166 protein-coding genes, 1 tRNA gene and 1 pseudogene (1 of these 168 only partly in view) are annotated in these 189254 nt (G+C 43.1%); 106 read left to right on the forward strand and 62 right to left on the reverse strand.

The window, feature by feature from the left end; genetic code table 11:
- Positions 1 to 1192 carry the 5' portion of an ATP-dependent helicase gene (locus tag BY457_RS00895; RefSeq protein ID WP_106151459.1) on the reverse strand. Its footprint begins 1112 nt before the window's first position, so the window shows 1192 of its 2304 coding nt (coding positions 1–1192); it begins with the start codon at positions 1190 to 1192; the stop codon falls past the left edge of the window.
- 45 nt (positions 1193 to 1237) lie between these two features.
- On the reverse strand, positions 1238 to 3430 hold the full coding sequence (locus BY457_RS00900) for an alpha-L-fucosidase (RefSeq protein WP_106151460.1): 2193 nt from the start codon (positions 3428 to 3430) through the stop codon (positions 1238 to 1240).
- A 364-nt stretch (positions 3431 to 3794) separates the two neighbouring features.
- Here BY457_RS00900 and BY457_RS00905 point away from each other — a divergent pair, with 364 nt between their 5' ends.
- Both BY457_RS00905 and BY457_RS00910 read left to right on the forward strand, forming a co-directional pair.
- Positions 3795 to 4970, forward strand: coding sequence for a T9SS type B sorting domain-containing protein (locus BY457_RS00905; RefSeq protein WP_258176480.1), 1176 nt, complete (start codon positions 3795 to 3797; stop codon positions 4968 to 4970).
- A 46-nt stretch (positions 4971 to 5016) separates the two neighbouring features.
- Positions 5017 to 5958: an NYN domain-containing protein gene (locus BY457_RS00910; RefSeq protein ID WP_181256290.1), complete on the forward strand. Its 942-nt coding sequence runs from the start codon at positions 5017 to 5019 to the stop codon at positions 5956 to 5958.
- A gap of 40 nt (positions 5959 to 5998) precedes the next feature.
- Here BY457_RS00910 and BY457_RS00915 read toward each other — a convergent pair whose 3' ends face one another.
- From BY457_RS00915 to BY457_RS00930, 4 genes are all read right to left on the reverse strand, one after another.
- Positions 5999 to 6574 carry a nitroreductase family protein gene (locus BY457_RS00915; RefSeq protein ID WP_106151462.1) on the reverse strand — a complete coding sequence of 192 codons (576 nt, stop codon included), beginning with the start codon at positions 6572 to 6574 and terminating at the stop codon, positions 5999 to 6001.
- A gap of 63 nt (positions 6575 to 6637) precedes the next feature.
- Positions 6638 to 7213 (reverse strand): superoxide dismutase, encoded by a 576-nt coding sequence (locus BY457_RS00920; RefSeq protein WP_106151623.1) that lies wholly within the window; start codon positions 7211 to 7213, stop codon positions 6638 to 6640.
- Between the two features lie 453 nt (positions 7214 to 7666).
- Positions 7667 to 8746, reverse strand: coding sequence for a PorP/SprF family type IX secretion system membrane protein (locus BY457_RS00925; protein WP_258176481.1), 1080 nt, complete (start codon positions 8744 to 8746; stop codon positions 7667 to 7669).
- A 15-nt stretch (positions 8747 to 8761) separates the two neighbouring features.
- Positions 8762 to 12673, reverse strand: coding sequence for a PKD domain-containing protein (locus BY457_RS00930; RefSeq protein WP_106151464.1), 3912 nt, complete (start codon positions 12671 to 12673; stop codon positions 8762 to 8764).
- A 274-nt stretch (positions 12674 to 12947) separates the two neighbouring features.
- Between BY457_RS00930 and BY457_RS00935 the strand changes: the two genes are divergently transcribed.
- The 4 genes from BY457_RS00935 to BY457_RS00950 all read left to right on the forward strand — a co-directional run bounded on the left by BY457_RS00935 (position 12948) and on the right by BY457_RS00950 (position 16244).
- Entirely contained in the window at positions 12948 to 13859 is a 912-nt protein-coding gene (locus BY457_RS00935; RefSeq protein ID WP_106151465.1) for a proline dehydrogenase family protein, read from the forward strand.
- Between the two features lie 794 nt (positions 13860 to 14653).
- Positions 14654 to 15379, forward strand: coding sequence for a DUF2975 domain-containing protein (locus tag BY457_RS00940; protein WP_106151466.1), 726 nt, complete (start codon positions 14654 to 14656; stop codon positions 15377 to 15379).
- 12 nt (positions 15380 to 15391) lie between these two features.
- Entirely contained in the window at positions 15392 to 15595 is a 204-nt protein-coding gene (locus BY457_RS00945; RefSeq protein WP_106151467.1) for a helix-turn-helix domain-containing protein, read from the forward strand.
- A 199-nt stretch (positions 15596 to 15794) separates the two neighbouring features.
- Positions 15795 to 16244, forward strand: coding sequence for an Hsp20/alpha crystallin family protein (locus tag BY457_RS00950; RefSeq protein ID WP_106151468.1), 450 nt, complete (start codon positions 15795 to 15797; stop codon positions 16242 to 16244).
- 321 nt (positions 16245 to 16565) lie between these two features.
- Here BY457_RS00950 and BY457_RS00955 read toward each other — a convergent pair whose 3' ends face one another.
- A complete protein-coding gene (locus BY457_RS00955) occupies positions 16566 to 17168 on the reverse strand; it encodes a superoxide dismutase (protein ID WP_106151469.1) in 603 nt (200 codons plus the stop codon).
- A gap of 323 nt (positions 17169 to 17491) precedes the next feature.
- Between BY457_RS00955 and BY457_RS00960 the strand changes: the two genes are divergently transcribed.
- Positions 17492 to 18781, forward strand: coding sequence for an MATE family efflux transporter (locus tag BY457_RS00960; RefSeq protein ID WP_106151470.1), 1290 nt, complete (start codon positions 17492 to 17494; stop codon positions 18779 to 18781).
- 4 nt (positions 18782 to 18785) lie between these two features.
- Here BY457_RS00960 and BY457_RS00965 read toward each other — a convergent pair whose 3' ends face one another.
- The 7 genes from BY457_RS00965 to BY457_RS00995 form a co-directional block, all read right to left on the reverse strand.
- Complete coding sequence (locus tag BY457_RS00965) at positions 18786 to 19541, reverse strand: ABC transporter ATP-binding protein (RefSeq protein ID WP_106151471.1); 756 nt, start codon at positions 19539 to 19541, stop codon at positions 18786 to 18788.
- Positions 19542 to 19556: 15 nt separating this feature from the next.
- The gene (locus tag BY457_RS00970; RefSeq protein WP_106151472.1) at positions 19557 to 20672 is read right to left on the reverse strand and encodes an ABC transporter permease; all 1116 of its coding nucleotides are present in this window, start codon (positions 20670 to 20672) and stop codon (positions 19557 to 19559) included.
- Between the two features lie 6 nt (positions 20673 to 20678).
- Positions 20679 to 21293: an ABC-type transport auxiliary lipoprotein family protein gene (locus tag BY457_RS00975; RefSeq protein ID WP_106151473.1), complete on the reverse strand. Its 615-nt coding sequence runs from the start codon at positions 21291 to 21293 to the stop codon at positions 20679 to 20681.
- Position 21294: 1 nt separating this feature from the next.
- Positions 21295 to 22242: an MlaD family protein gene (locus tag BY457_RS00980; protein WP_258176485.1), complete on the reverse strand. Its 948-nt coding sequence runs from the start codon at positions 22240 to 22242 to the stop codon at positions 21295 to 21297.
- A gap of 128 nt (positions 22243 to 22370) precedes the next feature.
- Entirely contained in the window at positions 22371 to 22661 is a 291-nt protein-coding gene (locus BY457_RS00985; RefSeq protein ID WP_106151475.1) for a phosphoribosylpyrophosphate synthetase, read from the reverse strand.
- Between the two features lie 11 nt (positions 22662 to 22672).
- Complete coding sequence (locus tag BY457_RS00990) at positions 22673 to 23671, reverse strand: 2-hydroxyacid dehydrogenase (protein ID WP_106151476.1); 999 nt, start codon at positions 23669 to 23671, stop codon at positions 22673 to 22675.
- A 182-nt stretch (positions 23672 to 23853) separates the two neighbouring features.
- Positions 23854 to 26016, reverse strand: coding sequence for an elongation factor G (locus BY457_RS00995; protein ID WP_106151477.1), 2163 nt, complete (start codon positions 26014 to 26016; stop codon positions 23854 to 23856).
- 595 nt (positions 26017 to 26611) lie between these two features.
- Between BY457_RS00995 and BY457_RS01000 the strand changes: the two genes are divergently transcribed.
- Positions 26612 to 26962 carry a DUF190 domain-containing protein gene (locus tag BY457_RS01000; RefSeq protein ID WP_106151478.1) on the forward strand — a complete coding sequence of 117 codons (351 nt, stop codon included), beginning with the start codon at positions 26612 to 26614 and terminating at the stop codon, positions 26960 to 26962.
- Here BY457_RS01000 and BY457_RS01005 read toward each other — a convergent pair.
- The 6 genes from BY457_RS01005 to mutY form a co-directional block, all read right to left on the reverse strand.
- Positions 26953 to 27741, reverse strand: coding sequence for a geranylgeranylglyceryl/heptaprenylglyceryl phosphate synthase (locus BY457_RS01005; protein ID WP_308738096.1), 789 nt, complete (start codon positions 27739 to 27741; stop codon positions 26953 to 26955). The two genes, BY457_RS01000 and BY457_RS01005, sit on opposite strands and share 10 nt — an antisense overlap.
- A gap of 56 nt (positions 27742 to 27797) precedes the next feature.
- The gene (locus BY457_RS01010) at positions 27798 to 28442 is read right to left on the reverse strand and encodes a 4'-phosphopantetheinyl transferase family protein (RefSeq protein ID WP_106151480.1); all 645 of its coding nucleotides are present in this window, start codon (positions 28440 to 28442) and stop codon (positions 27798 to 27800) included.
- A gap of 7 nt (positions 28443 to 28449) precedes the next feature.
- Entirely contained in the window at positions 28450 to 29031 is a 582-nt protein-coding gene (gene gldD, locus BY457_RS01015) for a gliding motility lipoprotein GldD (protein ID WP_106151481.1), read from the reverse strand.
- Positions 29028 to 30356, reverse strand: coding sequence for a gliding motility-associated protein GldE (gene gldE / locus BY457_RS01020; protein ID WP_106151482.1), 1329 nt, complete (start codon positions 30354 to 30356; stop codon positions 29028 to 29030). Before gldE ends, gldD begins: the two co-directional genes overlap by 4 nt.
- Before the next feature lie 26 nt (positions 30357 to 30382).
- Positions 30383 to 30874: a single-stranded DNA-binding protein gene (locus BY457_RS01025; RefSeq protein ID WP_106151483.1), complete on the reverse strand. Its 492-nt coding sequence runs from the start codon at positions 30872 to 30874 to the stop codon at positions 30383 to 30385.
- Between the two features lie 153 nt (positions 30875 to 31027).
- Positions 31028 to 32101: an A/G-specific adenine glycosylase gene (gene mutY / locus BY457_RS01030; RefSeq protein ID WP_258176487.1), complete on the reverse strand. Its 1074-nt coding sequence runs from the start codon at positions 32099 to 32101 to the stop codon at positions 31028 to 31030.
- Positions 32102 to 32205: 104 nt separating this feature from the next.
- Between mutY and BY457_RS01035 the strand changes: the two genes are divergently transcribed.
- From BY457_RS01035 to BY457_RS01060, 5 genes are all read left to right on the forward strand, one after another.
- On the forward strand, positions 32206 to 32490 hold the full coding sequence (locus BY457_RS01035; RefSeq protein WP_010663230.1) for an HU family DNA-binding protein: 285 nt from the start codon (positions 32206 to 32208) through the stop codon (positions 32488 to 32490).
- Between the two features lie 237 nt (positions 32491 to 32727).
- Positions 32728 to 34278 (forward strand): Rne/Rng family ribonuclease, encoded by a 1551-nt coding sequence (locus BY457_RS01040; RefSeq protein ID WP_106151485.1) that lies wholly within the window; start codon positions 32728 to 32730, stop codon positions 34276 to 34278.
- Positions 34279 to 34364: 86 nt separating this feature from the next.
- Positions 34365 to 35540 (forward strand): aldo/keto reductase, encoded by a 1176-nt coding sequence (locus tag BY457_RS01045; protein WP_106151486.1) that lies wholly within the window; start codon positions 34365 to 34367, stop codon positions 35538 to 35540.
- Positions 35541 to 35826: 286 nt separating this feature from the next.
- Positions 35827 to 36660, forward strand: coding sequence for a DUF6599 family protein (locus tag BY457_RS01055; RefSeq protein ID WP_106151487.1), 834 nt, complete (start codon positions 35827 to 35829; stop codon positions 36658 to 36660).
- A 177-nt stretch (positions 36661 to 36837) separates the two neighbouring features.
- Positions 36838 to 39816, forward strand: a complete 2979-nt coding sequence (locus BY457_RS01060; protein ID WP_106151488.1) for a PEP/pyruvate-binding domain-containing protein — start codon at positions 36838 to 36840, stop codon at positions 39814 to 39816.
- Positions 39817 to 40145: 329 nt separating this feature from the next.
- Here BY457_RS01060 and fabD read toward each other — a convergent pair whose 3' ends face one another.
- Together fabD and BY457_RS01070 are read right to left on the reverse strand one after the other, a co-directional pair.
- Positions 40146 to 41033, reverse strand: coding sequence for an ACP S-malonyltransferase (gene fabD, locus BY457_RS01065; protein ID WP_106151489.1), 888 nt, complete (start codon positions 41031 to 41033; stop codon positions 40146 to 40148).
- 88 nt (positions 41034 to 41121) lie between these two features.
- The gene (locus BY457_RS01070; RefSeq protein WP_106151490.1) at positions 41122 to 42681 is read right to left on the reverse strand and encodes a M28 family metallopeptidase; all 1560 of its coding nucleotides are present in this window, start codon (positions 42679 to 42681) and stop codon (positions 41122 to 41124) included.
- Between the two features lie 346 nt (positions 42682 to 43027).
- Here BY457_RS01070 and rpsL point away from each other — a divergent pair, with 346 nt between their 5' ends.
- From rpsL to BY457_RS01250, 36 genes are all read left to right on the forward strand, one after another.
- Entirely contained in the window at positions 43028 to 43402 is a 375-nt protein-coding gene (gene rpsL / locus BY457_RS01075; protein ID WP_010663223.1) for a 30S ribosomal protein S12, read from the forward strand.
- A 120-nt stretch (positions 43403 to 43522) separates the two neighbouring features.
- On the forward strand, positions 43523 to 43999 hold the full coding sequence (gene rpsG, locus BY457_RS01080) for a 30S ribosomal protein S7 (protein WP_106151491.1): 477 nt from the start codon (positions 43523 to 43525) through the stop codon (positions 43997 to 43999).
- 27 nt (positions 44000 to 44026) lie between these two features.
- On the forward strand, positions 44027 to 46138 hold the full coding sequence (gene fusA / locus BY457_RS01085) for an elongation factor G (protein WP_106151492.1): 2112 nt from the start codon (positions 44027 to 44029) through the stop codon (positions 46136 to 46138).
- Between the two features lie 21 nt (positions 46139 to 46159).
- Positions 46160 to 46465, forward strand: a complete 306-nt coding sequence (gene rpsJ, locus BY457_RS01090) for a 30S ribosomal protein S10 (protein WP_010663220.1) — start codon at positions 46160 to 46162, stop codon at positions 46463 to 46465.
- Between the two features lie 24 nt (positions 46466 to 46489).
- On the forward strand, positions 46490 to 47107 hold the full coding sequence (rplC, locus tag BY457_RS01095) for a 50S ribosomal protein L3 (protein ID WP_106151493.1): 618 nt from the start codon (positions 46490 to 46492) through the stop codon (positions 47105 to 47107).
- Positions 47107 to 47736, forward strand: coding sequence for a 50S ribosomal protein L4 (gene rplD / locus BY457_RS01100; protein ID WP_106151494.1), 630 nt, complete (start codon positions 47107 to 47109; stop codon positions 47734 to 47736). The genes rplC and rplD overlap by 1 nt, the downstream gene beginning before the upstream one ends.
- Before the next feature lie 11 nt (positions 47737 to 47747).
- Positions 47748 to 48038: a 50S ribosomal protein L23 gene (gene rplW / locus BY457_RS01105; RefSeq protein ID WP_106151495.1), complete on the forward strand. Its 291-nt coding sequence runs from the start codon at positions 47748 to 47750 to the stop codon at positions 48036 to 48038.
- A gap of 5 nt (positions 48039 to 48043) precedes the next feature.
- Entirely contained in the window at positions 48044 to 48868 is an 825-nt protein-coding gene (gene rplB, locus BY457_RS01110) for a 50S ribosomal protein L2 (protein WP_106151496.1), read from the forward strand.
- 20 nt (positions 48869 to 48888) lie between these two features.
- Entirely contained in the window at positions 48889 to 49158 is a 270-nt protein-coding gene (rpsS, locus tag BY457_RS01115; RefSeq protein WP_106151497.1) for a 30S ribosomal protein S19, read from the forward strand.
- 35 nt (positions 49159 to 49193) lie between these two features.
- Complete coding sequence (gene rplV / locus BY457_RS01120) at positions 49194 to 49604, forward strand: 50S ribosomal protein L22 (RefSeq protein WP_106151498.1); 411 nt, start codon at positions 49194 to 49196, stop codon at positions 49602 to 49604.
- A gap of 10 nt (positions 49605 to 49614) precedes the next feature.
- Positions 49615 to 50325, forward strand: coding sequence for a 30S ribosomal protein S3 (gene rpsC / locus BY457_RS01125; protein WP_010663213.1), 711 nt, complete (start codon positions 49615 to 49617; stop codon positions 50323 to 50325).
- Positions 50326 to 50357: 32 nt separating this feature from the next.
- Positions 50358 to 50789 carry a 50S ribosomal protein L16 gene (gene rplP, locus BY457_RS01130; protein WP_010663212.1) on the forward strand — a complete coding sequence of 144 codons (432 nt, stop codon included), beginning with the start codon at positions 50358 to 50360 and terminating at the stop codon, positions 50787 to 50789.
- A gap of 5 nt (positions 50790 to 50794) precedes the next feature.
- Positions 50795 to 50995, forward strand: coding sequence for a 50S ribosomal protein L29 (gene rpmC, locus BY457_RS01135; RefSeq protein WP_106151499.1), 201 nt, complete (start codon positions 50795 to 50797; stop codon positions 50993 to 50995).
- Between the two features lie 4 nt (positions 50996 to 50999).
- Positions 51000 to 51257, forward strand: coding sequence for a 30S ribosomal protein S17 (rpsQ, locus tag BY457_RS01140; RefSeq protein WP_106151500.1), 258 nt, complete (start codon positions 51000 to 51002; stop codon positions 51255 to 51257).
- A 2-nt stretch (positions 51258 to 51259) separates the two neighbouring features.
- Positions 51260 to 51625, forward strand: a complete 366-nt coding sequence (gene rplN, locus BY457_RS01145) for a 50S ribosomal protein L14 (protein ID WP_010663209.1) — start codon at positions 51260 to 51262, stop codon at positions 51623 to 51625.
- 21 nt (positions 51626 to 51646) lie between these two features.
- Complete coding sequence (gene rplX / locus BY457_RS01150; RefSeq protein ID WP_010663208.1) at positions 51647 to 51967, forward strand: 50S ribosomal protein L24; 321 nt, start codon at positions 51647 to 51649, stop codon at positions 51965 to 51967.
- Positions 51967 to 52524 carry a 50S ribosomal protein L5 gene (gene rplE / locus BY457_RS01155; protein ID WP_106151501.1) on the forward strand — a complete coding sequence of 186 codons (558 nt, stop codon included), beginning with the start codon at positions 51967 to 51969 and terminating at the stop codon, positions 52522 to 52524. The genes rplX and rplE overlap by 1 nt, the downstream gene beginning before the upstream one ends.
- A 5-nt stretch (positions 52525 to 52529) precedes the next feature.
- Positions 52530 to 52799, forward strand: coding sequence for a 30S ribosomal protein S14 (rpsN, locus tag BY457_RS01160; RefSeq protein WP_010663206.1), 270 nt, complete (start codon positions 52530 to 52532; stop codon positions 52797 to 52799).
- A gap of 55 nt (positions 52800 to 52854) precedes the next feature.
- A complete protein-coding gene (rpsH, locus tag BY457_RS01165; RefSeq protein ID WP_106151502.1) occupies positions 52855 to 53250 on the forward strand; it encodes a 30S ribosomal protein S8 in 396 nt (131 codons plus the stop codon).
- 15 nt (positions 53251 to 53265) lie between these two features.
- Positions 53266 to 53817, forward strand: coding sequence for a 50S ribosomal protein L6 (gene rplF / locus BY457_RS01170; protein ID WP_106151503.1), 552 nt, complete (start codon positions 53266 to 53268; stop codon positions 53815 to 53817).
- A 24-nt stretch (positions 53818 to 53841) separates the two neighbouring features.
- Complete coding sequence (gene rplR, locus BY457_RS01175; protein WP_106151504.1) at positions 53842 to 54198, forward strand: 50S ribosomal protein L18; 357 nt, start codon at positions 53842 to 53844, stop codon at positions 54196 to 54198.
- Positions 54199 to 54203: 5 nt separating this feature from the next.
- Positions 54204 to 54722, forward strand: coding sequence for a 30S ribosomal protein S5 (gene rpsE, locus BY457_RS01180; protein WP_106151505.1), 519 nt, complete (start codon positions 54204 to 54206; stop codon positions 54720 to 54722).
- Between the two features lie 11 nt (positions 54723 to 54733).
- On the forward strand, positions 54734 to 54910 hold the full coding sequence (gene rpmD, locus BY457_RS01185) for a 50S ribosomal protein L30 (protein WP_010663201.1): 177 nt from the start codon (positions 54734 to 54736) through the stop codon (positions 54908 to 54910).
- Between the two features lie 31 nt (positions 54911 to 54941).
- Positions 54942 to 55388, forward strand: coding sequence for a 50S ribosomal protein L15 (rplO, locus tag BY457_RS01190; RefSeq protein ID WP_106151506.1), 447 nt, complete (start codon positions 54942 to 54944; stop codon positions 55386 to 55388).
- Between the two features lie 68 nt (positions 55389 to 55456).
- Positions 55457 to 56794 (forward strand): preprotein translocase subunit SecY, encoded by a 1338-nt coding sequence (gene secY, locus BY457_RS01195; RefSeq protein WP_106151507.1) that lies wholly within the window; start codon positions 55457 to 55459, stop codon positions 56792 to 56794.
- Between the two features lie 20 nt (positions 56795 to 56814).
- Positions 56815 to 57600, forward strand: coding sequence for a type I methionyl aminopeptidase (map, locus tag BY457_RS01200; RefSeq protein WP_106151508.1), 786 nt, complete (start codon positions 56815 to 56817; stop codon positions 57598 to 57600).
- A gap of 15 nt (positions 57601 to 57615) precedes the next feature.
- A complete protein-coding gene (gene infA, locus BY457_RS01205; RefSeq protein ID WP_010663197.1) occupies positions 57616 to 57834 on the forward strand; it encodes a translation initiation factor IF-1 in 219 nt (72 codons plus the stop codon).
- 19 nt (positions 57835 to 57853) lie between these two features.
- A complete protein-coding gene (ykgO, locus tag BY457_RS01210; protein WP_009779203.1) occupies positions 57854 to 57970 on the forward strand; it encodes a type B 50S ribosomal protein L36 in 117 nt (38 codons plus the stop codon).
- A 12-nt stretch (positions 57971 to 57982) separates the two neighbouring features.
- Positions 57983 to 58351, forward strand: a complete 369-nt coding sequence (gene rpsM, locus BY457_RS01215) for a 30S ribosomal protein S13 (RefSeq protein WP_106151509.1) — start codon at positions 57983 to 57985, stop codon at positions 58349 to 58351.
- Positions 58352 to 58362: 11 nt separating this feature from the next.
- Positions 58363 to 58752, forward strand: a complete 390-nt coding sequence (gene rpsK / locus BY457_RS01220; protein ID WP_106151510.1) for a 30S ribosomal protein S11 — start codon at positions 58363 to 58365, stop codon at positions 58750 to 58752.
- A 146-nt stretch (positions 58753 to 58898) separates the two neighbouring features.
- On the forward strand, positions 58899 to 59504 hold the full coding sequence (gene rpsD, locus BY457_RS01225) for a 30S ribosomal protein S4 (protein WP_106151511.1): 606 nt from the start codon (positions 58899 to 58901) through the stop codon (positions 59502 to 59504).
- A gap of 9 nt (positions 59505 to 59513) precedes the next feature.
- A complete protein-coding gene (locus BY457_RS01230) occupies positions 59514 to 60506 on the forward strand; it encodes a DNA-directed RNA polymerase subunit alpha (RefSeq protein WP_106151512.1) in 993 nt (330 codons plus the stop codon).
- A gap of 5 nt (positions 60507 to 60511) precedes the next feature.
- On the forward strand, positions 60512 to 61051 hold the full coding sequence (gene rplQ / locus BY457_RS01235; protein ID WP_106151513.1) for a 50S ribosomal protein L17: 540 nt from the start codon (positions 60512 to 60514) through the stop codon (positions 61049 to 61051).
- Between the two features lie 262 nt (positions 61052 to 61313).
- Positions 61314 to 62618: a phosphopyruvate hydratase gene (eno, locus tag BY457_RS01240; RefSeq protein ID WP_106151514.1), complete on the forward strand. Its 1305-nt coding sequence runs from the start codon at positions 61314 to 61316 to the stop codon at positions 62616 to 62618.
- 331 nt (positions 62619 to 62949) lie between these two features.
- Positions 62950 to 64263 (forward strand): citrate (Si)-synthase, encoded by a 1314-nt coding sequence (locus BY457_RS01245; protein WP_106151515.1) that lies wholly within the window; start codon positions 62950 to 62952, stop codon positions 64261 to 64263.
- 151 nt (positions 64264 to 64414) lie between these two features.
- Complete coding sequence (locus BY457_RS01250) at positions 64415 to 67753, forward strand: two-component regulator propeller domain-containing protein (RefSeq protein WP_258176501.1); 3339 nt, start codon at positions 64415 to 64417, stop codon at positions 67751 to 67753.
- A 69-nt stretch (positions 67754 to 67822) separates the two neighbouring features.
- On the opposite strand, the gene BY457_RS01255 is transcribed toward BY457_RS01250, so the two are convergent.
- Positions 67823 to 69571: a response regulator gene (locus BY457_RS01255; RefSeq protein WP_106151517.1), complete on the reverse strand. Its 1749-nt coding sequence runs from the start codon at positions 69569 to 69571 to the stop codon at positions 67823 to 67825.
- A 235-nt stretch (positions 69572 to 69806) separates the two neighbouring features.
- Here BY457_RS01255 and BY457_RS01260 point away from each other — a divergent pair, with 235 nt between their 5' ends.
- Together BY457_RS01260 and ettA are read left to right on the forward strand one after the other, a co-directional pair.
- On the forward strand, positions 69807 to 70655 hold the full coding sequence (locus BY457_RS01260) for a hypothetical protein (RefSeq protein WP_106151518.1): 849 nt from the start codon (positions 69807 to 69809) through the stop codon (positions 70653 to 70655).
- Positions 70656 to 70750: 95 nt separating this feature from the next.
- Positions 70751 to 72442, forward strand: a complete 1692-nt coding sequence (gene ettA, locus BY457_RS01265) for an energy-dependent translational throttle protein EttA (protein WP_106151519.1) — start codon at positions 70751 to 70753, stop codon at positions 72440 to 72442.
- Between the two features lie 58 nt (positions 72443 to 72500).
- Here ettA and BY457_RS01270 read toward each other — a convergent pair whose 3' ends face one another.
- Complete coding sequence (locus BY457_RS01270; protein WP_106151520.1) at positions 72501 to 73619, reverse strand: adenylate/guanylate cyclase domain-containing protein; 1119 nt, start codon at positions 73617 to 73619, stop codon at positions 72501 to 72503.
- A gap of 434 nt (positions 73620 to 74053) precedes the next feature.
- Here BY457_RS01270 and BY457_RS01280 point away from each other — a divergent pair, with 434 nt between their 5' ends.
- Together BY457_RS01280 and BY457_RS01285 are read left to right on the forward strand one after the other, a co-directional pair.
- A complete protein-coding gene (locus BY457_RS01280; protein ID WP_106151522.1) occupies positions 74054 to 74392 on the forward strand; it encodes a DUF4870 domain-containing protein in 339 nt (112 codons plus the stop codon).
- A gap of 10 nt (positions 74393 to 74402) precedes the next feature.
- A complete protein-coding gene (locus BY457_RS01285; protein WP_106151523.1) occupies positions 74403 to 74879 on the forward strand; it encodes a WbuC family cupin fold metalloprotein in 477 nt (158 codons plus the stop codon).
- Here the strand turns inward: BY457_RS01285 and ilvD are convergent.
- Positions 74866 to 76542 carry a dihydroxy-acid dehydratase gene (ilvD, locus tag BY457_RS01290; RefSeq protein WP_106151524.1) on the reverse strand — a complete coding sequence of 559 codons (1677 nt, stop codon included), beginning with the start codon at positions 76540 to 76542 and terminating at the stop codon, positions 74866 to 74868. The two genes, BY457_RS01285 and ilvD, sit on opposite strands and share 14 nt — an antisense overlap.
- Before the next feature lie 286 nt (positions 76543 to 76828).
- Between ilvD and BY457_RS01295 the strand changes: the two genes are divergently transcribed.
- Positions 76829 to 77266 (forward strand): hypothetical protein, encoded by a 438-nt coding sequence (locus BY457_RS01295; RefSeq protein WP_106151525.1) that lies wholly within the window; start codon positions 76829 to 76831, stop codon positions 77264 to 77266.
- A 37-nt stretch (positions 77267 to 77303) separates the two neighbouring features.
- Here BY457_RS01295 and BY457_RS01300 read toward each other — a convergent pair whose 3' ends face one another.
- A complete protein-coding gene (locus BY457_RS01300; RefSeq protein WP_106151526.1) occupies positions 77304 to 78578 on the reverse strand; it encodes an NAD(P)/FAD-dependent oxidoreductase in 1275 nt (424 codons plus the stop codon).
- Positions 78579 to 79187: 609 nt separating this feature from the next.
- Positions 79188 to 80069: a 3-keto-disaccharide hydrolase gene (locus tag BY457_RS01305; RefSeq protein WP_106151527.1), complete on the reverse strand. Its 882-nt coding sequence runs from the start codon at positions 80067 to 80069 to the stop codon at positions 79188 to 79190.
- A 201-nt stretch (positions 80070 to 80270) separates the two neighbouring features.
- On the opposite strand from BY457_RS01305, the gene BY457_RS01310 reads away from it, so the two are divergent.
- The 3 genes from BY457_RS01310 to BY457_RS01320 are packed head-to-tail and all read left to right on the forward strand — an operon-like array spanning position 80271 to position 83591.
- Positions 80271 to 80702 (forward strand): Fur family transcriptional regulator, encoded by a 432-nt coding sequence (locus tag BY457_RS01310; RefSeq protein WP_181256292.1) that lies wholly within the window; start codon positions 80271 to 80273, stop codon positions 80700 to 80702.
- A 48-nt stretch (positions 80703 to 80750) separates the two neighbouring features.
- On the forward strand, positions 80751 to 83093 hold the full coding sequence (locus BY457_RS01315; RefSeq protein WP_181256294.1) for a TonB-dependent receptor: 2343 nt from the start codon (positions 80751 to 80753) through the stop codon (positions 83091 to 83093).
- 27 nt (positions 83094 to 83120) lie between these two features.
- On the forward strand, positions 83121 to 83591 hold the full coding sequence (locus BY457_RS01320) for a DUF4625 domain-containing protein (protein ID WP_106151530.1): 471 nt from the start codon (positions 83121 to 83123) through the stop codon (positions 83589 to 83591).
- Between the two features lie 69 nt (positions 83592 to 83660).
- Here BY457_RS01320 and BY457_RS01325 read toward each other — a convergent pair whose 3' ends face one another.
- Positions 83661 to 83933, reverse strand: a complete 273-nt coding sequence (locus tag BY457_RS01325) for a DUF493 family protein (RefSeq protein WP_106151531.1) — start codon at positions 83931 to 83933, stop codon at positions 83661 to 83663.
- A gap of 236 nt (positions 83934 to 84169) precedes the next feature.
- Between BY457_RS01325 and BY457_RS01330 the strand changes: the two genes are divergently transcribed.
- From BY457_RS01330 to BY457_RS01350, 4 genes are all read left to right on the forward strand, one after another.
- A complete protein-coding gene (locus BY457_RS01330) occupies positions 84170 to 86569 on the forward strand; it encodes a glycoside hydrolase family 65 protein (RefSeq protein ID WP_106151532.1) in 2400 nt (799 codons plus the stop codon).
- A gap of 536 nt (positions 86570 to 87105) precedes the next feature.
- Complete coding sequence (gene rhuM / locus BY457_RS01340) at positions 87106 to 88098, forward strand: virulence protein RhuM/Fic/DOC family protein (protein WP_106151533.1); 993 nt, start codon at positions 87106 to 87108, stop codon at positions 88096 to 88098.
- Positions 88099 to 88361: 263 nt separating this feature from the next.
- Positions 88362 to 89465, forward strand: a complete 1104-nt coding sequence (locus BY457_RS01345; RefSeq protein WP_106151534.1) for a Fic family protein — start codon at positions 88362 to 88364, stop codon at positions 89463 to 89465.
- Positions 89466 to 89779: 314 nt separating this feature from the next.
- Positions 89780 to 90148, forward strand: a complete 369-nt coding sequence (locus tag BY457_RS01350; protein WP_106151535.1) for an Abi family protein — start codon at positions 89780 to 89782, stop codon at positions 90146 to 90148.
- A gap of 140 nt (positions 90149 to 90288) precedes the next feature.
- Here BY457_RS01350 and BY457_RS01355 read toward each other — a convergent pair.
- Both BY457_RS01355 and BY457_RS01360 read right to left on the reverse strand, forming a co-directional pair.
- Positions 90289 to 90636, reverse strand: a pseudogene (locus BY457_RS01355) (DUF5916 domain-containing protein); the annotation flags it as partial.
- Positions 90637 to 90657: 21 nt separating this feature from the next.
- Entirely contained in the window at positions 90658 to 90885 is a 228-nt protein-coding gene (locus BY457_RS01360) for a hypothetical protein (RefSeq protein WP_106151537.1), read from the reverse strand.
- Between the two features lie 285 nt (positions 90886 to 91170).
- Here BY457_RS01360 and BY457_RS01365 point away from each other — a divergent pair, with 285 nt between their 5' ends.
- Positions 91171 to 91416 carry a hypothetical protein gene (locus BY457_RS01365; RefSeq protein ID WP_106151538.1) on the forward strand — a complete coding sequence of 82 codons (246 nt, stop codon included), beginning with the start codon at positions 91171 to 91173 and terminating at the stop codon, positions 91414 to 91416.
- Positions 91417 to 91431: 15 nt separating this feature from the next.
- Here BY457_RS01365 and mtaB read toward each other — a convergent pair whose 3' ends face one another.
- Together mtaB and miaB (BY457_RS01375) are read right to left on the reverse strand one after the other, a co-directional pair.
- Positions 91432 to 92775 carry a tRNA (N(6)-L-threonylcarbamoyladenosine(37)-C(2))-methylthiotransferase MtaB gene (gene mtaB, locus BY457_RS01370; protein WP_106151539.1) on the reverse strand — a complete coding sequence of 448 codons (1344 nt, stop codon included), beginning with the start codon at positions 92773 to 92775 and terminating at the stop codon, positions 91432 to 91434.
- A gap of 100 nt (positions 92776 to 92875) precedes the next feature.
- Positions 92876 to 94228: a tRNA (N6-isopentenyl adenosine(37)-C2)-methylthiotransferase MiaB gene (gene miaB / locus BY457_RS01375; protein WP_106151540.1), complete on the reverse strand. Its 1353-nt coding sequence runs from the start codon at positions 94226 to 94228 to the stop codon at positions 92876 to 92878.
- A 211-nt stretch (positions 94229 to 94439) separates the two neighbouring features.
- Between miaB (BY457_RS01375) and BY457_RS01380 the strand changes: the two genes are divergently transcribed.
- From BY457_RS01380 to hisS, 3 genes are all read left to right on the forward strand, one after another.
- The gene (locus BY457_RS01380; RefSeq protein ID WP_106151541.1) at positions 94440 to 95576 is read left to right on the forward strand and encodes an AI-2E family transporter; all 1137 of its coding nucleotides are present in this window, start codon (positions 94440 to 94442) and stop codon (positions 95574 to 95576) included.
- 128 nt (positions 95577 to 95704) lie between these two features.
- Positions 95705 to 96136, forward strand: coding sequence for an FKBP-type peptidyl-prolyl cis-trans isomerase (locus BY457_RS01385; protein ID WP_106151542.1), 432 nt, complete (start codon positions 95705 to 95707; stop codon positions 96134 to 96136).
- A gap of 54 nt (positions 96137 to 96190) precedes the next feature.
- Entirely contained in the window at positions 96191 to 97555 is a 1365-nt protein-coding gene (gene hisS, locus BY457_RS01390) for a histidine--tRNA ligase (protein WP_106151543.1), read from the forward strand.
- Positions 97556 to 97698: 143 nt separating this feature from the next.
- On the opposite strand, the gene BY457_RS18940 is transcribed toward hisS, so the two are convergent.
- On the reverse strand, positions 97699 to 98058 hold the full coding sequence (locus tag BY457_RS18940; protein ID WP_181256302.1) for a CBS domain-containing protein: 360 nt from the start codon (positions 98056 to 98058) through the stop codon (positions 97699 to 97701).
- Positions 98059 to 98196: 138 nt separating this feature from the next.
- On the opposite strand from BY457_RS18940, the gene BY457_RS19310 reads away from it, so the two are divergent.
- Entirely contained in the window at positions 98197 to 98361 is a 165-nt protein-coding gene (locus BY457_RS19310; RefSeq protein WP_374956689.1) for an RsbRD N-terminal domain-containing protein, read from the forward strand.
- 204 nt (positions 98362 to 98565) lie between these two features.
- On the opposite strand, the gene BY457_RS01400 is transcribed toward BY457_RS19310, so the two are convergent.
- Both BY457_RS01400 and BY457_RS01405 read right to left on the reverse strand, forming a co-directional pair.
- The gene (locus BY457_RS01400) at positions 98566 to 99768 is read right to left on the reverse strand and encodes a hypothetical protein (protein ID WP_106151545.1); all 1203 of its coding nucleotides are present in this window, start codon (positions 99766 to 99768) and stop codon (positions 98566 to 98568) included.
- Between the two features lie 469 nt (positions 99769 to 100237).
- On the reverse strand, positions 100238 to 101593 hold the full coding sequence (locus BY457_RS01405) for a multiheme c-type cytochrome (protein ID WP_106151546.1): 1356 nt from the start codon (positions 101591 to 101593) through the stop codon (positions 100238 to 100240).
- Between the two features lie 881 nt (positions 101594 to 102474).
- On the opposite strand from BY457_RS01405, the gene BY457_RS01410 reads away from it, so the two are divergent.
- Complete coding sequence (locus BY457_RS01410; RefSeq protein WP_106151547.1) at positions 102475 to 103914, forward strand: SDR family oxidoreductase; 1440 nt, start codon at positions 102475 to 102477, stop codon at positions 103912 to 103914.
- 176 nt (positions 103915 to 104090) lie between these two features.
- On the opposite strand, the gene BY457_RS01415 is transcribed toward BY457_RS01410, so the two are convergent.
- Both BY457_RS01415 and BY457_RS01420 read right to left on the reverse strand, forming a co-directional pair.
- Positions 104091 to 104603, reverse strand: coding sequence for a DUF2231 domain-containing protein (locus tag BY457_RS01415; RefSeq protein WP_106151548.1), 513 nt, complete (start codon positions 104601 to 104603; stop codon positions 104091 to 104093).
- Position 104604: 1 nt separating this feature from the next.
- The gene (locus BY457_RS01420; protein WP_106151549.1) at positions 104605 to 104919 is read right to left on the reverse strand and encodes a hypothetical protein; all 315 of its coding nucleotides are present in this window, start codon (positions 104917 to 104919) and stop codon (positions 104605 to 104607) included.
- A gap of 565 nt (positions 104920 to 105484) precedes the next feature.
- Between BY457_RS01420 and BY457_RS01425 the strand changes: the two genes are divergently transcribed.
- The 7 genes from BY457_RS01425 to hemE all read left to right on the forward strand — a co-directional run bounded on the left by BY457_RS01425 (position 105485) and on the right by hemE (position 112378).
- Entirely contained in the window at positions 105485 to 105880 is a 396-nt protein-coding gene (locus tag BY457_RS01425; protein ID WP_106151550.1) for a hypothetical protein, read from the forward strand.
- Positions 105881 to 105961: 81 nt separating this feature from the next.
- A complete protein-coding gene (hemA, locus tag BY457_RS01430; protein WP_106151551.1) occupies positions 105962 to 107194 on the forward strand; it encodes a glutamyl-tRNA reductase in 1233 nt (410 codons plus the stop codon).
- Positions 107195 to 107199: 5 nt separating this feature from the next.
- Positions 107200 to 108123: a hydroxymethylbilane synthase gene (gene hemC / locus BY457_RS01435; protein ID WP_106151552.1), complete on the forward strand. Its 924-nt coding sequence runs from the start codon at positions 107200 to 107202 to the stop codon at positions 108121 to 108123.
- An 11-nt stretch (positions 108124 to 108134) separates the two neighbouring features.
- Positions 108135 to 108848, forward strand: coding sequence for a uroporphyrinogen-III synthase (locus tag BY457_RS01440; protein ID WP_106151553.1), 714 nt, complete (start codon positions 108135 to 108137; stop codon positions 108846 to 108848).
- A gap of 131 nt (positions 108849 to 108979) precedes the next feature.
- A complete protein-coding gene (gene hemB / locus BY457_RS01445; RefSeq protein ID WP_106151554.1) occupies positions 108980 to 109963 on the forward strand; it encodes a porphobilinogen synthase in 984 nt (327 codons plus the stop codon).
- A gap of 58 nt (positions 109964 to 110021) precedes the next feature.
- Positions 110022 to 111314: a glutamate-1-semialdehyde 2,1-aminomutase gene (gene hemL / locus BY457_RS01450; protein WP_106151555.1), complete on the forward strand. Its 1293-nt coding sequence runs from the start codon at positions 110022 to 110024 to the stop codon at positions 111312 to 111314.
- A gap of 35 nt (positions 111315 to 111349) precedes the next feature.
- Positions 111350 to 112378: a uroporphyrinogen decarboxylase gene (gene hemE / locus BY457_RS01455; RefSeq protein ID WP_106151556.1), complete on the forward strand. Its 1029-nt coding sequence runs from the start codon at positions 111350 to 111352 to the stop codon at positions 112376 to 112378.
- Positions 112379 to 112399: 21 nt separating this feature from the next.
- Here the strand turns inward: hemE and BY457_RS01460 are convergent, their stop codons facing one another.
- The gene (locus tag BY457_RS01460; RefSeq protein WP_106151557.1) at positions 112400 to 112918 is read right to left on the reverse strand and encodes a type 1 glutamine amidotransferase domain-containing protein; all 519 of its coding nucleotides are present in this window, start codon (positions 112916 to 112918) and stop codon (positions 112400 to 112402) included.
- Positions 112919 to 113279: 361 nt separating this feature from the next.
- Positions 113280 to 114560, reverse strand: coding sequence for a hypothetical protein (locus BY457_RS01465; protein ID WP_106151558.1), 1281 nt, complete (start codon positions 114558 to 114560; stop codon positions 113280 to 113282).
- An 898-nt stretch (positions 114561 to 115458) separates the two neighbouring features.
- Here BY457_RS01465 and bamA point away from each other — a divergent pair.
- From bamA to BY457_RS01495, 4 genes are read left to right on the forward strand one after another with little or no spacing between them, the layout of a single operon-like run.
- Positions 115459 to 117306: an outer membrane protein assembly factor BamA gene (gene bamA / locus BY457_RS01480; protein WP_106151560.1), complete on the forward strand. Its 1848-nt coding sequence runs from the start codon at positions 115459 to 115461 to the stop codon at positions 117304 to 117306.
- A 1-nt stretch (position 117307) separates the two neighbouring features.
- Positions 117308 to 121171 (forward strand): translocation/assembly module TamB domain-containing protein, encoded by a 3864-nt coding sequence (locus BY457_RS01485; protein WP_106151624.1) that lies wholly within the window; start codon positions 117308 to 117310, stop codon positions 121169 to 121171.
- Position 121172: 1 nt separating this feature from the next.
- Positions 121173 to 123380, forward strand: a complete 2208-nt coding sequence (locus BY457_RS01490) for a tetratricopeptide repeat protein (RefSeq protein WP_106151561.1) — start codon at positions 121173 to 121175, stop codon at positions 123378 to 123380.
- A gap of 30 nt (positions 123381 to 123410) precedes the next feature.
- Entirely contained in the window at positions 123411 to 123803 is a 393-nt protein-coding gene (locus BY457_RS01495; RefSeq protein WP_106151562.1) for a DUF3859 domain-containing protein, read from the forward strand.
- 616 nt (positions 123804 to 124419) lie between these two features.
- On the opposite strand, the gene ychF is transcribed toward BY457_RS01495, so the two are convergent.
- On the reverse strand, positions 124420 to 125520 hold the full coding sequence (ychF, locus tag BY457_RS01505; RefSeq protein ID WP_106151564.1) for a redox-regulated ATPase YchF: 1101 nt from the start codon (positions 125518 to 125520) through the stop codon (positions 124420 to 124422).
- A gap of 274 nt (positions 125521 to 125794) precedes the next feature.
- Between ychF and BY457_RS01510 the strand changes: the two genes are divergently transcribed.
- From BY457_RS01510 to BY457_RS01520, 3 genes are all read left to right on the forward strand, one after another.
- Positions 125795 to 126346, forward strand: coding sequence for an RNA polymerase sigma factor (locus tag BY457_RS01510; RefSeq protein ID WP_106151565.1), 552 nt, complete (start codon positions 125795 to 125797; stop codon positions 126344 to 126346).
- A gap of 66 nt (positions 126347 to 126412) precedes the next feature.
- Complete coding sequence (locus tag BY457_RS01515) at positions 126413 to 126832, forward strand: hypothetical protein (protein WP_106151566.1); 420 nt, start codon at positions 126413 to 126415, stop codon at positions 126830 to 126832.
- Between the two features lie 42 nt (positions 126833 to 126874).
- Positions 126875 to 127384 carry a hypothetical protein gene (locus BY457_RS01520; RefSeq protein WP_106151567.1) on the forward strand — a complete coding sequence of 170 codons (510 nt, stop codon included), beginning with the start codon at positions 126875 to 126877 and terminating at the stop codon, positions 127382 to 127384.
- Here the strand turns inward: BY457_RS01520 and hutH are convergent.
- Complete coding sequence (hutH, locus tag BY457_RS01525; protein ID WP_106151568.1) at positions 127374 to 128879, reverse strand: histidine ammonia-lyase; 1506 nt, start codon at positions 128877 to 128879, stop codon at positions 127374 to 127376. The two genes, BY457_RS01520 and hutH, sit on opposite strands and share 11 nt — an antisense overlap.
- Positions 128880 to 129130: 251 nt before the next feature.
- Positions 129131 to 129206 (reverse strand) — tRNA-Lys (locus BY457_RS01530).
- Positions 129207 to 129807: 601 nt separating this feature from the next.
- Here BY457_RS01530 and amrB point away from each other — a divergent pair.
- The 4 genes from amrB (at position 129808) to BY457_RS01550 (ending at position 136370) form a co-directional block, all read left to right on the forward strand.
- Positions 129808 to 131241, forward strand: coding sequence for an AmmeMemoRadiSam system protein B (gene amrB / locus BY457_RS01535; protein WP_106151569.1), 1434 nt, complete (start codon positions 129808 to 129810; stop codon positions 131239 to 131241).
- Between the two features lie 26 nt (positions 131242 to 131267).
- On the forward strand, positions 131268 to 133403 hold the full coding sequence (locus tag BY457_RS01540) for a spermine/spermidine synthase domain-containing protein (RefSeq protein WP_106151570.1): 2136 nt from the start codon (positions 131268 to 131270) through the stop codon (positions 133401 to 133403).
- Positions 133404 to 133514: 111 nt separating this feature from the next.
- A complete protein-coding gene (locus tag BY457_RS01545; protein ID WP_106151625.1) occupies positions 133515 to 134615 on the forward strand; it encodes a hypothetical protein in 1101 nt (366 codons plus the stop codon).
- Between the two features lie 930 nt (positions 134616 to 135545).
- Complete coding sequence (locus BY457_RS01550; protein ID WP_106151571.1) at positions 135546 to 136370, forward strand: T9SS type A sorting domain-containing protein; 825 nt, start codon at positions 135546 to 135548, stop codon at positions 136368 to 136370.
- Positions 136371 to 136432: 62 nt separating this feature from the next.
- Here the strand turns inward: BY457_RS01550 and BY457_RS01555 are convergent, their stop codons facing one another.
- Positions 136433 to 136879 carry a nucleoside deaminase gene (locus BY457_RS01555; RefSeq protein ID WP_106151572.1) on the reverse strand — a complete coding sequence of 149 codons (447 nt, stop codon included), beginning with the start codon at positions 136877 to 136879 and terminating at the stop codon, positions 136433 to 136435.
- Positions 136880 to 137185: 306 nt separating this feature from the next.
- Here BY457_RS01555 and aspS point away from each other — a divergent pair, with 306 nt between their 5' ends.
- The gene (gene aspS / locus BY457_RS01560; RefSeq protein WP_106151573.1) at positions 137186 to 138961 is read left to right on the forward strand and encodes an aspartate--tRNA ligase; all 1776 of its coding nucleotides are present in this window, start codon (positions 137186 to 137188) and stop codon (positions 138959 to 138961) included.
- 114 nt (positions 138962 to 139075) lie between these two features.
- Here aspS and BY457_RS01565 read toward each other — a convergent pair whose 3' ends face one another.
- The 3 genes from BY457_RS01565 to miaB (BY457_RS01575) all read right to left on the reverse strand — a co-directional run bounded on the left by BY457_RS01565 (position 139076) and on the right by miaB (BY457_RS01575) (position 142092).
- Complete coding sequence (locus BY457_RS01565) at positions 139076 to 140230, reverse strand: 1-acyl-sn-glycerol-3-phosphate acyltransferase (protein ID WP_106151574.1); 1155 nt, start codon at positions 140228 to 140230, stop codon at positions 139076 to 139078.
- 114 nt (positions 140231 to 140344) lie between these two features.
- Positions 140345 to 140692 (reverse strand): carboxymuconolactone decarboxylase family protein, encoded by a 348-nt coding sequence (locus BY457_RS01570; RefSeq protein WP_106151575.1) that lies wholly within the window; start codon positions 140690 to 140692, stop codon positions 140345 to 140347.
- Between the two features lie 11 nt (positions 140693 to 140703).
- Positions 140704 to 142092: a tRNA (N6-isopentenyl adenosine(37)-C2)-methylthiotransferase MiaB gene (gene miaB, locus BY457_RS01575; protein WP_106151576.1), complete on the reverse strand. Its 1389-nt coding sequence runs from the start codon at positions 142090 to 142092 to the stop codon at positions 140704 to 140706.
- Positions 142093 to 142286: 194 nt separating this feature from the next.
- Between miaB (BY457_RS01575) and BY457_RS01580 the strand changes: the two genes are divergently transcribed.
- The 4 genes from BY457_RS01580 (at position 142287) to BY457_RS01595 (ending at position 147122) form a co-directional block, all read left to right on the forward strand.
- Positions 142287 to 143039 carry a YebC/PmpR family DNA-binding transcriptional regulator gene (locus tag BY457_RS01580; RefSeq protein WP_106151577.1) on the forward strand — a complete coding sequence of 251 codons (753 nt, stop codon included), beginning with the start codon at positions 142287 to 142289 and terminating at the stop codon, positions 143037 to 143039.
- 379 nt (positions 143040 to 143418) lie between these two features.
- Entirely contained in the window at positions 143419 to 144258 is an 840-nt protein-coding gene (locus BY457_RS01585) for a universal stress protein (RefSeq protein ID WP_106151578.1), read from the forward strand.
- 38 nt (positions 144259 to 144296) lie between these two features.
- Positions 144297 to 144764, forward strand: a complete 468-nt coding sequence (locus tag BY457_RS01590; RefSeq protein WP_181256304.1) for an SPOR domain-containing protein — start codon at positions 144297 to 144299, stop codon at positions 144762 to 144764.
- Positions 144765 to 145220: 456 nt separating this feature from the next.
- A complete protein-coding gene (locus BY457_RS01595) occupies positions 145221 to 147122 on the forward strand; it encodes an amidophosphoribosyltransferase (protein WP_106151580.1) in 1902 nt (633 codons plus the stop codon).
- 66 nt (positions 147123 to 147188) lie between these two features.
- Here BY457_RS01595 and BY457_RS01600 read toward each other — a convergent pair whose 3' ends face one another.
- The 4 genes from BY457_RS01600 to BY457_RS01615 form a co-directional block, all read right to left on the reverse strand.
- A complete protein-coding gene (locus tag BY457_RS01600) occupies positions 147189 to 148358 on the reverse strand; it encodes a serine hydrolase domain-containing protein (protein ID WP_106151581.1) in 1170 nt (389 codons plus the stop codon).
- The gene (locus BY457_RS01605) at positions 148327 to 149877 is read right to left on the reverse strand and encodes a dihydrolipoyl dehydrogenase family protein (RefSeq protein WP_106151582.1); all 1551 of its coding nucleotides are present in this window, start codon (positions 149875 to 149877) and stop codon (positions 148327 to 148329) included. Before BY457_RS01605 ends, BY457_RS01600 begins: the two co-directional genes overlap by 32 nt.
- Positions 149878 to 149961: 84 nt before the next feature.
- Positions 149962 to 150915 carry a GNAT family N-acetyltransferase gene (locus BY457_RS01610; protein WP_106151583.1) on the reverse strand — a complete coding sequence of 318 codons (954 nt, stop codon included), beginning with the start codon at positions 150913 to 150915 and terminating at the stop codon, positions 149962 to 149964.
- Between the two features lie 278 nt (positions 150916 to 151193).
- Positions 151194 to 152036, reverse strand: a complete 843-nt coding sequence (locus tag BY457_RS01615; RefSeq protein ID WP_106151584.1) for a 1-acyl-sn-glycerol-3-phosphate acyltransferase — start codon at positions 152034 to 152036, stop codon at positions 151194 to 151196.
- A gap of 450 nt (positions 152037 to 152486) precedes the next feature.
- Between BY457_RS01615 and BY457_RS01620 the strand changes: the two genes are divergently transcribed.
- The 14 genes from BY457_RS01620 to BY457_RS01685 all read left to right on the forward strand — a co-directional run bounded on the left by BY457_RS01620 (position 152487) and on the right by BY457_RS01685 (position 168736).
- The gene (locus BY457_RS01620) at positions 152487 to 152951 is read left to right on the forward strand and encodes a division/cell wall cluster transcriptional repressor MraZ (protein WP_106151585.1); all 465 of its coding nucleotides are present in this window, start codon (positions 152487 to 152489) and stop codon (positions 152949 to 152951) included.
- A gap of 197 nt (positions 152952 to 153148) precedes the next feature.
- Positions 153149 to 154057 (forward strand): 16S rRNA (cytosine(1402)-N(4))-methyltransferase RsmH, encoded by a 909-nt coding sequence (gene rsmH / locus BY457_RS01625; RefSeq protein ID WP_106151586.1) that lies wholly within the window; start codon positions 153149 to 153151, stop codon positions 154055 to 154057.
- Positions 154058 to 154146: 89 nt separating this feature from the next.
- On the forward strand, positions 154147 to 154554 hold the full coding sequence (locus BY457_RS01630; RefSeq protein ID WP_106151587.1) for an FtsL-like putative cell division protein: 408 nt from the start codon (positions 154147 to 154149) through the stop codon (positions 154552 to 154554).
- Positions 154555 to 154597: 43 nt separating this feature from the next.
- Entirely contained in the window at positions 154598 to 156712 is a 2115-nt protein-coding gene (locus tag BY457_RS01635) for a penicillin-binding protein (RefSeq protein ID WP_106151588.1), read from the forward strand.
- A 15-nt stretch (positions 156713 to 156727) separates the two neighbouring features.
- Positions 156728 to 158191, forward strand: coding sequence for a UDP-N-acetylmuramoyl-L-alanyl-D-glutamate--2,6-diaminopimelate ligase (locus BY457_RS01640; RefSeq protein ID WP_106151589.1), 1464 nt, complete (start codon positions 156728 to 156730; stop codon positions 158189 to 158191).
- Between the two features lie 2 nt (positions 158192 to 158193).
- Positions 158194 to 159426: a phospho-N-acetylmuramoyl-pentapeptide-transferase gene (gene mraY / locus BY457_RS01645; protein ID WP_106151590.1), complete on the forward strand. Its 1233-nt coding sequence runs from the start codon at positions 158194 to 158196 to the stop codon at positions 159424 to 159426.
- 3 nt (positions 159427 to 159429) lie between these two features.
- On the forward strand, positions 159430 to 160773 hold the full coding sequence (gene murD, locus BY457_RS01650) for a UDP-N-acetylmuramoyl-L-alanine--D-glutamate ligase (protein WP_106151591.1): 1344 nt from the start codon (positions 159430 to 159432) through the stop codon (positions 160771 to 160773).
- On the forward strand, positions 160773 to 161972 hold the full coding sequence (locus BY457_RS01655; RefSeq protein ID WP_106151592.1) for an FtsW/RodA/SpoVE family cell cycle protein: 1200 nt from the start codon (positions 160773 to 160775) through the stop codon (positions 161970 to 161972). The genes murD and BY457_RS01655 overlap by 1 nt, the downstream gene beginning before the upstream one ends.
- A gap of 29 nt (positions 161973 to 162001) precedes the next feature.
- The gene (gene murG / locus BY457_RS01660; RefSeq protein WP_106151593.1) at positions 162002 to 163096 is read left to right on the forward strand and encodes an undecaprenyldiphospho-muramoylpentapeptide beta-N-acetylglucosaminyltransferase; all 1095 of its coding nucleotides are present in this window, start codon (positions 162002 to 162004) and stop codon (positions 163094 to 163096) included.
- Between the two features lie 171 nt (positions 163097 to 163267).
- A complete protein-coding gene (gene murC, locus BY457_RS01665) occupies positions 163268 to 164659 on the forward strand; it encodes a UDP-N-acetylmuramate--L-alanine ligase (RefSeq protein WP_106151594.1) in 1392 nt (463 codons plus the stop codon).
- Positions 164656 to 165387, forward strand: a complete 732-nt coding sequence (locus tag BY457_RS01670) for a cell division protein FtsQ/DivIB (protein ID WP_106151595.1) — start codon at positions 164656 to 164658, stop codon at positions 165385 to 165387. Before murC ends, BY457_RS01670 begins: the two co-directional genes overlap by 4 nt.
- Positions 165384 to 166730 (forward strand): cell division protein FtsA, encoded by a 1347-nt coding sequence (gene ftsA / locus BY457_RS01675; protein ID WP_106151596.1) that lies wholly within the window; start codon positions 165384 to 165386, stop codon positions 166728 to 166730. The genes BY457_RS01670 and ftsA overlap by 4 nt, the downstream gene beginning before the upstream one ends.
- A gap of 23 nt (positions 166731 to 166753) precedes the next feature.
- Positions 166754 to 168253: a cell division protein FtsZ gene (gene ftsZ / locus BY457_RS01680; protein WP_106151597.1), complete on the forward strand. Its 1500-nt coding sequence runs from the start codon at positions 166754 to 166756 to the stop codon at positions 168251 to 168253.
- A 24-nt stretch (positions 168254 to 168277) separates the two neighbouring features.
- A complete protein-coding gene (locus BY457_RS01685; protein WP_106151598.1) occupies positions 168278 to 168736 on the forward strand; it encodes a GatB/YqeY domain-containing protein in 459 nt (152 codons plus the stop codon).
- A 77-nt stretch (positions 168737 to 168813) separates the two neighbouring features.
- Here the strand turns inward: BY457_RS01685 and BY457_RS01690 are convergent, their stop codons facing one another.
- From BY457_RS01690 to BY457_RS01720, 6 genes are all read right to left on the reverse strand, one after another.
- Positions 168814 to 170907 carry a peptidylprolyl isomerase gene (locus BY457_RS01690; protein WP_106151599.1) on the reverse strand — a complete coding sequence of 698 codons (2094 nt, stop codon included), beginning with the start codon at positions 170905 to 170907 and terminating at the stop codon, positions 168814 to 168816.
- Between the two features lie 121 nt (positions 170908 to 171028).
- Complete coding sequence (locus BY457_RS01695) at positions 171029 to 172294, reverse strand: hemolysin family protein (RefSeq protein ID WP_106151600.1); 1266 nt, start codon at positions 172292 to 172294, stop codon at positions 171029 to 171031.
- A 57-nt stretch (positions 172295 to 172351) separates the two neighbouring features.
- Positions 172352 to 172945, reverse strand: coding sequence for an LPS export ABC transporter periplasmic protein LptC (gene lptC, locus BY457_RS01700; RefSeq protein WP_106151601.1), 594 nt, complete (start codon positions 172943 to 172945; stop codon positions 172352 to 172354).
- A gap of 48 nt (positions 172946 to 172993) precedes the next feature.
- The gene (locus BY457_RS01705) at positions 172994 to 174349 is read right to left on the reverse strand and encodes a tetratricopeptide repeat protein (protein WP_106151602.1); all 1356 of its coding nucleotides are present in this window, start codon (positions 174347 to 174349) and stop codon (positions 172994 to 172996) included.
- A gap of 209 nt (positions 174350 to 174558) precedes the next feature.
- Positions 174559 to 175833: a hypothetical protein gene (locus BY457_RS01715; RefSeq protein ID WP_106151604.1), complete on the reverse strand. Its 1275-nt coding sequence runs from the start codon at positions 175831 to 175833 to the stop codon at positions 174559 to 174561.
- On the reverse strand, positions 175826 to 176542 hold the full coding sequence (locus tag BY457_RS01720) for a type III pantothenate kinase (protein ID WP_106151605.1): 717 nt from the start codon (positions 176540 to 176542) through the stop codon (positions 175826 to 175828). Before BY457_RS01720 ends, BY457_RS01715 begins: the two co-directional genes overlap by 8 nt.
- A gap of 138 nt (positions 176543 to 176680) precedes the next feature.
- Between BY457_RS01720 and BY457_RS01725 the strand changes: the two genes are divergently transcribed.
- Positions 176681 to 177772, forward strand: a complete 1092-nt coding sequence (locus BY457_RS01725; RefSeq protein ID WP_106151606.1) for a response regulator — start codon at positions 176681 to 176683, stop codon at positions 177770 to 177772.
- Here the strand turns inward: BY457_RS01725 and mfd are convergent.
- The gene (gene mfd / locus BY457_RS01730) at positions 177753 to 181112 is read right to left on the reverse strand and encodes a transcription-repair coupling factor (protein ID WP_106151607.1); all 3360 of its coding nucleotides are present in this window, start codon (positions 181110 to 181112) and stop codon (positions 177753 to 177755) included. The genes BY457_RS01725 and mfd overlap by 20 nt on opposite strands.
- 461 nt (positions 181113 to 181573) lie before the next feature.
- Between mfd and BY457_RS01735 the strand changes: the two genes are divergently transcribed.
- Entirely contained in the window at positions 181574 to 182830 is a 1257-nt protein-coding gene (locus BY457_RS01735) for an aspartate kinase (RefSeq protein WP_106151608.1), read from the forward strand.
- A 313-nt stretch (positions 182831 to 183143) separates the two neighbouring features.
- On the opposite strand, the gene pncA is transcribed toward BY457_RS01735, so the two are convergent.
- From pncA to BY457_RS01760, 5 genes are all read right to left on the reverse strand, one after another.
- A complete protein-coding gene (gene pncA / locus BY457_RS01740; RefSeq protein ID WP_106151609.1) occupies positions 183144 to 183767 on the reverse strand; it encodes a bifunctional nicotinamidase/pyrazinamidase in 624 nt (207 codons plus the stop codon).
- Between the two features lie 208 nt (positions 183768 to 183975).
- Positions 183976 to 185454, reverse strand: coding sequence for a nicotinate phosphoribosyltransferase (locus tag BY457_RS01745; RefSeq protein ID WP_106151610.1), 1479 nt, complete (start codon positions 185452 to 185454; stop codon positions 183976 to 183978).
- 3 nt (positions 185455 to 185457) lie between these two features.
- Positions 185458 to 185952 carry a hypothetical protein gene (locus BY457_RS01750; protein WP_106151611.1) on the reverse strand — a complete coding sequence of 165 codons (495 nt, stop codon included), beginning with the start codon at positions 185950 to 185952 and terminating at the stop codon, positions 185458 to 185460.
- Between the two features lie 4 nt (positions 185953 to 185956).
- Positions 185957 to 187294 carry a dihydroorotase gene (locus tag BY457_RS01755; protein ID WP_181256306.1) on the reverse strand — a complete coding sequence of 446 codons (1338 nt, stop codon included), beginning with the start codon at positions 187292 to 187294 and terminating at the stop codon, positions 185957 to 185959.
- Positions 187295 to 187873: 579 nt separating this feature from the next.
- Positions 187874 to 188608 (reverse strand): polyprenol monophosphomannose synthase, encoded by a 735-nt coding sequence (locus BY457_RS01760; RefSeq protein ID WP_106151613.1) that lies wholly within the window; start codon positions 188606 to 188608, stop codon positions 187874 to 187876.
- Positions 188609 to 189254 lie beyond the last annotated feature (646 nt).

Below are 189254 nucleotides of genomic sequence, written 5' to 3' on the forward strand. Positions count from 1 at the left end.
GGTCTTTTATCTCTTTGCGTTGGTAAAATGAAAGACCTCCGTATATTTTATAAGGCATGTTTTTCTTGCGGAGTGCTTCTTCAAATATCCGTGACTGTGCATTGGTCCGGTAGAGAATGGCAAAATCCTGATATTGGCACTGGTTCCTCAGGCGGGTGTCATTAATGTCGTTGATGACAATAAACCCTTCATCCACATCGGATTGTGCCTGAAACATATTAATCTTCTGGCCTTCTTCGTTCTGTGAATAGACCTCTTTTTTTATCTGCTTGTCGTTGTGCGCAATGATGCTGTTGGCTGCGTTTACAATATTTTGGGTGGAGCGGTAGTTCTGTTCCAGTTTAAAGAGCTGGTACCCCTGATAGTCGTTTCGGAAATTAAGGATGTTTTCAATTTTTGCTCCCCGAAAACTATAAATACTTTGAGCATCATCACCTACCACGCAGATGTTTTTATGCTTCTCTGCCAGCTTTCGGGTGATCAGGTATTGTGAAAAATTGGTGTCCTGATACTCATCAACTAAAATGTATTGAAAACGGGTTTGATATTTTTCCAGAACATCGGGGTTGTCACGAAACAGGATGTTGGTGTTGAGCAGCAAATCATCAAAATCCATGGCTCCTGCCTTTCGGCACTCTCTCATGTAACGTTGGTAAATTTCCGGCATTCTGAACAGACGGGCTGCTGCATCTGCACTTGTGCGCTGGGGGTCCCTGGCATAAACGGCCGGAATGATTAAGTCATTTTTTGCTGCGGAGATTCTGCCCAAAACCGTTCCGGGGCGGTAGGCTTTTTCTTTGTTGAGCCCCATTTCCTTGAGGATGCTGTTGATGAGACTTTTGGAATCAGCAGTGTCATAAATGGAGAAAGAGGAGGGATAACCCAGTTTTTCTGATTCGATGCGAAGTATTTTGGCAAAAACGGAGTGAAAGGTGCCCATCCATAGCTTGGAGGCTGTTTCCTGTCCTACAATTTGTCCGATTCGGTTTTTCATTTCCCTGGCTGCCTTGTTGGTAAAGGTCAATGCCAATACCGACCAGGGTGCTATGCCTTTCTCCAGCAGATAGGCGATTCTGTAGGTCAGTACCCGGGTTTTTCCCGATCCTGCTCCTGCAATGACCAGAGAAGGTCCTTCGGTGTTGATTACCGCTTTATGTTGTGCTTCGTTCAGCTGTTGTAAATAATTCTCCACGAAAAAACAGATTTCTTCGGTTTTTAATTTTCGGGTGTTAGTGGGCTACTTCGTTTGGTTTTCGGGTGTCAAAACAATGGTTAAGTTTTCGAATCCTGCTTCCTGAAAGGGGTTTTGTTGCCCCGCAGGTTTTAATTTCAGGTATTCCGGTTCGGCCGGGATGGAAATGGTCTGTTGCCACCAATGTGCATCGGACAGAGACTTGAGGTCAAAATAATCTTTGCTGCCCACCCGGTTGTAATTTTTAATCAGGAGGATGTTTTTTCCTTTTTTGAGGTCAAAAACCAGCTCTTTAATCAGCGGAGTGCCGGGGACATTATTGCGGCTCAGGAGTATTTCCTCCTGGTTGAACCAGACATGCATACCATCGTTGCCCGTTACGCGGTAACAATATTGTTGTTCATTCTCAGACTCTATTTCCACATAGTAATATCTGGTGGACATGGGAAGGGGGATGAGGTGCGAATCTTTTGTGTTTTTGAGATTGTGCCATGATGTGTTCAAAATTCTCAATCTGTTACTGCCATTGGGGTTTACGTGAACCTCCTTTAAATCTCCGTAGAAAATCTCCGAACGATAGATGTCTCCGGTTTGTATGGTGTCGTATTTGGAGCAAACCAGGCGGCTCTGTTTTCCGTTTAGGACGATTTGTTGTTCGCCATTTGCGGTTTCAACTGCAATTTCTTTTCCTTTCAGCGTTTGAAGGAACCGAAATTCTGCCTGCTGTGGATGCCCGGCGCTAAGGTGCCAGGTCAGAGCCGTTGAGGAAGGAATAGCCGTAATCTGATCCTGTTGTGTGATACCTGTGTGATGAAAAGCGTTGGTGTTATCCAATGTCAGCGTGTCTGCAGCGTTGATGCTGATGCCCCTTTCGGGTATCGGACGGATAGTCTCTTCAAATTCTGCCTCAATTACAGGAACTTCCATCGGATCGGCCATGGCAGGGGCTGTCCAGAGAATCTCATTTACGTTGCCTCTGTTCACGACTTCCAAAGGGATGCCACTACCCAGAAACCGGGCTGCTGTAATTTTATTGTTCAGTCCTGAAATTCTTATGGATGAAGAGGCAGGAACAGATTCCATAAAGAGGTAAAGCTTATTCTCTTTTCTGGTTATTTTGTAGTTGGAGGCTGCCGTTTTGAAAGGGCTTTCCATGGTCTCATATACTGCTTCCCTGTTTACCTTTATCCAACGTCCCAGGTTTTTGAGCACCTCTTCTTCTACTCCTTCTGTGGTTCCGTCTGCTTTGACTCCAATACTTAGTGAGTAATTTCCTCCGGATGATAATACCCGAATCATTTCTTTGACTTTCTTCTTTGCTATGGGCAGAGGATCCACCTCGGATTTGGTATCTTTGTATCCTCGTGTATCAGAGAATGCGGATGCAAGCATATTCCATGCAACATCCGGTGTTTTTGCGGGGAGCGAATTATACTCTGAGGCAACAAAATCTCCCATATCGTTGCCAATGCCATCGCTAATCAGGCATTCAGGTTGAAGTTTCTTTATCAGCTGCCGTAAGTCTCTGCTTTGTTCCGGGGTGTTTAATCCTGAATAAAGATATAGCTCGGATACCGAACCGTAATTGGTCAGCAATTCTTCTATACGTTTGAGATTGACATTATGATGTTCTTCTGTTACGGGAGTGTTGTGATTCTCCGACATTGGCATAGCAGCCGGCAGGTGCCAGTCGGTTAGAGAGTAACTGAGACTAAGCTTGATGTTGCCGGATTCACAGGCATCCGACATCTCTTTTACAAAATCTTTATTGGCCGGAGTGAAATCAACCGAATTGAAATCTGTTGTTTGGGTTTTAAATAAGCAAAATCCATCATGATGTTTGGCATCCAACACAATTCTTTTCATTCCGATGTCACGGGCAAGATTAACAATCTCGTTGGCATCCCATTTTTTAGGATCGAACTCACGTGCTTTTCGGGCATAATTTTCGGGAGTAATTCCTGCCAATGCACGGATATTCTCCGCTGCTCCGTCAATCGGTTGGTTTTCTGTTTTTCCCTCATAAAGTGAATAAACCCCAAAATAGACGAAAAGTGAGAGTTTGTCTTTTTTCCACTCTTCAAGGTTCTTTTTTGAAGATTCTGTGTTTATTTCTTCCGGCGATGGCTCTTTTTTTGTTGTTTTTTTCTTTTCAGGAGAGGAACAGGCAGCTATGATGATGACCAAAAGCATGGCTGCATAGCTTTGTGGTTTGTATATCAGGGGTTTGTTGTGCATAATAGACGTGGTTGTTTTTTTCGCTTTCAAATATAAGCATTCCTGTGTGATGGTACATGAAACTGTTCTATAGATTTGAATTTTGGTGTTTTAATATTGCAATAGTCCGTTAAGTTTTTTCAAAGTTTTGGAAATTAAGCCTTTCGGTCTAAATGAATGTTTTTCATAAAATTCGGAATGCCAATGCTATACATCTTTTCTAATCTCTAATTTCTATAATCTAACGATCTATTAATATCAGATTCACAATTAATTTCTCTTTTCGTACGTTTTATTATTGTAATTTCGTCACTTATTCTAACGGTTAATGATTTTCAGAATGTTCTCAATTAGGTCTTTACTGTTGTTTTTTACTGTTTTTCTAATGGCTTCAGTCAGTGTTCGCGGACAGCTTTCTGCGGAGAATGCACTGGTGGCTCAAACAGAATATTCATCCGCTACTCCTAACGATCAGGTGTTTTGTTTTCCCGAAGGAAGTTTCATGTCAGTGCGGTTTGATTATGCCGGAAACAATCCTTCGTTTGCCTGGTTTCAGCATGACGTAACCGACAACAGTTGGGACAATCAACTGGCCAATTCAGGGAATCAGCTTACTGCCGGAACTCCCGGCGGATATCGGGTGGTTGTGGAAGATGAAGCCGGTGTGGTTGTTGCAGATGAAAGGTTTTGGGTTTACAACACTCAAAAAATAACAAATGTAGAGGCTGAGATCACTTATGATGATTGTTATGGTGTTGAAATGTCTGCCTCAGCAGATACCGTTCCTTTGATTTTCTACGATCCGATGGACGGAAGTTTTGGGGGCGTAAATTACAATCTTGCTTTTGAGTGGACTACTCTGCCCGAAGGTGACGGGTCGCAATCAGGAAGGACTGTCGAATTTGATGCTCCTTTTGAGGATCTATCCTACGTGGTTTCCGTTTCCGACCGCTTTGGGAATGTTCTTGAATCGACCATTGATTATTCTGCCATTGCTGTTGCTGCAGAATTTGAAGCCGATGTGAAAAAAGATACTGTTCCAAACGAACGCCATTCTGATGCGCAGGGGTCCGCTCCCATCGAAATCAAATTTAACGATCAATCGCAGGGGAAAGTAAATGCCTGGGAATGGACTTTTGGAAATTCGGGGCAGTCGGTTGAACAAAACCCGCTGTTTGTGTTTTCTTCAGCGGGAACCGACAGCGTATATTTGCGGGTAGTGAACCGCGACTCGGGCTGTGAGAGCCTCAGTGCTCCGTTTGTGGTAAGCGTATGGGAATCGGAACTGGAAGTGCCAAATGTTTTTACACCAAATGGAGATGGTATTAATGACCAATTCAGAGTGGCTTACAAATCTATTAAGAAGTTTGAAATGGTGGTTTTTAACCGTTGGGGCCGCCGGGTTTATGAGGGAAATGACCCTGCACGTGGCTGGGATGGTAAAATAGGTGGAACCATGGGGGCTCCGGGAGTATATTTTTACTATATACGAGGTGAAGGATACAATGATAATGAAGTGCACAGAAAAGAAGGCGCTGTTCACCTGATCAGGGGGAAATAGAGCAGGGAAGGCGGTCTGAAAAAATCAAAAAAACAAATACTAAAAGATGCAATTGGAAAAAAACAAAGAATTGATTCGAATAGGAGTATTTTATGATGGCAATTATTTCTTTCATGTAAGCAACTATTACAACTACGTACATTCAAAACATAGCCGGATCAGCATCTCCGGATTACATGATTTTATTCGCAATAAAGTGGCTTCGGTGGAATATGGCCCCATGGGGTTTGCGCATAGTCAGATTGTAGATGCGCATTATTTCAGAAGTCGCCCCGGTGCCGCAGAGGCCAGCCAGAAAGGGAATTTGCTTTATTACGACCGGGTATTTGATGATATTCTGATGTCAGAAGGTATTACCACGCACTATCTTCCTCAGAAAAGTAATGCAGGTGGCAACTCCCGATTCGACAAAAGTATTGATGTTTTACTGGCGCTTGAAGCTTTTGACCTGGCCTTTCACAACCGATTCGACGTAATCGTGCTTATAGCGTCTGACAGTGACTATGTGCCACTGGCGCGAAAACTTAATTCCCTCGGAGTGCGTATTATGCTGCTCTCCTGGGATTTTGATTATCGCGATGACTATGGAAATCACCGGGTGACACGCACTTCTCAGGACTTGTTGAATATGGTGACTTATCCGGTTTACATGGAGGAGATTATTAATGAGCCAAAGCCTGAGGAGATTCCACTGGTGGAAAGCCTTTTTGTGAATAAGGACTCGGGAGCTAAAAATGAGCAGCCCACTCCCGAACAAGAGGAGGAACCTCTGGGGGAGGATTATGAGGTGAGTACCATTTTATCTGTGAAATCGGGCTATGGTTTTATAAAGTATCCGCCACTTAATTTATTCTTCCATTATGAAGCAGTGGTCGGGTGTGATTTTAATGATCTCGAACCGGGCGATCAGGTGAAATTCAGAATTGTAACCAACGAAAAAGGGGATGATGTGGCGATGGATGTGGAATTGACCAGTCGCACTGCCTAAAATAAAAAGAGGCTGTCTTTGTGGGACAGCCTTTGAAAAATCAGCATTTGATAATAATTTCATCCAGTGCTCTTTTGGGCACATGGTGTGTTTGAGTTTCGTCTCTCCAGTATTTGATGTTGTCATCTTTCAGGTCTTCGATAACTACCTGTTCTCTTGGTTTGCCCAGAGCAATGACTTCAACAATTTTCAGATGCTTTGGGATCTCCAGTGCATTGGATAGTTTCAGCCTGTCCACCGAACCAATGATGCAGCCACCCAGATTTTGTTCAACAGCTCCCAAAAGTATGCTCTGTATGGCAATGCCGTCATCACAAAAATAATTATCTGAAATTTTTGTGTCATTGAGTACTACAATGTAAGCCGAGGGTCTTTCTCCTTTTACCGGGCCGTCCCAGTTGGGCAGGTAACCAGCCCAGGAAAGGTGCGGAAAGATTTTTGCATTGGTTTCAGCATCGCAGGAGATGAAATATTTGAGGGTTTGAGCGTTGCGGGCTGACGGGGATAGGCGGGCAAGGTCAACAAGGCCTTCCAGAATGTATTGAGGAATGCTTTCTTCTTCATAGAAACGACGATAACTTCTGTTTCGTCGGATTAAATCTTTCAGGTTGTTCATAGTGTTTGGTTAATTTGAAAAATCAACTCCGGCATTTTGTCCGGAGCTGATTGGTTTAAGTTGTTAGAATCTTTTTCCAACGATGTCCCAGTCCACACAATTCCAGAATTTCTGGATGTAATCGGGCCGCTTGTTTTGGTAATCGAGGTAATAGGCATGCTCCCACACATCACAGGTGAGGATGGGGGTAAGTCCGTTTCGAAGCGGGTTTCCGGCATTGCTCTCTTTTACAATCTCCAGTTTGCCATTGCTGTTTTTTACCAGCCATGCCCATCCTGAACCAAACAATGTGGCGGCAGCTTTGGCAAATTCTTCTTTGAATTGCTCAAACGATCCAAATGCTTCGTCAATGGCTTGTGCCAAAGGCCCCGTGGGCGCATTCCCTCCCTTGGGCGAGAAAGAAGAAAAATAAAAGGTGTGGTTCCAGACCTGGGCTCCGTTGTTGAAGATACCTCCATCGGCTTTTTTGATGATGGTCTCCAGATCGGCATTTTCAAATTCGGTTCCCGGCACCAGATTGTTCAGGTTGTTTACGTAGGCCTGATGGTGCTTGCCATAATGAAATTCCAGTGTTTTTTTTGAGATGTTTGGTTCCAAAGCATCCAAATCGTAAGGTAATTGAGGAAGTGAAAAGTTCATAGTGCTTATTTTATTTGTTAGTAATTTGTTTTCTTCATGATCGTCTGCTTTACATGAATACAGCAGGCTTTTAAAAAGCGAGATTTTTTCTTTCAATGGAATGCATAATGTTGTTGCGTTTTTAAAAGGCCAAAGGTCTTTAAGCAATAGCCCAGGGCAACGCCCTGGGAGTTGATGTATCTCTTACGTCCCTCCCATTATTGGTCGCGATGCGACCAATAATGGGAGGGGGATTTGTTACAATTTTCCCGGGGCGTTGCCCCAGACTATTGCTCTCAGGCTTTTAGCCTGTTTTCACCGTATCTTTCTTATATATCAGGTCGGTTAAATGCGTGATGCCTCGATGTGATCCAAATGTATGTCGATGCATGGATCATTCACCATTCTAACAAATATAATAAAAACTAAAGAATTATTTCTCTATTTTTTTCATCGTTTACGATGTTGTCCAAATCAGAATATTCGTTTCCTTTTGTTTCTGTATTTACCCGTGTTTTGTTGGTCAATGAGTGGATTGGACGATGCCTGACAGGGGACAGCAGGTCTTTGACCCCGGTTTCGCAGGCTGAAGTTTTGATTGAATTCAAAAATCAGGGAGAGTTCATGTGCTCCGGCAGAATTCCATCCCAGATTGCTGATGGTAATGTCGTAGCTGTATCCAAAACGGACGGCGCCATGACGGTACGACAGGGAAAGGACGATGGCATCCTGATTGAATTTGGATTCTGTGTCGTTGCCAAACACCGGAAGCCCCCGGTACCATAGTCCTATTTCCAGCGGGTCGTTGAACCAGTATGCACCAACATCTGCCTGGTTGAAATTTTGCTGATGCTGAATCCTGAAAGTTCCGCTGAAGGAACGGTCTCCTTTTATTCTTCGCCGCCTTTCTGTCCAGAAATTCACTCCTCCAAAGAATACATATTTCCGGGGAAGTTGCATTCTTTCTCCCAAAAAGGAGTAGTTGGGGGTTGCCAGGTGGTCGGCGGTCATGCCAACCCACATGAAGGGGCTGTAAAACAATACAGAGGAGGCAAAGTCAACATACTCTGCCTGTTCATTGGTTAGTTGATCCCACGAACCTGACGCACCTCCTCCTATTTGCTCATCGGCAAAGCGCAGTTTGCTGAAATCAATGGAGCGGTTTCCGTAGGCAAACTGAATGGCAGGAACTACCTGCCACTGATCTGTAATCTGTATGTTGTAAGAGTATTGAAGTGCTGCATGTGTGGTTGTTAATCCGGCACTTCCTGCTTTGTCTTGTATGAGTTGTATCCCCAAACCACTGTTGAATGAGTTGAAGTAGTTGTCGAAGGAGACGGCATAAGAGGAAAATGCTTTTTCTATTCCCGGCCACTGGTTCCTGTAATTCATGACCAGTCGCCCTCCATCGGTAGCCCCGGCAAAAGAGGGGCTCAGATACAGTGGTGATGCATAGAACTGAGAAAAATGAAGGTCCTGTGCAAAAGAGCCCGTCCCTGACAAGAGGAAAAGCATACTCCAAAGAGCGATATGTATTGGTTTGATTTTATGCATAACGGGGCCATCTCTTTATCTGAGCAGGGTTACATCTCCTGCTTTTTCAATTCGTTTTCCGTCACTCATGGTGGCTGTTACCCGCCAGATATAAACACCCTGAGGCGCCAGCTTATCACGGTAATAGCCGTCCCATCCGCGATTGATTTCGGTGGTTTCGAACAGTAGTTCTCCCCAACGGGAGAATATCTGGAGTTTGTATTCTACGATGCCTTTCTGCACAAATGGATAGAATACATGATTGGTTCGTTCGCCAAATTGGTACTGGCCACCTGTGGGGCCATTCTTGTTGGGGGTAAAAGCATTGGGGAAGTCAATTTCTCCGCCCTGTTCAGCTTTGACCGCATCCGGAATGGTAATTTCATCTGTGCATCCATCTGAATTCTCCACCCTTAGTGTAACATCGTAGCTGCCGGTGCTGGCATAGGAATGGGTGGGGGAAAATTCAACTGATGAATTGCCGTCTCCGAATGACCATTCCCAGAAATCGGCTCCCTGCGATTTATTTAGGAAGGTTACTTCGTCATCAGGAATGTAAACAACCTTGGGAACCGGCTCAAAGAGGGCTGTAGGGGTATTGTATATTTGAATGGTTACCTCTTCTGCAGTTATGGTTCCGCCCGGGCCATAGGCTGTGAGTCGAACCGGATAGGTGCCGGGTACCCGGTAGGTGTGTGTGGGCTCGTGCTCATTGGAGGACTGCCCATCACCAAATTCCCAAAGATAGGAGGTGGCATCAAGCGTGTTGTTGTAAAAGGAGACAGTCAGAGGTGGACATCCGCTTTCATCCTGCCCGTAGTCGATGGCGGGCATCATAGGAAGGATGGATATGATCTCTGATGTGGTGGCTTCACAAAAATCACTGTAGGCACGCAGGCTGATTTCATAATCTCCTGAGGCTTCGTATTGATGAGGTTCCGGACTGGTTGCTTCAGAAGTGGTGCCATCTCCAAAGGACCACAAATAATTCCATTGACCGGTCGTTGTATTGTTAACTGAAACAGTTCGGTCGGGCATCTGTTGTTCTGTCGGAGTCGCGGTAAAATCCGGCGAGGGAGTCGGATGCACGGTTATCATTGTCGCGGCCTCTTCAGGACATCCAAACGACGAGGTGCCTGTTACCGATATTTCGTAGCTGATATCTTCCTGATTGTTATTTACAAAAGTATGGGCGGTTTGATAGTTGCCTGTTTCGGTGCTCCCGTCACCAAAGTTCCAATAATAACTTTTTGCACCTGACTGTGTCAGTAGCTGGGATGTTAGCGGAGAACAGCCTTCTTCCGGTGTGGCTGTGAGCTCAATTTCACGGACGGGATAAACTGTAATGTATGTGAAATAGCTGTCTGTGCATCCGTAGTCGTTTTCAGCCGTCAGATTTACTCTGAAAGATTGAACATATGCTTCCTGGTTTGTGTAGGTGTGCGATGGGGTCTCTTCTTCACTGAAATCGCTCCCGTCTCCAAAATCCCAGGTGTAACCAGTGGCTCCTGAACTTTGATTGTTGAGTGTGACACTCATCGGTGAACATCCTGCAAGGTCGGAGGTCTCAAATAGGGCCTGAGGTATTGGATTGACCGTTATTTGATAGTCTTTTGTGTCGTTGCAGTTGTCTGCGGTTTTTGCTGTAAATGTGATGTCAAAAGTTTCAGGAGAATTGGTGGTCGTCCGGAAGATGTGAGTCGGGTTTTCCTGAGTACTTGCGGCTCCGTCGCCAAAATCCCATTCGTAGGTTTGGGCATTGACGGATGTGTTTTCAAAGGTTATTTCCAACGGAGAGCAGGCCTCGGTTGTAAATGGCGCCAGGCTGGCCTCTGCCTGTGGGAGGAAGTTGACTGTCTGCACAGCACTTCCGGTGCAGTTGTCTGCGGAGGTCTCAGTCCAGGTAAAGAGGTACTGTCCGGGGGTATCTGCGGCGACGGCTGTTGTTGGGGCGGATGCATCTGTAAATATTGCGCTTCCGGGGCCTGTAGTCATGCTCCAGCTGCCTGTTCCGAAATCCGGTATGGCTTCAAGGCTGGTGGACAATCCGCATACTTCTATGTCTTCACCTGCTGAAGGGGAAGGACTTTCGGAAAAGGTAACGGTTACAACATCAGTGGAAGTACAGCCGTTCAGGTCAATCTCCCGGGACAGTTCATAGACACCGTATGTGTCAGCAGTAATGGTGGCGTTGGTGGAAGAAGCATCATCAAATGAAATATTGCCCGGGCCTGATATTACCTGCCAGAGTCCGGTAGCTCCACTAACCTCATTGCTGTTGAGCTGATGGGTCAGAGAACAGAGTTGTTCATCCGGGCCTGCATCAGCCACGGGTTGTTCTTTGACAATGACACTGATGTCTGTTTGATCTGAGCAGCCCTTGTCGTCGATTACCGTGTAGGTATAGGTGAATGTTCCTGTTTCGGTGGAACTAAATTCCGGGTTTGCAGCATCTGTGGCTGAGAGTTTGTCGGTATCACTCCCGCTCCATGTATGACTTGTAAATACCGTGGAGCCTCCATCGGTAATAGGGCTAAGCTCTACGGTTTCACCGGCACAAACCTCAATGGGGTTGGGGTCGAAAACAATGGAAACCTCTTCAATGTCAATGGTGATGTTGGCCTGATTGCTGCAGCCGGTGTCATCGGTGACTGTTGCCGTGAGGTTGAAGCTTCCTGTATTGGTTGTGTTAAAGTCCGGATTGGTGATGTTGGTGGCACTAAGCGGGGCTGTGTCTCCCGTCCATTGGATAGAGTAGGGTGGAGTTCCTCCGCTTATGGCTGCGTTGAGTTGCAGATCCAGACCCGGACAGAGGTAGATAGAGGTGCCCGGTGTGATGTCGAGGGAAGGTGCCTCCCTTACTTCAATGTCAATACTTCCTGACGCTGAACAGCCATAGGCATTCGATATATTATAGGTAATGGTGTGCGTTCCCGGACCTGCCGCAACAGGGGTGAATTCACCAGTGGAGGGATCAACTCCTGGTCCCGACCAGGTTCCTCCGGGGGTGGCCGGCACCAGAGTATAAGGAGCATCGGTTTCACAAAAGGGTCCTGCAGGATCAACAGATCCGTCCGGGATGGCAACAATCAAAGCCATGGCAGTTGTTGTTACTGGTGGATTGTCGCCGTTTATTGGATCTCCCGGAGGGGTTGTGGGGTCCTCATTGTATGGGTTGCAGGTATTCCAGTTGCGAATGGTAACTTCAAACATATCTCCCACCTCGTAATAGTCGGGTATGTATATCTCTTCAGAAATAGAGGGAGGAGGGGCAGGGGCTTCAGCCGGTTCGGGATAATATTCCACCGAGCCACGGTGTGGCCAGGAGTATCCAACGCCACCAACTGTTGCATCGATTATGGAAGTTGAGCCTGTTCCATAAATCCATTGCGTCCATCGATTTTTATTATTTGGGGTGTCTTCTTCATCCGGCGGAGTACAATTCCATTGACTTACATCCGTGAAACGTACGCTTCCGTCGTTTCCAACGCAAATGGGAAAAACCACCGGGCTGATGTTTAATTCTCCTCCGTTTTCGTTGTCAATGTCCCATACAGTTGCCGTCTGGCCCTGTCCCGAGCTGGTACATAATACGCCATCAACCATTAAAAAGGCCTCTGCGTAGTAATTGCATCTGTCTCCGTTTTTAGGATATATATGTGTGGCACTTGCCTGCCAGTTACCAGTTGTGAGTTCTGATGCAGAAATGATTTCCGGATCTGAACCATCCCCCCAGTCGAAGTAAATGCTAACGTTTCCTGTCCCTCCATCATCTACTCCGCGGAACGTGACAATGCGTTCCACTGTCACCGGAGCACAACGTTTATTGAATATCCAATCATCGTTTTGTCCGTTGGAGTAGTCACAACTTTGCGCATAACCCATGTTTGCCGTTAACAGCCAGAATGCTGCGGCACCAAATAACCCTGTGAATATGTTTCTGTTCATATTTTTGAGTATGACCCTTTCACTCGCCTCTTAACTTCGTCTTGGCCCGATTTACAAATCAGGTTTACAACAAAATATGAATTTTATCAGACTAAGTCAATTGCTGACTTAATCGTGAGATGTGTCATTTTTTTTCTGACCTTATTTTGGAAAATTTACATAAGTCCTTCGCGGTTGGGTGGGGTTATATTGAAAATGAGGACTTATGTTTCACGACTTTTGACCCTGATGAGGTTTTTCTCCATCATGGTTGCGGTCCTTATCTCTTTAACGTATGATAAACAAATTCATTGCATCGGTTTTGCCTTACCTGCCAAAGAAATTTGTCTGGATCTTTTCAAGGCGCTATATATCAGGCAAAAAAATTGATGATGCTGTTGCTGCTTCACACAAACTTGCAAAGGAAGGAATCCGGGTAACCATTGATCACCTCGGGGAATATATCTCAGAAATCAGTCAGGCGGATGAGGTAAGAAAAGTCTATCTGGAAATGATTGATCGTTTTGAAAAGGAAGGGATTCAGGCTACTTATTCTCTGAAACCCTCCAGCTTCGGACTTCAGATCGATTTTGAAACGGGGTATAATTATGTGCGGGAGATTGTGGAAAAGGCCCGTTCTTATGGCTCATTTGTCCGCATTGATATGGAAGACAGCAGTTGCGTGGATGATGAACTGAAGCTGTATCAGAAACTTCATGATTTATTTCCGAAAAATGTGGGCATCGTGATACAGGCATATTTAAAGCGCACCCCTGAAGATCTGGAATTCCTTGCAGAATTGCATTCTCCCGAAAAGCCTGTCAATGTGCGTCTTTGTAAAGGGATTTATGTGGAGCCTGAAAATATAGCCATCAAAGACCGTAAAGAAATCAATGTCCACTTTCTGGATGCCCTTGATTTTCTATTTAAGAAAGGAATATTTGTGGGTATTGCCACTCACGACAGGGAGTTGACGGATGGTGCTCAGCAGTTGATTCAGCATTATTCTCTTAGCGATAAGGATTATGAGTTCCAGATGTTGTATGGTGTAACTCCGGAGTTGAGAAGGGAGCTTTTAACTGCAGGTCACCGGATGCGGGTTTATGTTCCTTTTGGTGAACAATGGTTTGGATATTCAACCAGGCGTTTGAAGGAAAATCCGCGCATGGCTTTTTATATCATTAAGGCATTGTTTTACAGAGGCTGAAGGCAATTGCCAGTTAACAATGATCAATGACCAATAATCAATGATTAATAATCAATGACCAATAATCAATGATCAATGATCAATGAAACGAGTCCCGAATGTTCGGGACGAGTTCCATCCGACCTTGAAAATAATTTTTATAAGGATGAATAGAGAGCATTAGCATTCTGGGGTCAAGCGTAGCAGCCTGCCCCGATTCTTCGGGGATGCAAATGGTACTTTATGGGCATACACTAATTGGTGTTTGTCCCTAAACTAAGCAAATTCTGTTTTTAGAGCTGTTTCTGGTCAGAAAGTGCCAATTGCTAGGCTTGCAAAGCCGCCAAAAACGGAGTTTACCAATCGTAAATGAGTATTTTGGCGGCGAGCGTAACGACGCAAGTGGTACTTTATGGACAGAAACCAATTAAAGGGTCGTTTCTCGTTTGAAACGACCCTTTACACACAGGAATTGTTGGGAGGAAATTAAAAAATGTCTCCACGTCAAAGATCTTCTTTTACCTGCTCTTCCATATTACCTCTGTGTTATCTGTATTTTAAATTCTTGTTGGCCCTACTTCTTCCATACAATCGTTCCACTTCGTGCTAACCAGGAGTGATGAAACAGTAGGCACGATGGCGGGCCTGCAGATAATCGGAGCTTTAAGAAAATAAATAATCCAAAAGGTAAATGAAAAGTCCTTCCTGGTTATTGATTTTGAATAAAAAAATATTGTTTTTCAATAAAAAATATTTGTTTTTCAATATTATTTTGTCTTATATTTGTTTATTGATAAACGATAAAACTCTGACTTATGAAAAATTTGTTTTTGAAGAAAGAAAAGGGCATGCTTAAAGGGGTTTTTTTTAAGAGAAAAATTACATTTCTTTCTGTTATTGCCGGTGTGCTTTATGTATGGATGCTTATTTTTCCTGTTTGGGATGAGTGGGAAGATGCTAAGTCAGGTTTTCTGCGTGGCTGGGGCGTTGAAGGGTATGAGAATCAGGAAGGCCTGGTAAGGGATTCTTTGTTTGAAGTTTTTTACGTAAGAGTTACCCCTGAAGAGAGTGTTATGTTCTTTCCGGAAAATATTCAATTAGAAGGAGGAGAAAATGTTGATTCTAGTTATTCGCTTATGAAAATAGCTTTGCCTGATGAGGTTGTGCGGAAAGCTAAAATAAATGCAATGGAGATTCTGCAAGGAATTATATCTTTAATCATGTTGGTGCTCTATCTTATGTTGCCTTTCCGTTTCTTTGGGTTGATTTCATACCTCCAAAACGGATATTTCTTTGATCGTAGAAATGTTCGGCTTATCCGGCAAATGAGTTGGATGATAATTGGGCTCTATTTGTGCGATTATTTGTTTAAGCATCTTTCCTGGAAAATTAATCTGACATTATTTGACTTGAAGGATTATGCTATAGTTCAAATTGCTTCAGATCCTCTTTGGTTGGTTATTGGGGTGGTTGCATTGCTCCTGGCTGAAGTTTTTGCACAAGGTGTTTTGCTTGAGGAGGAACGGAAATTAACAATCTAAAACGGAAGAAAGATGGCGATTATAGTGAATTTGGATGTGGTCATGGCTAAACGCAAAATTTCTCTGGGAGAACTGGCGAAGAGGATCGATATCACTCAGGCTAATCTCTCCATATTGAAAACGGGGAAAGCTAAGGCAATACGTTTTAGTACGCTTGAGGCTATATGTGAAGAGCTTGATTGTCAACCAGGTGATATATTGGAGTTTAGAGAGTGATGTTTTCGGGTTTAAAATGATTTTTGAACAAGTTGCATGTCAAGTTGGCTGGTTTTTAATTGCTTTTATGACAAGTCGGCACTCAGGGTGTCTTAATGCTGTCATTATTACAGATTTATGGCATTGGCATTTCCTTTGAAGTAGGTTGGACAGAAAACAAAAATTAAATGTCAAACCAAAAAATTAGGAGGATATAGTTATGACACTTGTAAGAAGATTTAACAACCAGGTACCCGACATCGCCAACATTTTTGACGATTTCTTTGGAGGTGATTTCTTTGGAGCACCCGTTCGTCAGGTACGCAAAACTTCTACTCCTGCTGTTAATGTAATGGAGAATGAAGATGAGTATGTAATTGAAGTTGCTGCTCCGGGTATGAAGAAAGACGATTTTAAAGTTGAGGTGAACAATGGCGTGCTGAGCATCTCTGCCGAAATGGAAGAGAAAGATGAGCAGAAGAATGAAGAGAAAGGCTATACCCGCCGCGAGTTTTGCTATTCATCATTTAACCGCTCATTTGCTATTCCCAAGAATGAGGTGGATGAAGGAAAAATTGATGCCTCTTACAAAGATGGTCTTCTGAAAATTAAATTGCAGAAGAGGGAAGAGATAAAACCGAAGCCTGCCCGTATGATTGAAATTAAATAACCAGGTTAAATTATTTTTGAGTGACTCTTTTTGATGGCTCCCTCTGTCGGCTTTTGCCGGCAGGGGGAGTTTTTTTGTGAATGGACTTTTGTCTCTTTGCGGGGTGCATTGCGATTAATAAAGAGAGTGGTTGTGCGGGAAAATTTCAGACCCGGGACGTTACTCTGAGCTATCGCTCTCAGGCTTTCAGTCTGTTTTCATCGCACCTGTCTTATGTATAAGGCAGGTTAAATTTCTCGCATAAAAAATGGGACTGTCTTTTGCGACAGCCCCATTTTGACGTACAAATAAATATTGATCGACAAATGGTTATTGGTATTCTTATTCTTTGAAGAGTTTATTCACTTCATCCCAGTTTACCACGCTCCAGAAAGCATCTATATACTCGGGACGCTTATTCTGGTATTTCAGGTAATAGGCGTGTTCCCAAACGTCCAGTCCGAGAATCGGAGTTCCTTTCAGGTCAGAAACGTCCATGAGTGGGTTGTCCTGGTTAGGTGTGCTTCCTACTTCAAGTGAACCGTCTTCTTTTTTAACCAGCCAGGCCCATCCTGAGCCGAAGCGGGTGGCTGCTGCATTGTTAAACGTCTCTTTAAAGTCATCAAAAGAACCGAATTTCTTCTCAATGGCCGCAAGTAATTCGCCTTCCGGCTTTCCGCCCGCATTTGGACCCATTACTTTCCAGAAAAGATTGTGGTTGAAAAAACCTCCACCATTGTTTCGCACTGCAGTTGAGTGTTTGGAAACATTGGACAGGATTTCTTCAATGCTCTTTCCTTCGAGGTCTGTGCCTTCAACGGCCGCATTCAGTTTTGTGGTATATCCGCCATGGTGTTTGGTATGGTGGATTTCCATGGTTTGGGCATCAATGTAAGGTTCTAATGCATCGTATGCATAATCGAGTTTTGGAAGTTCAAATGCCATAATGTTTAAGTTTTTATGATTAGACAATCAATTTATTTTCTCTTATTTCAGATAAACTTGTCCAAAATTAATGCTTATTTGGATTTATTCCAAATAAATGGGTTTAAAATTTGTTAAATGTTTTGTGGCGTGGCTTCGACAAAATAGTAAACCTGTGTGTGGGTGCTGGTGAGGCAATAAGTGAAAACGGGTTTTCAGTCGCTGGGGTTTGTTATCTTTGCACTCTTCAACTCGTTATCGAATGAAACGAATTGCCACAAGAGGAAATGTATAAGTTCCTTAATGCGAGTTCCATTGGGCCATTATAGACAAATTTTTTTCTAATGAACAAAGAAATACTCCGGCTTGCAGTACCAAATATCCTGACGAACCTCACGGTTCCGTTGCTTAGCATGGTTGATCTCTATCTGATGGGGCATCTCAATTCCACACTTTTTATGGGAGCCGTCGCATTGGGAGGGGTAATTTTTAATTTTGTCTATTGGGGATTTGCTTTTCTGCGCATGAGTATGAGTGGAGTGGCCGCCCAATCGTTTGGTCGGGGAAACCGACAGGAGATGGCGCTGGTTCTGCAGCGCGGGCTAATGGTGGCTTTTTCAGGGGCAGCTCTTTTATTGGTATTTCAGGGGCCTGTGGGTGATTTCAGTTTTTGGCTGCTGGAAGGTTCTGAGGAGGTAAAAGTTATTGCCCGGGACTATTATGCTATTCGAATATGGGCTGCGCCTGCAGCTATTTCACTGATGGTTTTTTATGGATGGTTTCTTGGAATGCAGAATGCTTTATATCCGATGTTGATCTCCGTGAGCGTGAATTTGCTGAATGTTTTGAGCAGTGTTGTGTTTGTGCAGGTATTGGGACTAAAAGCTGAAGGGGTGGCGCTTGGCTCAGTAATTGGTCAGTATGCCGGTCTTGTTATAGCGTTGATATTGTTTTTCAGAAAATATCAATGGGCCTGGCATTTTTTCACTTCGAGGTTGGAGCTTTTGCGCGTGGGATTTTCGAAGTTTATGAATGTGAGCGGGGATATTTTTATTCGTACCCTCAGTGTGATAGCTGTGTTTACTTTTTTTACATCGCGCTCCGCCGGTATTGGGGATGTTACCCTTGCAGCCAATAGTGCCTTGCTTCAGTTTGCTTTGTTGTTTTCTTATTTTTTGGATGGTTTTGCATTTGCAGCTGAGGCCATGGTAGGGCGCTGGTTTGGAGCCAACGACAAAAGAACCTTGAGAAAAACCATCGGGTTTCTTTTTTACTGGGGCTTTGGATTGGGAGCTTTGTTCACCGTGCTTTATGCAGTTGCCGGCGACCAGTTGCTTCACTTTTTTACCGATCAGCAAGAGGTTGTGGACAGGGGGAGTGATTTTCTATGGTGGGTTGTTTTTCTTCCTTTGGTAAGTTTTGCTTCTTATATCTGGGATGGGGTTTATATTGGAGCGACTGCCTCAGTTCCTATGCGCAACAGTATGGTCATTGCTGCCGCATGCTTCTTTTTTCTTCCATTTTTTGTGCTTTTCCCGTATTTGGGGAATCATGCCTTGTGGCTGGGGATGTTACTGTTTATGCTGGCGCGGGGGGTAATTCTTACCATTTTGTTTCCCCGGTTATTGAGGTGAAGTGTTATCCTTTTTTACCTCCTGTTCCTACCGTAAAAAAGTCTTTAAGCGATGGGAGAGGTGATTTTCTGGCTTCTTCCAGCGTCCCGTCAAAGCCAATAACGCCATCTTCCACAAAAAGTATCTTGTCGGCGATTCTCAGAATACTGGAGACTTCGTGAGTGACCATTACTACAGTCATTCCCAGTTGATCCCGTAGCTTCAGTATAAGTTCATCCAGTGCTGCCAGTGATACAGGGTCCAAACCCGCTCCCGGTTCATCACAGAAAAGGACGGGAGGATCCAGAATAATGGCTCTTGCAAGCGCTGCCCGCTTCAGCATTCCGCCGCTCAATTGTGAGGGGTACAGATAATAGGCGTCTTCCAGATTGACCAGGTTAAGTTTGGTTCTGACCATCTCTTCAATCAGTTGTGGGGGGAGGTCGGTGTGCTGTTCCAGAGGAAGTGCCACATTATCACCAACGGTAAGGGAGTTCAACAATGCTCCGTTTTGATAAAACACGCCCAGTTTGAGATAAAAATCAAGCTCATCTTTTTCTTTAAGGGTGGCAATGTCCTGGTCTAACAAATTGACAACACCGGCTTCTACAGGAAACAGCCCCAGTATGTGTTTGAGTATGGTACTTTTTCCTGAGCCACTGCCTCCGAGAATGACTGTTACATCTCCCTGTGTGATCGTAAAAGATACGTCTTTCAGCACTTCGCGGTCATCAAAGGTGACTTTCAGATGATTGATTTCTATTATCTTATTTTCTTTCATGTTGTTGTCTGTGAACTAATAAAACATCAGCCCAAGAATACTGTCAGCGATAATGACCAGGGTGATGGCGGCAACTACAGAGCTGGTTGTGGAGCGTCCGACTCCCTCTGCCCCCTCTTCTACTTTAAAACCAAAAAATGCCCCTGTTACCACAATGATCAAGGCGAATACGATGCTTTTTATCAAGCCGGTAAGAATGTCTTTCTGGTAGAGTGCTTCCGGCATCCGGTTGAAAAATATTTCCGGTGTGATGTCCAGATACAAATAGGCCGCGAGGGCGCCACCTGCAATGCCTGAGATGCTCGCCAGAATCGTCAGAAAAGGAAGGGTAATCAGACTTCCGTATATTTTTGGAATTACCACAAACCGGAGCGGATTGAGTCCCATGGTTTTCAGGGCATCCAGTTCTGAGGTCACTTTCATGGTGGCAATTTCTGCTGCAATGGCTGAGCCGCTCCTGCCCGCCACCAGAATAGCAGTAATCAGAGGCCCCATTTCGGCCATCATAGCAATTACCGTAAGGTCAACAATGTAAATGTTGGCACCAAAATTTCTTAATTGCGAGGAGGATTGCAATGCCAGTACCAGACCAATTATGAAAGCCATTGAAGCGACAATTGGCAATGCATTAACTCCGATTGACACGGCCTGATTGAGAAATTCACCTCTTCGTCGTTGTTTGCTGTTGAAGACATCTTTGACCGACCAGAACAATATGTCTGAAACGAGATAAAAGAAGGTGACGATATATTCATTAAAGATGTGAACTGCGCTGTCGCCCAAACGATAGAATAAGGGCTCCTTTTTTCCGGGAGCCACCGTTTTGTTTTCTACCGGTCGGAAGAGTTCAAGTTTGTTACTGATTTCTTCGGTTGTGTCTTCAATATTTAATGTAATGTTGTGTTGCTGAGCTGTTTTTTGTAATGAATGAAGCGCTAAGGCTCCGGCACTGTCCAGCCTGGTTACACCGGACAAGTTGAGCGAGAAGCCGGTGCCGGGATTCGAGCGGAAAAAGGTCTCCGCATCATGAAGGAAACCGGAACTGTTGTAGATGTTCAAGGGTCCGGAAACATAAATGGTACTTCCTTCAAGATTGAAATATTGCGATGTATGGATGTTTTTTTGCTTCACGCCCGGCTATTGATTTGACAAGGTTTCCTTTGTTTTTGATGCGAAAGCGGCCAGTTCTTCATGAAAAATAAGACTGATTTCTGAAGCCAGAAGGTTCAGGTCGCGTTCACGGAGTGGAGACTTCCTGTCGGCTGTATGTGTTAGTAAAATGGCATCGGTATCTACGTCAATGAGATCAAACTTCAGGTTCAGATGCGCTTCAAATGTTTTACGCTGCGAAGAGACCACCTCCAGATTAAATATGGTTGTCTGAAGCCGATAGTCGGGTGTTCGCTCCCAGAATCGGGCTGCAACTCTGGCAAATGTTCCCGATTCAGCAAGATAATCGATGATGATGGGGGTGAGAAAATCAGCCGGAGGGACTGCCCATTCATGGTTTCCGAAGTATCGCACCTGGTGAGAATTGTCCCGCAGAACAATGCGACGGGTATCAAAAGCCGGATATACTTCCACCTCGTCCACTTCGCACCATGCATCCGGTTGGTGCATCGGGTCTGTCGAAATCATGGTAGAGTCATTCAGAGACTCAATGACATAGTATCTCTTTATAGCCTCTTTCTGAGATCCGCAGCCGGCCACTAAAAATGCAGTAATTAAGCTGAGTAGAATGGGTAGTCTCATATCAATTTTTTAATTGTTCGTCGGGAAGGTTTTTCTGTTTGTTTTTCCGGATAAGCAAAGACGGGTTGTTGTTGATTTTTCTTGAAGCCTCATCCAGATTGCGTAAAGTGGATTTTAGTAATTCCTGACTTTCCACAAAATCACGGGTTCCCTGATTTATATCGTCATCTACCTTGATGAGCAAATCCTGTGTGCGGGCAACTACTCCTGCCAATTCTTCAATCAGTCGAGTTATGTCAGATTCATTAAGTTTCCGGGTAATGTCCCGTGTATTGCCGATGATGTCAGCAATGGAGTCGCTGTCAATAAGTTTGTTGACTTTTTGGAGTGTTTCGTCCAGCGCAATGCTTGAACCCAGCAAATTTTCACTGATTTTGTTGGCATTTCGTATAGCTGATTCAACATCTGACTGATTGTTGTCAATCAGTGAGTCAAGCCGCAAAATGGTTCGGTCGGCATCCAGCGTTAGTTCATTGAAATTGCTGAGCAGCCGGGGCAGTTTTGAGAGTGTGTCAGGATGTGTAATCACCAATAAATTGTTGAGTACGTTCTCTACTTTTGTGGCAATAACTTCGGCTTTTCCTGTAATTTCAGATGTGAGAGAACTCCCGGGCTGAATGTATGAGCCGGGAGAAAGAAGGTTGGCTTCGTTAGTTCCACCTCTGATTTCAATGGCTTTCATGCCTGTTATCCCAAGTGAAACTATTTCTGCCTTTGAATCTTCCTTGATGGGGGTTCCCGGCTTTAATGACAATTCAACTACGATGCTGGTGACATCTTTGGGGTTTATGTTGATGTTAGATATGGTTCCAACGTTTATCCCCAGGTACTTCACAGTGCTTCCGACCTCCATGCCGCTGACCGATACATCCTGAAAGGATACATAATAGGTGTCGGTTTTTTCAAAAAACTCACGGGCTGTGAAGAATGCAATTAAAAAAATGAACATAGCCGAGCCCGCCAGTATAAATATTCCAAGTCTGATCTTTTTCGAACGGTTTTCCATAGTTTGCCTGTAAGGGTTGTGCTGACCTTAATATGCTTTTGCTTTCAGGTTTAACTCAAAGATAATCGTTTTTATTTTCTATCCGGTATTTTCCTGATGGTTTCTATGGCTTGTGAATGCTCGGAATTGAAAGACATGACCAAGGTCCCTTTAGTGCCATCATTGGATTCTATGGCAAAGCAGATCATCTCGTCTGCAGGGTCGGTTGGCCCTTCAAAGCGATAAGACTGAACAATTTTAAGTTGTTCGGGATTGAATTTCTTCTTGCTCCTCAGGGCTTCTATGCACTCTTCGGTGGCGCGAAAATCTTCGGTAAAACCGTCCTTGTTTAGTTTGTTGATTGCTTCTGATAAAGTATCCATAATGTTTTGTTTTAAGGTTTGGGAACTATTTCGTTTTCAAGTGGTTTTCCCTCTTTGAAGTCTTGAATGTTTTGAACCGTTGTAGTTGCTATCTGCTCCAGTGCCTCTCTGGTAAAGAACGCTTGATGCGAGGTGATCAATACATTGGGAAAACTCATCAGCCGCATGATATCTTCATCCTGGATGATGTTTTCAGAAAGATCATTAAAGAATAATCCTTCCTCTTGTTCATAAACATCAATGCCCAGGTAGCCAATATGTCCTTTTTTTAAACCTTTGATGGCATCTTTGGTCTTGATAAGTGCCCCGCGGCTGGTGTTTATAAGCATAACCCCGGGTTTCATTTGCTTAATGGTTGCCTTGTTAATCAGATGTTTTGATTCCGGGGTGAGCGGACAATGAAGTGAAATAATATCTGATTGTTCCAGCAATTGTTGAATCTCCATATATTTCACCCCTTTACTTTTTAAATCGTCATTGGGGTAGGGGTCCTGAGCAATAACATTGCAGCCAAGACCAATCATGTTTGTGCAAAATTCGGCCCCTATCTTCCCGGTTCCTATAACGCCTACAGTTTTTCCCTTGAGGTTAAATCCGGTAAGTCGTTCCAGCGAGAAATTACTTTCCCGCACACGGTTGTATGCTTTGTGCGTTTTTCGGTTAAGCGTGAGAATCAGAGCTAAAGCATGCTCGGCTACTGCGCTTGGTGAATATGCCGGAACTCTAACTACTTTAATGTTGTGTTTTTGTGCCGCTTCCAGATTGACATTGTTGAATCCGGCACAGCGGAGAGCGATGAGCTTAACCCCTTTTTCTGCAATGCTTTTGATGACGTCTGCATCCAATTTGTCGTTAACAAAAACACAAACGCCCTGATGTCCTTTCGTAAGTTCAGTCGTTTCGCAGTTCAGTGTGCCATCAAAGAATGTTAACTCAATGTCTGATTCTTTATTGACGTTCTTAAAATATTCTTTGTCATAAGATTTTGTATTAAAAAAGGCTATTTTCATAAAGTGCCGTTTTATTGGTTCTTTGGGTTATCTGTTTTCTGCTTAAAAGTTGTATTTGCTTTTTATTATGTGTCTGATCAGACCTTGTTAAATTAACCTCTTCGCGGGGTTTAATGTTCGATAAGTTAAACAAAAAAGGGTGCCCCTGCAAGAGACACCCTTTCCGGAAAAAATGAAAAAGCTTATTCTTCTTTGTTTTTGGATGCTTTCTCGTAATCGGCAAGTAATTGTTCCTGTATTTCGGGCGGAACCTTCTCATACTTGCTGTATGACATTGTGTAGAAGGCACGACCACCGGTGAGTGAACTCAGTGATGTGGAGTATTTATTCATCTCTTTGAGGGGGACCTTGGCTTTAATAACCTCAAAACCTTTCTCACTGTTCATTCCTTCGATGATGGCTCTTCGTCCCTGAAGGTCACTCATAACATCACCCATGCGATCAGAAGGAACTCTTACTTCCACATCATAAATGGGCTCCAGAATTTTTGGGCCTGCTTCTTTAAAAGCCTGACTGAAGGCGTGGCGCCCGGCCAGTTTGAAACTAATCTCGTTCGAGTCCACGGGGTGCATCTTACCGTCATATACACAAACCCTGATGTCACGGGCATAGGAGCCGGTAAGGGGGCCTTCTTCCATTTTTTCCATCAAACCTTTCAGGATGGCGGGCATAAAGCGGTTGTCGATGGCACCACCCACGATACAGTTGCAGAAAACCAGTTTCCCACCCCAGTTGAGTTCTACCTCTTCCGTATTTCTTACGTTAACCTTAAATTCCTGTCCGTTGAATTTGTAAACAGTTGGAGCAGGCATGTCTTCGTAATAAGGCTCAATGATAAGGTGTACTTCACCGAACTGTCCGGCGCCACCTGATTGTTTTTTATGCCGATAATCCGCCCGGGCCTGCTTGGTTATGGTTTCCCGGTATGGAATTTTAGGTGTTAAAAATTCGATGGGCAATTTGTCGTTATTCTCAATACGCCACTTCATTGTGTTAAGGTGAAATTCTCCCTGTCCGTGGACAAGGATCTGCTTCAACTCTTTGGAGTATTCTACCACAATGGTGGGGTCTTCTTCGTGCATACGCTGGAAAATTTCGCCCAGTCGTTCGTCATCACTCTCATTTACCGGCCGAACCGCCGTGCGGTATTTGGGATCCGGATATTTAATCGGTTCAAAAATATAGTTACAGCCTTTGGCGTTAAGCGTATGGTTGGTTTTTGTTTCTTTTAATTTAACGGTTGCTCCGATATCTCCTGCCTGAAGTTCTTCCACTTTATGACGGGTATTTCCTGCCACGCAATACAACTGAGACAATCTTTCCTTGCTTTCTCTGGTCATATTGTACAAATCCATGCCTTCTGAAACTTTTCCCGACATCACTTTAAAGAAACTCACCTCGCCGAGGTGTGGTTCTATGCTTGTTTTGAAAACAAATATGGAGGCAGGCCCGTTGGGATCGCAGGGAACATCCTCTCCTTTATTGTTCTTTTTTGGAGGCATTTGTGATACCAATGGGATAATGTTGCCCAGAAACTCCATTAATCGGCGAACGCCCATGTCTTTTACAGCTGAAACGCAAAATACCGGAAACAAGTCTCTTGCAACAAGTCCTTTGCGAATCCCGCGACGCATCTCTTCTTCGTCCAGAGATCCTTTTTCAAAAAATAGCTCCATCAGATCTTCATCATTCTCTGCAGCAGCCTCTACCAGTTCATTGTGTAACTGATCGGCTTTTGCTTTTTCGGCGTCAGGAATTTCCAGTATTTCGGGTTCTCCGCCATCGGGGCCCCATTTGTACATTTTCATTTTCAGGACATCCACCAAAGCATCAAATCCGGGACCTACATTTACCGGGTATTGAACCACCACCACTTTTCGACCAAAAGCCTCTTTGGCCATATCCATGGTGTTGTCAAAATTGGCTTTTTCATGATCCAGCTGATTGGCCACAAATATTACCGGTTTGTGGTAAGTATCTGTATAGCGAAACAGGTTTTCGGTACCTACTTCAACACCTTGTGCGGTATTGAGAACCACCAGCGCTGTGTCGGTTACATTCAGTGCGGTAATGGCGCCACTAATGAAGTCATCAGCTCCGGGAGCATCAATGAAATTTAACTTTTTCTCCTGCCACTCGGTAAAGAGTACCGACGAAAAAACCGAGTAGCCATATTCATGCTCTACCCGGTGATAATCAGATATTGTATTCTTGTTCTCAATATAACCTCTGCGGTTAACAACACCACCCTCGAAAAGCATTGCTTCAGCAAGGGTGGTTTTTCCCGAGCCGCTGCTTCCAAGCAGCGATATGTTTTTGATTTGATCGGCCTGATATACTTTCATAGCAGCATAAATTTAATAAAAGGTTAATAATATTCGTTAAAAAAGGGTTGAACGTAAAATTAGTAAATCCCTGAAAAGATACAAGTAATGGACGAAAAATTCTAATGGCAAAATGTTAATTATTGAATTTTTGTGAGAGGTGTGGTTAAATATAAGTCAATGGTTTTTCTAATCCCTGATTTTCCAAAAGGTTTTAGCCTGCTTTAATGACTGCGTCGATCTTCGATTCTTGAATTATTAAAATGACAGGCACTACTTAATGCCTGTCCATAAACTAAGCAAAATTTGTTTTTAGTACTGTTTCTGGTCAGAAAGTGCCAATTGCTAGACTTGCGAAGCTGCCAAAAACGGAGTTTACTAATCGTAAATGAGTATTTTGGCGGCAAGCGTAACGACGCAAGTGGTACTTTATGGACAGAAACTACTTAATCGAATCTGCAAGGAATACCGCGACTTCTTCAATTATTCCTTGCGGAATTTGGTTAATCCCCGATACAAGGTTGAAATCACTGAAATGTATTCATTGGTAAAAGTTAAATTGAAATTGTCGAAATACATCAGTAAATTGATTATCTGTTTTATCAAATGATGTACTATGAACCTTTCCGGTAGGGTCAAGAAGCTGGTTATTATTGTCGGTGAATCTGACAAAGTATATCAGCGCCCTCTTTTTGAGGCTGTTATTTATGCTGCAAAGAAATATAAAATGTCTGGTGTAACGGTAACCCGTGGTGTGTTGTCGTACGGAGAAAAAAGCCTTTTACACAGCAGCAAAATTTTTGCTCTTTCAGAAGATAAACCAATGATAATAACGTTGGTAGATGTGGAGGACCGCTTGAAAGATTTTGCTTTGATTATTAATCGTCTGCTGGACAAAGCCGGAGCGGGAGGTCTTATTACTTTAGAAGATGTGGAAGTACTCAGGTATGGCGAACATTATGATTGAGCCGTGATTTCTGTAAACTGCTTCAATAATGTCGGATCTTTTTCCAGAACATTTCCCACAACAACGATGTCTGCTCCTGCAGAGAATGCTGCTTTAAGTTTTTCTGGAGTGTTAATGCCGCCTCCAATCATCAATGGTGATTGCAGGTGTTCTTTTACCCGGCGGATCATGTCAGCAGAAATTGCATTCTTTGCTCCGCTACCGGCATCCATATAAATCATTCTTAAACCCAGCATTTCCCCGGCCATGGCGGTGGCAACGGCAATGTCGTTTTTCTCTGCCGGAATGGGGCGGGTCTGACTGATGTATTCAACAGAGGTAGGACTGCCCCCGTCTATAAGCATGTAACCGGTTGGGATGGTCTCCAGCCTGTTTTGGCGAATGGCCGGGGCTGCTGTTACATGAGCCCCGATTAACAGCTCCGCATTGCGTCCCGATATCATTGATAGAAAGAGCAATGCATCGGCTTTGTAAGATACCTGGGAGGGATGTCCGGGATATAAAACGACCGGGACATCTGTATGCTGTTTCAGATACTCTACCACCGGATCTACCGGTTGAGTTGTCAGACTTCCCCCAACCAGAATCAGCTCCGGATGATAAATGTTAATCAGGTGTGTTTGTTTTTCAAGGTCTTTGTCCCGGCACTTGTCGGGGTCAATCAATAGGGCCAGCATTTTGTGGTGCCGGTTTGTATTTTGGAGTATATGTGAATAGATGCTCAATGTTACCTGTAATAATATGATTAATGCTTTACTCTGGTTGTAGCAAATATACAATAGTTCCTGAAAAAGCAGGAACTTTTAAGCGACTCTAACCTGTCTTAATATGCCGTTTAAAGAGTCCAGGCCAGGTAAAAATCCTGGTGAATGAAGTATTGTAAGTTTAACACTTCAGGTGGTTGCGCTCTGTGAGCTACCCTGGCAAGGAAAATTCCACTATCGTCTTCGGGCGTGAAAGGTTGGGAAATGATTTGTTCTTTGAAGATGAGTCCCGGAATTCCACATTGTTTGAAAACTGCTTCTTTCAGGCACCAAATTAGGCCCAGTTGCCGTTCTTTCAGAACAGAATTATTGGATAAAAACGCTTTCTCTTCAGGGTGCAGAAAGCGATTCATAACTTTTTCAATCCTTGACGATGGGTATTCGATGTCCACTCCCGGAATCTTGTCTTTGGAAACTGAGATTGCTGCATACCCTTTCGTGTGGGATATGCTTATTTTGTCATTGCAATCAACCAGAAAAGGCTGTCCGTTATCTTTGTAACGCGCTGCGGGGTAGTGACCTGTAACCAGATGGATGAGAATTCTGGATGCCAGCCACTCCAGCCGGCGTGCGGGAAAACTCAGTCGCGACAGAAATATCTTTTCTTCATCCTTAAGGGGAGGCAGTATTTTAATTAGTTCTTCCTCTGTCTCGCTGATTTTCCATACCACTGTCAGAGGCGTTGAACCTTCTTGCTTCTTAAACAAAACCGGCATACTGCAACTATTTCCAGGTAAGTGTTTCCATCAGGTGAATAATGTCCTGCTTTACAAATTCGAGTACCGGGGCAATGGAGTCCTTGTTGGGGACTGTGTTGAAATATAGAGACCCACGCAGGAAATGGCGGGTGCTGTCGGTGACAAAAAACTGAGCCGGAGAGGCCGTATTACCTTCTATTTCATACAGTATGCCATAGACTTGTTTTTCAGGAGATTCAAAGAGTTGCTCTTTTATGGCATCAGCCTTAATGGTGTGTTTAAAAGCCAACTCCCGGTTGTCCTCAAGTAATTGATAAAGATTGCCTTCAACCGCTTTGTAGCTGATGTGTAATTTGGCATCAAACCGGGGAAAGTCAAGATTTACCCAGAAGGGCTCCTGTGTGCCGGTTTTGTCGGGTTTTAAACGGGCATATTCCGGAAACTCAAACGCATAGGGCAGTGTGGTGTCTGCTTTTTGATATGACTTTTCCGGCAGGGTTATTCTGAAATATCCCCTTGGTTTAGGAGCATAGTTGTTGCTACACGAAAAGAACAGTATTGCGAATAGAAGAAGTGAAAAACGTTGTATCAGTAGTCTTTGTGTCATAAAACCTGCCTTTTTGTAAATTTTATTTTCTTTATCCGCCGTTTGTCTGCTGCAAGTATGGTAAACTTGTATGGACCAATTTCTATAATTTCATGCTTTTCGGGGATAACCCCTTTCACTTCCAGCAATAACCCTGCAAGGGTCTCTGCTTCTCCTTTATAATCGTCGAATATTGACTCGTCGGTCTCTGTGATTTTTGCAAAATCCTTCAGCATGGTTTTGCCCTCAAAAGCTAGTGATCCGTCAGGCTGAACGGAGAAAAAATCTTCTTCCTCATCCAGTTCGTCACTGATCTCTCCCACAATCTCTTCAAGGATGTCCTCCAATGTTACAATTCCGGAAGTACCACCATATTCATCCACCACAATGGCCATATGTATTTTATTGGTCTGAAACTCAGTCAGCAGATCATTGATTCTCTTTGTTTCCGGAACATAAAAAGCGGGCCGAATCAGGTTTTGCCATCTGAATGTATTGTCTTTTCCCAGGTGAGGCAGCAGGTCTTTTACATAGAGGATCCCTTTCACGTTGTCGGGGGTTTCCTCAAAAACCGGAATCCTTGAGTAGCCTGACTCCACGATGACCGACAATACTTTGTTGAAATCACTTTTGATGTCTATATCTGTTACATCTACTCTGGAGGTCATAATCTCTCCCGCGTTGATGTTTCCGAAAGTTACAATGCTTTTGAGAATTTCTTTCTCTTCAAAGACTTCATCCCCTGTAAGATCCAGCGCATCGGATAAATCATCCAGTGAGAGATTTCGTGCTCGTTGTGCAGCCTTATTTCTTACGTACTCCGAAGATTTTACCAAAAGGATGCTGAGTGGCTTCAGCAGATTGGTCGCGGTTTTTAAAGGAAATGCGACACGCAGGGCAAATCGGGCAGGTGATTGTCCTGCAAAAACTTTTGGCAATATCTCTCCGAAGAACAGGATGATGGCTGTGATGATGATTACATCAAATATGAACTTCAGCGTGGTGCTGTCTCCAAAAGATATTAACCCCGAGGAGATAAAGGCTGCCAATATTACAATGCCAACGTTGATGAAGTTGTTGACAATGAGTATGGTGGCCAGTAATAGTTCCGGGTTTTCCAGATGTTTGATGACCTGCTTGCTTCGGGAGGTGTTATTTACCTTCAGATGATCGATGTCATCGGGTTTGAGTGAGAAAAATGCAACCTCAGAGCCTGAAACAAGCGCCGATCCTGCCAGTAAAAAGATGGTCGCAAGAATGGCCACCCCCATACTTGTGGTGAATGGTTGTAGCGATACATCAAAAGCCATTAGAAGAAATCCCGACAGAAGAGGTTCCGTTTCCAAGGATGTAATTGTTTTTTTGTTGTTTATTAAAATGGAAGATCGTCTTCCTGTTCATTGCTGTCGTCTCCGGCACTGAAACCTTCATTTCCGGATGACTGATTTTGTGGGGCCATGCTCTGACCTGAATCCGGAGTCGGTTGTGCTCCTGAATTGCCACTGTATGAATTGTCATCAACGGCGGGATTGTCCGATTTTCGACCCAGTAACTTTACTGTGTCGGCGATTACTTCCGTAACGTACTTGGTTACTCCGTCCTGTTCGTACGACCGGGTGCGAAGCTTGCCTTCCACATACAGTTGTGTGCCTTTTTTGATATATGATTCTGCAACTTTAACAAGACCACGACGTACGGTAACATTATGCCAGTCTGTCCGTTCCGGAATTTGCCGACCGTCACGTGTGGTAAACCCCCTTTCGGTGGTTGCCAGGGTAAAATTGGCTACTCCTTCATTGTTGTCAAAATATCTTACATCAGGGTCTTTCCCTACGTTGCCTACTAAAATTACCTTATTTATCATTGTTTTCAGGTTTTGGATTTTAAAAAGCTAAAGTACTAAACTTTTGGCTGCATTTCATTATTTTTTCAGGATTTTTGATTTGTTTCCATTGGTCAGAAACTGCTGTATCTGTTGTCTGTGTTGGTTGTGAAGGGTGCTGTCGTACTTTTTATTTTAAGGAAGAAGTTTGCTAAGGTTTTCAGCGATAAGCTGTGGGAATGGAATTTCTTTGATTTGGGTGATAGGAATGGATTGAAAAGAGGTTTCATCCGTCCATCTGCTTAAAAATTCCTCAGTAGTTATTTCCACTCTGTAGAAACTGGTATGTAATTCCTGATGAGTGAGCAGGTGCCTCTTTTCCAATAACTTCTTGATGCCTGAAAACCCGGTGTTTTTGTTTTTTAGTTCTTTTTCAATATCATTCGAAGATGCCGGTCCGGGAGTTTCAATCAGCGGGAACTGATAAAGTCCTTTCCAGATATCCTGCCCTGTTCTCTTATTTATAATGATGTGTTGATTCTTTATTATTATAAGGTAGTGCAGATATCTTTTTTTTCTGGTTATTCGCTTTGTTTTTACAGGAAAACGATTTTGTGTTCCTGTGGCAAAAGCATCGCATGTTTCATTTACCGGACATTGCTCACAAAGCGGTTTTGCCGGTTTGCATATCAAAGCACCCAGCTCCATGATGGCCTGGTTGTGACCGGCAGGGTCTTTTTTATCCAGAAAGTCATCGGCAACTTTTGAGAAATGTTTCCGGCCTGCTGTGGAATCAATGGGTAAACCTGTGGCAAAGTAGCGCGACAGAACTCTGTAAACATTTCCGTCAACTACTGCATGCGGTAAGTTATATGCAAAAGATGCTATTGCAGCGGCAGTATAAGGACCAATTCCTTTTAAGTTCTTGATTTTTTTGTATGTTTGTGGCATCTTACCATTGTGTTCGTTGACAATGGTTTGAGCTGCCTGATGCAGGTTGCGGGCTCTCGAATAATACCCGAGGCCCTGCCAGAGTTGCATTAAGCGGGTTTCGGATGCTTGCGCCAATGCAGTTACATCCGGAAAAGCTTCAATAAACCTTTGGTAATAAGCCAGCCCCTGATCCACCCGCGTTTGTTGCAGAATGACTTCTGAAATCCATATTTTATAGGGATCTTTGGTGTCACGCCAGGGTAGTCTGCGACCATGCTCGATATACCATTCTCTGATTTGTTCGGGGAAATTGGTCATTATTAAAATTTTATGCAAAAATAGGGGTTTTGTTTTTTTTCTTATGGAATTCCTTTATCTTTGCATTCTGAATTTCGAAAAAGATGTCTAATTAGTTGATAATTAAATAATTTTATAAAGAGATGACAAAGGCTGATATTGTTAACGAAATTTCGAAGAATACAGGAATTGAGAAGGTTACGGTTCAGAAGACTGTTGAGGCCTTCATGGAAACAGTGAAAGGTAACCTGGTAAAGGGTAAAAATGTGTACCTAAGAGGTTTTGGTAGCTTCGTAGTGAAAAAACGTGCAGAAAAAACTGCCCGTAACATTTCCAGAAATACTACCATTATTATTCCCGAGCATTTTATTCCTTCGTTCAAGCCATCTAAGAGCTTCGTTACGAAAGTGAAAAACAATGTTCAGTAAAGATGTTTAACTGTTAAATTGAAAAGCTATGCCAAGCGGAAAAAAAAGAAAAAGGCATAAGATGTCAACGCACAAAAGGAAGAAAAGATTACGGAAAAACCGTCATAAAAAGAGAAAGTAATCTTTTGACCTCATAAGACTTAAAAGAACAAACTCCCCTTTTTGTGGTGTTTGTTCTTTTGTTATAAGTATAAAATCGCTCTTTGAAATAATTTTTTATTTAACTTAATTCGTATTGTGAGTGCAGAACTATTTGTAGATGTAACTCCCAGCGAACTTGTTATTGCATTGCTTGAAGATAAACGTCTGGTTGAACTCAGACAGGAGCAGAGTAATATCAAATTTGCCGTTGGCGATATTTATCTGGGTAAAGTGAAAAAAATAATGCCCGGATTAAATGCCGCTTTTGTGGATGTAGGGTATGAGAAAGATGCTTTTTTGCATTATTTAGATCTGGGGCCTCAGTTTCAGAGTCTTAATAAATACCTCAAACTCGCCAAAACCAAAAAAGGGAGTGTTTCATTGCACAAGTTCAAACCGGAAAACGATATTAATAAGAACGGGACTATTTCAGATGTGTTAACCGGTGGACAGGAAGTCCTTGTCCAGGTAGCCAAAGAACCTATTTCTACCAAAGGCCCCAGGTTGACATCCGAAATTTCCATTGCTGGTCGAAATCTTATTCTCATTCCTTTCTCTGACCGAGTGTCGGTGAGTCAGAAAATTGATTCTCCAGAAGAACGAAGCCGTCTGAAACGTTTGTTGCTCAGTATTAAACCTAAAAACTATGGTGTCATTATCCGAACCGTGGCTGAAGGTAAAAAGGTAGCCGAACTTGACAAGGAGCTTCGTACCCTCGTTAAAAGATGGGAAGATTCTGTTGCCCGTGTACGTGACGTTAAAATCCCCGGACTTGTCCTGGGTGAAGTGGGACGTACTTCGGCTATTCTTAGAGATCTTCTTAATCCCTCATTTCAATCGGTATATATTAATGATGCCGAAATCTTCAGGGAAGTGAAAGAATACGTTGAGTTGATTGCTCCCGGAAGAGAAAAAATTGTAAAACTTTACAGAGGTGATGCACCTTTGTTTGACCAGTTTGGAATTGAAAAGCAGGTGAAAGCCCTTTTTGGGAAAACTGTTTCCTTTAAGAGTGGCGCCTATCTTATTATTGAGCATACAGAAGCCCTGCATGTTATTGACGTAAACAGCGGTAACAGATCCCGGTCTTCATCTGATCAGGAAACCAACGCTGTGGAAGTTAATGTGTCTGCTGCTGAGGAGATTGCCCGGCAGCTTAGACTCCGAGACATGGGGGGTATTATTGTAGTTGATTTTATTGATATGCAAACGGCTGAACATCGTCAGCGCGTATTTGAGAAAATGAAAGAGGCCATGGACTCCGACAGGACAAAACACAACATCCTGCCACTGAGTAAATTTGGTCTGATGCAAATCACACGCCAACGCGTGAGGCCCGAAATGCATATTCAAACAGCTGAAAAATGTCCTGTGTGTAAAGGAACGGGGGAAATTACTCCTTCTGTCCTGTTTGTTGATTCGTTAGACAATCAACTCCGGTTTGTAGTGCAAGAGCAAAAATTGAAGAATTTGACCTTGTGGGTTCATCCTTATATTTATGCCTATCTGAAAAAAGGTTTTCCCTCTCAGGTACTGAGATGGAAACTGGATTTAGGTTTTGGCATCAAGGTGAAACCCTCCGACTCTATTGCATTTTTAGAATTTAAGATTTTTGATCAAAATAATATAAAGGTCGATCTCAGCTGAGATCGACCTTTTTTGTTTTCAGAGCATTTCTTCCTTATATTTAAGCATTGTGTATCGCTTAATGATTTCCTCTAAATTCTGATCGTATGGACAAATCTTCTTTTAACCGGCGGAACTTTCTTAAACTGGGTGCCGCTGCAACGGCCGGATTTATTTCTACTTCCGGGAAGATGCCTGCTGATATTTCCCGCGTGAATTCGGAGAAGGATGCCGTCATTTATCGACAACTTGGCAATACGGGGATAAAACTTCCTGTAGTTAGTTTCGGGGTCATGCGGGCTGATAATCCAAATATTCTTAAAGCCGCTTTCAATCTTGGATTTAAGCATTTTGATACTGCTCACGGCTATCAGGAAGGACGAAATGAAGAGATGTGCGGGGCTTTCTTTCAGGATAAGCCTCGTGATTCTTTTGTTATTGCAACCAAAGTCAAGCCGGAAAGAGATGCCTCCAGTGACGATTTCCTGAAAATGGTTGACCTCAGTCTGGAAAGGTTGCGGATGGACTATGTGGATATTCTTTATTTGCATGCAGTTGATGATGAAGCGTATCTTCACTCACCTGCATTTATTGAAGCATTGAAAAAAGCTAAGGAGTCGGGTAAAGTTAAGCATGTTGGATTTTCCACCCACCGAAATATGGCAAACCTGATTAATGCGGCTGTTGATAAAGGCTTTTATGAGGTAATTCTGACCACCTACAACTTCAGGTATGCCGGGGATAATGAATTGAACGCAGCTCTCAAAAAGGCCCATGAAGCCGGCATTGGAATTGTGGGCATGAAGAATATGGCCGGAGGATGGCTTGATGAAGAAAAAACCAAACCGGTAAACTGTAAGGCTGCATTGAAGTTTGCCCTTTCCAAACCTTACGTTCACACTTGTATCCCCGGAATTGTGTCTTTTGAAATGCTGATGGAAAACTGGTCTGTTGCTTCGGATGTAACGCTTTCTCCCTCAGAAGAAAGTGACTTGGAACTTGCCCGAAATGAACAGGGAATGTTTTGTTCTGGATGTAATTCATGCGTAGGTCAGTGTCCTCGAAACTTGCCGGTGTCCGATCTGATGCGTTCTTATATGTATAATTATGCTTATGCATATCCTGCAAAGGCTCGTGAAACGGTGCTTTCTCTGAATATTTCTGACGATCCCTGTTCTGGGTGTGTGGAATGCACCGTACATTGTAAAGCGGGTTTTGATGTAAAAGCTAAGATTACAAATATCGCCAGAATCAGAAATGTTCCCGGGGAGTTTCTTGTATAAAGGAATATTTGACCTGCTGAGTTATTGTTCATTTTTTAATTGCTATACCAATGAAACGAGCATGATATCTTTTAAGCATAAATATCACAAGAGAACATGTTTAAAAAATATTATGCGAGAGCGAAGCGGTTCCATTCGTTCTCAAATTTTTAATTAGTTCTTTATCACATAATTACAAAATTTTAAACGAATGAAACGAGCATGGCAACGGTTGCCTCAAAAGAGAATGTAAACAATCAACCATGCGAGTTCCATCAGACCAATACCTTAGATAAATTATTTACTGATGAAACTTTTGTTGTATTCTTTTGCATTGATGCTGTCTGCTTCGGTGAATGCCATTTCTTTTACACCTCCTCAAATAGAAGGGTGGCAACAGGAAGGAGAGGTTGAGGTTTTCGATCAGAGCAATTTATTTAATCATATCAATGGAGCCTCTGAGTTCTATTTTAGCTACAACTTCCAGAAAGTCTGGGTTGTTCGCTATAAAAAAGGGGATGCTGAATTAACGCTTGAAGTGTATGATCATGGTGATTCTAATCATGCCTTTGGCATATACAGCATGGAGCGTCCACCGGAAGCAGATGTGCGGAAAATCGGTGCTCAGGGGTATTATGAAGACGCTATTCTTAATTTTGTAGTGGATCGTTATTATGTGAAAATGAATTCATACCGGGAGCCAGGAGCGGGTAGCAGTGTGCTGCTCAAGACGGCCAATAAACTTGTTCCCGATTTAGCTGAGCATACAGATCTTCCTGCTGTGATTGACCTATTTCCACCCCAAAACCAGGTTCCCAACTCACGGCAGTTTATTCCCAACACATTTATGGGGCTGGAGTTTCTGGGAAGCGCTTTCCGGGCTGATTATGAGAATGAGGAGGGAAAGATAACATTGTTTATAATGGAAAGGGATGAAAAAGAGAAGATAGAAAAGATCCTTCGCAACTATTTTAACTTTGCTCAGATGGAAGTTCCCAGCCTGGCAGAGGGTGATTTTGTGGTTGAGGATCCTTTTAACGGTACTATTTATTTGTATTGGAAAGGTAATAATCTTTTCGGGGTTTCGGGCGACGATGTTCCAGAACTTAGAAACTCTGTTCTTAATGCCATTTTAAAATAGTAAAGTATTAAGTAAATAAAGGTTGTCCGGAAAATTATTTTAACCCCACCCCGGTGTTTTATAAGAAAATCCTGTCTTAGGCAGGATTTTTTTGTCTTTAATGGAGATTGCCCTCTTTGTTTTGTTCTCAAAATCCTATACCTTGTTTTGGTGTTTTATTAAAAAGTAGGATGAACCATGGGCAATGAAAATCATTACGTTGAGCTTTCAAAAATATTCAAAAGAAAAAAATCGGATCAGGATATCTTTCAGGAGTTGATGGCGTTTAAGGTAACCGAGGTGTTGCTTGTTGCCACACATTACGATTCTTACTCCATTGTTCGTGAGGGCCGATTCTTTGATAAAATTTTTGGAGAGTATCTTCAGCTTAACCTTTTTTCTGCCCCCCGTATTACAAGCGTGGCGACATATGATGAAGCTCTTTCGCTCATATCCGAACGCCGTTTTGACATGGTTATTCTGATGGCAGGCCTGGATAAGCAAATGCCTGTTTCTTTAAGTCAGGAAATCCGAAAAGAAAACAGGGAGTTGCCTATCTTGTTGATGGTCAACAATAATGAAGATCTGAAATATTTTGATGAGCCGTCAGCTCCCGGAGGGAGTATCGATAAGGTTTTTGTCTGGAACGGGGATTCCAGAGTCTTTCTGGCCATGATTAAGTATGTGGAGGATAAAAAGAATGTGGCCAATGATGTGGCAGTGGGGGACGTGCGGATTATATTGCTGGTAGAGGATTCGCAGCGTTATTACACCCGATATCTTCCATTGTTGTACTCCATCATAATGACGCAGACGCAAAATATCCTTACAGAGGAGACTTCGGACCAGACCCATAAAATACTAAAAATGCGGGTCCGTCCCAAGGTTTTGCTGGTCAGTTCGTATGAGGAGGCAGTTGAAATTGTGGATCATTATCTGGACAATCTTATTTGTGTCATTTCAGATGTCAAATATTCCCGCAACGGCAAGTTGGATCGGAATGCGGGGGTTGATTTGATAAAGTATGTCAAGTCGAAAACCACACTGCCTGCCTTGTTGCAGTCGTCAGATCCCTCCAATGCTCAAAAAGCTGAGGAAGTAGATGCCGATTTTATAGACAAGAATTCTGATACTCTGAGTATGGATATCTATAATTTTATCCATCAAAAGCTGGGGTTTGGCAATTTTGTCTTTACCAATTCAAGGGGCATTACGCTTGCCACTGCCCGGAACTTGAAAGAGTTTATTCGCTGTCTGCAGGATGTTCCTCCCGAATCCCTTCTTTATCATGCTCAACGAAACGGGATTTCCACCTGGCTGATGGCAAGGGGTGAAATTTCCATCGCCAAACGACTCAGGCCCTACAGAATCGAGGATTTTGACAGTACCACTAAGTTGAGAATGAAAATTCTGGATGTATTTGAGGAAGCCCGAATGGAGCGGTTGAGAGGGCGGGTGGTACAGTTCGATCCTGCGATGGTTCATATGGATCGGTTCGTGATGCGCATTGGAGATGGCTCTTTTGGTGGCAAGGGACGAGGACTTGCTTTTTTGAGCAATTTCATTGAGAATATTGATTTTAATGCCATCGTTCCCGAACTGAATATTAAAATTCCTCCAACAACCATTATTGGGGCCGGAGAGTTTACTGCGTTTCTGGAGAAGAACAACTTTCAGAAATCGGTCTATGACGAGAAAGATTTTGAAGAGGTCAAAAAAAGTTTTATAGCTGCCCGCCTGAGTGACGAGGTTGACCGGAAGTTGCGACAGTACGTTGAATATATGGATGCTCCGCTTGCGGTGCGGTCTTCCGGATTGTTTGAAGACAGCCTTTTGCAGCCGTTTGCCGGTGTTTTCACGACCTACGTTTTGCCCAACAATGATCCCAATCCCGAAGTTCGTTTTGATCAACTGGCTTCTGCCGTTAAATTGGTGTATGCCTCCATTTTTAGTCCCACTGCCAGAGACTACTTTGATGCAGTTCATTATAAGATAGATGAGGAGAAGATGGCAGTCATTATTCAGAAGCTGGTTGGGCAAAAAGCGCATGAGCGTTTTTATCCGCATGTGAGTGGAGTGGCACAATCATTTAACTATTATCCCTTTTCTTATATGAAGCCCGAGGACGGTTTTGCTGTAATCGGGGTTGGACTTGGGAAATATGTGGTAGGCGGGGAAAAGGCCTGGCGGTTTTGTCCCCGGTTTCCCAACCTGGAACTGAGTTCTCTGGGTGACCAGATCAAAGATTCTCAGGACTATTTTTATGCCGTTGATCTTGAGGATACCAGTTCAACCCTGATGGACGGAGGCGAGGATGCTTTTGTTCGGAAACTGGATATCTCCGAGGCCGAGGAGGATGGAAACCTCAAACATTGTGCAATGGTTTATGACATCAACAATGACCGGTTAACCACAGATCTTTCGCTGAGAGGACCCCGGGTGTTGAATTTTGCCAATATCCTGAAATATGATTTGGTTCCGCTGCCTCATGCATTGGATGTGCTGTTGCGTTACTTCAGGGAAGCCATGGGGGCTCCGGTGGAAATAGAGTTTGCCCTGGATCTGGATGCTGCCCCTAATGGACATCCTACTTTGTGGTTGTTGCAGATAAAACCTTTGATCAGGTTGGAGAATCATGTGGATGTGAATTTTGATGAGGTTAGGGAAGAACGCATCGTTTTGAAATCTGAAAAAGGGATGGGAAATGGCCGGTACGAACATATTAGCCATTTGATATTTATGGACGTGGAAAAATTTGATCGTATCAAGACCCGGGAGATGGCTGCTGAGATGGCTGAGTTGAACAGAAAAATGGAGAAAGAGGGGAATGAGTATGTTTTAATTGGTCCCGGTCGCTGGGGAACACGCGATCCATCAACAGGAATTCCTGTTTACTGGTCGCAAATTTCGCAGGCAAGAGTTGTTGTTGAGATGGGACTGCCCGATTTTCCTCTCGACGCTTCGCTGGGATCACATTTCTTTCACAACGTCACCTCCATGAATGTTGGTTATTTTTCCGTCAGGAGAACCACAGATGCGGAATTTGTGGATCTGGACTTTCTTAAGGCGCAAACACCGGTCGAGGAGACAAAATATTTTAAAGTAATTCAGTTTGAAAAGCCGTTAACGGTTCTGATGGATGGAAAAACGCAGAAAGCGGTCGTAATGTGGAACTAGTAGTGCGATCACAAAATACTAATTATTATTTTACATCCCTTTTTTCTGCGTTAAGTTTTTCGCTGTAGTTAGCTTGTCTTGAAAAAACAAAAATATCATCAAAGCAAACAGCCCGACGATTGTTTCGCCGGGCTGTTCTCTGATATTTTCAAACTAATTATTGCCTGTCCATAAACTAAGCAAATTTTTCTTTTAGAGCTGTTTTTGGTCAGAAAGTGCCAATTGCTAGGCTTGCGAAGCCGCCAAAAACGGAGTTTACTAATCGTAAATGAGTATTTTGGCGGCAAGCGTAACGACGCAAGTGGTACTTTATGGACAGAAACTTCTAATTATTGCAATTGACTGATGCCGTCGGTTTGCGCACTTCTGTCCACTTTCTTGATAAGTCCCTGAAGTACCTTTCCCGGTCCGATTTCTGTAAAGTGATCAGCACCGTCTGCCAACATATTTTGTACTGTTTGCGTCCATCTTACCGGAGCTGTTAATTGCGATACCAGATTGGCTTTTATGGTCGCCGGATCTGTTTGGGGTTTGGCATCTACATTTTGATAAACAGGACATACCGGGATGTCGAATTTTGTGTTTTCAATGGCTTCGGCCAACTCTGCACGGGCAGGTTCCATCAGAGGTGAATGAAAAGCACCTCCTACCGGGAGTTTTAACGCACGTTTGGCACCTTTTTCCTTCAACAGTTCACAGGCTTTGTCAATTCCTTCAAAGGTTCCTGAAATCACCAATTGTCCGGGGCAGTTGTAGTTGGCAGCAACCACCACATCGTCCACTGCATTGCAAACCTCTTCTACCACTGAATCTTCCAATCCTACAATGGCGGCCATAGTAGAAGGTTTTATTTCGCAGGCTTTCTGCATGGCCATTGCTCTCTGATAAACCAGTTTGAGACCGTCTTCAAATGACAGGGCTCCGGCTGCTACCAGTGCAGAAAATTCACCCAGTGAATGGCCTGCAACCATCTCTGGCTGAAAATCATTACCCAGGGTCTTGGACAAAATCACCGAATGCAAAAATATTGCCGGCTGAGTTACTTTGGTTTGTTTCAGATCCTCATCCGTTCCCTCAAACATGAGGTCGGTAATACGGAATCCCAGAATTTCATTCGCTTTTTCAAAAAGTTCCTTGGCCATGGGGTTGTTGTCATAAACATCTTTGCCCATTCCAACGTATTGGGCGCCTTGCCCGGGAAATACGTATGCCTTCATTTTTTGTTGGTTTTGATGAATTTACAAATTTCAGGCTGCAAATATACAATTGTTCTGATTAAATGTCTTGTTTATCAGGGAATGTTCTTTATTGGTTTATTCTATTAGTTAAATCCCAAATATTCAGAAAACTGAGCTTTACAATCTTTACAATCTTATTTTGGTCTATTTTTTCGGCATGGTCATACGGCCCGTGATAATCGGGATGTCCCCCTGTGTGAAACCACATAATGGGAATCACTTTCTCTGCAAACGGGGCGTTGTCACTTCCTCCGGTCGGATCTTCCATTGCTCCCCACCTTATATTCAAGTTGAGGTTTGCCTCCGTGTTGTTCTTATCAGTAAGGTTTTTTGCCTGCTCCCAGCTTTTTGTATATAAAAACGAAACAGCAGAGTCCGGTTTTTCCGGATTCGAACTTCTTCCGATCATATCGTAATTGTGATAATATTTTATTTTGTTCAAATCTTTAAAGGTGTGAACGAAGTGAGTGGAGCCGTGAAGACCTCTTTCTTCTGCAGTCCAGGCTGCGAAGATTAACGTCTTTTCGGGAATGGTTTCAGATTCTGCAAATGCTTTTGCCAGTGCAATAACCCCTGCAACACCGGAAGCATTGTCGTCTGCACCGTTGTAAATAAAGCCATCGTATATGCCCAAATGATCATAATGTGCTCCGATAACTATGATTTCGTCTTTGTTTTTACCCTCAATTTTTCCAATCACATTGCTACACATAAAAGGAGTTTCTTCTACCTGCACAGCAACCTCAATGCCGGAGGTCGAGGTGGGGAATTTTCTTTTTTTCTTTGCAATGGTGGTGTATTTTGATAACTCTTTCTGCCATTCGGGAAACAGCGCTTCTACGACACGGTGAGATACCTTGAAAATGGGAGGAGTATTACCAAGCTCGGTTCCGCTTCGGCGAACTGCGCGTTTATATATCCCTGAAGATCGTTTTGAAAGTTCTTTTTCCGCGTAATCTTTCTGGTCGTTATCTGCTGGCAGATGGAAGGTTGGATTTTCAGGATCAAATTCAAGGATGACAGAGGCTCCTGCTTCACGGGCAAAATTGTTTTTTATGTTTGCCAGTTCGCGTTCGGTAAGGGAGTTGTATTTTTGATGTCCATTAGACAAGGTGTCTCCCATTCCCGGGTATCCCTTTGCCCTTAAAAGTATCTTGTTTTTAAATCCGCCATTGGTCGTTTCTTCTATTCCATATCCCGCAAAAACAACATTCCCATTTGCGTTAAAGGAGTAATTTGTTGCCGCAGGGCTGAAATCAGTTTGGGAAGTAAATCGGAAACTTTGCTCACCTTTCTTTACTGCCAGAGTTGCTTCTTCAACTTTGCTCCATATCAGGGGTACTTTTTGGAGGTAATGTTCCGTGGTGTTATTTGGCTCAGAGTTGGAGTGGAAGGGCTGCAGGCCCAGTTGTTTAAACCTTGAGGCGATGTAGAGCGCTGCAATACCGGCTCCTCTTTTACCTGCTTCACGGCCTTCGAGAAGGTCAGAGGAGAGGAATTCGATATCACTCATAATTCCGTCGGCGGTGATGCCTTCCAGTGCTTTTCCCTTTTCAGGGGTAAGCTGAGAAAAGGCACATTGGGTGTAAAGGAGAAGCAATAATGAAATTAATGACAGTGCTTTCATAAGAATGATGGTTTTATTTTGTTGTGGAGAAATTTTGAATTAAGACCTGATACCGGGTGGTTAAAAATAGGAATTAATTTTTGCATGCGGGTTCCATTAAGCTAATATCACCGTTAAAGAAACTTTTTCTGATGTCTTGTAAATCTATTAAAAGTATTTTTAACCAAATATTTACAAGAATTTTTCAGCTTATATTATGTATTTTCAATTGAAAATTAGTACTTTTGCACCGCTTTTTTGTGCATCGGTGTGAAAAATGTTGAGAATCAGTGAGATTTTTAATGTAAAAAGACTACCTTTGCAACCCGTTTTAAAAGAGTAATTTAAGTTTAAAACAATTGTTTATATGCCAACAATTCATCAGTTAGTAAAGAAGGGACGGAAGAAACAGGTGGAGAAAAGTAAGTCGCCTGCTTTGAATGCATGTCCGCAAAGACGTGGTGTTTGTGTAAGAGTTTATACCACTACACCAAAGAAACCGAACTCAGCCATGCGTAAAGTGGCCAGGGTAAGATTGACCAACGGTAAAGAGGTGAACGCCTACATCCCGGGAGAAGGACACAACCTTCAGGAGCACTCCATTGTTTTGGTGCGCGGTGGAAGGGTAAAAGACCTTCCCGGTGTTCGTTATCACCTGGTTCGCGGAGCACTCGATGCTTCAGGAGTTGAGGGACGTACCCAGCGTCGTTCCAAGTACGGGACTAAGCGTCCTAAGAAGTAATTTTAGTTTCACTGTTTGGTCTTTGTTTATTGGTTTGTAAACAAAGGTTGAGTAAATGGTCGGGAGACCGTTGAAGACACGGATACAGCCAATAATAAAGCTAATAAACAAAAAGAAGAGATGAGAAAAAGTAAACCAAAGAAGAGGATTATTCTTCCCGATCCGAAGTTTAATGACACCATGGTGACGCAGTTCGTAAATAACATGATGTACGACGGAAAGAAATCCGTGGCTTATGCTATTTTTTACGATGCGATGGATCGTATTGCTGACAAAGCAGAAAAAGAGGGTAAAGCACCCCTCGAAGTGTTTAAAAAAGCATTGGAAAATGTTACACCCGCAGTTGAGGTAAAAAGCCGTCGCGTTGGTGGTGCAACTTTTCAGGTTCCAACAGAAATTCGTGCCGACAGAAAGTTGTCTGTGAGTATGAAAAACCTGATTGCATTTGCCCGTAAGCGCAGTGGTAAGTCAATGGCCGAAAAACTGGGTGCTGAAATTGTTGCCGCATATAACCAGGAAGGCGGAGCCTTCAAAAGAAAAGAGGATATGCATAAAATGGCCGAAGCCAACCGTGCATTCGCTCACTTCAGATTTTAAACTTAACTAAATAAAGGAAACCTTAATATGGCAAAGGCAGACTTAAAATATACCAGAAATATCGGAATCATGGCGCACATCGATGCCGGTAAAACAACCGCCACAGAGCGGATTCTGTTTTATACCGGTATGACGCATAAAATCGGTGAGACGCACGATGGTTCTGCTACAATGGACTGGATGGAGCAGGAGCAGGAGAGAGGTATTACCATTACTTCCGCTGCCATTACAACCAACTGGAAATACAACAACGAAGACTATAAAATTAACATCATTGACACCCCGGGTCACGTTGACTTTACTGTTGAGGTAGAGCGCTCACTGAGGGTTCTCGATGGTGCTGTTGCTGTTTTCTGTGCCGTTGGTGGTGTTGAGCCCCAGTCTGAAACCGTATGGAGACAAGCCAACAAGTATGGTGTTCCCCGTATGGGTTTTGTGAATAAAATGGACCGTTCAGGTGCCAATTTCTTCGAAGTGGTTCGTCAGGTAAAAGAAGTACTTGGCGCTAATCCTGTTCCTGTTCAGGTGCCCATCGGTGCTGAAGAGGATTTTCGCGGAGTTGTTGACCTGATTGAGAATAAAGCCGTTGTTTGGTTTGATGACGACGTATTGGGTGCCCGTTACGAACTTCAGGACGTTCCTGCCGAAATGGTGGACGAAGTGGAAGAGTGGCGCGGTAAGCTTATCGAATCTGTTGCTGAATATGACGATGAGCTGATGGAGAGGTATTTTGAAGATCCCGAATCCATCACCAAAGAGCAACTGATCGAGGTTTTGCGTAAAGCAACCATCGATATGAAAGTGGTTCCCATGCTTTGTGGTTCGGCTTTCAAAAATAAAGGTGTTCAGCGTTTGATCGATGCGATTGTAGGCTTCCTGCCTTCACCCGTCGATGTTGCTGAAATTGAAGGTGTAAACCCCCGGACCGGTAAAGAAGAGGCTCGTCCTCATGACGAAGATGCTCCTTTTACCGCTCTTGCATTTAAAATTGCTACCGACCCGTTTGTGGGACGTCTGGCATTTATGCGTGTTTACTCCGGAAAAATTGATGCAGGTTCCTATGTTTGGAACTCACGCACCGAGAAAAAAGAGCGGATTGCACGTTTGTATCAGATGAAATCCAATAAGCAGTTGCCCAGGGATACCATCTCAGCAGGTGATATTTGTGCCGGTGTAGGTTTTAAAGATATCCGTACCGGAGATACCCTGTGTGATGAGAAGCATCCTATTGCTTTGGAATCAATGGAATTTCCGGAGCCTGTTATTGGTGTGGCTGTTGAGCCTAAGAGTCAGAAAGATATGGATAAACTGGGTGCCGGACTTGCCAAATTGGCCGAGGAGGATCCTACTTTCCGTGTTGAAACTGATGAGGAAAACGGACAGACTGTTATCAGCGGTATGGGTGAGTTGCACCTTGAAATTATCGTTGATCGTCTGAAACGTGAGTTTAAGGTTGAATGTAACCAGGGACGTCCTCAGGTGAACTATAAAGAAGCGATTACCAAAACTGTTGATCACCGTGAGGTGTTTAAAAAGCAGACCGGTGGTCGTGGTAAGTTTGCCGACGTTATTGTAAAGGTAGGCCCTGCAGATGACGATAAAGAAGGTCTTCAGTTTATCGACCTCGTTAAAGGTGGTAACATTCCAAAGGAATTTATCCCCTCTGTTGAGAAAGGTTTTAAAGATGCCATGAAAAATGGTGTTTTGGCCGGATTTAACGTGGACAGTCTTAAAGTTGAACTGATTGACGGATCTTTCCACCCGGTGGACTCTGACCAGCTTTCGTTTGAAATTGCCGGTCGCCAGGCATTTAAATCTGCCTGTATGAAAGCCAAGCCTGTGCTGCTCGAGCCTATTATGAAAGTGGAAGTGGTAACTCCTGAAGAGTATATGGGAGATGTTATTTCTGACTTCAATAAGCGTCGCGGACAGGTGGAAGGAATGGAATCTAAAGCCGGTGCCCGTGTGGTTAAAGCTAAAGTACCATTGGCCGAAATGTTCGGTTATGTTACTGCTTTGCGTACCATTTCATCGGGTCGTGCAACTTCCTCAATGGAATTTAGTCACTTCGAAGAAGTTTCTAAGAGCATTGCTACGGAAGTGGTTAAAGAGGCCAAAGGTAAAGTCGAATTATTATAGAAACAGTTCTCATCAACCATTATGAATCAAAAAATAAGAATCAAACTCAAGTCATACGATCACAATTTGGTGGACAAGTCTGCCGAGAAGATCGTTAAGACCGTTAAAACCACCGGAGCAGTGGTAAGCGGCCCTATTCCGCTGCCCACACACAAGCGGATTTTTACAGTTCTGCGTTCCACTTTCGTTAACAAGAAAGCACGTGAACAATACGAACTGGCTTCTTACAAGCGCCTGATCGATATTTACAGTTCTACTGCTAAAACCATCGATGCGCTGATGAAGCTGGAACTTCCCAGTGGTGTGGAAGTGGAAATTAAAGTGTGATCTAATTATTTAAATCTTTAAGCAATGCCAGGATTAATTGGAAAAAAAATCGGAATGACTTCCGTTTTCAGTGCCGAGGGGAAAAATGTTCCATGCACTGTTATCGAAGCTGGTCCTTGCGTCGTCACTCAGGTCAAAACAATGGAGACCGACGGGTATGAAGCCATTCAGTTGGCTTTTGACGAGAAAAGAGAGAAAAGTACTACCAACCCCTTGAAAGGACATTTCAAGAAGGCAGGAACTTCTCCCAAGGCCAAGCTGGTTGAATTGAAAGAATTTGAGAATGAACTCAAGCTGGGTGATGTCGTTACAGTGGATCTTTTTGATGAGAACACATTTGTGGACATTACCGGTGTTTCAAAAGGAAAAGGGTTTCAGGGTGTTGTAAAACGTCACGGATTCGCAGGTGTGGGAGATAAAACCCATGGTCAGCATAACCGTGGTCGTGCTCCTGGTTCTCTGGGTGCTTCTTCATATCCTTCAAGGGTATTCAAAGGCATGAGAATGGCAGGCCGTACAGGCGGTGACAATGTGAAAGTTGAAAACCTGAAAGTTATCAAAGTAATTCCCGAAAGTAACCTGTTGATGGTTAAAGGGTCTGTTCCTGGACCTAAGGGTTCATATCTAATTATTGAAAAGTAATGGAACTGAACGTAGTTAACATACAAGGACAGGAAACCGGCAGAAAAGTGCAATTGCCCGACGCTGTTTTCGGTATTGAGCCCAACGATCATGCCATTTATCTGGACGTGAAACAATATCTGGCCAATAACCGTCAGGGAACGCACAAATCGAAAGAACGTGCTGAAATTGCCGGAAGTACTAGAAAAATTAAAAAGCAAAAAGGTACGGGTACTGCTCGTGCCGGTAGTGTGAAATCACCTGTTTTCCGTGGTGGTGGTCGTGTTTTCGGCCCGCAACCGCGTGACTACCGCTTTAAACTGAATAAGAAACTGAAGCAACTGGCTCGTAAATCGGCCCTGGCATACAAAGCTAAAAGCAATGCCATCGTAGTGGTCGAGGATTTCCAGATGGAAGGTCCTAAAACGAAAGAGTTTGTGAATATTCGTAAGAATCTGAAGGTTGACGGAAAGAGCTCACTCGTTGTAGTGAAAGATCTCGATCGCAACGTTTACCTTTCGTCACGTAATGTTCCCAAATCAGAAGTAGCTACCATTGCCGGACTTAATACCTATAGTATTATGAAAGCACAATCGCTGGTTCTGGCCGAAAGCTCGGTGGAAGAAATCGCCCAACTTTTTAACGCTTAACAAATTAAGTCATGGAAGTAATAATTAAGCCTATAGTAACAGAAAGAATGACCTGGCTTGGCGATGCCCTGAACCGATACGGCTTTATTGTGGACAAGCGTGCCAACAAAATTGAGATTAAAAAAGCCGTTGAGGAAATGTATAGCGTTTCAGTAACCGAAGTAAACACTATGGTTTATGGTGGTAAACTGAAAACCCGTTATACCAAAGGCGGTATCATCAACGGACGGACCAATTCTTTCAAAAAAGCAATTGTAACACTAGCCGAAGGAGATAAGATTGATTTCTTTAGCAATATTTAATTGACATGGCAGTAAGAAAATTAAAGCCCACAACACCGGGGCAGAGACACAAAATTATTGGTGCATTTGACTCGATTACCTCAGGTGTACCAGAGAAGTCCTTATTGAGGCCTCTGAAAAAATCCGGAGGACGTAACCATAGTGGTAAAATGACTATGCGTTACCTCGGAGGAGGTCACAAAAGGAAGTACCGGGTAATCGATTTCAAAAGAAATAAGGACGGTGTTGCCGCAACTGTAGATTCTATTCAGTACGATCCAAATCGTAGTGCACGAATCGCATTGCTGGTATATGAAGATGGTGAAAAACGGTACATTCTTGCACCTAACGGGTTGCAGGTTGGACACAAAGTACAATCCGGTTCAGGTATTGCACCTGAAATAGGAAACAGCATTCCTTTGGGAGACATTCCTTTGGGTACTATTGTGCACAACATTGAGCTGCGTCCCGGTCAGGGAGGTGCATTGGCCCGTAGTGCCGGTACCTTTGCTCAGCTTTCTGCTCGCGAAGGAAAATATGCCGTTGTGAAATTACCTTCCGGAGAATCGAGAATGGTGCTTACCACTTGTCGCGCCACAGTTGGTGCTGTTGGTAACTCCGATCATGCCCTCGAACAATCAGGTAAGGCCGGTCGTACCCGTTGGTTGGGTCGTCGTCCTCGTGTTCGTGGTGTTGTGATGAACCCGGTAGATCACCCGATGGGTGGTGGTGAAGGCCGCTCTTCCGGCGGACATCCAAGATCAAGGAATGGCGTTCTTGCCAAAGGTTACAAAACCCGTAACAAGAAAAAAGCCTCTTCCAAGTACATTCTCGAAAGAAGGAAAAAGTAACCGGTTAATTTGTTTGAATTATGAGCAGATCGTTAAAGAAAGGACCCTATATTCATTACAAGCTGGATAAGAAAGTCGCAGCAATGAATGAATCCGGCAAGAAGTCGGTCATTAAAACATGGGCCCGTGCATCAATGATTGCCCCTGAGTTCGTGGGGCATACCATAGCGGTACACAACGGAAATAAATTTATTCCCGTTTATGTAACCGAAAATATGGTAGGACATAAATTGGGCGAGTTTGCTCCCACACGTACCTACAGAGGTCATGGTGGGAACAAGAAACGTTAATCGTCCCCCAGTTTTAATTAATTAATGACAAAAAAATGGGTGCAAGAAAAAGAATAAGAGCAGAAAAAATAAAAGAAGCCAGGAAGCAGGAATATGTTGCCCGGCTTCGGAATGTGCCTACTTCCCCGCGCAAAATGAGGCTTGTAGCCGATATGGTTCGCGGAATGGAAGTCAATAAGGCACTTGACGTCCTGAAGTTTTCCACCAAGGAGGCCTCCCGTCGTGTTGAGAAACTTTTGTTGTCAGCCATCGCCAACTGGAAAGAAAAGAACGAGGACGTTCGGCTGGAAGATGCCAATCTCTATGTTAAAGAGATTTATGTGGATTCAGGTCGTATCCTTAAACGGTTAAGACCCGCTCCGCAAGGACGTGCGCACCGTATTCGTAAGCGGTCGAACCACGTGACTATCAAGGTTGACAGTAAAGTTGAAAATCAAGAAAATTAAATTGAGCTAGATGGGACAAAAAGTAAATCCAATAAGTAACAGGTTAGGAATTATCCGTGGATGGGATTCCAACTGGTTCGGTGGGAAAGACTACGGCGATAAGCTGTTGGAGGATTCCAAGCTTCGCAAATACCTCAACGCTCGTCTGGCCAAGGCCAGTGTTTCACGTATCATCATTGAGCGTACGCTGAAACTCGTTACCATTACCGTTTATACTGCCCGTCCGGGTATTATTATCGGTAAAGGCGGACAAGAGGTGGACAAGCTAAAAGAAGAGTTAAAAAAGATTACTGATAAAGAGGTACAGATCAATATCTTTGAAGTAAAACGTCCTGAAATGGATGCCTTGATCGTAGCCAATAATATCGCACGTCAGCTGGAAGGCCGTATCGCCTACCGTCGTGCTACCAAAATGGCTATTGCTTCTACCATGCGTATGGGAGCTGAAGGAATTAAAATTCAGGTATCAGGTCGTTTGAACGGTGCTGAAATGGCTCGTTCCGAAATGTATAAAGAAGGTCGTACACCCCTTCATACTTTCCGTGCCGATATTGACTTCGCCAAAGCCGAAGCCTTGACAAAAACAGGTTTGATTGGTATCAAAGTCTGGATTTGTAAAGGTGAGATCTATGGTAAACCTGATCTTTCTCCTAATTTTAATCAGAAGGAAGCTGGTGGAAACCGTGGAGGAAAAGGCGGATTCAAAAAGAGAAGAAAGTAATCATCTGTTAAACTTTAATTGAAACATTAACGATGTTACAACCGAAAAAAGTAAAACACAGAAGGCAACAAAAGGGAAGAATGAAGGGTAATGCCCAACGCGGGCATGAGCTGGCATTCGGCTCTTTTGGAATTAAATCACTGCAGACAAAATGGATTACCGGCCGCCAGATAGAGGCTGCCCGTATCGCAGTGACACGTTATATGCAACGTCAGGGACAAATCTGGATTCGTATCTTTCCCGATAAACCCATCACCAAGAAACCTGCAGAGGTTCGGATGGGTAAAGGTAAAGGTTCTCCTGAAGGATTTGTAGCCCCTGTAACACCCGGACGCATGCTTATTGAATGCGACGGAGTTTCTTTCGAGATAGCCAAAGAAGCCCTGCGTTTGGCCGCTCAGAAACTACCCGTTACCACCAAGTTTGTGGTGCGTCGGGATTTTGTTGAATCTTCAAATGATTAAGAAGTATGAAAAGTTCAGAAATTAAAGAAATGGCACCTCACGAAATTGAGGAGCGTATTGATGCGCTTAGTCAGGAGCTGGTTCGTATGAAACTTAATCATACCATTTCTCCCCTGGAGAATCCGATGAAGATTAAGCATACCCGGCAAGACATCGCACGCATGAAAACAATCCTGCGTCAGAAGCAACTTAATGAAAAATCGTAAGTAGATGGAAACCAGAAATCTTAGAAAAGAAAGAACAGGTGTAGTGGTGAGCGACAAGATGGACAAATCCGTCGTTGTTGCCGTCGTGATCCGTGAGAAGCACCCCATTTACGGGAAATTTGTGAAGAAGACAAAGAAGTTTCACGCGCACGATGCCGAGAACACCTGCAATATAGGGGATACCGTTCGTATTATGGAAACACGCCCCCTGAGCAAAACCAAACGTTGGAGATTAGTTGAAATCCTTGAAAGAGCTAAGTAATCATGATACAGCAAGAATCCAGACTTAATGTTGCCGACAATAGTGGCGCCAGAGAGGTTCTCTGTATCCGCGTACTGGGAGGTACCGGACGCAGATACGCCTCAGTGGGCGATCGCATTGTGGTAACCGTAAAAAGTGCCTTGCCTTCAAGCGAAATGAAGAAAGGTACCGTTAGTAAAGCGGTAGTTGTTCGCACAAAGAAGGAAGTTAGGCGCGCCGACGGCTCTTATATCCGTTTCGATGATAATGCCTGTGTGCTAATTAATAATTTGGGCGAAATGCGGGGAACCCGTATTTTCGGACCCATTCCCCGCGAGCTTCGCGAAGGGTACATGAAGATTGTTTCATTGGCGCCTGAAGTGCTTTAAATTTTAAAGAGTTAGAAAATCATGGGAAAATTACATGTCAAAAAAGGTGATGTCGTCATTGTAAATGCCGGTGTCAACAAAGGACAGGAAGGAAGAATTCTGGAGGTCTTTCCCGAGAAGAAGCGCGCCATTGTGGAAGGGGTGAATATGGTAAGTAAACATACCAAGCCCAATTCTGAAAACCCACAGGGCGGCATCGTGAAAAAGGAAGCCCCTATTCATATTTCCAATCTTAACCTGAAGGATCCCTCCTCAGGTAAAGCTACCCGTATTGGTCGTAAATTGAACGACCAGGGGAAGTTGGTTCGTTATTCTAAAAAATCAGGAGAGGAGATCAAGTAATGAGCTATACACCTACATTAGAAAAACAATACAAGGAACAGATTGTACAGGCTCTTATGAAAGAGTTTGGCTACAAAACTGTGATGCAGGTTCCCAGATTGGAGAAAATTGTAATCAACCAGGGTGTTGGTGATGCTGTTGCCGATAAAAAACTGATTGATATCTCTGTTAAAGAGTTGTCAACCATTTCCGGACAACAGGCAGTGCCCCGTTATTCCAAGAAGGATATCTCCAATTTTAAATTGCGTAAGAAAATGCCCATCGGTGCCAGTGTTACTTTGCGCCGCGATAATATGTATGAATTCCTGGAGCGTCTTATTCGCGTGGCTTTGCCTCGTATTCGTGACTTTAAAGGAATCAACAGCAAGCTGGATGGCAGAGGGAATTATACCCTGGGTGTTGAAGAACAAATCATTTTTCCTGAAATAAATATTGATAGCGTTAACAAAATTATGGGTATGAATATTACCTTTGTGACCTCAGGAAAAACCGATGAAGAAGCATTTGCTTTGCTTCGTGAGTTCGGATTACCGTTTAAAAACCTTAAAAAGAACTAGTTAATATGGCAAAAGAATCCATGAAAGCCCGCGATCGTAAGCGGGACAAACTTATTGCCAAATACGCTGAAAAAAGGGCCAGACTGAAGGCCGAAGGTGATTACGAGGGCTTGCAAAAGCTTCCTCGTAATGCATCTCCCGTAAGACAGCACAACCGTTGCAAACTCACCGGTCGTCCCAAGGGATATATGCGTCAATTTGGTGTTAGCAGGATTACTTTTCGTGAATTGGCTTCTTCGGGCTTGATCCCCGGAGTTAAAAAAGCCAGTTGGTAAGGAGAGTAAGTGTTAAATATTGTCCCGGTTGCGGGATCAATTTAAACTTAAGAAGATGACAGATCCAATTGCAGATTACCTGACACGTGTCAGGAACGCCGTTATGGCAAAGCATAAGGTTGTAGAGGTACCTGCCTCCAATCTTAAGAAGGAGATGACCAAAATTTTGTTTGACAAAGGTTATATCCTCAACTACAAAGTAATGGACGACGGTAAACAGGGAATTATCAAAATTGCCCTTAAGTATGATGCCTCGTCAAAAGAATCCGCCATTAAAAAACTGAAGCGTGTTTCTACTCCCGGTTTAAGAAAATATACCGGGTACCGTGAAGTACCACGCGTTTTGAATGGTTTGGGTATTGCGATTATATCCACTTCAAAGGGGGTTATGACCGATAAGGAAGCCCGCAATGAAAAAGTGGGTGGTGAAGTTTTGTGTTACGTTTATTAAAAAGGAGGTTTAGTTATGTCAAGGATAGGAATAGTACCAATCAGCATACCTTCCGGTGTTAACGTAACGGTTAAGGAGAGCGTTGTGACCGTAAAAGGTCCCAAAGGAGAACTTCATCAGAAGATTGACCCTGATATGATCGTAGAAGTTAACGACGGAAATATTGAAGTGAAAAGGCCCTCAGACGAGAAAAAGCACAAGGCCATGCACGGATTGTACCGTTCATTGATCAACAATATGGTAGTTGGTGTATCCGAAGGATATAAGCAGCAACTCGAGTTGGTTGGTGTTGGTTATCGTGCACAAAATACCGGCCAGATACTGGAACTTTCGCTTGGGTATTCTCACCCGATTCACATCGAATTGCCGAAAGAGGTAAGTGTAGAGGCTAAAACTGACCGTAAAAGTAATCCTTTGATTACGCTGGAGTCTGCTGATAAGCAGCTTTTGGGTCAAGTTTGTGCTAAATTGCGTTCATTGCGTAAACCAGAACCATACAAAGGAAAAGGTGTTCGCTTCCTTGGTGAACAGATTCGTCGTAAGGCTGGTAAGAGCGCAAAGGTTTAATCTGAGTAAATAAAGTTATTTGATATGGCTTTTTCAAAACAAAATAGAAGACTGAAAATTAAAAAGCGGGTCAGGAAAAATATTTCCGGAACCGCAGATAAACCCCGTATGTCAGTTTATCGCAGTAATAAGCAGATTTCTGTTCAACTGATCGATGATAAAAGCGGGAATACCCTGGCAGCTGCCTCTTCTTTGGTGAAAGATATCGCTGCAGAAAAAGGTAATAAGTCTGAAAAGGCAGCTTTGGTAGGTAAAATGATTGCCGACAGAGCTAAAAGTGCGGGCATCGAAAATGTGGTTTTCGACCGTAACGGGTATTTGTATCATGGTAGAGTTAAACAATTGGCCGATGCTGCAAGAGAGGCCGGTCTTAAATTCTAAACATTATGGCTGGAAACAACAAAAGAGTTAAAACGAATAATGATATCGAGCTTAAAGACCGCCTGGTTGCAATCAACCGTGTTACGAAAGTAACAAAAGGTGGACGTACCTTCAGCTTTTCTGCCATTGTTGTCGTAGGAGATGAGAATGGAGTTGTAGGCTGGGGACTCGGTAAGGCCAATGAAGTGACCACAGCCATTGCAAAAGGTGTGGAAGCGGCTAAAAAGAATTTGGTTCGTGTACCTATTCTTAATGGTACCATCCCTCATGAGCAGATCTCCAAATTCGGAGGTGCACAGATTTTTATGAAACCTGCTTCTCATGGTACCGGTCTTGTGGCCGGTGGTGCGATGCGTGCCGTACTTGAAAGTGCCGGTGTAACAGACGTTTTGGCAAAATCAAAAGGTTCTGCAAACCCGCACAACCTTGTGAAAGCAACCATTAATGCACTGTGCGAGATGCGTGATGCCAAAACTGTTGCTGCGCAACGTGGCGTTACCCTGGACAAAGTTTTTAACGGATAAAACCCTTTAAAATGGCTAAAATAAAAGTTACCCAGGTTAAAAGTCGCATCAGATGTACGAAACAACAAAAGGCCACTCTGGATGCACTTGGGCTTAAGAAACTTAACGGTACCGTTGAACATGAGGATACTCCAAATATTCTGGGTATGGTTAAGAAAGTACAACACCTTGTGAGTGTTGAGAAATAATTTTGGTTTAACGTTTTTATCGAAATAAATCATGGAATTAAATAATTTAAAACCCGCAAAAGGATCGACTCACTACAGGAGACGTCTTGGTCGCGGACCGGGTTCCGGTCTGGGTGGTACTTCCACTCGTGGACACAAAGGAGCTAAGTCGCGTTCGGGATATTCCAAGAAAGTAGGTTTTGAAGGTGGTCAGATGCCTTTGCAGAGACGTGTTCCCAAATACGGTTTTAAGAACTTTAACCGTAAAGAGTACAAATCCATTAATATTCGTACTCTGCAGGAACTGGTTGACAAGACCAATAACGCAGATATTACTCCCGAGGCACTTTACAATGCCGGATTGATCGCCAAAAATGACCTTGTTAAGATTCTCGGAGATGGTGAGCTTAAAGCAAAAATCAATGTAAAAGCTCATGCATTCTCTAAATCGGCAAAAGAGGCCATTGAAGCTGTTCAGGGAACTGCTGAAGAATTATAGACACACAGCATTGGCCCTCACCTTTTGTGAGGGTCATTGTTTGTTTGTTAATATAGAAAATTACACTCATGAAGTTTATAGAAACCATCCGAAATATCTGGAAGATTGAAGACCTCAAGTCTCGTATTTTGACAACAATCGGTTTGATGCTTATTTACCGTTTGGGGTCTTTCGTTGTTATTCCGGGTATTGATCCAAATCAGTTGGCCAATCTTGAGGCCCAAACCAGCAGTGGTGTACTGGGACTGTTAAACATGTTTTCGGGAGGAGCTTTCTCCAATGCTTCTATTTTTGCATTGGGAATTATGCCCTATATCTCCGCATCTATTGTTGTACAGTTACTTGGTATTGCCATTCCTTATTTTCAGCGTTTACAGCGTGAAGGTGAAAGCGGGCGAAGGAGAATCAACCAGATTACACGTTATCTTACCGTTATTATTCTGTTGTTTCAGGCTCCCGGTTACATCGCCAATCTTCATGCTCAATTGCCCGATTCAGCTTTTGCTGCGTCCGGATGGGGATTTACAGTGACTTCGACTATTATCCTTACTGCAGGATCCATGTTTGTAATGTGGTTAGGTGAACGGATTACCGACAAAGGTATTGGCAATGGTATTTCACTGATCATTATGATTGGTATCATTGCCCGGTTGCCTTTTGCTTTGATTGCGGAATTTGTTTCCCGTCTTGAAGAAGGTGGTGGTCTGGTAATGTTACTGATCGAGTTTGTAGTTCTATTCTTTGTATTTGCAGGTACCATTCTTTTGGTTCAGGGTACACGTCGTGTTCCTGTTCAGTATGCCAAGAGGATTGTAGGAAATAAGCAATACGGTGGTGTTCGTCAGTATATTCCGCTTAAGGTTAATGCTGCCGGCGTTATGCCCATCATCTTTGCCCAGGCAATTATGTTTGTACCCATTACGCTTGCCGGTTTTGCTGATAGTGAAACTGCAACCGGATTTGCAGCTACATTTGCTGACTTTACCGGGTTTTGGTACAACTTTACCTTTGCATTCCTGATTATTATCTTTACTTATTTCTATACTGCAATTACCATTAATCCTCAGCAAATGGCTGAAGATATGAAGCGTAATGGTGGTTTTATTCCTGGTGTTAAACCCGGAAAAAAAACCATGGAGTTTCTGGATTCTGTAATGTCTAAAATTACGTTGCCAGGTTCTATATTCCTTGCCATTGTAGCTATTCTTCCTGCATTTGCAATGCTGGCAGGAGTTGATCAGACTTTTGCCCAGTTTTATGGAGGTACTTCATTGTTGATTTTGGTTGGAGTTGTACTGGATACCCTTCAGCAGATAGAGAGTCACCTCCTGATGAGACATTATGATGGATTGATGAAGTCCGGACGGATTAAAGGACGTACCGGTGGTGGAGCTGCCATGTATTAAAAGAAGGGCTGTTTGACAAAATGATATATTTAAAGACAAAAGAGGAGATAGAGTTACTTCGGGAAAGTAACATGCTGGTTGCCAAAACCCATGGTGAGGTTGCCAAATGGATCAAACCCGGGGTAACGACCCTGAAACTGGATAAAATAGCAGAAGAGTTTATCAGAGATCATGGAGGTGTTCCTGCTTTTCTGAATTACCAGGGTTTCCCCAATTCGCTTTGTACATCAGTGAATGACCAGGTGGTACACGGAATACCCAACGACAAACCATTGGAAAATGGGGATATCGTTTCTGTGGATTGTGGCACACTGTTAAACGGGTATTATGGTGATTCTGCTTATACCTACTGTGTGGGTGAAGTGGATGAAGAAATAAAAAAACTTTTAAGAGTTACCCGGGAATCTTTGTACAAAGGAATTGAACAGGCTGTAGAGGGCAAACGAATAGGAGATATTGGTTATGCTGTGCAGTCTTATTGTGAAGACAATGGTTTTTCGGTAGTACGTGAAATGGTTGGTCACGGTGTTGGCAAAAATCTTCACGAATCTCCGGAAGTCCCTAATTACGGGCGTCGCGGTAATGGTGTGAAGTTGAAGGAGGGGATGGTTATTGCCATTGAGCCGATGATAAATCTGGGCAAACGTCACATTGTACAGGAAGCCGATGGCTGGACAATCCGTACACGTGACAGAAAGGTTTCTGCTCATTTTGAGCACACTGTTGCAGTGGGAAAAAATGAAGCAGATATATTATCCAGTTTTAAATTTGTCGAAGAAGTATTACATTTGCAGTCTGAAAAATAAAAAGATACACATTTTATGGCAAAACAAGCTTCTATAGAACAAGACGGTACTATTATCGAAGCACTTTCCAATGCTATGTTTCGTGTAGAGTTGGAAAACGGGCATGTAATAACAGCCCATATCTCCGGTAAGATGAGGATGCACTACATCAAGATTTTACCGGGCGACCGGGTCAAGGTGGAAATGTCGCCTTATGACCTTACGAAAGGAAGAATAAGTTACAGATACAAATAATTTTACAAATTATAGAGACATGAAGGTAAGAGCATCTGTTAAGAAGCGCAGTGCCGACTGTAAAATTGTACGGCGCAAAGGTCGCTTATATGTGATCAACAAGAAGAACCCGAAGTTTAAACAACGTCAAGGATAAAATTTTACGAATATGGCAAGAATTGCAGGAGTTGATATTCCTACGCACAAAAGGGGAGAGATATCTCTGACCTATATCTTTGGAATAGGTCGCAGTACCGCCCAAAAAGTGCTGGACCAGGCCGGTGTAAGCCGTGAAACCAAGGTCAAAGACTGGACTGATGAACAACTGACCAAAATCCGTGAGATTATTAGTTCGAACATCACTACTGAAGGAGAACTCAGATCTCAGGTTCAGCTTAATATTAAGCGATTGATGGATATTGGTTGTTACCGTGGTATCCGTCACCGGATTGGTTTGCCCGTGAACGGTCAGTCAACCAAAAACAATGCCCGCACTCGCAAAGGCAAGAAGAAAACTGTTGCTAACAAGAAGAAATAATTAAGTGAATTATGGCAAAAAAGACGGGAAGTCAAAGAAAGAAGGTTGTTAAAGTGGAAGCTGTGGGACAAGCCCATATTCATTCCTCATTTAACAATATTATCGTTTCTCTGACCAACAACAATGGTCAGGTGATCTCGTGGTCCAGTGCCGGTAAAATGGGATTCCGTGGTTCTAAAAAGAACACTCCCTACGCAGCTCAAACTGCTGCCAGCGATTGTGCTAAAGTAGCACATGATATGGGTCTGAGAAAAGTTAAAGTGTACGTTAAAGGTCCCGGTAATGGTCGTGAATCGGCTATTCGCGCAATCCACGGAAGTGGCATTGATGTTACCGAGATTGTTGATGTGACCCCACTTCCGCACAACGGATGTCGTCCTCCAAAAAGAAGAAGAGTTTAATTGTTTAACTAGTTGTTAACCATAAGTTTTTGGTTTTGAGTTTTGAATAAGGTGGGTTATATATATTATAAACCTCCTCTCTATAATCTTGCGGCTGTCATATTCATCATTTGAAATCAAAAATTTAAAATCAAAAATTTAGTAGAATGGCTAGATATATTGGTCCTAAAACCAAAATTGCCCGTAAATTTGGGGAATCCATTTACGGACCCGATAAATATTTCGAAAGAAAAAATTATCCTCCGGGACAACACGGTAATTCACGTCGTCGTAAGACCAGTGAATATGGTGTTCAGTTGAAAGAAAAGCAGAAAGCCAAATATACCTATGGCTTGCTGGAAAAGCAGTTCCGTAACTTGTTTAAGAAAGCAACCAACAAACCAGGTATTACCGGTGAAATTTTGCTCGGATTGCTCGAATCCAGACTTGACAATGTTGTTTACCGAATGGGAATTGCTCCCACACGTGCAGCTGCCCGTCAGCTCGTGTTGCACCGTCACATTACTGTAGATGGTCAGATTGTAAACATTCCTTCTTATACTTTGCGCCCCGACCAGTTGGTTGGTGTACGTGAAAAATCTAAATCACTTGAGGTGATTAGTACATCTTTAAGTAATTCAAGTGTTCAGAAGTATTCCTGGCTTGAATGGGATGACAACACCAAGCAGGGAAAATTTATTAATGTTCCCGACAGGTCGGAAATTCCCGAAAATATTAAAGAACAGTTGATCGTTGAATTATACTCTAAATAATTAATTCTTATGGCAATATTAGCGTTCCAAAAACCTGACAAAGTCATCATGCTCGAGGCTGACGACAAATTCGGTCGCTTCGAATTTCGTCCTCTTGAGCCGGGATATGGTATTACTGTTGGAAATGCCTTAAGAAGAATCTTATTGTCCTCACTCGAAGGATATGCGATAACAACTGTGAAGATTGAGGGTGTTGACCATGAGTTCTCAAGCATCCCCGGTGTTGTTGATGATGTTACCGAGATTATTCTGAACCTTAAGCAGGTCAGGTTTAAACAAACAGTGGAAGACCATGATCAAGAGAAAATTACCGTTAAAGTCAGTGGTAAAGAGACCCTGACAGCCGGTGATTTTAATCAATTCCTTAACGGATTCGAAGTGTTGAATCCCGATTTGGTAATTGCGCATATGGATACCGATGTTAAGATCCAGATGACTTTGACCATTCAAAAAGGACGTGGTTATGTTCCTGCAGCTGAAAATCAGAATTCCGAACAGGAGATTGGTACTATTGCCATCGATTCTGTATATACCCCTATTCGTAACGTAAAGTACGATATAGAGAATTACCGGGTTGAGCAAAAAACCGACTATGAAAAATTGGTTTTTGAGATTCAGACTGATGGTTCTATTCATCCCAAAGATGCATTGAAAGAAGCTTCCAAGATTTTGATTCATCACTTTATGTTGTTCTCAGATGAAAAGATTACACTCGATTCAGAAGAGAAGGCCAGCGGTGACGAATTTGACGAGGAAGTACTGCATATGCGTCAGATGCTTAAAACCAAACTGGTTGATATGGATCTTTCGGTTCGTGCCCTTAATTGTCTTAAGGCTGCTGATGTAGAAACTCTGGGTGAGTTGGTACAATACAACCGAAACGACTTGTTGAAATTCCGGAATTTTGGTAAAAAGTCGCTTACTGAGTTGGATGACCTCCTGGACAACATGGGGCTCAACTTCGGTATGGATATTACGAAGTATAAATTAGACAAGGAATAATTGCAATGAGACATAGAAAGAAATTTAATCACTTAAGCCGCACCAGTGCTCATCGTAAGGCTATGCTTTCAAACATGGCCAGTTCTCTGATTATTCATAAGAGAATTAAAACTACGGTGGCCAAGGCTAAGGCATTGCGTATGTACGTTGAGCCGCTGATCAATAAATCAAAAACTGACAATACGCATTCCCGTCGTATTGTTTTTAGCCATCTTCAGAATAAGGAGGCAGTTTCAGAACTCTTCCGTGAAATCTCTGAGAAAGTGGCCAATCGTCCAGGTGGATACACCCGTATCCTGAAGCTTGGCAACCGTCAGGGAGATGCAGCTGAAGTTTGCTACATCGAGCTGGTTGACTACAACGAAAATATGCTTTCTGAGACTTCAGGTGCTGCTAAGAAGAGCACCAGAAGAAGTCGTCGCGGAGGTAAAAAATCAACTGCTGAAACAGCTGCTCCTGTTGCAGAGGCTGCCGAAAAGGCTCCTGAAGCTGCAAAAGAAGAACCGAAAGCTGATGATGCAGCTGAAGAGAAAAAAGAAGAATAAACCAGATGAGCTCTCATTTGATTTAAAAGTTCTTAAAAAAGGGATAAAGGGTCAGAGCTTTATCCTTTTTTTTTGACAATGCTGCTACTTCTTGTGATCTTTGGGGTGGTAATTTTATGCGTAGGGTTTGTGAGGAATAAATTGACTGTTTTAACGAAGTTATTCCGGCGCAATTCCTTCGTCTGCTTAATTCATGAATTATTCAGGTTAGATGAGAGATTTTTTCTAATCAAATATTAAACCGAAATAAAACGATAACATTATGGGACAAATTGCTAATGTTCATGCCCGCGAAATTCTGGATTCACGCGGAAATCCTACTGTTGAAGTGGAAGTGACTCTTGATTGTGGAGTTATTGGCCGTGCTGCTGTGCCATCAGGTGCCTCTACCGGTGAGAATGAAGCTTTGGAACTTCGCGATGGAGACAAAGGTCGCTACCTTGGTAAAGGTGTTCTTAAGGCTGTTGAAAACGTTAATACTGTTATAGCTCCTGCCCTCGTTGGAATGAGTGCATTGGATCAGGTTGGCGTTGACAATAAAATGCTTGAAATGGACGGAACCAAAACTAAAAGCAAGTTAGGTGCCAACGCTATTTTGGGTGTTTCTCTGGCTACTGCCAAAGCTGCTGCTGAATATCTGGATATGCCTCTTTACCGTTACATCGGAGGAACCAACTCAGTTACTCTTCCTGTTCCAATGATGAACATCATTAATGGTGGTTCGCACTCCGATGCCCCTATTGCTTTCCAGGAGTTTATGGTTCGCCCTGTTGGTGCTAAGAGTTTCCGTGAAGGTTTGCGTATGGGTGCTGAAGTTTTCCATTCGTTGAAAGCTGTTTTGAAAGAGCGCGGACTCAGCACAGCTGTTGGTGATGAAGGTGGTTTCGCTCCTGAGCTTGAGGGAACTGAAGATGCTTTGAACTGCATTATTAAGGCCGTGGAGAACGCAGGGTATAAGCCAGGACGTTTGGAAGATGGTGGTCAGGTTTCTATCGCTCTTGACTGTGCTGCTTCAGAATTCTTTGAAAACGGGGTATATGATTATACTAAGTTTGAAGGTCCCAACGGAGCTAAGCGTAACTCTGAAGAGCAAGCTGCTTATCTGGCTGAACTGATTGAAAAGTTCCCCATTGATTCAATCGAAGACGGTTGTGATGAAGGTGACTGGGACGGTTGGGTGAAACTCAACAGCCAGATTGGTGATAAGTGCCAGTTGGTTGGTGACGATTTGTTTGTAACCAACGTTGATTATTTGCAGAAAGGTATTGAGCTTGGTGCTGCCAACTCTATTCTGATCAAGGTTAATCAGATTGGTACATTGACCGAAACGCTGAATGCCATTGAAATGGCCCACCGTGCCGGATATACTTCTGTGACTTCACACCGTTCAGGTGAGACTGAAGATGCTACCATTGCTGATATCGCAGTAGCTACCAACAGTGGACAGATTAAGACTGGTTCTTTGAGCCGTTCAGACCGTATGGCCAAGTACAACCAATTGCTTCGCATCGAAGAAGAATTGGGGGATGCCGCTGTTTATGGATACAAAAAAATTGTAAAAAAATAATTTACAGTTTCTGAATTACAGCCCTCTGATTTTATTAGAGGATTAAAATTTAAAGCCGGATTGCAGAGATGCTTTCCGGCTTTTTATGTTTGTGTTAATTAACTAAAATAATGAATTTGTTAATTGTAGCCCCTGTTTTCTTCTATTGCCTTGATTGATTGTTGTTTTGTTTATGCTGTATATTGTTGGTTCATCTTTATCTTTTTGAGGCAGATGGTTTGAAATTGTTGATCAAAACATTTTTTAATTTTTTTTGTTTGTTTATCAGGTTTTGGTCTGTACCGGCAAACTCCCGAAAAATCATTAAAAAAATAACCAATTATTGTTTTATATGGACTACATAAAAGATAAACTCATTACCAAGGGCAGGCCCCAGGCCGAGATTGTAAAGCGGATACAAAAAGAGTATGGCGATTCTGTTATTCAGGAGACCACCCTGGGACAGGTTTTTTCAGGCATGAAAGGGGTTGTTTCTCTCCTCACATGCACCTCCAAGCTGGATCCGGATGAAGGCATTCGTTTCCGGGGCTATTCCATTCCCGAATTAAGGGAGAAATTACCCAAGTTATCCGAAGATGGTGAACCTTTACCGGAAGGATTGTTTTATCTCATGCTTTTGGGAGAGCTGCCTAATGATGAAGATGTTAAGTTTTTAAGTGATTCATGGGCGAAAAGAGCGCAGGATATACCTCAGCATGCGTTTGATGTCATCAATGCTTTGCCTAAGAGTTCGCATCCAATGATACAGTTCAATTCCGCCATTCTGGCTATGAGTACAGAGTCCCACTTTAGACGCGCCTATCTGGCAGGCATGGATAAACGTGATTATTGGGATCCGATGTATGAAGGAGTAATGGATCTGATCAGTCGTTTGCCGGTAATTGCGGCATATATCTATCGCAGGGTTTTTCATGATGAAAAGTATATTGACCCGGATCCGTCGCTCGACTGGGCAGGAAATCTGGCTCATATGATGGGCTTTGAAAGTGAAGAGGTTAAGCGCCTGATGCGTTTATATATGGTTATCCATGCCGATCATGAAGGTGGAAATGTTTCTGCCCATGCCACACATCTGGTTGGATCTGCTCTTTCGAATCCTTACTACAGTTTTTCAGCAGGCATGAACGGTCTGGCCGGCCCTTTGCATGGAATGGCCAATCAGAATGTGATGCACTGGTTGCAGCGTTTGATGGACGAACTGGGAACGGATGCCCCGACCACTGAGCAGGTACGTGAGTATGCAAAAGCAACCCTTGATTCGGGACGTGTAATTCCGGGTTATGGTCATGCGGTGTTGAGAAAAACCGATCCTCGCTTTGCGGTGCAGCTTGATTTTGCCAATAAGTACATTCCGGAAGCTCCCCTTATTAAACTGGTGAAGAAAATTTACGATGTGGTTCCGGATATTTTGACCGAAACCGGGAAAGTAAAGAACCCGTGGCCCAATGTAGATGCTATCTCGGGGAGTTTACTGTCGAGTTACGGGATTACCGAATATCCTGTATATACCATGCTTTTTGGCGTTTCCAGGGCATTGGGTGTGTTAACGCAACTGATTTGGGATCGCTTGTATGGATTGCCCATTGAAAGGCCAAAATCTCAAAATCTTGAGTGGTTTAAAGATAAAGTTGGTTTTAAAGAGTGATACAAGAAGCCAATAAGTTGCCGTAAGCCATTTAAACCGGAATGCTGACATGCATTTCCGGTTTTTTAGTGGCGGATAGGTGGAAATTGCTATGTTTTTTATATTTTCGTTGTATTCAGACATACTGTAATTTATGCCAACATCCCTGACTGTGAAAAAAATCATATTCCATATATTTTTAGTTTTCTTAATTCCGGTTTCTATCAGTAGTGCTGATTTTGCCGGTGATTTCGGAACTTCGCAAATGACAATATCTGATGGGCTTTCCAATAATTCGGTGACCGTCATTTTTCAGGATAGCTATGGCTTTTTGTGGATTGGAACGGAGGATGGGCTGAACAGGTATGACGGGTATAATTACATTACATACCGTCATAATCCTTCTGATAAACACTCAATTTCCGGAAATTATATCCAGTGTATCGTTCAGGGAGAGGATAATGATTTGTGGATTGGCACGAGAAACAACGGGTTGAGTCGTCTGGATTATTCCACCGGTCGGTTTACTACCTTTCTTTCGCATCCGGGAGATGAAAATTCTTTGCCGGAAAACGGAGTTTATGGCTTGCTCACCGATGAGTATGGCGATTTGTGGGTGAAAACACAGTCGTTTGTTTCAGTTTTTAAAGGGGATTCCATCGGATTTGAGAATTACGGACACTTCAATAATGTTTTTAATGTGCGTGAGGTGATCTCCTATCCTTTGTTGCTGGAATCGGATAGTTCAATTCTGGTGGGGACCAAAGACGGGTTGAACAGATTTAATACCGAAACGAGACATTTTTCCAGATTACGGTGCGAAGAGCCCGGTTCCAAAGCGAATCATGAATCGGTACTGGACCTGGTAAGGTGGAAGGGGAATACATTGCTGCTTGCCTGCTCCTCAGGACTGAATATCCTGCGCGCTAATTTGTCAGGACATTTTGAGAAAACTTCGGTAATGAATTTTCCTGCTGATAAGATGCCTGATGCCAATGATGTTTTGTTATTGAAAAACGGAAATCTCGTGGTCGGAACCGGACAAGGATTGTTTTTTTATGATCAATCTTCCGATGGACAAGGATTTACTCCCGGCAAAAAGCTTTTTGAATCTTATGATATTACATCGGTTTTTGAAGATCGTTCAGGGATTATTTGGGCCGGAACCCGGTTTAACGGAGTTTTAAAGGTAAACCCGGCTCCTCCGAAAGTGAAAACACTTCCCCGGGAGGTATTGCAGGGAGAAGCATTTGGTTCTTTGAACTTTCAGAGTGTTTTTCAGGATAACAAAGGGAATTTGTGGTTAGGAACTATTGATTCAGGAATATATAAATACAATCCGACTGCCAATGAGGTTCGAAATTACCCAATAGAATGCAGAGGAAGGAAAAACACTTATCCGCATGCTGTTTATGTGATTTTCGAAGATGATGAAGGTGTTTTGTGGGCAGGGACCAATTGCGGGCTATATTCGTTGGATGATAATTCAGACCGGTTTGAGGAATTTCGGAGTGGACTTGATTTTGGTATTGATAATCTGATAAAGACCAATCATATTTATTCTCTGTCCAATGATTTTGAAGGAAATTTATGGATAGGTACAGGATTTGGACTTTATCGTTTTGATGGTCGTTATGTGTTTAGTCACTTTTTTGATGAGAAAGAAGCATCAGGACTTTACAGTGATCATATCAATGCTTTAACAACGGATGAGGAGGGCAATCTCTGGATTGGGACGTCAGGAGGATTGAATGTTTGGGACCGGGATACCAAACAAATTGGCAGAGTTCCTTTTCTTGGGAACGACAGTATTGGAATAAGAACTTCCATTTTGTCGCTGGAGCTGGCTTATAACGGAGATGTATGGGTTGGGACCCGATCGGGAGTATGGACGCTTGATCCGGAAAAGCCACTCCCGGAATTGATGGAAGGAAACCGGAATCTTGAGAATGATATGATTCAGTCTGTAGTGGCCGATCATACCAACAGGGCATGGGTGTCCACCAATAAAGGTATCTCCTGCCTCAACCCGGATGGTACGGTTTTTAACTTTGATGTGGTAGATGGTCTTCCCGGATATGTTTTTAATCAAAATAGTGTATTTAAGAACAGGGAGGGGACGCTGTTTTTTGGTGGTACCCGGGGCGTTTGTTGGTTTCACCCCGACTCTCTTCATTACAATCTTAATAAGCCTCCTTTGGCCATCACACGGATTGGGATTGTGAGACGTGGAAAGGAGTCTGATACCTTTTGGCCGTTTACGGATGAAATCAGTTTTAAATACCGCGCTTTTACCAGTCTTGAAATAGGTTTTTCGGCATTGGAGTTTACACAGCCCGGCAAAAACCGTTATCGTGTTTTTCTTGAAGGATATGATTCGGAATGGCGACCTGTAACCAGAGAAAACAGTGTCTCTTTTTCCAATTTGTTACCCGGGGAATATACGCTGAAACTGGTTGCTTCCAACAACGATTTTACTTGGAATAATGACCCTCTGGAACTTAAGATAATCGTTACCCCGCCATTATGGATGTCAAATTATGCTCTTGCATTTTATATTTTGGCATTAATATTTGTCCTGCATCTGTTTGTGAACTATCGTGTAAGGCATTACAGAAAGGCCAACAGAGAGTTGCAGGAAAAAACAGTGAATAAAAACCAGATAGAGGCACAAAGGGAAGTCCTCACACGGATCAACCGCAGTTTTACCGACAGTATCAATTACGCCCGCAGAATTCAAAAGGCAATGACACCATCAGAAGCCTCTTTTTCCGAAGTCTTTTCTGATTCATTTGTTTATTTACGTGCACGTGATATTGTAAGTGGCGATTTCTTTTGGTTTCATGAAAAGGGTGAGAAAGTGTTTGTCGCCGCAGTAGATTGTACCGGGCACGGAGTACCGGGGGCTTTTATGTCCATTACTGGGATCGATCTTCTAAAGAATATTGTGGAGGTTCAGGGGGTGGAATCACCTGCCGAAATATTAAAGACCATGAATGGTGACCTCATCCGAACCCTGCATCGTCAGCAGCCTGTTGTGGAAGAGGAGGGACGTGTAAACGACGGGATGGATATGTCGCTGATTGTGATAGATCGGAAAAAGAAAACACTGGAATTTTCCGGGGCATACAACGGGTTCTACCTGGTGCGCGATAACGAAATACATACCTATAAAGGCGATCGCTTTCCCGTTGGGTATCTGAAAGACGGAGAATCGCCTGTTTTTACCCGCAAAGAGGTTTTTTTGAAAGACGATGATGTGGTTTACCTGTTCTCCGACGGACTCCCCGATCAGTTTGGAGGACCGGATCATAAGAAATTTAAGTATCGTCGATTCCGGTTGCTGTTGTTGCACATCCACAATATGGCGTTTAATGATCAGAAGAGGTTTCTGCATCAGAAAACAGAAGAGTGGATGGAAGGAGCTGTAGAACAGGTGGACGATATGCTGGTAATTGGCTTCAAACCGCTCGCCGGATTAAAGGGAACTGATGATTCCACCGATCTGTAGGTCTGCGAATAATAAAATCCACCTCCCGCGAATGCCGGTGGAAAATTGTACCGCCAACAATCTTTACCTTTAAGAGAGATGCTTTTTGATTAGTTGCAGCAACTCGTCGGGCTGGAAGGGTTTACTGATGTAATCGTCCATTCCTGTGGCCAGGCATCTCTCCTTATCTTCGGGGAAAGCATTTGCTGTAACTGCAATGATCGGCGTATGCGAATTGGTGCTTTGTTCAATCTCCCTGATCTTCTGGGTTGCTTTGAGGCCGTCCATAATAGGCATCTGAATATCCATAAGCACCAGGTCGTATTTGGTATGTCCGAACTTTTCCAGTGCTTCTTTACCGTTAAAGGCAACATCAATTTTTTTAACGGCATTTTTGATGTACAAAATAATGATTTGTTGATTACTGATGTTGTCTTCGGCCAGAAGGATGTTGGCGTTTTTAAGGTCTATACCCGGTTTGTCATGCGTTTGCAGTGTATTCTCTTTGTGTTGGTCACGACTCTCTGAGTTGGACTGCTGGCCTTCAGTAAAAGAGGAGGAAAATTCAAAAACAGTTTTTTCCTCATCACATAAAATACTGAATGTTCGGCCCTCCGACTCAACTATTTTCAGGGTTATGCCCAAATCAAGAAGGTCGATGATGCGGCTGTGGTTTATTCTTACCAGATCGTTGTGGTTGTAAAATCCTTCATCACTTCTTGTTTTGTCAGTGGGAACAACCATGTTGGTCACAATACGAAACTGCAACTCTACTTTTCCGGGCATGCTGTCGAGTCGTGATACTTCAATGGTAATAAACTTACTGGACTGATCATTGTTTTTGAGTATGCTGTTGATCAGGTTCAGAAAAATCTGTTTTATTTTGATGCTGTTGCCTGTGATGGAGGTGGGGATGTCAGCCGAAAGAGACAGGTTAAAGCGGGTTCTGCTATGTGCCGGCTTGGCCGAAAACAGTCTGATTGTATTGTTGAGTGTGGTGTAAAGATTAAAACTGGTAATGTTTTCGGGATCGTGTGAAAAAGTTTTAGACGAAAAAACAAGATTGTTAACCACATCTACCAGGTTGTTTGTTGATGCGTGAATGGTGTTGATGTAGTCTCTTTGCTGGTCGCTCATCACCGAATTCTCCAACATCTCCAGGATACCTGTAATATTGTTTAGAGGAGTGCGTATTTGATAAGAGAGTTTATTGATAAGGCTCTCCTGTGCCCTGTTTTGATTTTCCGATTCAAGGATTTGTCTGTCTTTTTCAAGAAAAACTTCCGACCTGATAAACTGAAATGTGTAGCCTACGAAAAAGGCCAGAATAAAGGAGGAGGAAAGAAAAAGTTTTTGTTCCAGGGTGTAGGTGTTCATCCAGCCTGTGGGCTGAATCGGAAGGATAAAATAGACAATTATGAAGGCAAACAATGCAAGTGCCCAGTAACTTCCTCTTTTCCGGCCACTGATGGTAATTGTCAATAGCGGGAAAAAGATGGACCAGTATCCATCCAGGCCTGTGCTGCCACCGGTAATGATAAAGAAACAGAAAGTGAGCCCGAGGATAAGCAGAAATACATTCTGAAATCTCAAATCCTGTTCATCGCGTGAACTGAAATAGTAATTAATGCTAAAAGCAATAGCAAGAATAAGTAAGGGAGCAGCCAGAATAAGATTTTCATGAATAAGCGAGATGATTCCCTGTGCGAGCACTGTTATGAAAAATAGGAAATTGGTGATGTTCAATAACAGTGTCTTGGTCTTGGAATCCATGTCGGCCTTGTCTTCACGGTCGGAAATAAACTGGCTGATGATTTTGTTGAAAAAAGATGTGAGCATAATTTTCTCTTAGGGTTTTTCTTGTTTGGTAAATATGGTCCGGGTTTGAGCGTTTTAACGAAAGTGATCGCTCTATTTTGATTATAAAGATGGTAAAATTTCCTTAATTTTGATTCCTGATTACGTACCTTTACTTTTTAATTTTAGAAAGATCTGATTCTTTTCCGGTAGTTGAGCCCGGATAAAGAGTTTGGGATTGATTGTCAGGCGATTGAAAATTGAAAAAAGATGTGATATGAAAAGAATTTTTTTATTGATTGTGGTTTTTGCAGCCGTGAACCTGTCTCTTAAGTCACAGGAGCACGTTCCAGAGCAGGGGGATTATCAGAATTTCATGAAGAGTAAAACATTGGTTTTGCTGGAGAAGAATCCGATGAGCGATTTCAATATGGCCATCCGGAAAGTGATGGAGAATTCCTGGACGCTTACCGATTATCAATTTATCAATGATGCAGAATTTGAGGCTTACCGGAACAATCCTTCCTACTCTTTTCTGATGATTACTAAAGCTTCCTTTGACCGGGACCGAACAAAAGCCAGGTATAATTTTTTGAGTCTGTTAATGGCAGAAAGGGCTGCCAAAGTTCGTGATATGCCTGATTTATGTTCATTGCCGCTGGCTTACGAACAGGTGGAGGATGACAGTTTCAGCTATAAACTGGAAGCATTTATCCGTTTTATGCAAAACCATGTTCAGTTAATGTTGAATGATCCCTCTCTGATTAACAATAATCCTTTTAAGTACTATAATAAGCAAAAGAAGGATGATTTGGAGAATAAGGTGCTTTATCTTACCAAAGAAGATCTGGCCAATGAGATCGATACGGAACGTGAAATTCGCGACATTTACCCGCATCCGTTTAAAATCGTTACTCGTGAGGAGGTGGCACAGGCGATTGCAGACAAACGTGAGGATGTGGTATTTCTTCATAAGGTAGGTCCGGAAAAAACACGCATCAGAGCCCGTGTATATAAAATGCTGGTTGGGGCAGGGGATCCGCATTTTTATTATTTTGATTATACAATGATGAAGGTGGCCCAGGATGACGCATTTCAGGAAAAAGATTTGAAGAAAATAAGATAGATTTTGTCTATTGACAAGGTCTAATCAAAACCTGTTGGTGATTTTGCCGGCGGGTTTTGTTTTGTATCGGAGTGTAAGAATTAAAAAGAAAAAATATGTCTGACGATAAGAAGATTATTTTTAGCATGGTGGGGGTTAGTAAAGTTTACCCTCCCCAGAAGAAAGTTTTGAAGGATATTTATCTTTCGTTTTTTTACGGAGCTAAGATTGGAATTATTGGTTTGAATGGTTCCGGAAAATCAACACTTTTGAAGATTATTGCCGGTGTTGAGAAGGAATATCAGGGAGATGTGGTTTTTTCTCCGGGGTATTCAGTAGGGTATCTGGAACAGGAGCCTCACCTGGATGACAATAAAACCGTCAGGCAGGTAGTGGAAGAGGGAGTGAAAGATGTGGTAGATGTGCTGAAAGCCTATGAAGAGGTGAACCTGAAATTTGCAGATCCTGAGGTCCTTGAGGACCCGGACAAGATGCAGGCGTTAATGGATGAGCAGGCTAAACTTCAGGAGAAAATTGATCAGTATGATGCCTGGAATCTGGATACCCGACTGGAAAGAGCAATGGATGCATTGCGCTGTCCACCTGAAGATCAGCAGGTGAGTGAACTTTCGGGAGGCGAAAGAAGGCGGGTAGCATTGTGTCGTCTCTTGCTTCAGGAACCTGATATCTTGTTGCTTGATGAGCCTACCAACCACCTGGATGCAGAATCGGTTCAATGGCTTGAGGTATTTCTAAAAAATTATCAGGGAACTGTCATTGCCATTACTCACGACAGATACTTCCTTGACAATGTGGCCGGATGGATTTTGGAACTTGATCGTGGTGAAGGAATTCCCTGGAAAGGGAACTATTCCGGTTGGCTGGAACAGAAAGCAAAACGACTGGAAATGGAAGAGAAACAGGTGTCCAAGCGCAGAAAAACGCTTGAGCGGGAGCTTGAATGGGTGCGGATGGCTCCTAAAGCCCGGCAAGCTAAATCCAAAGCCCGTCTTTCGGCCTACGAAAGTCTGATGCAGGAAGATGTGAAACAGAAGGAGGAGAAACTGGAGATATTTATCCCGAACGGGCCAAGATTGGGCGATAAAGTTATTGAAGCGCACAATGTGGCTAAGGCTTTTGGTGAGCGCTTACTGTTCGATAATCTTGATTTTCAGCTGCCTAGAAACGGTATTGTGGGAGTTATTGGTCCCAATGGTGCCGGAAAAACTACTCTGTTCCGGATGATTATGGAGCAAGAGACCATCGATGGCGGAACGTTTGAAGTGGGAGAAACTGTTAAAGTAGGTTATGTAGATCAGTCGCATGCCGATATTGATCCAGAAAAGTCGGTGTACGAAGTGGTGTCCGGAGGTAATGAAACCCTGAAAATGGGAGGAAAAGAAATCAATGCCCGTGCCTATCTGGCCAGGTTTAATTTTACCGGAAGTGATCAGGAGAAAAAGTGTGGAGCTCTTTCGGGGGGTGAACGCAACCGCCTGCACATGGCCATGACACTAAAGGAAGAGGCCAACGTGCTGTTGCTTGATGAGCCAACCAACGATATTGATGTGAATACTTTGCGGGCGCTGGAAGAGGGGCTTGATGATTTTGCAGGTTGTGCAGTAATTGTTTCGCACGACCGGTGGTTTCTCGACCGGGTGTCCACACACATTCTGGCTTTCGAGGGTAATTCAAATGTGCATTTCTTTGAAGGGGGCTACACCGATTATGAAGAAAATAAGAAGAAAAGACTGGGAGACGCCTCTCCGCACCGGATAAAATACAGAACCCTTCAGAAGAAAGGTTAACAGCAATTGAGATGAACGATAATGGTCGGAGAAATCCGGCCATTGTTGTTTAACCGGGTTAGGTAATTGGAGAATGTTGATTGCTGTTGATGCTTTTGGTGTTGAAACTTTGATCTTCCCGGGGCTTGTGGAGATAGTACATCTCAATCATCCCTTTCCCTTTAACTCTCTGAGGAACCCGTCTTACAAAGTTGTAATGAGGTTCCAGAAGTTTGCGTGTTGATTCGGAAACATTGATTTGCATAGGTCCGCTGTAAGTTTGCATTCGGGCCGTAATATTAACATTGTCTCCAAAAATGTCGTAAGATAAATTGTGTTCACTAATGAAACCGGCAATAATCTCACCCGAGTTCAGCCCGATTCTAAGTTCCCATTGTATGCCGTTTTGCTTGTTGCGATCGCGAATGAAATCTCTCATTTCGCAGGCCATCTTGGCTGCTCTCAGGGCATGTTCCTTAGAGTTGCTGAACATTCCGCTGACCCCCATGTAAGCGTCGCCAATGGTTTTGATGCGCACGCAATTGTGCTTTTGGGATATTTCATCAAACTTGGTAAAAATAATGCGCAATTCATCCAGTAATTTTCGGGGAGACATGCGTGTGGCTTTCTCTGTGAAATTTACCAAATCAGCCATGATAATGGTAACATTTCGATAAGGTCGGGGCTGTATTACCACACCACTTTTAAGTGATTTGACAATTTCGGCAGGCAAAATATTCTTGAGTATGTGATGGGTCTTTTTTTGTTCAGTTTCCAGCTGTTGTTTTTGTACTTTCAGCTCGCGGAGTGTGTTGGCCAGGGTCATGGCAGAGCTAACTCTTGCAATGAGCTCGTCGGTCTCTATCGGTTTTCTTACATAATCAATAGCGCCTGCTTCCAGGGCCTCCTTTACTTTGTCAGAACTTGAAAAACTGGAAATGATAATAACCGGAATATCCTGGGTTTTGGGATTTAGCTTGAGGTTCTTCAAAGCCTCCATTCCTGAAATTTCAGGCATCTCCCAGTCCAGCAGAATGATGTCGGGACTTGTTTCCAGAGCACAACGATAGGTTTCGTATCCATCGCGGGCACGCTGAAAATCGATGTCATTGCTGAGTGTATGAAGCTGAGCTTTGATAAACTCTGCAATGCTGTCCATGTCGTCTGCAATCAGTATCGTCAGTTTGTTTGAGGGCATTGAAAATGAGTTTTAGAAAGGCAAAGTTAATGTTTTTTTTGATATGTGTTTTTTCTTGTAGCAAACTGATAAAAAAGATTAAAACAGAGCTCCGAAGCTGATTGGTGACGCCGCCCGTTGGGGCCATAAGGGGGGAGTTTCTTCCGGGAGTGTTGCTCTCTTTCCCATACTGTTTTTTGATAGCATCCCTCACTGTTTTTTGTCAGTTAATCAGTCTGGTAGATCAGGTCATGAAAATCAGCTCCGGAGTGATCTTCAATTCAAAAAGCGGCCCTGTTGTGACCTCTTTTCACTTTCAGGAATCATTCGTTTGATGTTCATAAGAAAAAAGGATAATTTTATGCCTGACACGAGTGGAGACACTCTACTGTTTTTAAGAGTGTAGGTGATTTTTTCTTTTTAAATCCATAGTAAAGCAAGTTAAATATCAGAATATGACAACAGATGAAAAAAATTGGGGAATGTATTGCCATCTGGCTGCCTTTGCCGGGTTGTTGATTCCTTTTGGAAATGTGATTGGTCCGTTGGTAATATGGCTTCTTAAGAAAGATGAGTATCCTCATGTTGACATGGAGGGAAAAGAATCTTTAAATTTTCAGATTACTGTTTCTATTGCGGTTATGGTTGCAGGAGCCCTGAGTGTGGTTTTGATTGGCATTCCTTTGTTGATTGCCATTGTGGTTTTTACTTTAATTTTCATTATAAAAGCCATTATGGAAACGAATGAAGGACGATCGTATCGATATCCATATAATCTGAGGTTGATTAAATAATTCCTGCCTGATGAAGTTAATTGACGAGTCTTTGTTGGATGCCCTCTCGGCCGAAGCCGGATCTTCAGACCGAAAAAGGAAAAACCTGAATTATCACTTCGGAGATGCAGATGTGTTGCAACGCATGCTGAATGCCTTTGAACCCGGAACTTATGTGCGTCCTCATAAGCATGAAAACCCTGCTAAGAGGGAAGTTTTTATTTTGCTTAGAGGTCGGTTGATGATGTTCTTTTTTGATGATACGGGTCGGGTTACTCATCGTCAGCTACTGGATCCGGAAGCAGGGAAATATGCTGTGGAGATAGCCCCGGGCGAGTGGCATATGGCAGTTTCTTTGGAGGCCGGGACGGTTGTTTATGAAGTGAAAGACGGCCCCTATGATCCATCCAGCGATAAACAGTTTGCACCATGGGCTCCGGCAGAGGGAACTCAGGATGCAGATGTCTGGCTGGAAAAGCTGATGGTGGATCATTTTACTGATCGGTAACACACCCCTGAGAGGCTGATGCCACAGAGTTTCTGAATTTTTTCAGAATTCCGGTTGCAGGTTTTTCTGTAGGTTTCCATCTCTTTTTCCGTTTTTCTATTTCTTCTTCTGCAAGGTCCACCTCCAGCAGATTCTTATTGATGTCGATGGTAATGATATCTCCGTCTTGTATTAATCCAATCAGTCCTCCATTATAGGCTTCGGGGGTGATGTGCCCCACTACGAATCCGTGTGAACCACCTGAAAACCGGCCATCGGTAATGAGCGCCACATCGTTGCCCAAACCTGCTCCCATCACGGCTCCTGTAGGCTTCAACATCTCCGGCATTCCGGGTGCCCCCTTGGGGCCGCTGTTTCGAATCACTATGACTTCCCCGGGTTTCACACTTTTTCCGATGCCTTCGATGGCTTCTTTTTCATCTTCAAATACATGGGCGGGGCCACTGAAGTGGGTCCCTTCTTTACCTGTAATTTTTGCTACAGCTCCTTCTGTTGCAAGGTTTCCATACAAAATCTGGATGTGTCCCGATTCTTTGATGGGATGACTCACCGGGGCAATGATTTTTTGGTCTCCCGGTAGATCTGGAACCGATTCGAGGTTTTCGCCTATTGTTTTTCCCGTCACTGTCATAGGATTTCCATCAATCAGTCCTTCTTTTAGCAGGAATTTCATGACTGCCGGAATCCCTCCGATGTTGTGCAGGTCTTCCATCAGGTATCTCCCGCTTGGTTTCAAATCTGCCAGATAGGGTGTTCTGTTGCTTATCTCCTGGAAATCATCGATGGAGAGCGGAATGTTTACCGATTTGGCCATGGCGATGAGGTGAATAACTGCATTGGTGGAGCCTCCCATTGCCATGATGAGTGTGATGGCATTTTCGAAAGCTTTTCGGGTCATGATGTCCCGGGGTTTGATGTCATTCTCCAAAACCGCTTTGATTGCAGATGCCATTGTTTGTGCCTCATCTCTTTTTTGGGGACTCACCGCAGGGTTGGATGAGGTGTAGGGCAGACTCATGCCCATGCACTCGATTGCTGCGGCAATGGAGTTTGCAGTGTACATGCCACCACAGGCTCCTGCTCCCGGTATGCTGTGTCTGATGATGCCTTTGTAATCGAAATCGGAGATTTTCCCGCGTAGTTTTTCTCCATAAGCTTCAAAGGCCGAGACGATGTTCAGGTCTTTGTCTTTCCAGCTTCCTTTTTTTACGGTTCCACCGTACATCAGAATAGCCGGTCGGTTTAGGCGTCCCAGCGCAATCATGGCTCCCGGCATATTTTTGTCGCATCCTACGATGGGTATTACGGCATCGTAAAACTGGGCACTAACAACGGTTTCTATAGAGTCGGCAATAAGCTCTCTGGATGGAAGAGAATATTTCATGCCCTCCGTACCGTTGGTTATGCCATCGCTAACTCCTATGGTATGAAAAATCAGCCCGTAAAGGTCTTTTTGCCGGTCAACTTCCTTTTTTACCATGGTGGCTATGTCGTTGAGATGCATATTGCAGGGATTTCCCTGAAAACCGGTGCTTACGATTCCTACCTGAGCTTTTTTCTGGTCGTCTTCACTCATCCCGATGGCATAGAGCATGGCTTGCGCTGCCGGCAGACTTTCATCCTGTGTGATGAGGCGACTGTATTTATTGAGTTGATTTTCCATAATCCTGTTTTTTGATATGTTAAAATGATTTATTAGGTGGTTGAACATCGCAATAAATGGTTGGTAAAACGAAGTTCGACTCAGCCAATTAATCATGTTAGAGTGTAACAAGATGTTTCCTGTTATTGTTGGATAGGGTGGGTTTTTTTCTTTTCCTTAATTTGTTTTAGAGTGGCAGGCAGGTCAAATGGTGAAAATAAAGGATGTTTTTGTCCTTTATTTAAGGGTTTTGTATATTTGTTAGGTAAAAATCTCTTGTGTTGAACCTTGAGCTTGAATTATAGTAATGAGAAAAACCATTTTATTTGCCATAATTATTCTGACGTTTTGGGCCGGAGCAGTAAGTTCCATAAGTTTTATGGAAGCCTGGATTAAGTTTCAGGCACCCGGGGTAACTTTACCCATTGGGTTGAGTATTGGGATGAAAGTTTTCAGAGTATTAAATTTTATAGAATGGGCCTTATTGCTATCCTATTCGGCCATTCTGATGTTGAGCATCAGAAAGCTGTCTCCTTTAGTTAAAAGTCTTTCAGGTGTTTTAATGCTCGTGTTGCTTGTTCAGACCTTTGTTCTCTTGCCCGCTCTTTCAGACAGAGCATTAATGATCATTGACGGAAAGCAGGTTGCCGACTCCCTGGATCATCTTTATTATGTGATACTTGAAGTTGTTAAAGTAACTTTTTTAATTGTTTTATCTGTCAAGTTGGGCAGACGACAATTTTGAAAACTGGTTTTTCTCAATCGTTGATATGCTCGTTTTATCAGATGTTTTTTCCTGAGGTGAGAATTAATCGCAGGGAAGTATTTTTGGTCACATAAAGCCAGGCCCAGTTGATGAAAATAATGAGTCGGTTTCGAACACTCAGGATGAGCATCAGATGTAAAAACATCCAAACGAGCCAGGCAAAATAGCCCTTAAACCTGATGAAAGGAAGGTCAACGACCGCCTTGTTACGTCCGATGGTAGCCATGGAGCCCAGGTCTTTGTATTTGTAATCGGTCACCGGTTTTCCTTGTTCACTTTGTTTTAAATTTCGGGCCAGTAATTTTGCCTGGTTGATAGCCACGTTGGCTACCTGTGGGTGTCCGTTGGGATAATCGGGGGTTTCCATGTAGGCAATGTCTCCTACTGCAAAAATATTGTCGAATCCCCGGATTTTGTTTTGGCGGTTTACAATTATTCGGTTGCCACGTGCAATGGATTCTGCCGGAATTCCACGGGTCTCCCTTCCCGTCACTCCTGCTGCCCAGATAACGGTGGCAGATTTAATGGTTTCTCCCGAACTGAGAGTGAGGTTTTCTCCGTCATAATCTTTTACAAAGGTATTTTTCAGGAGGACCACACCCATTTTTTTCAGATATTTTTCAGCCGCCTGCCCCGATGCTTTACTCATGTTGTTAAGTACATGATTGCTCCCCTCAACCAGGCGAATGGTAAATTTAGACAGATCGATGTCGTGATAATCTTTGGGAAGAATTTCTTTTTTTATCTCTGAAAATGCTCCTGCAAGTTCTACTCCGGTTGGACCGGCACCAACAATGGTCAGGTTCAGCATCCGTTCTCGGTCTTCCCTGGGGGCGGCGATTACCTTCTCAAAGGTTGTAAGAATGTGATTTCTGATGGTTATGGATTGATAGGTTGTTTTTAGTGAGAATGCATTTTTCTGAATGTTGGCGTTTCCGAAATAATTGGTTCTGCAACCGGTGGCCAGAACCAGGTAGTCGTAAGGGAAATCACCAATGGTCGTGGTAATGGTTTGTTCTTCAGGGTTTACCTGAAGCATCTCTGTCATGCGTATTTGAATGTGAGATCTGCTTTTGAAAATATTTCTGAATGGAAAAGAGATGCTTGCCGGTTCAATTTGGGATGTGGCAACCTGATAAAATAAGGGTTGAAACTGGTGGTGATTGATTTTGTCTATCAACAGGACATTGAAAAGTCGTTTGTCCAGATTTCGTACCAACTGAAGTCCGGCAAACCCTCCTCCTACCACAATTACCTGTTTTTTGCCCCGGAGGTCTTGTTTCTTAACCATAATTTTCTGTTATTTTTCCTGATAAATGATTGTGTTGTCTGCCAATAAAACAGAACGGGAGGCCTTATGTTTGCTGATTTATGGAATTTTTTCTTTAATTAGGAAAAAATAAGATGAGGTTGTCCGAAAATGAGATTTGTAAAATAAAAATAGTGTAGAGGTTGCTGCTCTTTTCAACAGCACTTATGTAACAATAGTCCGTTATCTCGAAGTTCGGGATTGTAAAGAATTAGTATTTAACCGCTTGCAATTAATGGTCTGTTCTGCATTAAGAAGCATACTATCAATGTCTTGTGGTTTTATTTTGGCTCTGGTTTAAATTAAATTCGCGATAATAATACAAATGGTTTATTTACAGTATGTTAAGCCTTCGTAATTGTCGATAGAAGTTGTTGGCTCCCTGTCGGGGACCTTTTCTATTAAGGCGATTTACCCCCATTCGGGGACATGTAATAATCACCATTTTAAACTAGAGCCTTTTTTATAATCTAAAAATCTATTGATGTAAGAGAGTGCTGAGTATTCTCATACAGAACTTTCAGTCTGAAGAGTGTCTGAGATATGTGATTTGACGGGGGTGGAAGAGCTCATCAGCCACCCCTGTTTTGTTTAATGAAAGAATTTTTCGTATTGTCCGGGAAATTGATCCAGTTGTTTGATTTTGATATCTTTAAAATAAACTTCACCAGCTTCACTCTGAATCTGAATTTTGCCACTCTCCAGCGGTTGGGTTCCCTCTTCGGTTGTCATTCTGGAGTTTTGCAACACCATTACCACTTCCCCGTTTACTATGTGCAGGCTTTTTCCGTTGAAGCAGATGAGTTCCAGGGTCGTCCATTCTCCCGGAGCGCTTTCGTAATCGGCACTTCGTAAACAAAAAGCATCACGGCCACTACTTCCGCCAATGGGAATGAATGGTTCTTCATGTCCGGCAACCGTATTCATCATTCCTTCCTGGGGAAATGCCCGCACATCAATGGCGGTGTTCCCGATGGCCCAGTAATCGCCCATGTGACCTTCCATGATTTGAAATTCCTGTGACAGCATCCACGAACGCCAGTAATCAACTCCTGCTTCGCCATTTGAATGGTAAAGAAGTCCGGAATCAAGAAGTTTGTCTTTGCGGGGTTCCCACTTTTTATCCCCCCATTTTACTTTTAGCTTCAAGTGGTAATTGCTGAAAGATTCTTTAGTAAAAACAGCTCCGTAATATTCGCCGGTTATTTTTAGAACAGGAACTCCGTTTTCTTCAATTACGGAAAATACGTTGTTGATGTTTTTGTTGTAACCGACGGGGGCAATGGTATCACCGTTTTCATCCAATGGCTGGCTGCCGTTGTAAGCGTTCTGATGCTTGAAACTCAGATACATTTCCCATTTGGATAAGTCCTTGTTCAGCAGGTTTTCCCACTCATCTTCGGGGCTGAAAGAAGTTAAAGAAAGTGCGGTCAGAATTGCCACTGCTATCGAAAATTGTGTGTGATGTTTCATCTTTAGTTTTGTTTTTATTGGTTTTGTTCTCTCAGTTTAAGACTATTAAAGTACTAAAAATTTCTTTCATCTGTGCGGATTTGGAATTCATTGGGGAAGTGTTATTGGTATTACTCTACGAAGAAAATGTTTTTTAATGAAACAATGTTTCAACTGAATTGTTGTTTTATTAAATTTGTGCTTTATTTTCAAATGTATTCTATGACAGCATCAGAAATATTAGATCATCATAAAGTGAAAAAGACTGCACCTCGCATCGCTTTATTGCACGCTTTACAGGAGGTATCCGGCCCTCAATCCGAAGGTGAGATTAAGGACCTGATGGGTGAATTGTACGACCGGGCAACTTTTTATCGGAGCGTTCAGACCCTTACCCATGCCGGAATTATTCATCGCATTGTCGCTGATAATGTGATGGTAAAATATGCACTGAACAATTGTGAAAATGGGCACCATCACCAGGTGGATCATGCTCATTTCTATTGTCGGAAATGTCACAATCTTTTTTGTCTGAAAAGCATTAAGGTGCAAGCGTTGAACCTTCCGGCCGGCTTTGTGGATGAAGAGCATGATTTGGTGATTCGGGGTATTTGTAATCAATGTAGTGATTCACCGACGGTTGAAAATGAATAGAGTGAAAAAATCCGGTGTTTCGATTTGATTTTTATGATGGTGTTGAATATGAAAAGTGTTTTTCTGTGGTTGCTGCTGTTGGTGAGTTCAGGGTTAACGGGCCAGTCAAGTTTATCACTGCAAGGGGTGGTTACTTGTCAGCACAATGATCCTTTGCCGGGGGCAGTGGTTCACATCAAATCCTTGGGGCTGGGGACGGTGACCGATGAAGACGGGGCTTTTTTGATAAAAAATATTTCTTCCGGAAAATATGTGGTTGAGGTGTCTTTTTTGGGCTATGAGCCCTGGTTAAGAGAAATTGACATCAACGAACAGGTGCCGCTGCATATTTCTTTGCAGCGTGAAGATCATTCGCTGAACGAAGTGGTGGTGGAAGGAACCTATCGAAGTATTTTGAACAGGGAAGATTCACGAAGTGTGGCGGTTGTGGATCGGAAATTTATCGAGGATAATCGTTCCGGAAGTTTGATGCAGACCCTCAGGCGGTTGCCCGGCATCAGTTCCATCGATATTGGTTCAGGACAATCGAAGCCCTTGATTCGGGGCCTTGGCTTCGATCGTGTGGTGGTGGCAGAAAACGGGGTGGCACATCAGGGGCAGCAATGGGGAGCTGACCATGGCCTGGAAATTGACCAGTACGGGGTTGAAAATGTGGAAGTAATTAAAGGACCGGCATCTCTGATGTATGGTTCCGGTGCTATTGGTGGGGTTATTGAGATGCGTAGTTTTTCAATTCCCGGACAGAATTCTTCAGGTGTTGCGGTGGATCTCACTGGTCGTAGCAATAATCAGTCGATTGGTGGTTCTGTAGCACTTTTTAAGAGATGGAATCACTTGTTTTTACGGGCCAGAGTGTCGGCTGTAGATTATGCCGATTACCGCGTGCCTGCCGATAGTATCGAGTACTATTCATATTATTTTCGGCTCCATGACGGTGCGATGCGCAATACCGCCGGATATGAGAATAATGGCAACCTGGCTTTAGGGTGGACTTCAGATAAATTAACGACCCGACTTACAGTTAGTCAGCTTAATGGCAAAAGCGGTTTTTTTGCTAATGCGCACGGATTGGAAATTAGAACTTCTTCCATCGATTATGACCGCTCTTCACGAACCATAGACTTGCCATATCAGCAGGTGCGTCATCGAAAAGTGACGAGCAATACCACGATTTCTCCAGGTGCTCATCAAATACGAATCAATGCAGGATGGCAACACAATCTGCGTGAGGAATTCTCTGAGGCTGTGGCGCATGGTTACATGCCAAAACCGCCGGATAATCTGGAGCGGTGGTTCCAAAAGGAGACCGGCAGTGTTAATGTGCGCTGGAAAATTCCTGAAATCGGACGTCACAACCTTACTGTTGGCGGAGATGTGGAGCGTCAGGTGAATGAAATTGACGGCTGGGGATTTATTATTCCTGCATTTGAAAGTACTGAATCGGGTTTGTTCATTCACGATAAAATTTTCCTGACCCCTCCCTGGGTTGTTAATGCCGGTATTCGTTATGATTTTTCCCGGATTCAGATTGAGCCGCATCGCGATTGGTTTGTGAGTCCTGGTGAAAATGGAGAAGAGTATATTCTCAGAGCACCTGATGCCGACCGGGATTTCAGCTTTGTGAGCTGGGCCCTGGGTGTCAACTATCATCAGGAAAAATTGTTTTTTAAACTGAATTTAGGCAACGGCTTTCGCATGCCACTCCCCAAAGAACTGGCGGCAAATGGAATGAACTACCACATGTACCGTTACGAGGAGGGGGATATAAATCTTTCGCCTGAGGTATCGTGGCAACTGGATGCCGCGGTTGGACAGGAATGGAAATCCTTTGGGTTTGAGATAAACCCCTTTTGGGCCTGGTTCCCAAATTATATTTATCTGGGACCGGAAGGCGGTTTTGAGCAGGGTTTGCAAAGCTTCAAATATCAGGAAAATGAGGTGTTTCGTGCAGGAGGTGAGTTGATGATGCAATATCGGATTTCTGACCGACTGAAAAGCGCTCTGGAATCGGAATATGTTTACTCCCGGCAATTGACAGGAGATAAAGAGGGGTTTACGTTACCGTTTTCACCTCCCTGGACGACCGATTTTTCTCTGGAATATACCCATCCTTCTTTTAGGGCATTTGAAAACCTGACACTTAGAGGGGGGTATCGCTTTGTTGCAGCTCAGAATGAGATAGTTCCTCCCGAAAAGAAAACTCCGGGATATGGGCTGACTTCCATATTGGCAGGGGCATCCCGTAAGGTCGGCGCGGCGCAAATCAACTGGCGTTTTCAGATACGAAACCTGTTTGATGTCCGGTATCTGGATCATACCAGTTTTTATCGACTGATAGAAGCTCCGGGGCCCGGACGTAATTTTATTGTTTCAATGAGTGTTTCCTTTTAATTATTGGTAAATATTTAAAATTTTTTGATGATGAGAATTTTCTTGAGTGTGTTGATGATTTCGTTTTTCCTTTTTTCATCCTGCAGCGATGATAAGGACGATATGTATCCGGTTGTTGATATGTCAGGAGGTGATGCTTTTCCGGTAAATTGCTCTGTGGTACATCCCGGGGAGACTTTTACTTTCAGGGCTGTGTTTACCGACAATGAAGAATTGGATGCTTTCAGCATTGAGGCGCACGATAATTTTGACCATCACACCCACAGCACCGATGCGGTTGAATGTGAAATGGAGCCGGAAAGGAATCCTGTTAATCCGTTTCACATGATTGAGGAGTACAATATTCCTTCAGGCTTGACTTTGTATGAGGCGGAGGTAGATGTTTTTGTCCCCGAAGATGCGGATACGGGTGATTATCACTTTATGGTAAGACTGACCGATGCAGCAGGATGGCAAACTCTGAAAGGCATTGCCATTAAGATACTGCCCCGGGAATAGGGAGAAGCATTGCTGAATTTCCCATAAAAAAAGCACCGGCTGGATGTTTCCTTTCGGTGCTTTTATATTTTATAATGCCATCACGCCTTCGAGGGCAGTAACGTTTTGAGTAATGGTTATTACATCATCCGGATGACTCATCATTGCTTTGCAGGTTACCGAAACATGCCGGAGACTTTTGGTGTGTTTAAAAGAGATGTCGCTTTCTTCCGGAAGCATGGAAACTACTTTGTCCACTTTCCCGTGTTGATTGGGTACGATAAATTTAAACATATAAAGTTGGGGCCATTCTTCCTCTTTCCCCAGTGCCTTTCTCAGATTTCTGTAGTCTTTCATTGCCATAATAACTCACTTTGACTGCAAAGATATCATTGGTATTTTGATATTTCTTGCTAAATTTAAGAAAATCGAACTGTATGGATTATTCCTGCATTGGAGGAATTTACGAATTGTTTTTTTGAGCATTCGGGATATTAGTAAAACCGTATTGGTCCGAAAAGGTTGCCACATCATGGGCTTGGATTACTTCTTGGCTAATCATCAGGAATAGGAATTCTTCCTCTAAAAAACATAACATTATGAAGGAAAATAATCTGTGGAAAGTTATTTACGAAGATTATATTCCCGACCACGAACCACTTCGGGAAGCCTTGTTTACTTTGGGAAATGGCTATGTAGCCACACGTGCCGCCGCCGAAGAATGTGCTGCCGGGGATATCCATTATCCCGGGACATATATGGCGGGTGGGTATAATCGTGCCCGCTCTGAAGTTTCAGGACGGATTGTAGAAAATGAAGATTTGGTAAACTGGCCAAATTGGCTGCCCCTTTCGTTCAGACATGACGATGGAAACTGGTTTAAAATTGATGATGTAGAGCTTTTATTTTATCGTCAGGAACTGGATATGTATGGTGGGATCATGATGCGGAGTATGAGATTCCGGGAAAAGGACGGGAAAGAATCGACATTGGTTGCCCGTCGTTTTGTGAATATGAAAAATCGTCATCTGGCTGGTATTGAGTGGACGCTGACTCCGGAGAACTGGTCGGGAAAAATTCAGATTCGCTCAGCGCTTGACGGGACTGTGATAAATAGTGGGGTTCTCCGGTATCGGGATCTTTCTTCAATACATCTGCAACCCCTGGAAGTTGGTCAGTTTGAGGACGATACCATCTATTTGCGCGTTCAGGCCAATCAGTCAAAAACCAGAATGGTTCAGGCCGCACGCACACGAATTTATAAAAATGGCAAGGCGGTTTCCGTAGAGAGTGATTTTTTTAAAAAAGTGGGGTATGTGGCAAATATTTTTACACTGGAATGTGAGGAGAAAAGACCTCTTACCATCGAAAAGATTGTTTCTGTTTTTTCTTCACGTGACCGGGCAATTACTGAACCGGTGTTGGAAGCTCGTGATGCATTATCCGAAGCCGGACGCTTTTCCGAATTGCTGAAAGCGCATTCACAATCATGGGCGGAGTTGTGGTATCGATGCGATATTGACATTAAAGACGGCGATCAGACCCAAATGATTCTGCGTCTCCATATATTTCATATTCTTCAAACCGCTTCTATCAATACAATCGGACTGGATGTGGGAGTTCCCGCACGGGGTTGGCACGGCGAAGCTTACCGGGGACATATCTTTTGGGACGAACTGTTTGTTTTTCCCTTTCTGAATTTTCAGTTGCCCGAGCTTGCCCGTTCTCTTTTGATGTACCGATATCATCGGTTGCCGGCCGCACGTAGGGCGGCAAAAGCTGCCGGCTATAAAGGTGCTATGTTTCCCTGGCAGAGCGGAAGTAACGGGAGGGAGGAGAGTCAGGTGGTGCACCTGAATCCCCAATCCGGAAACTGGGACCCGGACAACACATACCTACAGCGTCATGTGGGGGTGGCCATTGCCTACAATATTTATCAGTATTATGAGGCCACACGGGATATAGAATTTTTGATGGCTTATGGGGCAGAGATGATGTTTGAAATAGCCCGTTTCTGGTCAAGCATTGCTGTATTTAATGATAAGCGTGGACGATTTGAGATTCACGGAGTTGTGGGGCCGGATGAATTCCATACCGAATATCCTGATTCTGAGAAATCGGGGTTGAACAACAATGCCTATACCAATGTGATGGCTGTTTGGGTGCTTCGAACAGCTCTTGATTTTGTGGATTTGCTTTCGGATACCAGGAAACGGGAGTTGTTTGCAGAGTTGAAAATCGATGATGATGAAATTGAAAGGTGGCAGCAAATTAGTCGAAAAATGTATGTGCCGTTTATGGAAAATGGCATCATCAGCCAGTTTGAGGGGTATGATAACTTAAAAGAACTGGATTTTGAGCACTACAAAAAGAAGTATGGTGATATTCAACGTTTGGATCGCATCCTGAAAGCCGAGGGTGACAGTCCCAATCGATATAAGGTGAGCAAACAGGCAGATGTTTTGATGCTTTTTTATCTTTTATCGGCTGATGAAATGGAGGCGTTGTTCCGTCGTATGGGTTATCATTTTGACCGCAGCACCATTCCGGAAACGGTAAAATATTACATTGACCGCAGTTCCCATGGCTCAACCCTGAGCAGACTGGTGTTTTCCTGGGTGTTTTCACGCACCGACAGAGAAGAATCTTATCAGGTTTTTAAAGAATCCCTGAAGAGCGATTTTGAAGACATACAGGGAGGAACAACAGCCGAGGGGATTCATCTTGGCGCCATGGCAGGCACGGTGGATATGATTCAACGTTGCTACACCGGATTGGAAATCAGGGGTGGAATCCTTTGGTTGAATCCCCGGTTGCCTAAAGAGATTAAAGGCTTTAATATGCGTATTCGATACCGCGGGCATTGGATTTGGTTGCATTTCACTCAGCACCGGGTCGAGGTCTCGTTTGAGTCGGGACGCTCACCTCAGATTCAGATTGGCTTCATTGATAAAGTCTATGAGTTAGGAGAGGGCGATTGTAAGGAGTTTTTGTTGTAACCCTGTGTTCGGTTGCGTGATTAATGGTGGTTTCCTTATTTGAACCTTATGAAACGAGCAAAGAATGCCACAAAAGAGAATGTATAAATTTTTCACATGTGAGTTCCATCAGACCAATGACTTAGATGAATTTTTACTGATGAAACTAGCATGGCAACGATTGCCACAAAAGAGAATGTAAACAATCACCCATGCGAGTTCCATCAGACCAATAACTTAGATAAATTATTTACTGATGAAACGAGCATGATATTTTTTAAATATAAATATCACAAGAGAATATGTTTAAAAGAATATTATGCGAGAGCGAAGCGGTTCCATTCGTTCTCAAATTTTTAATTAGTTCTTTATCATATAATTACAAAATTTTAAACGGATGAAATAAGTTTGATTTAAGAAAGTTGAAATTTTACAAAAAAAAATAAGTGTTTAGGTGCATTTATAAAGTAGTTGCCTGCATTTAAACAGAAATTCTCACCAGACAAGCATTCGTACACAAAACAATCTTTAAATTAGTAGTTTGGAAAAAACAAAAAATGAAAGACACAGAAATTGAAATATTTCAATCCGAAGATGGAGTAACAGAGGTTCAAGTTAAGTTTGAAAAAGAAACCGTATGGCTATCGCAAAAACAAATGGCACATCTTTTCGATAAAAATACGGACACAATTGGTCTCCACCTTAGAAACATCTATAAATCGGGAGAATTAGACACAGAATCAACTACCGAGGAATCCTCGGTAGTTCAACAAGAAGGTAAAAGGAGAGTAAAAAGAAAACTCAACTTATACAATCTTGATGCAATTATTTCTGTAGGATATAGAGTAAATTCCAAAAGGGGTATTCAATTTCGAAAATGGGCAACCCAAAAATTGAAAGAATATTTAATAAAAGGTTATGCAATAAATGAGCAGCGATTAGCCCAAAAGAATGAACAACTAAAAGAGCTCCAAAAAACAGTAAGAATACTGGACAAAGGCCTAAACTTCAAAACACTCTCCAATAACGAAAGCATCGGATTATTAAAAATCATAACTGATTATTCCTACGCATTAGATGTATTAGACCAATATGATTATCAAAAGCTTGAAATCAATAATACATCAGAAAAGGAGTTGTTTCATCTAACCTATAAAGATGCAATTAAACAGATACGAATAGTTAAAGATACCTATGGAAACAGTGATTTATTTGGTCATGAAAAAGATGAATCATTTAAAAGTTCTATTGCAACAATTTATCAGACCTTCCAAGGAATAGAGCTATATCCGAGTATAGAAGAAAAAGCAGCAAACCTTTTATACTTCATAACCAAGAATCATTCATTTACCGATGGAAATAAACGGATTGCAGCATTTTTGTTTTTATATTTCTTAGAAAAAAATGGTCTACTCTTTAATGAATTTGGAAATAAAAGAATTGCAGATAATACATTAGTCGCATTAACACTTATGATTGCTGTAAGTAAACCCGAAGAAAAAGAAACAATGATAAAAGTTATTGTAAACTTAATAAATAAGAATAATTAAAACGCATGGTAACAAAGCTATATACGCCAGACGTTGCATCCACAGCATATTGAGGGCTTTGCATTACCCAAAACCCTGCATTCGAGCTGATAAATCCACAGCTGGTCTGAAAGCCATGCCCAGGCGCACATAGCCGGGACGTTGCCTGCAAGCATAGGAACAAGACAATGCAACGAATAAACCCATTATTCAATGCAATAAATGCAACGATAAAATTGTTTTGCAACGATTAAAGCGTATATTTGTTGCAAATATTAAGACGAATGGAGAATTATATACATCAAAAAGAGAATTGGCCAAATTTCACATGGAATAGTAATGAATTTGTCAACCTTCTAAGTGAAACCAGAAATCTGCAAGGTCGCTTGATTGGCAAAATGGAATCTCTGGGATTTGAATTGCGAGATGAAGCATTACTTGAAACTTTAACTTTAGATGTATTAAAATCATCAGAGATAGAAGGAGAGCTTTTAAATCCCGAGCAAGTTCGTTCTTCAATTGCACAGAGATTAGGAATGGAATTCGCTGGAGCAATTTCGTCCGATAGAAACGTCGATGGAATGGTCGAAATGATGATTGATGCTACCAATAATTGTTTCAAACCATTAGCTAAAGATAGACTTTTTGATTGGCACGCTGCGCTGTTTCCAATGGGACGAAGTGGAATCTTTAAGATAACGGTGGCAGACTGGAGAAAAGACACAGCGGGACAAATGCAAGTTGTTTCGGGTTCTGCGGGAAGAGAAAAGGTTCACTTCCAGGCACCAGATGCAGATTTAATAGAAAATGAAATGAATCAATTTTTAAAATGGTTCAACCAAGAGAAGAATATTGATTTAGTAATAAAAGCAGCAATCGCACATCTTTGGTTTGTAACAATTCACCCTTTTCAAGATGGGAATGGACGAATTGCAAGAGCATTAACTGATATGCTGTTAGCCCAATCAGACAAAAGTACTCAACGATTCTATAGCATGTCTGCTCAAATTAGAGTAGAAAGAAAAGGATACTATGAAATTCTTGAAAAATCCCAAAAAGGAAACCTTGACATAACCGAATGGATAAAATGGTTTTTAAATTGCTTGATTAATGCTTTAAATGCAACAGATAAAATTTTGACCCGGGTTTTATTTAAAGCGGATTTTTGGAGAAGACACTCCAAAACAATTATTATCGAACGACAGAGAAAAGTATTAAACAAAATTCTGGATGGATTTGAAGGTAAACTGACCTCGATGAAATGGGCTAAAATGGCCAAGTGTTCAAAAGACACAGCAATTCGAGACATTAACGACTTGATAAAAAAGAATATATTACAAAAGGAACCCGAAGGAGGAAGAAGTACAAATTATGAATTGAAAAAATAGTATAGAATGCCAGCCGGCAACAAAGCTATCATACGCCAGTCGTGGCATCCATAGCATATTGAGAGTTTCGGTTTACCCTCTCCCATGCGTTCAAGCTGATTAATCTATAGCTGGGCTGAAACCACGCTCAGACGCATTTAGCCGGGAGGTTGGGGCCCATTTTAAAGACGACCTGCTAAACAGAAAAAATTTATGGGGAAAAGCAGAAGAATTGTTAATTTTAAAGCATAAAAAAACCCGGATTCATCACCAGCATCTAATATCTGGGAGAGGAACTACCGGGACTGCTTGATACAAAGATCAAGAAAAAGTTTATGAATAGACAATTTTATGAGAAGGTATTTTCAACTCAAAGAATGGAAAAATACTTTAAGAGATACCCTGATAATGAATTCAAAGCAATCGAACATTATCATTTAAACATTGAATTGTCAGAATCCTTTTATTCCGTTTTGTCAATCTTTGAAGTTGCGCTGAGAAATAGTTTAAATCGTGAACTCACAGGATACTTTGGAACAAAAGATTGGTATCTTAAGATTGAATCTGTTCCTGGATTAAAAAATTTAAAGAATAGTATTAATACAGCAAAAAAACATATAGCAAATAGAGATGAAAATATTTCTGCAAATAAGGTTGTTGCAGAATTGACTTTAGGTTTCTGGGTTAGACTTTTAAATGCTTAATACTAAAGAATTCTATGGAAACCTCTAAGAAAAGCATTCCCATACGTTGAAAAGAAACAACGGCAGCGAAATAAAATATCAGCACCGATTAATAAAATTCGGGATTTTAGGAATAGAATCTTTCATCACGAACCAGTCTCTTAGGATTTAAACAAACTTGAAGATACGCATAATACAATCATTATGGTAATGGGCTGACTAAATAAGGATTTACCAGAATTTGCAAAAAGACACGATAGAGCAATAAAAACGATTGCAAAAACCAGAATAAAATTAAAACTGTTGGCAACAAAGCGATGATACGGCAGCCGTGGCATCCTCAGCATATCACCATAAGAGGTCAAAGAGCCATCCTCCGATAGCAGATAGTATTCCTGATTGTTTACAGACGACCAGTAATGGCGACCCCGCAAGCGCATACTCAGGGCATTATTGAAGGCAAGGGCCATTTCAATCTGGTTTTCGAATAGTCTTACATTTCTCCGTGCATATAGATGCTGTCTTCCGAATCATTGCAATCCACGTAGCCGTATGAATAATCTGTCCGGCTGATTGTCATGCAGCATCGCACCTACATACATGGCTGTTTGATCATAAAAGAACCAGACTTCTGATGGTTGAAATGATGGATCTCCGTTATGGGGTGCCAGTTGCAGAAAATCTGTAGCGGGAGAGACTTGCTGATAGCATGCTTCATCCAGCATTGCATCAATGGTCAATGGCTTATCTATTGGCAAGGCCACAACCTCTTTGGATTCCTGGCCCTTTAAATAAGTGGTGGTGAGTAGAATTGTCCGGATAAACAGTGAAAACTATATGCGAGTCTTTAGTTGATGAGGTGCTTTTAACCAGACGATTAAGTTACGAAAAAAGGTAAAGGGAAAAGAAAGGTAAAGGGAAAAGAAATCGGAGAAAGAGAAAATCTTGCTAAGGAGGGGAGAGCACGAATACTTTTCTGAATGAAGAAAGTCAGACTATAGAATAATATTTAAATATTTATATATTTGCATAAAAAAGAGATTATGCAGTTTAAGAAATTAGAATTAGAAGGGGAGAAAGGCATCAAAGGCCTTTTGAAATCGAAGCATTTTAAAACATCACTCATCAGTATTGCGGTGGGAGCTGTTGCCGGATTTGGATATTACTACTTTACGGGAGGTCAATCCATGGAAACCATGACATTCAACGAAATAGTAAAACATGTAGTTTTGGGTGGATTCTTTGGCTTTTTTGTGACCAATAGTCCATGTGCCAGGGGCCGGTGTTGATTTTCTGATTTTTTCTTACTCCGGTTCACCAAAGAGTCTTACTTTGTCACCTTCGCCTTCCACCCGGATGGCCCGAACGGTTTGGAAGGTGTTCTTTTCCATGCCATCGGCCTTAAAGCGGAAAGGGATATAATGTTCTCCATATCCGGTAGCGAACCCGTTTTTATCAATTTTCTCTATCAGAACCCGCTCTTTTTGGCCCACAAACCTGGTGTAATATTTTTTCTGATTCTTTTCAGACAGTTCTCTGATGGCTGCTGAACGTGAGGTTTTTATTTTTTCAGGCACCTGATTTTCCATTCGCTCCGCACGGGTTCCCTGGCGAACAGAGTACTTGAACGTGTGGACATGACTAAACTGAAAGCGTTTTACGGCATCCATACTTTCCTGAAAATCTTCAACGGTTTCACCGGGGAAGCCCACAATCATGTCGGTTGTGAAATTAAAATCGGGACGCACTTTTCTGAAGCGTTCGAGGATGGATGCAAATGTTTTCAGGCTGTACATGCGCCGCATACGCAGCAAAACACTGTCGGAACCGCTTTGCAGACAAAGATGCAGATGGGGCGCCAGCCTGGGGTGTTTGAAAAGATTGTAGAACCGTTCGCCAAACCCATCGGGCTCCAGCGATGAGATGCGCACCCGGAAATCTCCCGGGATATTGAGAATGGCTTCCACCACATCTTCAAAGGTTTTATCTTCCCATCGGTATCGTCCGATGTTTACCCCGGTTATTACCAGCTCTTTGAAACCGTTATCGAGCGTTTGCTTTACATTTTCCAGAATTTGAGGCAGTGGCCGACTGACAGCCCGACCTCTCACTGTCGGGATAATACAGAAGGTGCAGTAGTTATCGCATCCATCCTGTATTTTTATGGCGCTACGGGTATGCAGACTCTTGTCAACGGCACTATATCGGAATACATCACCGCTGGTGTCAGAAGGATGAATAATTTCTCCTTTCAGGTGAGCGTCCACCAAATCACGAATATTTCCTTTGCGGTTGTTCTCCACCACATAAGTGACTTTTTGGTCACTTTCCAGTTGTTCCTTGTGATTGTTGGCCATGCATCCGGTCACCACTACCACAGCTCCTTTGTTGTTGCGGGCTGCCTGATTGATGAGGTTACGTGACTTTTGGTCGCTCTGGTTGGTCACCGTGCAGGTATTCACTACCACGATATCAGCTTTGTCTTTGAAATCAACAATCTGATATCCTGCCAGGTCGAATTGTGTGGCCAGTGCATCGGTCTCATACTGGTTTAGGCGACAACCTAACGTTTTAAATGCCACCTTGCGACCTGCGCCGGGTGAAAGGGTTATTGATTGAGGTGTTTTTGCTGAGATGACAGAATCCATAGGTGAGTTTAATTAGTGCTTGTCTATAAACTAAGCACAATTTGTTTTTAGCTCTGTTTCTGGTCAGAAACTAATTAACTGTTTGTTATTTTGATGAAGCCTACGCTTCCTTTGCCGTATAAACTTCTGAAAGTTCCCCGCTGAGTGACATGTCTGCTGCAGAAGTGATTTTTGCATCTATAATTTTGCCCATCAGTTCGGGTGCGTATCGGTCGAGGCGCACCGTAATCTTGCCTTCTGTTAGTCCGTTGCTAAAGCCCGTTTTCCTGTCTTTTCCATTGACCAGAACCTTCAGGGTTTTGCCCACAAGTTGCTCATTGTAAACTCTGGTGTGCTGTTTCATGGTTTCAGACAGCGTATGAAGCCGCTCCTTTTTTACTTCCTGATTCACCTCATCATCCCAACGATAGCTGGCAGCTCCGGGACGTGGCGAATACATGGCAATGAAGGCCATATTGAATTTGAATTCGTTTACAGCAGCCACGGTATTTTGAAAGGCTTTTTCATCCTCACCGGTAAAACCCACAATGATATCGGTAAAGAGTGTTGATTCGGGAATCAGTTCCCGGATATCCTGCACAATCTGACGATATTTAGTCATGGAGTGTTTGCGATTCATTTTTATCAGCACTTTGTCGTCTCCGCTTTGCATCGGCAAGTGAATCTGTTTTGCCAGACAGGGGTATTGTGCAATGACCTCGATGACTTCCCGGTTCATGTCCTGAGGATGCGGAGAGGTGAAATAAACCCAGAATTCTTCTTCAGAAGCATTTCCCAGTTCACCGATTTTTCGAAGTAATTCGGCAAAAGAGATTTCTTCTCCTTTTTTGTCCAGACCGTAGGAATTTACATTCTGCCCCAGCAGCGTAATTGACTTGTAGCCCTGATTTACCAGATGGCGCACTTCATCAACAATTTCTTCCGAAGGGCGCGAAACTTCTCTTCCCCGGGTGTAAGGCACAGCGCAGAAAGTGCAGAATTTGTCGCATCCGTTCTGTATGGGGACAAAAGCTTCGAAAGAGGAGTGGTATTTGGGTTTGATGCCCCAAAGTCCAATGATGTTCTCGTTTTTTGGCGTCCGAAGTTTCGGCAAACTGAGTGATGCTTCATTGACGACGCCGTAATTCCGAATCATGTCGGGAAGCTGCGGCAATTCGCTCATGGCAAATATGATATCGAACTGTTTCAGGAGTTTCTCTTTGTCGGTGGGCAGAATGCACCCCGATATAAAAGTAATGAGGTTGCGCCTGTTTTTCCATCGGTTCCATTGAGCTATCTTGTTATATACTTTGTCGATAGGTTTCTGACGAACCGAGCAGGCCAGCATCCCGAGTAGATTGGCTTCTTCTTCATTGTCGGTTCGCTCGTAACCCATTTTCTCCAAAACAGCACTTACACGCTCACTGTCGGCAATATTCATCTGGCATCCCAGTGTAATCAGGTGGTACTTCATCTTATCGATTTCCTTTGTTGATTATCGGGTGCAAAGATAATTAAAAAGGATAAATGGATAAAAGAATCCTAAAAGAGGAACAGCTCATATTTTGGAAAAGGATTATTGGTAATTTAAAAAGTTTAGGTCAGGTTGTGTAGTTTGTGTTTTCCGATTTCCCTTATGAGGTTAATTTATTAACTTCGTGCAAGCAACGGAAACAATCGAATTGATGAGAGATACCAACGAATATAAAAAGTCGGAAAGACGCTTCAGTTTTGTTCAGAGAATTAGCTTTGTCCTTCTGGCTCTGATACTTTTTGTTTACGGACTTATCGCCGTCCGCAATTTTTTATGGCCAATTGCCTTCGGTTTTTTGTTGTCATATTTGTTTTTTCCTGTGGGTAACTGGTTGGAAAAGCACAAAATTCCACGAATTCTGGCCAATTTTATTGCCATTATACTTGGGTTGGGCATATTATTCAGCCTTGGTTTGTTTGGGTATAGCAAAATTACACCCATTGCAGGGGATTTGCCCCAATTGGCTGAGAGTGGACTTCGAAATCTTGCCGATTCCATTTCAGGAATCAGTGAGCATTTCGGTTTTGATAAGGAGGAAACACGTAATCTGATAAAAGAACAGGCAGGAAATCTTTTGGCATCGGGGGGGCAATATGTGCAGGATATTTTTAATGCCACCACCAGTACTATTGTGAGTTTTGGCCTACTGCCGGTTTATATCTTTCTGTTTCTCTATTACCGAACCAAGTTTGCCTATTTTATAATGATGATTTTTGGAAGGGAAAACAGACAGGAGGTAATCAGTGTTCTAAGGGAAGTCTCCAGAGTTTTCGGACGCTATATGGCCGGTGTTTTGGCGGTGGTTTTTATTCTTTGCATCATCAATTCCACCGGACTCATGATTGTGGGAATTCGGTATCCCATTGCCCTTGGAATTATTTCTGCAGTGTTTAATTTTATTCCTTATTTCGGCACCTTACTCGGCGGACTTGTACCTCTGTTGTTTGCACTGGTAGGAGAAAATAACCCCACTATGGCATTTCATGTGGTGATTCTTTTCATTATTATTCAGTTTATTGAAAACAATATTTTAACACCCAATATCGTGGGTGGTAATGTTCGGGTAAATCCGTTTTTCATCATTACCGGCCTGGTTGCGGCCAGTCTTATTTGGGGTATTCCCGGCATGTTACTTATTGTTCCTTTTCTGGCCATTGCACGGATTGTTTTCTCTCATGTGGAGGCCATGAAACCCTATGCATTTTTGCTGGGAGACCAGGGTACTGCCAAACATTCTATCTCCATTAAAAATATCCGAAAAAGGATGAGAAGCATATTCAGCAAATAATTTTATCATACTTAATTTTTCCCTTTCTATCAGGTAATTCCTTTCTTTGCAGGTTCTTGTAAACGAAGTGGACCAATCTTTGAGATTTGTCCGCTTCAGCCTTAATCTCAATTTTAATCTCAAATTCAATGGCAAGAAGAGAAAAACGTCAAAAAAGTAAAGGTTCCGCCGGAAATAACCGGAAATCCGGTGAGGACTTTCTGGAACAGAATGGTAAGAAGCCCGGGGTAAAAGAGACTGAAAGTGGCCTTCAGTACACGATTGTGGAAGAGATAGAAGGTGAAAAACCCGATGAGTGGAGTACCGTAGAGATTCATCAGCGTGCTTTGTTGCTCAACGGCACCATTCTGGAAGACACCTACCGGGCCAATCAGACATCTATTGTTCCCCTGAATGAGTTGATTGAGGGTTTGCAGGAAGGTCTGCAACTCATGTCCGTGGGGAGTCGCTATAAATTCTGGGTTCCGTCGGATTTGGCCTGGGGCCGAAAAGGAACCGGAAATAAGATTCCTCCCAATGCTGTTTTGTATTTTGATATACGGTTAGTGGGTATTTCTTAGTCACTTCCCGAATTATTCCTAAATTTGCAGCCGAATTTAAATAATGCATCGACAATGGCTCAGAAACCATCAATACCTAAAGGAACACGCGATTTTACGCCCGACGAAATGGTTCGGCGCAATTATATCTTCGATTCTATCAAGGAAGTTTTTCAACGATATGGCTACATGCCTATCGAAACACCGGCCATGGAAAACCTCGATACTTTGCTGGGGAAATATGGCGATGAAGGGGATAAACTTCTTTTTAAAATTCTCAATTCAGGGGATTTTCTAAATAAGGCTGATGATGGCCTGCTGGCCCAAAAAGATTCGAACCGGGTAACCGGGCAGATTAGTGAGAAAGGGCTTCGTTACGATTTGACCGTACCCTTTGCACGTTTTGTGGTGCAGCATCAGAATGAGCTTTCTTTCCCTTTTAAACGATATCAGATTCAGCCGGTTTGGAGAGCCGACAGGCCACAGAAAGGGCGTTATCGTGAGTTTTTCCAATGCGATGTGGATGTGATTGGAAGCGATAGCCTCTTTAATGAAGTGGAACTGATTCAGATTGTGGATGAGGTTTTCCAGAAATTGGGAATCCGGGTGGTTATTAAACTCAACAATCGTAAAGTTCTGGCGGGTATTGCCGAAATTATCGGAGAGGCCTCGCGGTTGACAGACATCACAGTGGCCATTGATAAACTGGAGAAAATCGGTCTGGAGAAAGTGAATGCCGAATTATCCGAAAAGGGTCTGACTGATTATGCGATTGCAAAACTTCAGCCTATTCTTTCACTTAGTGGTTCCAATAGCGGGAAACTCGACCAGCTGGCCAACATTCTTGTTTCGTCGGAGGTAGGAACAAAAGGGGTGGAAGAGCTCCGTGAGGTGCTGACTCTTGTGGATAGTCTTGATGTGGAAACAGGGGTGGAGATGGACCTCACTCTGGCGCGTGGGCTCAATTATTATACAGGAGCTATTTTTGAGGTGAAGGCTCTTGATATGCAGATTGGAAGTATTACAGGTGGGGGACGCTATGATGACCTGACCGGGATTTTTGGTCTTAAAAATGTTTCCGGAGTAGGTATTTCATTTGGTGCCGACCGTATTTTTGATGTGATGAACCAGTTGGAGCTTTATCCTCCCGAAGTAACCACTACGACTCAACTAATGTTTGTGAATTTTGGTCATAAAGAGGGGGCACATTGTCTGAAAATTGCTGCTCAACTTCGCAATGAAGGACTGAAGGTGGAGGTTTACCCCGACAGTGCCAAAATGAAAAAGCAAATGACTTATGCCAACAAGAAAAATATCGCTTTTGTGGCATTGGTGGGCGAAGAAGAGATGAATGCCGGGACCGTTACACTTAAAAACATGGGAACCGGAGAACAAAATTCTGTCAAAGTGGAAGATATTATCGGGACTTTTTCAGAGTAAAAATTTCGGATTATTGAAAATATCAAAGGAGATATGAAAAAGCGCTGCCAGCCGGCAGCGTTTTTTTCATAACCTTACATGAGACATGAGGTGTAATCTGTTTTTTTTAACTGGTCTTCAAAAAAAAAACTTTTCCGGTCAGCTTAATCCTGAGCAGACCGGATCATCATGAATTCGTGAATATTTTCCATATCAATAACGCCAATCATTTTATTATGCTCATAAACCGGCAGCATTTGTATTTTCTTTTTCTGCATAGTCTGAAAAATATTACGAAGTGATTTGTTGGCCTCTACCTTTTTGAAATCGCTGGTAATTACCTGTGGTCGTACATTAACCTCTTCATGGTGTTTTGAAAGACCTTTGATAATGTCATTCTTGGACAGAATTGTGGCCACATCATCTCCGCTTTTTACAAGAAAACCTGCCTGTGGTGTTTTAAGTGGCAGATCCACAGCCTTTTTTAGAGAACCTTCAGGTCTAAGAGTTTCAAAATCCTTCATTAAAAGGTCTTTTGCTGTATAGTGAGACAGGAATGACTGAAACTTTACCTGGGCATATTCCATGCGGGTTCCCCAAAAAATAAATACCCCAATAATTAAAAAAAAACGGAGTCCTGACATGCGCACTGCCGGGATAATTTGTTCAAAAAAGATGAGATTCTTGATAAATGGATGGAAATACTTTTTGAAAAAATGCATGAGATTAAAAATCACGAAAAAACGGCCATTCAGAACAGTGTTCCCGACTTAATAGATGCATTAGTTGAAGTTTTAACCTCTGACAATGATGAAAATGTTATTTAGAAAACTATTGACCCAAATTATCTTTACTTCTTTCTGATTTGGAATATTTGAATGCGAATGAAGCAAAAGACATAATGCTGACAATATATTGTTGCATACGGGCAATCAATTAACCTGGCTTAAATAGGGCATATGAAAAAGCCCTGCGGGAAGTTATTCGCAGGGCATTTTTCTGGTGTCATGGTAGAAAAATGAGATTATTTTTTAGAAAGCCGAAACAAATCCGAGACTAAAGACCCCAAAAGGATCCTGCTGGTTTTTGTCCACCAGTGAAATTTCGGCAGCAAGTCTGACGTTTCTTCGGGCGATGTAGCCTGTGTGAAGAGTGTAAGACTTATAATCGGCAGGATCAAAATCTGATTCTACATAATTCAACAGTCCGGCAAAATAGAAGTTGCTGTTGTCGCCCTTTGGACTGTAAATGATTTCGGCAATGGCTCCGTTGGTCAGTACATCCTGCATTGGATTTGCACTGCCCATGTCAGGAAACACCTCGGAATCTTCCCGCAAAATATATTGCAAATTCACTTCAAACATGAATGAGGGTGCAAAGGTAATGTCGGGGCCAAAAATAAAGGCTTCATTTGTTATTTCCTCCCCGGCATCATTGGCAAGAGCCTCTTTACCAAAATAGCCGAATGCCCCGATGCTTAACTGATCTCCTATTCCCTGGGATACGCGAACCAAAACGTCCTTATATTTATCATCGTCGAATACATGATTTTCCGCTTCTGGAATGCCATTGCCGTTAACAATTTGGCCCACAATGGTAGTTCCAGTTTCCAGCCCCAGGGTAAGCATGACGCCCTTGTCGTACGAAAGGTTTATTCCTGATGTCCCAATCTGAGCAATGTAAGGCCGATAATCTTCCAGGGTTAGTCTCAGTTCCCTTTTAAACAAAGGATCTGACACCTGAAACTGACCAAGATATACATCGAAATCAATACCGAAAAGGTTGTTATACATAAGGAATGCATCTTCCACTCCGCCTATTTCTCCTCTTTCATAAAAGAGAAAATAGAAATAATAGGAGATCCGATCCGATAGTTCACCCCCCGTTAGCAGTTTTAGGATATATGGCGATTGAAAATCTGCTCTTTCACTATTGTTGACATTTTGGGCAAGAAAGCCGTCGAAGCGGGCAGCCATTGGAAAATCACGGATTAGAGATAATTTATCATCACCTGCGGGGACAAAAAATCTCGGCGATTCTTCATCTTCCAAACGGAAGCCATTTCCGGCAAAACTGTCGCCATAATCTTTCAATTTTGGAACTGAAGGACTGTGACAAGTGGTACAACTTAGTCTGTATTTACGTGCAAAGGACGGAATAGCCTGAGTGTGTTCTGTCATCAGGCTCAGGGCCATTGTCAGAAGAAAAACGAAAATAAAACTTCTCTTTTCCATAATATTGTGATTTAGTGTCCGTCAAAAAAGCGGACAATGTGTGTTAAGTAATCATGTATCTGTTTCCCAGGTTCCATTTACACAGCTTGCACTGTTGGAAAATGCGTGATTTACATATGAAATGAGCATGGCAAGGGGTGTCACAAAAGACAATGTATAAATTCCTTGCATGCGAGTTCCATCCGACCTTGAAAAATTAATTTTATACGGATGAAATGAACATGCAGTAACTGGAATTTGGTGGACAGACATTATTAGTGTCGGTCTCTAAAGACGATAAATTAATCTTATCGCTCGTGTGCCTGTTCAGAAGGATTTATTTACAAGGCTTGCGAAGTCCGAAAAAAACGGAGTTCCGTATGTGCTTTTTGTTATTTTTTTTAAGAAAAACCTTACAAAAGCTACTTCGGAATGAGTACTTTTCGGACAAGCTTAACGCAGCAAACAGCGCCTTATGAACAGATACTATTTAGGGTAAAACAGTTACTTCGGTTGACTGACGATTAATTTCATGTATTGCATACTCCTCTTCCGGAACCTCCAGTAATTCACCTACAGGTTTTACCAGCAGCCGGTAGTTCATCACGGCAGATACTTTTAGTTTCCCAGGGGCAACGTCAAAAGGTAAATTGAAAGTGTAGGTTTCAACTTTGGTTTCTCTGGGGCCAAAGCGGTAATCCACGCCAAGCGATTTAGTATTCCATTGCATCATGGTCATACGCCCCTGGGGATCGAAATACGGCAACCTGAAAATCCGGTCGCCCACCGGGACATCTTCCCTTTGCACACCTTCGAAATTGTCTTTTTTCAGAGGTATTCCCAGATCCTGGTAAGCCAGGGCATCACTGGCAATGGTATATTCTTCGCCTTCAAAACCTTTTTTATCCACCGGAAGGTGATATACATTGCCTTTCTCATCTTCTGCTTCCACATGAAGCCATACTATGCGGTCCTCCACCGAACCGGTCGGGAATTTATGCCCTGTTTTCTGATTGAAAAGCATCACGTCAAATACCACTAAATCTCCCGGAACAACCTCTTTGACATCGGGATAAATCCTGATCTCGACAACTCCGTTAAGTTTTCCCGGGTCGTGAGCTCCGTGGAATAAGTGCAGTTTGGTATCGGGGTACGTATCTCCCATTCGTGCCGTTTTCAGATTGGCTTTGGTCATGTGGCAATCCTGGCAGCGTACTCCTTCGTCCGAGTAGGGCCCTTCTTCCCATTCCAGTTGGGTGGACTTTACCCAGGCGCCAAAGCCGCTTTTCTCGTTATGACAGGTGCCGCAAAACCGGGCTGTGCTGTGAAGGTCGCTTTTGACGATCTGATGTTCGGGCGAAGTTACTTTTCCTTTACGGGAACTGAATTTGGTGTTACCCGGCTCCATTACGAAGTTGTGGTTGTAAGAAGTATCTCCTGTTATGCTTTTGATGGTATGGCAGACATCGCAGGAGACAGCTTCATTGGCCCGGGAGTTTTCCGAGGGATGGGGCGGAGGAACATCACCGGCCATATATGCCATGGGTGTGTGACAGCCGTTACAACCCTCGTGTACCCCTTTCATGGCGGGATCATTTTCCGAATGCGCCACTGCAAGTTTAAAGTATTCAATTTCGTCCCAGTGATGCGAATATGCTTTAGACATCATGGACTGATCCCACTGCTGGTAAAAACCATCATGGCAGGTTGCACATTTTCCGGGCTTTTCAAATTCCTCATATTTTAACTGGCCGAATTGGTCTTTTTTTACCTGAGTATAGGCAAAACCAAGGATAAGAACGATTAAGAAAGGGCCGACAATTACGAAAGGATTTTTTAATTTCATGATTGTTGATTCTTTGGTTTGGTTATGGGTGTTTTTGGTATTATTTCTTAATATACAACGCTTTTGGGTGCTCTCTGAGAATATGAAAAACGTTTTTTCGTTTGTGTATTGCCACGTTGGCTGAACTTTAACGGTTACCGGTGTTAGTTGATCTTTTTTGAGGTTTGTATTTTGAAAGGCTGACAAATCTGTTGATTCCGGAAACCTGTCTTGTTTTAGCGAAATAAGATTGTTGTTAAATTAAAGTATTTAGCATAAAGAATCAATGGTATCTCTCTAAAAATCTTTTATTTAAAGCGATTCTAAGTTGGAGCGTTTGCCAGTCGCAAATTATCTCTTTGGAAAACTCTCCTGCTTTTCATTGGTTATTTATATAGGGATTGTTTAGCCTGCCTTATGCATAATGCCGCTTTGACAAGATTAGACTGTGTTTTTAAAAGGCCAAAGGACTTTAAACTATAGCTTTTTACACTTTACCTGTTTCAGGGATATGAAGGGGTAAATGATATTGACGATACATCAGAATAAATAGGTTAAATAAATTTTTCACGAATGAAACGAGCATGGCAACGATTGCCTCAAAAGAACATGTATAAATTCTTGCATGCGAGTTCCATCAGACCAATAACTTAAATAAATTTTATACTGATGAAACGAGCATGGCAATGATTGCCTCAAAAGAACATGTATAAATTCTTGCATGCGAGTTCCATCCGACCTTGAAAAATTAATTTTATACGGATGAAACGAGGATGATATTTTTTAAGCATAAATATCACAATAGAATATGTTTAAAAAATATTATGCGAGAGCGAAGCGGTTCCATTCGTTCTCAAATTTTTAATTAGTTTTTTATCAGACAATTACAAGATTTTAAACGAATGAAAGTATTGTTAACCGGAGCAACCGGATACATAGGAAAAAGGATATTGCCTGTTTTGGTAGAGATGGGGTATTATGTTATTTGTTGCGTGAGGGATGTGAATAAATTCCATCCGGAGGATTCTGTAAAAGAGAGTGTTGAGGTTATTGAGGTTGATTTGAATAAGAGGGCTACTCTGGAAAATATTCCGGTTGATATTGATTTTGCTTATTATTTGGTTCACTCCATGTCGGCATCCAAAAACTATCATGAACTGGAAAAGCAATCAGCTGTTAACTTCAGAGAAAAACTTAATAACACGAATGTCAGGCAGGTAATTTATCTTAGCGGAATTGTAAATTCCCAAACCTTGTCTAAACATCTTAATTCAAGGAAAAATGTAGAGTTTGAATTGGGGAAAGGGGAATATGCCCTTACAACCGTACGGGCGGGCATCGTTATAGGATCAGGGAGTGCTTCGTTTGAAATTATTCGCGATTTGGTGGAAAAATTACCGGTTATGATTGCTCCCCGTTGGTTAAATACCAGGTGTCAGCCAATCGGAATTTCGGATGTTGTAAAAATCCTGACGGGGATTCTTAATCACGAAAAAACATTTAATAACAGTTATGATATTGCAGGAAATGAAATTCTTACTTACAAGGAGATGCTTCTGGAATTTGCTGCTGTTCGTGGATTAAAAAGATATATCGGAACGGTTCCGGTAATGACACCAAAGTTATCTTCTTATTGGTTGTATTTTATTACTTCTACATCATACAAACTGGCTGTTTCGTTGGTTGACAGCATGAAAGTCGAAGTTGTAGCCAAAGATGATGAAATAATTAAATTACTTAACCTGAATCCACTTTCCTATAAAGAATGTATCAGGCAGGCTTTTAAAAAAACAGAGCAGAATGAGATTGTTTCAAGCTGGAAAGACTCCACCGTCAGCGGCAGGCTTGACTTTAAAATTTCTGACTACATAAAGGTGCCAGAATACGGTTGTTTCAAAGACGTACGAAGAAAAAATATTGTAAACACCGAGGAATGTATTGAAAAAATATGGCGTATAGGGGGAAAAACCGGATGGTATTATGCCAGCTGGCTCTGGAAATTAAGGGGGTTTATTGATAAAATATTCGGAGGTGTTGGCCTGCGGCGAGGGCGTACCAATGCTAACGATATTCAGGCCGGTGATTCGCTTGATTTTTGGCGCGTGCTTTATGCTGATAAATCAGAAAGACGGTTGTTGTTGTTTGCGGAAATGAAGTTGCCCGGAGAGGCTTGGCTGGAATTCCGGATTCAGGATAATTGGCTGGTTCAGACTGCCACATTTCGTCCCAGAGGATTGGCAGGACGATTGTACTGGTATTCTGTATATCCTTTTCATGGATTGATTTTCGAAAGGTTGGTAAGAAAATTAACTGAAAACAATACTCCGGATGATTCAGATTAATACTTTTGGGGCAGAGCAGGAGATTTTGAAAAGGGGCTGAAAGTAAATTATTCAGTAGTTTGCAGTCAGAAATGGGGATTATACATACTGACAAATCCGGGAACCTCATAAAATCATATAAATAGCAGATTTTAGAGGTTTCCGGGTTTTTTGTTAAATCATAAGAAGAGACTGGATTATTCCCTGTCTTCCGTGGAGGTTTCAATAAATTCATTACAGTCATCCGATGGCGTATATACTCCTGCAGCTTGTTGATAAACAAGAGTTGCACCAAGATGACCAGTATAAGCCAGAAAACCGGATCCGATAACTGCGAGCACAATTATCCCTATTCTTAACCAGTTTCGGAATTGTCTTAACAAACCAAAATAGTCGCCAATGACCAATGCAGAAGCCCCGCTAAAAAGCCAGGCAACGGTAAAGGCTCCGTTCTCATGTGATTTCAGAACAGTCGGGTCACATATCTGACGGGACACTATACCATCGGCCAGTCCGCCGGTGTAAACAGCTATCCAGGCTCCGATGGTTCCGGCAATCAAAAGTATCTGTCCGGTGTATGTTGGGTTGGCTTTGCGCAACCAATAGCCGGCAATGAGAAAAATTGTGGCCAACGTAAGAAACGCAACCGGGAAATGAACTGTAAGCGGATGCCATATCTCCGTTCTCCAGAAATCTGGTAACTGCTCCATGTTATTCAAGTATTTTGACGGACTTAGGATCAAGTCGTTTACCGACCTTTTCAACAGTGACTTCTACTTTTTGTCCCTCTGTCAACGATGAAAATTGTGCCTCTTCTCCATCCTGTGTGAGCTTTGTTTCATCTGTAAAATAGAGTTCGAGTGTTTTGCCGTCACTGGTTTCAACATAAATTTCAGTTTTTTCTGCTTCAACTTCTTTAATTGTTCCCTCGTAGGTTCCGGAGTCAACTACATCTGTTTTTCCTCCACATGCACTGACCATAAAGGTCAGGATTATAATTGCTGAATAAAAAAGTTTCTTTTTCATAATGATTTTTGGTTTGTTTATATTCTGAATAAAATTCCGTCTTTTTTAATTCTGTTTCAAGTACTAACAAATATTTTGGGTTCCTGTTTAATTATGATGTAAAAAAAATTACTGTGGACTTAGCTGGATGACGAAATATGTTTTCTGTTTGTATATGAAATTGAGTGGATTCCACCTTTTCTTTTTAAAGATTGAGTGTTGTTGAAATAGAATATAGATTTGAGTTTTAATAAAGAATTTTACTAAAATGAACGACAATTTGTTATGGCTGATTCTTACGGGTTGGATTAAAATTAGAAGTAAACAATAATCCCTGAGGTTAATTGTTTGCTTGAAATTACTATCTTTGATTTTCGGAAAGAACAGATTTAACCTGATTAATTAATGAATTTTTGCAATGAGATGATCAAACAGTAAGAAATATGGACAATCGCAGATGGGATTGATGAAGGAAATAGTGAACTGTTTTTAAATCAATTTTATCGAGGACGTTCATATTTCGCAGTTGGTTGATCATCAGAATAAATTATTTATGAATTATTCAGGTTAATATACAGGCAACTAAATGTTTTTAATAGGCATCACAGGCAGCTTTCTTCCTTATCTGATTCTTCTGGGGATGGCTTTTTTGTTTTCAATGCAAGTCACTGCCCGGCCTGATGATGGTGTGTTCAATTCTGACGAAACTTCTGTTGCTTCTAATCATCAACTATTTGTTCCTGCTACTTCTTTGCTATTGTCTGATGTTGATTATCTGGTCGTATGTGACATCGAACAATGCGCCTCAGAATGTTTGCTGAATGGTAGCTCAGTGATGCATATTCCCGATTGTAATTTGTTGGTAGATCTTACGAAATGGCCGGTTATCGTGGTGCCTAAGGTAGATGTGGATGTGCTTTTTTCTGGACAATTATTTGAATTTTCTTTTTCAGGGTTGTCACCCCCGGTGACAATGTCTTGATTTTTTACCAGGCTCTTTTTTTACCGGGGCTTTGCTCCCCGTTTCTCAATAAAGAATTTTCAATTTTTACCGACCGTCAATATGATTGGAATCATCGGTTTAAGCTATAAATCTGCTTCCCTGGATGTGCGGGAGTGTTTCGCTTTCAATAAGGATGATGTGAACAAACTGTCCAAATGCATCCTGTCAGGCAGCGAGGTGGATGGCATACTCATTCTTTCAACGTGTAATCGCACGGAACTTTATTTTACTACTAAGTCAGGCTGCCTTAAGGGAGCTATGAAGCATATTGATCAATGTTTGCATGATTATGTTAGGCATTCAGCTGTTTCTAAAGAATTTTTCTATCATCTTTTTGACTCGGATGCGGTGGTTCATTTATTCAGGCTGATTTCCGGTCTGGAGTCTATGGTAGTTGGAGAATATCAGATTGTTTCCCAGATAAAAGAAGCTACTTCTCATGCACGTGAACAGGGAAATTTGGGGAAAGTGCTCGACCGGCTTTTTACGAAAGCATTGGAAGTGGGCAAACTGGTACGTACCCGCACCGGAATCAGTAAAGGAGCTTTTTCGGTAAGTTACGCCGCAGTGGAAAAGTGCCGGGCTCATTTTTCTGACCTGGATCAACGAAAGATTCTGCTGGTTGGAGCGGGTGAAACCGGTGAGTTGGTAGTGAAAAACCTTTACAAGAGGGGATGTCGTTTTATCTCTATTGCCAACCGTACCATAAAAAAGGCACAGCAACTTGCTGATCGGTATGGGGCCGATATAATTCCCTTTGCTAAACTTCCGGGGGCGGTGTCCAATGCAGAAATTGTTATTTCTTCTGTTTCCGGAGAGCATCTGATCAACAAAGAAACCATATCTCATTCTCCTGAACATAAAATAATGATGATTGATTTGGGAGTACCACGGAATATTGACCCGTCATTAGGGGTTCTGAAAAATCTCAAGTTGCTGAATATTGACGACCTGCGACAGGTTGTGATTCAGAATGAAGAGAAAAAGAAAAGTTATTTCAATATTGCTGAAGAAATTATTGCCACTAAAAGCGACGAGTTTCAGGATTGGCTGATGAGTCTGCGACTGGCTCCTACCATCCGGTATATTGTTTCGTCTGTTCGACAAATGCACAATGACGGATTAAAAAATTTCAGCTCTGCTCATTCACAGGAAGAGGTGGATGCCATGGAAAAATATGGACGGCATTTGTCAGAAAAAGTCATCAATACCCTGGTTAAAAACCTGAAAATCAATACGGAGAATGGACGCAAAGAAGAACTTGTGCAGATGGTAAACCGGTTATTTGATTGAGAAATATGGCCAAAAACAAGATAAATATAGGAACACGAAGCAGTCAGCTGGCAATGTGGCAGGCGGAAGCCGTAAAAAAAGCTTTGCTGGAGACTTTTCAGAATACTCAGGTGGAGATTGTACCCATCAATACCAAAGGAGATGCAGTGCTGGATGTGGCATTGTCGAAAATTGGGGATAAAGGACTTTTTACCAAAGAAATTGAGAATGCACTGCTGGATGGCAGAGTGGACGTGGCTGTTCACAGTCTGAAAGACCTTCCGACATTATTGCCGGAGGGACTTACCCTTGGAGGCGTTCTGCCACGCGGGGAAGTTCGTGATGTTTTGGTTTCACGAGATGGACGTGGGTTAAACGAGTTGACATCAGCCGACAAGATAGGTACTTCCAGCCTGAGACGCCAGGCGCAGTTGCTGCATTTCAATCCGGAATTACAGGTGGTGGATATTCGTGGAAATGTCAACACCCGATTGAGGAAAATGGAAGAGGGGCATTGTGATGCTATGATCATGGCCGGTGCCGGTTTTATCCGTTTGGGACTGGAGGAGCGTATCACGGAATTTTTTCCTGTGGAGGTGATGCTTCCGGCGGTGAGTCAGGGGGCTGTGGCCATGGAGATCCGTGATAATGATCCGGAGATGACAGAAATTATAACTCAGATAACCGATCCCAAATCTTTACTGACAACTTCTGCGGAGCGTGTTTTTCTGAAAACCATCGAAGGAGGTTGTCAGGTTCCGGTAGCATGTTATTCTGAAGTGGATGGAGAAAAAATTACACTGACCGGATTGGTGGCTTCGGTGGACGGCAGTCAGTTGCTGAAAGAATCGGTGACCTGTTCCCTGGAGCATGCGAATGCAAATGCCCGGGAATTGGGCCAAAAGCTCTTGTTGGCCGGAGGCCGGGAAATATTAGGACAAATACGTTAAAGTGATGTGAGATGAGGAAACAACCAGTCATCATATCCACCTGGCCTGTCAGAGCAAATGACCGGTTTGCTGAAGTCCTGAGAGCAAAAGGGATGCTGGTTTTGTCGTGTCCTATGATTGAAATTAACTTCCGGATTTTTTCTGTTCCGGATCGTCTGTCGGAATATGACTGGGTGGTTTTTACCAGTAAAAACGGGGCAACCTCCTTTCTGGAACAACAATCTTTTCATCCCAATAACAAAATAGCAGTTATAGGGGAGGGAACAGCAACGCCTTTGAGAAGTTATGGTATTCAGCCCGATTATGTGGGGACGGGACATTCGGGGGTGGAGTTTGCCAGAGAACTGGTGGGATTGGTAGGTAAGGGTAAGCGTGTCCTGTTGGCTTTGGGAAATCTTGCTCCGGATACTTTGTTTAACGCCCTGTCTTCTCAAAACATTGTAGAGCGCATTGATGTTTATGAAACCAGAAGCCCCGGTTCAATTGATCAGATGGTGATAAATCAGATCAAAGGAGATGATTATGATTTTATTGCCGTGAGCAGTCCTTCTGCCATTAGAAATCTTTATGAACAGTTAGAAGAAACAGCCAAACTCATGAGGATTGTAAGTATTGGAGAAACCACTTCAGATGCTGCCCGGGAAGTAGGTATAGAGCCGGTAGCTACTGCCCTGGAGCAGAGTTATGAAGGTCTGGCGCAATGTGTGCTTGAGATGATTGAATGAAGTGGGGCATGGAGGAATGTAGAGAAATTGAATAGAATCTCCCTTTTAAATGGTATAAATATGATTCTGAACTAAAGGCTGATGTTTGCGATTCGGACTAATAAATTATTAAAAATCTAACAATCTATATTATGAGTTTTCCAGTAACACGTCTCAGAAGATTACGCAAAACACCCGCCATCCGGAATATGGTGCGCGAAACCATCGTTAATAAGGACGATTTAATTATGCCTTACTTCGTTTGTCCCGGTGAAGGTGTGCAAAATCCCATAAAATCCATGCCCGGAAATTATCAGCATTCCATAGATATGTTGGTGAAAGAGGTAAAAGATCTTTACGAAACAACGGGTGTTGATAAAATTCTGCTTTTTGGTATTCCTGAAGAAAAGGATGAGGATGGTACGGTAGCCTGCAGTCAGCATGCAATTGTTCCCCGCGCTATTACAGCATTAAAAGAGGCTGTTCCTGAGGTGATGATTGTTGCGGATGTGTGTAACTGTGAATATACTACTCATGGTCATTGTGGAACGATTGTAGATGGTGACGTGAATAATGATCTTACCCTGAAGACGCTTGCTGCTCAGTCAGTGGCGCTGGCGGTTGCGGGAGCTGATATTATAGCACCCAGTGATATGATGGACGGCCGTGTGGCTGCCATTAGAAATGCTTTGGATGAGAATGGTTTTGAAAATACGCCCATCATGGCTTATTCGGCCAAATATGCTTCGGCTTTTTACGGGCCCTTCAGGGATGCTGCAGAAAGTGCCCCACAGTTTGGAGACCGTTCCACCTATCAGATGGATCCGGCCAATAGTGATGAGGCTTTGCGGGAAGTTCAGGAAGACATCAACGAAGGTGCCGATATGGTGATGGTGAAGCCGGCTCTGAGCTATCTGGATGTGATTAACCGGGTGAAATCAACTTTTAATATGCCGGTGGTTGCCTACAATGTAAGTGGCGAGTTTTCAATGGTAAAGGCGGCCGCGCAAAATGGCTGGATTGATGAGCAGCGGATTATCCGTGAGATTCTTACTTCTATCAAAAGAGCCGGTGCTGACGTGATTATTACCTATCATGCAAAGGAATTTATGTTGAATCAAATTCACTCAAAGTAAGTTGTTGGATGACAAGTGTCTAATTTCTATTCTCTAACTTCTAAATTCTATTAATTATATGACCACAACCAAAAGTATAGCAGCCTTTCAAAAAGCACGTAACCTAATGCCCGGAGGGGTGAACAGTCCTGTGCGTGCCTTCAAAAGTGTAGGAGGCGACCCGTTGTTTATTGACAGAGGAAAAGGATCAAGAATATGGGATATTGATGGTAATGAATACATTGATTTTGTGGCCTCCTGGGGGCCTCTGGTACTTGGTCATGCCCGTGAGGAGATTGTGGAAGCTATTAGGGAAACTGCAGCCAAAGGAACCAGTTTCGGGGCTCCTACTTTACTCGAAAATCAGATGGCAGAGTTGATTGTTTCGATGGTTCCTTCGGTGGAAAAGGTGCGGATGGTTAACTCGGGTACGGAGGCTACCATGAGTGCCCTGCGATTGGCCAGGGGATATACCGGACGTGACAAAGTGATCAAATTTGCAGGATGTTTTCATGGCCATTCCGATAGTTTTTTGATTCAGGCAGGTTCCGGTGCTATGACTTTGGGGTTGCCCGACAGTCCGGGTGTTACCAAAGCTGCAGCCGGCGATACCCTTATAGCCTCATACAATAATCTGGAATCGGTAGAGAAACTCTTTGAGGAGTATCCGGATGAGATTGCTGCAGTGATTGTTGAGCCGGTTCCCGGAAATATGGGAGTTATTCCTCCCCGTACCGGTTTTTTGCAGGGTTTGAAAGAGCTGACAGAAAAGTTCGGAACTTTGCTGATTTTTGATGAGGTCATCACCGGATTCAGGTTGGCACCCGGGGGTGCTCAGGAATATCTGGGGGTGACTCCCGATCTTACCACTATGGGCAAAATTATTGGTGGAGGTCTTCCGGTAGGAGCCTTTGGCGGACGTGCGGATATTATGGACCATCTGGCTCCTGAAGGGCCGGTTTATCAGGCGGGAACATTATCAGGAAACCCTCTGGCTATGGCCGCCGGAAGCACGATGTTGAACATTCTTAATGAAAACCCGGAGATCTATGATGATATCGAAGACCTGGCTGCTTATTTGGAGTCAGGACTGCTCAAAAACCTTGAGGATTCGGGTGTTTCCGGAGTGGTAAACCGGGTCGGCGGTATGTTAACGCTTTTTTTTACAGAAGAACATGAGGTGTTTGATTACGAGTTGGCTTCCTCCTGCGATACTCAACGGTATGCGCAGTATTTTCGCAAATCGCTGGAGAGTGGCATTTACCTGGCTCCGTCTCAGTTTGAGTGCACCTTTGTTTCCCAGGCACATACGATGGAAGAAATCAATCAACTGCTTGAGGCTTCAGCGAAAGCGTTGAATACATTGAAATAACGATCGTGCGTCTCTACGGTCTGAAAAAATATAAAATGCAAAATACACTATTGTTAAATAAACTAAAAGGCATTCCAACCGAACGTCCTCCCGTCTGGTTTATGCGGCAGGCCGGTCGCATTCTTCCCAATTACAGAAAGCTGAAAGAGCAGTATGATTTTCACGAGCTGATGAGTGATCCCCGGCTGGCTTCTGAAGTGACATTGATGCCGGTTTATGATTTGGGAGTGGATGCCGCTATCTTGTTTTCGGATATTCTGGTGGTTCCGGTAGCTTTGGGGATGGATATGTCATTTACAGGCAGGGGGCCGGTTTTTGAACAACCACTGGCTGCTTTAAATGAGCCATATCAGGCACTCAGGCCTGATGCATCCCGACTGGAATATATTTACCGTAATATTGATGCCATTATCACGGATCGCCCTGCCAATACTCCTTTAATTGGGTTTTGCGGAGCCCCGCTTACCACATTGTGTTATATGGTGCAGGGAACAGGAAAGGATCCCAGTTTTCCGGATGTGGTGAAATATCTGTATCGCAACAAGGATGATGCACGGAAGTTGATTGATGCCATCGTGGATATGTCGGTGGTTTACGCACAAAACCAGATTAAGTATGGCGTAGATGTTTTCCAGCTTTTTGATACGCATGCCGGAGTTATACCGGCGGAGTTGTACCATGAACTTTTCTGGCCTGCAATACAGAAAATATCACAGGCTGTTCGCGAAACAGGAACACCGTTTATTTATTTCCCCAAAGGACTGGGAACGGGATTGAAAAACGTAACACCCGATTTGGCCGATTTTGTGAGCATCGATTGGCAAATGCCACTAAGAGATGCGCGTGAACTGGTACATCCGCAGGTGGGACTTCAGGGGAATATTGATCCGCGCCTGTTGTATGCCTCCCGGGACGATATTGCCAAAGAGCTGGAAAAGTACATCCCCTTTTACCGGGAACATCCCAACCTGGTGCTTAATCTGGGGCATGGATTCTTGCCCGACATTCCTTATGAAAATGCCAGGTTTGTGGTTGATTGGGTGAAAAATGCTCAATGGGGTTGATGAGGAAAATAATCTTCCTGTTTATTTGAGCAGTTGCAAGTATGCTTTCATGTAATCGGGTAAATCCACCGGAGTACGACTTGAAACAAGGTTTTTGTCAGTGACCACCGGTTCATCAACCCAATTGACCCCTGCGTTGGTCATGTCGTCTTTTATGGCACCTACACTGGTTGCTTTTCTGCCTTTTAGTATGCCTGCGGATATGGGCACCCATCCTGCGTGACATATTATGCCAATAGGCTTTCCGGCATCATCCATTTGCTTCACAAAATCAAGCACTTTGGAATAACGTCGCATCTTATCCGGGGCATAACCTCCCGGGATAATCAGTCCGTCAAATTTTTTGTCATCCAGGTCGGCATACCCAATATCTGCAGTAGCGGGGAGTCCGTTTTTTCCGGTGTATTGCTTGCCCGGTTTTTCTCCGGCCAGCACTACTTTAGCACCTGCCTCGCGTAAACGTATGACGGGGTACCATAATTCCAGGTCTTCAAAAATGTCGTGAATGACTGCAACGATTGTTTTGTCTTTAAGTTCCATTGTCTTGTTTTTTCTGACTAACCAATGAGGTAGGGACATTGTTTAATGCGTAACTGGTTCCTTTTTTCTCTTTTAAAAAATGATTCTGTTTTCAGCCTGCTTTACTCATGAATTTTCGTTATGAGATGGTCAAACAGCAAGAAATATTGACAACCGCAGATGAAATTGATGAAGGCAATAGTGAACTATTTTCAAATCAATTTTATGGAGGACGTTCATATTTCGCAGTTGGTTGATCATCGTAATAAATTATTTATGAATTATTCAGGTTATTGAGGACGGTTGGATTTTTCAGATATTTGGACATCGGAATAGATTATTTGTGAATAATGCAGGTTAGATACAAGAACTGGCAGAGAAGCTATGTTCCGGCACTTCCTGTTTTTCTAATCCGTTCCAGAATCTTATGTCCATTTAGCGCTAGTGGACTGATTTCTTCATTTTCATCATTTTGACTGCTGATGTCTTTTAGTAATCCCTGTAATGGTAGCAATTGTTCTCCCGGAATATTCCTTAGAAAAAAATTTCGATGAACGCTCATCCGAATGTTATCCTCTCCAAGAGGTGTTAGGAATTCTGCCAGCCTAATCAGGTTGGAGGAGCTGATGTTTCCTTCAGGCAGTGGTAACTCCACCGAAAAGAGGCCCGACTGTTTTTGATCTCTTACATACCGGTAAACCCAATGGCGTGAGAGCAACGGGAAGTTGATGTTACCCGGTTTTAGCGGTGTGCTGGGAGAAGGACTCAGTTCCTTTGAATCCAGAAGGTAGTTCTTTTCCTGCTTTATGTCGGGATAGTAGAAAGAGAAAAGTTTAAAGGCTTTCTCTCGTCCCAGATGATTAATAACTGATCGCAGGTTTAGGGCGTTTTTGGGGATGATTTCCTTGTTTTCAGCAAGTATGCGTTTGATTGTTTTTATGACGTATAGGATTTCAGTTTCTTCAAGAAATCCGGACAGGAGATATCCCGGCGTTGGAGCGGGGTAGGGGGATCCTCCGATGAATACCCTGAAACCTCTTTTCCCTTCACGGGTAGTGGCAATAAACCCAATGTCGTTGTAGCGAGCCAGCGAGTTGTCACGGTAATCTCCGGCAAAACCGATGCGGAGACCGGGGGGGAAGAGGGTGGGACTCGAAGGGTGGTTTAAAATTCTATTAAGCGCCAATACATGTGGTGTGGTGTCAAATTTCTCCTGGAATGAAGTCCCTGCATCCTCCGGATTGGTTATATTTAGGATGTTGTGCGTGTTGCCCGAGATGTCGATTCCCTGAAAGAGCAGGTGCTCTAGTGTGGCGGGGATGTGTTCGGTTGCAATAAAGGGAATATCAATTTCCTGCCGTGAGGTAAGGACAAGCAATCCCTGCCCATAATTTGAAGCTGTTTTGGCTATCGCAGTCAATTGATGCGGTGAAAAACTTCCGCCGGTTGATTTTAGACGAATCTTTAAAGGTGTGCTTCCGCTTTGTTGGACTACTCCCAAAGTAGTTATGGTAGTGATGGGGGGATTGGGTCCACTGTTTTTGTCAATTAAGTCTCTGATTTGTTTTTTTAGTTGTGCGATCTCTTCTCTGAGGAATCGTTCTTTTTGAGGTGTCAGTCCTGATGCGGAGTAGCTGTTGTTTACAATGATTTGGTTGCTCATAGTTCTTGATTTTTAGCATGAAGGAATTGGTGGAATAAAAAAAAAGGCCTCCTGATTTTCAGAAGGCCTTTTTCTATGAAAAAATGTCATTGCTATATGCACATAAGCCTTCCCTTGTGTATGCTGATTGGCATACACATGCACATAGAAAAACTTTTATTGAGTGCTTGGATGGCTGTCATAATTCCTATTAAAATAGTGTGTTACAAAGATATGAAAGAATTTTGTAAGATGCCAGTTTTGGGTTTGTTTTTATTTTTGTTCTTTTTTATCATACTATTAATGAGGTGGTGGTGCACTGCATTGGTATTGGTTTTTTAACCACCTTAAAGCACACTGAAATAGTAGGAAAATAATTGGTGTTTTGATGCTGCGGAAGTGAACTTTATATTTAGGGATTATCTCCGAAAGAAAGGAAATTGTGCAGGCAATGGGGATTCTGTTCCTGCAAATTTGGACATTCCCCAATCCATCAGATCCCCGTTGAAGAAATTATCGAAAAATGAGGGCACTGATGGGAATAAATATTTGTTTCTTTTTGCAAGTGTCATAGCTAAACCCTCCATTTTTAGTTCGACTTAAGGATGTATTCCACTAAATTTTTTCAAAATGTATGCTATGAGGTGAATTTTTGATCACCGGGGTTATTGTGTTGTGAGTAAGTGTGTTAGACCTGTGTTTGTCCTGTCGGAATGTAAGCTTTATTGGTTGGTCAACTGGCATTTTGACAGGGTTTGTGTAATTTAGTGCAGAACATTCGAAAAGTTGAGCAGATTGGAAAACTCCCGGCATTGACCGGTATCAAAAATCTTATTTAGCGGAAAATTGCATACATTTAGTTTGTGGTTTTTGAACTTTTTTGTTTGTCACTGTGCTTAGGTGGTAGGTTATAGTTTTTATGGTGAATTTAAAAAATCGATATACAGTCAGTTTATTTCTTCTGGTAATGGCATTGTGCCTTTCCCTGAGCGGATATGCCCAGGAAAATGCGGAAATTCGAAAGATAAAGATTAAGGGAAATGAAGCCTTTGATGATGGCGAACTGCTGGAGAAGATCAGCTTTAACGAGGCCTCCTGGATAGGGAAACTCATCTTCAAGCAAGAACCTTCTTTTTATAGTTCCGAGGCATGGGAGATGAACAAGGCTCAGTTGAAAGCTTTTTATCAAAGTGAGGGCTATCTGCATGTACAGATTGAGGAACCCGAATTAGAGATGCATCCGCGGAAATACAAGGTGGATATATTGATCCGAATCAGGGAGGGGAAGCCGGTTAGAGTCGGAGAAGTTAGTTTTTCAACGGTGAAGGGCGGAGTGCAGGATTCTTTGTTGGTGAATGAAAAATGGCAGAAAGAGAAGAGCCAATTGGCAACAAGGGAGGGGGCGCGTTTTCGTGACGAAGATGTTAATAGTGATCAGGATGCGGTATCTTCTTGGTTTTCTTCACTGGGATATGCCTATGTGGATGTTCAGCATGATATTTCTCTTTTTCAGGATACGTTGACTGCTGATGTGGACTGGGATGTTGACAAGGGGCCTTTTTGCCGTTTTGGAGAGCTTACCATTGAAGGATTGGAGAGGACCCCGGAAAGGGCCATTCGAAAACAGATGACCATTGCACCGGGCGATGTCTATAGTTCCCGGCAGTTATCGCAGTCTCAGAAGCAGATTTACGAGCTTGGCCTTTTCCGAATTGCATCGTTGCAGGCGGGACTTACCAACCGTCAGAGGGATTCTATCCCCTTAAAATTAACCATCGAGGAGGCTCCCCGCTGGGCCGCTCGCTTTGGTGTGGGATATGGGCGCGAAGATAAGTTCAGAACTTTCGTGGATGTGGGGTTGTTGAATTTCCCAGGGCCGGTAATGCGTACAAACTTTTACGCCAAGCATTCATCGCTCGAACCTTATCGTTTCGAGGCTAAGGTTACCAAACCTGCCATCCTGGGGCCTCGCTCTTCGCTTGAATTTAAACCGATGATCAGGAGAAGGAATGAGCGTGGATTTGATTCTTTCATCTGGGGTGGGGATTTGTCTCTACACCAAAATTTCAGTGACTACCTTACAGGTTCGATATCCCTCTATTTTGAGCGCGTGGACATTGATATCACCTCCGAATTTGAACGTTCTCTCCGCGACCTGCATCAGTCCACCTACTCTAAGAACGGAGTTTCATTGGGATTGCTATATTATACTGCCAATCCTCGTTTTGATCCCACAGACGGTTGGTCATTGGGAATCAATACCCGGGCAAACAGTTCGTTTTTTGATTCGGCTTATCCGTTTTTTAAATACCTTTTCGAAGTGAAGCGGTATCAACCTGTCCGCAGTGGGTTTGTGCTGGCCATGCGTTTAAAGGCGGGTAGTATCCGCCCCTGGGGAAGTGGCGTTGTCACTCCTTTTGAAGAGCGGTTCTTTGCCGGTGGAAGCCAGTCGGTTCGCGGTTGGCCACGTCAGATGCTGGGCCCTCTGGATGAGGAGGATGTTCCCATTGGAGGAAATTCGGTGCTGGAAGGGAGTATTGAACCACGTATCAAGATATTCGGCCCTCTCAGTATGGTTGTGTTTATGGATTTTGGGAATGTCTGGCGTGACGAGAATACCTTTAAACCTGATGAGGTTCGTTTTGCAGCCGGCTCAGGCATCCGGGTCTCCACTCCCATTGGGCCGGTAGGGATTGATTTTGCCCGCCCGGTTTTTGATGACGACAATAAATGGCAGTTTCATTTGAATATCGGACATGCTTTTTAATATGCAGAAACTGATTAAATATATAGTTTTCTTTTTTGCAGGCCTGATTGTGTTGGTGCTGCTGTTGCTGCTGTTTACACAAACTTCTGTTTTTCGCGGAATTGTGCGTAGCCAGGTGGTAAAAATTGCCAACGAACAATTGGATGGGGAGGTGAAGCTGGAGAAAGTGGAAGGGAGCTTCTTTTCAAGCCTTTCTCTTCAAGGATTATGGGTTGGAGAAACCGAAGGAGATACGCTCCTTGCCTTTGATCGGCTCTCTTTGCGTTATTCCTTATGGCCCTTGCTTACCGGAAAGGTATTTGTTGCATCCATAGATATAGAGAACCCGGTTGTAAACGTGGTTCAATATCCTGACTCTTCATGGAATTTTCAAAATATCTTCCCGGAGTCTGAGGAAAAGCAGGACACTTCTTCTGCTTCGCCCGAAATGAGTTTTGAGTTGGGCGTTTTCAATCTGAGTAACGGGCGTATCAATGTGTCGATGTCCGATACTATGGTGCCGGGGTATCTTTCCAATCTTAACATAGAGGTGGGAGGTCGTTACAGCCCCGGTGAAATGAAGGTGGACCTGAGGCATTTAGGGTTCCAGACTCCTGAAGGTGTCACTGATGTAAAACATTTTCAGGCCGGGGTGGGTTTGAGAGATTCTGTGTGGAGTGTGCAGAATCTGGCTTTGGTAACTTCACTTAATCGTGTGGATTTCAAAGGTAGTTATGCCGGACTGGATTCCTTGTCGGGTGACCTGGATACCGAACCTGTTCATTTGGAGGAATTTGCCTGGGTGATGCCTGATTTTAGGCTTGGCGTGACTCCTCGGGTGGATTTCAAAAGCACGGTGGCGAATAGTCATCTGAATTTGGAGTTGGAGGTAGCCTGGCAGGATCAGAAAATCGGTGTTCAAGGATCGGTTCAGAATTTTCCCGATGCGCTCAGAGATTCATTGAGGCATCAGGCGGAGTTGGATCTGCAGGTTGACATTCAAAATATGAATCCTGAACAATGGCTGGTGCTTTCAGATTTGCCACTTATCCTTAATGGAGTGTTGAATATTTCGGGCAACGGACTGGCCGGAAGCACTCAGCCGTTGAGGTTGACAGGTGATTTGTCAGGCACCCGATGGCAAGAGTATCAGTTGGAAGAATTTGAAATTGACGGGAGTTTTCTGGATGGGCAGACTGAAGTTAAAGCTGGTTTTTTATTGGGTTTGGGCAGTTTTGATCTGGAAGCTTCTGCCAATTTGAATCAGGATAAAGGACCGGTGGCTGTTAAGCTTGATGTGACCAGCTTTCCTGCCGACAGGTTTTTGCCGGAGTGGGGCGATAGTACGTTGCTGAATCTAAAATTGAAGGCGGAAGGAACCGGAACCGATTTTGCTTCGCTGGATGCAGGCTTTTCTTTTCTCATGCATCAGTCCCTGGCAGCGGGGGTGTCCGTTGATTCTTTGCTGATGTCGGGGCGGATTCAACAGGGGAGTGTGCTTCTGGATACTATGCGCTTCCAGAATTCCTCTATGAGTCTGAATGCCCGTGGAAGTTATGATAAACAAGGGGAACTCTCATCAGATTTTGATGTGACATTGCGTGATTTGACTGCCTTCAGTCGTTATGTTGACCAGCCTGTTTCCTGGAAAATGCTGGAAATATCGGGTACAGCAAATGGACGGGCAGATTCACTCATGACAGATGTTCTGATGCATTCCGATTCTTTGGTCTATGATACCGTAGCTACAGTAGGTGCTCTCAGGCTGAAGGCTGATGGATTTTTATCCTCCAAAGGTTTTTCTGGAATTGGAGATCTCCGGGTTAAGGAGATTCGGGCTTCCGGGCAGGAGGCTGATTCGCTTGATCTGAAAGCAACCCTTGGGATCGACGACTGGGACGCACAACTCAATCTTTGGTTGCCGGATTCACTATCTCTGAATACTCGTATTTTGGGGAATATGTCTATGCCCTTCAGGTTTCAAATACCGAAACTCGATATCTTTACCCCTTATGAGCAGTTTTCCCTTGCGGGGAAAGGGCCGACAGTGCTGATAGATTCTGTCCGGATGTCACTGGATTCACTCAGGATGATTGCCCGTCAGAATTCAGCATTCAAACTGACTGCCAATGGAAAATATATTCCCGGAGATTCCGTAAGCAGCGCTGTTTCCATTGATCAATTTGATCTTTCTCTGATTGAGAAGTTCCTTGAACAGGACTTGCCTCTTTCCGGGATGGCATCGTTAAAAATTTTGGCAGACGGATCCTTGAGCAATCCTGTGTTGGATTTTAAAATGCGAATGGATAGTCTGGAAGCCTATAATGCCCGGATAAAGGAACTGGATGTGGGTGTGTCGCACAAATCCGATACGTTAAGGGCCTCTCTTTTAATAAGGAGTAATCAGGACGATTCCATTATGGCCAATGGTTTTTCGGTGGTAAATGTCAATCTTACCGATAGTCAGATGGTATCGACATTGAAAACCATAAATGGGGAGATTGTTGCCAATAAAGTCAGGCCATCAGCTTTTTTTGTCTTTGATAATCAGGATGAGCAGCTTCTTAAGGCACTGCTCGATATGGATGTAAAAGTTTCCGGCGAGGTGGTAAGTCCGGTGATGCGCGGCTTTATTCGGTTGACCAACGGAAGGTTGTCCTGGCCTGCTTATGGAATCAGTTATTCTGATCTAAAGCTGGTTGCCAATCTGGATAGTAACAGTGTTGTGATTGACTCTCTTTTTGCCCGTAGTGAGAAAGGAAGTATGTTGGTGAAAGGTGATTTGGCTTTTGATTCAACATTTGTATCGGGCAACCTGGCCGATGCAGATGTGTCGGTAAAAGCGGATGAGTTTTTTCTTTCCCGCCATCGCAATCATGAAATTCAGATAAATTCCGATTTATGGGTGCGAATGAAAGATGAAATCCCGGAATTTGGAGGAGATCTTACCGTTCTGCGTTCCAGCTTTTATCTTCCTGCAATTCTGGATATGGGTGGATCGTCAGATATAAATGAGCCTATGTTGGTTCGGGCTTTGGAACAGCAGAATGAAGACACTCTTTTGGTCCGGCAGGGCGATACTTTGCGAATATCCCGCAGAGATTCTCTTCCTTCCAGCGATATGGTGAAAAGTCTTACGGGCAGACTAAACGTCAAAATTCCGAGAAATACCTGGATCAAATCGGAGGATATGAATCTTGAGCTGTACGGCGATTTTGATCTGTTAAAAAACAATGCCTATTTCGAGATATTTGGTTCGCTGGGAATTTCCAGAGGCTATTACACCCTTTATGGGCGAAAATTGATTATTCAGGAGGGAGAGCTGAACTTCCAGGGAGGTGAGGAGATCAATCCAAGAGTCAATCTGGAGGCTTCATACCAGTTCAGAGGAAAAGACAAACAGAAAAATGAACTGATAATGAAGGCTGCTGGCACGGCCTTTGAACCAAACCTTTCTTTTACCCTCAACGGAAGTAGTATTACCGAACGTGATGCGATGGCTTATCTTATTTTTAATCAGTCGTTTGATGAACTTAGTTTTGGTAATCAACAAGGGGTTTCGGGCAATGTGCCATCTGCCATGTTGTCAGGCTTGGTGTCCTCCCAGCTGACAAAAACGATCGGAAATACTTTCAATCTTGACATGGTGGAGGTGCAGGCCGGAGATAACTGGGAAAGTGCTACTTTTATGGTTGGTAAGTACATTACTAACAATTTGTTTGTGACTTATCAGCGTGGTTTTGGAGAGAATGAAGACGAATCCTTAACACCGCAAACCATAACTCTTGAATATGAAGTGACCCGAAACCTGTTTCTGCGCCTTACCCAGGGAGATGTTAAAGATTCAGGGGTGGACGTAATTTTAAAGTTTGAAAAGAAAAAGTGATATGGAAACGCCAGTGCACAAACAGCTCATGAAGGTTTATCGGCTTTTGGAGGTAAAGCGGGTAAAGGAATCGCTTGATGTGTTGGGCGATTTGGTAAAAGAAACGCACAACAGTGACCTCATTGACGGGCTTTACAATCTGGAGATGACTTACAAAAGTTTGTTGCGATATACTGTTGAGGGGTTTTCAGATCCCGAACGCCAAAAGGTTTACAACCAGTTGTTGGTGGATATCTACAGCATTGCCGACCAGATAGTGGACGAACTACGAAGCAAAACCGGTCAGGGATGGCTTTTTGATGCACGTCGGTATTTGAAAAGCAAATCAGACGAGGAGTTGACAGGTATTATGGATGATTACTTGAAAGCTGCTGACCAATATTTAGTGGCTTACACGGTAGATTCTGAAATTCCTTTGTCCTATGAGCTGGAAAAATCGCAGGACAGATTGTTTGAAATGATTGCTTCTTTGCCTGGTTTTGCCCAATCAAGACAAGAACAGGTACGAGAAGTGTTTTTCGGAGAAGATTTTTTCTGGCCCTGGCAGAGTGTCATGGTTAGTGCTCTTACACTTAATCTGCTTACCACTTTTCGCCGGGAGAATCTTGATCTGTTGTTTCAGTTGTGTGAGCATCCCCACAAGCAGGTTAAGCTGAGGGCCTTTACCGGATTGCTGTTTGTGCTGTATGAATACGATACGCGACTCTCCATTACGCCCGGGATGAAAGAGAAAATCTCCCGTTTGAATGAGCTGTTTTCGGTGGAGACCATTCAATCAATTTTGATTCAGATTATTCGTACCCGCGAAACCGAAAAGCTCACAAAAAAGATGCATGAGGAGATTCTTCCCGAGGTAGCCCGTATTCAGCCTAATCTCAGGAGAAAGCTTGATCTTGATAATTTATTAAACGATGCACTGTCTGAAGATAAAAATCCCGACTGGGAGGATGTTTTTTCGGACTCACCTGAACTGATGAACAAACTGGAAGAGTTGAGTCATATGCAAATGGAGGGTGCGGATTTGTTTATGTCCACCTTTAAGATGCTGAAGCATTTTCCATTCTTCAACGATTTGCATCATTGGTTTTTGCCTTTTTTCTATCCCAACCCGATTGTGAAAGATGCATTGAGGAATGAAACCGGACCGCTGAACAATGAGCAGATGCTTCAGTCAATGGCCGATTCGGGAGTTATGTGCAACTCGGATAAATACAGTCTCGTGATGAGTATTCCGCAAATGCCCGGAATGCAAAAAGAGATGATGGGAAAAATGTTCGGGAGTGAACTGGAGGCTATGCGGGAGGTTCAGCAGAGTGATGAGCTGGTAGATCCGGGGAAAAAAGAGTTGTTTATTTCCAATCAGTACATCCAGGATCTTTATCGCTTTTTTAAGCTTCATCCGCAAAAGGCATCCTTTGATGATCCGTTTAGCTGGGAAATGGCATTTCATAAAAAATGGTTTTTGCCACTGTTGACACCAGGCGAGAATACTTCTTTGAAACTGGGAGAGTATTTGTTTGGAAAAAATTATTTCCGCGAAGCCACAGGAGTGTATGAGCAGGAGGCTAAAAAAGAGATGCCGGAGCGGCAGATTCTTCAAAAACTGGCCTATTGTTATCAACAGAACGATGATTACGAAAAGGCTTTGCACTACTATCAGCAAGCCGATCTTTATGGCGATTCACAGGTATGGAATCTTAAAAAAATTGCCCTTTGCTATCGTTATCTGAAAAATCCGGAGAAAGCTCTGGAGTACTATAAAGCTGCGGAACAACTCAAACCTGACGATTTGCATACTCAGGTAAGTGTTGGTCATTGCCTGCTTGAGTTGAAACGCTTTGATGAGGCTTTGCAATACTACTTTAAAGTGGAATATCTGGCCCCGGACAACCATAAGGTGTGGCGCCCCATTGCCTGGTGTTCGCTTGTTGAGGGGAAGTTGGATCAGGCCCTTAAATACGGCGAAAAGCCAATCGAAGAAGACCCTACACAGCATGATTTCATGAATATGGGACATATCTACTGGTGTCGTGGCGATCGCAAAACGGCTCTTGAGTGGTATCTGAAATCCGTAAAACATCAGGAATGGTCGTTGAAAGACTTTGTGCAGGCTTTTGTGGAAGATCGGCATATATTAATGAAGCATGGCGTGAATCCTGATGATATTCCTATCATGCTTGATCAATTGCGCTATTATCTGGTAAATTAATCTTTATTAGTTGATTCCAATTGTTGTATTATGCCTAAAAGGAAAAAGCCTGAGATAGAACTTTACAGTTATGGGATTTACAGTTCCTGGGACCGAAAATCCCGTGACTTGCCGAAATTAAAAAAGATTACAACCGAAATTCCTGTGATTCCAGATGTGGAATTTGGGTATATCTTGAAAATAAAAGGTGGTAAAGGAGAAGTGTTGGAATTTGTGATTGATCATCCTCCATTTCCGGATAAGGATGGACAAACGGCTCCTCCTTTTACAGGTGAGGTGGTGATTAATTCAAACGACTGGGAATTCTTCTTGGGAGATACTGTATGGGAGCCTTACGAAGATAAAGCCGGAAGGTGGGAACTCATTACGCAACTTCGGGGGAAAGAAATTGCACGTAAAGAATTCAGGTTATTTTTGCCCTGATTCTTTACGAAAAGGTAATATTAAATAGGAATGCGCCGAAAACTATCAGCACAATTACAATCGCCACTTCAATGATTGAATAAATCAAAATCTTTCTCTTCAACTTCGCTATCGTATCGTTTTCTGTCTCTCTCATCTTCTTTTTTTTCAGGAAATTCATGAGTACAAAGGAAAAATAAATTGCAGATATTTTGAAGCATCGGAACTATCATTGTGTTTTTTTAACATATTTTAATTTAGGTGTCAGTGGTCTAGAAATTAGCTTTTTTGCTGTTTTAAATGATAAGATTTAATCGGAAAATGTCGTTTTTGTATTGGCTGATTTGTGAAAAAATCACTAATGATCACAGGGGGTCTTGTTTTGAAGAGAGATTGCTTATTTCGTGGTCATGAATTGTTGCACCCGGGGGTTAAGTCTGGAGGACAGGCGGTGATTTCCGGCAGGGGCGATAAGCAACCTTTACAATCCTTCAATATTCTTCGGGGACCCGTCATCGCGAATCCCGATTATTCCGGAAAGCAATCTCAATATTAGCCAGACATTATTGTTTGAAACAAAAAAAACGGACTGTAATTCGATACAGTCCGGTACAAAATATTTTATTTAATCCGGAGGCTACACATTAAATCTGAAGTGCATAATATCTCCGTCCTGAACTTCGTATTCTTTTCCTTCGATGTGCATTTTTCCGGCCTCCTTGCAAGCCTGTTCTGATCCAAGCGCTACATATTCATCGTATTTGATAACCTCGGCACGGATAAATCCCTTTTCAAAATCGGTATGAATGACGCCGGCGGCCTGGGGTGCAAGTGCACCGGCCGGGAAAGTCCATGCCCTGACCTCTTTTTCTCCAGCTGTGAAATAAGTCTTTAGGTTTAGAAGCTGGTATGCCGAGCGAATCAGCTTTGACACACCGGACTCTCTAAGTCCCAGATCGTCCAGGAACATCTGGCGTTCTTCGAAAGTCTCCAGTTCTGCAATTTCCGCTTCAGTCTGGGCAGCAATAACCAGCACCTGAGCCTCCTCATCTTTAACGTTTTCTTTTACTGCTTCCACATGCTTGTTGCCTGTTACCACAGAGGCTTCATCTACATTGCAAACATACATGATTGGTTTGTTGGTCAGCAGAAAAAGGTCTTTGGCTACCTTTTGTTCCTGGTCAGATAGTTCTACCGTTCTTGCCGATTTCCCACTTTCAAGCGCAGCTTTGTACTTCAAAAGAACATCCAGTAGTCTTTTGGCTTCAGGATCTTTGGATGTTTTGGCAATCTTCTCCGTTTTGGTGATTCGGCCATCTATGGTCTCCAAATCTTTGAGCTGGAGTTCCATGTCGATAACATCTTTATCACGCACCGGGTCAATAGACCCATCCACATGTGTAACGTTGTCGTCTTCGAAACATCTGAGCACATGAATGATGGCATCTGTTTCACGAATGTTGGCAAGAAACTTATTGCCCAGTCCTTCTCCTTTGCTCGCTCCTTTTACCAGTCCGGCAATGTCCACAATTTCCACGGTTGTAGGAACTACTTTTTGAGGTTTAACCAGTTTCTCCAGTTGCACCAGACGTTCATCAGGAACTGTAATTACGCCCACATTGGGTTCGATGGTACAAAACGGGAAATTGGCCGATTGAGCCTTGGCGTTGGACAGACAATTAAAAAGGGTGGATTTCCCCACATTGGGTAAGCCTACGATGCCACATTGTAATGCCATTATATTCTGTATTTTATTGTTTTCTAAAGGTTTTTCGAAAATCAGGGTGCAAAGGTAGCTGATTTTTTTGGGATAGGAATAAAGCGGGTCAACAAACTCTTAAATTGTCTTTTCTTATTATCTTCGCATCGAAACGGGTACGGAACATTGATTCCTTCCTCGGCTTTGCCGCTTTGATTGCAAAGAAACGTGTCACAACTTTTCCTCGTATTTTTGAGGAAGTGCATGTGTAAACGGTTTGCGAGTTTCATCCGACTTTAATAAACTAATTTTAATGCAGCCCGACGATAAGGAAATACTGTATCTGGCGCAAAAAGTCAATAAGAAAAATGAGGCTTTGGCGTTGCTCATGAAGAAGTATAAGGAGCGACTTTACTGGCATATTCGGAAAATGATAATTGTTCACGAAGATGCAGATGATTTGCTTCAGAATACCTTTATGAAGGCTTGGAAACATATCGGAAATTTCCGGGGTGATGCATCCTTATATACCTGGCTTTACAGAATTGCCACCAACGAAACACTCAATTACATTAATAAGAAGAAAGAAGGACTGCTTCATGAGGATGCGGATATAGAAACCATGTTGGGTAACAAAGTGGAATCAGATCCGCTTTTTACCGGTGATGAAATTCAAAAACGCCTCCAGAAATGTTTGCTGGCTCTCCCCGAGAAGCAACGGTTGGTGTTTAATATGAAGTATTTTGATGATATGACCTATGAGCAGATGTCAGATATTCTGGGGACGTCTGTGGGTGCCCTGAAAGCTTCCTATTTTCATGCGGTCAGAAAAATAGAAGCATTTATAAAGAATGAAGTGTTTTGACTGTTTAAACCTTTATGATTTTGAATGTTCTAAATAAATGGTTTGAACCGGGTTAATGTTAAAGCTATGAGTGAAGAATTATTTGGAAATAAAAAATGTCCGTTTGAAGTTCCTGAGAATTATTTCGGGGATTTTGAATCTCGCATGCTGAAAAAGATGGAGGCCGCATCGGCGACGGAAACCGCCGGGGATAAAGTGGGTTCGGTAATTTCAGTGGTTAAGCCCTGGTTGGCTATGGCGGCTTCGTTCGTAATCATTGCGCTCATGTATTATCAGGTGCCTAAGCTGTTTTCGGACGATGCAGATATTTCTCAATCAGTTTCCGGGGAAGAAGAATTTATTAATTCCCTTGCTTTGATTGTTGACGAAAAAGATATCAGTGAATTTATTCTGACCGGGGATGCCAATGTTGTTTTGGCACCCGACTCTGTGTTTTTTGGCACTTTTTCGGAAGAAGAGTTGGCGGCCATTACCTATTTTGAATAATCATTTCTTCGAATAAAAATTTCTTACAATAAAATCTGAGTCATGAAGCATTTTAATTATTTGATTGTAATACTTTTTGTTATGGGACAGGCTTTTGTTGTTCCTGCCAATGCTCAGGAGGATAATAAAGAATCCAGAATTGAGCGGCTGAAATCACAGAAGGTTGCTTTTCTGACTGAGCGCATAGGGTTGAGTGCTGAAGATGCTCAGAAATTCTGGCCCGTTTACAATGAGATGAGTGAGAAGATGGATCAGCTATGGAGCGAGAAGATGAGTAATATTAATAAGCTTTATCGTTCCGATAGTGAGCTGAGTGCATCGGAGAAAGAGACCGCTGTGGATAATTACATCAATTACGAAGTGGAAAAAGCCCGTGTAGAAAAGCAATACCACGAAAAGTTTAAAAAGATCCTTACCATCGATCAGGTTATAAAACTTTATGGAGCAGAGCATGAGTTTAAGAAAAAGATGCTTCACCTGATACGAAAGGGTAAGGAGTCTTCTTGTGAGGGCTGCGATGAATTGTCTCCTGAAAATATAGCTAAGACCTGAATCTCTCTGTTGGTTTATCCCTTAGGAAGTTTACGGTCTTTTCGATTTCCATATACATGATTTTATCTTCATGCACAAAGGGGACCTGTGCCCTGAATTCTTTCATTAGATTTTCCAGAAAAGCAGATGTTTTAGAAGGTCTTCTGAATTCAAGTGCTTGAGCGGCGTTAAATAGCTCAATGCCCAGCACTCTTTCGACGTTTCGTACAATCTTTAAGGTTTTTGTGGCAGCATTGCCGCCCATGCTCACATGGTCTTCCTGTTCGTTGGAGGAGGGAATGCTGTCCACCGATGCCGGTGTGGCCATTTGTTTGTTCAGGCTTACGATGGAGGCAGCGGCATACTGAGGAATCATAAAGCCGGAGTTAAGTCCGGGGTTGGCAACCAAAAATACAGGTAATCCCCGCTCACCGGATATGAGTCGGTAAACGCGGCGTTCCGAAATACTTGCCAGTTCGCTTATTGCTATTCCAAGGAAATCTAATGCCAGGGCCAGGGGCTCGCCATGGAAATTTCCTCCTGACAGAATTTGTTCTTCATCGGGAAAAACGATGGGGTTGTCGGTTACCGAATTAATTTCTGTTTCAACCACCCGTGCCACATATCCGATGGCATCTTTTACGGCACCATGAACTTGCGGAATGCATCGGAATGAATAGGGATCCTGTACTTCTTTGTTTTGTTGGTTAATGAGCTCACTGCCTTCGAGGAGTTCGCGAATGTGTCGGGCTGTTTCGATCTGCCCGGGGTGTGGTCGTACCGTGTGTAGCATCTCCATAAATGGATCAATTCGACCATTAAAAGCATCCAGGCTAAGAGCCGCAATCATGTCAGCCTGCTGTTCTACCCTGAAAGCTCTCAGTAGGGTATAAACGGCATGAGCACTCATGAACTGGGTTCCATTCAACAACGCCAATCCCTCTTTGGCTTCCAGTCTTACCGGTTGCCAATTGTGTCTTTGCAGCATCTCGGAAGCTTCCATTTTTTCTTCGCCAATCCAGACTTCTCCATGTCCCAGCAGGGGAAGAAAAAGATGAGCCAATGGAGCCAGGTCACCCGATGCCCCCAGTGATCCCTGCTCCAAAACCACCGGAACGATTCCTTTATTGAAAAAATCAATCAATCGCCGGACTGTTTGCATCTGGACTCCTGATTTTCCCAGGCTCAGGGCGTGTATTTTCAGTAAGAGCATAAGACGTACGACATCCCGGGGGACTTCGGGGCCTGCTCCGCAGGCGTGACTAAGCAGCAGGTTTTCCTGAAGTTTGCTCAGGTCGCTCTTGGATATTGAGCGATTGTGCAATGCTCCAAAACCGGTATTGATACCGTAAACCGGGCCATCTTCTGTTTGAAGTTTGTGATCGAGCCAGTTTTTGCAGTGAGTTATCAGACCGGCGGATTCGTCTGATAGTTCCAGCTTTTTATTTTTATCGAGAATCTGGTAAATGACTTCAAATGTCAGTGGTTGGGGAGATATTAAATGTGTGTTTTCCATGATGTGTCTTGAAAGAATTAAACTTTGAGGAGTTTCTGGTTATTCTTTCAGTTCACGGAAAACGAATGTCGCCACCGCGACGGGTGTTGGAGAAGAGGTTGTTTTTTAGTTGTCTGCCCATCTTAAAAAGAAGTTTCTATTCCCGAAATTACAATCTTTGGGCAAGAGCTGTTATGATATCTGTCAGTAGAAGATTTAAGATGGGGGGATAAAACAAAAAAGCCACCCAAAAAATGAGTGGCTTTTTTGCTTGGTGACCCAGCAGGGATTCGAACCCTGGACCCCATCCTTAAAAGGGACGTGCTCTACCAGCTGAGCTACTGAGTCATCCGTTTCTCTCAAACGCGGTGCAAAAATAGGGGGTTCATTTGGAACTCGCAAGCCTTTTAGTGAAAAAATGACGTTAAAAAATGTTTTCGTCCCTTTAAGGTGCGGGGGTAGAGAGAATTAATGGTGTTGTTTTTTTTGAGTCTGCAGTTAATGTTTGTAACTTTAACTTTGGTTGGATTACCTCGGAGTTTGAGTACGCCCGGAGCATTGTCCCGGGTTGTTGCTCTCAGACTTTCAGGCGGTTTACACCTTGTCCGCTTTTAGCAGGTTTGCTGAAAAATAATTAAAGAGTTAATAATAAAACAATTATAGGTGATAATTATATTTAAAATGTAAGGTTTTCAAGTAAATTCTTAAAAAAAAAAGTTGGCCCCTGTGGTGTTTGATAGTCAAAGCATTACTGTTAAAAAGATTTTTTTTTAGGTTAAACGACTTTTCCTGTTTAAAACGCGCGGTGGCCTGTCCGTTTTCCGGGCCAGCGGATAGCGGGATGCCAAAATGGGCGACTTCGCAAGCCTAGCACATGGTACTTTCTGGCAAGAAACAGGATTAAGAACAAAATTTTGCTTAGTTTATAGACAGGCTAAATAGTTAAGAGATGCACAAAAAAGATAGAGAGCCGGCAGTGGCCGGGATGTTTTACGAAGCGGATGCAGCTGCTTTGCGGGGGCATCTGAGGGACCTGTTTGCTCTTGCCAAACCACCGGTTGGAACGGAGGAGGTTGCTGCTGTTGTTGTGCCTCACGCCGGTTATGTTTATTCGGGGAAGATTGCAGCATCGGGTTTTAATCAGATACCCCGGGATGCAAAAATTGAAAGGGTATTTCTTATTGGTTCCAGTCATAGAGCTGCATTTAACGGTGCCGCAATATATACGCAAGGCGATTTTCTGACTCCTCTGGGGCGGGTCGAGGTGGATAGCCGGGTGGCCGGGGAGCTGGTTGAGAGTAATTCCGGAATCTTTGCTGATGAAAACATTCATTCCGGGGAGCATTCTCTTGAGGTGCAATTGCCCTTTCTGCAGGTTCATTTACAAAATTCTTTCAAGCTGGTTCCATTGCTTATCGGGCCTCACGACGCCATAGGAGCTTCCAAGGTTTCAACGTCCCTGGCAAAGTGGTTTCGGCGGGGAAATTTATTTGTAATCAGTACCGATTTTTCTCATTATCCTCCCTATGAAATTGCTCAAAAAGTGGATGCTGACACGGCAGCGGCTGTGCTGAAAAATGATCCCGAAGAGTTGTTGTCAGTGCTTGAGAAGAACAGGAAGCTTGATTTAGACGAGCTTTCCACAAGTATGTGCGGCTGGTCTTCGGTTCTGACTTTATTAAACATTACCCGGCAGGCCACTGATATTAGGTGGGAAGAGATTGATTTTGGAAATTCCGGAGATGCCCAAATTGGTGACAAAGAACGTGTAGTTGGTTATCGCTCCATGGCTGTTTTCAGATCGTCTGAAACAAAAAAGGAGGTTTCCGGTTTCTCTTTGGATAAGCGTGAAAAAATATGGCTCCTGGACAGAGCACATCAGGTTTTGAAGTTGGCTGTGAAAGGCCGGGTCATAAAAAAACCGGAAAATCTGAACTCAGAAAATCTGAATATGACTACCGGGGCATTTGTGTCGTTATATAACAACGGGAAGTTGCGTGGGTGTATTGGGGGTTTTGGTGAGGATGAACCATTGTGGAAGGTGATTGACCGGATGACTGCTGCTGCTTCTTTGCATGATTCGCGTTTTGACCCTGTTTCAGAGAATGAGCTGAGTGAAATAGAAATCGAGATATCAGTGCTGACGCCCAGGAGGAAAGTGGCTCAGGTGGATGAGATTGTGCCCGGAAAACATGGTATCTTTGTCGAGAAAAACGGGCGAAGTGGGACTTTTCTTCCTCAGGTTGCCACCAAAACGGGTTGGAGCCTGGACGAGCTGCTTGGGCATTGTGCCAGGGATAAGGCAGGACTTGGATGGGATGGTTGGAAAGATGCCGATGTGTTTGTTTATGAAGCCCTTGTTTTTGGTGATAGAACTGTTTAAGAATTTATCAGGATAACTTTTTTGTAATGTTGAATATTATTAAGCCGAATCCTTCCTCATCTTTATTTAAAGGACGTACAGCAACTTTTGTAAGTGGATTTTCTATGCTGATGGTTCAGGTTATTTTATTGCGTGAGCTTTCGTCCCTGTTTGTTGTCAATGAGTTGATTGTAGGTGTTTTTCTTTCGTTTTGGATGCTTTTCTCCGGAGCAGGGGCGCTTTTTGCCCGCTTTTTCAAGGGGTTCAGGTGGACTTATTCAGCAGTGTTTCCTTTGGTTTCAGGGTTTGCGGCATTGCTGTCGCTGTGGTCGTTGTACCTTGCACGTTTCTGGATGGCAGGCAACGGATTTTCTGAGAGTATATCCGATTGGTTGTTGATTACAGCCTTTGTAACTTTTGTTTATTGCTTTCCTGCTGGAATGATGTTTACCTGGTTTTCGGCCTCCCTTAGTTATAGATATTCTGAACGCCAAACTGAACGGATTTATATTTCCGAGCAATGGGGGAGTCTGTTGGCCGGTGTGTTGTTTTATATGATCCCGGTTTTTTGGTTGAATGCTTTTTCTGCAATTTCATTGCTTCTTGTTTTGAATGCGCTTGTAGCTTTGTTTCTTGTTGCGCCTGTAAACGGAGGCGTGAAGAGGGGGTTGGCTGTTGCAGGGGTGTTGCTGTTAGTGGTTTTGATCTTTTTGCCTCAGTACAGAGCGGGGCGACAAATGATTTTTGGTGACCGGAACGTAACAGGTACTTTTTTTTCCTCCCATGGCACCATTGATGTGTGGGAGGACAATGAAAAAGAAGGTTACTTTTCAGGTGGACGTTTTTTTACTGATAGTGCCGTTTTTGCAGAGGCGGAAGAACAGTTACATCCGGCATTGATGTTGCACCCGTCTCCCCGACATCTTTTATTGGTTAATGCCGGTCCCGGCTTGGTGAGCGAGGCACTGAAATATGATGATTTGCACATTGATTTTGTTTCCGCCGATCAGTCCCGGCTTTCATTGGAGAAAAGGTTGTTGGAGGGTGGTAAGGAGACCATGGAGAGAGTTAGGTTTATAAAGAGTGATCCGCACAGGTTCCTGAAACACCATAGCGATACACTTTATGATGTGATCTTGTTGGGTGGTGGGGTTCCTGAAAATCTGGCATCTACCCGTTTTTATACCAACGATTTTTTTCTCTTGATTTCCGGGAAGCTGAATGCCGATGGGTTGTTTGTTACGGGGGGAGTTGACTATGCATCTACATTGTCTGATTCAGGAAAGCAGATTCTGATGGTATTGGAAGAGACTGTTAGTGATGTTTTTCCTTTTTTGCGTGTTTGGGCAGGAGAGAAAATTATTTTTATCTCTTCTAAGGAGCAGATTCTTCCCGATTGGTATGAATTGCATACAGATGTTATCAGTAATAATAAGTATGTGAATAAAGAAATGCTGCCGCTTCATGTTTTGAAAACACAAATGGAGGAGGTAGAAAAAGTGATTGACAAAGATGTGCGGTTGAATACACGAGTCAGTCCGGTTTTGTTTCAACTGGCACTTCGGGATATGAGTGATTTTTGGGATGTTAAGTTATCCTGGTTTGCGATAGTTATAGGGGTAATGTTTGTTGCGGGATTATTACTGTTTCGGAAGAGTGCACGAGGGGTTTTTCTTTCCGGAGTTGTGCTTGGGGGTATGCAGGTGTTGCTGCTTCTGTATTGGCAGTTGGTAATGGGGAATCTCTTTCGTGCTACCGGCCTTTTGTTCTCCTTTTTTATGGCAGGTCTGGCTATGGGTGCCTTGCTGGGACATCGTAAAGTCTGGTTTTTCAGAGCTCATTACCTTCCTGTTTTGTTGATTGCCATGTCTTTGTTAGCAGTTTTAACGGTTCCTTTTCTCGATTCCCTTGCAGGAGTATGGCTTTTTCCTGTAGTTGTATTTTTATTGGTTTTTTCTTTTGCCGTGCTGGGTGGTGCTGTTTTTGTTTCAGGGTTATCTCTGCACAAAGGGCGTTTTGAGCAATCTGCGGCTTTTATTTATATGGGAGATGTGGCCGGAGGAGCCATTGGTTCTTTTCTTATGGCTATATTTCTGGTTCCGTTTGCCGGACTTGTCAATTCCGGATATTTGATGGGCCTTACAGTGCTTATTGCCGGGTTGTTGATGCTTAAGAAATTCTGATAATTTTTGAAGATGATTTTGATGGAATCAGTGTGGCAGATAAAATCAATGATCGATGTCGTTTGAATGCGTGGAGTGCTTTTGCTATTTTTGCAGGGAAGTTTGATGTGTATGGAAGAGTTTTTAAAGCCAAACCGGAGAGCCGAATACGGTCTCGATTTGGACAAGGTTTTTGTCGGAAAAGAAATAGTCAGTCGGTATAACATTACTGTGGACGAGTCGGTCCTGAGTATGTGGAGCGGATTTATGCCCACCGCCTCATATCCTGAGAGCAGTCGCGAATTTGCAGGACGATTGGGCTTTCATCAGATTTTTTTACCCTATGGATTCCTGTTGAACCTGACCTTGAGTCTTGGGGTAGAGAATTTTGCACACTCCAGCGTTTTAAAGGTTGAGATGCGTGATGCACTTTATTTGAATCCTGCTTTTCCGGGTGACACTTTTTCATGCTCAATAAAAATTACAGATGTGCGTCCTGCCCGTATCGAAGGGTACACGCTTATTGAATCGTCACATTTGCTTTTCAATCAAAAGGGAGAGGCCGTTTTTTCTGTAACCCGAATATCGCTTTTCCCCCAGGTCAGTCCCCGCAAATCGATTCCTCCCGAACGAAAGGAACCTTACCACAACAATCGTTTTAAGGAACAGATTCTTGCGCGTACCCGCAGCATTGATATGGAGAACGTCATTTTTAGCTTCCGTGCAGGAGATTTGTTGTTGCACCCATATGTCCGCCCTATCGGGAAAAGTGAGAATCTTTTTTGGGCTACCTATCTTAAGAACACACACCCCAGTCATTATAATTATCAGCGTTATCAGCCGGGCGAAATTGTTATTTCCGGTGGCATTGTTACCGCAATGGTTATTGGTATCGCTGGCAGAGAGTTCCGTCAGATTCTTATGCAACAAATTAATAATGCGTTCCATGTTCATCCTGTTTTTGCTGAAGACAGGGTGGGTGCCTTCAGTTATATTCGTGAAGTTCGTCAGATAATGCCCGGCTATGAAGAGGTGTTTATCCGTACGTTCGGACTGCGCAATATGGATACAGAGCCCGAGTTGGCGGATGTGGCTTTTCCTGTGGCACTTTTTGATTCAAAAGTCGAACGGCCCTCTGAAGTGCGACAGATTATTGATGAAAAGTGTCCGATTCTTAAAGATCGCGTCTGTAGTCTTGTTAATTGGAGCGTTTTGCGTAAAGTGGATGCCTGAGATTTCCCCTCTCTTTAATGGAGTGCACTGTCTTGCGAGTGAGCACCTCAAGGAATTGAGGCATAATGCGTTAATGACAGGACTAGCTCGTCCCCGAAGGGGGCAAATTTGAATTACCCCGGGTTAACGACCCGGGGTAAGCTGAACAAATGGGACCGGGTCCCCGATAGGGGGCCAACTATTATTTTACTGATTTCTTGCTTATTGCAAAAATCTGTCATTGGTAGTGCAATGCCCGAAGCAATCTCTAATTCCAAAAACGTTTTTTTTTACTAAATTCTAATGTTTTTCAAGGCAAGCTCTACAGGCATAGTGAACTACGTCGAAAAAGCTTACCGCAGGAAAAATTAGATAGCACATAAATTTGTTGGGGAAATTACGGGTCTCTACACCAACTCGAATCGTAAGTTGTTTTATATTAAGATGACATAGTGTGTGGTTGGCTTTTTACTTATCAGGTAAAACTTTCTTTATATTATTGAAAGATTGCTTTTATGTCAATATTTTTTCTTCTGCCTTGTGTCTCTTAAACTTCTGCCTGTTGGTCACTAACCTCTAAAAATCCAACCAACTAACCTTTCATTTTCTCTTCTTCATTCTATTGACTGTTGGGTAATTTTCTCCTGTTGACCAGTCGGTTGTGCTTTGCACTTGTCTGATAAGGTCACTATTAACCATGATTCGGATTTTATATTTCGCTTTTTTACCATTTTCGACCTCCTTGAAACTGCTTTTACCAATGAAAAAACTACGTTGGTGTAAAAAATGTAATATTTCGTCAAAAAAAAGTTTAAAAAAAGTGAAACCTTTTCTTGCGGCCGTTCGTTAAAGAAAACAAGACGTTCATCAAATAAAATATATAATTCATCAAAAAATTATTGATGTTCGTCAAACCAAGAAGCCATTGAATGAATTGTAAAAAATTGCCCTATGAAAAAGTTTTACTCAATCGTTTTAGCTATTTTGTTTTTAGCTGTTAGTGGTTCACTGAATGCTCAGCAACAAAGAAATGAGTTTACCGGAGTATCAACAGAAGGTAACTTACTGAAGTCAACTACAGTTTATGATCTTATTCGTTTGAAGATAGAGAACGAGTTTATTTTCGATGCTACAGTCATCTATTACTATGATTCTTTCACCGACGAACTGGGTCGGGAAGATTCTCATAAGATGTTTAATTCAAACGAAAAAATTCCTGAGATTTTCACACGTATCGGAAATGAGGCTATGGCCATTAATGGTTTTGCAGCCTTGAATGCACGCAGTTATATTGCGGTTCCTGTTAGTGTGAGAAACCGGGTTTATAATGAGTGTACCATTTCTGCCACACTGGAAGATTTTACCGATGAGTATGATGTGGTACTGGAAGATAAAGAACTGGGACAATATACCAATCTCAGAACCTCCACTTATTCCTATACTCCGCTGGATCTCGGAATTAATCACGACCGTTTTGTGCTGCATCTGTCGCGAAGTGCAAAGGTAGTTACCTCCGTAGTGGAAGGATTTGAAACAGAAGAGCCGGTTTTGGTATCAAGCGATTATGGTCAGGTAAATGTTCGCATTAATGAAACATTGCTGGCTGCTCCCGGACCACAGGCCAATATTGATGTTTATTCAATGGGTGGTAGAATGATAACCAGCCGAAAGGCAGCATCAGGGTTTAACCAAATAGAATTAGCGAGTGGTCAACTATATATTGTAAATGTAACCGTGGGGAATCACAGAACCACGAAGAAAGTAGCTATTCGCTAATTACTTCATAGGGTTACTTGGGTTGTCCCCTCTTTCGGTAGCTCCGGAGGAGGGGACTTTTATTATCGCTTGCCGGCAAAGAATTGTTTCACAAGCTCTCCACATTCCTTTTCCATAATTCCCCCAACAATTTCGGTCTTTGGGTGAAGTGGGGATGGTGTTAACCTTTTGTAACCGCGTTTTTCATCTACAGCCCCATAAACAATTCGTCCGATTTGCGACCAGTTTAGCGCTCCGGCACACATGGTACAGGGCTCCAGTGTTACATACAGTGTGCAGTTGTTCAGGTATTTTCCTCCCAGTGCTTCTGATGCCGATGTGATGGCCAGCATTTCTGCATGAGCTGTTACGTCGTTTAATGTTTCTGTGAGGTTGTGGGCCCTTGATATTATTGTGCCTTCGCTTACCACTACCGCTCCCACAGGTACTTCATCTTTCATTAGTGCTTCTCTGGCTTCCATGTAAGCCTGTTTCATGAAATACTGGTCTGTGAAATCAATTTTATCCATATTTTTCGACCTTTTTGAAAAGCGATGTCGCTGTTTCTTATTTTCTTTATATTTTCGCAAAGATATTCTAACCTGAATTATTCACCAATTATTCTGTTGGGATGAACAAATATCGGTAACTTACAACTTTTCTGGTAAGTATGGAGATTAGTGAAGGTGCTTAATCTTGCAGTAATTCTGGACTACAGTTGGATGTACTTCCTGAATATTTGAAAATCCGGGATTGAAGATTAGGGAATAAATCAGTATAAAATCATAATTTCTGTTGGAACCGGGGTGGTAGCATCCCCAAAAAAGACAATTGTAATGTATAGAACACATACCTGTGGAGAATTAAGAATTGCAGACATCGATAAATCCGTCACCTTAAGTGGCTGGGTACAACGTGTTCGCAATTTGGGTGGAATGACTTTCATTGACCTGAGAGATCGCTATGGAATTACCCAGCTAGTCTTTAACAGCGAAACAGAGGATAAGCTGAGTGAGGCTGTGAGAAACCTTGGTCGTGAGTATGTGGTGCAGGTTACCGGTAAGGTGGCCGAGCGCAGCAGCAAAAACAGTAAAATTCCTACAGGCGATATTGAAGTGATTGCCGATGGATTGAAGGTACTGAATGCCTCAGATCTTCCTCCTTTTACCATCGAGGATGAGACCGATGGCGGAGAAGAACTCAGGATGAAGTACCGATATCTGGATCTTCGAAGAAATCCTTCCCGTAAAGCGTTGGAACTTCGCCATAAAATGGCCCTTGAGATACGTAATTATATGGATAAGGAGGGATTTATGGAGGTGGAAACCCCGGTGCTGATGAAATCAACTCCCGAAGGAGCGCGCGACTTTGTGGTGCCTTCACGGATGAATCCCGGACAGTTTTATGCTTTGCCACAATCCCCTCAGGTTTTTAAGCAATTACTGATGGTGGCCGGTTATGATCGTTATTTTCAGATTGTTAAGTGTTTTCGGGATGAGGATTTGAGGGCTGATCGCCAGCCTGAATTTACTCAGATTGATTGTGAGATGTCTTTTGTGGATCAGGAAGATGTGCTGAATACTTTTGAAGGAATGACCAAACATCTTTTTAAATCTTTACGCGGAGTTGAGATTGAAGGTGATTTCCCACGTATGCCTTATTCCGAGGCTATGAAATATTATGGCAGCGATAAACCTGATATCCGTTTCGACATGCGTTTTGTCGATCTGACTTCAACAGCTTCTGGAAAAGGATTTAAGGTTTTTGATGATGCTCAGTATATCGGTGCTATTTGTGCTCAGGGATGTGCTTCTTACAGTCGTAAGGATTTGGATCAGCTTACAGATTTCGTGAAACGCCCTCAGGTAGGTGCGCAGGGGTTGGTATATGTGAAATACAATGAAGATGGTTCTTTCAAAACATCTGTGGATAAATTTTTCGCTGCAGATGATTTTAAGGCCTGGGCTGATTTGTGTGGTGCCAAACCTGGAGACCTGATACTGATTCTTGCCGGTAAAGAGGAGAAGACATTGTCGGCTCTTTGCGAATTGCGTTTGGAAATGGGGTCTCGTCTGGGACTGAGAAATAAGAATAAGTTTGCTCCGCTTTGGGTGGTCGATTTTCCACTTTTGGAGTGGGATGATGAAACAGAGCGTTATTATGCAATGCATCACCCGTTTACTTCTCCCAAGGTGGAGGATGTGGAGTTGTTGGATACCAATCCGGCTGAGGTGCGTGCCAATGCCTATGATCTGGTAATCAATGGCGTAGAGATTGGAGGTGGATCCATTCGTATTCACAATGATGAATTGCAGCAGAAAATGTTCAAAATTCTCGGATTCTCAGAAGAAGAAGCGGAGAATCAGTTTGGATTTCTGATGAATGCTTTCAAATATGGTGCGCCGCCTCATGGTGGAGTTGCGTTTGGTTTTGATCGTTGGGTTTCGTTGTTTGCCGGCCTGGATTCTATCAGGGAGGTAATCGCTTTCCCGAAAAATAATGCCGGACGCGATGTAATGAACGATGCACCTTCTGCTATCAGTGATGCTCAATTGAATGAGTTGATGATCGAACTGAAAGGTGAGGCTGCTAAGAAAGTCAAAGAGGAGTAAAAAAACAGATATTGTATTCATAAAAAAGCCCGGAATAGCTTCCCGGGCTTTTTATATTTCATATCATGATATACAGGTGAGGAATTTAGCACCGGAATATTATGAATCTTCAGTTTACAGTGAATCTCCTGACAGTTCCCGCTTATTTACCACCGGGTTGGCATACATCTCCAGCAAGGTTTTTTTCAGAAATGCTCTGTCACCTTCGATGCGGTTGAGGTGTTCCTCCAGATATTGGTTAAAAGTTTCTTTTTCCTCAGCTGTGTAAAGATTGCCGTACTCATTTGTTTCGTTAAGCATATCCCAGGCTACCAGGTTTCCGGGCCAGAGACGATAGTTTTCATGGACGTGCCGGTCAATCAATCCGGCCAGGAATTCGAACTTTTTATTTTTGTTCTCTATGCCTTTTAAAACATCAAATTCGTTGTTGATAGGCTGGCCGAATGCAAAATGAACGCGTCCTTTCCTTCCGCGAAGCCCTGCCCCCATGTGTTGCAGATCATCATCCTGAGTCTTTGTAAAGTCCGGATTGTCGCGTTTTTGTTGAAATTCACGGGCTTTAAGGTAATCACACGGGTCGTATTCGTAAGAGATGGATACGGGGACGATTTTCAATTGCTTGAAATTCTCTGCCACAGACTTGTCTTTGCCACTGATGTTGAGCATTTTCAGCAGGCTGAGCTGCGTGCGGTCATTTCCGTCTTTGGAGCGACCTTCACGTTGAGCAATCCAGATGCTGTGTCCAACATTGGTTATGGTATGGCGAATGTATTCAGAGAGAAGTGTGGAACTCTCCATCATCTGTCTCACCGAAAGATTTCGTTTCACGATAAAGGTCCGGTTCAGTTTTACCAAATCGGTAATCCACGGATAAATCAACAGGTTATCCCCAATGGCAATTTCAGTGGTGTCAAAATTGTGTTCAAACATGATGACATTCAAAATTGCCGGATCCAGCACAATGTCCCTGTGGTTGGATATGTAAAGATATGACTCATTGGGATCCAGTTGCTCAAGTCCTTCGGAAGTAACTCCTTTCGTGGTGGTTTTGATGATTTGTTTTACGTAGGGAGAAATCACTTCCTGCTGAAACTGCCGGATGCTTTTTATCTGCATCATCATATCAATGAAGCGTTGCGCCGACAATTCAGGATAAAGAAATCCAATGAGATCCAAAAATGATGTTTCATTTTTGAGACGTTCAAATACCTGTTGAATTTCATGGTCCTGGTAAGGACGTATCGATTCAAAATCCAGTTCTTTGGCCATTTTTATCTTTTTGGTTTGTGGCAAAATTACTTTAAACAAACCGGTTTTGGAAATTAACAGTCTGTTATTATCTCCCCACAGGAGGAGGGAGAAGATTAAATTTACGAATTTTATTTATTGATGTCCATTTAATATGTCCCAGTATTCCATGGCTCGGCGGGTATGAGGTATCACAATTGTTCCTCCCACAATGTTAGCCACAGAAAAAACTTCCATTATTTCTTCAGTGGTAATATTTTGTTCGTAGCATTTCTCAAGATGATATTTAATGCAATCGTCGCACCGCAGTACCATTGATGCCACAAGGCCGAGCATTTCCTTGGTTTTTACGGGAAGGGCTCCTTCCTGATATGTGTTGGTGTCCAGATTGAATAATCTCTTTATCACCAGATTGTCCTGCGACAGGATGCGCTCATTCATTTTTGAACGAAAATCCCTGAACTCTTTTACCTGATCACTCATGATGTCTCTTTTTAATTTTTTTCAACCGGAACACCAAGCATGGTAGCTTGCGTGACTTCGGTTATTTTTACTTTTACGATCTCACCGACTTTGTAATTTTGCCGTGGAAATACCACCACTTTGTTTTGCGAAGTACGTCCGAAAAACTCTTTGGTCGATTTTTTTGATACACTCTCCACCAGTACTTCAAAGGTTTTTCCGATGTCTTTCCGGTTGCTCTCCAGTGACAGTTGGTTTTGAAGTGCAATAATTTCCTGAAGTCTTCTTCCTTTTACTTCCTCCGGAACATTGTCCGGTAATTTTTTGTGAGCATAGGTGCCGGGGCGTTCAGAATACTTAAACATAAATGCCATGTCGAATCCAGCCCATTTCATAAGCTCAAGTGTCGCGTTATGATCTTCTTCCGTTTCTGAATGAAACCCGCAAAACACATCGGTGGTAATGCCACATCCGGGTAAAATTTCTCTAATGGCCTCAATCCGGTTTTTGTACCACTCGGCGGTATATTTACGATTCATTAGTTTCAGGATTTTTGAAGATCCCGACTGCAGAGGTAGATGAATATGCTTGCATAAATTGTGATGAGCAGCCATTACTTTCAGGGTCTCATCACTCATATCTTTGGGATGTGAGGTGGTAAAGCGAATGCGTGTTTCCGGAAATTCCCCGGCCAGGAAGTCCAGTAACCCGGAGAAATCCATCTCTTTACTTTCCTCTTTGTGCAGATACGAATTGACATTTTGTCCCAGAAGCGACACTTCCTTGTAACCCTCTTTTACCAGTTTGTCAAATTCTTCCCTGATACTTTCGGGATCTCTGCTTCTTTCTCGTCCACGGGTGTAAGGAACAATGCAATAGGTACAGAAATTGTTGCATCCGCGCATAATGCTGATGAATGCCGATGTTTTGTTGGGCCCTAATCGTTTTGGAATGATGTCACGATAAGTCTCTGTGGTGGACAACTCAACGTTAATGGCTTTTTCTCCCTGCTCAACCAGGCTGACCAGGTTGGGTAAATCCATGTAGGCATCCGGCCCGGCAACCAGGTCGGCGCCCACCTCAAACAGCTGTTCTTTGGCACGCTCTGCCATACAACCAATGATGCCTATTACCAGTTTGGGATGCTGCTTTTTGAGGGCTTTTAACTCCCTTACCCTGGCCAGGACCCGCTGTTCTGCGTTTTCGCGGATGGAACAGGTGTTGATAAAAATAGCATCGGCATCGGTATGACTTCCCGAAGTCTCGTATCCGTCCATCTGCATTACAGAGGCTACTACTTCACTGTCGGCGAAGTTCATTTGACAACCGTAAGTCTCTATGTAAAGTTTTTTTCCGTTGTGTTCGTAGGCGAGGATGTTTTCTACTTCCTTGTCTGCTTGTTGTTTTTCCTGATCTCTCATTTTCACTCAATAAAATAGGTGGCAAATTTAATGCTATTCTGTGGTTTCCCCAAAGTGATGGATTTTTGAATGGTTTTTTTGTAGATTTATTCTAATGTGTAATAAATCAGCGGCTTGTGAGGAAAAGTGGTTTTTTGTAGTTTTGTGCTTCATTTTTTCAACGAACTGCAAAAATCAAAAAAAAGTATTGAATTATGGCAGGACACAGTAAATGGGCAAATATTAAACATAGAAAAGGTGCACAGGATGCAAAACGGGCAAAGATGTTTACCCGGATCACCAAGGAAATACAGGTGGCGGTAAAGGAAGGGGGAGCCGATCCGGAGACCAATCCCCGTCTTCGGTTAGCTGTTCAGAATGGTCGCTCGGTAAATATGCCGAAAGATAATATTAACCGGGCCATTGCCAAAGCATCGGAAGTAGGTGGCGACAGCTTTCAGGAGATTGCTTTTGAAGGTTACGGACCGGGAGGAGTAGCTGTTTTCCTGGAGTGTATGACCGATAATAACAATCGGACCGTGGGAGCTGTACGATCTATCTTTAATAAGCGAGGAGGAAGTCTCGGAACCAATGGATCATTGAGCTTTTTGTTTGATAGAAAAGGGGTTTTTCAGATTGTGAAAAATGATGAGATGGACCTGGAAGAGCTGGAACTGGAACTGATTGATGCCGGAGCACAGGAGATTGAGAAGGATGATGATCTGATTGTGGTAACTTCGGAGATGGAAGACTTCGGGGCTGTTCAGAAAAAGCTTGAGGAATTGGATATTCAGGTGGAGAATGCCGCTTTGCAAAGAATCCCCAATAATTATAAAGAACTGGATCTTGAAAACGCGAAGAAGTTTCTGAGGATGATTGATGAATTTGAGGATAATGACGATGTCCAGAATGTGTTTCATAACCTGGAAATGACCGATGAACTTGCCAAATCTCTCGAATCGGATTAAGAAATTATTGTTTTGTGCAACTACTTTGCGGCACATTACGTATATTCGTATAATTCCTGATTTTATAAAACTTATTCTGATAAAACGAGCCCCGAATGTTAGGTACGGTTTTATCAGGCCAATAACTTAGATAAATTTTATACTAATGAAACGAGCATGGCAAGGGGTGTCACAAAAGACAATGTATAAATTCCTTACATGCGAGTTCCATCCGACCTTGAAAAATTAATTTTATACGGATGAAACGAGCATGATATTTTTTAATATAATTTTCTCAAGAAAACATTTTTAAAAAAATATTATGCGAGAGCGAAGCGGTTCCATTCGTTCTCAAATTTTTAATTAGTTTTTTATCAGATAATTACAAAATTTTAAACGAATGAAACGCGTTCTTGTCCCTATCGATTTTTCTGACAACTCTGTTTTCGCATTGAAAATTGGACTGGAGTTATCCAATCACCTGCATGCATCGCTTAGAATGATTCATGTTCAGACAGGTCAAAAATATGCACCGGAATTTTTGGGAGACAATCCGGAGGAGCGATTGATCGGGCAGGCCAAGGCGTGGTTGGAGCATTTGATAGAGAAATACGGGCCGGAGTACCGCGTTTATAATGGAGAATTCGACTTTAAAGTCAGGGAAGGTAATGTGGTCAGGGAAATCACCAATCAAGCCAGATATGATGATGTAAGCCTTATTGTGGTAGGAACACACGGCGTTTCAGGAGTGGAGGATCGTTGGCTGGGAAGTAATGCGTACCGGCTGGTGTCACATGCTCCATGCCCGGTATTAACCACCCGAAAAGGAATGAAATGGGAATCTCCACACCGAATTGTATTGCCATTGGATCACAATAAACTTACCCGGAAAATTGTTCCTGTGGTAACAGGTTTTGGCAAATTGCTCAAGGCAGAAATCAATATTCTTGCACTTCAGCGTAAATCGAGATGGATACTTCCCGGCTTGAGTGATATCTATGCCAAACAGGCTGAGAAATACATTAAAAGCAATACTGACCTGGAGGTTTCGGTAACCCCGTTTAAATGGGGTGGGGATGCAAAGAATATTCTTTCTCTCGCCAGAGAAAAGGGTGCTTCCGTTATTGCCATTCATTTGAGTAAGGCACTCAGCCCATTCGATAGTGTATTCAGGCCCTTCGCCAATGAGCTGCTCAACCTTGCAGATATTCCCGTTCTGGTAGTACCGGTTAAGGAATAAAAATTGTAACTTTGCCTGCAAAAGAAGAACAGATTAAGATGAGAATAGTAGCAGGATTTATCTTTTTTTTGATTGCTGTGGGCGCAAATGCCCAATTGCCCGGAGAGACTGCAGCATACAATGCGGATGTTTTCTCTGAATTGGAGCAGGTAAGCAGCAATCAGGGAATTATTACCATAGAGCAATCTGCCCGTATGAGGGCGCTTGTCAATACGCATATCAATATGAATAAAAGAGCCGGCGGAGTTGAAGGATTCCGGGTTCAGTTGTACAGTGGTGTGGGTAGTAAAGCCAGGCAGGAAGCATTGGAAGCCAAAGAAAAGGTGTTGACCGATTTTCCTGAAGAGAATGTTTTTATAGAGTACAGTGCACCATTTTGGCGCGTAAGAATGGGGAATTTCAGACACAAACACGAAGCATTGCCGTTGCTCAATAAGTTGAAAGAGTTATTTCCGGCCTGCTATGTGGTTAAAGTTTCTGATGTCCCGTTAAGATCTTTAAAGTAAAAAAACAGGCCCGCTTGTCAATCAAGCGGGCTTTTCTTTTTGCAAAATGTTTTTACACGGTTTGCGAGGAGGTCAGTTTCCGGTTATTTATTTCCCGGTAAAGGGGAATAACCCACTGCAAATATGTTTCTCTTGAAGCGGGTATGGATGTCAAAAATAACGTATTGCTAAGGAATAGGGCCAGAGTCGAATGGGTGAGCTACTTATACGCGGGTTCCGTCAGACCAATTAGAAGAGTCTGGTTATGAACTAAGCAAAATTTGTTTTTAGTCCTGTTTCTGGTCAGAAAGTGCCAATTGTTAGGCTTGCGAAGCCGCCAAAAACGGAGTTTACTAATCGTAACTGAGTATTTTGGCGGCTAGCGAAACAGCCTACCCCGATCCTTCGGGGACGCAAGTGGTACTTTATGGACAGAAACCAATTACATTGATTAATTTTATACTGTTCGATTAAATTATGAGTGATCAGATTAAGCATGAATGTGGTATTGTTCTCATCAGGTTGCTGAAACCGCTGAGCTATTACCAGGAGAAGTATGGAACGTGGCGTTTCGGGTTGAATAAGTTGTACCTCCTGATGGAGAAACAACACAACAGGGGGCAGGATGGTGCCGGAGTGGTTAGTTTGAAGCTGAACCAACCGGCCGGAAAGAAGTATCTATCCCGTCAACGATCCAATAAGGGGAATCCTATTCAGGAGGTCTTTGCAGACATCCATCGCAGGTTCGACAATGCGTATGATCACCATCCCGAGCTGCTCAATGATCCTGTGTGGGCCAAAGAAAACCTCCCATTTGCAGGGGAACTTTACCTGGGGCATCTCCGGTACGGAACTTTTGGCAATAACAGCATTGATTATGTGCATCCGGTAATGCGGGAAAACAACTGGCGCTCGAGGAATCTGGTTCTGGCGGGTAATTTCAATCTTACCAATGTGGATGAGATTTTTAAGACGCTAATTGATCTGGGCCAGCATCCCAAAGATTATACGGATACTGAATCTATGCTCGAAAACGTCGGGCATTTTCTGGATGAGGAGAATCAACTTCTTTTCAGACAGTTTAAGAATGAAGGTTTCTCCAATAAAGAAATTTCCGCATTAATTGAGAAAAATCTGGATGTAAGGAAAGTGCTTGAACGATCCAGTCGCCGGTGGGACGGGGGGTATGTCATCGCCGGGCTGATAGGCCATGGCGACTCTTTTGTGATGCGGGATCCGTGGGGAATCAGGCCTGCCTCCTATTATGCCAATGATGAGTTTGTGGTGGTGGCATCAGAGCGACCTGTAATACAGACTGCTCTGAATGTGCGATCGGTGGAAGTGAATGAACTTAAACCGGGACATGCTTTAATTATTAAAAAAGACGGGGCTGTTTCTGAGGAATTGGTTACCGTGCCTCAGGAAAAGAAATCATGCTCTTTCGAACGCATTTATTTTTCCAGAGGCAGCGACCGGGATATTTATCAGGAGCGGAAAGAATTGGGACGGTTGCTTTCGGGTAATATTCTGGAGAAAATAAATTTCGATCTGGAGAATACCGTCTTTTCTTACATTCCCAATACTGCTGAGACTGCATTTTACGGTATGATTGAGGGGATTCGTTCTCATCTGGATGTGGAGAAAACCCGTAAAATAATGGCTTTGGGCAAAGATCTCACTGAAGAAAAAGTGTCGGAGATTCTGAGTCTTGAGCCACGCATCGAAAAAGTGGCCATAAAAGATGTGAAGATGCGCACCTTTATTACTGATGACAGTAGCAGGGATGATCTTGTAGCTCATGTTTACGATGTCACCTATGGGATTGTAAAAAATAAAGTGGACACACTCGTTATTATTGACGATTCCATTGTTAGGGGGACAACGCTGAAGCGCAGTATCCTTAAGATTTTGGACAGACTGCACCCGAAAAAGATTATTGTGGTCTCTTCGGCGCCTCAGATACGTTTCCCCGATTGTTATGGCATTGATATGGCACGTCTGAAGGATTTTTGTGCTTTTAGTGCGGCTATCGAATTACTTAAAGATTCGGGTAAGGAAGAGGTGATTGAGAAAGTTTACCGTCAGTGTAAAGAGCAACAAAATCTTCCCAAAGAGGAGATTGTGAACTATGTGAAAGAGATTTACAGGCCATTTACAGATGAACAGATTTCTGCAAAAATTGCTGAAATGCTGACCCCTCCGGACATCGATGCGGAGGTGGAAGTGGTTTATCAAACAGTGGAAAATCTTCACCGGGCCTGTGCCAATGACCGCGGTGACTGGTACTTTACGGGAAATTACCCTACGCCGGGCGGAAATAAAGTGGTTAATACCTCATTCATTAACTTTATTGAAGGCATTAATACCAGAGCTTATTGATTATTTGCTTTGAAGTTAACAAAAGGGTGGAGCTGCTGGCAGTTCCACCCTTTTTGATGATGAGGTTTATGGTCTTTGTGTAAGAATATCTAATCCTGCCCTGACCCATGTATAGGCATCCCTTGGGTGATGGTTGATGTATTCGTTGCTTCTTTGGTGCCCTAGCCTTACAATCACCGCATTATGGGAAGGGATTACGAAAATGTATTGGCCCAGAATTCCTCTTGCATAAGGAATGTTTTCGCCTTCGTAATTCATCACCCACCAGTGCATACCATAGTATTCTACCATTTGGGCATCTTCGTTGGTAAGGTACCTGGCAGGTGTTGTCATCTCCCTGATATACTGATCAGAGATTATTTTTTCCCCATGAAATCGTCCCCGGTTGAGTACCAGACTACCTATGCGGGCAAAGTCTCGTGGAGTACTGTTGAAGCAGCAATAAGCTTTTTCGGTTCCTTTTCGTTTGTCAAGCGACCAGAGTGCAGGCACCTCTGCACCCAATGGTTGCCACAGTTTTTTGGATGCATATTCAGCGAGTGACATTTCTGTTGTGGCCGAAAGAATCCTTTCCAGAAACTGAGTGTCACCACTTTTATAATTAAACATGATTCCGGGATGGTTAACGATTTTAACGCGTTTCATGGTGCCCGGTAAATCCCTTCCATAATAAGCGCGGGTTGTAATGGAAAATGGTGAGCTGTAGTGTTCGTCCCAATTAGAGGCCGAGCTCATGGTCAGCAGATGCCGGATGGTCAGTTGATCACTGTGGGTTCCTCTTAACCATGGCAGGTATTTGCTGACTTTGTCATCTACACTTCCAATATAGCCGTCATCAATGGCACATCCAATGAGTAGTGAAACAATACTTTTGGCCATTGAGAAAGAGTTGGAGATGGTTGAGGAGTCATGGCCTCCCTGGTATTGTTCAAAAAGAACAGAATCGTTTTGGATGATCAGAAACCCCGTTGTTTTAAGATTTTCCATTGAGTCTCTGACAGATTCTGCCGGTATGGAATAGCGGTTGTAATCGAAAGTTAGCGGCCAGGGGCGTGGAGTCCCGGTTTTCACTTCCCGGTTATCGAAAATTTTGTAGTCATCAATATCGGGAGTGAGGTATATCATCCCCTTTTGAAGGTAATCGGGAAGGAGTGTATAAAGTGCCGTTATACCAACAATTGAGAAAATAACAATTTTAAAGGTCTTACTTTTTTTGACTTTTCCTGATTTTTTCATCTCTCGGAGTTTGCGTTTTCGGGTCACCGGGCTTCCATTCACTTACTTTTATGTGTTTGGGAAAGGCAACCGGTTTAAAAATTGATTTTGAGGCGAGCGCTCTCATGCTTTCCTGAATGCCTTCCGTGATGCTGGGATGGGGGTAAAATACCCGCAATACTTCACTCAGACTGTTGCCCTGGTTGATGAGGTGTGCTACAGCAACGATATAAGCAGAAGCCTGAGGGCCGGAAGCTCTCATGCCAAGAATGCGCTGTTCGTCATCATTGCTTACCAGAATTTTAACAAAACCGTGAGTGTTGCGCATAGCAATGGCACGGTTGACCAGTATATTGGAATAGAAAACTGCTCGGTAACCGATGTTTTTCTCCTGGAGCGTTTTTTCATTTGCTCCCACTGCTGCTACCTCCGGTTTGAAAAACATCAGGGTTGACATATTGGAATAATCGGGGAGGTAACAGATGCTTTTCGCAATGGCTTCCGCGGCCAATCGTCCCTGAAATTCTGCTACACTGTACAACTGGGCCTGCGCTGTTACATCGCCGATGGCATAGATGTGTGTATGGCCGTGGTTGTTCTCTACACATCCGTTTTCATCTACCGGGATGAGCCCTCGCTTATCGGGGGTAACCCCCAATGTTTCAAGTCCAATATTTTGTGTGTTTGGTTCCCTGCCAATGGCAATGAGGGCAACATCCACCTCGATTACACGGCTGTTTCCCGCATCGTAATCCAACACTACTTCCAGGTGCCCCGGATGTTCCCTGATACATCTTAGCTGGGCTGTATGGTGTACAATGACACCGTTTTTTTCCAGGTTGTCGGATACAAACTCACTTACATCATCGTCTTCGTAAGGAAGTACCCGGTTTGACCGGTCCAGCAGGTGAACCTGAGTTTGGTTGAAGTTGGAGAATATGGTGGCAAATTCACATCCGATAATTCCTGAACCAATGATGAGCAGACGGCCGGGGAATTTTGACAGGGAGAGGATATTGTCTGAGGTAATGATTCGTTTTCCGTCCGTTTTTACTCCGGGCAGTCTCCGGGGATGCGCTCCTGTGGCGATGATGAAATAATCCCCGTGAATTGTGAGCATTTTTCCCTGGTCATCCACCTCAACCGTATGAGCATCTTTGAATTTTGCATATCCTGTGATCAGACTGATGGTCCCTTTGTGGGAAACATTGGCAAAGGTTTCAATCTGACTGCGCATCTGGTATTGTTTTTCCCGCGCAGCTTCCAAAACTGTATTGCGCACCAGATTGTAATCTACGCTCAATGCACTGGCCCGGTATCCGCGATCAACTCTCGCTGCAACGGAATAGTCCATACTCAACTCATACATAGTCTTAGAGGTCAATACTCCATTGATGACGCCGGCTCCTCCGATGTGACTTTTTTCTATGATGCAAACTTTTTTGCCAAAGTCGGTAGCTCTGTTGGCTGCAGCGAATCCTCCCGGACCGCTTCCTATCACAACAACATCAAAAGAATATTGGTCAGTAGCATTTGTCATTCCTGCAGATTTATATGAGTGATAATGTTACGGAATGCCCAAATCGCTCAAATAACCTGTTGATTTGGACATTAAAGCTTTTTATTAATCTTCATTTTGTTCGTCGGGCTTGTAGGTATGAACGTGGCGACTTATTTTGGCCTGATAAAGTTCTTTGATGGTGATAATGATACCGGTCTCTTCAACACCTCCGAAGCGCTCATTTACTGATGTTCCGAAGGTGCGCATGGAGGGGGATAAGTTCATGTACGCATTAATCAGTGGAGGAATGTTTTCTCCAAGTTCCCGAACTGTTTTGCTGAGGGTTTTGTAGTCAGCAGCAAATGACTCTCCCGAAAAGATTTCCTGAACTTCACTTTCGGTCAGTGCGGAACTTACAGGGTTATGCGGATAGACCAGCTTGTCAGGGTCATTGAAATATTTATCCATGAATGCTCTGATAAGACTACGGGCTTTAAGATTGCTGTGTGCGTACATGGTAACCTTTCCAAAGAAATATTCCATGTCGGGGTAGTTGATGATTAAGGAGCCCAAGCCATCCCATAAATTATCCAGTGCGTACAGGCTTTTTGCACCCATTTTGCTGGATTGATACTGAGGTTGAACAAAAGATCGTCCGAGTTCAATGGTTTTTGGGAGGTATTCTTTAATAAACTGTTCTGAGAAATGAAACATCCGGGCAGTGGCCAGATGAATCTTTCCTTCTGCATCCGGTTTCAGGGTTTTACCCATAATGTAACGGTATCCTCCCAGAATTTCTCTGGCTTTGGGATCCCATACAATCAACTGATGGTACGGGTTATCACCGATGTCGTAATCGTCCACATCACAATCTTTTCCTGTTCCGCCGCCTGCGGCCCTGAATGACTCCTCGCGGAGACGCCCCACCTCACGCATCAGTGCAGGTGCATCATTGGCTGTGAAATCATAAATCTTATTCTCACCTTTATTGGTAAAACGTACAAAACGTTCTGTGGTGAGTTCTGCTTCCAGATCTTCCCGGGGTACGGGAGGAATGATTGGTTTTTCAGAATTCATTAGCTTATTATTGGTTCAATTTCGGAACTTGCTATTTGTCAGGCAACCCTTTTGATATTCTCTAACTAGAGCCTGTCTATAAACAAAGCAAAATTTGGTTCTGGTCATGTGTTTGTCAAGAAAGTGCCAGTTACAAGGCTTTCGAAGCCCGAAAATACGCAGTTTACTTGAGTAAATGAGTAATTTTCGGGCAAGCGTAGCGCAGTAGATGGTACTTTATCGACAAACACTAACTATTTATTTTGTGGTTGCTCCTGGGAAAGGGGACTTTTACAAAATTAATGGTTTTTTGCAAGCTCGTAGCTTTTTTCCTTTATTTTAATGGCCCACTCCTCTGCTGTTCCTTCCTCTTTTATGCTTTCCCAGGGTATTGGTTCTCCAAAACGGATGGTCAGATTTTCTCCCTTTTGCTTAAACATCTCATCCGGCAGGTACAACATTTCTATGTTGGCTTTTATGCCAAGTTTCTTTCGGATGTTTGCCAACCGGTAAAAGAAATTGGTGTTCTTTCCTGAAATATGAACGGGGATAATGTCCCGCTGGTGCTGTATGGCTTTTCGCACAAAATTCTTTTTCCATTCCAGGTCTCGGATAACTCCTTTTTGCTTTCGGCTAACCAAACCTGCAGGAAACATTAAAACCTGATTTTCGGATTTGTACGCCTCTTCTATCAGGCGTGCTGCTTCACGCGAATGTCCCCCGTGCTTGTTGATGGGTACGAAAATATTGTTTAAGGGTTTTAGATTGAGTAAAATATCATTGACCGGAAACTTTAATTCCGGAAATCTGCGGCTTACAGCTACCAAAAGAGCAATGCCATCCAGTCCTCCCAGCGGATGGTTGCTTGCAAATAAAAACCGACCATCCTCAGGAATTTTCTCCAGCCCAAAGGCTTCGTAGCTGGCTCCGAATAAGTCGTTGAGGATGGATTGGGCAAATTCTGCCCCCTTTAAATGGCTTTGGCGTGCCAGAAACTCATTGATCTCTTCCTGGTGAATGATTCGTTTCAGGTACCGGAATATAAAAGCGGGTATGGCCTTAAACAATGACGGGTTTTTGCTGGCAAAAACCTTTTCAACATCAATGAGTTTGGCGTTGTTGTCGGGATTGTTTGTTTCCACCGGAATAAAATTTTATGAATAATCAGTTCTCCTAATAGCGAGGCTATTTCATTTTAAAGGAATATACAATGTTGTTGCATTTTTAAAAGGCCGAAGGTCTTTAAGCAATAGCCTGGGGCAACTCCCCAGGGAATTTGTAACAACTCCCCCCTCATTATTGGTCGCGTCGCGACCAATAATGAGGGGGCATGAGGAATACCTCAAAACCCAGGCCGTTGCCCTGGGCTATTGCTCTCAGGCTTTCAGCCTGTTTATATTTTACCTGTCTTATGTGTTATCCAGGTTAAATCCTTTTGGGGGCAATATTACAAAAAAAAAATAAGGTTGTGGAAATCCCTGTTCAAAGCCACAGGGAACTCTTTTTATCAAAAAAATGCAATAAAGTGGTGCAAAGTGGTTGATTGTGGTTTAAAAAAATTGTAGTTTTACGAAAATATTACCCAAACTGTAATGTTCACATTTATAGGAGATTTTGAGTGCAGAACCGATGCAAAAGGCCGCATCGTATTTCCTTCCGTCTTTAAAAAGGTGTTGGGAGAGGACGATTTGCGCCTTGTTGTGCGCAAAGATCTCTTTGAGCCCTGTCTCCATATTTATCCTTATTCCGTTTGGGAGGAGAAGCTTGAGGATATTCGACGGAGGATAAATCCATACAATCGGGAACACTCAAAATTTTTAAGACAATTTTTCAGAGGATCGGCAGAAGTTTCTCTCGACGGAAATGGACGTTTTCTGATTCCCAAACGACTGACGGAACAGATTGGTGTGGAGCGGGAAGTTGTTTTACTTGGTGTGGATCAATACATTGAAGTTTGGAATAAGGAGTTGTATGACCAGGGGCTAATGCCGGCGGACAGCTTGGGTAACCTGGCGGAGAAAATTTTAGGTGAATTTCCGTCTCAGGATAAAGATTAGGTAGAGACCGTCTATAAACAACGCAAAGTTTGTTTTTAGTCATGTGTCTGGTAAGAAGGTGCCAATTGCAAGGCTCGCGAAGCCGGTAAAAGCGCAGTTTACTTGCGTAAATGAGTATTTTGGCGGCAAGTATAACGCAGCAAGTGGTACTTTATGGACAGAGACTAGGTGATATTTTTGCACAATAAAGGAGGATAATGACAACAGAGTACCACATTCCGGTTTTATTGGAAACATCCATTGAGGGACTGAATGTCAGGCCTGATGGGGTTTACGTGGACCTGACATTTGGAGGGGGAGGTCACAGTCGCGAGATTTTAAAACATCTGGGGGCAGATGGCCGTCTTATTGCTTTTGATCAGGATGCAGATGCATGGGCAAATGCTCCTGATGATGAGCGCTTTACCCTGGTGAAGCACAATTTTCGTTATCTGCAGCACTTTTTGGAATATCTTGGAATTGAGAAAGTTGATGGTGTCTTGGGAGATCTTGGAGTTTCTTCTCATCACTTTGATTCGCCCGAACGAGGTTTTTCATTTCGGTTCGAAGGTGCATTGGATATGCGGATGGGGCCCGGAATTGAGTTGACTGCTGCTGACATTGTCAATGGCTATTCGGAAGAAAAATTATTTTCGGTATTTAAGCTGTATGGGGAAGTTCCCTCCTGTGGTAAACTTGTCAGAGCTATTTTATCAGCCCGAAGCAAGGAGCCTTTCAGAACAACGTCTGACCTGCGGGAACTTGCACAAACAGTAGCTCCGCGGAAGGATGTGAATAAATATCTTGCCCAGGTTTTTCAGGCTCTCAGGATTGAAGTCAACAGGGAGATGGAAGTTCTTGAAGAGGTGTTGATGCAAATGTCGCAGGTGATAAAGCCTAAGGGACGTTTGGTTGTTATTGCGTATCATTCACTGGAGGACAGGATGGTCAAAAACTTTATACGTTCGGGTAATTTTGCTAAGTCTCAGGCAGAGACCGATTTGTATGGCAACCGGGATGTGCCCTTTAATGCTGTTACACGGAAGGCGGTAAAGGCCGGAGAAGATGAAGTAAAAGAAAATCCCAGAGCACGCAGTGCCAAATTAAGAATTGCTGAGAAGCTATGAAACGAGCATGGCAACGATTGGCACAAGAGAATATGTATAAGTTCTTTCATGCGAGTTCCATCCGACCTTAATTAATAAATTTTATACGGATGAAATTATTAAAGTTTCTGCAGAAGAAGAGCAAAACCGGGGAGAATGATTTTCTTTCCGGAAAAGAAGAGTTCAGGGAACTGAAGGGAATATCCTTCAAAGAGTTTCTGTATGGACGATTTCTGGCAGGCAGAAGCGTCGGACAACATTGGGGGTTCCTTGCGTTTCTGGTTTTTCTGGGTGTTTTGTACATCGGAAACAGATACCAGATGGAACATTTGCTGGACAGGCAGGCGGATTTGTTGCAGGAGATTAAAGAACTAAAATATGAGGCGATTACCACCTCTTCCGAGTTGATGAATATGAGCAAGCAAAGTGAGGTGATGGAGCGGGTAAACAGAGCCGGTATAGAACTGGAAGTGTTGAAGACGCCTCCCCGAAAGCTGGAGGTGGAGAAACTGGATTAATAAAAGGACAATAATATTTGGGGAAATTATCAGGTTGGGGAATATGAGCATCAAACAAAAAATACTATTCAGGCTGTCTGCCATATACTTTGTGTTTGGCGCCTTAGTGCTGTGGATTTTGTTTGAAGTGTTTAGTCTGAAAGTGTTTGAGGCCTCTCATTGGGAGGAGAAAGCCAGAACTCTGGAAAGCAGCAGTATCGTAATAGAGGCGAACCGTGGAAATATTCTGGATCAAAATGGCCGGAAAATCTCCCTTTCTGTCCCCAGTTACCGAATTTATATGGATTTGCATGCGCACGGCCTTACGTCTGCGTTGTTTAATGCTAAAGTAGATAGTCTGGCTCTCTGTCTGTCCCGCTTCTTCGGAGATAAAAGTGCTTCTGCTTTTAAAAACGACCTGGTACAGGCACGGCGCAACGGTTCTCGTTACTTTTTGGTACACCCCCGCAAAATTTCCTATCTCGAACTTCAGGAGGTTAAAGAATTCCCAATCTTCCGACAGGGTAAAAATACCGGCGGTTTTATACCCAGACAATACGATGAACGACGCCATCCTTTCGGCTCTTTGGCGTCACGAACCATCGGTAAACTCTATGGAGAAAAAAATAAAGGAGGCATGGTTGGTCTTGAGCGGGCCTACGATAATGTGTTAAAGGGAACCAACGGGCTTAGCACATGGAAACGCATTGCCGGCAGCTGGATTCCCGAGGAGGATATCCCTCCAAGGGATGGTAAAGACATTATAACTACTCTGGATATTGGATTGCAGGATGTGGCAGAACAATCACTCCGCAATCAGCTGGAGATGCATGATGCCGAGCATGGTGTAGCCATTCTGATGGAAGTTGAAACAGGTGCCGTCAAAGCTATGGTCAATTTATACCGTAGTCAGCCGGGTATCTATATTGAAGATCATTTCAATTATGCCATCGGCGAAGCCGTTGAACCCGGCTCTACCTTTAAACTGGCTTCCATGATTGCCGCCCTCGAAGATGGAGTGGTGCGATTGACCGATTCTGTGGATACGGGTAACGGGGCCTATGCCTTTTACGATCGGATGATGCGGGACAGCCATCATGGGGGCTTTGGAAAATTAACTGTTCGTGAATCGTTCGAAAAATCTTCTAATATTGGTATTTCAAGAATCATCTTTGAAAATTACAGGAACAATCCACAGCGATTTGTGGACCGGCTTTATGCTATGGGCCTAAATGAACCTCTTGGGGTTGAAATAAAAGGGGAAGGAAACCCCGTCATAAAATACCCCGGCGATAAATCCTGGTCGGGCGTTACCCTGCCCTGGATGTCCATAGGGTACGAGGTAAAGCAGACTCCCTTGCAAACACTGGCTTTTTACAATGCCGTGGCAAACAATGGTAAACTGGTCCGACCCAAATTTGTTGAGGCCATTAGCCAGCATGGCGAAGTCCTGCGTGAATTTGATACTGAAGTGCTGAATCCTGCAATCTGCTCTGTGGCAACCCTGGAGAAGGTACAGGATTTATTGGAAGGGGTAGTGGAGAGAGGTACTGCCACCAACATCAGAAATGAAACCTATAAAATTGCCGGAAAAACCGGTACTGCCCAGATTGCAAAAGGTGCTTCGGGATACAAAGGAGAAGGCGGAGTGGAATATGTGGCTTCGTTTGTGGGATATTTCCCTGCAGACCGGCCCATGTACTCTTGCATTGTTGCGGTGAACAGCCCTTCAAATAATGTTTATTACGGAAATGTTGTTGCCGGCCGGGTATTTCGAGAGATTGCCGACCGGGTTTATGCATTAAGCTACAACAAACTGGAGGAAAATTACTATACAAAAAAGGTGGAAGAGGGCCTCTATCCCTGGTCTAAGGGTGGAACAGTTCAGGATTTGTCGGTGATTTTTGAAGAGATGAACTTCCCCGGTATTAATAAGGAACTGGGTGACGGATGGGTTTCCACTCGTGCCAAAGAACACACCGTGGAGTGGGTTCCTAAAAATATTCCTTTGTCTGTGGTGCCATTGGTAAAAGGCATGGGAGCCAAGGATGCCGTGGCCTTGCTCGAAAACAGAGGACTTAAGGTTGCCATTTCCGGTTTTGGGAAGGTGGTAAATCAATCCATTCCTGATGGACATCCAGTTAAGCGGGGAGAAACCATTACCATTTATCTCGAATAAGAAAAGATGAGTTTTATGAAAAAGAGACTTTCAGATATTATTAAAGACGTCGAAATAAAGGAACGAATCGGAGATGCTGATCCTTTAATTGCCGATCTTACATTCGATTCCAGAAATGTGGAGTCACATTCGTTGTTTTTTGCATTAAGGGGAACTCGTGCGGATGGTCACGCTTTTATTGATAAAGCTATTGCATCAGGAGCTCTGGTGGTAGTTTGTGAAGAGTTGCCGGGTGGAAGCCATCCCAATGTAGTGTTTCTGAAAGTGGAAAATGCACATCAGGCAATGGCTTTTATGGCTCGCAACTTCTTCGATGCTCCTTCTGAAAAGTTGAAATTGGTAGGTGTTACAGGAACAAATGGCAAGACTACCATTGCCACATTGCTATACCATACTGCAAAACTGTTGGGATACAAAGCAGGACTTTGTTCTACAATGGCCAACTATGTGGACGACCTGATGCTGGAAACCAGACTTACAACTCCCGACGCGGTGACCCTCAATCGCCTGATGCACAAGATGGTTGAGGCGGGTTGCGATTACTGTTTTATGGAGGTCAGCTCGCATGCTGTGCATCAGGGAAGGGTTGCAGGTCTTGAGTTCAACGGGGGAATATTTACCAATATTACACACGATCATCTGGATTATCACAAAACCTTTGATGAATACATCCGTGTTAAGAAAATGTTTTTCGATGGCTTGTCTCAGTCTGCTTTTGCACTCACCAATCTGGATGACAAAAACGGACGTGTAATGCTTCAAAATACCAAAGCTGAGACCAGGAGTTACTCCTTACGTGAAGTTGCAACTTACAGAGCCCGCATTATGGAGGGCGTTTTTGAGGGGATGCAGCTGCTGATGGATGGTCATGAATTCTGGACACCGTTTATCGGGAAATTTAATGCATCGAACCTGCTGGCCGTTTATGGAGCAGGAAGGGAACTGGGATGGCCGAAAGATGAGTTGTTGGTGGCAATGAGCCGGTTGAAGCCTGTTGGTGGTCGGTTCGAAACTGTGCGATCGGAGAATGGAATTACCGGAGTGGTCGATTATGCACATACACCGGATGCCTTAAAGAATGTGCTGGAAGCTATCAACAATATCAGAACTCCTGAACAATCGCTTATTACAGTGGTTGGAGCCGGAGGAAACCGGGATGCTGCCAAAAGGCCTGTGATGGCTGCGGAAGCGGTTAAACAAAGCTCTAAAGTGATTCTGACTTCCGACAATCCAAGGGACGAAGAGCCTCAGTCTATAGTTGACCAAATGATGGAAGGTGTTCAGTTTGCCGATAAATATAAGGTGCTGGCCATTATCGACCGTAAAGAGGCCATTCGTACGGCATGCAGCATTGCACGCCCCGGAGACATTGTGTTGGTAGCAGGTAAAGGGCATGAGACCTATCAGGAGGTAAAAGGCCAAAGATCACATTTTGACGACAGAGAAATTATAAGAGAGTTTTTTGAACAACAACAGTAGCTATGCTTTTTTCCTTGTATCAATATCTTGAATCTATTGATTTTCCGGGTGTCGGAATGTTTCAATACATCTCTTTCCGTTCGGGAATGGCCATCATCTTTGCGCTTCTGATGAGTACGATTTTCGGAAAAGTGATTATCCGAAAGCTTCAGAAGCAGCAAATAGGGGAGGTGGTCCGTGATCTTGGGCTGGAAGGTCAATACCAGAAAAAAGGAACCCCAACCATGGGGGGACTCATTATTATTGCAGCCATCCTTATTCCTGTTTTATTGTTCGGAAAGCTCGATAATGTTTATGTTTTGCTGATGATTACCACTACCATCTGGCTGGGAATTATTGGCTTTCTGGATGATTACATAAAAGTGTTTAAGAAGAACAAAGAGGGGCTTGCCGGAAGGTTTAAAATTATCGGACAGGTTGGTCTTGGACTGATTGTTGGACTTACACTCTATTTTAGCGATGATGTGGTGGTCAGGATGGAATCGCCGGGAGATGCCGAAACTCGTCAGGTTACCACGGAGGAGGTTGTGGAAGCTCCGGAAACAAAGTACGTTAAAGCGCCCGTTACCAATGTTCCTTTCTTTAAGGAGAATCGCTTTAATTACGAATCGGTATTAGGATTTTTGGGCGATAAGGCTCCCTACTGGGGATGGATTGTCTTTGTTTTTGCGGTTATCTTTATTACTACTGCCGTGTCTAATGGAGCCAATATCACCGACGGACTGGATGGACTGGCTACCGGCACATCCGCCATTATTGGTACAACACTTGGAATTCTGGCGTATGTCTCCAGTAATACCATTTATGCCGATTATCTGAATATTATGTATGTCCCTCACTCCGAGGAGTTGGTGGTGTTTATGAGTGCGTTTATCGGAGCTACCGTCGGGTTTTTGTGGTACAATTCTTTCCCGGCTCAGGTATTTATGGGAGACACCGGAAGTCTTACCATTGGGGGAATCATTGCTGTATTCGCAGTGCTGATCAGAATGGAATTGTTAATACCCATTCTCTGCGGGATATTCCTTGTGGAAAATCTTTCGGTGATGATCCAGGTCTTCTGGTTTAAATATACAAAGAAACGCTTTGGAGAAGGTCGCCGCATTTTCAGGATGTCGCCGCTTCATCATCACTATCAGCTTAAAGGATATTCTGAATCCAAGATCGTAACACGTTTTTGGATTGTGGGGATAATTTTGGCCGTATTGACTATTGTAACTTTGAAAATCAGATAAAGCATGGAGAAAGAGCTTATTGTTCTTGGAGCCGGAGAAAGCGGAACCGGAGCTGCCCTTTTAGCGAAGGCGAAAGGCTTTTCTGTGTTTGTATCTGATTGTGGAAAAATAAAGCCTCAGCATCAGGCCGAACTGGAGTTTGCAGGTATCGACTTTGAGAGTGGCAGGCATTCCGAAGAACGGATTCTCAATGCTATTGAAGTGGTTAAGAGTCCGGGGATACCGGATCACTCGCCTTTGGTCAGGGCTTTGGGCAATCGGGGAATCTCCGTTATTTCCGAAATTGAATTTGCAGGCAGATACTCCAAAGCTAAAATGGTTGGTGTTACCGGAAGCAACGGAAAAACCACCACTGCCATGTGGATCTATCATCTGATGAAGAAAAGTGGGTTGGATGTGGTGCTGGCCGGAAATGTGGGTAACAGTATGGCACGCGAGTTATTGGAGAGGGATCCGGATATTTTTGTGCTTGAGCTGAGCAGTTTTCAACTGGATGGCATGAAGGACTTTAAATGTCACACCTCTATTATTACCAATATTACTCCTGATCATCTGGATCGATACGATTATAAATTTGAAAATTATGTGGATGCCAAATTCCGCATTTTGAATAATCATACAAGTGATGATATTTTCATCTTTAACGCACATGATAAGGAAATTATGGAGCGATTGAAGATGATGAGATATCCCGGACATCGATGTCCCTTTGCTTTTGATGATGTTTATGGAGAGGGAGCCTGTGTGGACGGAGAAAAGGTGGTTTTTAACACTCCAAATCATCATTTTAGCATCCCGGCAGGAGAAATTGCACTTCCGGGCAAGCACAATCTGAGCAATGCCATGGCGGCTTCGCTGGCAGCTTTGAGGATGGGCGCATCAGGAGAAGCTGTGAAAGAAGGATTGAAAGATTTTCCGTCGGTGGCTCACCGGTTAGAGGGTGTGACGGAGTTAAACGGGGTGCTTTTCATCAACGACAGTAAAGCCACCAATATAGACAGTGCCTGGTATGCACTTGAAAGCATGGAGAGACCTGTGATATGGATCGCCGGAGGTACGGATAAAGGAAATGATTACTCAGAATTGGAGGAACTGGCCGTTCAAAAGGTTAAACATCTTATCTGTCTTGGCGTGGACAACACCAAGTTGATGGCTGCTTTCGGAAACAAACTCCCCGGGGTTTCGGAGGCAAAATCTATGTCTCAGGCTGTTGAGCAGGCAGTAAATGTTGCCCGTCCCGGAGATGTGGTCCTGTTGTCTCCTGCCTGTGCCAGTTTCGATTTGTTTGACAATTATGTGCACCGGGGAGACCTGTTTAAAGCTGAGGTAAAAAAACATGAGGGTTGATGAGTAGTTTTGTTCGAAAATATATCAAAGGAGACCAGACCATCTGGGTTATTGTGGTTTTTCTGGCACTTGTATCGCTGCTTACAGTTTATAGTGCTACAGGGAGCCTTGCGTATAAAACGCAGGGAGGCAACACTACTTATTTTATGTTTAAGCAGCTTACATTTCTGCTTATGGGCATCGGGGTGATTGTGGTAGTTCACAACATTCCCTATAAATATTTTGTCATTTTCAGTGTTCCGGCACTTTACATATCCATTGCTTTGCTTGGGTTAACGCTGGTGTCCGGCCAGAATTTGAACGAGGCGAGTCGCTGGTTTACAGTACCGGGGATCGGCATCTCTTTCCAGCCTTCCGAGATGGCAAAGCTCGCGCTTATTGTGTATGTGGCTAGGGTCCTCGCACAGCATCAGCGTGATGACGGACCTACAGAGGGAGCCTTTTGGCCCATTATGATTCATGCCGGTATTGTTTGTTTGCTGATCTTTCCGGAGAACCTCTCCACTTCTGTATTATTGGCAGGAGTGGTTATGTTGATGATGTTTTTGGGGCGGGTGCCATTTAAGTATCTGTTTTTTACCGGTTTTACCGGCTTGGCTGTTGTTTCGTTGGTGCTTATACTGGCTATGAATGATGTAGTGTTGATAGATCGCGCAGAGACCTGGGCTGCCAGGGTTGAGCGTTTCATGGATGAGGAGACAGAAAATGACCAGTATGGGAGTGATTATCAGCTTACTCAGTCAAAAATAGCCATTGCAACCGGAGGAATGCTCGGGAAAGGGCCTGGAAACAGTGAACAGCGCAATTTCCTGCCTCATCCTTACAGTGATTTTATTTTTGCCATCATTGCCGAGGAATTTGGCTTTTTTGGTGCCATGGCGGTGGTTGTTGCTTATTTCTTTTTGCTGGGGCGTATAGGTGTTATTGTAAATTCCAGTAAGAGAACTTTTCCTGCTTTTATGGTACTTGGTTTGGGATTGATGTTGGTCATTCAGGCTTTTGTGAATATGGGTGTATCGGTTGGGATTTTTCCTGTAACAGGACAGCCGCTGCCCCTTGTAAGTATGGGGGGAACCTCAATTTTGTTTACCTGTTTTGGTTTGGGAGCGATTTTAACTGTCAGCCGGCATAACCAAAAGGAGAAAGCCCGGGAAAAGGCTGCTGAAGCACGCCTGGCGCAAACCGAACAGGGAAATTGAGAATTAAAACGAAACAAGTGGACAAAAAAATGAAAATAATAATAAGTGGTGGTGGTACCGGAGGTCATATCTTTCCGGCGATTGCCATTGCTGATGCTGTTAAGAAACGTAATCCTGATGTGGAAATATTGTTTGTAGGGGCATTGGGAAAAATGGAGATGGAGAAGGTTCCGGCGGCCGGCTACAAAATTGTCGGGTTGCCGGTGGCAGGGTTTCAAAGGAGACTGACTTTAAAGAATGTGACATTCTTTTTTAAACTGGCTGCCAGTTTGTGGAAAGCCAGAAGTATTGTTCGTTCTTTCAGACCTGATGTGGCCGTGGGAGTGGGCGGATACGCCAGTGGCCCTGTTCTCAAGGCTGCCTCCGCTGCCGGAATTCCCACAGTATTGCAGGAACAGAACAGTTTTCCCGGTGTAACCAATAAATTACTGGCGAAAAAGGCCAAACGTATTTGTGTTGCTTATCCCAATATGGAACGGTTTTTCCCGCCTTCCAGAATTGTCCTCACCGGCAACCCGGTAAGGCAAAGCCTGCTTCACAATGTGGATAGAGCTTCTGCATATAGTGAATTCGGATTGGACAGTGGCAGGAAAACCATTCTGGTAATCGGCGGATCATTGGGAGCCGGAAGTATCAACAACGGGGTACGCAATGCTGTTGATACCTTATTGCAGAATGATCAGGTGCAATTGTTGTGGCAGTGCGGACCGTATTATTACGAAAAATTGGAAGAAGAGATTGGCAGCAGGGCAGGAGACTCTATCAAACTGATGCCCTTTATAAGTCAGATGGATATGGCTTATGCTATGGCTGATGTGGTTGTATCCAGGGCAGGTGCAGGAACCATCAGTGAGCTTGCTTTGCTTGGAAAAGCTGCCATTCTGATTCCGTCACCAAACGTTTCGGAAGACCACCAGACAAAAAATGCCATGTCACTGGTGAAAGAGGGTGCTGCCCTGATGGTTCCGGATCATGAAACTACTGAGCGACTGATACCGGAGGCTTTGGAATTGTTGAAAAACAACGAACAACGAAAGCGTTTGGAGGAGAAAATTAAATTGTTTGCCCATATCAATTCGGCTGATCAGATTGCTGAAGAGGTGGAGAATATTGTTATAAACTGATTTTAAATAGTTTATGTCCATAAATTAAGCGTTTCTTACTTGTTTGAACTAGAAAGTTCAAATTCAAGGCGTGTGAAAAATATAAACCGCAGAATACTAGTGTATTTGAGGATTTAGATTTTGAGCAACAACGCAGAAGTTGGACTTTATAGACAAACACTAAAAAGTTAAATGGCACAACTGGAACAATATAAAAAGGTCTTTTTTGTAGGAATCGGGGGCATTGGTATGAGTGCTCTTGCCAGGTTTTTCCATACCTCAGGATATCTGGTGGCAGGGTATGACCGTGTGGTCGGTCCGGTAACAGAGGCTTTGACCCGTGAGGGAGTCCGGGTGCTCTTTGATGCATCAGAGCAGGCAATTCCTGATGAGTTTGTCTCTTCTGCGGATACCTTGGTAGTTTATACACCGGCAGTTCCCGACACCCAAAATCAACTGGTGTGGTTCCGGAAACAGGGGTTTGATGTGTTTAAACGTTCCCGGGTGCTGGGGATGGTTTCCGAAAGTCTGAATGCGGTTTGTGTGGCCGGAACACATGGGAAAACAACAGTTTCTACCATTACGGCATTTCTTTTTCAAAACAGCAGTCTGAAAATCAATGCCTTTTTGGGTGGAATATCCAAAAACTTCGGAACCAACTTTATTGGAGGTAAGAATGCCGATTTTGTGGTTCTTGAAGCTGATGAATTTGACCGCTCTTTTTGGCAACTGACTCCCTATGCCGCGCTCATCACTTCCATGGATGCCGATCATCTGGATATCTATGGTAGTGTGGATGAGGTAAAAGCGGGCTTTGATGGTTTTGCCCAAAGAATTAAAAGCAACGGCTGGTTAGTGCTGAAAGCTGGTTTGCCGGTTCCTGAAGGAATCGCCGATAATGTTGAGGTTGTTACTTATTCTATTACCAGGGATGCGACTTACCGGGCAGTTAATATTAATGAAGAGAACGATGGCTACTCTTTCGGTGTGGAAACGCCTGACGGCAGGTTGGATGATTTTCATTTATCTATTCCGGGGCTGATTAATGTGGAAAATGCGCTTGGAGCCATCACCTTGAGTTTACTCTGCGGTGTTACTCCCGAAGAAATACAAAATGCCCTGCCCGGTTTTAGCGGTATCGCCCGGCGTTTTGATGTGGTTTTTCGTAGTGCCGGAAAGTTTGTCTATATTGATGACTATGCCCATCATCCCGAAGAGATCAGAGCTACGCTCAACAGTGTAAAGTCAGCCTATCCGGGATGTCGCATTACCGGAGTGTTTCAACCGCACCTGTATTCAAGAACCAGAGATTTTGCCGACGGATTTGCCCAAACTCTTTCCGAAGGGTTGGATGATCTGATTCTATTGCCTGTCTATCCGGCAAGGGAAGAGCCCATTCCGGGTGTTTCAAGCGAATTGATAGTTGATAAAATATCCGGAGCAAATGTTTGCATGTCAACAAAAGAGGAGCTGTTAGAGAATATTGAAAAGCTTGATCCGGAAGTGCTGATCACCATGGGGGCAGGAGATATTGACCGGTTGGTGCCGGAAATAAAAAAATGGGCTGAAGAAACTAAAGTATGAAGCGAATAAGGAAAATATTACTTTGGGCTTTGTTATTGCTTTACTTCCCGATAATGTTGAGCTTTGTCGGTGAACATCAGGAGGCTGTGGTGTGTCGTGATGTGGTGGTCACAGTGAAAGATAGTGCCGATACCCGGTTTGTAACCGGAGCGGAAATCAGGGAGGCAGTGCTGGGGAAATATGAAAATACATTGGGAAAGGAGTTGACCTCTGTCTCCATGTTTGAGATTGAAAACTTTATTAAAAAGCATCCGGCCATTAAAACTTGTGAAGTTTATCAAACCATTGGCGGTTTTTTAAGGGTTGATCTTGAACAGCACTTACCGCTCATCAGGGTGTTTGAAAATACCCGCACCTATTATATTGATGAGGATGGGCAGGAGATGCCTGTTTTTGATAATTTCTCTGCCCGGGTGCTTGTGGTGAGTGGTGAGTTGGATGGTAAAATGGATGACCTGTTCAGGCTGGCAAGGATTTTTAGAAATGATCCTTTTTGGGATGCACAGATTGAGCAGGTTTATGTGAAAAGAAATGGTGACTTTGTTATGGTTCCTCGTGTTGGGGATCATCTTATTTTATTAGGTCCGCCCGAGCGGGTGGAAGAGAAACTCAGAAATCTGAGAGCACTTTACAAACAGGGCTTGTCGCCCCGTGAGTGGAACAACTATCAGGTTATAAATTTGAAATTTAAAGGACAGGTTCTTTGCTCTAAAAAACGAAATATATGAGTCAGGATATGAATTTAATAGCAGCTGTTGACATCGGTTCTGCAAAGGTAGCAGCCGCTGTCGGTCGAAAGCATTCCGATGGACAAGTGGAAGTTCTGGGGATGGAGAGTGTTAAATGTGATGGCATGAAACGGGGCGTGGTGTTCAATGTGGAGGAAATTGTTAACGCCGTCAGAATGGTGGTTTCCGCCCTTGAACAACGCCTGAATATCAAGCTGATTGATGTTTTTGTCAGTGTTTCAGGGTTTAACGTACGTGCCATAGGAAACAGTTGTTATCGCTTTATCAAACAGGATGAACTCATTAAAAGTTTCGATCTGGAACAACTGTTGCAGGATAGTTATCGTATTGTTTTGCAGCCTGATGAGAAAATTCTGCATGTGGTACCTCAGGACTATGCTGTTGACCATGAAAAAGGAGTGAAGAAACCCATCGGATATTCAGGTCAGCGTCTTGAAGGAAACTTTCATGTGGTTATCGGAACCCGGTCGGATGTACGAAAAATAGAAAAATGTATTGAAAGGGCCGGCTTACGTCTCAACGGGCTTATCTTTACACCCCTGGCATCTGCTGAGGCTGTCTTGTCCGATGAGGAGAAGGAAGCCGGGGTAGTGATGGTGGATATTGGTGCCGGAACTACTGATCTGGCTCTTTTTCAGGATGGTGTTTTGCGATATTCAGCTGTTATTCCTTTTGGTGGCAATGTGGTTACCAACGATATCAAAGAGGGTTGTGGTGTGTTGCAAAAGCATGCCGAGAAGATGAAGATTCAGTTCGGTTCTGCGCTCGGAACTATGGCCCGTGAGGATGCGGTGGTTACTATTCCCGGTATTTCGGGTTGGGAACCCAAGGAAATTGCATTTAAGAGTCTTGCCTGTATTATTCAGGCCCGTATGGAAGAAATTATTGAGTTGATTGTTCATCACATTGAGCGTTCCGGATATTTTGATAAACTAGGAGCTGGTATCGTTTTCACCGGTGGTGGATCCATGCTGAAACATTTGGTGGAACTTACAAAACTTAAAACCGGGTTTGATGCACGTGTAGGTGGCGTTTCCAGAGCGCGCTCCTTCGAGGAGGAGGAACTCATGAGAGTGCCGTCTTTTGCTACAGTTGCCGGATTGTTGGTGTCTGCCGGAAAATACCCGGGAAGTGTTATTACCCGGGAACAGGAATTGTTCGAAGATGTGGAGAAAGAAGAACCACGGGTTTCCAAAGCGGATCGGAAGAAGAACAATGGCACCAAAAATAAAAAACCAAAGCGAGATAAATTGGAGTATATTACCGGGGATTTGTTTAGCCGTCTCGCCGGTATGTTTGAGGAAAAAGATACGGAAATGTAATTCCAGTACACAAGGAGGTTATTATGAGTGAAGATTTGATCAATTTTGATATCCCGGGTAATCCCAATTCCATCATTAAAGTGATTGGTGTGGGGGGCGGCGGCAGCAATGCTGTCAACTATATGTACGGTCAGGGCATAAAAGACGTGAGTTTTGTGGTATGTAACACCGATGCCCAGGCCCTTACCAATAGTCCCGTGCCTGTGAAGATACAACTGGGAGAGTCGCTGACCGAAGGGAGAGGAGCCGGAAACAAACCGTTGAAAGGCCGTGAGGCGGCTATTGAAAGTCTGGAGAACATTCAGCAGGTGCTGGCCGATAACACCAAAATGGCCTTTATTACTGCCGGAATGGGAGGCGGAACGGGTACCGGTGCTGCTCCCATCATTGCCAAGGCTGCCAGAGATATGGGAATCCTTACTGTGGGCATAGTAACCATTCCTTTTAAATTTGAGGGACGAATTCGTATTGAGCAGGCACTTGAAGGGGTTGCCGAAATGGAAAAGCATGTGGATTCATTGTTGATTATTAACAATGAGAAGCTGCGGGATATGTATGGCGACCTGAAGCTGAGTAATGCCTTCTCCCGTGCCGACAATGTGCTCTCAACGGCCGCTAAAGGAATTGCCGAAATTATTACGGTGCATGGTTACATCAACGTTGACTTTGCCGATGTGGAGACGGTAATGAAAGACAGTGGAGTGTCCATTATGGGTTCTGCAACTGCCGATGGTGATGAACGGGCTATTGATGCCATTCAGGCTGCACTGGAGTCTCCACTGCTTAATAATAACGATATCAAAGGAGCGAAGAATATTTTGCTCAATATTACCTCAGGGGTCGATGAAATCACCATGGACGAAGTCTTTGAAATAACTGATTATGTTCAGGGACGCGTGGGAGCTACTGCCTCCATTATCTGGGGATCCGGAACTGATGAGCAATTGAACAACGAGGTAGGGGTAACAATCATTGCCACCGGATTTGCATCGGGGCATATCATCCAGAAAGATGAGGAGAAGCCGGTCAAAAATAAGGTAACCCGATTCAATATGGACGAAGAGGGTAATGTGACCAATGCCGGCGATGAGGAAGATATTGATTTGGAGCGCGAAGAACACCCCAATGTCGTGGATTTTGATGAAATAGAGCGCCGGAAAAGAGAGAAAATAAAGGACTTATACGGAGAAAACAAGGAGACTCCTGAAAATGAAGATGAAGAAGAGGATCTGTTTTCCCTGTCATCGGGAGCTGACCTTTCTTCTGCTTCTTTACTGGAGCCGGGATCTGCCGCTGCCCTGACGCCGGAGGAGCTGGGTGATGAACGAATGATTGAGGAAATGGAGAAGATTCCTGCCTATAAAAGGAGGGGTGTGACACTGAAAAAGAGTGGTAGTAAACCCGAAAGCAATCCAAACAGGCAGGCTACTGGCAGTAAAGTATCCAGGTTTTCACTTAAAGACGGTAAAAACGGGCCGCAATTGAGTGATAATAATCCCTGGTTGAACGACAATGTTGATTGAAATACAACTAATCTAATTTTAGTTATGAGTTTGATAGATAAAATTTCCGATGAAATTAAAGTGGCTATGAAAGCCAGAGATGCTCTCAGATTAGAGGCATTGAGAAGCGTAAAAAAAGAACTTATTGAAGCCAAAACTTCCGGAAAATCGGGTGGTGAAATATCACCCGATGAGGAGTTGAAGTTACTCCAGCGAATGGTGAAACAGAGAAAGGATTCAGCAAATATTTATTCTGCTCAGGGCCGTGCCGATTTATATGATAAAGAGGTCGCTGAAGCAGAAGTGATTTCTGAATTTCTGCCCGAACAAATTTCTCCTGAGGAGATGGAAAAAGTGGTGGTTGAGATTATTGAAGAGGTAGGAGCCCAATCGGTAAAAGACATGGGAAAAGTGATGGGAATTGCTACCAAAAAGCTGGCAGGAAAAGCTGACGGGAAAGATGTCTCCAATACGGTGAAGCGTCTGTTGGCCAGTGAAGATTAAGTTTAAATTTTGAATAATAAAGAAAGGGCGGGATTTTTGAAAATCCCGCCCTTTCTTCTTTCTGTGCAATATTGTTTTTAATAGAAATTGGCTCTGTTGTCCACTATTTCTGCATCTTCTCTGATTGTTTGCAGCAACTGGTAGCTCACTTTTGATTCAAGTGTTCTTGCCAGCTGTTGTTTTACCTGTTCGGTATCCACTTCAGCTTTTTCCTTGTTGGTTACTTCCACCAGGTAAACTCCGTTGTTTCCGGCAACTGCATCGGACAACTCATTTTCAGGAGAGAATACTGCCAAAGCTACCAATGCGGGCTCAACACCTGCTCCTGCAACCTGGAATGCACTGAAATCAATGCCTGTGGCTGATTGAACCTCTTCTTCCATGCTTTCAGCAATTTCCTGCAGTGATTTACCACTCTCTTTTTCCTGCTGAAGACGTTCTGTCAGAACTTCTTTCTTCTTGTCGTTCAACAGCTGTCGCTCTATGCGACTGCGAACGTCTGCCAGCGGCATGGTACCCTCTTCTGTAATGTCGGTAAGAACCGCAATTACAAATTGGTCTCCAAATTCATAAATGGGCGACAAATCTCCGGGTTCGGCTTCAAAAGCCCACTTGACAAGCTGTCGGGGAGATTCCAAAGCACCTACCTGACGGTCGTTCTTGTTCAGATTACGTCCGTACCTTTTGGTGAGATTCTGCTCCTCAATGGCGGTATTGAATTTCTCTGCAGTGTTGTTTAGTGCAGCAAACTTTGTAGCTTCTGAATAAACATTCTGATATGTTTGAGAACTGTATGTTACTTCACGTCCCAGAGTAGCCAGCTGATATTTTGTTGTCGGCACTCCCTTGTCCTGAATGTGAATGATATGTGTTCCAAACTGAGTTTCCACTTTCACAATGTCGCCTTTATTTCCAAAGAAACTGGCATCATCAAATGGTTTTACCATCATACCCTGACGGAACCATCCCAAATCACCTCCGTTTACGGCAGATCCCTGATCTTCTGAGTACTGGCGGGCAAGCTCCGCAAAGTTTGCTCCGTTGTTCAACAGGTTAATCAAACTGTCAGCTATTTCATTGGCCTCATTGGGATTCTGTGGATTCTGACGTAGCAAAATGTGACGAGCTCTCACGGAATCGGGCAACTGAGCCACATCTGTCAGACGGGTCAGTTTATAGGTGTCATCTTCGAAATAAGGTCCATATACTTCATTTTCGGAAGCGGAGGTTACAAAACCTCTGATTTCCTCATCCAAAGCTTCTGCTTTTAGATATCTTCCGTTGAAAGGAATGTCCGAATTGATCCTTACAAACTGAGCTGCATCAATTTCAGGATTGCTGAAATCTTCACGCATTTCCAATAAACGCTGACGGGTCTGTTCACGATCTTCTTCGGTGGGTTCCACATCAAAAGTCAGATATTCAATGTCACGACTTGCGTCCTGCTTGAATTCCTCCTCATTGTTGTTGTAATAGGTCTCAATTTCCCCATCGGTAACACTCACTTCATCATCAGCGATGGAAGTCATACGGGCCACCACAAAGTTGAAATCCACTTTGGTATTCCGGGCATTTGCTTCACTTTCAACCCACTGGTTGGTAACCATCATGCCATTTTCCAGCAAGGATGAATACTTGCTGAACAAACGTTCGTTAATGATTTGTTGCTCAACAAATGTCCAGTAAAAATTGGCTGTTGGATCGTATTGTTTGGAGCGGAGAAAGTTAATCACCTGCTCTTTGTCAAATGCGCCGGTTTGGGGATTGCTGAAAAGCTGACGAATGGTGGGGTGAACATTTGTTCCGGTTACCATTTCCAACAATTCTGCAGAGGTTACTTCAATACCAAGTTCCTGGTACTTTTCACCCATTATTACTTCATTTATTAACTGGTTCCAGGCCTGATCGCGCAGACGGTTAACCATTTCAGCGTCAAGAGAAGATTCTCCTGAGTTCAAACGTGTATATTCCTCCATTTCTGACACACGTGCCTGAAAATCCTGAATGGAGACAGATTCTCCATTTATCTCCGCTACTTCCATTTGTGATCTCTGAAAAATGGATGAGCCTGAACTCAGCAGGTCGGTCATTATGAAGGCAAACAGGGCGAAGCCGATCATTACGGCTACAAGAACTCCTCCTTTACTTCTGATTCTTTCTAAAGTTGCCATTCGAATACAGATTAATTTTGTTTTTTTAAATCAGGTGACGAATATACAAAAAATTGCACAATCCGTTTTCCTATTCCTCTTTAAGAAGCGCGAATTTATAATGATTATGGAAACTGACCAATTATTCCTCAGTCTGTTTGATGAGCTCCACCAATTCAATCTTGGAACTGGTGGCTTCCAGGATGCGGATGGTGAAACCCGGAATCCTGATCTCCTCACCGATGGTGGGGATGGATTCGTTAAAATTGAGAATCATTCCTGCCAGGGTTTCATAATCGTCCGAAACAGGCAAATCAAGTGGATATTTTTCATTTAGGTAATCCACTTCAAAACGTGCGGATAAATGATATTTGTAATCGTCGATTTGCTTTTCTACAAGGTCTGAGATGTCATGTTCATCGTCTATTTCTCCAAATATCTCTTCAAGAATGTCCTCCAGCGTTACAATTCCTGCTGTGCCGCCAAACTCATCCACCACCAGCGCAATACTGCGGTGTTCCTTGGTAAATATTTCCAGCAGCTTGTTGGCGGTCATCGTTTCCGGAACAATACTGATGGGGTTGATGATGTTTTTCAGCTTTCTGGGATGCTTGAAGAGTTCTGAAACATGTATGTAGCCTATAATGTTATCGATGTTTTCTTTAAAAACCAGGATTTTGGAGTGACCGCTGTCAATGAATTTTTGTCTCAGGTTTTCGATGGACTCCTCTGCATCAATGGCCTCCAGGTCTGTTCTGGGGATGGTGCATTCGCGTATCTTTACCGATGAAAAATCAAGCGCATTTTTCAGGAACTTTACTTCCTGAGGCATATTGTCATCTGTTGCATTCTGTTCCTGGTGCTCTTCCAGCAGGTGGTTGAAGTCCAGTCGGCCAATAACCAGATCTTCGGTGGATATTGCTTCTGTTGAATTGCCAAATTTCTTCAGGAGAAAGTTGGATGCCCCGACGGTGAGTCTTGAAATAGGAAAGAAGGTTCCGTAGAATAGTGTCAGAGGAATGCTGAACATATTCAGGGTGAAAACGGGGTTGAGACGGAACAATATCTTGGGCAGAAACTCTGCCGTTATCAGGATGATGAGCGTCGATATCAGTGTTTGAAACAATAAGATGGCAAAGTCGGACGAGAAATACCTGGAAATCATCGGTTCAAACAAGTGGCCCATGTAAATACCATAAACCACCAAGGCAATGTTGTTGCCTATGAGAATGGTCGTGATAAACATTCCCGGCTTTCGGAGAAATCGGTCGATGAGGCGGGCTATTCTCGGGTTTTTTCGTCTGTTTAATTCAATCAGTAATTTGTTGGCAGAGAGAAATGCCATTTCACTGCCTGAAAAAAAAGCTGAAAACAATATGGTTGCAATGATGATCGGTAAATATTCCATTACTCAGTTGATAGGAGTCTGAATCGCAAGGTAACAAAAAATCTTTCTGATCGGGAATTATTCCGATTGGTTCTCTTGAACACTCAATATTCCACTTATTCTCTTGATGGTGTAGTTCTCCAGCCTTTCATCCGACTCAAATCCGTAACCGGTCAGTATTTCCTGATCCGTAGTGATTTTTATGAACTCGTCGGAATAGATGGTGTGTTTCCGTGAATCCCAAAACAGTTGCTCGGTGTTGATTACTTCATTTTTGAAATTGACAGCTTCCACATCGTCCTGAAGTTCCCATAGGTCTTCGCTTTCATGGAAAATGGCGTACCGGCTTTTTATTTGGGCATCAATTTCTTCTTTTTCGTTGTAAATGATCAGATGTAATCCCTTCGGAAATTCGGTGTAGGGCTTTTCCAAATTTTCATACTGATTCATCTCCGGGGTGATGAACCGGTAAGCAATTCTGCCGGAGTCGGTAACTGCTGTTTCCAAATCTTTGACCGAAAGAGATGGCAGGTTTTTCTCATCTACAGCAGCCTGTATCTCTTCCGTGGTGTTTGATTGACAGGAAGAAAACAAAACAAGAACAGCAAGCAGTAAAAATATACTGCCTGCTGTTTGTACACTTGATTTATGGTGTTTAAATCTGTGATTCATATGTTGTTTAGTGTCAGCAAGTGAATTGCTGTTTTCTTGCAAAAACGATTATTTGCTTCTAACGGTTGTGCGTTCACCAATCCAACCACCTACGGTATATGAGCCTCCTTTTTCAAGTCCCTGGAAGAAAATCTCTTTTTCTTCGGGGAAGTGCTTCACATATAAATTAATCAGGTTGTTGGCTTCGTCAGCTACTTCAGGATCTACTGATTTGGCGCGCAGGAATTTATCTACTGCTGCCCAGTAGGCTGTTTTGTGTGTGAACTCATCGTCACCAATTGAGGATGCTGACGTTGCGTAGGCCTTTCCAATCAGGATATAAGGCTGTCCCCATTCGGGATTGGCTTCAATAGCTTTCAGTGCATTGGATCGGGCTGAAGAGAAATTGTTTCCCGCCAGATTAACCAATCCTAACTGGTAGTAATATTTTGCTTTTTGAGTGTCATCCTCCACCAAATTAATGGCTTCTTTGTAATAATCGGAAGCACGGTCTGTATCTCCTGATTTCAGGTACATACGAGCCAGTCCGTAAGCTGAGGAGTGTGATGGCTCAATAGTGTGCTGGTATTCAGAAACTTTGTACAGTAAATCCATATCTTCACACATCTCATTTGCCAGCAAACGACTCACCCGCTTCAACCAGGGAAGATCTTCCTTATGCTCTTCCAACTGAGGAGAGAAAATTCTGTCCAGTGTATTGCAATCGGCTGCACCACTGCGGGCAAACAGCTCTTCTATTTTACCCGCCAAATCTTCAAGAGTGCTTTTGTATTTAGCCATCTTGGGATTCTCTATCTGTGCGTTCAGCAAATCGATGATGGTGGTGTAGTTATTTACCACATCTTCGGCCTGAATTTCGCCATCGTTAAACATCGCTACAGTGCTGGTCATGAAAATACCGAGAACAGCGGGTTGAGCAGACTTTCCGTCTTCTTCAACAGATTCCTTCAGCAAACCATACGCTTCTTTTCTGATTTCGCTGTCATCTTTCTTGAAATCCAGCATCGAAATGGCTTTTTTCCCTTTGATGTATGGAATGCCATAACGGGGATGATCTCCAAAATACTTCATGCGCTGATCATAAACCTTCATCAGCTCGTCGAAATATTTGTCCTTCTCAGCCTGGTTTTCTGCATGTTTTATTTTGTATTCCATGATTTTTTCACCATCGGTATAAAGCCTTCTGGTGGACAATGGACATTCGTTAAAAGCAGTTTCCCAATAAGGCATAGCCTCATCATAACGATCCTGTTTTACCAGTTCGGTATAAAGTGAGAGGTTTTTTAGACATTGGATGCTGTCTTCTCCGTGTCCGTACTTCGATCCGTCTTCCACGCCTTTTTGAGAAAAGGCCTGAACTGTTGACAACAGCAATCCTAAAGTTATAATTGCAAACGCTTTCATGAGAAATAATTTTTGTTTGTAATCTTAAACAGTTTCCTGAAAAAAAAACTATTCTGGTCTGATTTGTTGTTTTACTTTGCTTTCCCGGGTGTTTTGTTGCCTTCTCTTCTCCGTATATTGATCTGGCTTGTTAAAAAAGGCATATTTTTCAAAACAGCTGCAAAGGTAATTAAAATATCAGAAAAAATCTTTTGATTTCTGAGTTTGATTTACTGGAACTTCCATTTATTAAACCAGAACTCATGGAAAGTGAAATTCAAGGTAACTTTTCCATAGGTTTCTGACATGTCCAGATTGCCCGTTGGCTTTCTGGTTCCGTATTCAAAAACAAGGTTTACTGAAGTTTTTGAACGGTTGTATGGTAAACCTATTCCAAAAGTTATGCCAAAGTTGTTGATTTTATCATCGCCAATACGAATGTACTCTTCTCCGAATTTTACTCCCGCACGGTACTTCATGCGCGCCAGATAGTTTGGTGAGCGGCTGTCCGGGGTATATTGAGCCCCGGCCGAAAGTTGGGTGCTGTTGGTGGTTTGAGTGTGATTGTCGGGGAAATCCACATCCCCCCAGTTGGCCATTGTGTAATCTGCCGCCAGCAGAAGTCTGTCTCCGTTTTTGTAGGAAACACCCATGCCAATGGATTGTGCCATGTCGAAGCCTGATACATCTGATGTGTCGGTGGCTTCAGGGATAATGATGTTGGAACCAAAAAGTTTACCGTCTTCTGAGTAACTGGTGCCTTTGGCTACTGTTCTTTGAAAATCTCCCTTCAGTGATGCCTGTGGCCGGTAGGTAAATCCAAAGGTCATGGATTTCTCTTCCGAAATCTGATGGGTATATTGCGCACCCAGATCCATAAAGAAATCGCTTGCATGGATCTCGGACTGAACGCCATATTTATAAGCCTCAGGATCGTCCGAGAATTCTATGAAGGTGGTGTGCTGAATGTTGCCAAAAATATAACTGGCATGTGCTCCCACCGAGAAATTGTTGGCCGGCATAATGGAGACTCCTCCGTAAACGGTGGACAAATTTCCTGTTCCAATGGCCTTATTGAGACTTGTCCCATCCGAAAACTCAAATTTGTATCCTGAGTTGGAGAAAGGACGCAATCCCATCGTGGCATGCACTCGTTGTGAAATGGGAAAACCCATGGCAAAATAACTGAAATCAACATTGTTGTAGGTTTCATTTCCATCGCCGCTGGAGAATTCCTGTGTAAACCCTGAAATTCCTGCTTCAAAAAAGAAAGACATGGTATCTATTCCGGAGTAGGATGCAGGATTGAGAATGTTGAGGTGGTTGTCACTTTTGAGACCGATTCCGGTATTTCCCATAGCGGCATTTTGTCCGAATCCGGAGGTATTCAACTCACCAATGCCGTAACGGGAAAAGGGTGAAAAGGTTCTTTTTTGGCCAAATGCAGCAGTTGAAATCAAAAGTGCCAATAGCAAAAGGATGTGGTATCTGTTGTTTTTATGCATTGTATTCAATTATTCGGTTTAGTCCGGAAAGTACCAGATTTGGTTGTGCAAAGATGATACTTTTTGTGTAGCTGACAAAAAAATCTGCATCTCCTCCGGTTAAGATGACCTTTGCATCAGGGTATTGTTTTATAACTTTATTGATGTATCCTTCAAATTCCATGAGCAAACTGTTTTGAACTCCGGAACGAATTGCCTCCTCTGTGGTTGTACCCCAGAACGGAGTGTTACCGGTTGTTGTTGCCGGCAGCCGGCTGGTTTGCTGATGAAGGGCTGCAAACCGCATTTTTAACCCGGGCGAAATATTGCCCCCGTAATAAACATGATCATTGTAAAGATCAAAAGTGATGGCTGTGCCGGCATCTATAACCAATAAGGGGCTGTCCGGATAGATGGCTGCTGCTCCAATGACTGCTGCCAGTCGGTCTTTGCCCAGGGTTTCCGGTGTTTTGTATCCGTTTTTTACCGGAATTGGAGTGTGATGATCAAAAAAAATAAATGATCCTGAAATATTTTGAATCAATTCTTCAAATTCCCCAGTCTGGTTTGTAACGGATGAAAAAATAACATTGTCCGCACCATGCCGGTTTATCAGTTCAGTGATCACTTTTTTGTCAAGGAAAACCAGCTTGTAAGTGGCAATTAATTTCCCCTTGTCAAAAAAACCAATTTTGGTACTGCTATTTCCCTGATCAATCGCTAAATTCATGTTCTGAAATGTTAATAAAGGGCCGTTTGTTGAACATTTGCCGGGTTTTTCATGGCAAATTTAACCTGATTTATCAATTATGAAGGTTAATTCAACTTTTTTTGGTTTGGGGATTGTTCCCAAAAATTGTACCACATTATGCGAAAAGTTTTGGTAGTTGAAGATGATCGTTTCATCTCCGCAATATTTTCATTGTTTCTTAAAGATTTGGGGTTCGATATTATCGGACGATGCAAGGATGGGGTAGCTGCTCTGGAGGAGTGCAAATCCAACCGGCCGGACATTGTTTTGATGGATATCCATCTGGAAGGAGATTTGGATGGCATCCAGGCCGCGGAACATATTCAGCGGGAATGCGAAGTTCCCGTGATTTTTGTTTCAAGTGATACCAGCCATGATGTGGTGGAACGTGCTGTGTTCTCCAATTCTTATGGCTATCTTGTGAAACCCATCACCAAAAAGGAGTTGGGAATTACTATGGAACTGGCTTATTACAAGCATAAAGCGGATGTGGACCAGAAACGCAGAGAGCAAAGCTTCCGAAACTATATTTCCAAGGCTCCCATAGCTATGACCATCGTTCAGGACGGAATGATCAGGTATCTCAATAATCTGGCCCTCGATTTGTTTAAAACACATTATATGGAGGATATCGTGGGAACCTCTCTGGTGGATTTTGTGGATGATGAATTTGTACCGATGCTGGAAAGTGTTCTGGCAGATGATTTTTCCGAGGAAATTGAACCTTTCCATCTTCAGATAAAAACTTTTCACCAAAAACCATTGAAGGTAATGGTGCATGCCTCCAGAATTTTGTTCAATCAAAGACCTGCATTTCAATTTGGACTGGTGGAAATATCCGGGTTTATGGCGTGTGTCGATGAGCTTAAAAAGTGGAGAGAAGCTGCCCTTACCGGAGCGGGGCCTGTTCTGGTGATTAATCGACTCTTTGAGGTGGTGGATTACAACCCTGCTTTCAGGGAGTATGTAAATCCTGCTTTTGACATGCGTGGCCACTCGGTTTTTACTATGCGTCCCTGGATGAACATAGATCGTGGTGCCTTGGCCAATATTTTCAATCAGGAAACTACCGACTCAGTGACTATCTCCATCGAAACCACCACTCATTTACTTGAATGCCGCGGTTACGTTTTGAACAACGACCAGGGAGAGACCGAAAAGATTCTTGTGGTACTCCGTGAGGCCAAACCTAAGGGGCAGATGGAGTAGTGATCTCGTTCAGCTTATTAAGTAAATTGGTAATGCCTTTTATGTTTTTTATGGTGAGTACCAGTTTTTCATTCTTTTGTTGCATTTGAACTTCTCTGGGGTGTTGTTGTATCCATTGAAGAACCTTGCCGAATGTCTCTGACTGGTAAAATCCGGATTGCTGATTGTCAATAAAATGTAGTCGGGCTGTATGGTTTTTAAACAGCAGACGCGTAATGCCCATTGTTTTGGCTTTCATACGTACTCTTACCACATCGAGTAACGATTGTGTGGACTCAGGAATTGCTCCGAACCGATCCGTGAGGTTGTTTTCAAATGTTTTAAGTTCTTCTTCTTTTTCAATATTGTCAAGTTCCCGATACAGATCCATACGTTCAGCTGTATTGCTGACGTAGTCTTCCGGAATTCTTACTGCCTCATCAGTTTCAATCTGACAATCGCGAGTGTAGGCGGTTGTTTCATCCCCCGGTTTTGGTTCATCTTTGAAGAGTTCAGGGAACTCATCTTCACGGAGCTCCAGCATCGCTTCCTGCAAAATTCGTTGATAGGTTTCGTAACCTATGTCGGCAATGTATCCACTCTGCTCGGCCCCCAGCATATTTCCGGCACCCCGGATGTCCAGATCCTGCATGGCAATATTGAAGCCGCTTCCCAGTTCCGAAAACTCTTCTATGATGTGCAGTCGGCGTCGTGCATCCTGCGTAAGGGTTGATGATGGGGGAGCCAGCAGGTAACAAAAAGCTTTTTTATTGGAACGTCCTACCCGTCCGCGCAACTGGTGTAATTCGCTCAGTCCGAAATGGTGCGCATTGTTTATAATAATGGTGTTGGCATTGGCAATGTCCAGTCCCGATTCAATAATGGTAGTGGCAATCAATACATCATATTCACCTTCGATGAACTCCATCATAATCTTTTCCAGCTTGGCGCCTTCCATCTGTCCATGTGCTACCACGGTTTTTACCTCCGGCATCCACTGATTGATGGCTTTCTCCATCTCATATATGTTATGGACGCGGTTGTTGATGAAGAAGACCTGACCGTTTCGTTCCAGTTCGTAAGAGATGGCCTCGCGGATGATGGCTTCATTGAATGTGTGAAGTTCCGTAATAATCGGATGTCTGTTGGGAGGGGCTGTGTTCAGAATGGATAAATCACGGGCTCCCATCAGTGAGAATTGTAAGGTGCGGGGTATTGGCGTGGCCGTCAGTGTCAGGGTGTCCACGTTTACCTTGATGCGTTTGAGTTTTTCCTTTACGGCAACACCGAAGCGCTGCTCTTCATCAATAATCAGCAACCCCAGATCTTTAAATTCCACGTCTTTACCAACAAGACGGTGCGTCCCGATGACGATGTCAACTTTTCCTTCTTTGACCTCCCTGACAACCCTTTTGGTAGAGGATGTTTTTCTCAAACGACTTACATATTCTATATTACAGGGGAAATCTTTCAATCTTTCCCTGAAGGTGTGGTAGTGCTGAAGCGCCAGAATGGTGGTGGGAACGAGTACCGCCACTTGCTTATTATCGGTTACGGCTTTAAATGCAGCTCTTACTGCCAGCTCCGTTTTTCCAAAGCCCACATCACCGCACACAAGTCTGTCCATGGGAGTTTTCTCTTCCATGTCTCCTTTGATGGCTTGTGTTGCCTTATTCTGGTCGGGTGTGTCTTCATAAATAAAGGAAGCCTCCAGTTCTTTTTGCATGAAATTGTCGGCTGAAAAAGAAAAGCCGGGTTGCGCTTTTCGTGCAGCATACAGAGCAATGAGCTCTCTGGCAATATCCTTGACTTTTTTCTTGGTCTTATCTTTTACCCTTTGCCATGCCCCGGTTCCCAGTTTGTTGATTTTGGGTGGTTCTCCGTCTTTTCCTTTGAATTTACTGATGCGGTGCAACGAATGGATGTTCACGAGGATTACATCATTGTCTCTGTAAATCAACTTGATGGCTTCCTGCTGTTGCCCGTTTACTTCAGAAGACACCAGCCCTCCGAATCTGCCTACTCCATGATCGATGTGCACCACATAGTCTCCCGGGTTTAGTCGGGTAAGTTCCTTTATGGAGAGCGACTGCCGGGCAGCTCTGACTTTATCCGTGCGAAGCGAAAATTTGTGATAGCGGTCAAATATCTGGTGGTCTGTATAGACACAAAGTTTCAATTCATGATCGATAAAACCCTCGTGCAATGCATGATTGATCTCTTCGTACCTGAGGGATTTCCCACGGTCTTCAAAAATCTGGCGCAAACGATCCAGCTGCCGCGGGTTGTCCGATAAAATTAAGATTCGGTAACCTTCGCCTTGTTTGGAAAGGATGTCTTTTTCCAAAAGGTCAAAGTTTTTCTTAAAAACCGGTTGTGGTGAGGTCTGAAATTCAATTACGGGGCCGGTTATGTCTTTGCTGTGGATGCTTCCCCAGTTGATAACCGGAAAGTCTTCAAGAGCGGACCTTAACTCCTTTGGGGATACTAAATTTTCGGGAGAAGGAAGTCCTGAAACTTCCTCAGCTTTATCCTTCTGGTGGTATTTTGTTTCTACTTTTTTGAATATGGTTTCGGTTTTCTGGAAGACCTGTCGGGGAGATTGAATCCAGATTTTTGTCTCTTTATCAAGAAATGCGGGGAGGGTAATGTATTCTTTTCCGTCCCCGATTTTCCCCAAGTCGGGAAGCAAGGTAACCTGACTCAACGCCTTTTTTGAAAGCTGGTTTTCTATGTCAAATGTTCTGATACTCTCTACTTCGTCTCCGAAAAAATCTACTCTGACAGGGTCTTCATTTGAGAATGAGAAGATATCAATAATGGAACCGCGCAATGAATATTGACCGGGTTCATAAACAAAATCCACGCGTTGGAAGGATAACTCCTGCAGAAAATCTTCCACAAAAGAGGGATCCAGACTGTCTCCTGTTTTGATGGTCATGGATTGTCCGGTAAGGTCGGTGCGTGTGGGAACCTTTTCCATCAAGGCTTCCGAGTGAGTAACAATTAATGTATAACAGTCCGGGTTTTGAAGTTGCTCCAGAGCCTCAGTTCTCAGAATGGTATTGTTGCTGTCGGGCTGGCCAAATTCAGGAGAACGTTTGTAGGTGGAGGGGAGGAAAAAAATCCTCTCTTCTCCTGAAAGTTGTACCAGATCGTGATAGAAATAAGCTGCTTCTTCTTTGTCTTCCAGAATGAAAAGATGTTTGCTTTTGTCGCTTGCAGCAGCTGCCAAAAGTGCAGCAGAAGACCCGGAGAGTCCCTTGAGTGTCAGATTTCCGTCAGGCGATTGTGTCCATTTTTTTATTTCTTGAAGACTGGTATGATTGCCGAATATTGCGGGTAATGTACTTATTTCCACGTGTTGTATTTTTATTGCAAAAGTAGAAACTATTCAATTAATTCACTACTGACTTGTGAAAAATTGAGATTGCATATCTACTCTGGCCGGTAATAAATGCGATTCCCTGAGGCGTTACTCTGCCCTCAACCCTCAATATCCTGCAAAAGCCTGTCATTGGTAGTTCGCATCTCAATTAAATTTTGAGGCATAATGGGAATATTACAGATAGGGGAGGTCCCCGAATGGGGCCAATTGTTAATCGTCTGATTTTTAGCTCATTGCAAAAATCTATTGTTGTTAACGTAGTGAAGCAATCTCAATTTTTTAACCGGACACCAATATTTTCAAATAAAAGTTTTCACAGATCATTGTGAAATTTTTTCACAATGATTTCTTTTGCTGCCCTAAATTATCTTTACTTTTATCCACCCCGAATGGGTAATGAGAATCTTTTATAAATATTTAATCAGAAAGCATCAATGCAGGTATCAAAATTTGGTGGTGCTTCAGTGAAAAATGCTGAAGCGGTAAAGAATCTTCTTGAAATAGTAAATCATCTGGACAAATCTCAGGTCATTGTTGTTTCCGCCATGGGGAAGATGACCAATGCTTTTGAAACTTTGATTCAGTATTATTTCTCAGGAGAAAAAGAGGAATGCAAGGCTCAATTGAAATTTATTAAAGAGTTTCATAACAATATTATCCTCGATTTGTTTGGTGATCTTCAGCATCCGATGCTTTCAGCTTTTTGGGAGTGCGTGCGACAGTTGGAGGTTAAGCTGGAACAATTGCCCTCCATGCATTTCGATTACGAATATGATCAGGTTGTCTCTTTTGGGGAAATTTTTTCCACACACATTATAAGTGCATTCCTGAATACATCGGGTGTTAATAATAAATGGGTGGATGTCCGGCATGTACTGAAAACCGATGACCTTTATCGGGATGCCAATGTGGATTGGCTAATGACGGAGGAGTTGATGGAGCGGACTTTTTCATTCACGGAGACCTCTCTTTATCTGACACAGGGCTTCCTGGGCGGCACATTCAGCAATATCTCCACAACGCTGGGACGTGAGGGATCCGATTATACAGCAGCCATTATCGGGTATGTGTTAAATGCTGAAAGGGTAACTGTATGGAAAGATGTTCCCGGTATCCTCAATGCTGATCCGCGAATTTTTCCTGATGCTCAAAAAATTGACAGCCTGTCGTATGCCGAAACCATCGAATTGTCCTATTACGGTGCTCAGGTAATTCATCCCAAAACATTAAAACCTCTGCAGAATAAACAGATTCCCTTGTATGTAAAATCATTTTTGGATAGAGAATTGCCCGGAACGGTCATTCGTCAGGAGAGTCCAAAAATCCCTGTTCCTGTTTTTATCCTGAAGAAAGATCAGGTGTTACTGACTTTGTCTCCCCGGGATTTCTCGTTTATCACAGAGGAGAATCTGAGCAGAATTCTGGCACTTTTTAGTCAGAATCATGTGCGCATAAACCTGCTGCAAACCTCAGCTCTTAACTTTACGGTTTGTGTGGATCGCAAAGACAGTTTTGTAAAAATGGTGGAACAACTAAAGGAGTTTTACAGTGTCAGGTACAACGATCAGGTGGAGTTGCTGACTATCAGGCATTACAATCAGGAGGTGATTGATGAAAAACTAAAAGACCGGGTTGTGATTGACTCGCAGGTGACCCGCAAAAATGCACGTTTTGTTCTCCAGAGTTCTTAACCTGGTTTATTCATCGCGGTGGCTGTAATCCGACACGGAATCTACTAGTGTAAAGATCTATTATTTCTCAAACTAATTTTTGTGCTATTTTAATTTGCCTGCGTTAAGCTTTTTTGCCGTAGTTCACTATGGCTGTAATTATGCCATGCTCACTTCATTCAAAGTGCAAGGTTTTTTAAGTATCAGGCAAAATTTTCTTTTGGATGGCTTTTGTGTTAATATTTTTTCTTCTGCCTTCTGCTTCTTAAACTTCTGCCTGTAGGTCACTAACCTCCAACTTCTAAAAATCTAACGAACTATTGATATTTTTGTATTACATGAAATCTTCAACCTGTTCTGATGAAATCAGGTTCGCACCTTTTTGTTCCATATCCTTCAGTGCTTTTTCTGTATCACCGGGATTCATATTAACACCTTTGGTGGCATCGGTAATCAGAAAGGTCTCATAACCCAGCTTCAGTGCATCGTTTATTGTAAACCAAACACAAACATCTGCTGCAAGCCCTGTGATAAAAAGGCGTTTTACTCCTTTTTTCCGGAGGTATTGGTGCAGTTCAGTCTCTATTTTATGGCCGTTGTCGAAAAAAGCGCTGTAAGAATCCACCTCCGGGTTGGAGCCTTTGAAAATGATCTTGTGAATAAGGGATTGGTTAAGCAAGGAAGATAGCTCAGCCCCCGGACTGCCCTGAATGCAGTGGTCCGGCCAGAGAATCTGATCCAGCCCGTTGAGTACGGTGTTGTCTCCCGGTTTTTTCCCCGGATGGTTGGAGGCAAAACTTCCATGGTTGGCAGGATGCCAGTCTCGTGAGGCAATAATCAGGTTGAATTTCTTTTGGAGATCATTGATTACAGGTATTATTTGGTTTCCCTGAGAAACTGCAAGGTTGCCTCCGGGAAGAAAGTCATTTTGAACATCTACTATCAGTAATGCATTCATGGCAAGACCTTTTTTATCCTGATTAATTCATAAATTTTTTTAATGAGATGCTCAAATAGCAAGAAATCCAATCAACCGCAGATAAAATTAATGAAGGGAATAATGATTATTTTCCAATCAATTTTATTGAGGACGATTGTAGTTCGCAGTTAGTTGAGCATCGTAATAAATTATTTGTGAAATATTCAGGTTAGGATTAGAGGTAGTTTTACCCCTGCTTATCCTGTTTATATTTCACGATTAATTCCAGTCTTCTGTTGTAAAGTGTTTCCTCAATTCCTACAGGATATATGTGCGGGTTTACAAATCGTTTGATACTTTTATCTAACAAATCAAGTTGTTGTGATGTTCGTTGTTGCAGTTTTAAAATTGGCTCTTGCTGATATACGCATTTCCCTTTCTTCAGCACCGGAACCAGCAAGTCCTCGCAGGAAAGACTTGCCTTATCCAGAATCTTTGTGCGGGTCGGATCTGAAGGGTCTATCATTTTCACAGGGCCGGAGAGGTCTTTTCGCTGATCATAAATCATATCACCGGCCATAACTCCATTCCGGTAAAATCTTTTGACTTGTTGAATTCCCGGGATATTGACCTTGATGGATTGTTCGGATAGCTTAATGCGGTCGAGCCATTCTCCGGTTTTAGTCTCTATAGCCGCGAGCTTATAGACACCTCCGAGTGCCGGTTGATCAAAAGCGGTAACGAGCTTCGTGCCGATGCCCCACGAATCAATGGCTGCTTCCTGTTGCTTCAGGCTTGAAATCAGATATTCATCCAGGTCATTGCTGGCTACAATCTTCATATGCTGCAGTCCGGCTTCGTTCAACTTTTTTCTTGCCAGTTGACTCAAATAAGCCAGGTCGCCTGAGTCCAGTCTGATGCCTTTAATCCGGTATCCTTGAGCTTCTACCTTTTTTGCCGCTTCAATGGCATTGTCTATTCCTTTAGGGGTATTATAGGTATCCACCAAAAAAATGGTGTTGGTGGGCAATGCGGCGGCAAAAGCATCGAAAGCTGCCGGTTCATCCTCAAACGCCTGAACCCAGCTGTGTGCATGGGTGCCCAGAGCCGGAATGCCCAGGTGATATGCCGCCAAAACATTGGAGGTTCCGGAGCATCCTCCGATAAATGCCGCTCTGGTGGCAGAGATAGACCCGTCTATGCCCTGTGCTCTTCTGAGACCAAACTCCATGACTGGTTCCCCTTTGGCAGCAAGGTTGATTCTGGCCGACTTTGTGGCGATGAGCGTCTGAAAGTTGATGATGTTTAACAGGGCGGACTCGATTAATTGACATTGCAAAATGGGCCCTTTTACACGGATGAGCGGTTCATTTGGAAATACAACTGTTCCTTCTTGGATCGCTTCCACATCGCAATCAAACTCCATGGTGGTAAGGTACTCCAGGAACTTTTCATCAAACAATGGCCTGGAATCATTCCCTTTTAAACTCCGGAGATAGTCAATGTCAGCTTGGCAAAAGTGAAACCTGTTCAGATAATCTATGGCAGTTTCCAGTCCTGCTGCAATGGTAAAACCTCCGTCAAACGGATTACTTCTGAAAAAAAGATTGAAAACGGCATTTTGCTCATGCATGTTGTGTTTCCAGAACCCGTAAGCCATTGTGATTTCATAGAAATCGGTCAGTAGAGCAAGGGAAGTAGTATTTTTTGTTTCTGAATAATTCATAAATTATTGATTCAGCTTTATTACAAATCCCGCCTGATATGCCTGCAGATTACCCTCTCTGTCCAAAACCGGCCACGCAAGAAGAACCGACTGAATATCTTTAGTCATTGTGCCGGCCTGAGGGTCCACACGCCATGTCTCTTCAAATTGTAATTGTGCAGTTTGCGATCGTTCAAATTTGCCGCTTGATTCCATCTCTTTTACTTTCTCCACAGAGATAGGTTCCCGGTTGTAGTAGTCCAGTGCCTGGGCTTTTCCTTCATAAACCGCTTCGAAAAGGAGATTGATGAGTTTTTTGTGTTCCAGATTTCGCAGGCGTGACGAGGCCCATGTATTGGTGGTGTCAAGATTGATGATGTTCACCGGGTAAAGGATGGTGTCGGCAACTATTATTCCTGAATTAGCAGAAACAGTCAGGGCTTCTTTTTTTTCGGATTCTGATTGACAGGATAAAATACTAAAAGATAAGAGGATCAAATAAAGGAATTTGTTTAACATATTGCTATCTTTTAAAGGTTAACATCATACCGTTTTGGTTTCTGTTGATTTTTCCGTTTGAATAAGCCTGATGTCCGTTGACAAACGTATGCGTTATCCGATGCGAAAATGTGGTTCCTGAAAAAGGACTCCACCCACATTTATATTGTACTGAGGAATCTTCAACTTTTTCCTTTTTTCCGGGATCGATAATGACCAGATCGGCAAAGTACCCCTCTTTGATATAACCCCGTTTTTCAACTCCGAAAAGTTCTGCCGGGGCATGACACATTTTTTCCACCACCATCTCTTTGGTGAAAATTCCTTGTGTTGATAACTCAAACATAGCTTGCAGGGAGTGTTGTACGAGTGGACCTCCCGATGGCGCCTGGAAATAACTGTTGTTTTTTTCTTCCGCGGTATGGGGGGCGTGATCGGTGGCCACTACATCCAGAATATTGTTTCGCAGGGCTTCCCTCAATGCTTCCCGGTCCTGAGTGCTTTTGACGGCAGGATTCCATTTTATCCGGGATCCGAATTTGTCATAATCTTCGTCCGAAAACCAAAGGTGATGTACGCATACCTCTGCGGTTATTCTTTTTTCCCGCAGGGGGAGAGCATTGGTAAAAAGGGACATCTCCTGTGCCGTTGATAAATGCAGGATGTGCAACCGGGTGTTGAACTTTGATGCAAGTTCTACAGCCATGGAGGAAGATTTGTAGCAGGCTTCGGCACTTCTGATTTGAGGATGATACCTGAATGGCATTTCTTCCCCGTATTTTTCTTTAAATATTTTGGTGTTGTTCTTGATGGTTGTTTCGTCTTCACAGTGCGTTGCAATAAGCATGGGGACTTCCCGGAAAATGTTTTCCAACGCTTCTTTTTTATCAACCAGCATATTTCCTGTGGAGGAGCCCATAAATACTTTTACTCCGCAGACAGTGGCCGGATCTGCTTTTAAGACTTCCTTCAAATTGTCGTTGGTTGCTCCCATATAAAAAGAGTAATTGGCAACGGAGCGTTCTTCTCCTATCCGGAACTTCTTTTTGAGCGCTTCTATGGTGGTGGTTTGCGGATTGGTGTTGGGCATCTCCATGAATGAGGTAACTCCGCCCGCTACCGCGGCCCCCGATTCTGTGTAAATGTCGGCTTTGTGTGTGAGGCCCGGTTCTCTGAAATGCACCTGGTCATCAATGACTCCGGGAATAAGGTAACATCCTTCTGCATCTATGGTTTTGTCGGCTTCAGGAAGCAGGTCTCCTTTTCGGAAGATTTTTTCAATCAGACGGTCGTTGATTAGGACACTTCCTTCAAAGGAATTCCCCTGATTGATAATGGTTGCATTTTTTATGAGTGTTTTCATCAGTATATAATTAGGGGTTGCTGAAAAACAATTAAAGAGGTAATAGTAAAAAGATTATAGTTAATAATTTTATTTAAAGTGCAAGGTTTATCAAGTAAATCTTTCAAAGAGTTTGCACTTGTGGTGGTTAATAATCAAAATATTACTGTTCAAAAGATTTATTCTTTAGGTTAAACGATGTTTCCTATTTAAAAGGCGCGGTGGCCTGTCCGTTTTCCGGGTCGGCGGATAGCGGGAAGCCAAAATGGGCGACTTTCATGGCCTTGCGCAATGGCCGGAAATTTTGGTTTTCGCGGGCGGATAGGTTTAAACGGACTAGATTTTTTTGTTTCTTTTTGGAGCAATGCCAAAAAGAAAAACAATAAAGAAATTAAAAATTGGTCTGCTGACTTTTTCAGTAGCCTGTAATTAAACAAATTTATTGGTATGGTGGAACTCGTCTCAAGCAATCGGGACTCGTTTCATAGTTTGTATTTGAATAAAGTGACAGGCAGGGTTAACAGATGACAATGCTTAATATAAGAAACCGACGGAAAATTGTCAGGTAATAAAACTTAAAAATCAGATACGCCTAAGCGATTATACTTCATATTTCTTGAAGAAACTGCTGATTTTCATCTTTATAACACCCCATAAAGCCTCACTGAAGATTCCTCCGCTCATTTTTGATGCGCCTTCCTGACGATCGGTGAAGATAATGGGCACTTCAATAATCTTGAAGCCATATTTCCAGGTAGAAAACTTCATCTCTATCTGAAATCCATATCCTTTGAGACGTATTTTGTCCAGCTTTATGGTTTCCAGCACTTTGCGGTGGTAGCATTTGAACCCGGCGGTAGTATCCATTATTTTCATTCCGGTAACCAGTCTTACATAAGTGGAAGCAAAATAGGACATTAATACCCTTCCCATAGGCCAGTTCACCACATTTACTCCCGATTTGTACCTGGATCCAATGGCTAAATCAGCACCATCCTCGGAGCATGCTTTGTACAGGCGGTTTAAATCTTCCGGGTTATGAGAAAAATCGGCATCCATCTCGCAGATGTACTCATATCCTTTTTCCAGGGCCCATTTAAAACCTGTGATGTAGGCTGTTCCCAGTCCCAATTTGCCTGCTCGTTCCAATAGATGAAGTTCCGGAGCCGATTGCTGCATCTCTTTTACAATGGACGCGGTTCCATCCGGAGAACCATCGTCTATTATAAGAACGTCAAAAGGGGTGGGTTGGGCAAATACAGCCTTTATAATGGCTTCGATATTTTCCTTTTCATTATAGGTTGGTATGATTACCAGATTTTTTGATTCTGTCATTTGGCTTGTTGGTATATGAATGTTTGTCGTATTGTTTGTGCGAATTTACGAATTTAGAACTGGTTAATGGTTCTATATATAAGGTTTTTTGGAGAAGGAGGTTTAATAGCTGATGAGCTGATGAGCTGTTGAGCTCAACCCTCATTCCTCAACCCTGATTTCCCCTTGACACTCTCCCCCAAAATTCTTACTTTTACTTTTCTGACATAAAATTTGAGACGTCTATATTTGACCCTCAGCGGGTTGACATTTTTTTACACAAATAGATTGAAAAAAGATTTGGAAAAGCGGGAAACAATGCGTTATCTTTGCACCCGCTTTGCAAGAGAGACCAAGGGGTCCGAGCGAAAAAGCAGAGCAATCTTTTTGGAGTAAGAGCTGACGAGATCAGCACTTGAAAAAAAGATGAAAAATAATTTTGGCGAAGAAAAATATTTGATTTATCTTTGCACTCGCTTTTGAAAAAAAGCAGGCATCCCGAAGGGGGCCATCGGCCGGTACAGTAGGTTCATGAACGTACTATACGGCAAAAAAAGATCTTTGAAATTATTAATGCAAAACCAAAAACAAGGTAAAAGCGGATCCACAAGTCAATTTCAATAATTTGGAGTCGGGATTTTTTGTTTGAGGATATGTTCTTAAAAGA

The sequence above is a fragment of the Marinilabilia salmonicolor genome, from assembly GCF_003003035.1.
Taxonomy (GTDB): Bacteria; Bacteroidota; Bacteroidia; order Bacteroidales; family Marinilabiliaceae; genus Marinilabilia; species Marinilabilia salmonicolor_A.

What these genes read in the sequence shown, in the direction of transcription:
- BY457_RS01520 (WP_106151567.1), top strand. Translation starts at nt 126,875, where the DNA reads ATGAAGCATTTTAATTATTTGATTGTAATACTTTTTGTTATGGGACAG.
- BY457_RS00985 (WP_106151475.1), bottom strand. Translation starts at nt 22,661, where the DNA reads ATGGATACTTTATCAGAAGCAATCAACAAACTAAACAAGGACGGTTTT.
- amrB (WP_106151569.1), top strand. Translation starts at nt 129,808, where the DNA reads ATGCACAAAAAAGATAGAGAGCCGGCAGTGGCCGGGATGTTTTACGAA.
- BY457_RS01605 (WP_106151582.1), bottom strand. Translation starts at nt 149,877, where the DNA reads ATGACAAATGCTACTGACCAATATTCTTTTGATGTTGTTGTGATAGGA.
- BY457_RS01735 (WP_106151608.1), top strand. Translation starts at nt 181,574, where the DNA reads ATGCAGGTATCAAAATTTGGTGGTGCTTCAGTGAAAAATGCTGAAGCG.
- rpsN (WP_010663206.1), top strand. Translation starts at nt 52,530, where the DNA reads ATGGCAAAAGAATCCATGAAAGCCCGCGATCGTAAGCGGGACAAACTT.
- mraY (WP_106151590.1), top strand. Translation starts at nt 158,194, where the DNA reads ATGCTTTTTTCCTTGTATCAATATCTTGAATCTATTGATTTTCCGGGT.
- BY457_RS01670 (WP_106151595.1), top strand. Translation starts at nt 164,656, where the DNA reads ATGAAGCGAATAAGGAAAATATTACTTTGGGCTTTGTTATTGCTTTAC.
- rplX (WP_010663208.1), top strand. Translation starts at nt 51,647, where the DNA reads ATGGGAAAATTACATGTCAAAAAAGGTGATGTCGTCATTGTAAATGCC.
- ftsZ (WP_106151597.1), top strand. Translation starts at nt 166,754, where the DNA reads ATGAGTGAAGATTTGATCAATTTTGATATCCCGGGTAATCCCAATTCC.
- rplE (WP_106151501.1), top strand. Translation starts at nt 51,967, where the DNA reads ATGAGCTATACACCTACATTAGAAAAACAATACAAGGAACAGATTGTA.
- BY457_RS01415 (WP_106151548.1), bottom strand. Translation starts at nt 104,603, where the DNA reads ATGGAGCAGTTACCAGATTTCTGGAGAACGGAGATATGGCATCCGCTT.
- BY457_RS01515 (WP_106151566.1), top strand. Translation starts at nt 126,413, where the DNA reads ATGAGTGAAGAATTATTTGGAAATAAAAAATGTCCGTTTGAAGTTCCT.
- BY457_RS01440 (WP_106151553.1), top strand. Translation starts at nt 108,135, where the DNA reads ATGAGGAAACAACCAGTCATCATATCCACCTGGCCTGTCAGAGCAAAT.
- BY457_RS01640 (WP_106151589.1), top strand. Translation starts at nt 156,728, where the DNA reads ATGAAAAAGAGACTTTCAGATATTATTAAAGACGTCGAAATAAAGGAA.
- BY457_RS01035 (WP_010663230.1), top strand. Translation starts at nt 32,206, where the DNA reads ATGACAAAGGCTGATATTGTTAACGAAATTTCGAAGAATACAGGAATT.
- hemE (WP_106151556.1), top strand. Translation starts at nt 111,350, where the DNA reads ATGCAAAATACACTATTGTTAAATAAACTAAAAGGCATTCCAACCGAA.
- BY457_RS01565 (WP_106151574.1), bottom strand. Translation starts at nt 140,230, where the DNA reads ATGGCCAAAGAACTGGATTTTGAATCGATACGTCCTTACCAGGACCAT.
- BY457_RS01010 (WP_106151480.1), bottom strand. Translation starts at nt 28,442, where the DNA reads ATGCCGGTTTTGTTTAAGAAGCAAGAAGGTTCAACGCCTCTGACAGTG.
- rsmH (WP_106151586.1), top strand. Translation starts at nt 153,149, where the DNA reads ATGACAACAGAGTACCACATTCCGGTTTTATTGGAAACATCCATTGAG.
- BY457_RS00975 (WP_106151473.1), bottom strand. Translation starts at nt 21,293, where the DNA reads ATGAGACTACCCATTCTACTCAGCTTAATTACTGCATTTTTAGTGGCC.
- ettA (WP_106151519.1), top strand. Translation starts at nt 70,751, where the DNA reads ATGTCTGACGATAAGAAGATTATTTTTAGCATGGTGGGGGTTAGTAAA.
- BY457_RS01230 (WP_106151512.1), top strand. Translation starts at nt 59,514, where the DNA reads ATGGCAATATTAGCGTTCCAAAAACCTGACAAAGTCATCATGCTCGAG.
- BY457_RS01585 (WP_106151578.1), top strand. Translation starts at nt 143,419, where the DNA reads ATGAAACGCGTTCTTGTCCCTATCGATTTTTCTGACAACTCTGTTTTC.
- BY457_RS01655 (WP_106151592.1), top strand. Translation starts at nt 160,773, where the DNA reads ATGAGTAGTTTTGTTCGAAAATATATCAAAGGAGACCAGACCATCTGG.
- rpsS (WP_106151497.1), top strand. Translation starts at nt 48,889, where the DNA reads ATGAGCAGATCGTTAAAGAAAGGACCCTATATTCATTACAAGCTGGAT.
- BY457_RS01690 (WP_106151599.1), bottom strand. Translation starts at nt 170,907, where the DNA reads ATGGCAACTTTAGAAAGAATCAGAAGTAAAGGAGGAGTTCTTGTAGCC.
- mtaB (WP_106151539.1), bottom strand. Translation starts at nt 92,775, where the DNA reads ATGGATTCTGTCATCTCAGCAAAAACACCTCAATCAATAACCCTTTCA.
- rplQ (WP_106151513.1), top strand. Translation starts at nt 60,512, where the DNA reads ATGAGACATAGAAAGAAATTTAATCACTTAAGCCGCACCAGTGCTCAT.
- BY457_RS01315 (WP_181256294.1), top strand. Translation starts at nt 80,751, where the DNA reads ATGAAAAGTGTTTTTCTGTGGTTGCTGCTGTTGGTGAGTTCAGGGTTA.
- BY457_RS00915 (WP_106151462.1), bottom strand. Translation starts at nt 6,574, where the DNA reads ATGAACAACCTGAAAGATTTAATCCGACGAAACAGAAGTTATCGTCGT.
- bamA (WP_106151560.1), top strand. Translation starts at nt 115,459, where the DNA reads ATGGTGAATTTAAAAAATCGATATACAGTCAGTTTATTTCTTCTGGTA.
- BY457_RS01550 (WP_106151571.1), top strand. Translation starts at nt 135,546, where the DNA reads ATGAAAAAGTTTTACTCAATCGTTTTAGCTATTTTGTTTTTAGCTGTT.
- BY457_RS01570 (WP_106151575.1), bottom strand. Translation starts at nt 140,692, where the DNA reads ATGAGTGATCAGGTAAAAGAGTTCAGGGATTTTCGTTCAAAAATGAAT.
- BY457_RS01400 (WP_106151545.1), bottom strand. Translation starts at nt 99,768, where the DNA reads ATGGAAAAGAGAAGTTTTATTTTCGTTTTTCTTCTGACAATGGCCCTG.
- BY457_RS01000 (WP_106151478.1), top strand. Translation starts at nt 26,612, where the DNA reads ATGAACCTTTCCGGTAGGGTCAAGAAGCTGGTTATTATTGTCGGTGAA.
- BY457_RS01295 (WP_106151525.1), top strand. Translation starts at nt 76,829, where the DNA reads ATGAGAAAAACCATTTTATTTGCCATAATTATTCTGACGTTTTGGGCC.
- BY457_RS00945 (WP_106151467.1), top strand. Translation starts at nt 15,392, where the DNA reads ATGGCGATTATAGTGAATTTGGATGTGGTCATGGCTAAACGCAAAATT.
- BY457_RS01380 (WP_106151541.1), top strand. Translation starts at nt 94,440, where the DNA reads ATGAGAGATACCAACGAATATAAAAAGTCGGAAAGACGCTTCAGTTTT.
- BY457_RS01385 (WP_106151542.1), top strand. Translation starts at nt 95,705, where the DNA reads ATGGCAAGAAGAGAAAAACGTCAAAAAAGTAAAGGTTCCGCCGGAAAT.
- hisS (WP_106151543.1), top strand. Translation starts at nt 96,191, where the DNA reads ATGGCTCAGAAACCATCAATACCTAAAGGAACACGCGATTTTACGCCC.
- BY457_RS01755 (WP_181256306.1), bottom strand. Translation starts at nt 187,294, where the DNA reads ATGAAAACACTCATAAAAAATGCAACCATTATCAATCAGGGGAATTCC.
- ilvD (WP_106151524.1), bottom strand. Translation starts at nt 76,542, where the DNA reads ATGGAAAATCAACTCAATAAATACAGTCGCCTCATCACACAGGATGAA.
- BY457_RS01325 (WP_106151531.1), bottom strand. Translation starts at nt 83,933, where the DNA reads ATGGCAATGAAAGACTACAGAAATCTGAGAAAGGCACTGGGGAAAGAG.
- BY457_RS01715 (WP_106151604.1), bottom strand. Translation starts at nt 175,833, where the DNA reads ATGCATAAAAACAACAGATACCACATCCTTTTGCTATTGGCACTTTTG.
- BY457_RS01420 (WP_106151549.1), bottom strand. Translation starts at nt 104,919, where the DNA reads ATGAAAAAGAAACTTTTTTATTCAGCAATTATAATCCTGACCTTTATG.
- rpsD (WP_106151511.1), top strand. Translation starts at nt 58,899, where the DNA reads ATGGCTAGATATATTGGTCCTAAAACCAAAATTGCCCGTAAATTTGGG.
- BY457_RS01405 (WP_106151546.1), bottom strand. Translation starts at nt 101,593, where the DNA reads ATGAAATTAAAAAATCCTTTCGTAATTGTCGGCCCTTTCTTAATCGTT.
- BY457_RS01745 (WP_106151610.1), bottom strand. Translation starts at nt 185,454, where the DNA reads ATGAATTATTCAGAAACAAAAAATACTACTTCCCTTGCTCTACTGACC.
- BY457_RS01600 (WP_106151581.1), bottom strand. Translation starts at nt 148,358, where the DNA reads ATGAAAAAATCAGGAAAAGTCAAAAAAAGTAAGACCTTTAAAATTGTT.
- rpsL (WP_010663223.1), top strand. Translation starts at nt 43,028, where the DNA reads ATGCCAACAATTCATCAGTTAGTAAAGAAGGGACGGAAGAAACAGGTG.
- BY457_RS00930 (WP_106151464.1), bottom strand. Translation starts at nt 12,673, where the DNA reads ATGAACAGAAACATATTCACAGGGTTATTTGGTGCCGCAGCATTCTGG.
- rplB (WP_106151496.1), top strand. Translation starts at nt 48,044, where the DNA reads ATGGCAGTAAGAAAATTAAAGCCCACAACACCGGGGCAGAGACACAAA.
- BY457_RS00965 (WP_106151471.1), bottom strand. Translation starts at nt 19,541, where the DNA reads ATGAAAGAAAATAAGATAATAGAAATCAATCATCTGAAAGTCACCTTT.
- BY457_RS01255 (WP_106151517.1), bottom strand. Translation starts at nt 69,571, where the DNA reads ATGCTCACATCTTTTTTCAACAAAATCATCAGCCAGTTTATTTCCGAC.
- BY457_RS01245 (WP_106151515.1), top strand. Translation starts at nt 62,950, where the DNA reads ATGGACTACATAAAAGATAAACTCATTACCAAGGGCAGGCCCCAGGCC.
- rplN (WP_010663209.1), top strand. Translation starts at nt 51,260, where the DNA reads ATGATACAGCAAGAATCCAGACTTAATGTTGCCGACAATAGTGGCGCC.
- rplW (WP_106151495.1), top strand. Translation starts at nt 47,748, where the DNA reads ATGGAAGTAATAATTAAGCCTATAGTAACAGAAAGAATGACCTGGCTT.
- rpsQ (WP_106151500.1), top strand. Translation starts at nt 51,000, where the DNA reads ATGGAAACCAGAAATCTTAGAAAAGAAAGAACAGGTGTAGTGGTGAGC.
- BY457_RS01300 (WP_106151526.1), bottom strand. Translation starts at nt 78,578, where the DNA reads ATGGTTAAGAAACAAGACCTCCGGGGCAAAAAACAGGTAATTGTGGTA.
- BY457_RS01695 (WP_106151600.1), bottom strand. Translation starts at nt 172,294, where the DNA reads ATGGAATATTTACCGATCATCATTGCAACCATATTGTTTTCAGCTTTT.
- hemL (WP_106151555.1), top strand. Translation starts at nt 110,022, where the DNA reads ATGACCACAACCAAAAGTATAGCAGCCTTTCAAAAAGCACGTAACCTA.
- rpsH (WP_106151502.1), top strand. Translation starts at nt 52,855, where the DNA reads ATGACAGATCCAATTGCAGATTACCTGACACGTGTCAGGAACGCCGTT.
- lptC (WP_106151601.1), bottom strand. Translation starts at nt 172,945, where the DNA reads ATGAATCACAGATTTAAACACCATAAATCAAGTGTACAAACAGCAGGC.
- BY457_RS00960 (WP_106151470.1), top strand. Translation starts at nt 17,492, where the DNA reads ATGAACAAAGAAATACTCCGGCTTGCAGTACCAAATATCCTGACGAAC.
- BY457_RS01425 (WP_106151550.1), top strand. Translation starts at nt 105,485, where the DNA reads ATGTTTTTAATAGGCATCACAGGCAGCTTTCTTCCTTATCTGATTCTT.
- infA (WP_010663197.1), top strand. Translation starts at nt 57,616, where the DNA reads ATGGCAAAACAAGCTTCTATAGAACAAGACGGTACTATTATCGAAGCA.
- BY457_RS01350 (WP_106151535.1), top strand. Translation starts at nt 89,780, where the DNA reads ATGAATAGACAATTTTATGAGAAGGTATTTTCAACTCAAAGAATGGAA.
- BY457_RS00940 (WP_106151466.1), top strand. Translation starts at nt 14,654, where the DNA reads ATGAAAAATTTGTTTTTGAAGAAAGAAAAGGGCATGCTTAAAGGGGTT.
- BY457_RS01365 (WP_106151538.1), top strand. Translation starts at nt 91,171, where the DNA reads ATGCAGTTTAAGAAATTAGAATTAGAAGGGGAGAAAGGCATCAAAGGC.
- BY457_RS01280 (WP_106151522.1), top strand. Translation starts at nt 74,054, where the DNA reads ATGACAACAGATGAAAAAAATTGGGGAATGTATTGCCATCTGGCTGCC.
- BY457_RS01460 (WP_106151557.1), bottom strand. Translation starts at nt 112,918, where the DNA reads ATGGAACTTAAAGACAAAACAATCGTTGCAGTCATTCACGACATTTTT.
- BY457_RS18940 (WP_181256302.1), bottom strand. Translation starts at nt 98,058, where the DNA reads ATGAAGGATTTTGAAACTCTTAGACCTGAAGGTTCTCTAAAAAAGGCT.
- BY457_RS01545 (WP_106151625.1), top strand. Translation starts at nt 133,515, where the DNA reads ATGGAAGAGTTTTTAAAGCCAAACCGGAGAGCCGAATACGGTCTCGAT.
- rpmD (WP_010663201.1), top strand. Translation starts at nt 54,734, where the DNA reads ATGGCTAAAATAAAAGTTACCCAGGTTAAAAGTCGCATCAGATGTACG.
- gldD (WP_106151481.1), bottom strand. Translation starts at nt 29,031, where the DNA reads ATGACACAAAGACTACTGATACAACGTTTTTCACTTCTTCTATTCGCA.
- BY457_RS01540 (WP_106151570.1), top strand. Translation starts at nt 131,268, where the DNA reads ATGTTGAATATTATTAAGCCGAATCCTTCCTCATCTTTATTTAAAGGA.
- BY457_RS00935 (WP_106151465.1), top strand. Translation starts at nt 12,948, where the DNA reads ATGATAAACAAATTCATTGCATCGGTTTTGCCTTACCTGCCAAAGAAA.
- BY457_RS01760 (WP_106151613.1), bottom strand. Translation starts at nt 188,608, where the DNA reads ATGACAGAATCAAAAAATCTGGTAATCATACCAACCTATAATGAAAAG.
- rpsM (WP_106151509.1), top strand. Translation starts at nt 57,983, where the DNA reads ATGGCAAGAATTGCAGGAGTTGATATTCCTACGCACAAAAGGGGAGAG.
- BY457_RS01725 (WP_106151606.1), top strand. Translation starts at nt 176,681, where the DNA reads ATGCGAAAAGTTTTGGTAGTTGAAGATGATCGTTTCATCTCCGCAATA.
- rpsK (WP_106151510.1), top strand. Translation starts at nt 58,363, where the DNA reads ATGGCAAAAAAGACGGGAAGTCAAAGAAAGAAGGTTGTTAAAGTGGAA.
- secY (WP_106151507.1), top strand. Translation starts at nt 55,457, where the DNA reads ATGAAGTTTATAGAAACCATCCGAAATATCTGGAAGATTGAAGACCTC.
- BY457_RS01485 (WP_106151624.1), top strand. Translation starts at nt 117,308, where the DNA reads ATGCAGAAACTGATTAAATATATAGTTTTCTTTTTTGCAGGCCTGATT.
- BY457_RS01490 (WP_106151561.1), top strand. Translation starts at nt 121,173, where the DNA reads ATGGAAACGCCAGTGCACAAACAGCTCATGAAGGTTTATCGGCTTTTG.
- murC (WP_106151594.1), top strand. Translation starts at nt 163,268, where the DNA reads ATGGCACAACTGGAACAATATAAAAAGGTCTTTTTTGTAGGAATCGGG.
- ftsA (WP_106151596.1), top strand. Translation starts at nt 165,384, where the DNA reads ATGAGTCAGGATATGAATTTAATAGCAGCTGTTGACATCGGTTCTGCA.
- hutH (WP_106151568.1), bottom strand. Translation starts at nt 128,879, where the DNA reads ATGGAAAACACACATTTAATATCTCCCCAACCACTGACATTTGAAGTC.
- eno (WP_106151514.1), top strand. Translation starts at nt 61,314, where the DNA reads ATGGGACAAATTGCTAATGTTCATGCCCGCGAAATTCTGGATTCACGC.
- BY457_RS01465 (WP_106151558.1), bottom strand. Translation starts at nt 114,560, where the DNA reads ATGAGCAACCAAATCATTGTAAACAACAGCTACTCCGCATCAGGACTG.
- BY457_RS01410 (WP_106151547.1), top strand. Translation starts at nt 102,475, where the DNA reads ATGAAAGTATTGTTAACCGGAGCAACCGGATACATAGGAAAAAGGATA.
- BY457_RS01750 (WP_106151611.1), bottom strand. Translation starts at nt 185,952, where the DNA reads ATGTTAAACAAATTCCTTTATTTGATCCTCTTATCTTTTAGTATTTTA.
- BY457_RS01285 (WP_106151523.1), top strand. Translation starts at nt 74,403, where the DNA reads ATGAAGTTAATTGACGAGTCTTTGTTGGATGCCCTCTCGGCCGAAGCC.
- ykgO (WP_009779203.1), top strand. Translation starts at nt 57,854, where the DNA reads ATGAAGGTAAGAGCATCTGTTAAGAAGCGCAGTGCCGACTGTAAAATT.
- BY457_RS01555 (WP_106151572.1), bottom strand. Translation starts at nt 136,879, where the DNA reads ATGGATAAAATTGATTTCACAGACCAGTATTTCATGAAACAGGCTTAC.
- rpmC (WP_106151499.1), top strand. Translation starts at nt 50,795, where the DNA reads ATGAAAAGTTCAGAAATTAAAGAAATGGCACCTCACGAAATTGAGGAG.
- BY457_RS01685 (WP_106151598.1), top strand. Translation starts at nt 168,278, where the DNA reads ATGAGTTTGATAGATAAAATTTCCGATGAAATTAAAGTGGCTATGAAA.
- rpsG (WP_106151491.1), top strand. Translation starts at nt 43,523, where the DNA reads ATGAGAAAAAGTAAACCAAAGAAGAGGATTATTCTTCCCGATCCGAAG.
- BY457_RS01635 (WP_106151588.1), top strand. Translation starts at nt 154,598, where the DNA reads ATGAGCATCAAACAAAAAATACTATTCAGGCTGTCTGCCATATACTTT.
- fabD (WP_106151489.1), bottom strand. Translation starts at nt 41,033, where the DNA reads ATGAAGGCATACGTATTTCCCGGGCAAGGCGCCCAATACGTTGGAATG.
- BY457_RS00910 (WP_181256290.1), top strand. Translation starts at nt 5,017, where the DNA reads ATGCAATTGGAAAAAAACAAAGAATTGATTCGAATAGGAGTATTTTAT.
- BY457_RS01070 (WP_106151490.1), bottom strand. Translation starts at nt 42,681, where the DNA reads ATGAAAGCACTGTCATTAATTTCATTATTGCTTCTCCTTTACACCCAA.
- ychF (WP_106151564.1), bottom strand. Translation starts at nt 125,520, where the DNA reads ATGGCATTACAATGTGGCATCGTAGGCTTACCCAATGTGGGGAAATCC.
- BY457_RS01310 (WP_181256292.1), top strand. Translation starts at nt 80,271, where the DNA reads ATGACAGCATCAGAAATATTAGATCATCATAAAGTGAAAAAGACTGCA.
- BY457_RS01705 (WP_106151602.1), bottom strand. Translation starts at nt 174,349, where the DNA reads ATGAAAGCGTTTGCAATTATAACTTTAGGATTGCTGTTGTCAACAGTT.
- rplC (WP_106151493.1), top strand. Translation starts at nt 46,490, where the DNA reads ATGCCAGGATTAATTGGAAAAAAAATCGGAATGACTTCCGTTTTCAGT.
- rplR (WP_106151504.1), top strand. Translation starts at nt 53,842, where the DNA reads ATGGCTTTTTCAAAACAAAATAGAAGACTGAAAATTAAAAAGCGGGTC.
- BY457_RS01610 (WP_106151583.1), bottom strand. Translation starts at nt 150,915, where the DNA reads ATGAATTCTGAAAAACCAATCATTCCTCCCGTACCCCGGGAAGATCTG.
- rpsJ (WP_010663220.1), top strand. Translation starts at nt 46,160, where the DNA reads ATGAATCAAAAAATAAGAATCAAACTCAAGTCATACGATCACAATTTG.
- BY457_RS01510 (WP_106151565.1), top strand. Translation starts at nt 125,795, where the DNA reads ATGCAGCCCGACGATAAGGAAATACTGTATCTGGCGCAAAAAGTCAAT.
- murG (WP_106151593.1), top strand. Translation starts at nt 162,002, where the DNA reads ATGAAAATAATAATAAGTGGTGGTGGTACCGGAGGTCATATCTTTCCG.
- BY457_RS00990 (WP_106151476.1), bottom strand. Translation starts at nt 23,671, where the DNA reads ATGAAAATAGCCTTTTTTAATACAAAATCTTATGACAAAGAATATTTT.
- rplV (WP_106151498.1), top strand. Translation starts at nt 49,194, where the DNA reads ATGGGTGCAAGAAAAAGAATAAGAGCAGAAAAAATAAAAGAAGCCAGG.
- BY457_RS01045 (WP_106151486.1), top strand. Translation starts at nt 34,365, where the DNA reads ATGGACAAATCTTCTTTTAACCGGCGGAACTTTCTTAAACTGGGTGCC.
- rplO (WP_106151506.1), top strand. Translation starts at nt 54,942, where the DNA reads ATGGAATTAAATAATTTAAAACCCGCAAAAGGATCGACTCACTACAGG.
- BY457_RS01620 (WP_106151585.1), top strand. Translation starts at nt 152,487, where the DNA reads ATGTTCACATTTATAGGAGATTTTGAGTGCAGAACCGATGCAAAAGGC.
- BY457_RS01630 (WP_106151587.1), top strand. Translation starts at nt 154,147, where the DNA reads ATGAAATTATTAAAGTTTCTGCAGAAGAAGAGCAAAACCGGGGAGAAT.
- rplF (WP_106151503.1), top strand. Translation starts at nt 53,266, where the DNA reads ATGTCAAGGATAGGAATAGTACCAATCAGCATACCTTCCGGTGTTAAC.
- BY457_RS01305 (WP_106151527.1), bottom strand. Translation starts at nt 80,069, where the DNA reads ATGAAACATCACACACAATTTTCGATAGCAGTGGCAATTCTGACCGCA.
- BY457_RS01720 (WP_106151605.1), bottom strand. Translation starts at nt 176,542, where the DNA reads ATGAATTTAGCGATTGATCAGGGAAATAGCAGTACCAAAATTGGTTTT.
- miaB (WP_106151576.1), bottom strand. Translation starts at nt 142,092, where the DNA reads ATGAGAGATCAGGAAAAACAACAAGCAGACAAGGAAGTAGAAAACATC.
- BY457_RS01055 (WP_106151487.1), top strand. Translation starts at nt 35,827, where the DNA reads ATGAAACTTTTGTTGTATTCTTTTGCATTGATGCTGTCTGCTTCGGTG.
- hemC (WP_106151552.1), top strand. Translation starts at nt 107,200, where the DNA reads ATGGCCAAAAACAAGATAAATATAGGAACACGAAGCAGTCAGCTGGCA.
- hemB (WP_106151554.1), top strand. Translation starts at nt 108,980, where the DNA reads ATGAGTTTTCCAGTAACACGTCTCAGAAGATTACGCAAAACACCCGCC.
- rplD (WP_106151494.1), top strand. Translation starts at nt 47,107, where the DNA reads ATGGAACTGAACGTAGTTAACATACAAGGACAGGAAACCGGCAGAAAA.
- BY457_RS01025 (WP_106151483.1), bottom strand. Translation starts at nt 30,874, where the DNA reads ATGATAAATAAGGTAATTTTAGTAGGCAACGTAGGGAAAGACCCTGAT.
- BY457_RS00905 (WP_258176480.1), top strand. Translation starts at nt 3,795, where the DNA reads ATGGCTTCAGTCAGTGTTCGCGGACAGCTTTCTGCGGAGAATGCACTG.
- map (WP_106151508.1), top strand. Translation starts at nt 56,815, where the DNA reads ATGATATATTTAAAGACAAAAGAGGAGATAGAGTTACTTCGGGAAAGT.
- BY457_RS01060 (WP_106151488.1), top strand. Translation starts at nt 36,838, where the DNA reads ATGGGCAATGAAAATCATTACGTTGAGCTTTCAAAAATATTCAAAAGA.
- BY457_RS00925 (WP_258176481.1), bottom strand. Translation starts at nt 8,746, where the DNA reads ATGCATAAAATCAAACCAATACATATCGCTCTTTGGAGTATGCTTTTC.
- BY457_RS01260 (WP_106151518.1), top strand. Translation starts at nt 69,807, where the DNA reads ATGAAAAGAATTTTTTTATTGATTGTGGTTTTTGCAGCCGTGAACCTG.
- BY457_RS00955 (WP_106151469.1), bottom strand. Translation starts at nt 17,168, where the DNA reads ATGGCATTTGAACTTCCAAAACTCGATTATGCATACGATGCATTAGAA.
- rplP (WP_010663212.1), top strand. Translation starts at nt 50,358, where the DNA reads ATGTTACAACCGAAAAAAGTAAAACACAGAAGGCAACAAAAGGGAAGA.
- rhuM (WP_106151533.1), top strand. Translation starts at nt 87,106, where the DNA reads ATGAAAGACACAGAAATTGAAATATTTCAATCCGAAGATGGAGTAACA.
- BY457_RS01270 (WP_106151520.1), bottom strand. Translation starts at nt 73,619, where the DNA reads ATGCCCTCAAACAAACTGACGATACTGATTGCAGACGACATGGACAGC.
- BY457_RS01495 (WP_106151562.1), top strand. Translation starts at nt 123,411, where the DNA reads ATGCCTAAAAGGAAAAAGCCTGAGATAGAACTTTACAGTTATGGGATT.
- miaB (WP_106151540.1), bottom strand. Translation starts at nt 94,228, where the DNA reads ATGAAGTACCACCTGATTACACTGGGATGCCAGATGAATATTGCCGAC.
- BY457_RS01580 (WP_106151577.1), top strand. Translation starts at nt 142,287, where the DNA reads ATGGCAGGACACAGTAAATGGGCAAATATTAAACATAGAAAAGGTGCA.
- BY457_RS01330 (WP_106151532.1), top strand. Translation starts at nt 84,170, where the DNA reads ATGAAGGAAAATAATCTGTGGAAAGTTATTTACGAAGATTATATTCCC.
- pncA (WP_106151609.1), bottom strand. Translation starts at nt 183,767, where the DNA reads ATGAATGCATTACTGATAGTAGATGTTCAAAATGACTTTCTTCCCGGA.
- hemA (WP_106151551.1), top strand. Translation starts at nt 105,962, where the DNA reads ATGATTGGAATCATCGGTTTAAGCTATAAATCTGCTTCCCTGGATGTG.
- BY457_RS00900 (WP_106151460.1), bottom strand. Translation starts at nt 3,430, where the DNA reads ATGCACAACAAACCCCTGATATACAAACCACAAAGCTATGCAGCCATG.
- aspS (WP_106151573.1), top strand. Translation starts at nt 137,186, where the DNA reads ATGTATAGAACACATACCTGTGGAGAATTAAGAATTGCAGACATCGAT.
- rpsC (WP_010663213.1), top strand. Translation starts at nt 49,615, where the DNA reads ATGGGACAAAAAGTAAATCCAATAAGTAACAGGTTAGGAATTATCCGT.
- BY457_RS00980 (WP_258176485.1), bottom strand. Translation starts at nt 22,242, where the DNA reads ATGTTCATTTTTTTAATTGCATTCTTCACAGCCCGTGAGTTTTTTGAA.
- BY457_RS00920 (WP_106151623.1), bottom strand. Translation starts at nt 7,213, where the DNA reads ATGAACTTTTCACTTCCTCAATTACCTTACGATTTGGATGCTTTGGAA.
- BY457_RS01590 (WP_181256304.1), top strand. Translation starts at nt 144,297, where the DNA reads ATGAGAATAGTAGCAGGATTTATCTTTTTTTTGATTGCTGTGGGCGCA.
- BY457_RS01595 (WP_106151580.1), top strand. Translation starts at nt 145,221, where the DNA reads ATGAGTGATCAGATTAAGCATGAATGTGGTATTGTTCTCATCAGGTTG.
- murD (WP_106151591.1), top strand. Translation starts at nt 159,430, where the DNA reads ATGGAGAAAGAGCTTATTGTTCTTGGAGCCGGAGAAAGCGGAACCGGA.
- rpsE (WP_106151505.1), top strand. Translation starts at nt 54,204, where the DNA reads ATGGCTGGAAACAACAAAAGAGTTAAAACGAATAATGATATCGAGCTT.
- BY457_RS00950 (WP_106151468.1), top strand. Translation starts at nt 15,795, where the DNA reads ATGACACTTGTAAGAAGATTTAACAACCAGGTACCCGACATCGCCAAC.
- BY457_RS01320 (WP_106151530.1), top strand. Translation starts at nt 83,121, where the DNA reads ATGATGAGAATTTTCTTGAGTGTGTTGATGATTTCGTTTTTCCTTTTT.
- BY457_RS00995 (WP_106151477.1), bottom strand. Translation starts at nt 26,016, where the DNA reads ATGAAAGTATATCAGGCCGATCAAATCAAAAACATATCGCTGCTTGGA.
- fusA (WP_106151492.1), top strand. Translation starts at nt 44,027, where the DNA reads ATGGCAAAGGCAGACTTAAAATATACCAGAAATATCGGAATCATGGCG.
- BY457_RS01345 (WP_106151534.1), top strand. Translation starts at nt 88,362, where the DNA reads ATGGAGAATTATATACATCAAAAAGAGAATTGGCCAAATTTCACATGG.